Raw genomic sequence first — 230,686 nt, 5'->3', positions numbered from 1 at the left:
ACTGAATATGAACAGCACTCAATAGACGTCGATGTAGTCGTAAAGCGGATTCGGCCAGTTCTCTTTCAGCGCGTTGAAGATCTGCATGACCCAGACCTCGTCACTGGCGGCGACTAATCCCACATAACCCGAGCCCTTGGCCCACGTCTCCAGGCGAAACAGCAGACCATTGATATCAGTGCCGCCGACAACGCCCGACGAAATGTAAGCGATGCCGCCCTTGGTTACCCGCAACTGCGTGTGCTCATCGTCGCTGGCAGAGGCCAGGAGCTGGCGCACGGCCTCAAGGGTCAAGCCGTCGGGAGTATTCAAATCGATCTGCACAGCGCGGTCCTTGAAAATCCATCAAAGGCCAAGTGTCGCATAGCCCTTCCCTCATGCCTAAGTCGGAGTGCCAAACGCTGCGCAAAATGGTTAACTCGACACTCAGACTTTCCCGACTTCACGAGCGCCATCATGACCACCGTAAGTATCGACGCCGACATCAAAGCCAAGTGGGCACAGGGCCACAGTTCCTACAGCCCGGGCAGCCCGGAAGAGTTGGCAATCATTGGCATCGACCTACTGGTCAAGGAACTGGGAACACAAGGTGCGCAAAAGTTTATCGAACAGGTGCTGGAGCGGTATCAGAACGAGCACAAGGCTACATCAGACACCGATAGAGAGTAACGACCCGCAGGCTGGCACCTGCGGGTCTGCGGCTTACTTCAAACGAGCCAGACGCTGGGTCAGCAGATCGAAAAAGCCTTGAGCGTCGCCGTTTTCAACCCAGAAAGCATTCTTTGGTGCTTTCAGGCCGTCATACCAATCGACGACGGTCTGGCCGAATGTCGGACCTTCACGACTGTCGATCACCACATTGACCGAACGACCGGTGAACAGCTCCGGCTTCAGCAGGTAAGCGATGACGGTGGCGTCATGCACCGGGCCGCCCGGAATACCGTAGTGCTCCATGTCGCCTTTGACGTATTCGTTGAGAATATCGCCCACGATCTTGCCGGCATTGTTGTTGAGCGCGGCGATCTGCTTCAGGCGCGCGTCGCTAGTGAGGATCTTGTGGGTCACGTCCAGCGGCAGGTAGGACAGTTTCACCCCACTTTTGAGCACCACTTCCGCAGCCTGCGGGTCAGCGAACAGGTTGAATTCAGCCACCGGGGTGATGTTGCCGCCATTGAAGTGCGCACCGCCCATGATTACCACTTCCTTGATGCCCTGAACGATTTCAGGTTCCTGGATCAGCGCCAGGGCCAGGTTGGTCTGTGGACCGAGCATGGCGATGGTGATGCTGTGGGGTTTGGCAGTTTTAAGGGTATCGATCAGGTAATTGACCGCATTTCCCTTGGCCAGGCCTTGCTTCGGTTCGTGCACGGTGACACCCGACAGGCCTTCCTTGCCATGGATGTTCTCGGCGTAGATCGGCGTGCGCATCAGCGGCTTCGGCGCGCCAGCGTAGACCGGCACTTCTTCGCGCCCTGCCCACTCGCGGGCCAGGCGTGCATTACGCGAAGTCTTGTCCAGGCGTACGTTGCCAGCGACGGTGGTTAGTGCGCGAATGTTCAGTTCTTCCGGCGAGGCCAGGGCAAACAGCAAGGCGACCACGTCGTCGGCACCCGGGTCGGTGTCGATGATCAAGTCGATCTTTTCCGCCGCCTGGGCGCTTGTTGCGGTAATCAGGGACAAAAGCAGCAGACTCCGGAGCAGATGATGCAGTTTCTGAGCATAGCGGTGCATAGCGCACTCCTTGTGCGTGGGAAAGCAGAAAGGGTTACAGCAAGTTAGAACGTCACCCCGGACACCAGCACGATGTTGCAGTACGGCTGACATTCGCCCGTACGAACAATCGCCCGCGCCTGTCGGCTGAGGACCTTGAATTGATCATGGCTGAGCAAGTCGCGCCGGCCCAAGGCACCTTCGGCATTCAGCTCTTCCAGTGTCGCCAGGGCCGTCGGTTGCTTGTCGAGGATCTCCTGGGCGAGTACATGGCTTTCGACCTGCATTTCGCTGAGCACCACTTTTAAGGTGCTGATGAAATCCGGAATACCGTGGGTCAGTGCCAGATCGATCAGTTCGACGCCCGGCGGCACTGGCAGGCCAGCATCACCGATCACCACGATGTCGCCATGACCCAGGGACGCGATCAGCCGCGACAGCGCGACGTTGAGCAAAGGTGTCTTTTTCATGGGATTTTAAAGGCCTGTACGTCGGACAAAGTAGGAATCGAAGGTTGCGCACCCGCTCGGGTGACCGACAGTGCTGCTGCGACTTGACCAAAACGGATCGCCTCGGCCTCGCTTTTGCCGGAAGCCAGGGCAGCGGCAAAACCGCCGACAAAGGTGTCGCCGGCCGCCGTTGTATCAACTGCCTTCACTGTCGGCGCAGGGAAATGCTCAAAACCTGTGCCGTTGGCAAACAGGGAGCCTTGGGCACCGAGGGTGATGATCACCTTGCCGGCGCCCATCGCGATCAATCGGGTCGCGGCGGTTTGCGCGGTGTCGAGGGAATCCACCGGCAAACCACTCAGGGCCGACGCCTCGCTTTCATTCGGGATCAGGTAGTCGATGGACGCATACCAATCCGCCGGTAACGGACGACTGGCCGGCGCCGGGTTGAGAATCACGATTTTGCCCAGCTCACGGCCGCGCTTGAGCGCATGACCGACGGTGGCGTCCGGCACTTCCAGCTGACAGATGATCACGTCCGCCGCTTGCAGCACCGCGTCGAAACGGTCGATCACTGGCGGCGTCAGCGCGCCGTTGGCACCGGCGACAATCACGATCGCGTTCTGGCTGTTGTCATCAACCACAATCAACGCCACGCCACTGGCGCCATCGACGATGCTGACCGCCTGACAATCGATCCGTTCCGCCAACAATGCCCCGCGCAGCTCTTGACCATAAGCGTCGGTCCCGACGCAGCCGACCATCGATACCTTGGCACCCAGTCGCGCGGCGGCCACGGCCTGGTTCGCACCCTTGCCGCCAGAGACCGTGGTGAACGACTGACCAATCAGCGTTTCACCGCCACGGGGCAACCGTGGCGCCCGGGTCACCAGGTCCATATTCAAGCTGCCTATTACCACTACTTTTGCTGGCATACATCATTACTCATCAATTCGGTTTCAGCGGTGCTTTTGTTTAGCGGTACTCAGCAAACACACCAGCCAGCGGTGCAGTCGACTCCCGCAAGACAATACTTGGGGTCACGATCCGTTGATCAGTGGCCAGGTCCGGCGTGGCAATCCTTCGCAACAGCACCTCGGCAGCCATCTCACCTAGCTGCAGGATCGACTGGCCCACGGTGGTCAGCGCCGGATAAACATAACGGCTCATTTGGATGTCATCGAAGCCGATCACCGACAACTCTGTGGGCACGCGAATATTGCGTTCGGCGGCCGCGCGCAGCACACCGATACCGATCATGTCGTTACCGGCGAAAATCGCGCTGGGCGGGTTCTTTTCCAGCAGGATCGCGGCCGCACTGTAACCGCCGGTGCTGGTGAAGTCGCTTTCCAGCATGCGCTCGCGAGGCACCTCGACGCCTGCCTCTTTCAACGCCCGGCAGTAACCGGCCAGACGCATTTGCGCCACACTGGTGTCCGCCGGCCCGCCGATTGTGGCGATGTCCCGATGCCCCAACTCCAGTAGATGCCGGGTCGCCAGGTAGGCGCCGTATTCGTGGTCGATGCGCACCAGGTCGGCATTCACACCTTCCAGGCCACGGTCGACAATCACCATCGGCGTGCGCACGCCCGCCAGACCTTCAGCGAGCACGGCATCGCCACCGGCCGAGGCCACGATCAAGCCGTCGATGCGTTTTTCCAGCAGCACCCGCAGGTAGCTGCGCTGCTTGTCCGGGTTATCGTCGGAGTTGCAGAGGATTACGCAGTAGCCGTTACGCTCGCAGTAATCCTCGATGCCCCGGGCCAGTTCGGCGAAGTACGGGTTGAGGCTGTTGGGCACCAGCAAACCGATGGTCGCCGTGGTTTTCGCTTTTAACGAACGCGCGACGGCGCTGGGGACGTAGTCGAGGCTTTTGATCGCTGCCTCGACTTTCACCCGCACTTCTTCACTGACCGGCCGCGTCTTGTTCACCACGTGAGACACCGTGGTGTAGGAAATCCCTGCAAGTGCCGCCACATCCTTGATCGTTGCCATGAATCAGGTCCGCCGGCTTGCGCGCTGACTGCGATAAGTATCAAGCACCACCGCCACCACGATAACCGCACCGGTGATGATGCGTTTGGTCGGTTCGGTCGCACCAATCTGCGCCAGGCCCGCCGCCAATACCGAGATGATCAATACACCGAAGAACGTGCTGATGACCGAACCGCGGCCGCCCATCAGGCTGGTGCCGCCGATCACCACAGCGGCGATCACTTGCAGCTCCAGGCCGGAGCCGGCATTCGGGTCCGCCGCTTCCAGACGGGAAATCTGAAACAGCGCGGCGATACCGGCGAGCAAGCCCATCAGGCTGAACACCAGAATCTTATAGGGTTTTGGATTGATCCCGGCCAGACGCACGGCCTCTTCGTTGGTGCCAATGCCGATCAGGTAACGACCGAACACAGTCCGGGTCAACACAGCCTGGGCGACGATGATGATCACAAAGGCAATGATGAACGACGGCGAAATACCGAAGGCAATCGGGTTGGACAGCCAGGCAAAGGCATCACCGATGTAAGCCGTGCGCGAGCCGGTCATCTGGTACGCCAGACCACGGGCCATTTCCAGCACGCCCAAGGACACGATGAACGACGGGATTCGCCAGGCCACGGTGATCGAACCGGTGATGGTCCCGGCCAGTGCCGCAACCGCCATACCGAGCAACGCTGCGGGCAAGACGCTCCAGCCCCAGCCGAGAATCGCCACGCTGACCGCTGAAGCTGCGAGCGCCAGCACTGAACCGACCGACAGATCGATACCGCCGATGATCAACACGAACGTCATGCCGACCGCCAATACCATCAAGTCGGGGATCTGGTTGGCCAGGGTACTGAAGGTGTCATACGACAGAAAATGGCTGCTCAGGGCCGAGAACAGCGCGACCATCGCCAGCAAGGCACCGGCCAGGCCCAGGTAGGTCCCTAGCCCGTAAAAATTGCCACTACGTTTACCGGCAGATGCTGCAGTTTTCATGGAAGATCCCTAGGCGCTGCTTCGTTGAGCAACGCATCACGTTTTTGGTAGCCGGCAAAAGCGGCGGCAAGCAAATCATCCTGGGTCCAGCTGTCGCGCTCGAAGGTGTCGATCAGGCGCCCCGCAGACAACACGCCGATCCGGTCGCAGATCAGCATCAGCTCGCGCAGGTCACTGGACACCACCACCAACGCTTTGCCCTGGCGAGTCAATTCACCCAGCAAGGCATAGATGTCGAACTTGGCGCCGACGTCGATACCGCGAGTCGGCTCATCGAACAACATCACCGAACAATCGCGCTCCAGCCAACGGCCGATCACGACTTTCTGCTGGTTGCCACCGGACAACTCGGACACCAGTTGTGTTGGACTTGAACTGCGGATGCGCATCGCGTCGATTTGACGTTGGGCCAGTGCCATCTCGTCACCGTTATTGACGACGCCCGCGCTGGAAATCACCGGCATGTTGCCCAAGGCAATGTTGGCGCTGATCGATTGGGTCAGTAGCAGGCCTTCGCCCTTGCGGTCCTCGGTGATCAGGGCGATGCCGTGACCGACCGCATCAGCCGGCGAACGGATGCTGACGACTTTAGCCGGAGAACCCAGCGCGACCGTGCCGCTGTCCGCGGTATCGGCGCCAAAGATCAGGCGCAGCAACTCGGTGCGCCCTGCCCCGATCAGCCCGGAAATGCCGTAGATCTCACCGGCGCGCACTTCGAAAGACACATCGCGAACCTTGTCGGAGCGGGTCAGCCCTTTGACCGTCAGCGCCGGCGCGCCGATGTTGCGCGGCCCCAAGTCCATGTGTTCGCCCAACTCACGGCCCACCATCAGGGTGACCAGTTGCTCGCTGTTGTAATTGGCCATCGGCTCGACGCAGACCAGGTTGCCGTCACGCAGCACGGCAATGCGCTGTGCCACTCGCGCCAGTTCTTCGAGGCGGTGGGAGATGTAGATGATCGACACGCCGCGGGCTTGCAGGCGAGTGATCTGTTCGAACAGCATCTCGACTTCACGAGCCGTCAGCATCGCGGTCGGTTCGTCGAGGATCAGCACATGGCAGTCGCCGATCAGGTTACGGGCGATCTCGACCATTTGCTGATGACCGATGCCCAGCTCGCCGACCAGGGTGTCCGGGTCGATCGCGTCGAGACCGACTTGGGCCATGGCCTCGATCGCAGCCTTGCGCAGTTGCTTGCGACTGATCCAGCCACCGCTGCTGGGCAGGTTATCGAGAAACAGGTTTTCCGCCACCGACAGCGTCGGCAACAGATTGAGTTCTTGCATGACCATTCGAATGCCCAGGTCTTCAGCCTGGGCGCGGCTGCCGGGGCGGTATTCCTGACCCTGGAATTGCATCTGGCCGGTGGTCGGCGTGACCAGCCCGCCGATGATCTTCGACAAGGTGCTTTTGCCGGCGCCGTTCTCACCGGTCAGCGCCAGCACTTCACCGCGCATCAGCGTCAGGTCGATGCCGGTCAGGACCGGTTGGGCATAGGTCTTACCGATACCGCTGACCGAGAGGACAGCGTTCGGGGCGCAAACTGACATAAAAAACTCTCCATGCGCTCGCCCGGACGGGCGAGCACCGTTGTGTCGCCAGAAGGACTACTTGGTAACCAGCTCTACCGGAGTTTCGATCACACCGTTGGTGCCGCTGTCGACTTTCTCGCCCTTGATGATTTTCAGCGCAGTCTCGATGCCGAACACGGCTTGTTTGGCAGCAAACTGGTCAGCGGTCGCCAGGACGCGGCCGTCCTTGAGCATCGGCTTGATGGCGTTGATGTTGTCGTAACCGACTACCTGAACCTTGCCAGCCTTGCCCGCTGCACGGACGGCGGAAACGGCGCCGAGGGCCATGTTGTCGTTACCGGCCAGCAGGGCTTTGATGTTCGGGTATTCACTGAGGATTGCAGCGGCGACTTTGTTACCACCGTCCATTTCCCATTGGCCGGACTGCAACGAGACAACCTTGATATTGGCCGCTTCCATCGCATCCTTGAAGCCTGCGGTGCGGGCTTGGGCGTTGGTGGTGGTGGACACGCCTTCGATGATGCCAACTTCGTCACCGGCCTTCAGTTGCTTGGCCAGGTAATCGCCCACCAGACGCGCACCTTTGCGGTTGTCCGGGCCTACGAACGGTATGGTGATGTTCTTGCTTTTGACGACGGCCGGATCAAGTTGGTTGTCGATGTTGATCACGGTAATACCGGCATCGACGGCTTTCTTGAGCACCGGGACCATAGCCTTGGAGTCTGCTGGTGCGATGACCAGAGCATTGACCTTGTTCACAATCATCTGCTCGACGATGCGAATCTGGTTACTCGTGTCCGTTTCGTCCTTGATGCCGTTGGAGATCAGGTCAAAATCGGCGGAGTGTTCTTTCTGGTAGGCCTTGGCGCCGTCTTCCATGGTCAGGAAGAATTCGTTGGCCAGGGATTTCATGACCAGGGCAACTTTAGGTTTTTCGGGGGTGTCGGCGAAAGCCGAAGAGAGGGGCAAAGCGGCGGATGCGGCAGCCAGCATAGCGACAGCGAGAAGACGTCCAGCGAATGGCAGCTTCATGGGTTCACTCCGATCTTATGATTATTGTGAGCAACGCTTGCGCTGGCGTAGCTTCAGGGCGTCGCCGATGAATCAAGTCATCGGGAACGCCGCGCAAACGTTTGCGTAGACCGAACTATGCGAATCCCGTCGACATTTGTCAACAATCAGAGATCGTCATTTCTTGCAGGGCGAACCTGTTGATCCGCCCCGCCACCGTTTATGCGGTGGTGCTGACCAGGTTTCCGCTGCTGGAACCCTTGGACATCTCTTTCAGCAGCGCCGCCGAGACCTGCATCATTTCGCCGCTGGTTTGCGCGATCTGCCCCTGAATGGACATGACCACCTGCGACTTGGCCTCTGGCGTCGGATAGCTCGCAGCCTGCGCGGCAGCGAGTTGCTGTTGCTGCTCCTGCATTTGCTTCTGCAATTCCTGCATGCGCTTCAGCAGCATCTTGACAGTAACGCTCAGGTTATCGCTGCTTTCAGTCTTGCTCTCTTCCTGCGCGGGCCCACCGGTTCTGACCTGATTACTCTCTTCTTTCTCGATGCCCAGCGCCTCGGCGGAAGCATCCGCTTCTGCTGCACTTATGGCATTGATCGTCGCGGCGGTCTTACCACCAATGGTGACAGCAGCGGGATTTGAAATACCGATGGTCAGTGACATGTGAACTCCCTAGATTTCAGTTTCCTTCAACACCCATCGGCCTGCGCACAGGATTCTTTAGCAGGAAATCCAGAACTCACAACCCGGCCTGTTCGACAGAAGCGGTAGTCCTTTTCGGTGAGCCGAACGCGAAAGCGCCCATTGTTCGGAAACCCGGATAAACGATTCACCAAAAATCTTGCCGACTCATAAAATACCTATATAAATCAGCAGATTAAAGTTTTTTCTCATTCAAAGTACGGCTGGTACAGATCCTGCTCCTACTCGTGCACCCCAGGCGTTCAGATCTGCCGGGGGCGCATCTAGATGAACCTGCATCAGCACCGTCACTACTAGAGAGAAAATAATGAAATCTGTATTCAACACTTTTATTCCGGGCGCTTTGGCCCTCCTGCTGCTCCTGCCGACCGCCCTTCAAGCGAAAGAAGCCGAAACCCAACAGAAACTGGCTAATGTGGTGATCCTCGCCACCGGCGGCACCATCGCCGGCGCTGGCGCCAGCGCGGCCAACAGTGCCACTTATCAAGCGGCCAAAGTCGGTATCGAGCAACTGATTGCCGGCGTGCCGGAACTCGGCAAATTGGCAAATGTGCGTGGCGAACAGATCATGCAGATCGCCTCTGAAAGCATCACCAACGACAACCTGTTGCAACTGGGTCGTCGCGTGGCAGAACTGGCCGACAGCAAAGACGTCGATGGCATCGTCATCACCCACGGCACCGACACCCTGGAAGAAACCGCCTACTTCCTGAACCTGGTGGAAAAAACCGACAAGCCGATCATCGTGGTCGGCTCCATGCGCCCAGGCACTGCGATGTCGGCTGACGGCATGCTGAATCTCTACAACGCCGTGGCCGTGGCCAGCAGCAAAGAAGCACGCGGCAAAGGTGTGCTGGTGACCATGAACGATGAAATCCAGTCCGGTCGCGACGTCAGCAAAATGATCAACATCAAGACCGAGGCTTTCAAAAGTGCCTGGGGCCCGCTGGGCATGGTGGTCGAAGGCAAATCCTACTGGTTCCGCCTGCCGGCCAAGCGTCACACCATGGACTCGGAATTCGACATCAAAACCATCAAGAGCCTGCCTGACGTCGAAATCGCCTATTCCTACGGCAACGTTAGCGATGTCGCCTACAAAGCCCTGGCTCAATCGGGCGCCAAAGCGATCATTCACGCCGGCACCGGCAACGGCTCGGTGTCTTCGCGCGTCGTTCCAACCCTGCAGGCCCTGCGCAAGGACGGCGTGCAAATCATCCGCTCGTCCCACGTCAACGCCGGCGGTTTCGTACTGCGTAACGCTGAACAGCCTGATGACAAGTACGACTGGGTTGTAGCGCATGACCTCAACCCACAAAAAGCCCGGATCCTGGCCATGGTCGCGCTGACCAAAACCAATGACAGCAAAGAGCTGCAACGGATGTTCTGGGAATACTGATCCGCCCTCGCCCGCCCAGCTCCGGTCGGGCACCGCTTACACCCTTCGCCACTCTGGCGAGGGGTCATAGTCCTACAAAAAAATCCTGACCGTCTTACACCAAACGGAAAAAACCACTGTCAGAGGATTTTCTTGAATTTTAAGCAGTTGCGAAAATGCTTACAGTTAAATACTGTATGCACGTACAGCTTAATAAGGATAATCCTGTGGCCACCACTTCCGCCTCTCCTGACTCCTATCAACGCATGGGCATTCGCGTCCAAAAAATCATCAATTCCCAAAGTGCCCAGAAAGCCAAAGCCGCCCTGATCTTCCGTCTTCCTGACGAACCGGTGGATGAGTGGGAACAACTGCTCGAAGAAATCGACGAGAACGATAACGTCACCCTCGCCTATCGCGACGATGGCGGCGTGCAGATTTTTTGGGTTGTGCCGAAGGAAGATTGAGTCAATGAGTGTCCGTTGTTTTGCTTTGTTGTTTCTGTTCATCGCCATGGGCGCCCAGGCTGGCGCTCCGCGCACCTTCAACGAAGCCAAGAAAGTCGCCTGGAAGCTTTACGCACCGCAATCCACCGAGTTTTATTGCGGCTGCAAATACACCGGTAACAAGGTGGACCTCGCCGCCTGTGGGTATGTGCCGCGCAAAAGCCTCAAGCGCGCCTCGCGCATCGAGTGGGAACACATTGTCCCCGCCTGGCAGATCGGTCATCAGCGCCAATGCTGGCAGTCGGGCGGACGCAAAAACTGCACACGCTACGACCCGACTTATCAGAAGGCCGAGGCCGACTTGCACAACCTGGTGCCGAGCATCGGCGAGGTGAATGGCGACCGCAGCAACTTCAGCTTTGGCTGGCTGCCGGTACAATCGGGCCAATACGGTTCGTGCCTGACGCAGGTCGACTTCAAGGCCAAGAAGGTCATGCCGCGCCCTTCGATACGCGGGATGATCGCCCGGACGTATTTCTACATGAGCAAGCAGTACGGCTTGAAGCTGTCCAAACAGGATCGCCAACTGTATGAAGCCTGGAACAAGACCTACCCGGTGCAAGCCTGGGAGCGCCAGCGCAACCAGAGCGTGGCCTGCGTGATGGGTCGCGGTAATGAGTTTGTCGGCCCGGTAAACATGAAAGCCTGCGGCTGATTGCAGCGCAAAAAGAAAGGCCTCGAATGTTATGTTCGAGGCCTTTTTTGTGACTAGCTTCCAGACTTGTTGTAGCGCCAGTACCCCATCAGATTGAGCGACTCACGAGGAATGCCGCACTCCTTGATCAGGTATTTGCGCAAGCTCATGACTGCCGCACTTTCACCGGCGACCCAGCCGTAAAATCCTTCAGGTGCGGTGTCGGCAATTTCCCAGAGAATATCCTTGTCGATATCGACATCGGCCAACTCGACTGCACGCCCCTCTGACGACGCATGAACGGGCAGCGTTGCCCCGCGCACCGCCTCAACCATCAGCGCTCCGGCGACGGTTTCACCCGATTGTTCACGGATCAACCATTGCACTGACAGCCCCGGCCAGTCAGGAACGGCAAGCATGTCCTGCGCGCTATCCACCTCAAAGAATGCCTGGACTTGCGGCGGTTCATCGAGCGCCGCCAACTCATCGAGAATACCCATGGCAGCCGGCAGCGCCGTGGCGTCGGCGACGAGTAGAACCTGCTTGAGAATTTGTGGCGGCTTCCATTCGAATCCACCGGCATCCTGCGCCGAGAAATGGCTGTCGGGCGCAAGGATCTGCATCGACTCACCGGGTTGAGCCCTTAGTGCCCAACGCGATGCCGGGCCGGTCTCGCCATGCAGAACAAAATCGATATCCACTTCGCCTTGTTCAGCGCGCAGGTGACGGATTGTGTAGGTGCGCATCGCAGGACGTCGATCCGCCAGCATCGCCCGGAAGCGGGCGTACCAACCTTCACCTTGAGAAAGTCGTGATTGCGAACCGTCGGCGGCAGGGAAAAACAGCTTCACCCGTTGATCCGGCGCCCAGGTAGCCATTTCATTGACCGGCGGGCCGGAAAGGGTGATCCGCATCATATGCGGGCTCAAATGCGTTTTACGATGCAAGGTGACATCGAACAACTTGTAGGGATTGGCGGAGGCCATGGGGAGCTCCTTCTGGAAATCATCAGCGACTTCAATAGGAACGAATCGCAGCTGACAACCTTTAGGCAGCTCCACCAAATGAATCGCTTATGGCGTGAGCGGATGCTCAACCAACACCGATTCGACATTCTGCTTTTTCGCCTTCACCAGTGCAGCATCCACTTGCACCTTGCGAGCTTCGGCCTCGGCCTGGGAGTTGAACGGGCCAATCAGAATCCGCGTTTTACCGCTGCTGTCCTTGATGACCGTCGGAACGAAAGCATGTTCGATCAGCCAGCCGCTCAGGTCGCTAACAGCCTGAGGCGTTTCACCGCGCACCTCAAGATCCCACTGTGGAGCAGAGGCTACCGCCGGCGCCGCTGTCACTGCCGTTTTCGGCTTCGGTACGTCTACACTCTTGCCCTCACCACATCCCGCCAACGCCAATACTGCGATTACCAAGGCCATTTTGCGCACAACGTTTCCCTCTGAATGCTGAAAGCGCGGATTTTAACATTCATGAATACTTCCCGAGTGCCGCAAAATGGCCTTAAAACAACGAGAATGATGGTTGCGGCCTCTGTATAGTTACGCCTTGGGAATTAATGCAGCATCTGCGCGTCAGAAAGAGGCACCCAAACTGTGAGACTTCGCACTAATCTATAACTACACCGACCTCTGCACTGTCTGAATCAGGTGCCCTACAAGCAATCAAGGAGAAGACCATGCTGATACTCACCCGCAAAGTCGGTGAAAGCATAAATATCGGTGATGACATTACGATCACTATTCTGGGCGTTAGCGGCCAGCAAGTCCGGATTGGCATCAACGCCCCGAAAGATGTTGCCGTACATCGCGAAGAAATCTATCAGCGCATTCAGGCCGGTCTGACCGCACCAGACAAGCCACAAACCCCCTGATTCGCCTCGCAGTCAGTAGCCAGTTCGTTTACCCGCGTGTAATGACTGGCTAAAGATTCACGCGCCGTACTGCCATCCGCTCCCCAATCCCCTTGGGCACGGCGCCTGACACACGATTCCCGTCTCACTCCCCCTCCTGTTGCCGGCGATACTACCCGCCATTATTGAATCTGGCTGTCGGACATTTCCGATAGAACACAGCGAATTCGCCTTCCTAAACGAATGTCACGCCACGCGCCATGCCAGTGGCTGCTATCACCATCAATACAAGCAGCAACGCCTCGACATGACTGATTCGTGCGTACAGCTTTGCACGCTCGGTATCGAGTGCCGCACCGCGCGCAGATGCGATCCGCCATTTGATCAAGGTGATCATCGGCGCCAGTTCCATTAGCAAAATGATCACGAACAGCGTCATCTTGAGATGAAACAGCGGCTGATGAAGGTAGTAGTCGGTGCCTTTTTCATACCCACCGAAGGCTCGCATCAGTCCCGTGACCAGCAAAATCCCGGCACAAATCCCCCACACGTTATCCGCGACCAGCACGCTACGAATCTGCGCCGTTCCAGCGGCCAAGCGGCTTAACGCCGTGCCGCGAGTGAGCACCGCCCAAAGACCCAAGGCCACAGCCAGCAGATGAACAGCTGCGAGAAACCAATGAACCAGCATCGACACACTCCTTAGGAAAGAGTTGGAAATCGCCAGTCAGTAGTAGTCGAAAAAGTAAGGATTTGCCCGCACAGCATCGGCAGAAGAAAGACAGGCGCTGCGACAGCCAAATCGAAGGCAAAAAAAAATCCCAGGCAGCTGATGGACGCCTGGGACTTAAAAATGCATAAACCGTGGTGGTGAACGCGGGGCGAATGTTACTGATTTATCCCGCAGGTAACAACATTTTTTCGATAACTGGTTGGTTAGTAACACTCGTAAACCATTCAATATCCACACTTTTTTAAAGGATGCTAGCGACGAACGGTGACTTTACGCCTGACAACCGAAGCCCTCCCCGCAGCGCTAGTCGACCATCATCCCGACCCACTGGATCATCCACACGCAAATCAGCAAGGACCGCAAAACAATGAAGCACCCCGCTCATGGACGACGCCCCCTCAAGGCAATCTCCCCGCTAAAAACTCCCCAGGGACACACCCTCAACATCAGCAGTATCAGTACTTGGCCCCTCATCGGCTTCTTGTGCTGTGCAAGTTTTTTGGTGAACGCCACAGAGATACCAATCAAAGAGGGGATGTCATTTACGAGTGCCAGGCGCGCCTTGATTCAGAATGGCTGGAAGCCGAATCCAACCGACTCAGAAAGGATCGGGGTCGAAAATATCCTGATAAGAAAAGGCTTCATTGAAATTGAATCCTGCACGATGGGCATCCAATTCTGCAGCTTCTACTATTTAAAAGGCCAAACCTGCCTCGGCGTAGCGACAGTGGGCGAAGAGATCAAAGACATGAAGATCTACTCATGGAATTTCGATTGCCCCGAGAGAGAGTGAGGGCGCTGCGAACGATCAGATTGCCGGGTGTGAACGAACTCGACATTTTGTGAACGTTCTGCATGAAACCCCAGACAACAAAAAAGGGCCCACCTTTCGGTGAGCCCTTCTAGACCGCCCAGCAGAGCGGATTTTGTTTGGTAGGCGCGATTGGACTCGAACCAACGACCCCCACCATGTCAAGGTGGTGCTCTAACCAACTGAGCTACGTGCCTGCTGTGAGGCGGCATTCTACGGAATTCCGGAGGGGTGTCAACACCTTTTTTTGAGCTAACCCTATGAATATGCAAAATATTTAATTTTGCCGCTGCGAAGAAGATTTTCCGGTGGCTGGCGGCCGTTTTTTAACTCGCGTAGGATCGACGCACTCGTAAAATATATTAAACAGAGGCAGCAGGATGGCGAACACCCCTTACCCAGAGTCCTATTACGCCGCATCGGCCAATGCGGTTCCGCCGCGCCCTCTTTTGCAGGATGACGTGGAGACTGATGTCTGTGTGATTGGCGCCGGTTACACCGGGTTGTCCTCTGCCCTGTTTCTGCTGGAGAACGGTTTTCGGGTAACGGTGCTGGAGGCGGCCAAGGTCGGGTTTGGGGCGTCGGGGCGCAATGGTGGCCAGATCGTTAACAGCTATAGCCGTGACATTGATGTGATCGAGCGCAGTGTCGGCCCTAAACAAGCTCAGTTGCTGGGGCAGATGGCGTTTGAAGGTGGGCGGATCATTCGTGAGCGGGTCGCCAAATATAATATCCAGTGCGACTTGAAGGACGGCGGTGTGTTCGCCGCCATCACGGCCAAGCAGATGGGTCATCTGGAATCCCAGAAGCGTTTGTGGGAGCGCTTCGGTCACTCGCAGCTTGAGTTGCTGGACCAAAAGCGCATCCGTGAAGTGGTGGGCTGCGACCAGTATGTCGGCGGCATGCTCGACATGAGCGGCGGGCACATTCATCCGTTGAACCTGGCGCTCGGTGAAGCAGCCGCTGTCGAGTCGCTGGGCGGCACTATTTATGAACAGTCTCCGGCGGTGCGCATCGAGCGCGGTGCGAACCCGGTGGTGCATACGCCACAGGGTAAGGTCAGGGCCAAGTTCATTATCGTGGCGGGCAATGCTTACCTCGGTAATCTGGTGCCGGAGTTGGCCGCGAAGTCGATGCCGTGCGGGACTCAGGTGATTACCACTGAACCGCTGGGCGATGCGCTGGCCAAAAGCTTGTTGCCACAGGATTACTGCGTCGAAGACTGCAACTACCTGCTCGATTATTACCGTCTGACCGGCGACAAGCGTTTGGTTTTCGGTGGGGGCGTGGTGTATGGCGCGCGGGATCCGGCAAATATTGAAGCGATTATTCGGCCGAAGATGCTTAAGGCTTTTCCGCAGCTTAAGGACGTGAAAATTGATTACGCCTGGACCGGAAACTTCCTGCTGACGCTGTCGCGTCTTCCGCAGGTTGGGCGGCTGGGGGATAACATTTATTACTCTCAGGGTTGCAGTGGGCATGGTGTGACTTACACGCATTTGGCGGGCAAGGTGTTGGCCGAGGCGTTGCGCGGCCAGGCCGAGCGGTTTGATGCGTTTGCGGATTTGCCGCACTACCCGTTTCCGGGTGGGCAACTGCTGCGCACACCGTTTGCGGCGTTGGGTGCGTGGTATTACGGGTTGCGGGATAAACTGGGCTTCTGACAGACCGTGAAACAACTGTGGCGAGGGGATTTATCCCCGATGGGTCGCGCAGCGCCCCTGAAGGGAATGCTGCGCAGTCCATCGGGGATAAATCCCCTCGCCACAAGTAGATATACAAGCCTGTATCAGAGTTGGTCGCGGGGGATGCCGCTGCGGATTCGCAGGATGTCGGCGAGTACGGCCAGGGCGATTTCCGCCGGGGTCTTGCTGCCCAGGTTCAGGCCAATCGGGGCATGAATTCTTGCGAGTTCAACATCCCCCAACCCACCAATCCTGCGCAACCGCTCAAAGCGCTTTTGCGACGTCTGCATCGAGCCCATCACACCGATGTAGAACGCATCGGTGCGCACCGCTTCCATCATCGCCAGGTCATCGATGCGCGGGTCATGGGTCAACGCCACCACTGCCGTGTCACTGTGGCAGCCGCCGTCGGCGATGAACACCGATGGCAGTTGGCGGCGAATCTCGACGTTGTTCAGCACCACGCCTTCAAGCACTTCGTCTCGCGGGTCGCAAAGAATCACCTCGAAACCCAGGCCCACGGCAAACTCTGCACAGGCCTGGGCGACGCTGGAATACCCCGCCAACAGCAACCGCTGAGCCGCGCCAACTCGCACGCGTACCCGGTCGATCTCTCGCTCGATGCGCGCGCCCTGCTCGCTGTCCGCGAACACACTGCGCGCGCCACTGGCCAGATCGACCTCGCGAATCAACCGGCGCTGGCCCAGCAATGCCGACTCCAGCTCGCGCAGATGTGCCTGAACCTCACAATCAGATTCAAGCTTCTCCACCAGCACATCGAGCACGCCACCACAGGGCAGACTGACCCGAGAGCGCGGATCATCGCCTTCGCCGTAACGGACCACGTTGACGGCCTCAAAAAACGCGCCCTCGGCGACGCGTTCGAGGAAGTCTTCCTCAACACAACCGCCCGACAGCGAGCCGATCCAGTGACCGTCCGCGTTCACCGCCAGCAACGAGCCCGGCGCACGTGGCGCCGAGCCATAGGTGGCGAGCACCGTGCACAGCCACACGCACTGGCCGGCCGTCGACCATTCCAGCGCCCGGCGCACCACTTGCAGATCGAGATGCTGCATGTCAGTGCGCCTTGTGCTCGGCGGTTGGTGCATCGGCCTGAAGCTTCTGCACATCGCTGACCGCCAGCTCACTCGACTGACCGCCCCAACCTTGACGCAAGTAGTTCAGCAGATCGGTCAGTTGCTCGTGACTGAGTTTGTCGGCGAAGCCCGGCATCGGTTGCATGCGTTCGAACCCGGCGAATTTCTGCTCGCCGATGCCGTCCTCGATCACCCGCAACAGGTTGCGCGGATCTTCCAGGCGCAATGTGGTGTTGCCGCGCATGGCCACCGCGATGTGCGGCTTGCCCTCGCCGTTCGGTGCGTGGCAACCGGCACAGACGTTCAGGTAATCCTGACGACCGCGCTGGGCGCTTGGGCCCATTTTGTCCAGCGGCACTTCGGTCAGCACTTTCGCTGCGGGCGGTTGATCGCCAAGCAGGAACGTCGCCATCGCCGCCAAGTCCGGATCATTGAGGCCTTGGGTGCTGTTGTGGAACACCGGGAACATCTCGTTGAACATCGTGCCCTGGGCGCTCATGCCGTGCTTGAGGAACGAGCTCAGGTCCTGATGATTCCAGCCGCGTGCGGCCAGGTCATTGGCCAACAGGCTTGGCGCCAGATAGCCATTGAGCAGGCCGCCAGTCAGGCGTTTGTCCTGCTGCATCGCACCGGGCAAACCGCGCGGGGTGTGGCATTCGCCGCAGTGCCCGAGCACGTCGACCATGTACTGGCCGCGCTTGAAGGCTTCGCTTTTGCCCTCGGTCGGCGCCAGTTTCACGTCCTTGCCGTAGAGCATGTTCCAGCCCATCAGGCCCAGACGCACGTTGAACGGGAAGCTCAGGCTGGTGACCGGTGCTGCACGTTCGATCGGCTCGACGGTTTTCAGATACGCGTGAATCGCGTCCGAGTCTTCACGCGGCATCAGGTGATACGAGGTGTAAGGCATCGCCGGATACAGGTTCGCGCCATCCCGGCGTTTGCCTTCGGTGAGCGCCGCGAAGAACTCATCATCGTTGTACAGACCGATGCCGTGCTCTTTGCTCGGGGTGATGTTGGTGCCGTAGATCGTGCCGAACGGCGAGATGATCGGCAGACCGCCGGCAAACGGCGCGCCACCCGGTGCGGTGTGGCAGGCCATGCAATCGGCAGCGCGGGCAAGGTATTCGCCGCGCTTGATCTGATCGTCCGCGTGGGCCAGTAACACCGGCGCAGCCAGACCAACCGCCAACGCCAGTCGGGAAAGTAGATGCTTCATGCTTAACCCTCCTTGACCAGGCCGAGATCGGTCAGCACGTTGCGGGTCGCGCTGTAGTAACGCACGTAGCCGGTGCAGCGGCAGATGTGGTGACCGAGGCTGTCCTCGATGACTTTTTCCAGCTGACTTTTAACGATCGGCTGACGCTGGAGTTTTTCCACCAACACCGTCGCCGCATTCACAAACCCCGGCGCGCAGTAGCTGCACTGGAAGGCGAATTCATCGACGAAACGCTGCTGGATCGGGTTCAGCTCGGTGACCTTGCCCTGCTCATCGCGGGTCGCGTGACCTTCGATGGTCCGCACTTTTTTGCCTTCGAAGTAATGCGCGCCGGTGATGCAGGTGCGCACTTCTTCGCTGGTGCCGTCCGGGTTGTCGACGATCACCACGCAGGCATGGCAGATGCCCTGGCCGCAGCCCAGACGCGAACCGGTGAGGTTTTTGTATTCGTGCAAGTAGTCGATCATCGGCAGGTCATCAGGGATGTCCACCGGGCCGACGGATTGACCGTTGAGGGTCAGTTGAAACGGACGGTTAGCCATTGAGGGCCTCCTTGATGCGCGCAGAAGTGATAGGCAGGTCGCGGACACGTTTGCCGATGGCGTGAGCCACGGCGTTACCGATGGCGCCGACGATCGGGATCATCACCACTTCGGCAATGCCCTTGGACGGGTCGCTCGGCGACAGCGGCGGCAGGATCTCCGCCGTCTGGTTCCAGACCGCAACGTGCCGGGCCATTGGCAGGCGGTAACGGTTGAAGTTCCAGTCACCCTCCCCCGGCCCGCCTTCGTACAGCGGCATCTCTTCCATCAATGCATGGCCGATGCCCATGGCGATCCCGCCTTCGAGCTGCCCCCTGACCAGTTCTTCCACCAGCACCCGACCGCACTCGACCCACGAGTGATGGTTGAGCACTTGCACTTCGGCCGAACCCTTGTTCACTTTCAATTCCACCAGCGTCGCGACCGGACTGTAGTAAGTCACCGCCGCGTTGTTCAACTGGGTGTCCGGGTAGTGCACGTTCTGGCGATCCAGCAGATGGAAACCGTTGCTGGTCATCTGTGCTTTCTTCGCGTTCGGTGCCCCGTCGCCGTACTTCACGGCTAGACCGTCGAGCGGCAGGCGTTCACGGACGCCGTCGATGCTGAAATCGGACTCGGCCCAGCTCCAGCGGTTGAAGCCGTGCACGGTCGCGCCGGTCACCAAGCCTTTTTCGTGGGCGTGTTTCGCCAGTTGCTCAAAGCTCAGCGGCTGCATGCCGTTGGCAGTGAGTTTGCCGTCGACCCAATGCGCATCTTCGCGGCGCACCACGTACGGGTTGGCTTGGCCGCCGTATGGGCCTTGGCCCCAGATCTGCAGCGCCGCCGGCCACAAACCGTGGTTGAACAGCACGCGGGACGCTTCACGGGTAGCGTGGCTGAAGTAGTACGCGGAGTTAGTCGCCGAGGAGGCCGACGCAAGTTTGCCAACCCAGCGTGGGTTACGCAGAAAACCGTCCTGTTCAGCCTGGCTCATGATGTACGGGTTGCCGCCGCTGATCAGCTGCAACTCTTTCCATTCGGTTTCGCCGGTCTTCACTTCCGTGGCCGGGATGCCGATGAAATCCACCACCACCAAGGCTTGCGAGGTGGACATGCCGGTGCCGATTTCGATACCGATGTGGCGCAGGGTCACGTGCCCTTCAGCCGTGAATTCGATGCTGGCCATCGGCGCTTCGGAACCGGTGCCGAAGTCTTTCTGGCAGATGGCGAAACCGACGCCGTACCAGTTGTCCGGGTCGGCGGCTTCGCGCTTCATCTTGATCAGATCGCGGTTTTTCCAGACTTCGTGGGCAGCAGCCTTGTCGAGAATTTCATGCAGGCGCAAGGCACCCGCAGGCACTGCGCCCTGGGTGTTTTTCATGCCCGAGAGCATGGCGTTTTTCTTGCGCAGATCGATGGCGTCGATGCCGAGGCGACCGGCAATTTCGTCGACCATCATCTCGGTCGACGCCATGCTTTGCAGGGTTCCGTAACCGCGCATCGAGCCCGCTTCAACACCGCGAGAATGGTAGGCCGTGACCTGCAAATCGTTCTGCGGCATGTAATAGATCGACTGCGCTGCCGTGGCGCCAACCGCCGCCACCGAAGGGCTGTAGTTGATCCGCCCGCCGCCATCGACGTTCATCTCGGCGCGGAAAATCTTGAAGCTGTGATCGGTCTTGTCCACGGCCAATTGGTAGCGGATGTCGAACGGGTGACGCTTGATCCCGCTCTGGAACTGCTCGTAGCGGTCGTTCGCCAGACGCACCGGCACACCAGCACCGTACAACGCGGCGAGGGCTGCGTAGTAGACGAAGATGTTATGGTCCTTGGAACCGTAACCGACGGTGTAACCGGGGTGCATGTTCAGATTCGCCAGGCCGAAGCGCGACGGGGCAATCATCTTCGCGGTTTCGGTTGCAGCCTCCAGCGGGCACTGGGTGGCGACGACAAAGTGCAGGGTCTTGGTCGCCGGGTCGTACCAGCCGTTGCCGTTGTCCGGCTCCATCGCGGCCGGTTCAATCGACGGGGTTTTGTAGCGCTCGTCGAACACCAGCCAGTTGTCTGGCGGCGATTCGATCTGCTGTTTCATCCGGTCGGCGTAGAACAAACCGCGCTCGGTCAGGTTGCCGTGCAGGTCCGGCTGGGAATTCCACACCGGACGACGGTTTTTCAGCATCGGGAACAGGATCGAATCCTTGAGGCTGGCGAATTCATCTTCGTCCGCCGAGGTCGCGCCGCCAACGCGTACGTAGCGGAAGCTGCCGTAGGGATCACAGTCGTAGAACGGCACCTGGGCGCCGTAGCGGATGGCTTTGTCATTGAACTTGAGTTTGGCCTTGGCCTGGCGGAAACGCTCGAAGTCGTTCCAGATCAGGATCGCCACCGGGTGACCGATGAACATCGGCACCTTGCCTTCCGGCAGCAGCGGATCGGGCGCGTGATCTTCCGGGAAGACGATGCCGTCCTTGTCCAGGTCGGCGGCGGTGACGATGCGGTCGGGCTGCAAATCGGCGCCGAGCCACGACAGGTCGTAACCCGCGTAGATGCGGTCGGCCTTGGTGATTTTCAGCAACATGGCGTGGCCCTGCTGCTGCGGCCAGCCCGGCATGTCCTTGGCACGAATGTCGCGGGCAAAGACTTTGCTGCCGCAGACCTTGGACAAGGCATCGTTACGCGAGCGCGCCTTGCCGTTGTTGCCGAGCCATTGCTCGGACGGCACGGTTACGCTGTTTTCCATCAAGGCAGCCAGCGCCTGGGTGCTGAGCGGTGTAAGCGTCACGCTCACACCCGCCACCAGCCCGCCCTGAAGGAACGAGCGCCGGGAAATATCACGGTTGGACATGGATCATCCTCTGGGCGGTTATGGGTCCGCCCTTCTGGTTATGTTCTGGGAATCTCGAGTCTTGCAGAAGCGCTTTTGGACAAAGCAAAAGGCTGTATTTGACAGTGCAAAGCTGACCGAAAGGTTAACTTTATAGGTTTCTGCGCTGGCGGCAAACAACCTGTTACAAAAAACTGACCAAAGAATCAAAAAATCAATGCGACGTGGCACCGCATGAGGTCGCCGTACAAACCGACACCCCTATGTGGGAGCGAGCCTGCTCGCGAAGGCGTAGTGTCAGTCAGCGCATTTTTTGCCTGATACACCGCATTCGCGAGCAGGCTCGCTCCCACATGGGGATTTGTGTCGGATCCAGAATCAGGCAGAAGGAGCAGAGGGGAAAAGCCAAATCGCAGACACAAAAAACCCCGGTCTTTCGACCAGGGTCTTTGCTATCGACTCGAATAAGGCGCTGGCATTACCAGCAGCTTTCTTCGTAGCTCCAAGGCGTTCAGTGGGCCTTGAGGCAGATATGGCGCAGCGGACGGGACTCGAACCCGCGACCCCCGGCGTGACAGGCCGGTATTCTAACCGACTGAACTACCGCTGCGTATCGCTTTGGACTTTCGCCCAAGTAACTCGTCTGACTGAAAGCTTCGAGGCTTTTCAATCTCGAAGAAGGTAAAAACCTGCTTCGGTAATATGGCGCAGCGGACGGGACTCGAACCCGCGACCCCCGGCGTGACAGGCCGGTATTCTAACCGACTGAACTACCGCTGCGCGTCGGTGGAGGCTTTTAAAAGCTTCCATCTTGCTTTCGCAAGACTCTCGGAAGTGGTGGGTGATGACGGGATCGAACCGCCGACATTCTGCTTGTAAGGCAGACGCTCTCCCAGCTGAGCTAATCACCCGTTTGCATCTCCGAGGCCGCGAAATTTACGCAGGTAGCGAACCTAAGTCAATAGCAGGATTGAAGTTTTTTCAAAAACAGTTTTTAGCGGCAAGTCTCAAGCTGCAAGCAAAAGCATAAACATCCAAAGCAGACACACCGCGATCTAGCTTCAACTTGCAGCTCGACGCTTGCAGCTGGCTCTCACTGCTCGTAAATCATCTTCTTGGTCATGCCGCCATCGACCACGAATTCCTGGCCAGTGACGAAACCGGCGTTCCTGGACAGCAACCAAGCCACCATCGCCGCCACATCCTCGACCGTCCCTACCCTGCCCGCCGGATGCTGGGCATGGTCGGCATCGGTCAGCGGTTCGGCACGCCGTACTGACGGGTCCCGTGCATCAATCCAGCCCGGACTGACCGCATTGACGCGGATTTCCGGCCCCAGACTGATCGCCAACGCGTGAGTCAGGGCCAACAGGCCACCCTTGCTCGCCGCATAAGCCTCTGTGTCAGGTTCCGACTGCCCGGCACGGGTCGAGGCCAGGTTGACGATTGCGCCGTTGTGAGCACGCAGGTACGGCGCACAGTGCTTGGCCAGCAACATCGGCCCACTGAGATTCACTGCCAACACACGATTCCAGTAGGCCAGATCAAGGCTTTCCAGGGTGATGTTGTGCGGATCGGCGACTGCCGCATTGCACACCAACGCATCCAGACGCCCGAACTGCCCCAGCACCTCGGCGACGCCCAGCGCCACCTGCCCTTCGTTCGAGACGTCCATGGCGATGAACCAGGCATTGTCGCCCAGCACCTTCGCCACTTTCGAACCCCGCACGCGGTCCAGGTCCGTCAACACCACCTGCCAGCCTTCGCTGATTAGCCAGGCCGCGATGCCCAGGCCGATACCGCGCGCGGCACCGGTGACCAGCGCAACGCGGCCATGGGTGCCCGTAGCCGGCGTGGCCAACTCGATCACAAGGCAGCCAACCCGCGCGCCAGATCGGCTTGCAGGTCTGCTACGTCTTCCAGGCCGACCGCAACACGAATCAGGCTGTCACGGATGCCCGCGGCTTCACGTTCTTGCGGCGCCAGACGGCCGTGAGAGGTAGTGCTCGGGTGAGTGATGGTGGTCTTGGTGTCGCCGAGGTTGGCGGTGATGGAAATCAGTCGGGTTGCGTCGATAAAGCGCCAGGCGCCCTCTTTGCCGCCCTTGACTTCAAAACTTACGACCGCACCGAAGCCTTTCTGCTGACGCTGGGCCAGTTCGTGCTGCGGATGGCTCTTGAGGCCGGCGTAGTGGACTTTCTCGATGCCGTCCTGCTGTTCCAGCCATTCGGCCAGTTGCTGAGCGTTGGCGCAGTGCGCCTTCATGCGCAGGTTCAGGGTTTCGAGGCCCTTGAGGAAGATCCAGGCATTGAATGGGCTCAGGGTCGGCCCGGCGGTGCGCAGGAAACCGACGACTTCTTTCATCTGTTCGCTGCGACCAGCCACGACGCCACCCATGCAACGGCCCTGGCCGTCGATGAACTTGGTCGCCGAGTGCACGACGATGTCGGCGCCCAGTTTCAGCGGCTGTTGCAAGGCAGGCGTGCAGAAGCAGTTGTCGACCACCAGCATCGCACCTTTGGCGTGAGCGATTTTCGACAGTTCGGCGATATCCACCAACTCGGCCAGTGGGTTGGACGGCGATTCGACGAACAGCAATTTGGTGTTGACCTTGATCGCAGCATCCCAGCCGGACAGGTCCGCCAGAGGTACGTAGTCGACTTCGACGCCAAAACGCTTGAAGTACTTCTCGAACAGACTGATGGTCGAGCCGAACACGCTGCGCGAAACCAGCACGTGGTCACCGGCGCTGCACAGGCTCATCACCACCGCCATGATCGCGGCCATGCCAGTGGCAGTGGCCACCGCTTGCTCGGCGCTTTCCAGCGCGGCGATACGTTCTTCGAACGCACGCACGGTCGGGTTGGTGTAGCGCGAGTAAACGTTGCCCGGCACTTCACCGGAGAAGCGTGCCGCCGCGTCGGCAGCGGTACGGAACACGTAGCTGGAAGTGAAGAACATCGGATCACCGTGTTCGCCTTCCGGCGTACGGTGTTGACCGGCGCGTACGGCCAGGGTATCGAACGCTACGCCATCGAGGTCGCTGTCCAGCCGACCGGCATCCCAATCCTGACTCATGCTGTCACTCCTTGCCTTGCTCTTTTAGTAGATACAAAACCGGCCCCTCAGGGCCGGTAGTTACTCAGTTGTTATACAGATCAATGATCGCACTGACTGCCTGTGTCTTGACCTTGGAGGCATCGTTGCGCGCCTGCTCGATCTTGTTCAGGTAAGCCTCGTCGACGTCGCCGGTGACGTACTTGCCGTCAAACACCGCGCAATCGAAGTTCTCGATCTTGATCTTGCCGCCACCGACCGCTTCGATCAAATCAGGCAAGTCCTGATAGATCAACCAGTCGGCGCCGATCAGATCAGCCACGTCTTGGGTCGAACGGTTGTGGGCGATCAGTTCGTGAGCACTTGGCATGTCGATGCCGTAGACGTTCGGGTAGCGAACGGCTGGCGCTGCGGAGCAGAAGTAGACGTTTTTCGCGCCAGCTTCACGGGCCATCTGGATGATCTGCTTGCACGTGGTGCCGCGAACGATCGAGTCGTCCACCAGCATCACGTTCTTGCCGCGGAATTCCAGTTCGATGGCATTGAGCTTCTGGCGTACGGATTTTTTCCGCGCAGCCTGGCCCGGCATGATGAAGGTCCGGCCGATGTAGCGGTTCTTCACGAAGCCTTCGCGGAACTTGACGCCCAAGTGGTTCGCTAGCTCCAGGGCCGCGGTGCGGCTGGTGTCCGGAATCGGGATGACCACGTCGATGTCGTGCTCTGGACGCTCGCGCAGGATCTTCTCGGCGAGTTTCTCACCCATGCGCAGACGGGCCTTGTAGACCGAAACGCCATCGATGATCGAGTCCGGACGCGCCAGGTAGACGTGTTCGAAGATGCACGGGGTCAGGGACGGGTTGGTCGCGCACTGACGGGTGTGCAGCTTGCCGTCTTCAGTGATGTAGACCGCTTCGCCCGGTGCCAGGTCGCGAATCAGGGTGAAACCGAGCACGTCCAGGGACACGCTTTCGGAGGCGATCATGTACTCGACGCCTTCGTCGGTGTGACGCTGGCCGAAGACGATCGGACGGATGCCGTGCGGGTCGCGGAAACCAACGATGCCGTAACCGGTCACCATCGCCACGACCGCGTAACCACCGACGCAACGGTTGTGCACGTCAGTCACGGCAGCGAATACGTCTTCTTCGGTTGGCTGCAACTTGCCGCGCTGGGCCAGCTCGTGAGCGAACACGTTGAGCAGTACTTCCGAATCGGAGTTGGTGTTGACGTGGCGCAGGTCAGATTCGTAAATCTCCTTGGCCAATTGTTCAACGTTGGTCAGGTTACCGTTGTGCGCCAACGTGATGCCGTAAGGCGAGTTGACGTAAAACGGTTGAGCTTCAGCCGAAGTCGAGCTGCCTGCGGTCGGATAACGCACATGGCCAATGCCCATGTGGCCGACCAGGCGCTGCATGTGACGCTGATGGAACACGTCACGCACCAGGCCATTGTCCTTGCGCAGGAATAACCGGCCATCATGGCTGGTCACGATACCGGCAGCGTCCTGGCCGCGGTGCTGGAGCACGGTTAGCGCGTCATACAGCGCCTGATTGACGTTCGACTTACCGACGATACCGACGATGCCACACATGCGACGCAACCCCTACTTAATGGATCTGAACTGAACACAACTCACTGAGGCGTTTTGGCCGTCGGAAAGAGGTGTTCCTTGAACGGTAATTCAGCGGGTACGCTGATACCGCTGGCAAGCCACTGACTGCTCCACCCAAGAATCAGGTTTTTGGACCAGTCTGCGACCAATAAAAATTTTGGCACGAGCTGTGATTCTTTCCACCAGCCGTCCTGCTGTACCGGCCCCAGGCTCAACAGCCCGACCGCCACGACCACCAGCAACACGCCACGCGCGGCGCCGAAGGCCATGCCGAGGAATCGATCGGTCCCGGATAGCCCGGTAACGCGAACCAACTCGCCGATAAGATAATTGATCATTGCGCCTACGATTAACGTGGCGACAAACATGATGGCGCAGCCCGTGATCACACGAGCCGAAGGCGTTTCGATGTACCCGCCGAGGTACTCGGACAATGAACCACCGAACATCCAGGCGACGACTCCTGCGATGATCCAGGTCACCAGCGATAATGCTTCTTTGACGAAGCCGCGGCTCAAACTGATCAATGCGGAGATGGCGACGATTGCAACGATCGCCCAGTCAACCAAGGTAAATGGCACAGTGCAGCCTACAGACAGATAAGGCGGCGCATTTTAGCAGAGCCCATGCTTATCGGTAAGCTGCGATTGTCAGTGCATTTCAAATCGGGTGGATAGTTTTAACCGCGCTCAGGCTGGAAACGTACGACAAAACCTTTCAGGTTCTGCTGGCGACCCAGCAAGTCACGCAGGCGATCGGCTTCTGCACGCTCGATCAGCGGCCCGACAAACACCCGATTCTTGCCGTCGGCAGTCCGGATGTAGGCGTTATAGCCTTGGCTGCGCAGGGTTTTCTGCAGACTTTCTGCACTGTCGCGGCTTGCCAGACTGGCCAATTGCACCGACCAACTGATCGACAGGCCATTGGCATCAACGCGACTCTGAGTGGTGTCCGGCTTGGCCGGTGCGGCAGCAATCGGCTGGGTCGGTGCCGGTTTCGCAACAGGCGCTGGCGCCGGTGCCACCGGTTTGGCGACTGGCGCCACGGGCACAGCCGGTTTGATCGGCATCGACGGTGCTTGATCATCAGCAATCTCGTCGTCGCTTGGCACCGGCTCCTGAGGCAAGGCTTGCGGTTCAGGCACCACCACCGGCTCGACCTGTACTTGCGCCACCGCAGGGGCTTGCGGCGCAGACGGTGCCTGCACCGTCACTTGTCGCTGTTCGTCCTGACGGGAAAACAGCATCGGCAAGAAAATCACCGCCAGCGCCACCAACACCAGGGCACCGACCATACGCTGTTTGTAAGCCTTATCCAGCAAAGCCATTTGCCGCTTCCTCCGTGGAGCGCCGGGCCAGCCATTCAAGGGCCTCGGCAACACAATAAAATGATCCGAACAACAAAATCTCATCGTCACTCGTCGCCAGCGCGCACTGCCCTTCCAAGGCTGCTGCCACGCTGTCATACGACGCTACCGAAGCGCCAAGGTTCTGTAACGCCGCGTGCAAATCTGCAACCGGACGTGCTCGCGGCGAATCCAGCGGCGCAACAGCCCATGACTGGACACTAGCATTCAATTCGCCGACCACACCATCCAGATCCTTGTCCGCCAGCAATCCGAACACTGCCAGACGCTTGCCGACCGGCGGCCGACTGGCCAGACGCCGGGCCAGATACTCTGCCGCATGCGGGTTATGCCCCACATCCAGTAACAAATTCAGGCGCTTTCCCTGCCAGTTGAATTGCCGACGATCCAGCCGACCGACGATTCGCGTCGCTTTCAGCGCTTCAACAATCTGTGCATCAACCCACGTCAAACCTGACAACAGATAAGCCTGCAATGCCAGCGCAGCGTTTTCCATCGGCAGATCCAGCAACGGCAAATCATGCAGCTCGACGACACGCCCTTGAGCGTCAACGCCACGCCACTGCCAGTTGTGATCGGTGATCCCGAGATCAAAATCGCGCCCACGCAGGAAAAACGGGCAAGCCAGCTCGCGCGCCTTGTCCAGCAGGGGTTGGGGAGGATTCAGATCGCCGCAGAGCGCAGGCGCGCCCTGACGGAAGATGCCAGCCTTCTCGTAGGCCACGGATTCACGGGTATCGCCCAGGTAATCGACGTGATCGACGCCAATACTGGTGACCAGCGCCATGTCCGCGTCGACCACGTTGACCGTGTCCAGACGTCCGCCTAGGCCGACTTCCAGCACCACCGCATCCAGACTGGCCTGTTGAAACAGCCAGAATGCTGCCAGGGTGCCCATTTCGAAGTAGGTCAGGGACGTTTCGGCACGGCCGGCTTCGACCGCCGCAAAGGCATTGCACAGTTCGGCGTCAGTGGCTTCGACGCCATTGACCTGCACCCGCTCGTTGTAACGCAGCAAGTGCGGAGAATTGTAGACACCGACATTCAGGCCTTGCGCCCGCAGCAATGACGCCACAAACGCACACGTCGAGCCTTTGCCGTTAGTGCCGGTGACCGTAATCACCCGAGGCGCCAGCTTGCCCAGTCCCATGCGGGACGCTACCTGTTGCGAGCGCTCCAGGCCCATGTCGATGGCCGAAGGGTGCAACTGCTCAAGGTAGGCGAGCCATTCGCCAAGGGTGCGCTCGGTCATATGTTCGCAGGTACCGGTGGAATCACGATTGGCTCGATTGGCGCAGCGACGAATTTCGGCGTCGGCAGGCCCATCATTTGTGCCAGCAGGTTGCCCAGACGTGGGCGCAGTTCCTGACGGTGAATGATCATGTCGATCGCGCCGTGCTCCAGCAGGAACTCGCTGCGCTGGAAGCCTTCCGGCAGTTTTTCACGCACGGTTTGTTCGATTACGCGCGGACCGGCGAAGCCGATCAGGGCTTTTGGCTCGCCGACGATCACGTCGCCCAGCATCGCCAGACTGGCGGAAACGCCACCGTAGACCGGGTCGGTCAGTACCGAGATAAACGGAATGCCTTCTTCACGCAGACGCGCCAGTACCGCCGAGGTCTTGGCCATTTGCATCAGGGAGATCAGGGCTTCCTGCATCCGCGCACCACCGGAGGCAGCGAAGCAGATCATCGGGCACTTGTTTTCCAGCGCATAGTTGGCGGCGCGAACAAAACGCTCACCAACGATGGCGCCCATCGAACCACCCATGAAGGAGAATTCGAAGGCCGAGACCACCACCGGCATGCCCAGCAAGGTGCCGCTCATGGAGATCAGTGCGTCTTTCTCGCCAGTCGCTTTCTGCGCAGCGGTCAGGCGATCCTTGTACTTCTTGCCGTCGCGGAATTTCAGACGGTCAACCGGCTCCAGCTCAGCGCCCAGTTCGGCACGGCCTTCGGCGTCGAGGAAAATGTCGATACGGGCGCGAGCTCCGATACGCATGTGGTGGTTGCACTTGGGGCAAACGTCCAGGGTCTTTTCCAGCTCCGGACGATACAGCACAGCCTCGCAAGACGGGCATTTGTGCCAAAGACCTTCAGGCACCGAGCTCTTCTTGACCTCGGAACGCATGATCGAAGGGATCAGTTTGTCTACTAACCAGTTGCTCATGCTTTCTTTCTCCAGTACCGGCGGCCCGAACGCTTTGGTTCGCAGCCCCGCGTATGCCCTTGAGCTAAATTCATGTGTGTGGCGATGATTGATGGATTGCCGGGTCAGTGAAACTGACCTTCGTACACCCCAAAAACCCTCAGCCGTGCCTGCTTTCGTGCAAGTGAAGTTATGGACGGCGGCAGTCTGCCAGCCGTCACATCCCGCGTACCGCTTTGATAAATGCCTGAATCTTTGCGTGATCCTTGATGCCCTTGCTCGCCTCCACCCCGCCGCTGACGTCTACGGCATAAGGCCGAACCCGGGCAATCGCCTCGGCGACGTTATCGGGGCTCAGACCGCCCGCCAGGATAATCGGCTTGCTCAAGCCTTGCGGTATCAGTGACCAGTCGAAGGCTTCGCCAGTTCCGCCCGGCACACCTTCAACATAGGCATCGAGCAGAATACCGCTGGCACTTGGGAACGCAGCGCATGCCGCCCCAATGTCATCGCCGGCCTTGACCCGCAGCGCCTTGATGTACGGGCGATTCCAGCTTTCACACTCGGCAGCGTCTTCGTCACCGTGAAACTGCAGCAAGTCCAGCGGCACCGCGTCGAGAATTTCCCCCAACTCGCAGCGACTGGCGTTGACGAACAAACCCACGGTGGTCACGAACGGCGGCAAGGCCTTGATGATCGCCCTCGCCTGCTGAAACGTCACCGCCCGTGGGCTTTTGGCGTAAAACACAAACCCTATGGCATCAGCCCCGGCCTCGACTGCCGCCAACGCATCTTCTATGCGGGTAATCCCGCAAATCTTGCTGCGAACGGCTGACATGTCGATAGAACCCCAAGGCAAATCCGAGAAAGTCCCGGATGGTAACAAATGCGTTCGAGGGCGTCAGCCGTCAAGTTCGGTGAAACCGGTCAGGAAGTGTGGACCGATGTAACGCTCGGGCAGCGGGAACTCGTCGCGGTACTCCACCTGCACCAGATACAGGCCGTACGGGTGCGCCGTAACCCCGCCAGAGCGGCGAATACGACTCTCAAGCACTTCCTTCATCCACTCCACCGGACGCTCGCCGGTACCGATGGTCATCAGCACCCCGGCGATGTTACGCACCATGTGATGCAGGAAGGCGTTGGCGCGGATGTCCAGCACAATCATCTTGCCGTGCCGGGTGACGCGCAGGTGATGCAATTGCTTGATCGGCGACTTGGCCTGGCACTGTCCGGCACGAAATGCGCTGAAATCGTGAGTACCGACCAGATACTGGGCGGCTTCGGCCATGCGCTCGACGTCCAGCGGACGGTGGTTCCAGGTGATTTCTTCGTTCAGGTGCGCCGGGCGAATCTGATCGTTGTAGATCACGTAGCGATAGCGCCGGGCGATGGCTTTAAACCGTGCATGAAAGTGCGCCGGCATGACCTTTGCCCAGCTGACGCTGATGTCGTGGGGCAGATTGATGTTGGCCCCCATGACCCAGGCCTTCAGTGAACGGTCGACCTGGGTATCGAAATGCACCACTTGGCCGCAGGCATGCACGCCCGCGTCGGTGCGACCGGCGCAATGCAGCGACACCGGTGAATCGGCGACTTTGGACAACGCCTTTTCGAGGGTTTCCTGGACGGTCAGCACGCCAGAGGCCTGACGTTGCCAGCCGCGATAACGCGAGCCTTTGTATTCAACGCCCAACGCGATCCGGAAAAAGCCGTCGGCCGCCATTTCGGCGGCCGGATTATCTATATTTGCCAAAGGGTGACAGCCTGCTGATGTACGCAAAGGCTGGCATTATAAGGCTGTCGACCGGGGATGCCAGTTTCAAGATCAAAAGATCGCAGCCTTCGGCAGCTCCTACGGGATGTACATCATTGTTCTGTAGGAGCTGCCGAAGGCTGCGATCTTTTAATCTGGAAAACCCAGAAACAAAAACGGCAGCCTCAATGGGCTGCCGTTTTCGCTTACCGCTGGACTGACTACAAGCTCGAGAGCATATCCTTGGCTTCCCCACGCTGCTTCTCGTCACCCTCGGTCAACACTTCGTTGAGGATGTCGCGCGCGCCGTCGCTGTCGCCCATGTCGATATAGGCCTGAGCCAGATCGAGTTTGGTCGCCGCTTCGTCGGTGCCGGCGAGGAAGTCGAAATCATCTTCGCCCAAATCACCGCCCACCGCCGCATCGGCTTCGGTGAAGGTCGGCTCGGCAATGCTTTGCGACAAACTATCCAGCTCAGCGTTGACGTCATCCAGTTCTGCCGAGAAGGCATTCGGCGCCTCAGGGGTGTCCATTTCGTCAGCCAGGGACAGGTCGAAATCGGCCGGCAGTTCCAGATCGTCCAGCGCCGCCTCGGTCACGGTTGGCACTTCAACGCCCGGCAGGTCTTTTACACCCTCATCCAGGTCCAGCAGGAAGTCGTCATCGGCCAGGGTCGCTGGCGAGGCATCGCCACCGAGGTCCAGGTCGAGATCGAAGTCCGACAGGTCGTCGAGGTTGTCCTTGATGTCCGTCTGCTGTTGCAGCACCGACCCAAAGCTCAGGTCGTCGTCCAGCGGGAATTCGTCCAGCTCCAATGGTGCGTCCAGCTCAGCAGGCGCTTCAGGCTCAACCACGGGCGCAGGTTCTACCGGCGTAATGTTGTCGAGATCGTCCAGGCTCAGGTCAAACGCGCTGTCGAGACCATCGTCCACTGGCGCCGGCGCCGGCGCTTCAGGCTCAACCACCGGTGCAGGCTCTACCGGCGTGATGTTTTCCAGGTCATCCAGGCTCAAGTCGAAAGCGCTGTCGAGATCATCGACAGCCGGCTCTGGAGCCGGCGCTTCAGGCTCGTCCAGCAACAGGTCCTTGACGTACTGAGCGTCCAGCTCGGCAGCGACGGCGGCGGCAGCAATGCCACCGGCAACCACGAGGGCCATGGCCGGGAAGCGGCTTTTCAGCTGTTCGACCTGGGCGAAGTTATCGCCATTGGCCACCAACTTGCGCTCCTGGGCCACGAACGCATCACGATCACCTTGCTGACCATAGACTTCCATCAGCTTCAAACGCAGATCACTGCGCTGTGGCTCAAGGCTCACGCCTTCTTCCAGCAGCGCGGCGGCCTGATTCAAGCGGCCGGCGTTGATGTGCGACTGCGCCTTGTCGAGTACGTCGTCAGAACGCTCTGCGGCCGGAGCCACCAGCGGTGCAGCAATCGGCTCAGCCATTACAATCGGCGCAACCACTGGCGCCACTGCTGGTGCAGGCGCCGGAGTGTTGAGCTTGACGCTCGCCGCTGGGGTTTCCAGACCTTCGAAGCTGCTTTCCGGCAGATCCTGTTCAGCGGAGAACTCTTGCTCTTCAGACAGGGCACGCGCCATGCGCAGATGTTTTTCAGCTTCCTGCTGCGCTTTGCGGCGACGGGCCAGCAACAGCAACAGGAGCAGCAGGACAACGGCACCGCCGCCCACCAGACCCAGCAGAATCGGATTGGTCAGCAATTCGTTGAAGGTTTTTTCGTCGTCAACAACCGGCTTCGGCTCCACAACGGGCTCGACAACCGGTGTCTCAGCCGGCGGCGCAATAGCCGATTCCGGCGTAGGAGACGCAGCAGCCTCTGCCGGCGTGGCTGGCGGGGTGGCGGCGAGTTCCGCGGTGATTGCTGGAACCGCAGCACCGGAGGCATTTGCAGCGGGTGCAGCACCCGAGCCTTCTGCCTGCAGTTTCGCCAGTTGATTGTTCTTCAGCTCGATCAGCTTTTGCAGCTTATCCAGCTGACTTTGCAGATCGGTCATGCGGCTTTTCAGTTCGGCATTGTCACGACGGGTCGTGTCGAGGCTTTCCTGGGTGACCGCCAGTTTGTTGCTCAGATTCTTCGCATCGCCAGCAGCGCCCTTGCGGCCCTTGCCGGATTCGGCAGAGACCAGGGTCAGGTTATCTTTCGCCGGCTGGGTCGGCGCGGCATCCGCACGACCGCGCTTGGTGGCGTCGAGCTGCTGCTGGCCAGTGCCAGGCTTGGCCACATAGCGACGCCCCTGGCGCCATGCGGTGTTCTGCGCGGCGACTTCAGCGATGGCTTTGGGTTGCGCCAGGCTGGTGCTTTGCACCTGATCCGGCATGCGCAAGACCTGGCCGGTCTTCAGCAGGTTGATGTTGCCGTTGATGAACGCATCCGGGTTCAACGCCTGGATGGCCAGCATGGTCTGCTGCACCGAACCGCCATTTCGCGCCTTCGCTGCGATTTCCCACAGGGTATCGCGCGGCGTGGTGGTGTAAGTCGATGGCTTGGTGGCACCGGTGGTTGGCGCGGTAACGGCTTGAGCCGGCGCAGGTTGCGCGGCGGCGTCGGCGGTTTGTGGCGAGAATTTGGACGGATCGAGCAGCACGCTGTAATCGCGCAGCAAGCGACCGTTAGGCCACATCACCTGAACCAGGAATTTCACCATCGGTTCGGAGAGCGGTTTGCTGGACGTCACGCGCAGGATGCTTTTACCGCTGGCGTTGAGCACCGGGGTAAAGGTCAGGTCATTGAGGAATGCCTGGCGATCAACCCCGGCCTTGGCGAAATCGTCGGCCGAGGCCAGGCTCGGCACCACTTCGGCAGCGGTGAGGTCCTTGACGTCGAGCAACTCGATTTCTGCCACCAGGGGCTGGTTCAGCGTCGACTTCAGGGTCAGTTCCCCGAGCCCGAGGGCATGCGCCATACCGGAGGACAGCGCCGAGGCGGCCGCTATTGCTAACACCAGTTTGCGAACTTGAACCATAGCCTCATCCTTTGTTTGAACATTCCTCGGCCAGCGAGAAGGTGTTGAAAGTCGCTGCCGTAAGGCATTGCGCGCGGCGGCGAAGGGTCGTCGCGCGCGATCATTTCTTTGATGCCCTGGAAAGTCCCGTAGGGTGACTCGCCTTCAGCACTCCGGCCAAGCATAGCGCTCAGCTAGAATCATTCGACAAATTGTTGCCAAGTATCTTTTACAGCAGGTCTTTTATCAACAATTCAGCCACCTGCACAGCATTGAGCGCAGCGCCCTTGCGTACGTTATCTGACGTCAGCCACAGATTTAGTTCCGACAGGTCGTCGACACCGTGGCGAACCCGGCCGATGTAGACCACATCCTGCCCTACCGCGTCACCTACCGGCGTCGGGTAATCGCCTGCTTCGACCAGCTCAATGCCTGGCGCGTCTTCCAGTGCAGCGTTCACTTTTGCCAGGTCCACAGCGCTCGCTGACTGCAAGGTCACACTAAAGCTATCGCCAAAAAACACCGGGGCTTGAATGCAAGTCGCGGAAATCTTTAATAAAGGCAGCGCCATCACCTGACGCAGCTCACGTACCAGGCGTTTTTCCAGCAGCGTGTGACCCTGATCATCGGGTTTACCGACTTGGGCCAGCAAATTAAAGGCCATTTGCCGATCAAAGAAAGTCGGCTCCAGCGGACGCACATTGAGCAGTTCGGCGGTTTGCCGGGCCAACTCGGTCACCGCTTCGCGGCCCTGGGCGGAGACGGCCAGGCTGGCGGTCACGTTGACTCGCTGCAGGTCGATCACGCCGAGCAACGGCGCGAGCACCACGGCCAAGGTGGTGGCCGACGGGCTCGGGCTGCTGACCTGGAACGGCTTTTTCAGACCCGCCAACACCTGAGCATTGGCTTCCGGCACCACTTGCGGCGCCTGATCGGCCGGCAACGCGCCGGACAGATCGATTAGCGAGCAACCGGCAGCCGTGGCGCGCGAGGCGAAACTCAGGGTCACCGCCGGGCCGGCAGCGAAGAACACCAACTGAACCTTGCTGAAATCGAACTCATCGACTTCCCGCACGCGTACGTTCTTGCCGCGAAACGGCACCGAATGCCCGGCGGATTCGCTGCTGGCCAGCAGGTGAAGGTTGCCGACCGGGAAGTCTCGCTCTTCAAGAATCTGCACGAGCGTTTCGCCGACAGTACCGGTGGCGCCGATCACGGCAATATCGAAGGACTGGCTCATGGTTCTACCTCAGGCGAAACGGGGGGAGCGGCACTTTACCGGGTGGCTGGCATGCAGGCAATTCGGGCGGAGATTTGTGGTACCAGTTCCGGCCCCTTCGCGAGCAAGCCCGCTCCCACAGGTTAATCGCAATCCCATGTGGGAGCGGGCTTGCTCGCGAAGGCGGCCTCTCTGACTACACAATTTCCATAAAAAAACCCGCACCTCTTTACAAGGCACGGGTTCTTTCACAGCTTCAACCGATCAACGCTCAAGCAGAATCCGCAGCATGCGACGCAGCGGTTCGGCCGCGCCCCACAGCAGCTGGTCGCCGACGGTGAACGCGCCCAGATACTGGGTGCCCATGTTCAGCTTGCGCAGACGGCCAACCGGTACGTTCAGGGTGCCGGTGACTTTCGTCGGGCTCAGTTCCTGAATGCTGGCTTCGCGGCTGTTCGGCACCAGTTTTACCCAAGGGTTGTGCTGGCTGATCAGCCCTTCGATGTCGGCGATCGGCACGTCTTTGTTCAGTTTGATGGTCAGTGCCTGGCTGTGGCAGCGCATGGCGCCGATACGCACGCAGATGCCATCGACCGGAATCGGGCTCTTGAAGCGGCCGAGGATCTTGTTGGTCTCGGCCTGGGCCTTCCACTCTTCGCGGCTCTGACCGTTCGGCAGTTCTTTGTCGATCCACGGGATCAGGCTGCCGGCCAGCGGCACGCCGAAGTTTTCGGTCGGGTACGCGTCGCTGCGCATGGCTTCGGCAACACGGCGGTCGATGTCGAGGATCGCGCTGGCCGGGTCAGCCAGTTGATCGGCGACAGCGGCGTGGGTCGCGCCCATTTGCTTGATCAGTTCACGCATGTTCTGCGCGCCGGCACCGGAGGCCGCCTGATACGTCATGGCGCTCATCCACTCCACCAGCCCGGCTTCAAACAGACCGCCCAGGCCCATCAGCATCAGGCTGACGGTGCAGTTGCCGCCGATGTAGTTCTTGGTGCCCGCGTCGAGCTGCTGGTCGATGACCTTGCGGTTCACCGGGTCCAGCACGATCACCGCGTCATCCTGCATGCGCAGGCTGGAAGCGGCGTCGATCCAGTAACCCTGCCAGCCGGCTTCGCGCAGTTTCGGGAAGACTTCGCTGGTGTAGTCGCCACCCTGGCAGGTCAGAATCACGTCGAGGGTTTTCAGCTCTTCAATGCTGTAAGCGTCCTTGAGCGGAGCAATGTCTTTGCCCACGGACGGGCCTTGGCCACCGACATTGGAAGTGGTGAAAAACACCGGCTCAATAAGATCGAAATCCTGCTCTTCCAGCATCCGCTGCATGAGCACGGAACCGACCATACCGCGCCAACCGATCAGACCTACACGTTTCATCGCAACTACACCTTCTTTAAAAAGTGGGCCGCTGCTTTCGAAGTTGAAAGTGGCAGCGGGCCCGAGAGATTACAGATTCCGCAGCGCGGCGACTACTGCGTCACCCATTTCCTGCGTACCGACTTTAGTGCAACCGGTCGACCAGATGTCGCCGGTGCGCAGGCCCTGGTCCAAAACCAGACTGACGGCCTTCTCGATCGCATCGGCTGCATCCTGCAGATTGAAGCTGTAACGCAGCATCATCGACACCGACAAAATGGTCGCCAACGGGTTGGCAATGCCTTTGCCAGCGATGTCCGGCGCCGAACCGTGGCACGGCTCGTACATGCCTTTGTTGTTGGTGTCCAGGGACGCCGACGGCAGCATGCCGATGGAACCGGTGAGCATCGAGGCCTGGTCGGACAGGATGTCGCCGAACAGGTTGTCGGTAACGATCACGTCGAACTGCTTCGGTGCGCGCACCAGTTGCATGGCGGCGTTGTCGACGTACATGTGGCTCAGTTCGACTTCAGGGTAATCCTTGGCGACTTGCTCGACCACTTCACGCCACAGCTGGCTGGACGCCAGCACGTTGGCCTTGTCCACCGAGCAGAGCTTTTTGCCACGGACCATGGCCATGTCGAAACCGATACGGGCGATGCGGCGGATTTCGCTTTCGCTGTACGGCAGGGTGTCGTAGGCCTGGCGCTCGCCGTTTTCCAGTACACGCACGCCACGTGGCGCGCCGAAGTAGATGCCGCCGGTCAGTTCACGGACGATCAGGATGTCCAGGCCAGCAACGATCTCAGGCTTCAGGCTCGACGCTTCGGCCAGTTGCGGGTACAGGATCGCCGGACGCAGGTTGCCAAACAGGCCCAGCTGCGCACGAATCTTCAGCAGGCCGCGCTCAGGGCGGATGTCACGCTCGATGGTGTCCCATTTCGGGCCGCCCACGGCGCCCAGCAGTACAGCGTCGGCAGCACGGGCGCGAGCCAGGGTTTCATCAGCCAGCGGCACGCCGTGCTTGTCGATCGCTGCGCCGCCGATCACGTCGTGGCTCAGTTCGAAGCCCAGGCTGTACTTGTCGCTTGCCAGCTCCAGCACCTTGACCGCTTCGGCCATGATTTCCGGGCCAATACCGTCACCTGGGAGAATCAGAATCTGCTTGCTCATGCTTTCCTCATGTCATCAGTCGGTGCGCCCGTGGGCGCACCCGGAAAAATTCGTTCAGCCGCTATCGTTCAGAGCTTATCGTTCAGCCATCAGCACCAGTACATCTGTACTGAACGAACCATCGGCCTCAATCTCAAAATACTCGCGCACTTCGTTGCCCATCGACTTCTGCAACTCGAGGATCGCGGCGCGCATCACTTCGGGTGTGCGCATGCGCTCGACCCAGGAGGTGTACTCCAGACGCAGCCGCTGACGCGTGGTGCTACGGGTATGCAACCCCGCCTCGCTGACCTGGCGCAACCACTCGCCCGCCGAATAATCGCGCACATGGCTGGTGTCGCGCAGCACTTCGACGCTTTGCAGGTAGGTGTCGAACAACGGACTGCCCGGCGACAACACGTCGACAAACGCCGCCACGCCGCCTGGTTTCAGCACCCGGCGCACTTCGCGCAGGGCCACGCCGAGATCGCTCCAATGATGCGCCGAATAACGGCTGAAGACGAAATCGAACTCGCCATCGGCGAACGGCAGGCGCTCGGCGGCGCCGTTAACGGTGGTGACATTGCTGAAACCACGATCAATCGCGGCGGCGGCGACCACGTCGAGCATTTGCTGCGACAGGTCGTAGGCCACCACCTCTTTCACCAGCGACGCCACATGGAAACTCACATGACCGGCGCCGCAACCCAAGTCCAGCACGCGGGCATTGCCCTGCCCGGCCAGTTCAGCCTGTAGCAGTGCGAACTCGGTGCCTTGAGCGTGAACGGCGCTGCTCAGATAGGCCGAGGCCTGTTCACCGAATTGCTTTTGTACGACTTGGCTGTGCTGGGCGGTACTGGTCATGGGGACTTCCTTTTGGGGTTAAGCCTTGTGGTGTTTGGGCTGCCGTCTTCGCGAGCAAGCCCGCTCCCACAGTGGTTTTTCGTCGATCACAAAACCACTGTGGGAGCGGGCTTGCTCGAGAAGAGGCCCGCCCTGTCTACATCAATCCCGGATCAATCAAACGTCGCGAAACAACCACGGCTGGCTCGCCCGGTGTTTGCTTTCAAACGACGCAATCGCCTCGTGATCCATCAATGTCAGACCAATATCGTCGAGACCATTGACCAGGCAATGCTTACGGAACTCATCCAGTTCGAAGCTGTAGGTCTTGCCGTCAGGCCGGGTCACGGTCTGGGCTTGCAGATCGACCGTCAACTCGTAACCAGGATTCGCTTCAACTTGCTGGAACAGTTCATCGACTTCAGCGTCGCTCAAGATGATCGGCAGCAAGCCGTTCTTGAAGCTGTTGTTGTAGAAAATGTCGGCGTAGCTCGGCGCGATGATGCTGCGAAAACCGTACTCTTCAAGCGCCCACGGCGCGTGTTCACGGCTGGAGCCGCAACCGAAGTTCTCGCGGGCCAGCAACACGCTGGCGCCTTGATAACGCTCGGCGTTGAGCACGAAATCCTTGTTCAGCGGACGCTTGGAGTTGTCCTGGTAGGCATAGCCCACGTCCAGGTAGCGCCACTCGTCAAACAGGTTCGGGCCAAAACCGGTGCGTTTGATCGACTTCAGAAACTGCTTCGGAATGATCTGGTCGGTGTCGACGTTGGCTCGGTCCAATGGCGCGACCAAACCGGTGTGTTGGGTAAAAGCTCTCATGTGCGGTTCCTCAGATCAGTTCGCGAACGTCGATGAAACGACCGTTGACGGCAGCCGCCGCGGCCATGGCCGGGCTGACCAGGTGCGTACGGCCACCGGCGCCCTGACGCCCTTCGAAGTTGCGGTTGGAGGTCGACGCGCAATGCTCGCCCGATTCCAAACGGTCCGGGTTCATCGCCAGGCACATCGAGCAACCCGGTTCACGCCACTCGAAACCGGCTTCGAGGAAAATCTTGTCCAGGCCTTCAGCCTCGGCTTGCGCCTTCACCAGACCCGAGCCCGGCACCACGATGGCTTGCTTGATGGTCGACGCTACTTTGCGGCCCTTGGCGATTACTGCCGCAGCGCGCAGGTCTTCGATCCGCGAGTTGGTGCAGGAACCGATGAACACGCGATCCAGCTGAATATCGGTGATCGCCTGATTGGCGCTCAAACCCATGTATTTCAAGGCGCGTTCGATGGAACCGCGTTTGACCAGGTCCATTTCCTTCGCCGGGTCCGGCACGTTCTGATCAACGGCCAAGACCATCTCGGGCGAAGTACCCCAGCTGACTTGCGGCTTGATCTGAGCGGCGTCGAGTTCAACCACGGTGTCGAACACCGCGTCAGCGTCGGAGACCAGGTCTTTCCAGGCTTCGACGGCCATGTCCCATTCCGCGCCTTTCGGGGCGAATGGACGGCCCTTGACGTATTCCACGGTTTTTTCGTCAGCGGCTACCAGACCAACACGAGCGCCGGCCTCGATGGACATGTTGCAGATGGTCATGCGGCCTTCGACGGACAAGTCGCGAATCGCGCTGCCGGCGAACTCGATGGCATGGCCGTTACCGCCAGCAGTGCCAATCTTGCCGATCACCGCCAGGACGATGTCCTTGGCGGTCACGCCGAACGGCAATTTGCCCTCGACCGAGACCAGCATGTTCTTCATTTTCTTGGCGACCAGGCACTGCGTGGCGAACACGTGTTCAACCTCGGAAGTGCCGATGCCGTGAGCCAAGGCGCCAAACGCGCCGTGAGTCGAGGTGTGCGAGTCGCCGCAGACCACGGTCATGCCCGGCAAGGTCGCACCCTGCTCCGGGCCGATCACGTGAACGATGCCTTGACGCACGTCATTCATTTTGAATTCGGTGATGCCATATTCGTCGCAGTAATCATCGAGGGTCTGAACCTGCAAACGCGAGACCTGGTCGGTAATCGCTTCGATGCCGCCCTTGCGATCCGGGGTGGTTGGCACGTTGTGGTCCGGGGTGGCGATGATCGAATCGACGCGCCAAGGCTTGCGCCCGGCCAGACGCAGGCCTTCGAAAGCTTGGGGCGAAGTCACTTCATGGATGATGTGGCGGTCGATATAGATCAGCGACGACCCATCGTCGCGCCGTTTCACTTCATGGGAATCCCAAAGCTTGTCGTAAAGCGTTTTGCCGGCCATCAGACGGTCCTCATCAGCTTGTTTCTATGCCGTGGGTTTTGAGCAATTCAATAACCCCTTGGCTTGTGAGGTCGATCCTAGGGGGTTACATTAAATAACTCAAATTCATATTTTTTATGCTTTGGATAACCAACTGGAATACCACAATGGATCTGGCCAACCTCAACGCTTTTATCGCGATTGCCGAGACCGGGAGTTTCTCTGGTGCCGGCGAGCGCCTGCACCTGACGCAACCCGCCATCAGCAAGCGCATCGCCGGCCTGGAGCAGCAATTAAAGGTGCGCCTGTTTGATCGCCTGGGCCGTGAAGTCGGTCTGACCGAGGCCGGACGCGCCCTGCTGCCGCGCGCCTATCAGATTCTCAACGTGCTGGACGACACCCGCCGCGCCTTGACCAACCTGACCGGTGAAGTGAGCGGTCGCCTGACACTGGCCACCAGTCACCACATCGGTCTGCACCGTTTGCCACCGTTATTAAGGGAGTTCACCCGCCGTTACCCACTGGTGGCGCTGGATATTCAGTTCCTCGATTCGGAAGTGGCCTACGAAGAAATCCTCCATGGCCGTGCCGAACTGGCGGTCATCACCCTGGCGCCGGAGCCCCATGCACTGGTCAAGGCCATGCCGGTGTGGGACGACCCACTGGATTTCGTGGTCGCCCCGGAGCACTCGCTGATCAGCAATGGCCCCGTCAGCCTGGCCGACATCGCCCTGCACCCGGCGGTGTTCCCCGGCGGCAACACGTTTACCCACCACATCGTCCAGCGCTTGTTCGAGGCCCAGGGCCTGACGCCGAACATCGCCATGAGCACGAATTATCTGGAAACCATCAAAATGATGGTCTCGATTGGCCTGGCCTGGAGCGTTTTGCCACGCACCATGCTCGACGATCAGGTGGCGCGCATTCCTTTGCCGGGCATACAGCTCACTCGCCAGCTAGGCTATATCCTGCACACCGAAAGGACGCTTTCGAATGCGGCACGCGCCTTTATGGCCCTGCTGGATGCACAAATAGATCTGCCAGGGACCCACGGCTAACTTGTGCTACTCCTATAGAGCTGTAAAACCCCGTGCCTAACGCCCCATTCAGCCCAAGGCCTGTTGCCAATGCCCAAATCTGTTGACCGTATTCCACCGATGCCGCGTATTCAGGCCATTGACCCGCAGCGCTCGGAGCAGAGTTGGGAAAGCGCCCCGCAGTTGTTGGCCGCGCTCAATGGTGCGCATCTGGGTGCCTGGTATTGGGACATCGAACGCGGGCAGATCAGTTGGTCACGGGGCACGCAGGCGCTGTTCGGCTTCGATCCCAAGCAACCCATGCCGGCAGACCTCGAATACCTCGACCTGTTGCCACCGGAGGACCGGGCGAAAACCATACGCGCATTCAACTCAGTCATAGCCGGCGCCCCGCTGGAACAAGCGATGCACCACCGCATCCGCTGGCCCGACGGCAGCCTGCACTGGCTCGAGATCAATGGCAGCCTACTGCCGGACAAGCACGGCCGGCCGCGGATGATCGGGGTGATCCGTGAAATCACTCACCAGCGGCAACGGGAACAAGCCCTGAGCAGCTCGGAAAAGCGCTTCGCCACGTTGTTTCACCTGTGTCCGAACATGGTGCTGTTGACCCGCCAGGAAGACGGCTTGATCAGCGAGGCCAACCAGTATTTCGAAAGCCTGTTCGGCTGGCCGGTACAAAGTGCTATTGGCCGCACTACTCTGGAACTGGGCCTCTGGGTCCATCCCGAGCAACGGGCCGCTCTGGTCAAGGCCACCAAGGCCAAGGGCGAGCTGATCAGCATGGAAGTGCAGTTTCGCGCCAGCAATGGCCAGGTCCACGACGGCATCCTCAGTGCGCAAAAGGTCGAGCTCGAAGGCCAGCCTTATTTGCTGAGCACCTTCCTCGACACCACAGAACGCAAAGCCGCCGAACATGCGCTTAAGGACAGCCAGGAGCGCCTCGACCTGGCCCTGGATTCGGCGCAACTCGGCACCTGGGACTGGCACATTCCCAGCGGCATGCTCTACGGCTCGGCCCGGGCGGCGCAGCTGCACGGGCTGGAAGCCAAACCCTTTCATGAAGCCTTCGATGAATTTTTCGAAGGCGTGCCCGGCGAAGAGCGCGACAGCATGCGCAACGCCTACCGCAGTCTGCGCGAAGGCCCGGCGGGCAATTATCAACTGACCTATCGCGTGCAATTACCCGACGGCAGCTCGCGCTACCTGGAAAGCCGTGCCCGACTCTACCGCGATGAAAACGGCCTGCCGTTGCGCATGGCCGGCACCTTGCTGGACATCACTGATCAGGTCGAGCGCGAGCAGCAGTTGGTGGCCTCGGAGGAGAAATTCGCCACCCTGTTCCAGGTCAGCCCGGACCCGATCTGTGTGACGCGTCAGGAAAGCGGACAATTTATCGAAATCAACTCCGCCTTCACCCAGACCTTCGGCTGGACCGCCGCCGACGTGATTGGCCACAGCGCCGATGAGATCGGCCTGTGGGACGCTTCGTCGAAAAGCCTGCAACGGATCGAGCAGGTGATTCGCGAACAAGGCCTGAACAACGTCGCGATTCAGGTCCAGCACAAGAGCGGGCAGTCCCTGACCTGTGTGATTTCCAGCCGGCAGATCAGCGTCGACGACCACCCGTGCATCGTTACCACCCTGCGCGACATCACCCAGCAACAGCGCTCGGAAGCGGCACTGAAGGCCAGCGAAGAGAAATTCGCCAAAGCGTTCCACTCCAGCCCCGACGCCATCACTATCACCGAACGCGATACCGGGCGCTATCTGGAGGTCAACGACGGTTTCTGTCGCCTGACCGGTTATCGCGCCGATGAAGTGCTGGGCAAAACCGTGTATCAGGTGGGTATTTGGGCTGAAGAGAAACAACGTTCGGCGCTGCTGGCCGAGTTGCAGATCAAGGGCCGCGTGCACCACCAGGAGATGCTCGGGCGTAACAAAGGAGGCGATCTGCTGACCGTCGAGGTCTCGGTCGAACCGATCACCCTCAACGAAACCGCCTGCCTGCTGCTGACCGCCCGGGACGTCAGCCTGTTAAAAAACGCCGAAGCGCAGATCCGCCACCTGGCCTACCACGACCCGTTGACCAACCTACCCAACCGCGCGCTGCTGATGGATCGGCTGAGCCAGCAGATCGCGTTGCTCAAACGTCACAACCTGCGTGGCGCGTTGCTGTTTCTAGACCTCGACCACTTCAAGCACATCAACGACTCCCTCGGTCACCCGGTGGGCGATACAGTGCTGAAGATCATTACCGCGCGGCTCGAAGCCAGCGTGCGCATGGAAGACACCGTCGCAAGGCTGGGCGGTGACGAGTTCGTGGTGTTGCTCAGCGGTCTGGAAGGTTCGCGCAGCGAAGTCAGCGAGCAGGTTCGGGAACTGGCAGACACTTTGCGCGAATTGCTCTCGGAACCGATGTTCCTCGACGGCCAGCGCCTGCAAGTCACGCCGAGCATCGGCATCGCACTGATTCCCGACCACGGCTCGACCCCAACTGACCTGCTCAAGCGCGCCGACATTGCCCTTTACCGGGCCAAGGATTCCGGGCGCAACACCACGCAGATGTACCACAACACCATGCAGAAGGCCGCCAGCGAACGGTTGCGCATGGAAACCGACCTGCGCCTGGCGCTGTCCCGGGGCGAGTTCAGCGTGCATTACCAACCGCAAGTCGACGCTCAGGACAACCGCATCATCGGCGCCGAAGCCCTGGTGCGCTGGAACCACCCGGAACTGGGCGCGCAATCGCCTACTGAGTTCATCAAGGTGCTTGAGGACAGCGGGCTGATTCTGGAGGTCGGCACCTGGATCCTCGACGAAGCCTGCGATGCCTTCAAGCAATTGATCGCCAAGGGCCTGATCGACCCGTTCAACTTCAGCCTGTGCGTGAACATCAGCCCGCGGCAATTCCGTCAGAACGACTTTGTCGAACGTATCGAACGCAGTCTCAGCAACCATGGCCTGCCCTGCTCGTTGCTAAAACTGGAAATCACCGAAGGCATCGTCATCCAGAACCTGGAAGACACCATCAGCAAAATGCGTCGCCTGAAAAAACTCGGTGTGAGCTTTGCCATGGACGACTTCGGCACCGGTTATTCCTCGTTGACTTACCTCAAGCGCCTGCCGGTGGACACGCTGAAAATCGACCAGTCATTCGTCCGCGACGCCACCACCGACCCCAACGACGCCGAAATCATCCGCGCCATCGTCGCCATGGCCCGCAGCCTGGAATTGGAGGTGATTGCCGAAGGGGTTGAAACACCGGAGCAACTTGAGTTTTTGCAGGGATTGGGTTGCCATTTGTATCAGGGCTTCCTGCACAGTCGACCACTACCGCTGGAGGATCTGAAAAAGCTCCTGCCCTGATATTCGCCGCTGCGCAGCTTGCAACAGAGCGGCAATTGCCACGGTTTGCGCCAACCTGTAGGGTCGCTTTTTTGCGCCGTTTCGAGATCTTTCATGCAGGATGCAACCCTCCCCCGCCCGGCATTGCTGGGCATCGACCTTGGCACCACCAACAGCCTGATCGCCGTCTGGCGCGACGGTCGCGCCGAGCTGATCCGCAATGCCCTCGGCGACGTGCTGACCCCGTCGGTGGTCAGCCTCGATGAAGACGATACGATCCTGGTCGGCAAAGCCGCCCGCGCCCGCCTGACCACGCACCCGGATCGCACGGCCGCCGCGTTCAAACGGTTCATGGGCAGCGATAAACAGATCGAGCTCGGCGCGCGCGCCTTCAGCCCTGAAGAGTTGTCGGCGCTGGTACTCGGTTCACTCAAGCAAGACGCCGAAGCGTTTCTGGGTCATCCGGTCTCCGAGGCGGTGATTTCGGTGCCGGCGTATTTCAGTGACGAACAACGCAAGCGCACCCTGTTTGCCGCCGAGCTGGCCGGCTTGTCCGTCACGCGACTGATCAACGAGCCGACCGCAGCGGCCATGGCTTATGGGCTGCATGAGCAGAAATTCGAACGCACGCTGATCTTCGATCTGGGCGGCGGCACTTTCGACGTCACGGTGTTGGAATACGCCTTGCCGCTGATCGAAGTGCACGCGTCCACCGGTGACAACTTCCTTGGTGGCGAAGACTTCACTGCCGCGCTGTTGCAAGCCTGCCTCAAGGACTGGCAACTGACGCCGGCGCTGATCGACGCCCAGAGCATGGCCAGCCTCGCCGATGCGCTGGAGCAACTCAAATGCAAACTGGGTGAAGGCCCCCAGCAACTGCACTGGCGGCTTGGCGAAAAAACCTTCGAATGGGCGCTGGACGCAGCCACTGCGGCAAGCCTCTGGGAACCGCTTTTGGGCCGCTTGCGTGCGCCGATCGAACAGGCCCTGCGCGATGCCCGCCTCAAACCCCGTGACCTCGACAGCCTGGTGCTGGTCGGCGGCGCCACGCGCATGCTGGCGGTGCGACAACTGGTTGCGACGCTGTTCGGCCGCCTGCCTTATCGGCATCTCGACCCGGACACCATCGTCGCGCTTGGCGCAGCCACACAAGCGGCGTGCAAGGCCCGCGATGGCGCAGTAGAGGAGCTGATCCTGACCGACGTCTGCCCTTACACGCTGGGCATCGAGACGATGCGCGGCAAAGGTGTCGAAGGTGCCTTCTCGCCCATCATCGAGCGCAACACGATCATTCCGACGTCACGGGTGGAACGCTATTACACAACCTACCCACGGCAAGAAGAAATCCGTATTGCGGTCTATCAAGGCGAACGCCCGTGGGTGCGCGACAACATCTTCATTGAGAGTTTCGATCTGACGCTGACACCCTGCGATCATATTCAAGCGCTGGATGTACGCTTCAGTTACGACATCAATGGCCTGCTCGAGGTTGACGTCACGCTGCTTCAGACCGGCAAGCGCCACAGCCACGCCATCGACCGCAGCCCCACCGGCCTTGACGAAGCGTCACGTCAGAACAGTCACGACCGGCTCGCCGCACTCAAGGTTCACCCGCGCGACGCGTTGCCCAACCGCACCTTGCTGGCACGCCTGGAGCGCGCCTGGATGCAGAGCCTCGGCACCGAGCGCGAACGCATTGCCGAATGGTTGCACGGTTTCACGGCTGTGCTCGCCGACCAGCAACCTGCGCAGATTGCCAGCCAGCGCTCACAGCTCAACGACGCCCTGGATGAACTGCGCTTCTAGCCGATGAGACGCCGCAACGCAGCCTGCAAACCGGCGGACAACGGGTCTTCACGAAAGCTTTCCGGGGGCATGCCATAGCGGTTGGGCAACTTCTCCCCGGGAAAGCCGAACAGGACCAGCGGCAGAAAAGGCAAAACGGGTGTCAGTCCGGCGAGCACCAGAAAGGTCGGTATACCTCGGCCCATGTCATGCAGGCGTCGGAGCATGGCGCCGAGCAGAATCAACATCCCGAGCAACAACACCACCAGGGCGGGCGTCGTCGACCCACTGAGCACGGCGACCAGCGGGGTGAGCAGCACCAGGCCAATCACTTGCCCGACAAAGGCCTCGCGACTCAGCCGCGAGCCAAGGCGCCAGAAGGCCATGGCCGATGTCGGCCGCGCCTCGGCCCTGGCCAGCAGCAAACGCTCCGACCACGACAGCAGCGCGCTGCAGGCAAAACGCAAACCGAGGCCGTTCTGCAGGTTGTCCTTGGCGCGCTGCAGGCGTATCAGGTTTTTCTGACGTGGCACACCCGCGTCGCCGTACCTGACCAGATCCTTGAGCGCATCGAGCGCCAGGTAAAAGTCGTCGATGTCGTCAATGCCCTCCAGCGCCTCGCGAGAAGGCCGTACCGGTTCGCCCTTGATCAAGCTGTGGCGGAAACCGTCGAACCAATCCTGCGGGTTGACGACTTCGGTAATCCTGTCGAGTAGAAAGCGTCGCTGTTTGGCATCAAACAATCCTGTGTGATACAGAACCCCGGTCAGCAGCATCCGGCCGAGCAGGTCGTCGTCAAAAGCCCTCAGATCGCGGCGCATGCACGTGAACAACCGGTCGTTGCTGAGCAAGCGCAGGCTGTCGAGCGCCTCCTGAACCCCACACATCTGCTGGGCCAGCAGCGCTTGCACCGGCTCTTCGGTTTGCAGCAAGCCGAGCAAGCCACTGCAATTGCCTTGCTCACGCAACAATCGCTGCAATAACGGCTGCAAGCGGCTGAGCGGATGGGCCGGGTTGAATGCCAATGACTCCAGCATCCGCGCGTCGATCAATGGCAACCAACGCTCCGTTTGCCCCAGCAACGCCAGCAGAAACAGCGTTTGCGCGTGCCATTGCCACAACGCTTCGCCCGCCTCCGGCGCCGGCAACAGCACATCGTGTTGAGCCAGTTGCAGCAGTTGCGTCAGTTCCGACAGATCAGTGCCGGCGTACGAACCGTTGAGCTTGAAGTCTTCGTCAATGCGCGCGAGCGCGGCATGATCGTAAGGACGCAACCGGCGCAACCACCCACGGCAGAGGCTGTGCGACTGATCGCTGGTCTGCGCCGCCGGCAGTTGCGGCGACACTGCGTTTTCATCGATGTAGGCATTCATCGCCAACGCGATCGGCGCTTGCTTCAGCCAGCGCACATGTTGCTCCGCCTGATACTGAAAGCCGCTCAGCACCAGCGCTTCAAGTGCATCCAGCGGCAACGCCTCGTCGAGCACCTGCTGCAACAACAGCACGTCACCGCGATGCAACGCCCACGCGTGCCGATAAAGTCGCTGCAAGCGGATGTCGGCATGCTCGCCGAGCAACAGCGCCAGCAGCGGCAACTCATCGTCGTGCAGGCGCCAATCGACGAAAGCCCTGGCCAGCCCTTGAAGCTGCAGAGGACCTACGTCCAGCCAGCGCAACAGCGTTTGCGGTTGCTGAGACGGGCTGCCATACGCCTGACTGGCGTCGTCAAGATCAAGCGGCCAGGCACTGAAAGGCTGGGCACAATCGAAGGCCTGAATCAGCAACGGCAGCAAGTCCGGTGAGCGCTCGGCACATAACGCCAACAACTGGCCTTCGGCTTTCGGATGGCGATGTTCCTGCCACAAGCGGATCCAGTTCGGCCACGCCTGATCGTCCAGCCCCTGCAAACTGTACTGACTGGCCAGCAAGTACAGCCAGTCGATGTCGTCAGGATGCTGACGCTGCTGTTCGACACAGCACTGCAGCAACCCTTCCCCGCTGATACCCGCCTGAGTGAACTGCCCGAGCAGGCGCTTGATGTACGCCTCATCATCAGGCAACGGCAAGCAGGTGTGTCGGAGAGCGAAATGACTGAATTCGTGCAGCGGACGCTGGGCGAAGGTGACGTCGAGGCTGCGGGTGTACCACAGCGACTCAACCTGTGCGGCCTCAGGCCACTGGCTCATCAGCGCCAGATCGAACGGGTCGGGGGTCTTTATCCGTTGCAGAAACACTTCGACCCGCTCCGCATGATCGTAGTCAAGATCGAGCAGTTGTTGATCCCAGGCCATCCGCTGTGCGAGCAGGTTCGCGCATCGGTGCGACAGCAAGCCGGCATCGGTCATTCGGTGGTAGAAATCCCAGCTGAGGTCAACCAGCTCATCCAGAGGCAATTGATCCAGCGTTCGGATAAACGCCTGCCACGCGGCAAAATTGAAACGCCGTGCAGGATCGTCGAGCAGCTCACAGAAATCCACAAAGGCCCGGGGCACCTCAGTGACCGTCTCGTCGGGTGCCTCGAACTCGCTGTAGTCTTCTTCCTCGTCCTCGTCCTCGTCCTCTTCGGCAGCATCTTCGCGAGCCAGACGCACGGCTTTTTCATACGCCATGCGCAACGCTTGAAAGCCTTCGGGATCGGTCTCCGGGTGATGTGCGGGCAGACGCGCGCGGTAGGCATCACGGATCAGGGTTTCGTCGGTGGTGGGCTCAATGCCCAGATGAATCCAGCAACTCATGACCAGTCGAACTCCTTGAGCGATGCCGGACGTGGCGGCAACTCGATTTCCATTTGCCAAGGCAAGTCAGGCAGAAACTGCGGGATGTTCTGATCCATACCACGGGCGATCAGCAGGTTATGCGTGGTCTGCCCTTGTCGATCGAGCTCGAACGCCAGTGCCTCTTCACTTTTACTCTGGCAGCACCAGAATGCGCGACCGATAAGGAAGCCATGGAAGTAAGCCATCCAGCTGTCGTAATGAAATTGCGCCCTGACGGCCAGGCGCGTGTGCAGCCACTGACTCTCGACCAGATCAATCCACTGGTTGCGCACACCGCAGCGCAGGAGGAACCCCATGCGCCCGTAGTCCCAGGACAAAATCCCGCCAGCCCCGCAGCTGTCGAAGGTGCGGCTGGCAAACTCATGCAGAACGCGTTCACGGAGTTCGAGGCGCTCAAGCAGCGCCGGCCATTCACTCGGCAGGCAACGCTGCCAGGCCAGATACGCGGCACTGAGATGTTTGGCATGGCCGTCGTCGGTCATCCGCCTGAGCATGCCGAACAGCTCCTGGCGGTCATCAATGCCCCAGCTGTTCTTCAGATTGATGTACGCGTCGTCGCAGAAAGCAGGGTCGTCGTACCCGGCTCCAGGATTGAGCGCCGCCATAGGCGCAGACAGGGCCCACAGCCAGCGCTGCTGAATCTCATCCATGAAAAATGCTCCAGGCCGACCGGTGAGGGATGGAGGGTCGGCAAAACTGCGGCGGATTGTAGAGAAACCGCTGCCGGGCGGCAAAGCCGGTGTGTAGCGCCCATAAAAAAGGCCCCGACGTATCGGGGCCTTCGTTCAGCGGCTCAGCGCCCATTCAGACGCTTTTATCTGCAACTGAATCAGTGCTGCAGAGCCGGTTTTTGCGTCCCGCTGATCGGGATGCGCTTGGCCTTCGCTTCTTCCGGGACCACACGCAACAGGTCAATGCTCAGCAGACCGTTACTCAGGTCGGCGGCTTTGATCTCGATGTGATCAGCCAGGCGGAAGGACAACTTGAATGCACGCTGGGCGATGCCCTGGTGCAGGAAGGTCACGCCTTCGTTGGCATCACGCTTGCCACCACTGATGGTCAGCACACCCTTCTCGACTTGCAACTCCAGGTCTTCTTCCTGGAAACCGGCCGCGGCAACGACGATGCGATATTGATCGTCACCGTGCTTTTCCACGTTGTAAGGCGGATAGGTGCTACCAGGCTCGTTGCGCAGGGCGGTTTCGAACAGGTCGTTGAAACGGTCGAAGCCTACCGAGGAACGGAACAGTGGTGCGAGGGAAAATGCAGTACTCATGGTTCAAATCTCCTGAAAACAATCAGCAAGGTTTTGTGTATCCGCGACCCGAATTCGGCATCGCGTAACCCTTAAATAGGGGCCGCCAATTTGATTTCAAGAGATTATTTGCAGATTTTTTCAGGCCGCTTGCGCGACTTTCAAACCCAGCAAACGCGAGACATGATCCAGTTCGGTCTCACGCCGCAGCACGGTGAACAGCTCCACTGCTTCGGGATAGTTGCGGGTCAACATTGCCAGCCATTGCTTCAAGCGACCCGGCGATTGGCGCGGAGTCATTTGTGCCTTGGCTTGCAGCCAAAAGTCCTGGATCAGTGGCAGTAGCTCGGCCCAGGTCATCTCGACCACTTCTTCGCCGGCTCGCGCGGCGGCGATTTGCCGGGCCAAGTCCGGGCGCGACACCAGGCCACGACCGAGCATGATGTCTTCGACACCGCTGATTTCGCGGCAACGACGCCAGTCTTCGACGCTCCAGATGTCGCCATTGGCGAACACCGGCACCTTGACCACGTCCTGTACCCGTGGAATCCACTCCCAGTGGGCCGGCGGTTTGTAGCCATCGGTCTTGGTCCGCGCATGCACCACGATGTGCGCCGCGCCACCCTCGGCCAGGGCCGTGGCGCAGACCAGCGCGCCATCCGGGCTATCGAAGCCGAGGCGCATCTTGGCGGTGACCGGGATGTGTGCGGGCACGGCACGACGGACGTGTTCGACAATTTCGTTGAGCAGCTCGGGTTCTTTGAGCAGCACTGCACCGCCACGAGACTTGTTGACGGTCTTGGCCGGACAGCCGAAGTTCAGGTCGATGACTTCCGAGCCCAGCTCGCAGGCCAGCGCCGCGTTTTCCGCCAGGCACACCGGGTCGGAGCCAAGCAATTGCACACGCAATGGCACACCGGACGCGGTTCGCGCACCGTTCAGCAGTTCAGGACCGAACTTGTGGTAATAGGCCGGCGTGAGCAGTTGATCGTTGATCCGAATGAATTCGGTTACACACCAATCGATACCGCCGACGCGGGTGAGCACGTCCCGCAGGATGTTGTCGACCAACCCCTCCATGGGCGCCAAAGCAATTTGCATGGAAAACACACTCAACGAAAAACGTGCGGCAGTTTACAGGTTTAGCCCGGGTAGGAGCTGCCGAAGGCTGCGATCTTTTGACTTTGCGACGAAGGTCAAGATCAAAAGATCGCAGCCTTCGGCAGCTCCTACAGGGATTGGCTCAGGTCAGGACTTGCAACGCCGGGCCGTAGCCTTCGATAAATTCCACAGGCATGCGCTTGGGCTTACCGGTGGACAGTTCGATGCAGACGAAGGTGGTTTGGGCACGCAGCAGCGTGGTGTTGTCGCTTGGGCGCTTCAACTGGAAGTGGCGGGTCATTTTCAGGCGCTGGTCCCAATCGACGATCCAGGTCGCCAATTGCAACTCGTCGCCTTCATAAGCGGCGGCGAGATAATCGATCTCGTGGCGCACCACGGCCATCGCCCGATCCAGCCGACGGTACTCGACCAGGTCCAGGCCAAGCCGTTGCGAGTGGCGCCAGGCGCAGCGTTCGAGCCAGGTCACGTACACCGCGTTGTTCGCGTGGCCCAGCCCGTCGATGTCCTCGGCGCCGACTTCCAGATCAATGATAAATGGCGTTGCCCGATCCCAGCCCATGCCCCACTCCCGGTCAGATAAATTCGACCGGGGGAGTGTAACGGATGCTCAGGCCAATTGCCGCGCCTGAAGGCTGCGGCCGGCCAGCAGTGATAGCACCCCATCAATCACCCGAGGGTCCGCCAGCACGCGCTGATGACCACCCTCCTCCAGGCGCAACAGGCGACTGTCGAACCAGGCTTCGTGGATCAGTTGGGCTTCCTTGGCGGACACAAAGCAATCGTCTTCGGCGTGGACGATCAACCCCGGCATATCGAGTTGATAGTGCGCGACATCCAGGGTGGCGGCGCGCATGCCGACGTCTTTCTCGACTTGGCGAATGAACGCCGAGCGGGCTTTCGGTGGTAGTCGTACATAGCGGGCGAAACCACGCAATACACCTAGAATCCGTGCCGGAGCGGCAATCGTCACCAGGGTCTCGGTGCGCAAACCCAATTGCACCGCGAGCATCGCACTGGCGCCGCCCATGGAGTGGCCGATGACCGCTTGCAGAGGCGGCAACTCAGCGGCCGCTTCGAGCATGGCCCGGGCGAACAGCACCACATTGGCTTCGCGACCTGGGGAGCGACCGTGGGCCGGACCGTCCAGCGCCACCACGGTGTAGCCAGCTTCCACAAGCGCGGTGATCAGGCTGGCGAATTGGGTGGGCCGCCCTTCCCAACCGTGCATCAACAAGACCGCCGGGCCCTGCCCCCAGCGCAAAGCCGAGAGGCCGAACCGCAAGGTGATCCGCTCGGATTTCGCCAGCAGCGGCAACTCCCAGTCACGGGGCGCAAATGTGCGCGGTGTCATGAACGCCAGTCGCATTTTGCTTGCGACCAGTTTTGGTGCGAACCAGCCTAAGGTGCCATTAACGCCACGAACCCACTTTAACGTGCTCATCGCTCCACTCCTCAGGCTTTTGCCTTCAGGTCATAGCACCGCTGATTTGGCGGCGCGCAGCAGTCGATCGGACAACTCACCTGGCCCCAGCGCCCGCGCCAGAGCCAAACCACCGACCATCAAGGCCATGTCAGCCAGGGCTTTATCGGTGTCTTCCGGGCTGGCCGCCAACTGCGCGACCATCATTTCCACGTGTTCATTCAACGCCACACGGAATTCGTCCGGCAGACGTCCCAGCTCACCGACTGAAGCCGGGATCGGGCACGCGTGCTCGGTGGAATCGCGGTGTTTACGCGACAGGTAGAACGCAGCGACCAAGGCGCGACGCTCTTCGCCGGTCAACTCGGCGTCCATGTCGGCGATCAAGCCTCGGCGCTGGCCGAGCAGTTGCTTGAACGCTTCCAGCATCAGCGCGTCCTTGCTTTCAAAGTGCGCGTAGAAGCCGCCGACCGTCAGACCGGCCGCACCCATCACTTCGCCCACACTCGGCTCGGCCGGGCCACGCTGGATCAGCGCAGCGCTGGCAGCCTTGAGGATGCGTTCGCGGGTTTGAGCTTTTTTATCGTTCATCGTTGCCTCCGAATATTACGACTAGAATATTATTCGCATAATAATTTTGCGCAAGTCATGGGTGTGACCGCTGGTCTGAAGAACAGTTTTGAAGAAAAAGGAGAATTGGCCAAACGCCAGACAAACAAAAGGGCCATTCAATAATTGAATGACCCTTATAAATCCCGCAAAGCGGGTAATCGTGGCGTCCCCTAGGGGACTCGAACCCCTGTTACCGCCGTGAAAGGGCGGTGTCCTAGGCCACTAGACGAAGGGGACACAAACCTTCTATACAACTGACCAGCGCTGAGTGCTGATCGATTCAAGGCCGGTGTGGCCAGACCTTGAACTGTAAAATTGGTGGAGCTAAACGGGATCGAACCGTTGACCTCTTGCATGCCATGCAAGCGCTCTCCCAGCTGAGCTATAGCCCCGATTTATCGCCTGGCGGCGGAGCGGCATCTTGCGACACTACTTCTGTAAAACTGGCGTCCCCTAGGGGACTCGAACCCCTGTTACCGCCGTGAAAGGGCGGTGTCCTAGGCCACTAGACGAAGGGGACGCAAACCCTTCTATACAACAGATCAACACTGAGTGTTGATCGCTTCAAAGCCGGTGTGGCCAGACCTTGAAGTGTAAATTGGTGGAGCTAAACGGGATCGAACCGTTGACCTCTTGCATGCCATGCAAGCGCTCTCCCAGCTGAGCTATAGCCCCTCATCGCTGAGGACGGGGCGAATCTTAATGGCGCATCGAAAGCCTGTCAAACTTATTTTTAAAATATTTCAAAGTTTTTTGCCGACATAACAATCACTTACCGCCCTTCCCCCGAAAAACCGGGGCCTTGGGAAAGAACGCAGGCCCATGGAACCTGGCGAAGCCTGCGATCTTTTGCGAAGTGCCGAAGAAGAAGATCAAAAGATCGCAGCCTTCGGCAGCTCCTACGAGGCGATATTGCCCAGCAGTTTTTCCCACTCCTTGTTTTCCTTCTTCGACACGCCACCGAGCAAGTCGATGGCCTGGCGCAGACGGAAACGCGTCAGGTCCGGGCCGAGGATTTCCATCGCATCAAGCACCGACACCGAACTGGCCTGGCCAGTAATCGCAGCGAACATCAGTGGCATGGCGTCACGCAGCTTCAGCTCCAGGGACTCGACCACCGCTTGAATCGTCGCGGTGATGCTGTCCTTTTCCCACTGACGCAGGCTTTCGAGCTTCCACAGAATCAATTGCATCAACTGACGAACCTGATCGCCCGAGAGCTTCTTGGATTCGAACAGCTTGGCGTCCGGGTTCACGCCACCCGCGAAGAAGAACCCGGCCAACGGCGCAACCTGGCTGAAGGTTTCAACCCGGCCCTGCACGTGCGGTGCGATCTTCATCATGTATTCCGGGTTCAGCGCCCAGGTCTGCAAGCGGCTGGCAAATTCTTCCACCGGCAAGTCCCGCAGCCACTGGCCGTTCAGCCACGACAGTTTCTCGACGTCGAAGATCGGGCCGCCGAGCGAGACGCGGCTCAGGTCAAAGTTGTCGACCATTTCCTGCAGCGAGAACTTCTCGCGCTCGTCCGGCATCGACCAGCCCATGCGACCCAGGTAGTTGAGCATCGCTTCCGGCATGAAGCCCATGCGCTCGTAGAACGTCACCGAGGTCGGGTTCTTGCGTTTGGACAGCTTGCTCTTGTCCGGGTTACGCAGCAGCGGCATGTAGCACAGTTCCGGTTGTTCCCAGCCGAAGTACTCGTACAGCAAGATCAGTTTCGGCGCCGAGGGCAGCCATTCTTCGCCGCGCAGCACGTGGGTGATGCCCATCAAGTGGTCGTCGACCACGTTGGCCAGGAAGTACGTCGGCAGGCCGTCGGTCTTCATCAGCACTTGCATGTCCATGCGATCCCACGGGATCTCGACGTCGCCACGGAGCATGTCCGGCACCACGCAAACGCCTTCGCTCGGCACTTTCATGCGGATCACATGCGGCTCGCCGGCGGCCAGGCGACGGGCGACTTCTTCCGCCGACAACAACAGTGCACGGCCGTCGTAACGCGGGGTTTCGCCACGGGCCATTTGCTCGGCGCGCATTTGGTCCAGTTCTTCGGCGGTGCAGAAGCACGGGAAGGCGTGGCCCATTTCAACCAGTTGCTGGCAGTACTTCTGATAGATCTCGCCGCGCTCGCTCTGACGGTATGGACCGTGCGGGCCGCCAACGTCCGGGCCTTCGCTCCAGTCGATACCCAACCAGCGCAGGGCGTCGAAGATCTGCTGTTCGGACTCGCGGGTCGAACGCAATTGGTCGGTGTCTTCGATCCGCAGGATGAACTCACCGCCATGCTGCTTGGCAAAGCAGTAGTTGAACAATGCGATGTAAGCGGTACCTACGTGGGGGTCCCCGGTAGGCGATGGCGCGATGCGCGTGCGGACGGTGGTCATGGCAAGTCTCGAAATGAAGATCAAACAAAGGGCGAATGGTAACAGGCGATACCCGCCCGGCTCCAGTCAGCAGGGCATTTAAGCCAAGGTTGCGTCTACAACGCCCGTATGCCGCGGTGAATGGCCGAATATCAGCCAATGGCATTTACCGTTTATCGGCTGTATGCCAGATTCGCCTGCTGATAACTTTCCTTACACTTCTCGACTACAGTTTGCCCCATGCCTGCCCAACTCAAGCGTCGCCTGTTTATTTTTCTGTTGATTGTCCTGCTGATTGCTGGTGGCTTCTTTGCGCATTGGTTTCTCAAGGGACGCTTTTATGAAAGCACCGACAATGCCTATGTCCAGGGCGAGATCACCCGTGTCTCCAGTCAGTTGGGCGCACGCATCGATGAAGTATTAGTGCAGGACAACCAGCACGTCGAAAAGGGCCAGTTGCTGGTCAAACTCGAAGGCGATGACTTCCACCTCGCCGTCGACCGCGCCAACGCCGCCCTCGCCATGCGCGAAGCCGAGCGCGTGCAAGCCCAGAGCAAACTGACCCAGCAAGCCAGCCTGATTGCCGCCAGCGATGCGCAAGTCGCTTCCAGCCAGGCCAGCCTTGGTCGCTCGCAAATCGACCTGTCCCGCGCCCAGACCCTGCGCAAACCCGGCTATGTTTCGGAAGAACGGGTGACCACCCTCTCCGCCGACAACCACATCGCCCGCTCGCAAGTGACCAAGGCCCAGGCCGACGCGCAAAGTCAGCGCCAGCAGGTCAACGCCCTGAGCGCCGAGATCAAACGCCTCGATGCGATGATCGCCAACGCCAAAGCCGACCTGGCCCAATCGCAACTGAACCTGACCCGCAGCGAAATCCACGCACCGATCAGCGGCTTGATCGGCCAGCGCGCCGCACGCAATGGCCAATATGTGCAGGCTGGCGCTTATTTGCTGTCGATCGTCCCGGATCAGGACATCTGGATTCAGGCCAACTTCAAGGAAACCCAGATCGGCCATATGCAGCCCGGCCAAAAAGCCGAGCTGACCTTCGATGCCTACGGCGATACGCCGATCCAGGCGCGGGTCGACAGCCTGTTCGCCGCTTCTGGCGCACAGTTCAGCCTGTTGCCGCCGGACAATGCCACGGGCAACTTCACCAAAGTCGTACAACGAATTCCGGTCAAACTGACCTTCGCCGCGGACAACCCGCTGCACGGCAAGATCCGCCCGGGCATGTCGGTCACCGTCAAAGTGAACATCAAAGACGCCCCTGACGATGGCCGGTGATCAACTGCTCCGCCCGGCCGGCGAGCCGACCCGGCGGGACTGGATTGCGGTGATGAGCGTGATGCTCGGCGCCTTCATGGCCGTGCTCGACATCCAGATCACCAACTCATCGCTCAAGGACATTCAAGGCGCGCTGTCGGCGACCCTGGAGGAAGGCTCGTGGATTTCCACCTCCTACCTGGTGGCGGAAATCATCATGATCCCGCTGACCGCATGGCTGGTGCAGTTGCTCTCGGCGCGACGGTTGGCGGTGTGGGTGTCGCTCGGATTTCTCGGCGCTTCCTTGCTTTGCTCGATGGCCTGGAGCCTGGAGAGCATGATCGTGTTCCGCGCCTTGCAGGGCTTCACCGGCGGCGCGCTGATCCCGCTGGCGTTCACCCTGACGCTGATCAAACTCCCGGAACACCACCGCGCCAAAGGCATGGCGATGTTTGCCATGACCGCCACTTTTGCGCCCTCCATCGGCCCGACTATCGGTGGCTGGCTGACGGAAAACTGGGGCTGGCAGTACATCTTCTACATCAACATCCCACCAGGCCTGATCATGATCGCCGGCCTGATGTATGGCCTGGAGAAGAAGGAATCCCACTGGGAACTGCTTAAAAGCACCGACTATATGGGCATCCTCACCCTCGGCGTCGGGCTGGGCTGTTTGCAGGTATTTCTGGAGGAAGGCCACCGCAAGGACTGGCTGGAATCGAGCCTGATCGTGACTCTGGGCAGCATCGCGCTGTTCAGCCTGATCACCTTTGTCATCGTGCAATTTTCCAAGCCCAACCCGCTGATCAACCTGCGCATCCTGGGCAATCGCAACTTTGGTTTATCGAGTATTTCCAGCCTGGGAATGGGGGTCGGGTTGTACGGCTCGATTTATCTATTGCCGCTGTACCTGGCGCAGATCCAGAACTACAACGCCCTGCAGATCGGCGAAGTGATCATGTGGATGGGCGTGCCGCAGTTGTTCCTGATTCCGCTGGTACCGAAGCTGATGAAGTTCATCTCGCCGAAGTGGCTGTGCACGCTCGGTTTCGGGCTGTTCGGGCTGGCGAGTTTTTCATCAGGCGTGCTGAACCCGGACTTTGCCGGGCCGCAGTTCAATCAGATCCAGATCATCCGCGCACTGGGCCAGCCGCTGATAATGGTGACCATCTCGTTGATCGCCACGGCGTACATCCTGCCCCAGGACGCGGGGTCGGCGTCGAGCCTGTTCAACATCCTGCGTAACCTCGGCGGCGCGATTGGCATCGCCCTCCTCGCGACCTTGCTGGATGCGCGGACCAAGACCTACTTTGATTATTTGCGCGAGTCGATTGTGCCGAGCAACCCGCAGGTCGCCGAGCGTATGGCATCGATGGCAGACCGGTTTGGCAGCGACACGGCGGCGCTGGGCAAGATGAGCGAAATCGTGCACCAGCAAGCGTCGATCATGGCCTACAACGATGCGTTTCACTTTGTCGGGATTGCGCTGGGGATCAGCATGCTTGCGGTGTTGCTGACCAAGGCGTTGCCGGCGGGGTTGAAGGCTGGTGAGGCGCACTAGCATATTGTTGAGGTGTTCTTTCGAACGCCTTCGCGGGCAAGCCTCGCTCCTACAGGGTTCAATGTGATCCTGTAGGAGCGAGGCTTGCCCGCGAAGAGGCCATAACTAACGTCGCAAATATCAGACGGCGATCAACCGATCCCGCAACTTGCCAATCTCGTCACGCATCTGCGCCGCCGCTTCGAACTCCAGATCGCGGGCGAGCTGGTACATCTTCTCTTCCAGCGCCTTGATGCGCTTGGCGATCTCGCCCGGCGAACGCAATTCCGCTTCGTACTTGGCGCTTTCCTCGGCAGCCTTGGCCATGCCTTTGCGCTTCTTGCTGCGCGAGCCTGGTACGACGGCGCCTTCCATGATGTCGGCGACGTCCTTGAACACGCCTTTGGGCGTGATGCCGTTGGCGAGGTTGAAGGCAATTTGCTTGTCGCGTCGGCGCTCGGTCTCGCCGATTGCCCGTTCCATCGAACCGGTAATCCGGTCGGCGTACAGAATCGCCCGACCATTGAGGTTGCGCGCCGCCCGGCCAATGGTCTGGATCAGCGAGCGCTCGGAACGCAGGAAGCCTTCCTTGTCGGCATCGAGAATCGCCACCAGCGACACTTCCGGCATGTCCAGGCCTTCACGCAGCAAGTTGATCCCGACCAGCACGTCGAAGGTGCCAAGGCGCAAGTCGCGGATGATTTCGACCCGTTCGACGGTGTCGATGTCCGAGTGCAGGTAGCGCACTCGCACGCCGTGGTCGGCCAGGTAATCGGTCAAGTCTTCGGACATGCGCTTGGTCAGCGTGGTGACCAGCACCCGCTCTTCCAGAGCCACGCGCTTGCCGATTTCCGAGAGCAAATCGTCGACCTGGGTCAGCGCCGGACGGATTTCGATTTGCGGGTCCACCAGACCCGTCGGGCGCACCAGTTGCTCGACCACGCGACCGGCATGTTCGGCCTCGTAGTTGCCCGGCGTCGCCGAGACGAAAATAGTCTGCGGGCTGATGTTTTCGAATTCATCGAAACGCATCGGCCGGTTATCCAGCGCTGACGGCAGGCGGAAACCATATTCCACCAGCGTCTCTTTACGCGAACGGTCGCCCTTATACATGGCGCCGACCTGCGGCACGCTGACGTGGGACTCGTCGATCACCAACAACGCGTCGGCCGGCAGGTAGTCGAACAAGGTCGGCGGCGCCTCGCCGGAGGCACGGCCCGACAGGTAGCGCGAGTAGTTTTCGATGCCGTTGCAGTAACCCAGCTCGAGAATCATCTCCAGGTCAAAACGGGTGCGCTGCTCGAGGCGCTGAGCCTCCACCAATTTGTTGTTGCTGCGCAGGTAGTCCAGACGCTCTTGAAGCTCGACCTTGATCCCTTCGATGGCGCCGAGCAGGGTTTCCCGTGGCGTCACGTAGTGGCTTTTCGGGTAGAAGGTGAAACGCGGCAACTGGCGGGTGACTTCGCCGGTCAACGGGTCGAAGGCGGAAATCTTTTCGACTTCATCGTCGAACAACTCAATGCGGATCGCTTCAAAGTCGGATTCCGCCGGGTGGATGTCGATCACATCACCGCGCACCCGGAAGGTCGCCCGGGCGAAATCCATGTCATTGCGGGTGTATTGCAGGTCCGCCAGACGACGCAGCAACGCACGCTGATCGAGCTTATCGCCACGATCCACGTGCAACACCATTTTCAGATAGGTTTCCGGGCTGCCCAGACCGTAGATGCACGACACCGTGGTGACGATGATCGCGTCCTTGCGCTCCAACAGCGCTTTGGTCGCCGAGAGCCGCATTTGCTCGATGTGGTCGTTGATCGAGGCATCCTTCTCGATGAAGGTGTCCGACGACGGCACGTAGGCTTCGGGCTGGTAGTAGTCGTAGTAGGAAACGAAGTACTCGACGGCGTTGTTCGGGAAGAACGCCTTGAACTCGCCGTACAACTGTGCGGCCAGGGTTTTGTTCGGCGCCAGCACCAGGGTCGGCCGCTGCACCTGGGCGATCACGTTGGCGATGCTGAAGGTCTTGCCCGAGCCGGTCACACCGAGCAACGTCTGGTGCGCCAGCCCGGCCTCGATGCCCTCGACCATCAGGCGGATGGCTTCCGGCTGATCGCCGGCAGGCTCGAAGCGGGTGACTAGCTGGAATTCAGACATGAAGTACCTCTGGGTTCTCGGAGCAGGGTTTCGCGCCAGCCCGGTCAAACCGACAGGAGCGAGAAAGGCCGCAAACGACTCACGTCGCCCGAGGAAAAAACTGGATTGTGCTCAATGTGGAGCCGATTGCCCTCGCTTTCAAGGCAAACGTCCTACATCCCTCGAAGTCTTTGACGATGCCATTCGACTAACGGTCGAAAAATAATCGAAAAAACTTAACCAAAAAGCCGAATCGTCTGTCGCCAGCAATCGCAGATGGCCTCTATACTAGCTCCCCGTTTGTGCACCGCTCTAGTGCATTCGGCTGGAGCGCGACACGTCCCTCCACACTCCATTCAGAGCCGCCGCAAAAATGAGCCTGTTCTCCGCTGTCGAAATGGCACCACGCGATCCAATCCTGGGCCTCAACGAAGCATTCAACGCCGATTCCCGAACCGACAAGGTCAACTTGGGGGTCGGTGTTTATTGCAACGAGGAGGGGCGAATTCCACTCCTGCGCGCCGTTGTCGAAGCCGAGACGATTCGCGCCGCTCAACACGCTTCCCGTGGCTACTTGCCAATCGACGGCATCGCGGCCTACGACCAGGCTGTGCAGAAACTGCTGTTTGGCAATGACTCGCCACTGATCGCTGCCGGCCGTGTCATCACCACCCAAGCCGTTGGCGGCACGGGCGCACTGAAAATCGGTGCCGACTTCCTCAAACAACTGCTGCCGAACGCCGTTGTGGCAATCAGCGACCCGAGCTGGGAAAACCACCGCGCGCTGTTCGAAACCGCCGGTTTCCCGGTGCAGAACTACCGCTACTACGACGCCGCGACCCATGACGTTAACCGTACCGGCCTGCTCGAAGACCTGAACGCCCTGCCGTCCGGCTCGATCATTGTGTTGCACGCTTGCTGCCACAACCCGACCGGCGTTGACCTGAGCCCCGCCGACTGGAACAACGTTCTGGACGTGGTGAAAGCCAAAGGTCACGTGCCGTTCCTCGACATGGCCTACCAGGGCTTTGGCGATGGCATCCACGAAGACGCCGCCGCTGTGCGCCTGTTCGCTGAGTCGGGCCTGACCTTCTTCGTGTCCAGCTCGTTCTCCAAATCGTTCTCGCTGTACGGCGAGCGCGTTGGCGCCCTGTCGATCGTCAGCGAATCGAAAGAAGAAAGCGCGCGCGTGCTGTCGCAAGTCAAACGCGTGATCCGCACCAACTACTCCAACCCGCCGACCCACGGTGCAAGCATCGTCGCCGCTGTGCTGAACAGCCCGGAACTGCGCGCGCAGTGGGAAGAGGAACTGGCCGAAATGCGCCTGCGGATTCGCGGCATGCGCATCCAGATGGTTGAGCAACTGGCGAAGCAAGCTCCGCAGCGCGATTTCAGCTTTGTCGGTCGTCAACGCGGCATGTTTTCCTACTCCGGCCTGACGGTTGAGCAAGTCACCCGCCTGCGCAACGAGTTCGGCATCTACGCTCTGGACACCGGCCGCATCTGCGTGGCCGCGCTGAACCAGAACAATATCGACGTGGTGACGAAGTCCATCGTTGCGGTGATCTGAGTCTCACGCGGTACGAAAAACGGGAAGCCCTTGGGCTTCCCGTTTTTTTATTCGTCACGGAAACTGCTCTACACCCTCTAAACTGCAAACAACTCAAAACTGTAGAAGCAAAGCTTGCTCGCGAAGGCGTCGAGTCAGCCGATGATAATGGCGACTGACCTGACGCCTTCGCGAGCAAGCTTTGCTCCCACAGGTTTTGTGTACACCCTGGAATTCTACGAGAACCCACATGAAAAACGATGACCTACGCGCTGACCGGGACGAACTGGACCACTTCGTGCCCCGCACCACCCCGGCCAAACGCGGTAACAGCCTGGTGCTGCAAGTGGCTGCCGGTGTGTTTCTCGGCGGCCTGGCCTTATGGCTGGTGCAATTGGGCGCAACGATGCTGTATGCCAAGCTGATGCTCGGCACCTTCACCTTCGGCGGTTAGGCCAGTTCGGTCGCGCGCTGGCTGGCGGCGTCGTCATAGGCCACGTAAAGCGACTCAGCGACCTGGCTTTTGATGGCCTTGGTGCTTTCCAGGCCAAGGACGAACCCTTCAGCCTTGCCACCGGCGCGGTTCAATTCGTCGGCGGTGCTGGCCTGAGTGATGGCGTCGAACAGTTTCTCGGCGTGCGGGCCAACCCCTTTGGGCAGGCTGATCTGAGCGATGCTCATGCGAACACCTCATTAAGTCGAGGTGCTGTGAAGAATGCGGGATGGTTCATGGCGCTTACCTTTTCGGCGAATGGCCGGCAGCGCGTGTAAACACTTCCGGGCGGCTATGGTAGACCTCTGCTACGGTTCTGGTAACCGCCAATGGCCGATAAACCACCGTTCGTGCCATTGAATCGGTCAAGTTACCAATGGGCGCTTGACTTCTCTTTTTGAATCAGTAACATACACGCCATTCCGCGATAGCTCAGTTGGTAGAGCAAGTGACTGTTAATCACTGGGTCCCTGGTTCGAGTCCAGGTCGTGGAGCCAGACAGAAGTACCGAAAAGCTCCTGGATCGAAAGGTCCAGGGGCTTTTTTGTGGGCGCTCGAAAAGCTCAAAGATCGCAGCCTTCGGCAGCTCCTGCACGATGAAATCCAATCTCTTGTAGGAGCTGCCGCAGGCTGCGATCTTTTGATCTGAAAAAGGGCCCGATGGGCCCTTTTCCATTCAGCTACCGCAGTCAGACATGCTCGCTGCTTTTCGCCTGCGCTTTCGGCGCGCCATGTCCATGGTCGTGATCATCCGGCTCGATCACCGGCACTTCATTACCATCGCAATCGCGCAGTTTACCTTCGCTGAAGTAATCGCCTTCACGCAGCGCCGCCAGATCACGGAAGCGCAAGGTGCGCTCATCCGCTGCCGCGAACACCGACTGCTGATCCGAGTTGCCGGTGGTGAAGTGGTTGAAGGTCAGGTTCAGCACAATGGCCATGATCGCCGACGAACTGATGCCCGAATGGAAGATCGTCGCAAACCAGCTCGGGAAGTGATCGTAGAAGTTCGGTGCGGCGATGGGGATCATGCCGAAGCCGATTGAGGTGGCGACGATGATCAGGTTGACGTTGTTGCGGTAGTCGACCTTGGACAGCGTACGAATGCCGCTGGCGGCCACGGTGCCGAACAACACGATACCGGCGCCGCCGAGTACCGAGGTCGGCACGGCGGCGATGACCCGGCCCATGAACGGCAACAGGCCGAGGATCACCAGGAACACACCGCCAGTGGCCACCACGAAGCGGCTCTTGATGCCGGTCACCGCCACCAGGCCAACGTTCTGGGCGAACGCACTCTGGGTGAAGGAACCGAAGATCGGCGCGATCATGCTCGACAACATGTCGGCGCGCAGGCCATTGCCCAGACGTTTGGAGTCAACCTTGGTGCCGATGATTTCGCCCACGGCGAGGATGTCGGCGGAGGTTTCAACCAGGGTCACCATGATCACGATGCACATCGACAGGATCGCGGCAAAGTGGAAGGTCGGCATGCCGAAGTGGAACGGCGCCGGAAAGCCAAACATCGGGCCTTGGGCGACGGACGAGAAGTCAGCCATGCCGAGAAATACGGCGATCACGGTGCCGATGACCATGGCCAACAGGATCGACAATCGGGAGATGGTCGCGCTACCGATTTTACTCAGCAGCAATACCAGCACCAGTGTCACCGCCGCCAGACCGATATTTGCCATGCTGCCGAAGTCCGGCGCATGACTGTTGCCGCCCATGGCCCAGCGGGCGGCCACCGGCATCAGCGTCAGGCCGATGGTGGTGATGACGATGCCGGTGACCAGCGGCGGGAAGAACTTGGTAATTCGCGAGAACACCGGCGTGATCAGTAAACCGATCAACGACGCGGCAACGACCGCCCCGAGAATCGACTGAAAACCACCCTCCCCGCCACTGCTGACAATCGCCACCATGGTCGCGACGCCGGAGAACGACACGCCCTGAACCAGCGGCAACTGACAACCGAAAAACGGTAACCCGAGGGTCTGCAGCAACGTCGCCAAGCCCCCCGCAAACAAAGATGCAGCAATCAACAAACCGATGTCCGCCGGCGAGAGCCCGGCGGCCTGGCCAATGATCAATGGCACCGCAACGATGCCGCCGTACATGGTCAGAACGTGTTGCAGGCCGTAAGCCATATTCGCGCCGATCCCAAGGTTTTCATCCTCAGGCCGTTGGTGTGAAACATGGGGCGTTTTCATGGTTGGGGGGTTCCCTGGTTTTTGTTATGCGCACACTGTATGCAAGACTCAGGACAAATGTCTATAGAGTTGTATACAACTCATCAGTCAGATTATGGATAGGTAGCCACCCAAGCTTCTATCCCGCGGCTTCCATCCCCCACAAATCCGGCAACACATCCCCTCCGGCGCCTACGCCCACCCCCACTACGCTGAAGTGTTCATGGCGACCGCCGGCACGGATGCCCTCTTTTTTATACATATAAAGTATGCATAATGAAGCCATTCGAAATTCAGTACGACAAGGCAAAGAACGCGGCCAACAAACTCAAGCATCGAGGCGTCAGCCTTGCGGATACCGAGTCGGTATTCGATGACGAGCGAGCCCTGACGCTGCCGGACTGCGATCACGATGAGCAGCGCTGGATCATCCTGGGGCAGGATGCGAAAGGTCGTTTGCTGGTGGTTGCCTACACTTGGCGCGACCCGAATTTCGTTCGAATTATTTCCGCGCGCATCGCCACCAAAAACGAGCGCCGTCAGTACAAGGAGGCATGACCATGAAAGACGAGTACGACTTCAGTAACGCCAAGCGCGGGGCGGCTGCCTCCAGCAAAGGAAAAACACGCATCACCATCATGCTCGATGATGCCGTGATCGAGGCGGCTCGCTCCCTCGCGGAGAACGAGGGGTTTGGTTATCAGACAGTGATTAACAACACACTGCGCCATGTCCTGCTCGACACCGGCAAGCAGGAGCAGAACGAACAGCCGACGCCACTCGGAGCAGGCCTCACCGCCACCGACCTCAAAAGCCTTGAAAAAAGCTCTCGGCAGCGGCCGGAGAGATTCGCCGGATGCTCGAGCCGGACGCCAAACCCTAGCCTCAGGCCGGCACAAGCATCCGTGCCAGGGACTGGCGAACATGGGGCTGGGCAGGCACACGAAGATCAAACTCGTGCGCCAGCAATTCAATCACCTCATCCACATCCCTCACCTCACGCCGTTCGCTCTCGCTGCCAATCCGGTGAATGGTGAAACTGCCGTCGCTCAATGTCCGCCGCCACCCCTCCCCGGTGAGCGACACCATCAAACGCTTATTAAACGGCGAATCTGGATGGGTCGAGACGTACCAGTTGCCGAGGGTGTAATCGATGCCTTCCTGGCGTTGCAGGTCGAAGACGTACATCGCCCGCCACTCACCGGCAACGTTGGCGCGCAGCGTGTAGCCGTCCTCATGCTGTTCGATGCGATACGTCTCGTGGGGCGTGAGCTGTTCGTCGAGGGTGTCGAGCATCAGCGGCGCGGTGGGCACCATGCCGCCGAAGCCGACGTCGCTGATGTAGCGTACGCCGTCCAGGGTCACCAGGCTCAAGCGGTGGGTGCGCGCCGTCCACGTGCCTTCGGGCTGGCCGAGTACTACGCGACCGCTGATACCGCGAACGTTAAAACCCAAGTCCTGCAGCAAGGCCAGGAACAAGCTGTTCAGTTCGTAGCAGTAACCACCGCGCCCCTGATGCAGGACTTTTTGCTCGACCGAAGGCAAATCGATCAGTACCGGCTCGCCCGATAACGTGGTGAGGTTCTCGAACGGGAAAGCACCGGTGTGGCGCAGTTGAAGTTGACGCAGGGTTTCCAGGGTTGGCGCAGGGGTAGCGCTGAAACCCAAGCGTTGCAAATATAGGTTCAGATACGTCAGGCGTGGCTCACTCATTGCTCGGTCCTTATGCACGGTGCCGCGGATCACTCCGCCGATGGGCGCCATATATAAGGGATAAAGCACTTTGTCCGACAATTGATTTCGCCAATCGCCGTCCACAAAAAATCAACGCCGCTTGCGCGCCCCCAGCCGAATCCACGTCGGCGCGTGGTCGCTGGCATGGGGCTCGTTGCGCACCCAGGCATCGACGCCAGCCTCTTGCAGGTACGGACTCAGCGCCGGGTTGAGCAGCAGATGATCAATGCGCAAGCCGGAGTTTGTCTGCCAGTGCTGACGGAAGTAATCCCAGAACGTATAGAGACGATCCTCGGGATAAAGATGACGCAGGGAATCGGTCCAGCCCTGATCCAGCAGTCGCTGATAACACTCGCGACTCTCGGGTTGCAGCAGCGCGTCCTTGAGCCAGGAGCGTGTGTTGTAGATGTCCAGGTCAGTGGGCACCACGTTGTAGTCGCCGGCCAGCACCACCGGATGCTCGCTGCCCTGAAGCGCCTGTGCATAACTGATCAGGCGTTCGAACCACGCCAGTTTGTAATCGAACTTCGGCCCCGGCTGCGGGTTGCCATTGGGCAAGTACAGGCACCCCACCAGCACCCCGTGAACCGCCGCTTCGAGGTAGCGACTCTGGGTGTCGCTTTCGTCTCCCGGCAGGCCGCGCCGACTCTCCAGCGGCTGCGCATCCCGGGCCAGGATCGCCACGCCATTCCACGAGGACTGGCCGTGCCAGATCGCACCGTACCCGGCCGCTTCCAGCTCCGCGGCGGGGAAAGCACTGTCGACTGATTTGAGCTCTTGCAAGCAGACGATGTCGGGTTGTTCTCGCGTCAGCCAGGCCAGCAGGCTTGGCAACCGCGCACGCAAGCCGTTGACGTTGAACGTCGCGATTCGCAAATTTTTCATCGGCTGAGGCTCCTGCCCATGGGCTGTGAAAATTGTGACCTCGTGAACATCGTGGCGGTTGCATCGGATCAGCCTGCTGCGGCGTAATAGGCGCTCGCCATTCGCCTGCTCTGCCGAGACCTGAATCCCATGCAAACCACACTGCAAGGTCAGCGCATCCTTCTGCGCCCGCTTCAATACACCGATGCCGAAGCGCTGGTGCGCGCCGCCGCAGATGGCGAACTGTGGAACCTGACAGTCACCATCGTGCCCTCCTCGACCACCGTCGACAGCTACCTCAAAAAAGCCCTCGACGGACGCGACGCCGGCAGCGTCCTGCCGTTCGTCATTGTGCTCAAGGACACGGGCAAGGTCATCGGCTCGACACGCTTCTGGAAAGTCGACCGGCTCAACCGCAAGCTCGAAATCGGCAGTAGCTGGATCGGCGCCAGTTGGCAGAAAACCTTCGTCAACACCGAAGCCAAGTACCTGATGCTGCGCCATGCCTTCGAAGTGCTCGATTGCGTTCGGGTGCAATTCACCACCGACGAAAACAACCAGAAATCCCGCAACGCGATCCTCAGGCTGGGCGCACAACAGGAAGGCATCGTGCGCCACGAGCGGATCATGCCGGACGGACGCAAACGCAACTCGGTGCGGTTCAGCATCATTGATGATGAGTGGCCGCAAGTGCGCCGCCACCTGGAACAGAAGCTCGCTGCTTACGCGTAACGCCAAGGTGTTCAGGCGCGACTGCGCAACCATTGCAGGAAGCCTTTTTTCTCCACCACTGTCGGCACTTCCCGGGTCAGCGCCTGTGCGGTGTGCAGACGATAATCGAGCAGCGCCTTCATCGCTTCGCTGATGTCATGCCGAGCATCGAGGCACGGCTTGAGGTATTCCTTCTCGATGCGATACAACGCGCAAAAGGTCTTGGCCGAAAAGTCCGCCGGTACGGATTCGTCCGAAAGGATCCCGGCCTCGCCGATCACCTCCCCCGGCCCCATGCGCCCGGCCTCGAACTTGACCCCGGCGCGGCTCAGGGCCACCGAGACCACGCCGGATTCGATGATGAACAGGTGATCGCTGACCTCGCCGCCCGCCAGGATCATTTCCCCGGCGCGGAAGGTTTGCAGTGTCATGTTCTGGCTGAAGGTTTCTTTCTCTTCCTGGCGCAGGGTGGAGAAAATGCTCGAGCTTTCCAGCAGTGCCCGTGGCCGCGACAGGCTGGCGGGCGCGTTGGGTTCGACGCTCGACAACAGGCTGACGCCCGAGGCCTGCAGGTGCCGGAACGCTAGGTCGAACAGTTGATTGCGGACCATGCGTTTCTGGTCCATGGACACCACAAAACCGCTGATTTCATACTCCACGCCGCTGCTGCTGGAGCTTTTCAACGCCACGCATGGCGCCGGCTTATTGAGCAGAAAGCGACAGCCCTGCATGGCTCGCTCCAGCGCTTCGATCACCGTGTGCGGGCGGGCGTGGGGGCTCAGTTGCAGGCTGATAGACACGCCAAAAATATCGCTCGGGCGGCTGAAGTTGATGATCTTGGCCTTGGCCGCCAGCGAGTTGGGAATCACCGCCATGCTGCCCTGGGAAGTTTGCATCCGCGTGGCGCGCCAGTCGATGTCGGTGACCTTGCCTTCGGTGCCGTCGATGGAAATCCAGTCATCGATTTGATAAGGCTTGGTGGTGTTCAGCACGATGCCGGAGAACACATCGCTGAGGGTGCTTTGCAGCGCCAGGCCGACGATGATCGCCACCGCGCCGGAGGTGGCCAGTACGCCTTTGACCGGCAGGTCGAGCACGTAGGCCATGGCCGCGATGATCGCGATCAGGAAAATCACCGCGCCGAGCAGATCCTGAAGCAAACGCCCGGTGTGCCCGACCCGTTGCATCATCACCGCACCGATCAGCACCGTCAGGGTTCGCGCACCGAACAGCCACCAGCCGATCTGCAAACCGGTGGCGGCCAGGTGCAGCGCTACGTTGTCGGCCCAGGGCGCCGGCTCCATCGGGTTCAGGCCTTCGTTGAACAACAAAACGCTGAACAACGAGAAAATCACCAGGCGCACGACCAGTTTCCAGTTGCTGCCGTTGGTGCTGATCAAACGCCATAGACCCAGATCAATCAGGATCAGGACCAATGCGATGAGCAACGGGTGATCGGTGAGCAGTGACAGCATCAAGCAACTCCAGCAAGGGCCAATGACGTGAAGATCGCACGGATTGGGCACAGTGTAGGAGCAATTGTTGCTGTGAGAACAACGCAAAAACCAATGTGGGAGCGGGACTGTGGCGAGGGGGCTTGCCCCCGTTCGGCTGCGAAGCAGTCGTAAACCCATTGCATGCGGTTGAATTTAGAAGTGCCGGGGCCGCTTCGCGACCCAACGGGGGCAAGCCCCCTCGCCACAGTCCCGCTCCCACAGGGGTGTTGCGTTGTTGCCGAACTCAGCCGCTCATCCGCCCGAACCGGCCCGACTGGTAATCGGCAAAGGCCTGATGAATCTCCTGTTCGCTGTTCATCACAAACGGGCCATGGCCAACGATCGGCTCGTGGATGGGCTCGCCGCTGAGCAACAACACCACCGCGTCATTATTGGCTTCCAGGCTGAGCTGAGCACCGTCGCGTTCGAAGAGTGCCAATTGCCCTTCGCGCACCCATTCCAGGCCATTGACCTGCACCGTGCCGCGCAGCACCACCAGCGCGGTGTTGCGACCCTCATGCAAATCCAGGGTCAGCAACTTGCCGCCATTGAGGCGCAGGTCCCAGACATCGATTGGCGTAAAAGTGCGTGACGGGCCGGTGTGGCCGTCGAACTCACCGGCGATCAAGCGCAGGCTGCCGGCGCTGTCCTTGAGCGGGATGCTCGGGATGTCGCTATCGAGAATCGTCTGGTAACCGGCATCGGCCATTTTGTCCTTGGCCGGCAAGTTAACCCACAACTGAACCATTTCCAGGGTGCCGCCGCTTTTGGCGAAACCTTCGGAGTGGAACTCCTCATGGATAATCCCCGAAGCGGCGGTCATCCATTGCACATCGCCCGCGCCAATTTTGCCGCCGCCGCCGCTGGAGTCGCGGTGTTCCAGCTCGCCGTTATAGACAATGGTCACGGTTTCAAAACCGCGGTGCGGGTGCTGGCCGACGCCACGACGCTCGGTAGTCGGGGTGAATTCAGCCGGACCTGCGTGATCAAGCAGCAGAAACGGGCTGATGTGCTTGCCCAGGATGTCGTAGGAAAACAGCGTACGCACCGGAAAACCGTCGCCGACCCAATGCGCCCCCGGGCTGGTGTAGATACCGATGATGTTTTTCAAGGTTGTCTCCAATGGGGTAAGTGACGCGATGGATTAAGCATAAATCCACAACCATTAATGCACTAGACCGCAAAAATCGCCCTCAGCGTTCCATGAGGAGAACAGTCAGCCATGATCCGGTTCTGAGTTCTGCAAAAGATTCATGACTTGCGGTAAACATTGCTTTGCCTTATCAGCGGTTTTTCTCAAGGACATCGGCGCGGATACTCGTGCTCATTCCCACTGCAACCCTGGAGTCATCAATGTCTGTTCCCGCATTCGGTCTTGGTACCTTTCGCCTGCAAGGTCAGGTGGTCATCGATTCGGTGAGCACCGGTCTTGAACTGGGCTACCGGGTCGTCGATACCGCGCAGATCTACGAAAACGAAGCCGACGTCGGCCAAGCCATCGCCGACAGCGGCGTCCCGCGTCATGAGTTGTTCATCACCAGCAAGATCTGGGTCGCCAACTTCGCCAAGGATCGACTGATCGACAGCCTCAAACAAAGCCTGCGTAACTTGCAGACTGATTACCTGGACCTGACGCTGATTCACTGGCCATCGCCGGAAAACCAGGTGCCGGTGGCAGAATTCATGGGCGCACTGCTCGAAGCCAAGAAGCTGGGCCTGACCCGCCAGATCGGTGTGTCCAACTTCACTGTGGATCTGATGAAGCAGGCCATCGCGGCGGTCGGCGCTGAAAACATCGCCACCAACCAGATCGAGCTGCACCCGTACCTGCAAAACCGCAAGGTCGTCGAACTCGCCCAAAGCCAAGGCATCCAGATCACTTCCTACATGACCCTGGCCTACGGCGAAGTGCTCAAGGACCCGGTGATCCAGCAGATCGCCGAGCGCCTGCAAGCCACACCGGCACAGGTCACCCTGGCCTGGGCCATGCAATTGGGCTACGCGGTGATCCCGTCGTCGACCAAACGCGCCAACCTGGAAAGCAACCTGCAAGCCTGCGCACTGACCCTGAGTGAGGCCGACATGGCGCTGATCGCCGGCCTCGATCGCGGCCATCGATTGACCAGCCCCAAAGGCATTGCCCCGCACTGGGATTGATTGTTCAGGCCTGAAGACGTTGCGCGAGACCCTGCATGACCTCGCGCAATGCATCGACGCTCATGACCAGCGCGACACCTTCACCATCCCGGCAAGCCTGTTCGAGGTCGGCGCATGCAGACACTACCCGTGCCGCGCCGACCATTTGTGCACCGCCCTTGATGTGATGCGCCAGATCGCGTAACCCACCGCAGTCGGGTGCCTCGCGCAATTCGTCGAGCCTGCGCAGATCCACGTACAGGCTGCGCAAGACCTCCGTACGCAACTGGTCGATCATCGCCCGGTCATCACCGGCCAATTGCTCCAGCGCACTCAGATCCAGATCCTTCAGGGCTGTGACGCAAAGTTCTCCCACCTCGTTATCGACCGGGTTGGCGCGGCTCAACGCCTGACTCAAATCCTCCAGACGGATTGGCTTGAACAGACAATCGTCCATGCCCGCCGCCAGGCAGCGAACCCTCTCCTCGACCATTGCATTGGCAGTGAAGCCGAGAATCAGACACGGTGCAGATCCCGCTTGCGCCTCCATCCGCCGAATCTCCTGCGCCAGCTCATAGCCATTGCGGCGCGGCATATTGCAGTCAGTGATCAGCACATCAAAAGGTTGCTCGCGCCACAAGGCCAGACCCTGTTCACCGTCCTCAGTGTCGACCGTGCGATGACCCAGCTCACTCAGTTGCCAACCCAACAGCAAACGGTTCACCGGTTGATCATCCACCACCAGAATGCGCAGCGCCCGCCTCGGCAGGCTGACTTGTGGTGCCAGGGCAGCGTTGCGGACACCTGCCTCCAGCAGCGGCATTTCGAGCGACACGAAAACGCGCGTACCAAGCCCAGGCTTGCTGTCCAGCCGCAGCTCGCCGCCCATCATTTCGCACAGACTGCGGCTGATCACCAGACCCAGCCCGGAGCCACTGCGAGCGACTTGCGAATGGCCGCCGGCCTGCACAAACGGGCTGAACAAGCGCTGCTGGTCTTGTGCACTGATGCCAATGCCGCTGTCCTCGATAGCCACACTGACGGCCAGTTGCGCGGTCTCGGTGGTGCTCACCCGCAGTTGCAGGCTTACCTCTCCGGTTTCAGTGAACTTGATCGCATTGCTCAACAGATTGGACAGCACCTGCTTGAACCGGGTCGGATCGATCAGTACATCGACATCACTGCGGGCATCCAGCTCAATGTGCCAGTGCAGCCGCTTTTGCCGCGCCAGCCCCTCGAACACCCGGCATATCGACAACACCTGATCGTGCAGATTGGCCCGCTCCGGTGCCAGAGACAAATGCCCGGACTCGATGCGGGCGATGTCGAGGATATCGCCGATCAACACCAGTAATTGCTGCGCGGAACTGGACGCCACCTCAATGGCAAAACGGTCGGTGACGCCCTCTTCGGAGCGTTTGAGCGCGAGTTCGAGCATGCCGATCAGGGCGTTCATCGGCGTGCGGATTTCATGGCTCATGGTCGCCAGAAACGTGGTTTTTGCCCGATTGGCATCGTCGGCGGCGTCCTTGGCCTCCTGTAATTGCTGCAACCACAACTGGCGTTGGCGAATCTGCCGACGTTGCCAGCCGATCCAGGCCAGCGCCAGTAACAGCAAGGCACCGGCGGCGGCAAAGCCTTGAAGCAGGGCCTGGCGATGACGCAGCCAATAGCTGTCATCCACTACCTCGTTGTTGCTCCAGCGGGCGACTAATTCGTCCATCTCCTGGGGCGAGATGCTCAGCAGGGCCTTGTTCAGGATCGAGGTCAGTTCCGGCGCCTGCGGTGAAGTGGCCAACACGATTCTGGCCGGTTGATCACCCACGGTAGTGGCGATAAGCAAATGTTCGCGGTACTGACGGGCAATCAGATAACGTGCGCCAACCAGCGAACTCAAAGCCGCCTCAGCTTGGCCATTGACGACCATTTTCATGCCCATCGCCGGGCTTTTCACTTCGATCAGCCGGACCTGCGGCGCATGCTCGGCGAGATAAGCGCGCAGCGGATGCGCACGATAGATCGCCAGACGCTTGCCGGCCAGTTCGTCGAGATTGCTGGGGCTGCCAGCCGTCGTCGCCTTGACGATTACAAACGGGTTGATCAAGTAGGCCCGCGTAAAATGCAGCTCGTTTTCAAGCTCATTGCTGGGCGTGATGACCGGCAAAACATCCAGTTCACCCGCCGTGAGCTGTTCGATCTGCCGGCTCAGCGAGTTTCCGCGAATGATGTCGAATGTCATCCCGCTGCGCTGGCTGATCAGGTTCAGCAATTGCGCCGCAAGCCCAGTGAGCCGGCCGTCGGCATCAAAAAACGACAATGGAGCGAAATCTTCATTGGCCCCTACTCGCACCCGCGGATGGCTATCCAGCCAGCGCTGCTCCCCCTCACTGAGTTGCACCCGCGAATGCTCGGCCATGTCGGCCCGTCCGGCGCTCCAGCGTTGCTCGATGATTTGCCGCTGATCCATCGGGATGCTGACCAGTGCCTTGTCGATGATCCGTTTCAGTCGCACATCGGCGCGGCGCAAGGCAAATCCGAACGGATTGGCGTCAAGCCCCGAAGGCCCGGCCAATAACACATCGTTGCGGTAATTGATGTTGATCTGATGGCTGGCGCTGATGAGGCTGCCCAAGTAGACATCAACCCCGCCGAACGCCACGGCGCCGAGTGCATCCATGTCCGAGGGGTAGCGTTGAATGACGGTCTGCGGATAAAAAGCCTGCACCGTCCGTAAAGGCAAGTAGTCCTCGGCCATCGCCAGACGCTTGCCGGCCAGATCGGTCAAAGGGGCTTCACCCACACGCGTCACCAGCATCGGTTGATCCTCGGCGTAGGCACGCGACAGCATCAACTCCGGGTCTGCGAGCTCGAAATTGTTCGAGGTGGCGAGTACATCAAGTCCGCCGCGCTTGAGTGCGGCAATGGCCGCCGCACGGTCGCTGTAGCGCAACACCTCGACCCGGACACCGAGCAGTTGCGCGAGCAGATCGGCATAGTCGGCGCTGAGCCCTTCGAGTTGATGCTGATTGCGCGTCAGTTCAAATGGCGGGTAATCCGTCCCGGAAACGCCCATGCGCAGTACCGGATGCATGCGCAACCAGTAACGATCCGCGCCGTCGAGCCGCAGCTGGACATTTTCCAGAGGCGTGCGGGTCAGAATTTCCAGGATTTTCGGTGTTTCACCTGCGGTCGCCGTCAGTCCGCAAGTCGCCAACAGGATGAGAGCCCAGCGCCAAAACCCCATGCCCGGCCTCTCAGATCAAGTGATTGCGGACGACAAAATCACGCAAGTGAACGGCGGAACTGACGCCAAGTTTGATCATCAGGCGGGATTTGTACGTACTGACGGTTTTGTGACTGAGGTGCATCTCTTCGGCGATGGATTTGTTGGATTTACCGGATGCCAGTTGCACAAGGATCTTCAACTCTTGATTGGAGAGCAGGTCGATCAGTTGCTTTTCCGTGGCCAGCAACCCGCTCAATAAATTTGAATTATTGGGCAGTGCGGTGAAGTAGGTGTAACCAGACATCAACGCCTGAATTGCCTGGTGCAATTGCTGCAAATCATTGGTTTTTTGCACAAACGCCATGGCACCGGCGCGCAAACAACGCTCTTGGTAGAACACTGCTTCGCATGAGGTAAAGACCAGTATCGGGCAAACAAAATCGTTGGCTTTGATCCGTTCAATAACATCGAGCCCGTCGAGAGAGAAAAGCTTCAGATCAAGCACTACCAGTTGCGGTTGGTGCTCGCGGAGCAATTGCAAGACTTCTCTACCGCTGGATGCCTCGTAGATCTCACTGAAGCGCTCCGCTTCCAGCACGAGTCTGACGGCGGCGCGCACCACCGGATGATCGTCGACGATCAGCGCTGACTTCATGAACACTCCCTGTACGAAGACGTGACGATGGCGCTCTGTCCACTCGTCACCGACACAGTGACTGTTGCACGGACGTCGACACGAATCTACCTGTCAGATCTGACAGTTGTCAGCGTTACGAACTTATGCAGAGGCTCGCCGTGGCGCTGCTGATTCTGGCCTCCAGGCCAACTGTGCTGGCTCGGTGCAGACATCGATCTGCGCCATCAGGGATTTGATCGTCTGTACATCGGGCAACGCGGCATGGGTGATTTGCAGGTTCTCCTGGGCAAACCCCGGATCAGCCTGCAACGGTGCCGAAGGATCGTTGTAGATCAGGGCATGACGCACCTGCGGGTTATCGAGGAAGAACGCCGGCAGCTCCAGCGAGCCCGCGGCCAGTTCAGCGTTGATGACCACTACGTCGAACGGTTCACAGCCGTACTCCACCAGCGTCAATAACTCGAGGAGGCTTTGCACGGGCGCAATCCGGTAGTACTCAAGGGCATTGAATGAACGTTCGATTTTCATCCGGTTGAAATGCTGCGCGTCAGCGATCAGGACACGCAGGGTTTTATTGATCATGGTCGATCTCCTGGCCGTTTCAAGAGGCCGAAAGGCTACGCAACAGCCACGCTGCTTTATGTAGGAAGTTTCTGAATTATTGGGTCATTCATCCGCATTCAGCGTTTCGGAAAATGCCCGCACATTTAGAGGCAACCTCCTGAATATTGAGCTGATCCAGCAAAGGCCCGAGCGTCTGGCGATCTGGCGTGTGAACCAGGCTCAACTGGCGCCGATGATTGGCATAAATCATCTCGGCCCGCGGCTGGCCACGCCGTGTGTCGTAAATCACGCCGTGGCGAATTTTTGAATTGCTCTGAAAGAACCGCACCGGATCAACTCCCGCAGAGGCCAGCAGTTCGCCATTGATGAGCAGCAGATCAAACTGCTCGAAGGGCTCGTACGAGTAATGGATCAGGCTCAGAAGTTCGCGAAACGAACAGACGCCCGTAAGCGCACGGCAACCCAGCTCGTTGAGGGTTTTGCCGATTCGGGTTTGCAGCAAAGGCTGCTCTTCGACGATCAATATTCGCCAGCATTTGTAGGACATAGGTTTCGACGGTTTAGAGAAAAATTACTGATCACAGTGCGAAACCACACACTAGGCAAAAAAGCCCGCGAGTCATGTAGGACAAGTCTGAAAAATGGCGAGATCAATCTTTAAACATCACAAGAAAAAGCCACGCAGGATCAACCGACGTGGCTTTTTTATTTATCAGAGGCGTGGCACACCGAACGGTTGTTCAGTGCCATTGGCTTGGGATTGCGCTTATTCGGTAGTACTCGGACTCCAGAACGCCTGCACCACCAGCGCCGAGGTGGAGATTCGTGCGACCAGTGCATCCAGCTCATCGCCATCGACCGAGGTGGTCGCCAAGGTGGCTTCGATTTCGATTTCATCGGCACCGAAGGCATGCACGTCAACATCGCTGGCCGGGTAGTTGCTGCGTTCAAGCTCGGCTTCGAGCAAGGCGAACACGGCTTTCTGCTGCGAGCGCCGGGCGATGACATAAACGATGTTGGTAACTTCCGCCGAGACCACGTCCAGTGGCTGACGGTTGATGTTGTTGACGATGGGCCGCAACAAAGTGTTGGCGGCGAGGATGAACAGCGTGCCGAGCACGGCTTCGGCGAGCAGATCGGCACCCGCGCAGGCGCCGACTGCGGCAGAAGTCCAGAGGGTCGCGGCGGTGTTGAGGCCACGCACGTTGCCTTCTTCGCGCATGATCACCCCAGCACCGAGAAACCCGATACCGGAGACCACGTAAGCGACCACACGCACCGCGCCTTCAGCGCCGGCGAGACGGTTGGCCATGTCGACGAAAATCGCCGCACCGACCGCGACCAGCACGTTGGTGCGCAGGCCGGCGGTGCGTTGCCGGTACTGACGCTCAAAGCCGATCAGACCGCCGAGGATGAACGCGGCGCTGAGGCTGACGAGGGTGTCGAGCAGCGAATCGAGATTGAGGTTGTTGATGGCTTGCATCGTCATCTCCCTGAATACACACAAATCCCCTGTAGGAGCTGCCGAAGGCCGCGATCTTTTGATCTTGACCTTAAAAAGCAAAGTCAAAAGATCGCAGCCTTCGGCAGCTCCTACAGGGGAGCAATCCTGCTGTTATTGCCAGCCAAACCGGCGGATATAGAAGCCCTTCACCGCCTGGGTCAGGCCCATGTACGCCAGCAAAATCACCGGCAGGAACACGAAGTACAGCGACGGCAGTGCCTGCAGTTTGAAGTAGTGTGCCAGCGGCCCCATCGGCAGGAAGATCCCGACCGCCATGATGATCCCGGTCATGACCATCAACGGCGTAGCCGCACGGCTTTGCAGGAACGGGATCTTCGGCGTACGGATCATGTGCACGATCAGCGTCTGGGTCAGCAACCCCACCACGAACCAGCCGGACTGGAACAGCGTCTGGTGGTCCGGGGTATTGGCGTCGAACACGTACCACATCAAAGCAAACGTGGTGATGTCGAAGATCGAACTGATCGGGCCGAAGAACAGCATGAAGCGCCCGACGTCGGCCGGCTGCCAGCGCTGGGGCTTTTTCAGCATCTCGGCATCGACGTTATCGAACGGGATGGCGATCTGCGAAATGTCATAGAGCAGGTTCTGCACCAGCAGGTGCATCGGCAGCATCGGCAGGAACGGGATAAACGCACTGGCCACCAGCACCGAGAACACGTTGCCGAAGTTCGAACTGGCGGTCATTTTGATGTACTTGAGCATGTTGGCGAAGGTCCTGCGTCCTTCCAGCACACCCTCCTCCAGCACCATCAGGCTCTTTTCCAGCAGGATGATGTCGGCCGCCTCCTTGGCAATGTCCACCGCGCTGTCCACCGAAATACCAATGTCGGCCGCCCGCAGCGCCGGGGCGTCGTTGATGCCGTCGCCCATGAAACCGACCACGTGGCCGTTGCCTTTGAGCAAGCGGACGATGCGTTCCTTGTGTGACGGCGTCAGTTTGGCAAAGACGTTGGTGGTCTCCACGGCCAGCGCCAGTTCGGCGTCGCTCATGCGCTCGACGTCGCTGCCCATCAACAGGCCTTGCTGCTCCAGGCCGACTTCGCGGCAGATCTTGGCGGTCACCAGCTCGTTGTCGCCGGTCAGCACTTTTACCGCAATGCCGTGTTCGGCCAATGCGCGCAGGGCCGGCGCGGTGCTTTCCTTGGGCGGATCGAGGAATGCGACGTAGCCGATCAGGGTCATTTGCTGCTCGTCGGCGAGGCTGTAAACCGACTGTTCCTTGGGCGTGTGCCGCGCCGCCACGGCCACCACGCGCAGACCTTCCTCGTTGAAGGAGGCGGTCACTTCGCGAATCCGCGTCAGCAGTTCTTCAGTCAGCGGTTCGTCGTTTTCACCATGACGAACCCGGGTGCACACCGCGAGGATTTCCTCCACGGCGCCTTTGCACACCAGCAAGTGATGCTGTTGATCATGCTCGGCGACCACCACCGACATGCGTCGGCGGTTGAAGTCGAACGGCACTTCATCGACCTTGGCGAACGCGGTGGCCACTTCCAGTTCACGGTGAACCTCGACGTGTTGCAGCACCGCAACGTCCAGCAGGTTTTTCAGGCCGGTCTGGTAGTAGCTGTTGAGGTAGGCCATTTCCAGCACGTCATCGGACTCTTCGCCCCAGACGTCCACATGCCGGGCGAGGAAGATTTTGTCCTGGGTCAGGGTGCCGGTCTTGTCGGTGCACAGCACGTCCATCGCGCCGAAGTTCTGGATCGCATCCAGGCGCTTGACGATGACTTTCTTGCGCGAGAGGAACACCGCACCCTTGGCCAGGGTCGAGGTGACAATCATCGGCAGCATTTCAGGGGTCAGGCCCACGGCGATGGACAGCGCGAACAGCAGCGCCTGCATCCAGTCACCCTTGGTGAAACCGTTGATAAACAGCACCAGCGGCGCCATCACGAACATGAAGCGAATCAGCAGCCAACTGACCTTGTTGACCCCGGTTTGAAACGAGGTCGGCGTGCGGTCAGTGGCGCTGACCCGCTGCGCCAAGGCACCGAAATAGGTGCTGTTGCCGGTGGTCAGGATCACCGCGATGGCCGCACCCGAGACCACATTGGTGCCCATGAACAGGATGTTGTCCAGGTCCAGCGGGTTACTGGTGTCGCTGTCTTGCTGACGGGGGAATTTTTCCACCGGCATCGATTCGCCGGTCATGGCAGCCTGGCTGACGAACAGGTCCTTGGCGCTGAGTACCCGGCAATCGGCCGGAATCATGTCGCCGGCCGAGAGCACGATCAGGTCGCCAGGCACCAGTTGCTTGATTGGCAGTTCGATGCGCTGCGCACCCTGGCGCATGACCGTCGCGGTGTTGCTCACCATCGCCTTTAGCGCGTCAGCGGCCTGGTTGGACTTGGCTTCCTGCCAGAACCGCAGCAAGGTCGAGAGCACCACCATGGAGAAAATCACCACGGCGGCTTTCACGTCCTCGGTCAGCCAGGAGATAAACGCCAACAAGGTCAGCAACAGGTTGAACGGGTTTTTGTAGCAGTGCCACAAGTGAACCCACCACGGCAGCGGCTGCTCGTGCTCGACCTCGTTAAGGCCGTATTGCTCGCGCAGGGCCTCGGCTTCGAGCTCGCTCAAACCATCGGTGTGGCTGCCGAGTTTGTCCAGCAATGGACCGGTGTCACTGTTGGCGGCAGACACCAGGGTTTGCGCCAGGGTGGGCGGTACTTCACGGCTGACCGTGGTGTCGGTGAAGCTTTCCAGCAAGGCCAGGCGACGAAAGTGCCGGGCGATGTGGCGGGTGCGCAGGAATCCGGCGAAGAATTCCTTGAGCAAGGTCAGGTTCATGGCAGTTGCCCCCCAGGGTCGGCCAGGAAACCGTCGAGCAGGCGTGTCGAGTCGCCGCGATGACGACGGGCACGTCGAACATCACACGATTCAGTGTCGATGAGAGGACATCAGGACGGCCCAGCACTGGCCGCGATAGAGAATGCCGCTACTCGCTTTTCAGCAAGAAAACGGCACAAAAAGACTGCGCGTTATCTTGCCGAGAAAATGCCGGTTACTGAAACCGGCCGACTACTGTCACTCGAACAAGTACCCACTGTGGGTCTCCGCTATTGAAGAAATCGCGCGAAGCTTACGCGCCGATGTAAGGAGAGTAAACGACGCTGGGGCGTGTGCCGGGGGAATCTCGGGGTTCTTCAGGAAGGGTTCAGGATTGAAGATTTGCGGTGTTCTTTTTGGCCCCTTCGCGAGCAAGCCCGCTCCCACATTTGTCCTGCGAACACAGGTCCATTGTGGGAGCGGGCTTGCTCGCGAAGGCGGCCTGACAGCCGCCACAAATCTTAACTGGCAGTGGCCAGCAACAAGTCCATCACCGAACGGCTGTGCCCACGGTTTTTGCCATGGTCATACAGGGAGCCGGCAATCTCATCAGCCCGAATCGGCAGGATCGACAGCAAGGTGTCGCTCAAGCCGTGGCTGGCCTGGCAGAAGCCCTGCATGTAGATGCCAGCCTTGCAGCGCTCGTCGGTGATCAGTTTGTAGTTGCGATCGACTTCGAAATCACCGAGGTACTGTTCCAGCGGCGCCAGCAGTTTGCGGTGCATCTGACGCTCGTAACCGGTGGCGAGTACCACGGCGTCGTAATGACGAACCGTGACTTCACCGGTGGCGTTGTTGCGCACGATCAGTTCGATACCGTGCTCGGTGGCGGCGGCTTTTTCGATGGTGGTCAGGGTGCGGAACGCATGACGGGCAACCCCCGAAACCTTCTGGCGATAGAAGATGCCGTAGATGCGTTCGATCAGGTCGATGTCCACCACCGAGTAATTGGTGTTGTGGTACTCGTTGACCAGACGCTCGCGCTCGCTGCTCGCTTGCTGGAACACCAGGTCGGTGAACTCCGGCGAAAACACTTCGTTGACGAACGGGCTGTCATCCGCCGGTTTCAGGGCCGAGCCGCGCAGGATCATGTCCACTTGCACCGACGGGAAGCTGTCGTTCAAATCGATAAAGGCTTCCGCCGCGCTCTGCCCGCCGCCGATGATCGCGATGCTCATCGGTTGATTGTTCACGCACGGCTGCTGGGCCATTTGCGCCAGGTATTGGGAATGGTGGAAGACTCGGCTGTCGTCCTTCAGCGCTTTGAACGCTTCAGGAATACGCGGTGTACCGCCGGCGCTGACGACCACCGAGCGAGTGGTGCGGACGTGCTGATGACCCTGTGTATCACGGGAAATCACCCGCAACGCCTCGATCTGCTGCTGGTGCAGCACCGGCTCGATGGTCAGCACTTCTTCGCCGTAACGGCTCTGTTCGGTGAACTGCCCGGCGACCCAGCGCAGGTAGTCGTTGTACTCCATGCGGCACGGATAGAACGTGCCAAGGTTGATGAAGTCCACCAGGCGGCCGTGATGCTTGAGGTAATTGACGAACGAGTACGGGCTGGTCGGGTTGCGCAGGGTCACCAGGTCCTTGAGGAAGGAAATCTGCAACTCGCTCTGGGTCACCAGGGTGTTGCCGTGCCAGCGGTAGTCGGCCTGCTTGTCGAGAAACAGTACATCCAGCTCACCCTGATTCGCCGAGCGCTCTTGCAGAGCGATGGCCAGCGCCAGGTTCGACGGGCCGAAACCAATGCCGATCAGGTCGTGAACGATGGGCGATGCAATTGCCTGTGTCATTTCCAGTGTCCTCTGGATGAACCCCTCAACCGTGGGGATAAAGCCTGGGTGACCTGACCGGCCTTAGGCAGGACAGCAGATCGTCTGTTGAGTAGGAACGAGGACAATGAAAAAAAATTTAATCGGATGGGATCAATGGGCGTCCCACTGCTTGATTCGCACCCGGCAGTGTTTCATGGCATTGACGATGTGCTTCTCCACCAGCGCCCGGGAAATGCCCAGGTTTTCGGCGATTTCAGGATGCGACAGACCATCGATCTTGCGCAGCAGGAAGCTCTCGCGGCACAACCGTGGCAGTTCGGCCAAGGCACGCTGGAGCATTTCCAAGCGCTGGCCGTGGTCGAGGCAATTGTGTGGCGAGGGGATGAAGTAGCGTTCTTCGGTATCGAGCACTTCCAGGGATTCGACCTGACGCAGGGCATTGCGCCGATGGTCGTCGATCACCAGATTGAGTGCAGTGCGATAGAGAAACGCCCGGGGCTGCTCGATCGGCGTGTCGCTGGAACGCTCCAGTACCCGCACATAGGCGTCATGCACCACATCTTCGGCCACCTGACGGTTGCCCAGCTTGGCGTTCAGGAAACACACCAGCTCGCGATAGTAGTTTTCCAACATGACTCCCGACCGCAGGGAGTGCGGCTTCTGTCCTTGAGCCAGATCCGCGACCGCCGAATGGGCAATGGCACGATGATGGCGATTTGAGCCGCGTAATTTATAGTAATTCTCATATAGATTTAAAGTACTGATTCGGTTTGCCCGACAAATAGTGCGGCGCTATACCTGTAACTCTGTGTGTCCGCGCTTAAATTCCGCCCTTATCTCCTCGTTTACAGGACAGCTCCCCGTGTCTGTCGCTCTGCGACAGCGTTCGGCTGTCGCCCAGATGGGCGCGCCGCCTGAACGACGGGCCGATTTCCTTTGGCCGGAACCCTGCATGAAACGTCCCCGACACACCCGACGCGCCCTGCTTGTAGCCCTGTGTCTGATCCCCGTTATCGCCGTCGCCGCCTGGCAAATCATCCCGCCCGGCCGCGATCAGCTCGCCACGGTTCAAGTCAGTCGCGGCGACATTGAAAGCAGCGTCACCGCCCTGGGCACCCTGCAACCGAGGCGTTACGTCGACGTCGGCGCCCAAGCGTCGGGGCAGATCCACAAGATTCATGTGGAGGTTGGCGACGTGGTCAAGGAAGGCGATCTGCTGGTGGAGATCGACCCGTCGACCCAGCAAGCCAAACTCGACGCCGGGCGTTTTTCCATCGACAACCTCAAGGCCCAGCTCCAGGAGCAACGAGCGCAGCACGAACTGGCCCGGCAGAAATTCCAGCGCCAACAACATCTGGCTGCCGGCGGCGCCACCCGCGACGAAGACGTGCAAACCGCTCAAGCCGAACTGCGCGCCACCCAAGCTCGCGTTGATATGTTCCAGGCGCAGATCCGCCAAGCCCAAGCCAGCCTGCGCAGTGATCAGGCAGAACTCGGCTACACGCGAATTTATGCACCAATGAACGGAACGGTCGTAGCCCTCGACGCCCGGGAAGGCCAAACGCTCAACGCTCAGCAGCAGACACCGTTGATTTTGCGCATTGCCAAACTGTCGCCGATGACGGTTTGGGCCGAGGTCTCGGAAGCCGACATCGGCCATGTCAAACCCGGCATGAACGCCTGGTTCACCACCCTCAGTGGCGGCAACCGCCGCTGGAACAGCACGGTGCGGCAGATCCTGCCGATCCCGCCCAAACCGCTGGACCAGACCAGCCAGGGCGGCGGCAGCCCCGCCAGTTCGAGTAAAAGCGGCACCGGTCGCGTGGTGCTCTACACCGTATTGCTCGACGTCGACAACGCCGACAACGTCTTGATGGCGGAAATGACCACCCAGGTTTTCTTCGTCTCCAACCAGGCGAAAAACGTCCTCACCGCACCGATTGCCGCATTGCAGGGCGGCACGCAGCCCGACAGCCAGACTGCCCGGGTCGTCGCCAAAAACGGTGACATCCAGCAACGGACCGTGCGCACCGGCATCAGTGATCGCCTCAAAGTGCAAATCCTCGATGGCCTCGACGAAGGCGATCACCTGTTGATCGGCCCGGCTGACGGGAGTGGCGGCTAAATGCTGACGCCTCTGATCGACCTGCAAGACATCCGCAAGGCCTATGGCGGCGGCGACGCTCCGGAAGTTCACGTGTTGCGCGGCATCGACCTGTCGATTCATGCCGGCGAGTTCGTCGCGATTGTCGGCGCTTCCGGTTCCGGCAAATCGACGCTGATGAACATTCTCGGCTGCCTCGACCGACCGACCTCGGGCGAATACCGCTTCGCCGGGGAAAACGTCGCCGGGCTCGACAGCGATGAACTGGCCTGGCTGCGCCGCGAGGCGTTTGGCTTTGTGTTCCAGGGTTATCACCTGATCCCGTCCGGCTCCGCCCAGGAAAACGTCGAGATGCCGGCGATTTATGCTGGCACTCCAGCCGCCGAGCGTCATGCCCGCGCCGCCGCCCTCCTCGACCGCCTCGGCCTCGCTTCGCGCACCGGCAACCGTCCGCATCAGCTCTCCGGCGGCCAGCAACAACGGGTATCGATTGCCCGCGCTTTGATGAACGGCGGCCACATTATTCTCGCCGACGAACCGACCGGCGCCCTCGACAGCCACAGCGGCGCCGAGGTCATGACCTTGCTCGACGAACTGGCGAGCCAGGGCCACGTGGTGATCCTCATTACCCACGACCGCGAAGTCGCGGCGCGGGCCAAGCGCATCATCGAAATCCGCGATGGCCTGATCATCAGCGACAGCGCCCACGACGACCCGACGGTGCAAACCTCGGCCAACCCCGGCGCGTTGCAAGCGGTGGATTTGCGCAAGCGCCTCAGCGAAGGCGCCGAGGCCACCGGGGCCTGGAAAGGCGAGCTGGTGGATGCGGTGCACGCGGCATGGCGGGTGATGTGGATCAACCGTTTCCGCACCGCGCTGACGTTGCTCGGGATCATCATCGGCGTGGCATCGGTGGTGGTGATGTTGGCGGTCGGCGAAGGCAGCAAGCGCCAGGTCATGGCGCAAATGGGCGCTTTCGGCTCGAACATCATTTACCTCAGCGGCTCGGCGCCGAACCCGCGCACCCCGCCCGGAGTCGTCACCCTGGCGGACGTCGCCGCGCTGGCCAGCCTGCCGCAAGTGAAGCGGATCATGCCGGTCAACGGCGCCGAGGCCGGCGTGCGTTACGGCAACGTCGACCACATGAGTTACGTCGGCGGCAATGACACCAATTTCCCGGCGATCTTCAACTGGCCGGTGGTTCAGGGCAGCTACTTCACCGAGGCCGATGAAAGAAACGCCGCGGCAGTTGCAGTGATCGGGCACAAGGTTCGGAGCAAATTGCTCAAGGACGTGCCCAACCCCATCGGCCAATACATCCTGATCGAAAACGTACCGTTCCAAGTGATCGGCGTGCTCGCCGAAAAAGGCGCCAGTTCCGGCGACTCCGACAGCGACAACCGGATCGCCATTCCGTATTCGGCGGCCAGTGTCCGGCTGTTCGGCACCCACAACCCTGAATACGTGGCCATCGCCACGGCCGACGCGCGCAAGGTCAAGGAAGCGGAAATCGCCATCCGCGAGTTGATGCTGCGCCTGCACGACGGCAAGCAGGATTTCGAGCTGACCAACAACGCGGCGATGATCCAGGCCGAAGCCCGGACCCAGAACACCCTGTCGCTGATGCTTGGCTCGATTGCCGCGATCTCGCTGCTGGTGGGCGGCATCGGCGTGATGAACATCATGCTCATGACCGTGCGCGAGCGGACCCGCGAGATCGGCATTCGCATGGCCACTGGCGCCCGTCAGCGCGACATCCTGCGCCAGTTCCTCACCGAAGCGGTGATGCTCTCGGTGGTCGGCGGTATTGCCGGGATTGGTCTGGCGCTGCTCGTCGGCGGCGTGCTGGTGCTCAGCGAAGTGGCCGTCGCGTTTTCCTTGATGGCGGTGCTCGGCGCTTTCGGCTGCGCCCTCGTTACCGGTGTTGTCTTCGGCTTCATGCCGGCCCGCAAAGCTGCCCGGCTCGACCCGGTCACGGCCCTTACCAGTGAATGATCGATCTATGAAGCCGCAATTGAGTCTGTTGACCCTCTGCCTGCTGCTCGGTGCGTGCGGCAGCCCTGCCCCGCGCCCGGACAGCAGCTTGCAGCCTCCTGCCGCGTGGCAGTCAGCGCCTACTGCCAGCAGTGCTCGCAACAACCCGCAATGGTGGACCCGGTTTGGCAGCCCGCCACTGGATCGTTTGATCGAACAGGCGCGGGTCGGCAGTTTCGACCTCGCGGCCGCTGTCGCTCGCGTGCGTCAGGCCCAGGCCGGCACGGTGATTGCCGGCGGCTCGTTGCTGCCGGAGGTGACGGCCGGAGCGAACGCCAATCGTCAGAAACTGATACGCGGCAAGGGCTACAGTCAGCTCGATGCCGACAGCAGCAACAACGCGGTGGATTACTTCGACGCCAATCTCAGCGCCACCTATGAAATCGACTTCTGGGGCGGTAAACGCGCGTCCCGCGACAGCGCGCAGTTCGGGCTGAAGGCCAGCGAGTTCGACCAAGCCACGGTGGAACTGACCTTGCTCAGCAGCGTGGCCAACAGCTACGCGCACACCCTATCGCTGCGGGAACAAGGGCGAATTGCCGAACTCAACCTGGCCAATGCCCAGAGCGTTTTGAAACTGGTGCAAACGCGCTTCGATTCAGGTTCTGCCACTGCTCTGGAACTGGCCCAGCAGAAAAGCCTGGTCGCGGCGCAGCAACGGCAATTGCCGGCGGTGCAGCAACAAGCCCAGGACGCGCTGATCAGCCTCGCCGCCCTCCTCGGCCAGCCGATTCAGCAACTGACACCCATCGACGAATCCTTCGATCACTTGCAGTGGCCGGTCATCGGCACCGGCGTGCCCAGTGAGTTGCTGACCCGCCGTCCGGACATTGCCCGCGCCGAAGCGCAACTGGCCGCCGCCCAGGCCGACGTCACCGTCGCCCGCGCCGCCATGCTGCCGGCTGTAACCCTGAGCGCCAGCCTCGGTTCGGGCGCCAACGGTGCCGGCGATATCATGCGCAGCCCGTTTTACAACCTCACAGCTGGTCTGCTGGCGCCGATCTTCAACAACGGCCGCCTCGGCGCCGAACGCGACAAAGCCACGGCGCGCCAGCAAGAACTGTTGGAGATCTATCGTGGGGCAATCATCAACGGCTTTGCCGACACCGAAAAAGCCCTGAACAACATTCGCGGGTTGGATGAACAACGCCAGTGGCAAAGCGAAGAACTGAGCCAGGCCCAGACCGCGTTCAGCATTGCCCAAAGCCGTTATCAGGCGGGTGCCGAGGACTTGCTGACGGTGCTGGAGACCCAGCGCACGTTGTATGCGGCGCAGGATCTGAATGTGCAACTGAAACTGGCGCGGGTGCAGGCCAGTGTGGCGTTGTACAAGGCGTTGGGTGGCGGCTGGCAGGCGATGTAAGTTCTCTGCCGGTCAAACCCATTCGCGAGCAAGCTCGCTCCCACAGTGTTCAGGGGTGCTGCCGCTAGCTACGGGCCAGCACAACAACCTGCGGGAGCGAGCCTGCTCGCCAAGAACGATGACGCGGCCTCAGGCCGAAGTCTGTTTGGGTTTCAGATGGCGCGCATACCAAGGGCGCTGCGGCACCTTGCGAAACAACGACGACAACACCTTCTCGTCATCGCTGAAGGTAATGCGCAGCGCCAGTTTCATGGTTTCCGGGTCCATTTCCACTGACTTGCCGACCTGCAATCCCGGCGTGGTGCTGCAACCGTGGGTCACCGGGCCGAGCCACGGGTCATCGACTTCAACCCAGCGCCCCGGGGCAAACCAATGCACGCCGTTGACTTCCAACCGGCTGACTTCACCCGCATGAAAACGCTCGTGCGCACGGAACCAGTCTTCAATCCGATCATCGATCCAGCCATGGAAATGCCAGAACACCGGATTCACGTGGGACGAAAACGGATCACCCAAGAAATCGTTTTCCGGGGCAAACCAGCGCGCCGCAAAGTCGTCCAGGTCGCGGGCGAGCGGCACTGGTTGACCGTTCGAAGGGTCGCGCGGCACTGACGCCCAGCGCATGTGCAACCAGTCGTGCAGCCCCAGCTCCACTTCGGAACCGAATTGGCCAAGGGTCAGCTTCGACAGGTATTGCGGATCGCGGTACTGCGATTCCCAGACCTGGAAATTGCTCTGGTACGTCTCGGCCGTCTTGAGGTCGGCGACCCATTGCGTGTATTCGTCATCGCCTTCGGCCAGCCAGGTCGGCGGCAGCGATGTACCGTCGTGGTTGTCGAAGTACCGAGCGAAACCGGCGCGATCACGGATCAACTCCGGTTGCGGCAAAGGAAAGTATTGCCAGGACGGCAAGTCCTGCATCGATCGCGCAGTGCCGAGCATGTGCCGGTGCATGAAAAAGAAGTCGACCCCGGAACCGTTGCGATCCTTGCGCGCGCCGCGAGCATCGCGTTCGTTATCCCGAGGGCCGGGCTGCCAGCCGATGCCGCGCAGGGCATCGCGCTTGTCGTCGGACAGTGTGTGCCATTTGTCCCGGGACGCATGCCAGAGCTGGTGAAACAACCGATGCTCCGGTGACACCAGCCAGGCCAATAACGTCGGGTTCAACCCCGTTCGCTCGCGGGCTTCGGGGAAAATTCGTTTGACCGCGAGGAAGCGATTGTCCTGCATCGGCAGGGCCAACGGACGATCCAGTCGCAACACCCGGCCACTGAGGCTACCGCTGCCGGCATTACCAAACGCGGCCCAGACTTCATCGAGGTCCATGTTGAATTCGTAATCGGTGGTGCCATTGGCGCCGACCAGTCGCCAGCTCAACTGCGAGGCATTGGCGTCGGCCAGGTCGCCGACAATCCGATAACTCGGCACCTCACTGCTGCGCAAACGCTCGGCAGTGTCAAGAAAACCGCTGACTCCGCGCCCCTTGTGGCCAATGTCGATCAACACTTCGAGCCCGTCCCGTGGCACGCCGTCGAGGCCGGCATCGCGACCGTCGAAACGAATCGTCCAGACCCCGCGCAAGGAGTCGGCCAGGCGCTGACCGGCGACGTCCGCCACATCGAACGACGCCTCACCCGGGGTGATCGTCGGATCCGGCTTCGTCCATTCACGATGCCCAAAATACGCTGCAGGCACAGCGGCGCCGGTCAGTGCCAGGCCCGCCATGAACCATCGTCGAGAAATCGTCATTGCCCTACCTGTGTCAGCCATGGAAGCAGGCTTTATCCAAGCTAGAACGTTTGTTGCAGAGGTAAATTTATGCCGTCCTGAAAAGATCGCAGCCTTCGGCAGTTCCTGTATCGCGCGCGTTCTTTTCAGCCAGACCTAAATTACCCGGTAGCCCACTCGTTCTTCCCAGATAGCAAAGGCCCCTGCGCCTGCACCGGGGCGGCGAACCTGACTGAGATGGCAATGACAACACCACGTTCGAAAAAGGCTCTTTACATCGGCCTGCCGCTGGCCCTGGCGATCAGCGCCGGTGCAGGTTTTGCGGTTTGGGATCACTGGTTCAAAGACAACCCCGGATACCCGCTCAAGGTGCTTCAGCAGGCCGATGAGTTGCACGAACGGATGCTCTCGTTCGACAGCCACATCACCGTGCCCCAGGAGTTCGGCACCACTGGCAACGAAATCGACAAGGACGGCAGCGGCCAGTTCGACCTGGTCAAGGCCAATCGCGGACGCCTGTCCGGTGCGGCCCTGACGATTTTCGGCTGGCCGGAACTGTGGAACGGCCCCAACGCGCCACACAAACCCACCGCCGGGTTCGTCGCCGAAGCGCGTAACCAGCAAGAAGTCCGCTACAAAATCATCTCCGGCATGGTTCGCGACTTCCCCAATCAAGTCGCCATCGCCTACACCCCGGCCGACTTCCGGCGCCTGCACGGCGAAGGCAAGTTTGCGATTTTCATCAGCATGCTCAACGCCTATCCGCTGGGACATGACCTGAACCTGCTGGACTTGTGGGCCGCTCGCGGCATGCGCATGTTCGGCTTCAGTTACGTAGGCAACAACGACTGGGCCGACTCCTCGCGCCCGCTGCCGTTCTTCAATGATTCGCCGGATGCCCTGGACGGTTTGTCAGACATTGGCAAGCAAGCTGTGCAGCGCTTGAATGACCTCGGCGTGATCATCGACGTGTCGCAGATGTCGACCAAAGCCTTGGAGCAAGTCGCGCAATTGAGCCGCACACCACTGGTGGCCTCACACTCGGCGCCACGGGCGATGGTCGATATTCCGCGCAACCTCAGCGACAAGGAATTGCAGCTGATCAAGAACAGCGGCGGCGTGGTGCAAATCGTCGGCTTCTCCGACCTACTTGCGTCCCCTGAGCCAAACAACGCAGGACAAGCTCAACGCCTTGCGTGCCAGGTTTGATCTGCAGCCACTGCAGGGCCTGGAAATGGCGCTGATGCCTGGTGACCCGATCATCACCGTATGGCCGGAACAACGCTTTGGCGAGTACGCCGGCCAGCTCTACGCAATCGTCGACGAAGAACCCAAAGCCAACCTCAAGGACCTCGGTGACGCAATCGATTACGCCGTGAAGAAAATCGGCATCGACCATGTCGGCATCAGTTCCGACTTCAACGATGGCGGCGGTCTGGATGGCTGGAAGGACGTCAGCGAAGCACGCAACGTAACCGCCGAGTTGATCTCCCGTGGCTACAGCGAGGCCGACATCGCCAAATTGTGGGGCGGCAACTTCTTGCGGGTCTGGGAACAAGTGCAAAAATCCTCCAAGCCTGTCGTCAACCGCTGACACCTCTTCGAACAAGCGATCAGACCTCATGACCAACCGTCGTTCTTTTCTCAAACAAGCCGGCATTCTTGCCGCCGGCCTGCCCCTGGGCGCAGCCGTCAACCTGCCGGCCCGCGCCGCCAATCCACAACCGATCGGCGGGACAAATGGGCGCAGTTGCGCCAGTTGTTCAACCAGGACCCGAACTACCTGCACTTCTCCAATTTCCTGATCACCACCCACCCAAAACCGGTGCGTGAGGCGATCGAGATGCACCGCGCCGCGCTGGATAAAAATCCGGGGCTGGCAATGGATTGGGATCTGGGCGTTATCGAACAGCGCGAAGAAGACGTGCGGGTCTGGGCCGGCAAATACCTGCAAGCCGATGCCAGGCAAATCGCCCTGACCGGCAGCACCACCGAAGGCCTGGCGATGATTTACGGCGGCGTGCACGTGCGCCTGGATCAGGAAATCCTCACCACCGTCCACGAACACTACGCGACCAATTACACCTTGGCTTATCGCCAGCAGAAAGATGACGTCAAGGTGCGCAAACTGAAGTTGTTCGACAGCAGCGCAACGGTGTCCGTCGACGAAATACTGACCCGTATCGACAAAGGCATTCGCCCTGAAACCCGGGTGCTCGGCATGACCTGGGTGCAATCCGGCAGCGGCGTGAAAACCCCGATCAGCGAGATCGGCGCCCTGGTGGACAAGCACAACCGCCATCGCAAGGACGAGGATCGGATCATCTACCTGGTCGACGGCGTGCACGGCTTTGGTGTCGATGACCTCGACTTCCCCGACATGCAGTGCGATTTCTTTATCGCCGGTACCCACAAGTGGATGTTCGGCCCGCGCGGCACCGGAATTATTTGCGCACGTTCCAGCGAACTGAAGTACGTCACGCCGATCATCCCGACCTTCTCCGAAGCCGAGCATTTCTCCACCACCATGACCCCCGGTGGGTATCACGCCTTCGAGCATCGCTGGGCACTGAGCGAAGCCTTCAAGTTGCACCTGCAACTCGGCAAGGCCGAGGTTCAGGCGCGCATCCATGAACTGAACAGCTACCTGAAAAAACGCCTGCAAGAACGCCCGCAGATCGAACTGGTCACGCCGCTCAGTCCCGAACTGTCCGCCGGTTTCACCTTCTTCCGGGTCAAGGGCAAGGACAGTGGCAAAGTCGCCGCCTACCTGATGGCCAACCGCGTGGTCTCGGACGCCGTCGAACGCGACGTCGGGCCGGTGATTCGCACCGCACCGGGCCTGCTCAACACCGAAAACGACATCGAGCGTTTCATGGCCGTACTCAACAAACAGCTGTGACGCCCCGCTTTCCTTTAGACGAGATGACTCATGAAACGTGATCTGTTGACCCCTGCCCTCGGCGCCAAGGCGCTCAAGGCACTGGCCCTCGCCGCCCTCATGAGCGGCCTGCTGCCGAGCGCCGCCCAGGCCGCAACCGCCCCTGCTGCTGGCAAAGTGTTCAAGGACTGCAAGGACTGCCCGGAAATGGTCGTGCTGCCGGCCGGCACCTTCACCATGGGCACACCGGAGGATGAAGTCGGGCGCGAACCCGACGAAGGCCCGATGCATGAAGTGACCTTCGCCAAACCCTTCGCCATGAGCCGCTTCCAGATCACTGCAGGTGAATGGGACAGTTACATTCGCGAGAGCGGTGCGGTGATCGCCAACGGTGACACGCGCCCCGGTCGCGAGTGCGTCGCGAGCAAACCGCGCTACCCGCAAACCCCGCGCCAGCCGGCGGTATGCATGGACTTCCAGGACATCAAGAACTACGTCGCCTGGTTGTCGAAAAAACCGGGCAGACCTACAGCATGCTCAGCGAAGCCCAGCGTGAATACGGTGCCCGTGCAGGTTCCAAAGGACCGTTCCCCTTCCCGTTCGACGAGGGCAAGGGCTACAGCATCGCCAAGCACGCCAACACCTACGGCCCGGCGGACGGCTACAGTTTCAGCTCGCCGGCAGGCAGCTATCCGGCCAACGCCTTTGGCCTGTACGACATGCACGGCAATGTCTATGAGTGGGTCGAAGACTGCTATCACCCGGACTACAAAGGTGCGCCAACCGACGGCAGCGCGTGGCTGGAACCCAACTGCGAGACCCTGCGCATTCGCGGCAATGACTGGGGTGAAGCGCCGGTCTTCTCCCGTTCGGGCAACCGCAACGACATCGATCCGAAGACCCGCGGCGACTGGATCGGTTTCCGTGTCGTGCGTGAGTTGTAATCGGCAGTAACGCTTCTCCTCTCCCCCGGTCGCCGCCAGTCGGCGACCGTCTAAATTAAGCAGCGGATCAGACGTTCTACAGGGTATCTGCCTTTACGACCCAAGGAACTGTCCTGTCATGACCCAGCCTACGCGCGGTGCAATTCATGAATTGTTCACCCTACTCAAACCTTTTCGGCTCGTCGTCGCACTGTCGGTCATTCTGGGTATGGTCGGTGGCCTGAGTGTCACGGTCCTGCTGGCCACCATCAACAACGCGCTGCACTCCGAAACCGGTCTGACCCAAGGCGTGGTCGCGCTGTTCGGTGGCCTGTGTGTGCTGGCGCTGCTCAGCTCGATCTGCTCGGACATCGGCACCAATTATGTCGGCCAGCACATCATCGCCACCCTGCGCAAACAACTGGGCGAGAAAGTCCTGTCGGCACCGATCGAGCAGATCGAACGCTATCGCAGCCATCGCCTGATTCCGGTGCTGACCCACGATGTCGACACCATCAGCGACTTCGCCTTCGCCTTCGCGCCACTGGCCATATCGCTGACCGTGACCCTCGGTTGCATGGGTTATCTGGCGATGCTGTCGTGGCCAATGTTCCTGATCATGGTCGTGGCGATCCTGATCGGCACGGGCATTCAGTACTTTGCCCAAGGGCGCGGGATCAAAGGTTTCTTCGCCGCCCGTGATGCTGAAGACGAACTGCAAAAGCACTACAACGCGATTGCCGAAGGTGCCAAGGAACTGCGCATACACCGCCCGCGTCGCCAACGCATGTTCAACAGCGGCATCAAGGGCACTGCCGATTTCATCTGCAAGACCCAGATCAAATCGATCAACACCTTTGTGATTGCCAAGAGTTTCGGCTCGATGCTGTTCTTTGTGGTCATCGGTCTGGCACTGGCCCTGCAATCGTTCTGGCCCAGCGCTGACAAAACCGTGATGAGCGGTTTCGTCCTGGTGCTGCTGTACATGAAAGGTCCACTGGAACATCTGGTCGGTACCTTGCCGGTGGTCAGCCGCGCACAGATCGCCTTCCGCCGCATCGCCGAACTGTCGGCGCAGTTCTCCTCGCCCGAGCCGCATCTGTTGCTCAGCGATCAGGGCAAGAAAGCCGAGCCGGTACAGAGCCTGGAACTCAAAGACGTGCGCTATGCCTTCCCGGCCGTGGGCGACGCCAACCCGTTCACGCTGGGGCCGGTGAACCTGAAGATCGAACAGGGCGACATCGTGTTCATCGTCGGCGAAAACGGCTGCGGCAAGACCACTCTGATCAAACTGCTGCTGGGCCTGTATCCGCCGCAGCAAGGCGAAATCCGCCTCAACGGGGAATGCGTGACCGCCCTCACCCGCGACGACTATCGCCAGTTGTTCACCACGATTTTTGCCGACTACTACCTGTTCGATGAACTGGTGCAGGGCGATCAGGAAATTCCGGAAGACGCCAACCGCTACCTGGAACGCCTGGAAATCGCCCACAAAGTCACGATCCGCGACGGCGCCTTCAGCACCACCGACCTGTCCACCGGCCAGCGCAAACGCTTGGCCCTGCTGAACGCCTGGCTGGAAGAGCGCCCAGTGCTGGTGTTCGACGAATGGGCCGCGGATCAGGACCCGACCTTCCGCCGGATCTTCTACACCGAGTTGCTGCCCGACCTCAAACGCCTGGGCAAGACCATCATCGTGATCTCCCACGATGACCGTTACTTCGACGTCGCCGACCAGTTGGTGCGCATGGATGCCGGCAAAGTCAAAACCGCGCTCAACCCGGCCTGACACGCCAACCGCTCAGGGATGGGCTGATCCCGCCTTCACGCGATAGCAGAGTTTTTCGCGGTTGGCGGGATTTTTTCCGGTTTTTACGCAGTGTTGCGTCTAATTATCATTAACTAATAAAACTGCACTCGCACTTCAGGAGCATCCCGAGCAAATGCAAGCCTTAAAGTTGTCCCGCACCCCTCTGGCTGTAGCCATTTCCCGCCGCAATCCGCGTGGCGCCGTGCTGTCAGGTGCCCTGCTGACGCTGATGCTGTTGGGCAGCGCCCAGGCTCAAGCGACGCCGGTCGACGTCAACGTTCCTGCGCAACCGCTGTCCAGCGCACTGCAACAGCTTGGGCAACAAGCCAACCTGCAGATTCTCTACAGCCCGGAAACCCTCGCTGGCCTGAAGTCGAGTGCGGTCTCCGGTCACCTGGAGCCGAAACAGGCGCTGGACAACTTGCTGCTGGGGAGCGGCATGACTTATCAACTGACCGGCAACACCGTTTCGCTGGTGCCGGCGACCGGAGCAGCTGCGGGAAACGCCCTGGAGCTCGGCGCGGTATCGATTTCCGGCAAGGCGCCGGGGTCGACCACTGAAGGCACCGGGCTGTACACCACGTACTCATCCAGTAGTTCGACGCGTCTGAACCTGACACCCAAGGAAACCCCGCAGTCGCTGACCGTCATGACCCGTCAGCGCCTCGACGACCAGCGCCTGACCAACCTCAGCGATACCCTCGACGCCACACCGGGCATCATCGTGCTGCGTGACGGCCAGGGCGCAGAGTCCGACGGTTACTTCTCCCGTGGTTTCGAGATCCAGAACTTCGAAATCGACGGCGTGCCGACCGTCAAGCGCATGGACAACTACACCCAGAGCATGGCGATGTACGACCGTGTTGAAGTGGTGCGTGGTGCCACCGGTCTGATCAGCGGCCTGGGCAGCCCTTCGGCGACCATCAACCTGATCCGCAAGCGCCCGACCGCCGAAGCGCAGGCCAGCGTCACCGCTGAAGCCGGCAACTGGGATCGCTACGGCACCGGCTTCGACGTCTCCGGGCCGTTGACCGAAACCGGCAACATCCGTGGCCGTCTGGTCGGCGACTTCAAGACTGAACAGTCCTGGGTCGATCGCTACAAACAAGATTCGCAACTGATGTATGGCATCACTGAGTTCGACCTGACCGAAGACACCTTGCTGACGATGGGCTTCAGCTACCAGCGCACCGACGTCGACTCGCCAATGCGTTCGGGCCTGCCGACCCGCTTCACCGACGGCTCGCGCACCAACCTCAAACGTTCCTTGAACTCGGCGCAGACCTGGTCTTACAACGACCACGAACAAACCAGCTTCTTCACCTCGATAGAACAGCAATTCGGCAATGGCTGGAGCGGCAAGGTTGAATTGACTCACTCCGAGAACAAATTCGACGAGGTCTTCAACTACGTCAACGGCGGCCTGAACCCTGACGGCAGCGGCACGACCCAACTGCCGGTGCGCTTCTCCGGTACCCCGCGCCAGAACAACATCGACGCCTACCTGACCGGCCCGTTCGGCCTGCTGGGTCGCGAGCATGAGCTGATCGCCGGTGTGACCCTGTCCCAATACTACGAAAACGTGCCGAGCTACGGTGGCTGGAAATACGACTATTCCAGCTCCCCTGCCGGCGCCATCGACAACCTGCTGAACTGGAACGGCGACTCGGTCAAACCCGAATTCAACGTCACCGGCAAATCCACCGTCGATGAAACGCAATACGCCGCTTACCTGGCCACCCGCCTGCGCGCCACCGATGACCTGAGCATCCTGCTCGGCAGCCGCGTCGTCGACTGGCATCGCGAGATCGAAGACAAACCGTACGGCGGTGCAGAAACCAAGACCAAGGAATCGGAAACCGGCGTCTACATCCCTTACGCGGGCGTGGTCTACGACGTCAACGACACCTGGTCGCTGTATGCCAGCTACACCAAGATCTTCAACCCGCAATCGTCGTGGGTTCGCGACATCAACAACAAGCCTCTGGACCCGATGGAAGGCACCGGCTACGAAGTCGGCGTCAAGGGTAGCCACTTCGATGGCAAGCTGAACTCCAGCTTCGCGCTGTTCAAGATCGAGCAGGACAACCTGGCGATCTGGATCGACACCCCAGGCGGCAACACCTACAAATCCGAACAGGGCACCACCACCAAAGGTGCGGAATTCACCCTCGATGGTGAACTCGCCGAAGGCTGGCAAGCGTCTGCCGGTTACGCCTACGCGGTCAGCACCGATGCCGATGACCAGCGCATCGTCACCACCCTGCCCCGTCACAGCCTCAAGACCTTCACCAGCTATCGCCTGCCGGGCATTCTGGACAAAGTCACCGTTGGCGGTGGCGTGAACTGGCAGAGCAAGACCGGTGCCGACCTGCACACCTTCCAGCAAGGCAGCTACGCCGTCACCAACCTGCTGGCACGCTACGACATCAGCAAAAACCTCAGCGCCTCGGTCAACCTGAACAACGTATTCGACCGCGAATACCTCAGCTACGCAGGCGACCACGGCATGTACGGCGCACCGCGCAACATCATGACCGGCTTCAAGTACACGTTCTGATTTAACCACCGCAACACAAAAAGCGCCCCGGCCAAACCGGGGCGCTTTTTTTATGGGTAAAGGTTTAACGGACTACAAGGCGTGCGCTTTGAAAGGCATTTCCTTTCGTTGCATAGGAAACGTCCGATTACATAAAAGATGCATCCGCTAAAACCCTCTTTTCGCCGAAAACTCCCGCCTTATCTCCTGTCAGCACCTACAGACGACTCGGATATTTCCCTGAGCACTTCGTTGTAACTTTGATTGGCAGGAAGCAACTGACTGCTTACCCGTTACTTATCGAAAAACAATGCACATTCAAAAGGATATGAATATGCAAAAACCACCGCCGTTCGTATTGACCGAGGCAGTCCACACGACTGCGACAGCGCCTCCTGGCATGCGTATAAATCCCTCAACCGGCACCACGATTCCCAACAGTGGCCGATTCGGCCCGCCGCGAAACACCAGTCGCTATCAGCAAGTGCTGCAACACTTCACCAGCCCGCTGGAAGCGGAATATCAAGGCAAAACCACACACATCCCGTTGACCATCGAAGCGGATCTGGCAGCCGCCCGACAGGAGGTTTCGACCCACCCGCTACCACCGGCGGCATCGCTGATCCGCGAGCTGGGTGTACGCAACACCGTGATTCAGCGCAAGAGCCAGCAACTGCTGCACGAAACCCAGTTGTCCCACGGCTTTTATGGCAGCGATCCAACCGATAAAACAGTTTTCCAGTTCCTTTCCCGCGCGCAGATCGTCGACCCGACTCTCAGCCCCAACGGCCCGGGAATGAACCTGTGGAAACAGTCCTATCGCGCGGCGCTGGAAGCCAGGTTGCTGGCCCAGACCCTTACGGTTCTGCATCAACAACAAGCCAATGTGCACAACTGGCTGACCACTGTGCAGGCCAACGAACAGGCGCAAGCCGCTGCCGCCGAAGCGGCACGTCAGGCCGCTGAACACGCAAGGATTGCTGCGGAGCAACAGCGGCAACAGGCGTTGGCAGATGCAGCACGTCGCCAACGGGAACAGGAAGAAGCTCAACGCGCGGCAGCCGAACGCGCCCGAGTCGCCGCCGAGCAGCAGCGTCAACAAGCATTGGCCGAAGAGGCTCGTCGTCAACATGAACAGGCAGAGGCTCAACGCGCGGCTGCCGAGCGGGATCGCCTCGCCGCCGAGCAAGCCCTTCTCGCGCGTCAGGCGCAGGCAAAACGTGAGGCAGAAGCCGAGGCTGAACAGGCGCGGATTCAGCGAGACGAGGAAGCACAGCGCCTGAGGGAACAGAGTCAGGCACAGAAAAAAGCCAAAAGGAAAAGGCAGCAGCAGGCGCGCCGCGCGGCCCAAGCCGAGGCCAAACTGGCCGCGCAAAACAAACGCCAGCATGAACAATGGCAAGCCGAGAGCGACGCGCGCTGGCAAAGTCCGACGTTCGCCAACGTTGGCTCAATGGCGGCGTTTGACTCAACGTTCAGCGGCACCCTCGGCCACATCGCCACCAGCCAGGCCACCTCACTGGCGCTCAGAACCGCTTTGCGCACAGCCGTTTCTATCGTGAGCGCCGCGGCTGCGCCCGTGCTGGTCGGCTTCGCAGCACTGCTGATTCCCTCCAGGCTGGGCAGCGGTGATCTTTATTCGGCCAGCGTTCCGCTCGCGGAACTCGCTCCCGATCTGAACGCTGTCGACCTGTATGAACGAGCGGCGAACGGCAAAGACGTCGACCTGTCTGCAAGGCTTGGTTCCAGGACGATCGGCAACCGCGTAGAGATTGTCGTCGTCGGTACGGACGGCGTCACGGTACCCGCCAACGTGCCGGTAAGACTGGCCCGCTTTGATGCCGGCAAAAATGTATACGTCTCCGGCGACGCCGAGGCCAAGGGTCCCACCTTGACCTGGACGCCTTTGGTACTGCCGCTGAATCCTTCGACGGACTTACCGTTCGCCGACACCGATCTGCCGATCTACGAAGGTGCAACGGCCACCCCGCAAGGCGGGCGAGTCGACCCGTTTCCCGAACTGGATCAGTACGGCTTCGGTGGCTTCATCACCGTATTCCCGATCGAGTCCGGCATCCCGCCGACCTTCACGATGTTCAGGGATCGCCGACAGGATCCGGGAGTCGCTACAGGGAATGGACAAGTGATATCGGGTAATTGGCTGGGGACGGCGTCAACCCCGGAGGGCGCACCGATACCCGCGCAGATTGCGGATAAGCTGAGGGGGCGGGAGTTTTCCAGTTTTAAAGCATTTAGGCGGGCGTTTTGGAAGGCTGTGGCTGCCGATTCAGACCTCGAGAATAAATTTACCCAAATAAACAAATTGGATATCAGAAAGGGAATATCACCTGTTGCTGACAAATCGGAGCGTGTCGGCGGAAGAGTCAAATTGGAGATTCATCATGTCAACCCAATCAGCGAAGGTGGGTCGGTATACGACATCGACAATCTAAAAATCCTGACACCAAAACAACATATAGGTACTCACACAAAGAAGGAGACAAACTAAATGAACCTCAAGGGAAAACTTGAACACTACACAGAATCAGAGTATCTCAGCCTTATAAACCGGCTATTCCAAGGGAATTACCGTTCAGAGAAAGAACACGATGACATTGTAGAAAACATCGTAAAAACTTCGGAACACCCGAATGAAATAGACATTCTGTACTGTCCCGAAGAAGGCGTTGAGGACAGCGCAGCCGGCGTACTAAAAGCCATCAAAGAATGGCGAGCCGCCAACGGTAAACCAGGTTTTAAACCGGAATAGTCAATTCCTGAAACAAGCTGTCAGGGCTGACCACTTCGTGAGCAGGCTCTCTCCCACAGGGAGTGATACTCAGACCGGTACAGCCCTGAAGATGCATAACCCTGTGGCAGGGGAGCTTGCTCCCTCGCCACAGGTTCAATGTTGTACTGCACTGGGAGAGATAATTTGAAAATGGTATTGAAGGCCAAGTTTGAGGAATACACAGAGTCAGAGTTTATCTCCCTCATAAACCGCTTGATTGAAGGAGACTACTCTTCCGAGAGAGAGCACGACGCGATAGTGGACAACATAGTAAGCATTTCGGAACACCCGAGCGGTTCGGGTATTTTGTACTACCCGGCCGAGGGAGTCGAAGACAGCCCCGCAGGCGTGTTAAAAGCCATCAAAGATTGGCGAGCAGCCAACGGTAAACCAGGTTTCAAACCGGAATAGTCAGTCCCTGAAAAAACTGCCAGCCAAATTAATCTCGAACTACACCACACGAAATACATATCCAAAAGCGGTGAGATCTACGACATTAAAAACATCGGAGTCACCCCACCAAAACAACACTCTGAAATCCACAAGGAAAAAATTGAAATGCACAAACCAATTCTTTCCGATTTTACCGAAACAGATTTTCTGCGGTTCGTATCCGGAGTTTGCAATGCGCAATTTGACTCGGAAAAAGAACAGGTCCGCGCAGTGCTGTTGTTTGAAGAGTTGACTGAACACCCCCACGGCTCGGACATGATTTATTACGCCGACTCCGACGAGGAGGCGACCCCCGGAAGCGATCGTTAGCAAAGTGAAGGAATGGCGAGCCGCCAACGGCAAACCTGATTTCAAACCAGAATAGAGTTCCAACATAACCCTGTGGCGAGGGAGCTTGCTCCCGCTCGGCTGCGCAGCAGTCGCAAACCAGAGCACTGCGGTGTGCCTGACAGTCCGCGGGTGCCGGTTTTGGGGCTGCTGCGCAGCCCAGCGGGAGCAAGCTCCCTCGCCACGGGTTCAATATTGTCCGGTATTGGTAGAGATAATTTGAAAATGATATTGAAGGCCAAGTTTGAGGAATACACAGAGGCAGAATATTCAGCCCTGATTAGTCGCCTGTTCGAAGGAGATTATTCATCCGAGCGCGAACATGACGCCATCATTGAAAACATCCTCTGCACGTCTCAACACCCTGATGGAACCGGCGTTCTTTATGACCCAAAAGAAGGCGTTGAGGACAGTCCAAAAGGCGTTTTAAACACCATCAAAGAATGGCGAACTGCCAACGGCAAACCAGGTTTCAAACCGGAATAGTCAGTTCCTGAAACAAGCTGTCAGGACCGGCCTCTTCGCGAGCAGGCTCGCTCCCACAGGGGCGGATGTTGATGGCCTGAGGTGTGGACGCACACATCAGGCCAGGGCGGATCAGACCGTTTCGGGATACATCACGGTGCGCAGCACGCTCACCAGTTCCTGATAGATCGCCTCCACTTCTTCGGTGACCATGCGCATGCGCAGGAAGTCGTGCACGTGGCCGCTGAATTCGCGGCATTCAAGCAGTCCTCCGGTGCTGGCCAAACGTTCGGCGTAGGCGCGGCCTTCGTCCAGCAGCGGGTCAAAACCTGCCAGGGCGATGTAGGCCGGGGCGGCGCCGGCGAGGTCGTTGCTCAGCAGTGGCGAGAAACGCCAGTCGCGGCGGTCCTCGATGCTGCGGGCGTAGTGCTGGTAGAACCATTCCAGGGAATCGCTTTCCAGCAGGTAGCCTTCGCCGAGCAAGTCCATCGATTCACGGCGCTGCGAGGCGTCGGTCACCGGGTAGCAGAGCAATTGCAGGCAGGGTTTCAGCGCGCCGGGGGCGCGCGCCTCAAGCGCCAGCACGGTCGCCAGCGTGGCGCCGACGCTGTCGCCGCCAAACACCAGGCGCGACAGATCGAGAGCAAATTCACCAGCCTGTTCGCGCAGCCAATCCAGTGCATCGGCACAATCGTGCAACGCCACCGGGAACTTGTGTTCCGGCGCGCGGCGGTAGCCGACCGACAACACTGCACACGGCGTGCGCGCGCAGAACTCGCGGCAGATACCGTCGTGGGAATCGAGGCTGCCGACGACAAAACCACCGCCGTGCAAAAACAGCAGCACCGGCAAGACACCGCCCTTTTGCAACGGACGGTACAGCCGCAAGGTCAGTTCAGCGCCGTCGCGGGCACGGTGTTGCACCTCGCTCACGTCGACATCCGGCACGGCCCAACGCATCTGTTGCGAGGACTGCTCGAACGCCCCACGCGCCTGCTCGGGTGTCCCTTGGTGAAACGCGTCGTTCTGACTGTCTTCGACCAGATCAAGAAACGCCGCTACTTCCGAATTCAATGGCATGCATCACATCCCGGGGCGCTGCGCGCAATGCACACCGCCCCTCTCAAAAAGTTAAAGACCGGCTCAGCGCGCCGACTGTTGCAGGCAATGCTCGACCAGCGCTTCCAGCTCGGCCTGATACTGCTGCATCAAGGTCTCGATGGTGCTTGGGCGGAAGCGACGGGTGCTGTACATGCAGCGCATCGACAGCTTGCCGTCGAACACCTGACCGACGATTTCCAGCCAGTTGCCAAGGTTGGCGTCCAGGCTGTAGACGTCGCCGATGTGCTCGTCCGCCGGCATCAGCATCGCCTGCTCATCAAAGGTCTGGTCGAACTGCCCCAGGTAGTTGAAGGTCAGTCGCGCCTGTGGCAACGCCGCCAGACGCTGTTGCACCGACGCATCGGCCATGTAGCGCAACGCGCCGTAGCCGACGCCCTTCTGCGGCACCGCCGCCAACTGCTCGCGTACCGCCAGAATCGACGCGCCGAAATCCTGCTCGGTCAACGGCGCCAGCCGTACCGGGAACATGGTGGTGAACCAACCGAGCGTGCGGCTCAGGTCCAGCCCTTCGACCAGGTCTTCACGGCCGTGCCCTTCCAGTTGCACCAGCACCGACTCGGCCTCGCTCCAGCGACACAGCACACGACCGAGCGCCGTCAGCAGCAGATCGTTGATCTGCGTGCCGTACACCGCTGGCGCCTGTTTGAGCAACTGCCCGGTACGGGTGGCATCGAGGCCCATGAAGGTTTCTTCGCGGAAACGCACCAGGTTCTTGCCACGCGGGTTGTCACACGGCAGATCCTTGCCCGGCTGATCCAGCTGTGCCAGCCAGTAATCCAGCTCTTGCTCGGCCAGTGCCGGCACCTGCGCCGCGAGGCCATCGGCCCAAGCGCGATAGCTGCTGGTGCGCTGCGCCAGTTGCGGTTCGCGGCCCTGACTGAACGCCTCGTAGGCCAGTTGCAAGTCTTGCAGGAATACCCGCCACGACACCGCATCGATCACCAGGTGATGCACCACCAACAGCAGACGCACCTCGCCGTCCGGCAGGTTCACCAGCAGGCCGCGCATCAGTGGCCCATCGAGCAGGTTGAGGCTGCGCTGGGCCTGGTTGACCAGTGCGTCGAGTTGCTCGATGTCGCTGATCTCCCGTTGCCACAGCAACGGGTTGCGCTCAGCGATGCGCAAGCTGTCTGGCAACGTTTGATAGTGCTGCAACCAGCGGCCCTGGTCCTGATAGAAGCGCAGGCGCAACGAATCATGCTGCTCGAGCATCAACCGCAGCGTCTGCTCCAGTGCCGGGGCATCCAGTGCCTGGCGCGAACGCAGCATCATTGCCTGGTTGAAATGATGCGGTTCACTCATGCCCTCGGCGAAGAACCACTCCTGGATCGGCAACAGACCAAACGCGCCAGCCTGCGCCACATGACTGCTGTCGGCAGTCTGACTCGAGTGCGCGACCGCTTGCTGGTCGAACAGGTTGCCAATGGTCTGGAAGCGCATCAGGTCGCGCAGCTTGATCTCCAGTTTCAGTTGCGCATGGTTCCGTGCCCGGGAAATCACTTGCAGGCTGAGAATCGAATCACCGCCCAACTCGAAGAAGTTGTCGCTGATACCCACCTGCTCCACTTGCAGCACGTCGGCCCAGATCTCTGCCAGCCAACGTTCCTGCTCGTTGCGTGGCGCCTGATATTGATCGGCGCAGAACTCAGGCTCCGGCAGCGCTTTGCGGTCCAGTTTGCCGTTCGGCGAGATCGGCAGGCGCGCCAGACCAATGATCTGCAGCGGCACCATGTATTCCGGCAATTGTGCGCGCAACAGGGTCTTCAGACGGTCACCGGCGTTGTCGTCGGCGCTGACCACGTAACCGATCAACTGTTTGCCCGAGACGCCGTCACGGGCGATGACCACGGCATCGGTGACGCCGTCCTGAGCGCGCAGGCAGGCTTCGATTTCACCCAGTTCGATGCGGAAACCGCGAATCTTCACTTGATGGTCGACGCGACCAACGTATTCGATCACCCCGTCGGCGCGGTAGCGCGCCAGGTCGCCGGTGCGGTACACGCGGCCACCGCCCAGTGGATCGAACGGATCAGGAATGAAGCGCTCGGCGGTGATGGCCGCACGGCCATGGTAACCACGGGCAACCCCGTAGCCGCCGATATACAACTGGCCGGACAAGTCTTGTGGCAGCGGATTGAGATCGTCGTCCAGCACCCACAGCGAGCGTTGGCCGACCACTCGCCCGATCGGCGCATAGGCGGCAGCGCAGGCTTCATCGTTCGGCGCTTTCCAGAGCATCGGCGTGACCACGGTTTCGGTTGGGCCGTAACCGTTGGTGATGAACTGCGGCTGCAACACGCGGCGCACTTGCGCCAGGGTCTGCTCCGGCACAGCGTCACCGCCCAGGCAGTAAATGCGCACCTTCGGCACGGCCATACCGCTGGCCTCGACGTACTCGGCCACCTGCTTGAGGTAGGCCGGCGGGAAACAGGCGATGTCGATCGAACGGCTGAGCAAGGCGTGGCTGGTCTGCTCCGGCGTCCACAGTTCATGATCGCGCAGCACCAAGGTGCCGCCGAAGGCCAGGGTGGTCAGCCAGCGCTCATGCGCGCCATCGAAGGCGAACGACATAAAGTGCAGTTCGCGGGTGCTGGCGTCCATTTCGTACAGTTCGCGGATCGCCTGGCAATGCATGCTCAGCGGTCCGTGCGTCACCGCAACACCTTTGGGCAAACCGGTAGAGCCCGAGGTGTAGATCAGGTACGCGAGGCTGTCATCACAGGTCTGCACCCGAGGTGCGGTGTGCGGATATTGATTGCCATCGAAATGATCGAGATCGAGCAATGGCAGGTTCGCCGGCAGCGGCAAGCGCTGGCTGGCGGCGCCACGGCTGATCATCTGACGCATGCCGGAGTCTTCGATGATGAAGGCCAGGCGATCACTCGGATAATCGATGTCCAGCGGCACGTAGGCAGCGCCACTTTTGAACACCGCGAGCAAGGCCACCAGCATGTCGAGCGAGCGCTCGAGTGCGACACCGATCAGCATTTCCGGACCGGCACCCGCCGCGATCAAATGATGCGCCAACTGGTTGGCACGGCGCTCGAGTTGCGCATAGCTCAACTGCTCGTCGGCACATTCGGCGGCGATCGCCTCAGGGCGTTGCGCGGCAATCATCGCCGGTAACAGCTCGCGCCGGTGCACCGCCGCCGGTTCTGCGCCCCACTGCTGCAAGGCCTGCCATTGTGGCGCAGCCAGACGTTGCAGATTGCCCAGACGCTCGGTCGGCTGCTGCATCATGCTCTGCAGCAACACTTCCATGGTCTGACGGATCCGCTCGACCGCTTCGACACTGAAGCGATCACGCAGGAACAGGTACTCGATGGAGAACTCCTCGCCCAGATGCACCGCCAGGTCCATCGGGAAGTTGGTCACGTCATGGCTGGCCGAGGTGCCGAAGCGCAAGCCGCCCGGAGCCTGTTCCAGACGCTGGTCAATCGGGTAGTTCTCGAACACCAAAATGTTATCGAACAAGGCTTCGCCGCCCTGCCCGGCCCAACGCTGGATGTCCGCCAGCGGTGCGTGAGCATGTTCACGCAGGTCGAGGTTATAAGCCTGCAGACTGCTCAGCCAGGCGTTCAGCGGCTGTGCCGGATCGAGGGTCTGGATCACCGGCAAGGTATTGATGAACAGACCCAGCATGCTGCCGGCATTCGGCAAGCCTTCCGGGCGTCCGGCCACGGTGGCACCAAACGCCACGCTGTGCTGCCCGGTGTAGCGCTGCAACAAGAGCAACCATGCGCCTTGAATCAGCGTGTTGGCGGTGATGCCCTGCGCTCGGCAATGCTGCTGCAACAAAGCGGTCTGCTGTGCATCCCAACGGGTGTACAACGCCTGGTGACCGTGCTCGGCGGACTCGTGACGCGGGTGCATCGCCTGGCTCAACGCCGTCGGTTCGACCAGCGTCTGCAAATGGCCGCGCCAGAACTGCTCCAGTTGCGCCGAATCCTGCTGCTGCAACCACGCGATAAAGTCGCGATAACGACCGCTCTCGCCTTCAACCTGACCGGTTGCGTAATGCTGCAGCACCTCGCCGAACAACTGCGAACTGCTCCAGCCGTCCATCAGGATGTGGTGGCTGGTCCAGATCAATTGGTACTTGTCCGCACCCAGACGAATCAGGCGCGTGCGCTGCAACGGCATGCGGTCCAGCGCAAAACCCTGAACGCGCTGCTGACGGGCAAACTCGGCGAGTTGCGCATCATCCATCGGCGTGTCCAGCGCTTGCAGGTCAACCACGCCCTGACGGTGGACGATCTGCACGGGTGACGCCTGGCTGTCTTGCCAGTGGAACGACGTGCGCAGAATTTCGTGGCGCTGCACCACGCATTCCCACGCGGCACGGAAGCGCTCGATATCGAGGCCTTCCACCGACAGGTTGAGCTGGTTGACGTAGAGATCGTCGCCATCATCGGACAAAGTGTGGAACAGCATGCCTTGCTGCATCGGCGACAGCGGGTAGATGTCGGCAATCTGCTGCGGCGCCACCGGCACGCTGTCGAGTTGTACTTGAGTCAGGCCGGCCAACGGGAAGTCCGACGGCGTCAGGCCCTGGACGCCCGGCGTCACGCAGTGAGCGATCAGCGCTGCCAGTTCTTTGGCGTAATCCTCGGCCAGGCGTTCAATGGTCGCGGTGTCGAACATCTGCTCGCTGAAGCTCCACGACAGGCTCAGCTCACCGCCATACACCTGGCCGTTGACCGACAACCAGTTGCCCAGAGGGGCGCGATCGCTGAGGTCATTGCCGGCACTTTCGCCGGCCGGCAGGAACAGCGCAGCTTCGTCGAACTGGCTGTCGAACTGGCCAAGGTAGTTGAACGTGATTTTCGGCGTTGGCAGGTCTGCCAACGCCTCACGCGCCGAGGCATCGCCCAGATAACGCAAGGCGCCAAAACCGATGCCCTTGTCGGGAATCGCGCGCAGTTGTTCCTTGATCTGCTTGATCGAATCAGCGAGCCCGCTGGCCGGCGTCAGGTGCACCGGGAACACGCTGGTGAACCAGCCGAGGGTGCGGCTCAGATCGATATCGTCAAACAGGTCTTCACGACCATGACCTTCCAGCTGAATCAGCGCCGAGGCATGCCCGTTCCAGCGGCTGATGACGCGCGCCAGTGCGGTCAGCAGCAGGTCGTTGACCTGCGTGCGATAAGCCGCCGGGGCCTGTTGCAACAGTTGTTTGGTCAGCTCAGGGGCAAGACGCGTCTGCACACTTTGCGCGTAGCGGTTTTCCAGGCTGCCGCCCGGGCGCTCGCACGGCAACGTGGCGCTCGCCCCCTGCAAGTGCTCACGCCAGAAGGCCTGTTCATCATCGAGGCTGGCGGTGTGCGCCTGCAGGCGTTCGGCCCAGGCTTTGAAGGCGCTGGTCTTGGCCGGCAACGCGACCTCGCGCCCGGCCTGAATCTGGCTGAACGCGGTGTGCAGATCCTCCAGCAGAACACGCCACGAGACACCGTCGACCACCAGGTGATGCACCACCAGCAGCAAACGCTGAGTGTGGTCCGGCAGATCGAGCAGCACACCTCGCAGCAGCGGACCGTCGTGCAGATTGAGGCTGCCCTGGGCCTGCTGACAGGTGGCTTCGATTTCACCCGGATCGGTCAGCGTGCGCTGCCAGAGCAGTGCTTGCGCAGGATCGATCGGGCGGTGAGTGGCTGTCCAGCCGTCAGTCGTTTCACTGAACGACAAGCGCAAGGCATCGTGATGCACAACCAGTGCCTGAAGCACTTGCGCAACGGTGTCGGCGTGCAGGGTCATCGCCGGTTTTAGCAGCAACGACTGGTTCCAGTGATGCCGCTGGGGAATCTCGCTGGCGAAGAACCATTGCTGGAACGGCAGCAACGGCGTCGTGCCGCTGACCGGTCCCTGGTCGATGCTCAGCAGCGTGCCGCCCAGTTGCGCGACTGCCGCCAGTGCCTGCACGGTCTGGTGCTGGAACAAATCCTTGGGCGTGAACTGGATACCGGCCTGCCGCGCACGGCCGACCACTTGAATCGAGATGATCGAATCACCACCCAGCTCGAAGAAGTTGTCCGTGGCGCTGACACGTTCAAGGCGCAAGACATCGGCCCAGATCGTGGCGATGCGTTGCTCCATGTCGTTGCGCGGCGCCACGTAGCTGTTCTGCATCAGGCTGGCATCCGGTGCCGGCAGCGCCTTGCGATCCAGCTTGCCGTTCGGGGTCACCGGCAGTTGCGCCAGCACCATCAAGTGCGCCGGCACCATGTGCGTTGGCAGACTCTCCTTGAGGGCGTTGCGCACGCTGTCGCGCCATTCGCCCAAATGGGCTTCTGCCACCGACTGCGTCGGCACCAGATACGCCACCAGTTGCTTGCCGCTGGGCCCGGCATGCGCCAGCACCACGGCTTCGCGCACGCTGCTCAGTTCCAGCAAACGCGCTTCGATTTCGCCCAGCTCGATACGGAAACCACGGATCTTCACCTGGTTGTCGACGCGGCCCTGATAGTCAAACACGCCATCGGCGCGCTCACGCACCAGGTCACCGCTGCGATACAGACGACTGCCCGGCGCCCCGAACGGATCGGGTACGAAGCGTTCAGCGGTCATCGCCGGACGATTCAGGTAACCCCGGGCCAGCCCGGTGCCGCCGAGGTACAGCTCACCGGCCATGCCTTGGGGCAACAGGTTCAGGTCGGCGTCTAGCACGTAAGCGCTGCGATCACCGATGCGACTGCCAATCGGCGCATAAGCCGCGCCGCACTGCACCTCGCGGCCAGCCTTCCAGATCAGCGGCGTGACCACGGTTTCGGTCGGGCCGTAGCCGTTGATGATGTACTCCGGGTTCAGCGCACGCTTGACCCGTTCAAAACTGGCGTTCGGCACCGCATCGCCGCCGAAGCAGTAGATGCGCACCTTCGGCGGGTTGCCTTCACGTTCAGCGTATTCGGCCAGTTGTTGCAGGTAGACCGGCGGGAACGCGACCACGGTCACGCCGTGTTCGATCATCGCGTTGTAGGTCTGCTCCGGGGTCCACAGGCTGTCGTCGCGAATCAGCAGCGAAGCGCCGTGGGTCAGGCTGGTCAACCAGCGTTCATGGGCGCCGTCGAAGGCGAACGACATGAAGTGGAATTCGCAGTCGCTGTCACGCATTTCATAACGTTCGCCGATGGCCAGGCAATGCATCGCCAGCGGACCGTGGGTCACGCTGACGCCTTTCGGATTGCCGGTGGAACCGGAGGTGTAGATCACGTAGGCGAGGTTTTCCGCCTGCACGTCGACCTGCGGCGCAACGTCTGGCCATTCGGCGGTCGACAGCGTGTCCAGATCCAGTGCGCGCAAACCGGCGCTCAACGGTAACTGGGTGCGCAGTTGCGAATCGGTGAGCAACAGCGCGATGCCCGAGTCTTCGATCAGATAGGCCAGGCGCTCGCGCGGATAACTGGCGTCCAGCGGCACGTAGGCACCACCGGCCTTGAGCACCGCCAGCAACGCGACGATCAAGCCTTCGCCACGCGGCAGCGCCACGCCGACCCGCACTTCCGGGCCGACGCCTTCATTGATCAACACGTGCGCGAGGCGATTGGCCTGGGTTTCAAGCGCGGCGAAGGTCAACGCCTGATCGCTACAACGCACGGCCTCTTGTTGCGCCTGCTGCGCCGCAATCACCGCAATGCGCTGATGCACCAGCAACGGGTCGGTGCAGGGTTGCGCACGATTGCTGTCCTGCAAACGGTTCTGTTCTTCACGGCTGAGCAGGGTCAACGCGCCAAGACGCGCATTGGCCGACTGCACGAATTGCTCCAGCAGCGAGGCCAGTTGTGCGTGCAAACGCACAATCGCCTCCTGGCTGAAATTCGCCGTGGCAAAGCTGTAATGCACCGACAGGGTTTCGCCCAGATTGACCCCGACCGTCAACGGGAAGTTGGTTTGTTCACGGGTGTCGACCGCACCGAAATTCAGGCCCAGCGCTGAGCCTTGCTCCAGCGCTTCGGAGATCGGGAAGTTCTCGAACACCAGCAAGGTGTCGAACAGCGACTCACCGCCCTGCCCGGCCCAGCGCTGGATATTCGCCAGCGGCGTGTGTTCGAACTCGCGCAGGCTGAGGTTTTGCGCCTGCACCGCAGCCAGCCACGCGCCGACGCTTTGGTCCGGACGCGAGCCGGCGATCACCGGCAAGGTGTTGATGAACAGACCGACTTGTTGCTCGATACCCACCAGGTCCGCCGGACGCCCGGCCACGGTGGTGCCGAACGCCACGCAGGCGCTGCCGGTGTAGCGCTGCAACAGCAACAGCCATGCGGCCTGGACCAAGGTGTTGACGGTGACTTTCTGCTGACGGGCAAAATCGTTCAGGCGCAACGTGCCGGCGGCGTCGATCCACTGCTGATATTGTTCGATCCCGCCATTTGCGCTCGCCGAACGATCCGCCAGCCCTTGGGCCAGGCGGGTCGGCTCATCAAATTGAGCCAGACGCTCAAGCCAGAACTGCTCGCTGAGCTGACTGTCCTGACGCTGCAGCCAGGCGATGTAATCGCTGTAGCGGCCGATGGTCGCTGCAGGCACTTGCCCGGCATAGCGTTGCAACACCTCACCGAGTAACTGCGAATTGCTCCAGCCGTCCATCAAAATGTGATGACTGGTGTAGAGCAGTTCGTGACGGTCCGCAGCGGTGCGCACGACCACCAGGCGCAACAGCGGCACCTCGTTCAGGTCGAACGGACGGCTGCGCTCGGCCTCGGCCAGCGCATCCAGCGCCTCACTCGGCTGGCCGCGCCAGTCGTGAACGGTGAACGGCAGCGTGGCCGTGCGTTCGACGATTTGCAGTGGCTGCGCTTGCGCGCCGCCCCAGACAAACCGCGTACGCAAAATGTCATGAGCATCCAGCGCCGCTTGCCAGGCCTCGCGGAAGCGCTCGACATCGAGGCCTTCGACGTCCACGCGCATCTGGTTGATGTAGTCGCCGGTGCCTTGTTCAAGCAAGGTGTGGAACAGCATGCCCTGCTGCATCGGCGACAGTGGATAAACGTTGTCCACCGCTTGCGGGTCCGTGATCAGCTGATCGAGCTGCGCCTGGCTCAGGTCAGCCAACGGGAAGTCCGACGGCGTCACGCCGCGGTTGTTCGCCTCACAGCAATGGGCGATCAGCGCATTGAGTTCTTGCGCATAGTCGTCAGCCAGACGCTGGATCGTCGCCTGATTGAACATTTCGTGGCTGAACGACCAGCTGAGGTTGAGCTCACCGCCATAGACCTTGCCGTTGATGTCCAGCCAGTTGGCCAGCGGTGCCAACGAACTCTGTTCACGGCCGGTGCTTTCACTGGCGGGCACGAACAGCGCGGCATCGTCGAACTGGCTGTCGAACTGCCCCAGGTAGTTGAAGGTAATGCGCGGTACCGGCTGCGCTGCGAGGGTCTGCTGCGCGTGTTCATCGCCCAGGTAACGCAAGACTCCAAAACCCAGGCCTTTGTTCGGCACGCCACGCAGCTGTTCCTTGACCGCCTTGAGCGAGTCGGCCAGGCCCATGGCCGGAGTCAGCCGGACCGGGAACAGGCTGGTGAACCAGCCGACGGTGCGGGTCAGGTCGATGGCGTCGAACAGCTCCTCACGGCCATGACCTTCGAGTTGAATCAGGGTCGAAGCCTGGCCGGTCCAACGGCCAATCACCCGCGCCAACGCGGTCAGCAACAGGTCGTTGACCTGAGTGCGATAGGCGGCGGGCGCCTGCTGCAGCAGTTGGCGGGTCTGATCGGCATTCAAGCGGGTTTCCACACTCACCGCGTGACGGTTTTGCAAGGTCGCCGCAGGGTTGTCGCAAGGCAGATCGGCAGGCGCCTCGCCCAACTGCTCGGCCCACCACGCCAGTTCGTTGTGCAGCTCGCCGGCGGCGAACGTTTGCAGGTGTTGCGCCCAGTCCTTGAACGGGCTGGTCTTGGCCGCGAGTTTGATCGTCTGACCGTTTTGCAGTTGCTCGCAAGCGTTCTGCAAATCTTCCAGCAACACGCGCCAGGACACTCCGTCGACCACCAGGTGATGGATCGCCAGCAACAGGCGCTGGCTGCCGTCGGCCACATTCAGCAGCACGGCGCGCAACAGCGGGCCGTTTTGCAGATCGAGGCTGCCTTGCGCGGCGTCGCACACCGCTTCGATTTCGTCGACGTGCTGCACGCTCGCCTGTTGCAGCAACGGCTGGATATCCGGCGCACGGTGCGTGGCCGTCCAGCCTTCAGCGCCTTCGCTGAAGCTCAGGCGCAAGGCATCGTGATGCGCCACCAGCGCCTGCAAGGCGCGTTCGAGGACATTGGCATCGACCGCCTGCGATGGTTTGAGCAGCAGCGACTGGTTCCAGCGCTGACGCTCAGGAATCTGCAGTTCGAAGAATCGTTGCTGGAACGGCAGCAACGGCGTGCTGCCAGTGACGGCGCCCTGCTCGATGCTGAACGCTGCCTCGCCACGCTGGGCGACCCGGGCCAGACCTTGCACGGTCTGGTACTGGAACAAATCCTTGGGGGTAATGCGCAGACCGGCCTGACGCGCGCGGCTGACCACCTGAATGGAGATGATCGAGTCACCGCCCAGGGCAAAGAAGTTATCCGTGACGCCCACTTGCTCCAACCCGAGCACGGCCTGCCAGATCTCACACAATTGCCGCTCGCTGTCGTTGCTCGGCGCCAAATAGGTGTGCTGTTCCAGCGCTGCATCAGGTTTGGGCAGGGCCTTGCGATCAAGCTTGCCGTTGGGAGTCAGCGGCAGTTGTTCGAGGAACAGCAAGTGCGCCGGCACCATGTACTCCGGCAGGTGTTCACGCAGGCCGGCCTTGAGTACTTCGCGCAGCCGCGCTTGTTCTTCGGCATTGCCCAGGGCAGCGCTCGGCACGATGTAGGCGACCAGTTGCTGACCGCTCGCGCCTTCCTGCGCCAGCACCGCCAGTTCGCGCACCGCGTCTTGTTGCAGCAGGCGTGCTTCGATCTCGCCCAACTCGATGCGGAAACCGCGCACCTTGACCTGATGGTCGATACGCCCGACGTATTGCAGGTTGCCGTCAGCTTGATAACGCGTCAGGTCACCCGTGCGGTAGAAGCGCTCGCCCGGAGCGCCGAAAGGGTTCGGCAGATATTTTTCTGCGGTCAACGCCGGTCGGGCCAGGTAACCGCGGGTGATGCCGGCACCGGCCAGATACAGTTCGGCGGCGACGCCTTGCGGCACCGGTTGCAGCTCGCCATCAAGGACATAGCTGGCGGTGTGCTTCAGTGGCCGACCGATGCTCGGCTGGCCACCGGCCGTGCGCCGGGTCCAGGTCGAATAGGTGGTGTCTTCCGACGGACCGTACAGGTCGAAAACATGCTCGACCGTCGGTTGCGCGTATAGGGTGTCGACCAGCGCTTGCTTGAGCGGCTCACCGGCCAGATTGATGATGCGCACGCTCGGCGGGATCTCGCCGCTGCGTTGCAGGGCGGCAATCGCCGACGGCACGGTGTTGATCAGGCGCACCTGATCGCGGGCCGGCAACTGCGGCAACTCCAGCGCGTTACGGGCGATGATCAGCGAGCCACCGTTGGCCAGGGTGACAAACAGCTCCCACACCGACAGGTCGAAACACACCGAGGTCGAGGCCAGCACGCCTTGAATATCGTCGCGGCTGTACACCGATTGCGACCAGTCGATCAGCGCCAGCACGTTGCGATGCGCAATCGCCACGCCTTTCGGTTTGCCGGTAGAACCGGAGGTGTAAATCACATACGCCAGGTTGTCGGCCGACACCCGCGTGTCCGGCGCATGCGCAGGGTACGCGGCGAAATCTTCGGCGGCGTTGTCCATCAGCAGCACGTCGGTGTCGGCCGCGATCGCCAGATTGGCGGCGACCTCGCGTTCGGTCAGCAGGCACAACGCACGGCTGTCTTCGAGCATGTAAGCGACACGGTCGGCCGGGTAATCCGGGTCGAGCGGCACGTACACACCCCCAGCCTTGAGCACCGCCAGCAGTGCGACCAGCAGATTCTCCGAGCGCTGCATCGCCACGCCGACCCGCACTTCCGGGCCGACGCCACGCTCGATCAAGGCATGTGCCAACGGGTTGGCCCGCGCTTCAAGCTGGGCATACGTCAGGTGCCACTCGGCAAAGGTCACCGCGCGTGCATCCGGGGTCTGCGCCGCCTGGCGAGCGATCAACTGGTGGATGCACAGATCGCTGGCAAACGGAGCGTCCACAGGGTTCCAGTCGTGCAGCAAGACCTGCCGTTCACTGGCATCGAGCAACGGCAACTCGCCGACGCGCTGTTGCGCATCGCTGACGATGCCCTTGAGCAACGCCTGCAAGTGCCGGCCCATCCGCTCGATGGACGTCGCCTCAAACAGATCCGTGGCGTAGATCAGCGAGGCCCACACGCCTTGCGGCGACTCATGGGTTTCCAGAGTCAGGTCGAACTGCGCCGTGAGGCTGTCCCAGTTCACACTTTCAACCGCAAGCCCCGGCAATTGCATGGCCTGATTGGCCTGACGCCCGGCGTTCTGGTGGTTGTACAACACCTGGAACAGCGGGCTATGACTCAAGTTACGCTCAGGGCGCAGCGCTTCGACCAGTTGTTCAAACGGCAGATCCTGGTGCGCCTCGGCGCCCAAGGCTGCGTGTTTGACCTCAGCCAGCAACTCGCTGAAGCGCTGCTGCGGATTGACCTCGGCCTTGAGCACCTGAGTGTTGACGAAGAAGCCAATCAACCCTTCAGTCTCGACCCGGTTACGGTTGGCAATCGGCACGCCAACGCGAATGTCCGACTGACCACTGTAGCGATGCAGCAAGGTCTGGAACGACGCCAGCAGCAGCATGAACAACGTGCCGCCTTCACGGCGCGCGAGGTCCTGCAAGCCTTTGCTCAACGCCGCGTCCAGTTGCAGATCCAGACGTGCGCCGCGATAGCTTTGCACCAGCGGGCGCGGATGGTCGGCCGGCAGTTCCAGCACGCCCGGATCCGAACCCAGGTGTTCGACCCAATAGCTCAGTTGCCGCTCGCGCTCGCCGACCTCCATCCATTGACGTTGCCACACGGCGTAGTCGGCGTACTGAATGGGCAACGCCGCCAGCGTGGCCGGCGCGCCCCGACTGAACCCGGCATAGAGTTCGATCAGCTCGCCGACCATCACTTGCATCGACCAGCCATCGGAAATGATGTGATGTTGCACCATCACCAGAACGTGATCGTCCGGTGCCAGTTGCAACAGGCAGACTCGCAGCAACGCATCCTGTTCAAGGTCGAACGGGCGGGCGATCTGTGCTTCGATGGCCGCGCGCAAACGCGGCTCATCGACTTCGCCTGCCAGTGGGTGAACCTCGATCTGCAAGGCATACGGCGCCTTGATCAGTTGAATGGCCTTGTCCTGATCACCTCGGGCAAACCCGGTGCGCAGACTTTCGTGACGCTCGATCAGCGTATCGAAACTGCGCTGCAGTACCGCCATGTCCAGGGCGCCGCGCAAGCGCAACGCCGTGGGGATGTGGTACGCCGCGCTGTCCGGCTCCATCTGCCAGAGAAACCACTGCCGCTCCTGGGCATAAGACAACAGCAACGGTTCACCTTCGGTGCGCCGGAAAATCGGCGCGATGCCATAAAGGTTAATGCCCTGTTTGCCCAGTAGAATCGCCAGCGCCTTGCGTTTCTCGGGAGAAAGCGCGCCTACCGATTCAATCAACTGCTGCATGCCGTGGTCCTCTCAGGAAATCAGTTTTTCAAGTTCATCTGCTGATAAACGATTGAGAGCCTCCAAGGATTTAGCCAAAACATCATGAACGGGCTGCAAATCAGGTTGCAGGGCTTGTACGGCCGCGCTGAAAGCCGCCAGATCGGCACTGGCGAACAGGCTGGCCAACGGCACTTCGAAGCCCAACAACTCGCGCAAACGCAGGGCCACCTGAGTGGCCAGCAGCGAATGGCCGCCGAGCTCGAAGAAGTTGTCGGTCAGGCCCACGCGCTCCAGTTTCAACACGTCTTGCCAGATCGCGGCGATCTGTTGTTCCAGTTCGCTTTGCGGGGCGACGTAGTCTTGCTGCACTTGGCTTGCGTCGGGTTGCGGCAGGGCCTTGCGGTCGAGCTTGCCGTTGGCGGTCAGCGGCCATTGGTCGAGGAACAGCAGGTGCGTTGGCACCATGTAATCCGGCAGGTTGTGCTTGAGCGCCTGGCGCAGGTGCTCACGCCACGGGCCCTGTTGATCGAGTTCGACCGACTGATCGGCCACCAGATACGCGACCAGTTGCACGCCACCGGCGCCTGGTTGATCGAGTACCACGGCCTGACGGATTTGCGGCAGCGCCAACAATTGCGCTTCGATTTCGCCGAGTTCGATGCGGAAACCACGGATTTTCACCTGGTGGTCGATACGGCCGACGTATTCGATCACGCCGTCGTTGCGGTACTGCGCCAGGTCGCCGGTGCGGTACAACCGCGCCCCGCTCTCGCCGAACGGATCGGGGATAAAGCGCAGCGCGGTCAGGTCGCCGCGATTGAGGTAACCGCGAGCCAGGCCGGCGCGGCCGACGTATAACTCGCCGATGCAGCCTTTCGGTACCGGGTTCAGGTCGCCGTCGAGCAAGTACCAGGACAGGTCGGTAATGGGCTCGCCGATTGGGCTGCTGGCTTCCAGTTCCAGATCGACCAGGGACAGTGGACGGTAAGTCACGTGCACCGTGGTTTCGGTGATGCCGTACATGTTGATCAGTTGCGGGGCTTGATCGCCGAAGCGTTCGAACCATGGACGCAGGGATTTCACGTCCAACGCTTCACCGCCAAACACCACGTAGCGCAATGCGTTGGCGCGTTGATCGGCGCAAGCGACGTGCATCAATTGCTTGAACGCCGACGGCGTCTGGTTCAACACCGTGACCCCGGCGTCGCACAGCAACGCGTGGAAATCCTGCGGAGAACGGCTGACGTCGTACGGCACGATCAGCAACTCGCCGCCGTGCAGCAACGCGCCGAAAATCTCCCACACGGAGAAGTCGAAAGCGTAGGAATGGAACAGGCTCCAGACGTCTTGCGGGCCGAACCCGAACCATGGCTCGGTGGCTTCGAACAGACGCAGGATGTTGTGGTGCGGCAGCAACGTGCCTTTCGGTTTACCGGTGGAACCGGAGGTGTAGATCACGTAAGCGAGGCTGGCGCTGTCGGCCCAGACCAGCGGATCGGTCGCCAATTGATCCTGCCAGCGGCTGTCATCACCCAGCAGCAGGGTTTCGACGCTGTCGGCCACCGCCAGATGATCGAGCACCCCCGGCTGCATCAGCAGCAAGGCAATGCCGCTGTCTTCGATCATGTATTGCAAGCGCTCGGCCGGGTACTGCGGGTCCAGCGGCAGGTAAGCGCCGCCGGCCTTGAGGATGGCGACCAGGCCGACGATCATGTCGATCGAACGCTCGGCAGCCAGACCGACCAGCACATCGGCGCCGACGCCCCGTGCGATCAGGGCATGGGCCAGGCGGTTGGCACGGGCGTTGAGTTCGCCGTAGCTCAAATGTTCCTCGCCCAGGCTCACGGCAATTGCCTGCGGTGCCCGACGCACTTGTGCTTCGATCAGCTGTGGCAGAGTGCGGGTTTGCGCAAAGGTGGCCGGCGCACGGTTCCAGTCCTGCAACACCGCCTGGTGCTGCGCGGCATCGAACACACTCAGATCGGCCAACAGACGTTGCGCCGGCGAGTCGGCCATTTGCTGCAACAGGTGCTGCAAGTGGCCGCTTATCTGCCCGATCTGCGCAGCGCTGAAATGTTGCCGGGCGTAGGCGAATTGCAACGACAGGCTGTCGCCCAGATCCACCAGCACCGTCAACGGCAGGTTGGTCTGTTCCTGGCTGCACGCCTGGCCAAAGCGCAGGCCTTGCGGCGAACCTTGCTCCAGTACCTCGGAGATCGGGTAGTTCTCGAACACCAGGATGTTGTCGAACAGCGCTTCACCGCCCTGCCCGGCCCAACGCTGGATGTCGAACAGCGGCGTATGTTCCTGCTCGCGCAGTGCCAGGTTTTGCGCCTGCACTTGCTGCAACCACTGCGACAGCGGCTGCTCGGCACGCGGGCTGGCGATTACCGGCAAGGTGTTGATGAACAAACCGATCTGTTGCTCGACGCCCGCCAACTGCGCCGGACGCCCGGACACCGTGGCGCCGAAGCTGACCGTGTCGAGCCCGGTGTAGCGTTGCAACAGCAGCAGCCACGCGGCTTGCACCAGCGTGTTGAGGGTGACCTTGTGCTGACGGGCGAACGCGCCCAGACGTTGCGTCTGCTCACGGCCCAGCCATCGGGTTTGCTGGTCGTAACCGCTCTGGCCAGCGGTCGCCAGCGTATCCAGGCAGCTGCGGGCCAAGTGAGTCCGTTCCTCCAGGTCGGCCAGACGCTCAGTCCAGAAGCGTTCGCTGGCCTGACCGTCCTGACGCTGCAGCCAGCCGATGTAATCAGCATAACGGCCCAGCGGCGCGGCCGGGGTTACACCGGCGTAGCGTTGCAGCACTTCGCCCAACAGCTGCGAGTTGCTCCAGCCGTCCATCAAAATGTGATGGCTGGTGTAGATCATTTCGTGGCGGTCATCATCGGTGCGCACCAGCACCAGACGCAGCAACGGTGCCCGCAACAGGTCGAAGCCCTGTTGCAGTTGCTCTTGCGCCAGCACGTCGAGCGCCGACGGCAGGTCAGCGCGGCCTCGCCAGTCCTGCAGGCTGAACGGCAACTCGGCCTGGCGCTGGACGATTTGCAGCGGCTGTTCCTGCTCGGAGATCCACACGAACCGCGTACGCAGAATCGCATGGCGGTCGACCGCGCCCTGCCAGGCCTGACGCAAACGCTCGGGATCCAGGCCTTCGACGCTTACGCGCATCTGGTTGATGTAATCGCCCGAACCTTGTTTGTACAGGCTGTGGAACAACATGCCCTGTTGCATCGGCGACAGCGGGTAGATGTCTTCGACATCGGCACCGGCACCCGGCAAGGCGTCGAGCTGTTGCTGGTTGAGCGACGCCAACGGGAAGTCCGACGGCGTGATGCCGGCGTTCTGCGCGGCGCAGCAATGCTCGACCAGCGCCGCCAGTTCGACCGCGTATTCATCGGCCAATCGGGCGATGGTCGCTTCGTTGAACACCTCGCGGCTGAAGGTCCAGCGCAGGTCGAGTTCGCCTTCAAACACCTGACCTTCGACGCCCAGCCAGTTGTCCAGCGGCGCTTCGGCGCTTTGTTCGAGGCCGGCACTTTCGCCGGCCGGGCTGAACAATGCGCCTTCATCGGCATCGAAACTGCCGTCGAACTGGCCGAGGTAGTTGAAGGTGATGCGCGGTGCCGGCAGCGCTGCCAGATTGCCGCGCGTCGTCGTCGCCGAGGTAACGCAACACGCCGAAGCCGATGCCTTTGTTCGGGATTGCCCGCAGCTGTTCCTTGATCTGTTTGAGCGAGTCGCCCAGCGCAGCGGCCGGAGTCAGCCGCACCGGGAACAGGCTGGTGAACCAGCCGACGGTGCGGGTCAGGTCGACCGCGTCGAACAGGTCTTCGCGACCATGACCTTCGAGTTGAATCAAGGTCGAGGCGTGGCCGGTCCAGCGGCAGATCACCCGGGCCAGCGCGGTCAGCAACAGGTCGTTGACCTGAGTGCGATAGGCCGCCGGCGCTTCTTGCAGCAGTTGCCGGGTCAGCACTTGATCGAGGCGCGTCTGGACGGTGTGTGCGTAACGATTTTGCAGACTGGCCTGTGGATGGGTGCACGGCAGGTCGACGGGCGCATCAGCCAGTTGTGCGCGCCACAGCTCGAGTTCGCCAGCGCGTTGCGGCGCGTGTTGTTGCAAACGTTCGGCCCAGTGCTTGAAGGCGCTGGTCTTGGCTTGCAGGCGCGGGGTCTTGCCGTCGATGCGCTGCTGGTAAGCGCTTTGCAAATCTTCCAGCAGAATCCGCCATGACACACCGTCCACCACCAAGTGGTGCACCGCCAGCAGCAAGCGTTGCGAACCATCGGCCAAGGTCACCAACAAGCCACGCAACAGCGGGCCGTGAGCCAGGTCGAAGCTGCGTTGTGCCTCAAGGCAAGCGTCCTGCAACTGTTGTTCATCGCTGACACTCGCCTGCATCAGCAGGGTGTGTTGCACCGTTGTTGCGTGATGATTTGCGGTCCAGCCGCTGGCCGTTTCTGTGAACGACAGGCGCAAGGCATCGTGATGCGCGACCAGTGCTTGCAAGGCTTGCTCAAGCGCAGTTGCCTCAATGCTGACGGCCGGTTTGAGCATCACCGACTGGTTCCAGTGATGCTGCTCGGCAATCTCGGCCGCAAAGAACCACTGCTGGAACGGCAGCAACGGCGTGGCGCCACTGACCGCGCCCTGATCGATCTGCGCCGCGCCATCGCCCAGCGTCGCGACGCCCGCCAGCGCCTGGACGGTCTGGTACTGGAACAAGTCTTTGGGGGTAAAGCGGATTCCGGCCTGACGGGCACGGGCTACCACTTGAATCGAAATGATCGAATCGCCACCCAGTTCAAAGAAGTTATCGGCCAAGCCGACTCGCGGCAGTTTCAGCACATCGGCCCACACCGCAGCGATACGCTGCTCCAGCTCATTGCGCGGAGCGATGTATTCGGCTTTGCCGGCGCCCAATTCAGGCTTCGGCAGCGCCTTGCGATCCAGCTTGCCGTTGGGACTCAACGGCATCTGCGGCAGCGTCAGCCACTGGTTGGGCACCATGTATTCCGGCAGCCCGGCGTGCAAATGACGCATTAGGGTGTCGCGCCAGTCCGCGCTGTCTTCGTTCAGCACCACGTAACCGGTCAACAGTTTGCCGTCGATCACCAACACCGCGGCTTCTCGGACAATGGCGTGTTCGAGCAGACGCGCTTCGATTTCACCGAGTTCGATACGCAGGCCGCGCAGCTTGACCTGATGGTCGATTCGGCCGGCATATTCGATCACGCCGTCAGCGCGGTAGCGTGCCAGGTCACCGGTGCGGTAGATCCGTTCGCCGGCGCCGAAAGGGCTGACCGCAAAACGTTCGGCGGTCAGCACCGGACGCTGGTGGTAGCCGCGCGCCAGACCGACGCCCGCCAGGTACAACTCGCCGAGCACGCCGGTCGGCACCGGCTCAAGGTTATCGTCAAGGATGTAGCAGCCGAGGTTGGCAATCGGCTGGCCGATCGGCACGCTGTCGCGGCCCTCCTCCACACACGTCCAGTGCGTCACGTCGATGGCCGCTTCGGTCGGGCCGTAAAGGTTGTACAGCCCGGCAGTTGGCAGCTTGGCGAAGACTTGCTGTTGCGCGTCTGCCGGCAGCGCTTCACCGCTGCAGACGATGCGTTGCAGGCTGGTGCACGTACCGACCTCGGCGTCTTGCAAGAAGGCTTGCAACATCGACGGCACAAAGTGCAGCGTGGTGATGTGTTCGCGATTGATCAGCGCCACCAGTTTTGCCGGATCGCGGTGATCGCCCGGGGCTGCGACGACCAGACGTGCGCCGGTCATCAGTGGCCAGAAGAACTCCCACACCGACACGTCAAAGCTGAAAGGGGTCTTTTGCAGCACGCTGTCGCCCGCGCCGATCTTATAGGCCTGTTGCATCCAGCACAGACGGTTGGTCAGGGCGACATGACGGTTGCCAGCGCCTTTCGGTTTGCCGGTGGAGCCGGAGGTGTAAATCACGTAGGCAAGGTTTTCACCTGTGACCGCTACATCCGGATTGTCGCTGGCGAAGCCCTCCAGCGACGCCTCGATCAACAGGGTGTGTACCTGACCGCTCAATGGCAAGGCATCGAGCAGATGCGCCTGGGTCAGCAACACGCGCAGGCCACTGTCTTCGATCATCGCGCCGAGGCGCTCGGCCGGGTATTCCGGGTCCAGCGGCACGTAGGCGCCGCCAGCCTTGAGCACCGCCAGCAGGCTGATGATCATCTGCGTCGAACGCTCGACCGCGATGCCGACCAAGACCTCCGGGCCGACGCCGTGTTGCAACAGCACGCGAGCCAATTGGTTGGCCTGGGCATTGAGCTGCGCGTAGCTGAGGTGTTGCTCGTTGAAGATCAGCGCCAAGGCGTGCGGCGTGCGCAGCACTTGCGCTTCGATCAACTGCTGCACGCTCAGGTGCAGCGGGTATTCGGTGGCAGTGGCGTTCCAGTCTTCGAGAATCTGCTGACGCTCCTGCGCGGCGAGCATCGGCAACGCGGCGATCGCCTGCTGCGGTGCAGCGATAATCGCCCGCAGCAATGCCTGCCAGTGTTCGAACAGGCGCGCGATGGTCGTCGCCTCGAACAGATCGCTGGCGTAAGTCAGACTGACCATCAGCCCGGCGGCGGTTTCGGTGGTGTCCAGGGTCAGGTCGAACTGGGCGGTGGCGCTGTCCCACGGCAGGCCTTCGATGCGCAAATCCGCCACAGCGGTGACCGGCGCGGCATCGCGCTGGTGGTTGAACAGCACCTGGAACAACGGGCTGTGGCTCAGGCTCCGCTCTGGCGCCAGCGCTTCGACCAATTGCTCGAACGGCAGATCCTGATGCGCCTGGGCGCCCATTGCGGCCTGACGCGTCTGCGCCAGCAGATCACGGAAACTCAGGTCCCCGGCAAACTGTGCACGCATCACCTGGGTGTTGACGAAGAAGCCGATCAGGCCTTCGGTTTCAGCGCGGTTGCGGTTGGCAATCGGCACACCGACGCGGATATCGTCCTGACCACTGTAGCGGTGCAACAGGGTCTGGAACGAGGCCAGCAAGAGCATGAACATCGTCACCCCCTCACGTCGGGCAACCTCCTGCAATTGCGCACTCAACGCGGATTCCAGCGGCGCATCCAGCCGCGCGCCACGATAGCTCTGCACCGCCGGACGCGAATGGTCCAGCGGCAGCTCCAGCACCGGTTGTTCGCCGCCGAGTTGAGCCCTCCAATAATCGAGTTGGCGCTGACGTTCGCCGGCCTCCATCCACTGTCGTTGCCACTGGGCGAAATCGGCATATTGCAGCGTCAGCGCTGCCAGTTCGAGCGGTTGTCCGGCGCATTCTGCGGCGTACATCGCCATCAGTTCGCGCACCATCACTTGCATCGACCAGCCGTCAGAAACGATGTGGTGCTGAGTGATCACCAACACATGATCATCCGCCGCCATCCGTAGCAGAGCGACGCGCAGCAGTGGCCCGTTCAACAGATCGAACGGTTGACGGATCTGCGCCTGCACCCAGTTCGCCGGCCCCTCTTCGGTGTTGAGGCGGTGTTGTTCAATCGTCAATTGTCCCTGCGCATGAACCACCTGCACGGTGCGTTCGTGGTCCTGACGGAACGTGGTGCGCAACGGTTCGTGACGGGCCACCAGTTGATTGAAGCTGTGCTGCAACGCAGCGATGTCCAGCGCACCGCGCAAGCGCAGTGCACTTGGCACGTGGTAAGCGGCGCTGTCCGGCTCCAGTTGCCAGAGGAACCACTGACGTTCCTGGGCATAAGACAACGCCAGTGCATCACCGCGCGGCAACGCCAGCATTGGCACAGTTTCGCTGTGTTGCAGGGTCGCGCAGGCGGCGGCAAAGGCTTGCAGCGTCGGCTGCTCGAACAGGGTGCGCATCGGCACATCGAGCTTGAGCGTCTGGCGGACCCGGGAAATCACCTGGGTGGCCAGCAACGAGTGACCGCCGCGTTCGAAAAAGTGATCGTTGAGCCCCACCGCGCCGGACTCCAGCACGGCTTCCCAGATCTGCGCCAGTTGCACCTGCAGCAAGGTCTGCGGCGCGGCATAAGCGCACAAATCCTGGTTCAGTTCGGCTTTCGGCAGCGCGGTGCGATCCAGTTTGCCGTTGTTGTTCAAGGGCAACGCGTCCAGCAACAGCAGGTGTGCCGGCACCATGTAATCGGGCAGCACTTGTTGCAGCGAAGCTTTGAGCGAGCCCAGCCACTGCGCCTGCGCGGTCGCAGGTTCGGTGCCTGCTTCGGGCACCACATAAGCCACCAGTTGTGCGCCCCCGGGAAATCCTGAGCGATGACTGCGGCGGCGTGCACGCCTTCCTGCGCTTGCAGACAGGCTTCGATTTCCCCCATCTCAATGCGCAAGCCACGAATCTTCACTTGGTGGTCGATCCGCCCGGCGTATTCCAGATCGCCGTTTTCGTTATAACGGGCCAGGTCGCCGCTGCGGTACAGCCGCGCCCCTGCCTCGGCGGCAAACGGGTCTGGCAGGAAGCGCTCGGCGGTGAGGGCCGGACGGTCGAAATACTGCTGCGCCAGACAGGCGCTCGCGCCAATGCACAACTCGCCGACACCGCCAGCCGGCAGCAATTGCCCGGCGCTGTCGAGCACGTACAACGCGCGGCCGGGGATGGCTCGGCCAATCGGAATGCCGAAACTATCGTTGGCATCGCTCAGCCGGCAATCGTGGACGCTGGACACCACCGTCGCCTCGGTCGGCCCGTAGGTGTTGAGCAAGCGCACATGGCTCAACCCAGCCTCGTGCCACAGGCGCAGGCCTTCGACCGACATCGCTTCACCACCGACGTGAACCTGACGCAACGGGCCCAGGCTGGCGATGTTGCCGCCAGCACATTCACGCGCCAGCAAGAACCAATAAGCTGCCGGCAAGTCCGCCAGGGTCACGCCATTGCCGACGATCTGCTCGGCCAACTGGATGACGTCCCAGAGTTCGTCACCGCGCATGATCAGCGCCGCACCGACACACAGCGGCGGGTAGCACTGTTCGACAAAACCATCGAAGCTGAACGTCGCAAATTGCAGCACGCGATCATCAGCGGTGAGCGCCGAATACTCGGCACCGGTCTGGCAGAACTCGCGCAGCGCCGCGTGAGCAATCGCCACGCCTTTTGGCTGGCCGGTGGAACCCGAGGTGTAAATCACGTACGCCAGGTCATTGACCGTGGCGTGATTCAGCGGATCGCTGTCCGGATAAGCGCCCAGCGTCTCGATGATTTCGCCCAGGTGCAAATGTTCAAGACCTGCCGGCAGCGGCACGTCTTGCAGCAGAGCGGATTCATCGAGCAGCAGATCGACACGGCTGTCTTCGATCATGTAGGCCAGACGCTGGGCCGGGTAGTTGGCATCAAGCGGTACGTAAGCGGCGCCCGTCTTCAGCACGGCCAGCAAACTGACGATCATTTGCGGGCCACGACGCAGCGCCAGACCGATGCGTTTGCCCGGTGCTGCACCGCTGGCCAGCAGACGGTGAGCGAGGCGATTCGCCTGACGGTTGAGTTCGTCATAGCTCAGACGCTGTTCACCGCACTGTACGGCCAGTGCCTGCGGTGTGGCTTTGGCCTGCGCGGCAATGCGCTCGTGCACCAGGCCGGTGTGCTGCAATTGCAGCGCTGGCGGCTGGCAATGGGCGAGCATGGTGTGCGTGGCAACGGCATCGAGCAACGTCAGGTTACCGAGGCAAGCGGTGACGTTGGTGATCAATTGCTCAAGCAAGTGGCGCAGGTTGGCGCAGAGCATGTGCACTTGGGCAGCGCTGAATCGCGCGGCGTCGTAGCTCATCTCCAGGCTCAGCGTGGCGCCCAGTTCGATGCCCAGCGTCAGCGGATAGTGAGTGCGTTCATGGTTATGCAGGTTGCCGAAGGTCAACCCGGCCGGCGCGCCCTGTTTCAGCGCCTCGGCGACCGGGAAGTTTTCGAACACCAGCAGACTGTCGAACAGCGCCGAGCCCTGATGCCCTGCCCAGCCTTGAATGTCGTACAACGGCACATGCTCGAATTCACGCAGGGCCAGGTTCTGCGCCTGCAGATCACTCAACCACTGCCCGACGCGCTGATCCGGGCGCGGGTTGCACACCAGCGGCAAGGTGTTGATGAACAACCCCAGTTGCTGCTCGATGCCCGGCAGCGGCGCCGAACGACCGGCCACTGTCGCACCGAACGCTACGCAGTCCTGCCCGGTGTAGCGTTGCAGCAACAGGCTCCAGGCCGCTTGCAGCAACGTGTTGAGGGTGACTTTCTGCTGACGGGCGAACTCGCCCAGACGCCGCGTTGCGGCTGCGTCGATCACCTCGCGATGCTCGTCTGTGCCGTGGCCAGCAACGGGCGCACGCACGGCATCGGCGAGCAGTGTCGGCGCCTGCAACGGCGCCAGCGCAGCGCTCCAGAACGCTTTGCCAGCGTCTGCCGATTGCTGCTGCAACCAGCCCATGTAATCGCGGTAATGCCCCACCGGCGCCGGCAATGAGCGCGCGTCGGCGTAGTGCGAAATCACCTCGCCGAGCAGCTGCGCATTACTCCAGCCGTCCATGAGGATGTGATGGCTGGTGTAGATCAAATGCCAGCTATCGGCGCCGGTGCGCACCAGCTTCAAGCGCAACAACGGCGCGCAGTCGAGTCCAAAACCTTGCGCCCGCTCCGTCTCGGCCAGCGCATCGGTGTCCGTGTTTTCCAGCACCTGCAGCGGCAGTTGCACTTGGCGGCTGATCACTTGATGGGCGCTGTCCAGGCCTTGCCAATGGAAGCTGCTGCGCAACACATCATGACGCGCCAGCGCCGCTTGCCAGGCGTCGGCAAAACGCTGTGGATCGAGGCCCTGAATGTCCAGGCGCATCTGGCTGATATACGCCTCGACCTGCGGTTCATACAGGGTATGGAACAACATGCCCTGCTGCATCGGCGACAGCGGATAAACATCTTCGATGACGGCGGCGGCGACCGGCAACGCATCCAGTTGCGCCTGGCTGATGCGCGCCAACGGGAAGTCCGACGGCGTCACTTGCGCGGTGTCGAGGGCGCAGCAGTGCTCGACCAGGGCAGTCAGTTCTGCGGCGTAGCGATCGACCAGATACTGCACGGTGGCGCTATCGAACATCTGCGAGCTGAAACCCCAACTCAGGCTCAATTCGCCGCCATAGACCTGGCCTTCGACCGTCAACCAGTTATCCAGCGGCGCCTGTTGATCCTGGGCGACACCGCCAAACTCGGTGGACGGCACCAGCAGCGCCTGCTCATCGAACTGACGGTCGAACTGCCCCAGATAGTTGAAGGTAATGCGCGGCGCAGGCAATGCAGCCAGTTCTTCGCGCACCGACGGCGCGGCCAGGTAACGCAGTACGCCGTAACCCAGCCCTTTGTCCGGAACCGCGCGCAGTTGTTCTTTGATCGCCTTGATCGAACCGTCGAGGTCCTCGGTCGCCACCAGATTGACGGCGAACAGGCTGGTGAACCAGCCGATGCTGCGCGTCAGGTCAATGTCGTCGAACAGGTCTTCCCGGCCATGGCCTTCCAGCTGGATCAGGGTGCCCGGCTGACCGCTCCAGCCACTGATAGTGCGCGCCAATGCTGTCAGCAGCAGATCGTTGACCTGCGTGCGATAGGCCGCCGGTGCCTGTTGCAGCAATTGGCGAGTGCGCTCGGCGTCCAGACGCCATTCGATCTTTTTACCGAAACGGTTTTGCAGACTGCCTTCAGGGCGTTCGCACGGCAGATCCTGCGCGGTGTTGTGCTGGGCTTTCCAGTAAGCCAGTTGATCGTCGAAGCGCGAAGCCTCGATGCTCAGGCGCGCCGTCCAGCTCTGGAACGCACTGGTCCTGGCCGGCAATTGCACACCACCACCCGCCGCGAGTTGTTCGTAGGCTTGCTGCAAATCTTCCAGCAACACGCGCCACGACACACCGTCCACTACCAGGTGATGGAGGATCAGCGACAGGCGCTGACTGCCATCGGCCATGGTCACCAACACCGCGCGCAACAGCGGCCCGTTGGCCAGATCAAGACTGCGCTGGGCTTCGTCGCAATGGGCGCTCAGTTGCGCGGTCGTCTCGGCCGTGCGCAGCCACACGTCAGCGCGTTCGACCTGTGCTGCGTACGCTTGCTGCCAGCCGTCGACGCCCTCGACAAAACGCAGACGCAAGGCATCGTGGTGATTGATTACATGGGTCAATGCCGTGTCGAGCCACTGAGCATTCAGCGTCTCGCGCGGGGTCAGCAACAGGGACTGGTTCCAGTGCTCACGCTGCGGCATCGCCCGGCTGAAGAACTGCTGCTGGATCGGCCCCAGCAACGCTTCGCCCGTCGCCGATGCCTGATCCACCGAGCTGAGGCTGTCGGGGATTGCGACCAACGCCAGACTGCGCACAGTCTGATACTGGAACAGGTCGCGCGGGCTGATACGGATCCCGGCCTGCCGCGCGCGGCTGACCACTTGAATCGAAATGATCGAATCACCGCCCAGCTCGAAGAAGTTGTCTTCCAGACCCACACGCTGCAGACCGAGCACGTCTTCCCAGATCGCGGCCAAGGCCTTTTGCATGGCATCCTGCGGCGCAACGAAGGCTTGTTGCGGCGCGGCATCCGGTTCCGGCAAGGCTTTGCGATCCAGCTTGCCGTTGGCGGTGACCGGCAACCTGTCCAGCGTCAGCAGGTAGGTCGGCACCATGAATTCCGGCAGACTGCCGAGCAGCCAGGCCTTGACGTCCTGTTGCCATTGTTCGTCTGCCTGAGCGGTTTCCAGCACCAGATAGCCGACCAGATGTTTGCCGCCCTGCACCAGCACCACGGCTTCACGCACCAGCGGATGCTGCATCAGGCGGGTTTCGATTTCGCCCAACTCGATACGCAAGCCGCGCAACTTCACCTGATGATCGAGACGCCCGAGGTATTCGATGACGCCGTCGGCACGTTGGCGCACCCGGTCACCGGTGCGGTACAGGCGCGCGCCGTCGTGGAACGGGCACGGCACAAAACGCTCGGCAGTCAGCGCCGGGCGCTGGTGATAACTGCGCGCCAGCCCTGCCCCGCCCAGATACAACTCACCGGCGACGCCGCTCGGCACCGGCAACAGTTCGGCGTCGAGCACATGCGTGCGCAGGTTGGCGATCGGCCGACCGATCGGCACGCTGTCGGCGCCTTCGTCGACACAGGTCCAGTGGGTGACATCGATGGCCGCTTCGGTCGGGCCGTACAAATTGTAGAGCCCGGCGTTCGGCAGCTTGGCGAACACTTGCAGTTGCGCATCCAGCGGCAGCGCTTCGCCGCTGCAGACAATGCGCTTGAGGCCGACACAGGCCTCGACGCCCGGCTCATGAATAAACGCCTGCAACATCGACGGGACAAAGTGCAGCGTGCTGATGCCGTAGCGGTTGATGGTCTCGATCAACAGCGATGGATCGCGGTGCGCACCCGGTGCGGCCACGACCAGACGCGCGCCGGTCAGCAGCGGCCAGAAAAATTCCCAGACCGACACGTCAAAGCTGAACGGGGTTTTCTGCAACACCGAATCACTGGCAGCCAGCCCGTAAGCCTCCTGCATCCAGCACAAACGGTTGACCAGCGCCGCATGACTGTTGCCAGCGCCTTTCGGTTTACCGGTGGAGCCGGAGGTGTAAATCACGTACGCGAGGTTCAGCGGGTCGACGACCCCATCGACACGGCCTTCGCTGTAGCGATCCAGCCAGTCAGCTTCCTGATCGAGGGTAATGACGTTCACCCCTGCCGTCGGCAGCGACGCCAGCAACGCACTCTGGGTCAGCAGCAAAGTGATGCCGCTGTCCTCGACCATGTAGGCGAGACGCTCTTGCGGGTATTCCGGATCCAGCGGCACATAGGCGCCGCCGGCCTTGAGAATCGCCAGCAGGCCGATCACCATTTCCAGCGAGCGCTCGACGCAAATCCCCACAAGACTGTCGGCCCGCACGCCTTGTTCACGCAACAGATGAGCCAGTTGGTTGGCCCGGGCATCCAGTTGTGCATAACTCAGGGTTTGCTCGGCGAACACCAGCGCCGGGGCATCCGGGGTGCGCGCCACTTGGGCTTCGATCAATTGATGAATCGGCTGCCCGCTCGGATAAACCGCTGCTGTAGCGTTCCAGGCATGCACCAGCGTGTGCTGCTCATCCGCGTCGAGCAACGGCAGTTCGCCAATGCGTTGCGCAGGATCGGCGACCATTGCCTTGAGCAGGCGCAACCAGTGCCGCGCCATCCGTTCGATGGTCGGCGCGTCGAACAGATCGCTGGCGTAAGTCAGTGCAGCGTGTAGCTTGCCGCCTTTCTCGTAGGTGTCGAGTGTCAGATCAAACTGAGTGGTGCGGCTTTGCCATTCGAGGCTGTCGAGCACCAGGCCCGAGGCCGTACTGAGGGCGGCGATATCCGCCACTTCCGGCTGGTGGTTGTACATCACCTGGAACAGTGGGTTGTAGCTCAGGCTGCGTTCCAGTTTCAGCGCTTCGACAAGACGCTCGAACGGCAGGTCCTGATGGGCCTGGGCGCCGAGGGCAGTCTCTTTGAGGTCGCTCAACAGATCGCCGAGACGGGTCTGGCCGTCCAGTTGCACCCGCAGCACTTGGGTGTTGACGAAGAAGCCGATCAGCCCTTCGATTTCCCGGCGATTGCGGTTGGCAATCGGCACGCCGATACGCAGGTCGTTCTGGCCGGTGTAACGGTGCAACAGAATATTGAAGGTGCCCAGCAGCAGCATGAACAGCGTCACGCCGTGCTGACGGGCAACGCCGCGCAGTTGCTCAGCCAGTGCGGCGTCGACCACGTGTTCATGGCGACGACCGCGATAGCTCGGCAGCACCGGGCGCGGATGATCGAGCGGCAGTGCCATCACCGGGTGTTCGTCACCCAGTTTCGCCAGCCAGTAATCGAGTTGTTTTTGCTGCTCGCCGGCTTCCAGCCAGCGGCGCTGCCACAAGGCGTAGTCGCTGTATTGAATCGGCAGCGCTGCCAGCGCCGGAGGCTGGCCGGCGTCAAAGGCGTCATAGCAACGGATGAATTCGTCGATCAGCACGTTCATCGACCAGCCATCGGAAACGATGTGGTGCAGGGTCAGCAGCAATACGTGCTCCTGCTCGGCGAGCTTGAGCAGGGTGACCCGCAGCAACGGCCCGACAGCCAGATCGAACGGCAACACCGATTGCTGCTCGGCGGCACGAACGACAGCCTCCTCGCGTTCGGTGGCCGGCAGCGCGCTGAAATCTTCGTGACGGATGTTCAAGGTCGCCGTGGCCGGCACTTGCCGCAGACTGTCATCCGCCTGCCGCTGGAATACCGTGCGCAGGGTTTCGTGGCGTTCGATCAGGCTGGCGAACGCTTGCTCCAGCGCAACCTGATTCAGGCGCCCTGTCAGGCGCACCGCCGCCGGCAGGTTATAGGCGCCGCTTTGCGGGTCCAGGTGCCAAAGAAACCACATGCGTTGCTGGGCATAGGACAACGCCTGGCGGTCCTGGGCCTCAACCCCGGCCGGGATCGGGAATTGCGAGAAATCCACGCCTTCCTTTTGCAAGGCCGCAAGGAACATCTGGCGCTTTTCCAGGGGCAACCCGATAAACCGGCGAGCAAGTTTCAAGGAGTCTTCAGCATTCATTTCTTAGCATCCGGATCAGTAGGCAGGAAGCACAAAGGCACGTCGTCCCTATAAAACGAATGCAAACCGGAAAAATTAGCGAATGAGAACAACTATCAGGAGCGAGGCAGGCGGAGATTTTCAGACAGGCAGGAAACGCTGTGGGAGCGCGCTTGCTCCCACATGAAATGAGCTGATGTTCAGGCAGTGGCGGGCATTGAGTGCCGGCGGTGATGAACGTCGAGCTGATCCTTGATCACCCGCAGCACCTTGGGCTCATGCTCATGGATGAAGAAGTGCCCGCCGGCCAGCATGTCCACCGAGAAGCTGCCGTGGGTTTCCTTGCTCCAGCCGATCAATTGTTCGGTGGTGGCCTTGTCGGCCTTGCCGCCGAGCACGTGCACCGGGCATTTGAGCAGTGGGCGCTGGATCGGCTGAAAACGCCCGCACAGCAGGAAGTCGGCGCGCAGGATCGGCAGGGTCAGGCTCATCAACTCTTCATTGGCCAGCACTTCTTCGCTGGTGCCATTCAGGGTGCGCAACTGGTCGATCAGTTCGGCGTCAGTCTTGGGTTCGGCAAAACCGCGATCATAGTCGGCGCGCATGGTTGGCGCTGCGGTGCCCGAGGCAAACAGCGCCACCGGTTCCGGGCAACCGAGTGCACGAAACGCGTGGGCCAACTCGCACGCCATCAGGGCGCCCAGGCTGTGGCCAAAAATGGCATAAGGCGCACGCAGGGTCGTTTGCAGTTCGCTGGCCAACTGACGGGCCAGCGCCCGCATATCGGTTTGCAGCGCTTCGCCAAACCGTGCGCCGCGACCCGGCAGTTCTACCGGTTGCAGCGTCAGCCACTGCGGCAGTTTGCGCCGCCAGCGGCTGTAAACCATGGCACTGGCGCCCGAATAAGGAAGGCACAGCAATGTCAGCTGAGTCACCCGGCTTACCTCGAAAAGTTGTCTGTATAAAAGAACGAAGGCGGCCCTGCAGAAATTAGCCCGCGCACGTCTATCCAGTCATTTCAAATGGCGGAAGCTCTGGATCGCCGACCCCAACACCACCGCCCCCGCCGCAATCGCCACCCAAAACCCGCTGCGCGCCCCGAACGCATCCACCAGCCACCCGGAACTCGCTGCGCCCATTGCAACGCCAATGCTCAACCCGGTGACCAGCCACGTCAGGCCTTCGGTCAGTTTGGCTGGCGGAACGATGCGTTCCACCAACGCCATCGCCACAATCAGCGTCGGCGCAAAGAACAGCCCGGCGACAAACACCGCCAGTGCCAGCCCGAATATGTTCGTCGCCAGCAGTAACGGCAATGTCGTCACCGCTGTCGCCACACCGCCATAAAGGAACAATCGCGGCAGCGGCACTTTCGAGCGCAATGCGCCGAACGCCAACCCGGCCAGGCACGAACCGATGGCGTACACCGACAGCACGATACTCGCTGCCGCCGGTTGGCCCTGCTGCTGGGCGAACGCCACGCTGACCACGTCCACTACGCCGACAATGGTGCCCATGGCGGTCATCAACAGCATCAGCAGGCGGATTTCACCGGAACGAATGATTGAGCCCTGATGGTGAACTTCATGGGGATGCACCGCCGGCTCGGTGCCGCGCTGCAACACAAACGCCGCGACCCCGATCGCAAGCATCAGTAACGCCGCCAAGGGACCTGCCTCGGGGAACGCCACCACGCATAAGCCCACCGACAGCGGCGGCCCGACAATAAAGCAGACCTCGTCCAGCACCGATTCCAACGCATAGGCGGTTTGCAGTTGCGGCTGACCGCGATAGAGCTCGGTCCAGCGCGCCCGGACCATCGCCGACATGCTCGGCATGCACCCGGCCAGGGCAGCGAACACGAACAGCGTCCAGTGTGGCGCCTGCAACCGTGTGCAGAGCAACAACAGCAACAGCGAACCGCCACCCACCAGCGCCGACACCGGCAGGATCCGGCCCTGGCCGTAGCGGTCGACCAGCCGCGAAACCTGCGGCGCACAGAATGCCGTGGCGAGGGCAAAAGTTGCCGCGACGGCGCCGGCCAAGCCGTAGCCACCCTGTAACTGCGAGAGCATGGTGATCAGGCCGATGCCGGTCATGGAAATCGGCATGCGCGCGATCATCCCGGCCAGCACAAAGGCCCGGGCGCCAGGGGCGTTGAACAGTTCGCGGTAGGGGTTTGCCATCGATTTCGGCCTCAATCAGGGCCTGCAAGTTGCCATAAAGGCTGGTTGAGGGGAAAGCGGGTAATTGTTGGTTGAATGTTAAGGCCCCTTCGCGAGCAAGCCCGCTCCCACATTGGATTTTTGGTGTAAACGCGATCGTGTGGGCGCGACCAAACCTGTGGGAGCGGGCTTGCTCGCGAAGGGGCCTGCACTGACGCCCGAAAATGAACTCTCTACCCAACAATCCAGTCAGCTAGTTAGGCCCTCCCTTCAAGGCGCTAACGCTCATGCAGATTTCTCTCGATCAACAAGTAGCCCTGGTCACCGGCGCCAGTTCCGGCATTGGTGCCGGCGCCGCCAAAGCGCTGGCCGCTGCCGGTGCTGCCGTCGTCATTAACTACAACTCCCAGGCCGCTCCCGCCGAAGAACTCGCCAAGCAGATCAACGACAGCGGCGGTCGCGCCATTGCCATCGGTGCCGACGTCTCGAAGGAGGAGGACGTCGAACGGCTGTTCGCCCAGACCCTCGACGCCTTCGGTTTCCTCGATATTCTGGTGGCGAATTCCGGCATGCAAAAAGATGCAAATGCCGTGGACATGACCCTCGCCGACTGGAACCAGGTGATCGGCGTCAACCTCACCGGCCAGTTCCTCTGCGCCCGCGCCGCCCTGCGGATTTTCAACAAACAGGGCATTCGCCAAGGCGTGTCCCGAGCCGCCGGCAAGATCATCCACATGAGTTCGGTACACCAGCGCATTCCATGGGCCGGCCACGTCAATTACGCAGCGTCCAAGGGCGGCGTCGACATGCTGATGCAGACCCTGGCCCAGGAAGTCAGCCAGCAGAAAATCCGCATCAACGGCATCGCGCCAGGGGCCATTCGCACGGCGATAAACCGCGCCGCCACCGAGGGCGACGCCGCGCAAGAACTGCTCAAGCTCATCCCTTACGGTCGTATCGGTGATGTCGAGGACATCGCCAACGCCGTGGTTTTTCTCGCCTCCGATCTGTCCGATTACATCGTCGGCACCACCCTGTTCATCGACGGCGGCATGAGCCTCTATCCGGAGTTCCGTGGCAATGGCTGATCATCATCCCGAACGACAAAGCGCCATCGACGCCCACGGCATCATTGGCGACATGCGCAGCGCGGCACTGGTCAACGACAAGGGCAGCGTGGATTTTTTCTGCTGGCCGGAGTTCGACAGCCCGTCGATCTTCTGCTCGCTTTTGGACACTCCCGAGGCCGGGATTTTCCAACTGGCCCCGGACCTGCCTGACGCACGCCGCGAGCAAATCTACCTGCCGGACACCAATGTCCTGCAAAGCCGTTGGCTGAGCGAACGCGCCGTGGTCGAAATCACCGACTTGCTGCCGATTGGCGACAGCGAAGATGACCTGCCGATGCTGATGCGCCAGGTGCGGGTGGTCAGCGGCACGGCGACGATACGCATGCGTTGCGCGGTGCGGCATGACTACGCCCGGGCAAAAACCCGTGCTCGCCTCGATGAACAGGACGCGGTGTTTGAAGCCACAGACCAACCGTCCCTACGCCTGTCTTCGGATCAAGCCCTGAGCCTCGACGGTAATTGCGCCGTCGCCGAGTTCACCCTTAAGCAGGGACAAAGCGCGAAGTTTCTGTTGGGCGCGGTCGACGATCCACGCTTCAAGGAAGGTGCCGCCGAACTGTGCCTGGAACGTACCTTGAAGTTCTGGCGCGACTGGATCGGTCAGTCCAACTATCGCGGTCGCTGGCGGGAAATGGTCAACCGCTCGGCCCTGGCCATGAAGTTGCTGACCTCGCGCAAACACGGCGCAATCCTCGCCGCCGCGACCTTCGGTCTGCCGGAAACCCCCGGCGGCGAACGCAACTGGGATTACCGCTACACCTGGATCCGCGACGCCTCGTTCACCGTCTACGCCTTTATGCGCCTGGGCTTCGTCGACGAGGCCAACGCCTACATGAACTGGTTGCGCGGGCGCGTCAGTGATTGCCACGGCAACTCGATGAAAATCAACATCCTCTACGCCATCGACGGTCGCCAGAAACTGCCGGAAACCGAACTCACGCACTTGGCCGGCCACGGCGGCGCGAAACCGGTGCGCATCGGCAACCAGGCTTACGATCAGATCCAGCTCGACATCTTCGGCGAGCTGATGGACGCGGTGTATCTGGTCAACAAGTATGGCGAAGCGATTTCCCATGAAGGCTGGAAGCACACCGTGGAAGTGGTCGATCAAGTCTGCGAAACCTGGGAGAGCGAAGACGTCGGCATTTGGGAAATGCGTGGCGAGCAGCATCACTTCCTGCATTCGCGACTGATGTGCTGGGTCGCCGTGGACCGGGCCATTCGCCTGGCGTCCAAACGTTCCCTGCCCGCCCCGTTTGCGCGCTGGGACCAGACTCGCCAAGCGATCTACACCGACATCTGGGCAAAGTTCTGGAACGAAGAACGCGGGCATTTCGTGCAGCATATCGGCGGCACCGCGCTTGATGGCTCGATGTTGCTGATGCCGCTGGTGCGCTTCGTCAGCGCCAAGGACCCGCGCTGGCTCTCGACCCTGGAAGCGATCCAGAAAACCCTGGTGCGCGATGGCATGGTCTACCGCTACCACAACGAAGACAGCCACATCGACGGCTTGGTCGGCACCGAAGGCGCCTTCGCTGCTTGCTCGTTCTGGTACGTCGAATGCCTGGCCCGAGCCGGCCAGGTGGAAAAGGCTCATCTGGAGTTTGAGCAACTGCTGAGGTACGCCAACCCGCTGGGCCTGTATGCCGAAGAGTTCGACAGCCATGCGCGGCACCTGGGCAATACGCCGCAAGCGTTGACGCACCTGGCGCTGATCAGTGCGGCGAGTTTTCTGGATCGCAAGTTGAGTGGGGAGAAGAATTACTGGCAGCCTTAATCTTCGCCGCAGGCTGTAGGAAATACCCCACAAAACGATGATTTTGTAGGATCCCTGTGGCGAGAAGATTTATCCCCGACGGGCTGCGAAGCAGCCCCCAACCCTGCGCCCCCATTCCTGCAGAAATACCGTATTTGCTGACTTTGCGACTGCTGCGCAGCCGGTCGGGGATAAATCCCCTCACCACAATTGCGCAGCCCAGCCCCTACATTTTCTAAACACCCCCGACCCAATCCCTCCTTGGTAACTCGCACTTACACCCGGAAATACCTTGTTGCCAGCTGTTACATCCCCCCCTAACATCCACGGTCAACGGGTACAGCGGAGCTGTCCAACAAAACCCGAATTCAAGGAAACAGAATGACCCAGCGCATCCACCGCACCATCGACACCCCACTGCGCTCCGGCCTGAACCGGGATGAACTGTGGGAAGCCCACGACAAGGGCCTGATCAAATGCTGGGAAATCGGCCGCCAACGCGCCAGCCGATTCCCCGACATTGCCCAACAGTGCCTCGCTGGCGAACTGCCGGTGCTGGGCTGGAAAGGTGGCGTGAGCCGCAGCCTGAAGAAACTCGAAAAGTACGGATCGCTCAAGTACCTGGCGCAATGGCAGGGGTTACGTGGGGAAGATCTGGATATTGATCTGAGTGAAGAGCGGGCATTGACGTGTTCGCGGACCAGAATGGTGGTGACGTTTACGCCGGATCGGGCGAAGTATTTTAATCAGGTGGCGGAAGTCGAGGCCTGAGGCTGACACACTCCCGTTGGACTGCGCAGCAGTCGTAAACCTGCAAAATGTGTTTTCCTGGGAGGAATGCGGTGATTGATTTGGGCCTGCTGCGCAGTCCAACGGGGGCAAGCCCCCTCGCCACAGAGCTCCCTCGCCACAGGTTCAGTGCACCGCTCAAGTCGGGCTTCATCAGCTAATGTTCTCGGATGCCAGCGCTCAGGAGTTCCTCGTGACCAAGTCGCCAGTCGTTCAGTACGTTGAAACTCCAAGCCTGAAAATCGCCTACGAAGAACACGGTCCGACCACTGGCGATCCGATAATCCTGCTCCACGGTTTCCCTTATTCCCCCCGTGCCTATGACGACATCGCCCCAGCCCTCGCGGCTCAAGGCTACCGCGTCATCGTCCCGTACCTGCGCGGCTACGGCCCGACTCGCTTCAATAGCCCCGACACTCTGCGCTCCGGTCAACAAGCCGCCCTCGCCCAGGATTTGCTGGACCTGATGGACGCCCTGGCCATCCTGCAAGCCGCGCTCTGTGGCTACGACTGGGGCGGTCGGGCGGCGTGCATTGTCGCGGCGTTGTGGCCGGAGCGGGTTCGCTGCTTGGTCACCGGTGATGGCTACAACTTGCAAAACATTCCCCACTCCACCCAACCGCTGGACCCTGAGACTGAACATCGCCTCTGGTATCAGTACTACTTCCACACCCCGCGCGGGGTTGAAGGCCTGACCCAAAATCGCCGGGCCTTCTGCGAATTGCTCTGGCGCCTGTGGTCGCCGACCTGGGTCAGGAACGCCGAGCGTTATCCCTTGAGTGCGCCGGCCTTCGACAATCCGGATTTCGTCGAGGTGGTGATTCACTCGTATCGGCATCGGTTCATGTATTCGCCCGGCGATCCTGCGCTGGAGTGGATGGAAGAGGCGCTGGCCAAGCAACCGCCGATCAGCGTGCCGACAATTTCCCTGTGCGGCGCCGACGATGGCGTCGGACCGGCGCCGGAGATGGACGAAGACATCGAGCACTTCACCGGCCTTTACGAGCGCCGCGTACTGGCCGGTGTCGGGCATAACATTCCTGAGGAAGCGCCCGAAGCGACGATCAAGGCGTTACTGGATCTACTGAAGGGCTGACGCTGAAACGCTCGCGGTAGGACTGCGGCGTCACGCCCATGGCCCGCAGGAAACTGCGGCGCAGGGTTTCTTCGCTGCCAAACCCGCATTGCACCGCGACCCGTTTGATCGGCACGCCAGTATCGCTGAGCAGCCGTCGCGCGGTTTCAACCCGAATCAGTTCAATGGCCCGGGCCGGGGTCTGGCCGGTGTCGGCGCGGTAGTGACGGATAAAGCTGCGTTCGCTCATGCCGGCCTGCAGGGCCAGGGTCGGGACACCGAGGTCTTTGGTGAGATTTTCGCTGATCCAGGCATGAAGTTCGTCGAAGCGGTTGCCTTCCTGTTGCAGGGACAGGGTCACGCTGAACTGCGACTGACCGCCCGGACGCTTGAGAAATACCACCAGTTGCCGGGCGACATCCAGGGCCACCGCGCGACCGAGGTCTTCTTCGACCATGGCCAGTGCCAGATCGATGCCGGCGGTGACCCCGGCCGAGGTCCAGACCGGGCCGTCGTTGATGAAAATCGGGTTGGGTTCGACGTGCAGGCGTGGATACATCTGCGCCAACTGTTCGCAGCGGGTCCAGTGGGTAACCACTCGTCGACCATCGAGCCAACCACTGGCGGCCAGCAGAAACGCGCCCGTACACACCGAAGAAACCCGACGACACCGCGTCGCCTGCTCGCGCACCCACGCCACCAAGGGCTCCTCCTGTGCCGCCGAATAAACGCCCCAGCCACCCGCGATGATCAAGGTGTCGCTGCCACCCGCCGGCAACGGCTCGGCCAATATCGCCAGCCCCGCCGACGACATTACCGCCCCGCCACCGCTGGCAATCACAGACGGTGCATAGGGCGCAGGCAAACCCTGTTGACGGGCACTGTCGTTGGCCGAAGCGAACACTTGCAAGGGTCCGGTGACGTCGAGCAGTTGCACGTTGGCAAACGCGAGTACGTGAATGGTCTTCGGCATGATTGGCGTAATTCGTGGGGTAATTGGCGGATACGCCAAATCCTACGAGCCTACAGTGAAGCCGTCCACCCCAACCAGGAGAAAAAACGCCATGACGTTGCAGATCGGTTTTCTGTTGTTTCCGCAGGTTCAACAACTGGACCTGACCGGCCCTTATGACGTACTGGCTTCGCTGCCGGACGTGCAGGTGCACCTGGTCTGGAAGGATCTGATGCCGGTCACCGCCAGCACTGGCCTGCTGCTGAAACCGACCACCACTTTCGAGGACTGCCCCGATCTGGATGTGATCTGTGTGCCTGGCGGTGGTGGCGTCGGGCCGTTGATGGAGGATGAACAGACGCTGGATTTCATCAAACGTCAGGCTGCGCAAGCGCGTTACGTGACCTCGGTGTGCACCGGGTCGCTGGTGCTCGGTGCGGCGGGCCTGTTGCAAGGCAAGCGAGCGACCACACATTGGGCGTATCACGATCTGTTGCCGACGCTGGGCGCGATTGCGGTAAAGGATCGTGTGGTGCGTGACGGCAATCTGTTTACCGGTGGCGGGATTACGGCGGGGATCGATTTTGCTTTGGTGTTGGCGGCTGAGTTGGTGGATGCCGACGCGGCGCAATTGATCCAGTTGCAATTGGAATATGCGCCGGCGCCACCGTTTGACTCGGGCAGCCCGGACACTGCGCCGAGCGCGATTGTCGATGAAGCGCGCTTGCGTGCTGCGCCGTCGCTGAAACTGCGCACAGAAATAACCGAACGCGCCGCCGCGAAACTCAACCTGCGCTAAACACCCACAGCTTTGTAGGAGCAAGGCTTGCCCGCGAAGAGGACGCCACTTTCACTGAATTTGTTGTCCGTTGAAATGCCTTCGCGAGCAAGCTTTGCTCCTACAAGCGTTGTGCCGTTACATTTTCTCGTCCCGGTTTACCGCCGCAGCTTCACTTGTCCCCACGCCTTCACCTGTGTAGAAAGCCCTTCCACAATTTTGCACAGGGATTTTCAATGAAGGCGTTGCCATGGCTGCACCTGGCACTCCTCTCCCTCGGCTACGCACTGGCCCTGGTCTACGGCCAACTTAGCTGGCTGGCGGCGATTTCCGTCGGGTTGTTGCTGATCGCCGGTTTCGCCGTGCGCCAGCAAACGGTGCCCGTCGGCCGTTACCTCGGTCACGGCCTGTTCATCTTTCTGGCATTGGCGCTGGCCATGCATTGGCTCCCGGGCTTCTACAACGGTCGCGGCATCAACCCACATCGCCTCACCGACGATGCCGTGCTGTTTTCCATGTACCTGAATCAGGACAAACCCCTGATTGGTTTCTGGCTGTTGCTGGTCTGCCCGTGGATTGTCGGCCGGCGTTCGCTGCGACTGTCGATTTACGCCACCGCTATGGCCCTGATCCTGAGTGTCGTGCTCGCCCTCGGCGGTGCCTTGTTGCTGGGCATGATCAGTTGGGCGCCGAAATGGCCGGACCAGGCCTGGCTGTGGGTGGCGAACAACCTGCTGTTGGTAACGCTGGTTGAGGAAGCGCTGTTTCGCGGCTACATCCAGGGTGGCCTGAGCCGGCACTTCAAACACCTGCCCTACGGCGAAAACCTCGCACTGCTGCTCGCCTCGCTGGTGTTCGGCCTGGCCCATCTGGGCGCGGGCTGGCAATGGGTGTTGCTGGCGAGCCTGGCGGGTGTCGGCTATGGTCTGGCCTACCGATTTGGCGGGTTGGGTGCGGCCATCGCCACCCATTTCGGCTTGAACCTGCTGCATTTCGGCTTGTTCACCTACCCGATGCTCGCCGGATGACGCAACGGTCGTTTTGCGACGCACCGCTGATTATTGAAAATAAAATTTCAATAAATTCCTGACGATGCCGACACCCTGTCAAAGCCTCACGGATTGACATAGCCATGCGTAACAACCAACCCATTACACAACGCGAACGGACCTTCCCGGCTCAGCAACGGTTGATTTCCACGACCGACGCCAAAGGCGTGATCACCTACTGCAACGACGCTTTCATCGAAATCAGTGGGTTTTCCCGTGAAGAGCTGATCCGTGCGCCGCATAACCTGGTTCGTCACCCAGACGTCCCGGCAGCGGTATTCGCGCACATGTGGGGTACTTTGAAACAAGGCTTGCCATGGATGGGCATTGTCAAGAATCGCTGCAAGACCGGTGACCACTATTGGGTTAACGCCTACGTCACACCGGTTTTCGAAGGCAATCAGGTGGTCGGTTACGAGTCGGTGCGGATCAAACCCACCGCCGAACAGATCCGCCGTGCCGAAGCGCTTTACCAACGCATCAACCAGGGCAAGTCGGCGATTCCTTCGACAGACAAGTGGCTGCCGGTCCTTCAGGACTGGGTGCCGTTCATTCTGGTCAGCCAACTGAGCTTCATGATCGGCGCGTCGCTGAACTCCCACTGGGGTTTTGCCTTGGCCGCCGGCCTGTCGGTGCCACTGGGCTTGATGGGCTTGAGCTGGCAGCAACGCGGTCTCAAGCGTCTGCTGGTCCTGGCCGGGCAAACCACCTCCGACCCACTGATCGCGCAGATGTACACCGACAGCCGTGGCGCCCAGGCGCGACTGGAAATGTCGATCCTCAGCCAGGAAGCGCGCCTGAAAACCTGCCTGACCCGCCTGCAGGACACTGCCGAACACCTGACTGAGCAAGCGAAGCAGTCCGATACCCTGGCCCACAAGAGCTCCAGCGGCCTGGAACGTCAGCGCGTCGAAACCGAGCAAGTGGCCACCGCGGTCAATCAGATGGCCGCCACCACCCAGGAAGTCGCCAGCCACGTGCAACGCACGGCTGACGCTACCCAGGAAGCCAATCGCCTGACCGGTCGCGGTCGTGACATCGCCGGGGAAACCCGCGAAGCCATTCAGCGTCTGTCGGTGGTGGTCGGTGAAACCGGCCTGACCGTCACCCAACTGGCCAAGGACAGCGACGAAATCGGTGGTGTGGTCGATGTGATCAAAGGCATCGCCGACCAGACCAATCTGCTGGCGTTGAACGCCGCCATCGAAGCGGCTCGCGCCGGTGAAATGGGCCGTGGTTTCGCGGTTGTGGCGGACGAAGTGCGCCAACTGGCACAACGCACCAGCGAGTCCACCGGGCAGATCCATGCACTGATCGCCAAGCTGCAACAGACCGCCAACACTGCCGTGCAGACCATGGACGCCGGCCATCGCCAAGCTGAAGAAGGTGTGGCGCGAGTACTGGAAGCGGACCAGGCACTGATCGGCATCAGCGAAGCGGTGGCGCACATCACCGACATGACCACGCAGATTGCTGCGGCAACCGAAGAGCAAAGCTCGGTGGCCGAAGAAATCAGCCGCAACATCAGCAACATCTCGCAACTGGCGGACCAGACCTCGGAACAGGCACAACACTCGGCGTTGCTGAGTGAAGAACTGACCAAGACGGCCAATACCCAGTATTCGTTGGTGGAGCGGTTTAACCGCTGATTGATGCTGGAAAGACAAAACCCGGACAGCGAAAGCTTCCGGGTTTTTTATTGTGTCAGTGAACACTTCCCCCTCACCCCAGCCCTCTCCCCAAGGGGGCGAGGGAAAAGGGAGCCGATCTCTGTGCATTTCAGAATTTGAGTTCGACTCGGTATCTCAAGTCGGCGTACCTCGCACATGCACCTCGGTCAGTCCCCTCTACTTCTGGGAGAGGGTTAGGGCGAGGGCTGGCGCCGTAACTACTGAGGCAACTTCCGCTTATCCAGCAGACGATTGACCAATAGTTCGTTGAGCATGATCACCTGTTGCAGCGCCAGCAGCGGTTTGCGCTCCGGGCCACCGATTGAATTGGCGATGTTGCCGGCCATGGCATGGGCGAACGACAGTGACTCGCAGGCTTCGACGAGTAGGGTTTCGTCATCCAGCGTGGGGTCGACGAGATAGACGGGGCGAAATTTTGGCGAGCTTGGTGGAGCCGCCAGAGCTGCGGGGTTGAGGTAGTAGTTGAGCGCGCGGTCGGCCGCTTCTTTCATTTTCTTGGGGTCAAGAGCGGCGTCGTAGGGTACTGGATCAGTATCTGGGGGGTTGGGCGTTACTTTGAACATAGATGAAACTCCAACTTGCAATATTGAGGAGCCATCACCCTCGCTACCAAACGAAGGGTGGCGGCCATACGTGGGTTGGTAGACCGGACGAAGTTGGAAAACCCGGCGCCCCCGAAGGAGCCCCACGCATGACCACCATAAAACAGAGCCCCCAAAAGAGACTGCATAAGGTGTTGCCATGCAACTTCATAGCGGGCTACCAAACCCGATCACTGTTTTGCAGTGACCCGGAAACGATATAGCCCGCCCCTCAGCCGCACAAGCCGGCGGATTCTGGCGTACGCGTAGGTAACGGCGCAAGGCGTTGTAGGCCGTGTGGCGTAACGTGTTGTGTAACTTAAACGTGTTCGCTGGATTGCGTTTATGGGCAGAAAAGACGGGAAGTTGCTCTGTTTTTTTGATGTTGTTTGTCAGGCCGCCTTCGCGAGCAGGCTCGCTCCCACAGTTGAACCGGGTTCATCAGTAAGAGACTGGTCGGCCGGTAGGCCGCCTTCGCGAGCAAGCTCTGCTCCTACGAAGAGCGAGATCAGAAGATCGCAGCCTGCGGCAACTCCTACATGAAACTCGCGGCGCAGCCGCACCACTCGCAGGATGAGCGTTAGCTCGGCTGCAGCTCTTGATCTTGATCCACGGGCGACGTCGGAAGGCTGAGTGGAGGGATTGATCCGGGGGTGGGAGCGCAGCGACCGTTTGGCGCAGCCAAACACATCGAGAGGAGGTGCAGCGCAGCAAACCGTAGGCGATGCCCCCGGATCGATCCCGCAGCGAAGGAACCCCGAGCCCCAGCGAGCGGGCCGCACGTAGGAGCAAGCGTTTTTTTGCTTACTTTTTTTAGGCGTTTGTAAAAAAGTGAGTCGCCGTCAGGGCGAAACCCTAAGTGGCCGTTGCCGCAGCAATGGATATGCACACAGATCGAAAAGTGTGTTGCATTCAAGATCCATCCCCCTCACCCCAGCCCTCTCCCCCAATGGGGGCGAGGGGAAAGGGAGCCGATCTTCATGAGTTTCAAAATTTCGGCTCTGCTCAATCAACACTACAGAAACGCGGTAACTTTCTGCGCGGCGCTAGCCAAATGCTGCTCATGATTAAACCCGGACGCCTTCAACGGCTTCAAATCGTGATCCCCCGCTACCAGCCAAAACACCTCAATGCTCGGTGAGAGCGAGTAAGCCTCCACCGCCTCACGATTACCCAACGCATCCCGCTCGCCCTGCACGATCAAGGTCCGGGTCTTGAGCCCGGCCAGATGCTCTACCCGAGGCTTCTCCGGTTTACCCACCGCGTAAAACGGATACCCCAGGCACACCAACGCATCCGCGCCCAATTCATCCGCCAGCAAACTGGCCATCCGCCCGCCCATGGACTTGCCGCCAACGGCCAGTTTCCCAGTGACATGGCGTCGCACCACCGCATACACCTCACGCCAGCATTCCAGCAGTTTCGGCGCCGGATTCGGTGGACGTTTGCCGCCGTCGATGCGCCGTTGCGCCATGTATGGAAACTCGAAGCGCAGCACGTTGAGCCCATGTGCCGCAAGGCGCGCAGCCATGTCGTTCATCCAGCCGCTGTCCATCGGTGCACCGGCGCCGTGAGCCAGGATCAACGTCGGCGATGATGGCGTCGAGGCGGCATCCCACAGCCAGCCATGTTCGGCCACGCACTGCGCCCATTGATCCCCGTCAATACTGGCCTTGTGCTCTTTGTCCATGCTTGCCTCGCTTTTAGTCTGCCTATAACTCCAGGCGAAGGAAGCGTCTGCCTTGCGCGGCTTACTCGCAAAGACGGGCCTTCACTTCGGCTGAACCGTGGATGGGGAACCATGAACACTTCTATCAGTACCGCCTACAACTACAAGGTGGTCCGCCAATTCGCCATTATGACGGTGGTGTGGGGCATCGTCGGCATGGGGCTCGGGGTTTTTCTCGCGGCCCAATTGGTCTGGCCCGAACTCAACTTCAATTTGCCGTGGACCAGCTTCGGCCGCCTGCGCCCGCTGCACACCAATGCTGTGATTTTCGCTTTTGGCGGCTGCGCTTTGTTCGCCAGTTCGTTCTATTCGGTGCAACGCACCTGCCAGACCCGACTGTTCGCACCGAAAATCGCCCAGTTCTGCTTCTGGGGCTGGCAACTGGTGATCGTGCTGGCGGCCATCAGCCTGCCGCTGGGTTACACCAGTTCCAAGGAATACGCCGAGCTGGAATGGCCGATCGATATCCTGATCACCATCGTCTGGGTCGCCTACGCCATCGTATTCTTCGGCACACTGGCCAAGCGTACGACCAAGCACATCTACGTCGGTAACTGGTTCTTCGGTGCTTTTATCATCACCGTGGCGATTCTGCACATCGTCAACAACCTGGAAATTCCGGTCAGCTGGAACAAGTCCTACTCGGTCTACGGCGGTGCGACTGATGCCATGGTTCAGTGGTGGTACGGCCACAACGCGGTGGGTTTCTTCCTGACTGCCGGCTTCCTCGGGATGATGTATTACTTCGTGCCGAAACAGGCCGAACGCCCGGTGTATTCGTATCGTTTGTCGATCGTGCACTTCTGGGCATTGATCACCCTGTACATCTGGGCCGGTCCGCACCACTTGCACTACACCGCACTGCCGGACTGGGCACAGTCGCTGGGCATGGTGATGTCGCTGATCCTGCTGGCGCCAAGCTGGGGCGGGATGATCAACGGCATGATGACGCTCTCGGGCGCCTGGCATAAGTTGCGCAGCGACCCGATCCTGCGCTTCCTGGTGGTCTCGCTCGCGTTCTACGGCATGTCGACCTTCGAAGGGCCGATGATGGCCATCAAGACGGTGAACGCCCTCTCCCACTACACCGACTGGACCATCGGCCACGTACACGCCGGGGCACTCGGCTGGGTGGCGATGATTTCCATCGGCGCGCTGTATCACATGATCCCGAAAATCTTCGGTCGCCCACAGATGCACAGCATCGGCTTGATCAACGCGCACTTCTGGCTCGCGACCATCGGCACCGTGCTCTACATCGCTTCGATGTGGGTCAACGGCATCGCCCAGGGCCTCATGTGGCGCGCTGTCAACGAAGACGGCACGCTGACCTACTCCTTCGTCGAAACCCTGGTGGCCAGCCACCCGGGCTTCGTCGTGCGGTTGGTGGGCGGCGCGATCTTCTTCAGCGGCATGTTGCTGATGGCCTACAACACCTGGCGCACCGTTCGGGCCTCGCAGCCTGCCGAAGCCGCCGCTGCCGCGCAGATGGCCTGAGGAGTCCGCCATGAAACACGAAACAATCGAAAAAAACGTCGGCCTGCTGCTGTTGCTGATGATCTTTGCCGTGAGCATCGGCGGTCTGACTCAGATCGTCCCGCTGTTCTTTCAGGACGTGACCAATAAGCCGGTGGAAGGCATGAAGCCCTACACCGCGCTGCAACTGGAAGGTCGTGACATCTACATCCGCGAAGGCTGCGTCGGTTGCCACTCGCAGATGATCCGGCCGTTTCGCGCCGAGACCGAACGTTACGGGCACTACTCGGTGGCCGGTGAAAGCGTCTGGGATCACCCGTTCCTGTGGGGCTCCAAGCGCACCGGGCCGGATCTGGCGCGGGTCGGCGGTCGCTACTCCGAAGACTGGCATCGCGCGCATTTGTACAACCCGCGCAACGTGGTGCCGGAATCGAAAATGCCTGGCTACCCGTGGCTAGTGTCCAACCAGCTCGACAGCAGCCACACCGAAACCAAGATCAAGGCCATGCGCACCCTCGGCGTGCCGTACACCGACGATGACATCACTGGTGCAGTCGCCTCGCTCAAGGGCAAGACCGAAATGGACGCCCTGGTCGCCTACCTGCAAGTGCTCGGCACTGCCATCAAGAGCAAGAGGTGAGCCATGGTCTTTGAAATGAGCAGTGGAATGATCCGCGGCCTGGGCACGGTCGTGGTGTTTGTGGCCTTCGTCGGCCTGGCGTTGTGGGTGTTCAACGGCAAGCGCAGCCCGGAATTCGCCGAAGCACGTTTGCTGCCGTTCGCCGATGAGCCGTTACCCGACGACGCCAACACCCAAGAACCTGAAACAAGGAGTACCCGGCCATGACCACCTTCTGGAGTACGTGGATCTGCGTACTGACCATCGGCAGCCTGATCGGCCTGACCTGGCTGCTGGTCGGCACGCGTCGGGGCGAGACCAAGGGCAGCGTCGACCAGACCATGGGCCACAGCTTCGACGGCATCGAGGAGTACGACAACCCGCTGCCGCAGTGGTGGTTCATGCTGTTCGCCGGCACGCTGGTGTTTTCCGTGGGCTATCTGATCCTTTATCCGGGCCTGGGCAACTGGAAAGGCATCCTGCCCGGCTACGAGGACGGCTGGACCGGCGTTCACGAATGGGAAAAGGAAATGGACAAGGCTAACGCCAAGTTCGGACCGATCTTCGCCAAATTCGCCGCCATGCCAGTGGAAGAAGTCGCCAAGGACCCGCAAGCGTTGAAAATGGGCGGTCGCCTGTTTGCGTCCAATTGCTCGGTGTGCCACGGCTCCGACGCCAAGGGCGCCTTCGGCTTCCCGAACCTGGCCGACAGCGATTGGCGTTGGGGCGGTGAAGCCGACACCATCAAGACCACCATCATGGGCGGTCGCATGGCCGCGATGCCGGCCTGGGGTGAAATCCTCGGTGAGGCTGGGGTGAAAAACGTCGCCGCGTATGTGCGTCACGAATTGGCCGGCCTGCCGTTGCCTGCCGACAGCAGCGCCGACGTAAACGCCGGCCAGCAAGTGTTCAGTACCACCTGCGTCGCCTGTCACGGGGCAAACGGCCAGGGCACTGAAGCCATGGGCGCGCCGAATCTGACGCACCCGGCCGGATTTATCTACGGCTCAAGCCTGGTGCAACTGCAACAAACCATTCGTCATGGCCGCCAGGGCCATATGCCGGCGCAGAGCGAACTGCTCGGCAACGATAAGGTGCAACTGTTGGCCGCCTACGTTTACAGCTTGTCCCACGGTGCCAGCACCGAGCGTTTGCAGGCCGAAGGCAAAAACGAGTAAATCTTGACCGCTCTGCTGCCGCATTCTCCCGGATGCGGCAGTTCCCTTCTTCATTTGCGACGCATTGTCGCACCCTCAATCAGTCTCCCTTTCGGTTCCCCGGATTCGGGTCTACGCTTGCTCGATGCGGACTGGCAAAGTACCGGTTCCAGGTCGACCCTAGCCGATGTGTTCGACGAATCTGCTCGATGACAGGCCGCAAAGGCTGGTAGATACCGGCTGTCGTGCCAATTGCCATCGGTCACCTTATCGTTGCGTTTCAACACACCCCGTTACAACTGACCTGAACCCCTCGCCTTTTTCTTCCGCTGCGACATTTTGTCCGGGGGCAATTTTGTCCTTACGCGGCGCATGGAAAGGCCGCAGAATCAGCGTCTGAAAGCATTGACCCAGGTCATGGCGCGTTGCAATGACCCCCTGCTTTCTACATACTTGCGGCCGATTTTTACTCCTAATAAAACATACTCAAACCGTGGAACCTTAGAATGAGCACAGCAATCAGTCCGACTGCTTATAACTATAAGGTAGTCCGCCAGTTCGCCATCATGACGGTGGTCTGGGGGATCCTTGGCATGGGGCTTGGTGTCTTCATCGCCTCACAGCTTGTATGGCCGGAATTGAATTTCGGCCTGCCGTGGACGACATTCGGACGCTTACGCCCGTTGCACACCAACCTGGTGATTTTCGCCTTCGGTGGTTGTGCACTGTTTGCCACTTCTTATTACGTCGTGCAGCGAACCTGCCAAACGCGACTGATTTCCGACAGCCTTGCAGCCTTCCACTTCTGGGGATGGCAAGCGGTGATCATCGGCGCCATCGTGACCTTGCCGCTGGGTTACACCACCACCAAGGAATACGCCGAACTGGAATGGCCCCTGGCTATCCTGCTGGCGATTGTCTGGATCGTTTACGCACTGGTGTTTTTCGGCACCATCGTCAAGCGCAAGACCAAGCACATCTATGTCGGTAACTGGTTCTACGGTGCTTTCATCGTCGTGACGGCGATGCTGCACATCGTCAACCACGCCTCCCTGCCGGTCAGTTTCTTCAAGTCCTACTCGGCCTACGCCGGTGCGACTGACGCCATGATCCAATGGTGGTACGGCCACAACGCGGTAGGTTTCTTCCTGACCACTGGCTTCCTGGGGATGATGTACTACTTCGTTCCGAAGCAGGCCGAGCGTCCGATCTACTCCTATCGTCTGTCCATCGTGCACTTCTGGGCGCTGATCACCCTGTACATCTGGGCCGGTCCGCACCACTTGCACTACACCGCACTGCCGGACTGGGCTCAGTCCCTGGGCATGGCGATGTCGATCATCCTGCTGGCACCAAGCTGGGGCGGCATGATCAACGGCATGATGACCCTGTCGGGCGCCTGGCATAAGCTGCGCACCGACCCGATCCTGCGTTTCCTGGTCGTGTCCCTGGCGTTCTACGGCATGTCGACCTTCGAAGGCCCGATGATGGCCATCAAGACCGTCAACTCGCTGTCGCACTACACCGACTGGACCATCGGCCACGTACACGCCGGCGCGCTTGGCTGGGTTGCGATGATCTCGATCGGCGCGATCTACCACATGATCCCGAAACTGTTCGGTCGCACGCAGATGCACAGCATCGGCCTGATCAACACCCACTTCTGGCTCGCGACGATCGGTACCGTTCTGTACATCGCTTCGATGTGGGTCAACGGCATCACCCAGGGTCTGATGTGGCGTGCAATCAACGACGACGGCACCCTCACCTACTCGTTCGTTGAAGCGCTGCAAGCCAGTCACCCTGGTTACATCGTTCGCGCCCTGGGCGGTGCGTTCTTTGCCAGCGGCATGCTGTTCATGGCCTACAACGTATTCCGTACCGTACGTGCCTCGAACCCGGCTGAAGCCGAAGCCGCCGCTCAGATTGCTGTAGTTGGAGCTCACTGATGAAGCATGAAGCAGTCGAGAAGAACATTGGCCTGCTGGCCTTCTTCATGGTTATCGCCGTCAGCATCGGCGGCCTGACCCAGATCGTTCCGTTGTTTTTCCAGGACGTCACTAACAAGCCGGTTGAAGGCATGAAGCCTCGCCCGGCGCTGGAACTTGAAGGGCGTGACATTTTCATCGCCAACGGCTGTGTCGGCTGCCACTCGCAGATGATCCGCCCGTTCCGTGCTGAAACCGAACGTTACGGCCACTACTCGGTAGCCGGTGAAAGCGTCTGGGACCACCCGTTCCTGTGGGGTTCCAAGCGTACCGGTCCGGACCTGGCCCGTGTCGGCGGTCGTTACTCCGATGACTGGCAGCGTGCGCATTTGTACAACCCGCGCAACGTCGTGCCTGAGTCGAAAATGCCGGCCTACCCGTTCCTCGTGGAAAACAAGCTCGACGGCAAAGACACCGCCAAGAAAATGGAAGTCTTGCGCACGCTCGGCGTCCCTTACACCGACGAAGACATCGCCGGCGCCAAGGATGCTGTGAAGGGCAAAACCGAAATGGACGCGCTGGTGGCCTATCTGCAAGGCCTGGGCACCATCATCAAAAGCAAACGGTGATTTAGATGGATATCGGGATGATTCGTGGCCTGGGCACCGTTGTTGTGATGGTGGCCTTTATCGGTCTGGCGTTGTGGGTGTTCAGTCCCAAGCGCAAGTCGGAGTTTGAAGACGCGACCTTGCTGCCTTTCGCGGATGATCCCGAAGCCATCAAGCACGTCGAGCAAGCTTCTAGGAGTAACAAAGAATGACTACATTCTGGAGTCTGTACGTCACGATCCTCAGTCTGGGCACTATCTTCGCCCTGACCTGGCTGCTGCTGTCGACCCGCAAGGGCCAGCGCAGCGAGCAGACGGAAGAAACGGTTGGCCACTCCTTCGACGGGATCGAGGAGTATGACAACCCACTGCCGAAATGGTGGTTCATGCTGTTCGTGGGCACCATCATTTTCGCCCTCGGCTACCTGGTGCTCTACCCGGGCCTGGGTAACTGGAAAGGCCTGCTGCCGGGTTACAACTACCTCGATAACGACAAGCAGACCGCGTTCGCCAACGGCCAGACCGGCTGGACCGGCGTTCACGAGTGGGAAAAGGAAATGGCCAAGTCGGACGCCAAGTTCGGCCCGATCTTCGCCAAGTTCGCTTCCATGCCCATCGAAGAAGTGGCCAAGGACCCGCAAGCCCTGAAGATGGGTGGCCGCTTGTTCGCCTCCAACTGCTCGGTCTGCCACGGTTCCGACGCCAAGGGTGCTTACGGCTTCCCTAACCTGACAGACGAAGACTGGCGCTGGGGCGGCGAGCCGGCCACCATCAAGACCACCATCATGGGCGGCCGTCATGCGGTGATGCCTGCGTGGGCTGAAGTGATCGGCGAGCAAGGCGTTGCGGATGTTGCCTCCTTTGTGCTGACCAACCTCGATGGCCGCAAGCTGCCGGAAGGCACCAAGGCCGATCCGGTTGCCGGCCAGAAACTGTTCGCGGCCAACTGCGTGGCATGCCACGGTCCGGAAGGCAAAGGTACGCCAGCGATGGGCGCACCTAACCTGACTCACCCGGCTGCGTTCATCTACGGTTCGAGCTTTGCTCAACTGCAGCAGACCATCCGTTACGGCCGTCAGGGCCAGATGCCTGCGCAAGAACAGCTGCAAGGCAACGACAAGGTTCACCTGCTGGCCGCTTACGTCTACAGCTTGTCTCACGGTGAGAAGGCAGCGGACGCCCAGTAAGGCAAACGCTTGAAGCAACAAAAAACGGCCCCGCCAATGAGAATTGGCGGGGCCGTTTTCATTTGCATGACCGTCACACATTGAGACCGATTTTTAATCGACCGAACACCTTGGGGCCTGTAGTTTTTTCTCACCTTGAAGACGCACTTACCAAAGTGAGTCTCTCAAGGAGACAGAAGCATTTCACAGGTGATCACCAAGGAAAAAATGACATGTCCTATTCTGAAGCTCGTCGTATCCAACAGCCTCAAAACATCCCGTTCACCCCAACGCTAGAACCCGGAAACGGCTCGGGTGGGCTGGACGGCCTGGGTGGCGGGCGCCTCCCTAAATAGCTCAACCGCTGCATTGACACAGAGCAGCGCCAACGCGCTGCTCTCAAGGCAAATCGTGGATCGTCTATAGTCAATTGATCTGGATCATGATTTGTTACATCTGCTACACCATCTACGCTATTCCCCCAACGCGACCAAAGGTCGCACCCTTGAGATAGAGCGACAGGCGTATCATTGCGCCACTGCAACACCTCTTTTTGACCGCGGTCGGCACGTACTGACCGAGGCATTTTTCCACTGCCGTGGGATGCAATGATGAGCAATCAGATTCCGGTACACGACGTTACCCCGCCAGCCAAGAACGCGAACAACAGCGTCGATCTCTACGCCTCTCGAGAAAAAATCTACACCCGCGCCTTCACCGGCCTGTTCCGCAACCTGCGGATGATGGGCGGGGCCGGTTTGTTCCTGCTGTATTTCGGTACGGTGTGGTTGAACTGGGGTGGTCATCAAGCCGTCTGGTGGAACCTGCCGGAACGTAAATTCTTCATTTTTGGCGCGACCTTCTGGCCCCAGGATTTCATCCTGCTCTCGGGCCTGCTGATCATCAGCGCCTTTGGCCTGTTCTTCATTACCGTGTACGCCGGACGCGTCTGGTGCGGCTATACCTGCCCGCAAAGCGTCTGGACCTGGATTTTCATGTGGTGCGAGAAGGTCACTGAAGGCGACCGCAACCAGCGCATCAAGCTCGACAAAGCGCCGATGAGCGGCAATAAATTCCTGCGCAAACTCAGTAAACACAGCCTGTGGCTGTTGATCGGCTTCGTCACCGGCATGACCTTCGTCGGGTACTTTTCGCCCATCCGCGAGCTGACCATCGACTTCTTCCTCGGCGAAGCCGATGGCTGGTCGTACTTCTGGGTCGGTTTCTTCACCCTCGCCACTTACGGCAATGCCGGCTGGTTGCGCGAGCAGGTGTGCATCTACATGTGCCCGTATGCGCGCTTCCAGAGCGTGATGTTCGACAAGGACACCCTGATTGTTTCCTACGACCCGCGTCGTGGTGAGTCCCGCGGCCCGCGCAAGAAAGGCGTGGACTACAAGGCCCAAGGCCTGGGCGACTGCATCGACTGCACCATGTGCGTCCAGGTCTGCCCGACCGGGATCGACATCCGCGACGGCCTGCAAATCGAGTGCATCGGCTGCGCCGCGTGCATCGATGCCTGCGACAGCATCATGGACAAAATGGACTACCCGCGCGGCTTGATCAGCTACACCACCGAGCACAACCTGTCCGGGCAAGTAACCCATAAGCTGCGCCCACGCCTGATTGGCTATGCCGTTGTGCTGCTGACCATGATCGGCTTGCTGGTCACCGCGTTCTTCATGCGCTCGCTGGTCGGTTTTGACGTCAGCAAGGACCGCGTGCTGTACCGCGAGAACGCCGAAGGCCGGATCGAAAACGTCTACAGCCTGAAGATCATGAACAAAGACCAACGCGACCACACTTACCTGCTCGAAGCCAGCGGTCTGCCGGACCTCAAGCTGCAAGGCAAGCGTGAGATCAAAGTCGCCGCCGGAGAAATATTCAGCCAGCCGGTGGAGCTCTCCAGCGCACCGGAGCAATTGCCATCGAGCACCAATGAGGTGAAATTCACCCTCAAGGATGCCGATGACGACAGCGTTCACGTTGAAGCCAAGAGCCGATTCATCGGCCCACAAATTCGTTGAGAGAACTGAACATGCCCGCAGCAAATGCCGCAAGCCCTTGGTACAAGCATCTTTGGCCGTGGATCATCATCGGGATTCTGACTTGCTCGGTGACCCTGACACTGTCCATGGTGACCATTGCGGTCAAAAACCCGGACAACCTGGTCAATGACAACTACTACGAGGCCGGCAAAGGCATCAACCGTTCCCTGGACCGTGAGTTGCTGGCCCAGACCCTGCTAATGCACGCCAACGTCCACCTGGATGAGGTGACCGGCGAAGTCGACCTGCGCCTGACCGGCAACAGCCAGCCAAAGACCGTTGAGCTGAACCTGATCTCGCCGACCCAGCCGGAGAAGGATCGTAAGATCACCCTGACCCGCAGCGAAACCGAACAGGGCCGCTACATCGGCCAGATGAGCGACAAGGTCGACGGCCGCCGTTTCGTTGAATTGCTGGGCGTGCAGGACGACAAGACCTGGCGCATGTTCGAGGAAGAACAGATCAGCCCCGACAAGAACCTGCTGCTGGGCGATGAGCCGCTGCAAGGTGCTGAAGACCTGAAAAAGTGAGTCAACATCAAAAGCCCCTCACCCTAACCCTCTCCCGGAGGGAGAGGGGACTGATTTCGGGCGCTTGCATGCCTTGTGTATGGCAGTGACGATATCGGTGACTGCCGCTGTTTTTCCGGCCCACATCGATCGGCTCCCTCTCCCTCCGGGAGAGGGCTGGGGTGAGGGCAAGCGGACAACCCCAAAACAAGGGCTCAGCCCCTCGACGATGCCATGACCACCCCACTCCCCTGCTACCACTGCGCCCTGCCCGTGCCGTCCGGCAGCCGCTTTACCGCTGTCGTGCTCGGGGAGTCCCGCGAGTTCTGCTGCCCCGGCTGTCAGGCCGTGGCCGAGGCCATCGTCGCTGGTGGGCTGCAAAGCTATTACCAGCACCGCAGCGAAGCCTCGGCCAACCCGCAAACCTTGCCGGTGCAATTGGTCGACGAACTGGCGCTGTACGACCGCGCCGACGTCCAGCAACCCTTCGTTCGTCACGAAGGCGAACTCGCTGAAACCACGCTGCTGATGGAAGGCATCAGTTGCGCCGCCTGCGGCTGGCTGATCGAGAAACACCTGCGCAGCTTGCCGGCCGTGGCCGAAGCGCGACTGAACCTGTCGAACCATCGCCTGTTCGTGCGTTGGGCCGACGCCCAACTGCCGCTAAGCCACGTGCTTAGCGAATTGCGCCACATCGGTTACGCCGCGCACCCTTATCAGGCCGACCGCGCCAGCGAACAACTGGCCAGCGAAAATCGCCTGGCCCTGCGCCAACTCGGCGTCGCCGGATTGCTGTGGTTTCAGGCGATGATGGCGACCATGGCCACCTGGCCCGAATTCAATATCGACCTCAGCCCGGAGCTGCACACCATCCTGCGCTGGGTCGCGCTGTTCCTGACCACGCCGATCGTGTTTTACAGCTGCGCACCCTTCTTCAAGGGCGCCATGCGCGACCTGCGCACCCGGCACCTGACCATGGATGTGTCGGTCTCGCTGGCGATTGGCAGCGCTTACCTCGCCGGGATCTGGACCTCGATCACCGGAGTCGGCGAACTGTATTTCGATGCGGTCGGGATGTTCGCGCTGTTCCTGCTGGCCGGACGTTACCTGGAACGCCGCGCCCGGGAACGCACCGCTGCTGCCACCGCTCAACTTGTGAATCTATTGCCCGCCTCGTGCCTGCGCCTGAGTGCCGACGGCCAGAGCGAGCGAATCCTGCTCAGCGAACTGCGCGTCGGCGATCAGGTGCTGGTGCATCCCGGCGCCATTCTCCCGGCCGACGGCAAGATTCTCGATGGCCAGTCGAGCATTGACGAATCGTTGCTCACCGGTGAATACCTGCCGCAACCGCGCACTCTTGGCGATGCGGTCACGGCCGGCACCTTGAACGTTGAAGGTGCGCTGACCGTGGAGGTGCTGGCGCTGGGTCATGACACGCGACTGTCGGCCATCGTCCGTCTGTTGGAACGCGCACAGGCCGAAAAACCGCGCCTGGCGGAAATCGCCGACCGCGCCGCCCAATGGTTTCTGCTGCTGTCGTTGATTGCTGCCGCTGCCATCGGCCTGTTGTGGTGGGAACTGGATTCATCGCGAGCGTTCTGGATTGTGCTGGCGATGCTCGTCGCGACCTGCCCGTGCGCCTTGTCCCTGGCCACGCCGACCGCCCTGACCGCCGCCACCGGCACGTTGCACAAACTCGGCCTACTACTAACTCGCGGCCATGTCCTGGAAGGACTGAACCAGATCGACACGGTGATTTTCGACAAGACCGGTACGCTGACGGAAGGCCGGCTGGCGCTGCGCTCGATTCGCCCACTCGGTTCGCTCAACAGTGATCAATGCCTGAGCCTCGCGGCAGCGCTGGAAAACCGCTCCGAACACCCGATCGCCCGTGCGTTTGGCCGTGCACCGTTGGCCGCCGAAGAAGTCCTCAGTACGCCGGGGCTAGGGCTTGAAGGCTTGGTCGGTTTACAACGCTTGCGCATCGGCCAACCGGGTTTTGTCTGCGAACTCAGTGGTGCCACCGTGCCGCTGATGCCGGATGAAGCCGGCCAATGGCTGCTGCTCGGTGACAGTTTTGGGCCGCTGGCGTGGTTTGTCCTCGACGACTGCTTGCGCGCCGATGCCCCGGCGCTGCTTGCCGCGTGCAAGGCTCGCGGCTGGCGCACGCTGTTGTTGTCGGGCGACAGCTCACCGATGGTCGCCAGCGTCGCCGCCGAATTGGGCATCGACGAGGCCCGTGGCGGCTTGCGGCCCGATGACAAGTTGCAAGTGCTGCAACAACTGCACAAGGAAGGTCGTAAGGTGTTGATGCTCGGCGACGGGGTCAACGACGTACCGGTGCTGGCCGCCGCCGATATCAGCGTGGCCATGGGTTCGGCAACCGATCTGGCGAAAACCAGCGCCGACGCGGTGTTGCTGTCCAACCGCCTCGACGCCTTGGTACAAGCCTTCAGCCTGGCGCGGCGCACCCGTCGGGTAATCATCGAGAACCTGCTGTGGGCCGGACTGTACAATGGCCTCATGCTGCCGTTCGCCGCCCTCGGCTGGATCACTCCGGTGTGGGCCGCGATTGGCATGTCGATCAGTTCGTTGACCGTGGTACTCAATGCCCTGCGCCTGACTCGCATGCCGAGCACGCCAAAGGCCCGCACCACGCCAGAAACCCGTCCGCTGCCGGCCTGAGCCGCGCGGGCATGGAGTCTTCCAATGCCAGCTCTTTACGTGATGATCCCGGCCGCGCTGCTGATCGTGGCCATCGCCGTCTACATCTTCTTCTGGGCGGTCGACAGCGGTCAGTACGACGACCTCGACGGCCCGGCCCACAGCATTCTGTTCGACGACCAGGACCCGGCTCACAAAGCAGCGGTCGACGAGGCCAGCGGTCATCCAGCCAAACCGGAAGACAAGGCGCCACCCCATGCTTGAGCTGGCGCCGCTGCTGGTGTCGGCGCTGATCCTCGGCCTGCTCGGCGGCGGCCATTGCCTGGGCATGTGCGGCGGCTTGATGGGTGCGCTGACGCTGGCGATTCCCAAGGAACAACGCAGCCGTCGCTTCCGCTTGCTGCTGGCTTACAACCTGGGGCGAATTCTCAGCTACGCCACGGCCGGCCTGCTGATCGGCCTGGCTGGCTGGGCGGTGGCCAACAGCCCGGCGGCGATGTTCATGCGGATCATCGCCGGGCTGCTGCTGATCAGCATGGGCCTGTACCTGGCCGGTTGGTGGAGCGGCCTGACACGCATCGAAAGCCTCGGTCGCGGCCTGTGGCGGCATATCCAGCCGATTGCCAACAAATTGCTGCCGGTGTCGAGCCTGCCCCGCGCCTTGCTGCTGGGCGCACTCTGGGGCTGGCTGCCGTGCGGGCTGGTTTACAGCACGTTGCTGTGGGCGGCGAGTCAGGGCAATGCGCTGGACAGTGCGTTGTTGATGCTGGCGTTCGGGCTGGGGACATGGCCGGTTTTGTTGGCCACGGGCCTGGCGGCGGAACGGGTCACGGCACTGTTGCGCAAGCGTAGCGTGCGGATGAGTGGCGGGTTGTTGGTGATTCTGTTCGGGATCTGGACATTGCCGGGGCCGCATCAGCATTGGTTCATGGGGCACTGACCCTGTGGCGAGGGAGCTTGCTCCCGCTGGGCTGCGAAGCGGCCCCAAAAGATGGGACTGCTACGCAGTCCAGCGGAAGCAAGCTCCCTCGCCACAAAAACCGATCAAAGCCACCAACCACCGTTGATGCAAATCAAGATGCCCCAACGCCGCACCCCATAGACTTGCTCACACTGCAAGCCTATCCGGGGGAATGCCCGCATGCTCGACGCCATTCGTTGGGACACCGATCTGATTCGCCGTTACGACCTGTCGGGGCCGCGCTACACCTCGTACCCGACCGCCGTTCAATTCAACAGCCAGGTCGGCACCTTCGACCTGTTTCATGCCCTGCGCGACAGCCGTAAAGCGCTGCGCCCGCTGTCGTTGTATGTGCATGTGCCGTTCTGCGCGAACATCTGCTACTACTGCGCCTGCAACAAAGTCATCACCAAGGACCGTGGCCGCGCACTCCCCTACTTGCAGCGCCTGGAGCAGGAGATCCAATTGATCGCCTGTCACCTGGACCCGGCACAGAAAGTCGAGCAATTGCATTTCGGCGGCGGCACCCCGACCTTTCTCAGCCACGACGAACTGCGCCAGTTGATGGCTCAGTTGCGCAAGCATTTCAACTTGCTGGATGACGATTCCGGTGACTACGGCATTGAAATCGATCCACGCGAAGCCGACTGGTCGACCATGGGCCTGCTGCGTGAACTGGGCTTTAATAGGGTCAGCATCGGCCTCCAAGACCTGGACCCGGCGGTGCAACGTGCGGTCAATCGCCTGCAAAGCCTGGAAGAAACCCGTGCCGTGATCGACGCCGCGCGAACCTTGCAGTTTCGCTCGATCAATATCGATCTGATCTACGGTTTGCCGCGCCAGACGCCGGAGAACTTCGCCCGCACCGTTGACGAGGTCATCGCCATGCAGCCGGACCGGCTCTCGGTGTTCAACTACGCGCACCTGCCGGAACGCTTCCTGCCGCAACGGCGGATCAACAGCAATGAACTGCCGACGCCGGCGCAGAAACTGGAGATGCTCCAGGGCACCATTGAACAACTGACCAAGGCCGGCTATCGCTACATCGGTATGGACCACTTTGCCCTGCCGGATGATGAACTGGCCATCGCCCAGGAAGAATCGACCCTGCAACGCAACTTCCAGGGCTACACCACCCACGGTCACTGCGACTTGATTGGGCTCGGGGTCTCGGCCATCAGCCAGATCGGCGACCTGTACTGCCAGAACACCAGCGATCTGAACCTGTACCAGAACACCCTGGCCTCAGCCCAACTGGCCACCAACCGTGGCCTGTTGTGCAACGCCGACGACCGCTTGCGACGGGCAGTGATTCAGCAACTGATTTGCAGCTTCACATTGGATTTCGCCGGGATCGAACAAGCATTCAACATCGATTTCCGAGGCTACTTCAGCGAACTCTGGCCGCAGCTGGAGGCGATGGCCAATGACGGCTTGATCGAATTGGACAGCGAGCGAATCACAGTACTGCCGGCCGGACGACTGCTGGTGCGCTCGGTATGCATGGTGTTCGATGCCTACCTGGAGCAGCAAAATCGCCAGCGGTTTTCCCGGGTGATTTAGTTTTTCATCAGCAATGAACCGACTTGCATGTTTTGCTCGGACGTCAGACCCGACTGGCCCACCACTTTCGACAAAGCCAGATTGGCGGTGATCAGACCGGTGTTCAACGCAGCAATGGCGCCACGCAGGCTGGCAACCTTGATGATTTTTTCTTCGTTGGAAAGGCGCTTGTCGGCCATGATTTTTTCGATCTGCGCCTTTTTCTCGGCAATCTCTTTTTGCAATTTGCGAATCATTTTCAGGACCTGCTGAATGTTTTCCGGCAAACCGCTTTCTTCGATGTCGCTGTTTTCGCCCTTGGCCCCGGCAGCTTTTTCGATGCCGGCACCGGACAGCGACACTTTGATGCCTTGGACCACGGCCGGGGTTGCCTCCTCGTTCAAGCCGTCTTCGCGTGTATTGCCTGAAGCAGCTTTAAACGTCTCCGGCAATGCCGCAACGTCGCTGCTACCGGGGCCCAGCGTACCAATAGCGGTCATCGAGTCGTTCCTTGTATGCGTGCTGATACCTGTTTATCGGCGGCTTGCCCTGCGGCTTTATGGCCGTAGGACAAAGTCGCCTCAGACTGGCCTGAATGTCCTCCCGTGAGTTACCCTTACGGCTTATGTGTGTTTTTCCCACAAGGATTAAAGAAATGTCTGAGCCAGTAAAAGTGCGCGCTCACAGCCAGGCCCATTGCAAGGATTGCAGCCTGGCCCCCCTCTGCTTGCCACTTTCTTTGAATCTGGAAGACATGGATTCGCTGGACGAGATCGTTAAACGTGGTCGCCCGCTGAAAAAAGGCGAGTTTCTGTTCCGCCAGGGCGACACGTTCGATTCCGTTTATGCAGTTCGCTCCGGCGCCCTGAAGACATTCAGCCTCAGCGATGGCGGCGAAGAGCAGCTCACTGGTTTCCACTTGCCGAGCGAATTGGTCGGACTGTCGGGCATGGACACTGAAAAGCACCCTGTTTCGGCCCAAGCGCTGGAAACAACCTCGGTCTGCGAAATCCCGTTCGAGCGTCTCGATGAACTGGCCCTGCAACTGCCGCAGTTGCGTCGTCAGTTGATGCGGGTGATGAGCCGCGAGATTCGCGACGATCAGCAAATGATGTTGCTGCTGTCTAAGAAAACCGCCGACGAGCGCATCGCCACGTTCCTGGTCAACCTGTCCGCTCGCTTCCGCGCGCGCGGTTTCTCGGCCAACCAGTTCCGCCTGAGCATGTCGCGCAACGAAATCGGCAACTACTTGGGCCTGGCGGTGGAAACCGTGTCCCGGGTGTTCACCCGCTTCCAGCAAAACGAACTGATCGCCGCGGAGGGTAAGGAAATCCATATTCTCGACCCGATCCAGCTGTGCGCCCTGGCAGGCGGTTCTCTCGACTGACAGACACAATTGCGGCTGAGCGAAACGGTTCAGCCGCCGTTATACTGCGTCGTTTGCAGCCTGCCAGGACACCTCGACGATGGTCTTCGACTCCTTCGACATCAAATCCCTGATCCGCCCCGTGATCGACTTCCCCAAGCCCGGCGTGATCTTTCGCGACATCACCCCGCTGTTTCAATCGCCCACGGCCCTGCGCCTGGTGATGGACAGCTTCGCTCACCGTTACGTCGAGGCCGACTTCACCCACATCGGCGCGATGGATGCCCGCGGCTTCCTGATTGGCTCGGTATTGGCCTACCAGTTGAACAAGCCGCTGGTGCTGTTTCGCAAGCAAGGCAAACTGCCGGCGGACGTGCTGGCCGAGGGTTACGCGACCGAGTACGGCGAAGCGTTCCTGGAAGTGCACGCCGACAGCCTGTGCGAAGGCGATTCGGTAGTGATGTTCGATGACCTGATTGCGACCGGTGGCACCTTGATTGCGGCGGCGAACCTGATTCGACGCATGGGTGCGCGAGTGCATGAAGCGGCGGCGATTATTGATTTGCCGGAGCTGGGTGGCTCGCAGCGGTTGGAAGATATGGGGATTCCGACGTTTTGCCTGACGCAGTTTGCGTTGAGCGATAAGTAACGATCAAAAGATCGCAGCCTTCGGCAGCTCCTACAGATGTACGCATTCCAATGTAGGCGCTGCCGAAGGCTCGGGCCGCGTTCGGACGATCTTTTGCATTTACAGCCCCATCTGCTTGCTGATGATCTCGTTCATCACTTCCCGCGTCCCGCCGCCAATCGACAGTATCCGGTTATCCCGATACAACCGCTCCACCAGACTCTCGCGCATATAACCCATACCACCCAGAATCTGCACCGCATCCGTGGTAATGCGATCCGCCGTGTCGGTCGCAAAATTCTTGGCCATGGAAATCTCCTTGATCACGCTCTGCCCCGCCGCCATTTTCGCCGCTTGTCGGTAGGTGAACTCCCGTGACACTTCCAGCGCCGTGGCCATTTCCGCGAGGCGATGCTTGAGCACCTGGAACTTGCCGATCGGTTTGCCAAAGGCCTCACGCTGACGCGCCCATTTCAGGCTTTCTTCGAGCGCAAGTTGCGCGGTCATGTTGGCCATCAACGCCAGGGCCAGGCGTTCGCTCTGGAAGTTACCCATGATGCAGGCAAAGCCCATGTTTTCGGCGCCAATCAGATTGCCCACGGGCACCCGGCAATCGTCGAAGAACAACTCGGCGGTGTCCGACGCCCACCAACCCATTTTCTTCAACTGCCGGCCGACGGTGAAACCGGGCGTGCCCTTCTCGATCAATAACAGGCTGATGCCACCGAAACCCGGCGCGCCGGTGCGCACCGCGACGGTGTAGAAATCCGCACGAATGCCGCTGGTGATAAAGGTTTTGCTGCCGCTGACCCGGTAGACGTCGCCATCACGTACGGCGCGGGTTTGCAGGTTGGCCACATCGGAGCCGCCGCTGGGTTCGGTGATGGCCAGGGCGCTTATTTTTTCGCCGGATAGCACTTGCGGCACCACCCGATCACGAACTTCAGGCCTAGCCCACTTGAGGATTGGCGGCAGGCCGATGTCCAGCGAACCGAGGCCGGCCACCAACCCGCCGGAGCCGCAACGCATCAACTCTTCGCTGGCGGCAACCTTGGCGAACAGATCACCTTCATGACTGCCGCCGAGGACTTCGGGATAACCGATACCGAGAATGCCCGCCGCACCGGCCTTGAGGTAGAGCTCGCGAGGAAAGCTTTCGGCTTCTTCCCACTGATCAATGTCCGGCAGGATCTCGCGCTCGACGAAACGCCTGACGCTGTCACGGACCAATTGGTGGCTGGGATCGAAGTATTCCTGAAAGGCAGGCATCGGCGAACTCCACTGAAGGGTTCAACGACGTTAACCGAGCGCTTGCTTGGTTTTCAACCGGATTGTTTGAATCAGATGGACCGAGGCGCCTGCATCGCGAGCTTGCTCGCGATGGCGTCAGCGGCAACACCAAAAATTACAAGGCAATCGGCTTACGCCCGGCAAACGAATGCGCCAACGTTCCGCCATCCACCAATTCCAGCTCGCCACCCAACGGCACGCCATGGGCGATTCGCGAGGCGATCAAGCCTTTGTTGCTGAGCAACTGGGCGATGTAATGCGCTGTAGCCTCACCTTCCACCGTCGGGTTGGTGGCCAGGATGACCTCGGCAAAGGTGCCCGCCTCTTCAATCCGCGCCAGCAATTGCGGAATACCGATGGCCTCTGGCCCGAGCCCGTCGAGCGGCGACAGATGGCCCTTGAGCACGAAGTAGCGACCGCGGAACCCGGTCTGCTCAACCGCATAGACGTCCATCGGCCCTTCCACCACGCACAGCAAGGTATCGTCGCGTCGGGTGTCGGCGCATTGCGGGCAGAGGTCGTCTTCGGTCAGCGTGCGGCACAAGCGGCAGTGACCGACCCCTTCCATGGCCTGGCTCAGGGCCAGCGCCAGCCGCGAGCCACCACTGCGATCGCGCTCAAGCAGTTGCAACGCCATGCGTTGGGCGGTTTTCTGACCCACGCCCGGCAACGTTCGCAGGGCATCGATCAGTTGGCGAATCAGAGGGCTGAAGCTCATGGGGAAAAGTCCGACAAAACAACGAGACGCGGTTTATACCCGCGCCTCTGGTCAGCGTCAAATACTCAGTCCTGGGCGACCCGCACCACCAGTTTGCCGAAGTTGCGCCCTTCCAGCAGACCGATGAACGCCTCGGGCGCCTGCTCCAGGCCCTCGACGATGTCCTCGCGGAACTTCACCTTGCCCTCACGCACCCACGGCACCATGGCACTGACGAATTCCGGCTGTCGATCAGCGTAGTCATCGAACACGATAAAGCCCTGCATGCGTACGCGCTTGGTTAGCAGGGTTCGCTGAAATTGCGGCAGACGATCCGGCCCACTTGGGGCTTCATGGGCGTTGTAACCGGCAATCAGGCCACAGAGCGGAATCCGCGCCTTGGTATTGAGCAACGGCATGATCGCATCGAAGACCTTGCCACCAACGTTCTCGTAGTAGATGTCGACGCCCTTAGGGCACGCCAGCGCCAGGTCATTGGCAAAGTCCGGGCTCTTGTGATCGATGCAGGCGTCGAAACCCAGCTCCTCGACCACGTAGCGGCACTTGTCGGCTCCACCGGCCACACCGACCACCCGCAGGCCTTTGATCTTCGCCACCTGGCCAACCACCGATCCCACCGCACCGGAAGCCGCAGCCACCACCAGGGTTTCGCCGGCCTTGGGCTGGCCAATGTCTATCAGGCCCATGTACGCCGTCATGCCCGGCATCCCTAGCACACCCAACGCCATCGACGGGCTCGGCAGCCCGGATGGAATAGGAATGATGTTGCGACCATCGCTGATGCTGTGGCTCTGCCAGCCCGTGGATCCGACCACCAGATCACCTTCCTGAAACTTCGGATTCAGCGAGCGCTCGACGCGGCTGACAGCGCCACCGGTCATCACCTCGTCGATTTCTACAGGCGCAGCGTAGGACGGCGCGTCACTCATGCGACCGCGCATGTAGGGATCGAGGGACAAGTAGAGAGTCTTGAGTAGAACCTGGCCGTCTGCCAGGTCCGGCAGCGCTACACGCTCCAGACGAAAATTCTCCGGCTTCGGCGCGCCCACCGGACGGGACACCAAGACGATACGTTGGTTGAGGGTCAATGCTTGTGGCATGTGAGCGTCTCCTTGATCGATGAATTCAGCGGTATAGGGTGCAGACCTTTGCGGGGGTGGGGCGTTCGATGTTTCTGCCTTTCATTGTGGCGAGGGAGCTTGCTCCCGTTCGACTGCGAGGCAGTCGCTAAGCCTTACAGCCAGGATGCACCTGATACACCACTGTGGCAGGTTTTGGGAGCGCTTCGCACTCCAACGGGGGCAAGCCCCCTCGCCACAAAAGCAGGCCAACCTCATCTGGCAGAAACAAAAATGCCAGGCGCGCTGCCTGGCATTTTTTTGTAGCCCATCCAACGCGCCTTGGCGAATCAGAATGGCAGTTTCATACCCGGCGGCAGTTGCATGCCAGCGGTCACGCTGCCCATTTTGTCCTGGCTGTTGGCTTCGATCTTGCGCACGGCATCGTTGACGGCGGCGGCGAACACGGCCTCCAGCATCTCTTTGTCGTCTTCGCTCAGGCCTTCTACCAGGCTTGGGTCGATGGTCACGCGCTTGACGTCGTGACGACCGGTCATCACCACGGTGACCATATCGCCACCCGCCTTACCGGTGACTTCGGCGTTGGCCAGTTCTTCCTGCATCTTGGCCATTTTTTCCTGCATCTGCTGCGCCTGCTTCATCAGGCCGGCCATGCCACCTTTCATCATGGTAATCACCTCAAAGTACTTGGATAAAAACGGCGCCCGGTAAATATAGCCGAACGCCTTCAGTTATTTGCCCTGACTGACCAGGGCGTCGACAGGTTCAATAGTATCGTTACGGACCACCGCACCGAACTGCTGCATCATTTGCTGGATGAACGGATCACCGTGGATCGATTCCTCCGCCTCGCGCTGACGGTTCACTCGGCGCCGGGACGCAGCCTGGGCCGGGGTTTCCTGCTCAGGCTTGATCAGTTCCATGGTCAGCGTCAGCGTGCGGCCGTGAAACTGGTTCAAGGCATCGTTCAAGCGACGTTGTTGAGTCGCGTTGAACAAGGCGCTGTGGGCCGGGTCCAGGTGCAACAGCCAGTTGTCGCCATCGACGGCGATCAACGTGCAGTTGGCGGCGATGCTGCCGGTCATGCCGGAGATCGGCAGTTTCGGGAACAGTTCCAGCCATTGCAGCGCCAAACCGGTGGCCGGCATTGCAGCCGGTTCAGGCTCGGGTTCTGGCGTCGGCTCGGCGGTGTGTTCGCTGGCCAGTTCATCGAGATAGCTGTAGGCCGAGTCGATGTCCGGCTCGATGTAGTCCTCGTCCAGCGGCGGCTCGTCATCCAGGTCGATACCCGGCGTGGCAGCATCGACGTCGGCCACGGACGGTTCCGGGATGGGCGCGGCGGCCCATTCCGGCGCATCCGGCACCACGCTGTCAGGCGTAGGCATTGGCATCGGCGGCAAATCGGGTTGCTCGCTGGCGGTTTCCAGCACGGGCTCGACGGCCGGCTGCTGGATGACTTCGGGCTCTACCGGGTCATTCCACGGCAGGTCGACGACTTCTTCGACGACCACCGTTTCAACGACAGGCTCGGGCACGATCACTGGCGTAACAGGTTCGGGTTCCGGCGCTGGCGCAGGCTCAACAACGGCCGCCACTGGCGCCGTCACAACCGGTGCAACTGCCGCTGGGACTACCGGCGCAACGTTAGGCGCGACAGCCACTGAGTTTGCGGAATCAACTGTGGCCTGGCTGATCCCCACTGGCTTTAGCGGTTGCCTCGGAGCGTCCGCCGTGTCTGCGGGTCTGAACGCCAGCATGCGCAGCAGGACCATTTCGAAGCCGCCACGCGGGTCGGGTGCCAGCGGCAAGTCGCGGCGCCCGATCAAGCCCATCTGGTAATAAAACTGTACGTCTTCGGCCGGCAATGCCTGAGCCAGTGCGAGCACCCGGTCACGGTCGCCGTGGCCGTTGTCGACGCCTTCAGGCAAGGCCTGGGCGATGGCGACCCGGTGCAGCACGTTGAGAATTTCCGAGAGCACGCCGTTCCAGTCCGGGCCTTGCTCGGCCAGATGACGAACGGCTTCGAGCAACGCTTTGGCGTCGCCTTCGATCAGCGAATGCAGGACATCAAACACCTGACCATGATCGAGCGTACCGAGCATCGCCCGTACGTCGGCGGCCATGACCTTGCCTTCACCGAAGGCGATGGCCTGGTCGGTCAGGCTCATGGCGTCACGCATCGAACCGTCAGCGGCACGACCCAGCAACCACAGCGCATCGTCTTCGAACGGCACTTGCTCGACACCCAGCACGTGGGTCAAATGCTCGACCACTCGCTCAGGCGTCATGTTCTTCAGGGAGAACTGCAAGCAACGCGAAAGAATCGTTGCCGGGAGTTTCTGCGGATCGGTGGTCGCCAGGATGAACTTGACGTAGGGCGGCGGCTCTTCGAGGGTTTTCAACAGCGCATTGAAGGAATGGCTGGAGAGCATGTGCACTTCGTCGATCAGGTAGACCTTGAAGCGCCCACGGCTCGGGGCGTATTGCACATTGTCGAGCAGTTCGCGGGTGTCCTCGACCTTGGTCCGGCTCGCGGCGTCGATCTCGATCAGGTCGACGAAGCGACCTTCATCGATCTCGCGACACACCGAGCACTCGCCGCAAGGCGTCGACGTGATGCCGGTTTCACAGTTCAGGCATTTGGCAATGATTCGTGCGATGGTGGTCTTGCCGACACCGCGCGTCCCGGTAAACAGGTAGGCGTGGTGCAGCCGCTGGCTGTCCAAGGCATTGATCAGAGCCTTGAGCACATGGGTCTGGCCGACCATTTCGCGGAACGAGCGCGGACGCCATTTACGTGCAAGAACCTGATAACTCATCGAAAACCATCGCCACTGGGAAGCAGAAGCGGCTAATGCTAGCGGAGCAGGCCTGAAATTGCATCCGGTGTGCTCGTCTAATCTGGCTAAGCTGCATTTTGGGGGGCTATTTCTCGGCTCAAGGTTCATCAGTACCGGAGCGTTTATGCGGTTGGCCTTGGGGGCTTTGTTATTCTTCTGCCTGAACGTCGCCACCGCCGACACGCCGGTGCGCTTTGTCATGGCCGACAGTTGGGCCATGCCGATGGTGCAACTGGAGCAGGGCCGACCGACCCAGGGCATCCTTTATGACATTCTGCTCAGCCTCGCGACCCAGGTCGGCGTGCCGGCCGAGTTTCATGTGTTGCCTCGGGCGCGGGTGCAAAACGCCATGGAACACGGCGAAGTCGATGTGCGCTGCTATGCCGCACAATCGTGGCTGCCGAATCAGTCCGGGGACTACATCTGGAGCATTCCGCTGTTTCTGCAGCGCGACCTGCTGGTCAGCCGAAAAGGCCCACCCACGTCAGTGCTTCCCGCAGATTTGCAGCACGAGGCTATCGGCACCGTGCTTGGCTACATCTATCCCACACTGCAACCGCTGTTCGATGCAGGTCAGTTGCAACGCGAAGACGCGCGCAATCAGGAACAAGTGCTGGATAAGCTGCTGGCCGGGCGCTATCGCTACGCCGTCAGCAATCAATGGACCCTGGACTGGTTCAACCAGCGCCTGCTACCCGACCAGCAATTGCAAGCCGTGGCGGTGTTGCAGGAGCAGAATGTCGGCTGCTACGTGCGCAACGACCCGAACGTGCCGGTGCAGCGCATTTTGCGCACGTTGTTGCGGATGAAAATGTCGGGGGAGATTGACGACATAATCGGGCTCTACACCGGCCAATCCGACAACACCCCATCACCCCTGTAGGAGCAAGGCTTGCCCGCGAAGGCGGTGTGTCAGTCAACTCATCTCTGACAGATCTGGCGCCTTCGCGAGCAGGCTCGCTCCCACAATTAACCCAGGGCGCTGGCCAAATCGCAGACACAAAAAAACCGCAGTGGGCGAAACCCATGCAGTTCTGTTTGAAGCGTTCGATTGTTCGTTATGGAGGCAACCCCATCAGCCACACCCCGGCACACAATGTTCCCGCTGTGGCTGCTTCCTTCCGGATCTGACCAGGTTCACGGGTAATCGTTGCGGGGGGACCGATGGGGTCACCATAACGACGTTCACCTCACGGCGAACGGCGCCATTGTACCTATCTGAGACGAAGTTACAACCGTTCGGGAGGATTAAAAAATATGAGCAGCGTCAAGGACATGCAGCGACCCAAAAAGATCGCACGTGTAGGAGCTGCCGAAGGCTGCGATCTTTTGATCCTATTGCGCCAACACCTCATCCGCCCTGCCGCCCTCCTGCTGGATCACCAAGTGGATGAAGTGCAGCTTGGCGATCACCGCTGACGGCAGCGCGAACGGATAGAAATCCGGCTGCCCCATGCTCCGAGACAATTCGTTGAGCATGCCAGCCAACTCGATCCACGCATTGACGAACGACAGGAACGCCGTGCCGCCAGGATGCTGCGGGTCGTAGAGGGTGCTGGACGGGAATGGCTGGTAATCGAAGTCCATTTCCCGGGCACTCATGCCAAAGCCCAGGGCGGTGTCGACGGCGTCCATCATGTGCAGGTAGTGCGCCCAGGTTTCGGCCCAGTCTTCCCACGGATGCATCGTCGCGTAGGCGCTGACGTAATGTTGCTCCCAGTCCAGCGGCGCACCTTGCTGGTAATGCCGCTCAAGGGATTCGGCGTAGCTCGCTCGATCGTCGCCGAACAAGCCACGAAACGGTTCCAGCCAATGGCTGTTGGCGATCAGTCGATCCCAGTAGTAATGGCCGACCTCATGACGGAAGTGCCCGAGCAACGTGCGATACGGCTCGTGCATCTGCACCCGAACCTGTTCGCGGTGAGCATCATCGGCTTCTTTGATATCGAGGGTAATCAAGCCGTTGGCGTGCCCCGTCGTCGGCAGCTTGCCTTCGAGGTTGATGCCGATGAAGTCAAAGGCCAGGCCGGTTTCTTCATCCACGGTTTTCGGGATGACCTGCAACCCGAGGCTGACCAGTTGCGCAACCAATCGGCGCTTGGCCGTTTCGACCTTACACCAGCGCTCAGGGTTTTCGGCAATCGATAGATCAGGGATGGTGTGATTCAGACTACAGGCGATGCACAACGCATCGTGATCGTTGGCTGGGAGCAGCCAGTTACACGCGGCCGGGGAATCGAGATTGGCGCAGCGGCGCAATACACCGGCCTCGGGATCAGCATCAAGCAGCCAAGTGTCCGCTTGCGGGCCGGGTTGCAGCGACGACAAGCGACTCTGCTCCGGCTGATAGCCCAGCGCCGCCGAACAGGCCAGGCACTGACTGTTGCGAAAGAACAGCGACTGTCCGCAGCGGCAATGCCAGACCTTGCTGTTGCGCGAACTCTCGCTGATGAAAGGCGCGGCGATGCGGGAACTGAGCTGTTCGAAGAAACGGTACATGGCGAACTCTCCCTGAGGGGTGCCAAGACTAGATCATTTCGGCTAGCCGATCGTTCCCATAATTGTGGCGAGGGGGCTTGCCTGTGGCGAGGGAGCTTGCTCCCGTTCGACTGCGCAGCAGGCGCAAATGCCAAGGGGACCGCTTCGCGCTCCAACGGGGGCAAGCCCCCTCGCCACAGGTCCGCTTTAGACAGAGATATTGTGTTCCTTCAGGAATACCACAAACGCCTCTTCATCCAGCACCTTCAACCCCAGCTCATTGGCCTTGGCCAACTTGGAGCCCGCCCCCGGGCCAGCCACTACGCAATGAGTCTTGGCCGACACCGAACCCGCCACTTTGGCGCCGAGGCTCTCAAGCTTCTCCTTAGCCACATCGCGACTCATCAACTCAAGCGAACCAGTCAACACCCAGGTCTGCCCGGCCAGCGGCAAGCCTTCGACGACTTTCTTCTCGCTCTGCCAGTGCATGCCGAAATCACGCAACTGTTTCTCGGCCGCCTCGGCAATCTGGCGATTTTCTTCGACAGCGAAAAACTCGCGAACCGAATTCGCCTGTTTCTCCGGCAATGCCTGGCGCATGTCCAGCCAGTCGGCGCCAAACACGCCTTCCAGTGAACCAAACTTGTCCGCCAGTTTCTGCGCACCGCCCGGCCCCACCGAAGGGATGTGCAACTTATCGAGGAAGCCGCCGAGCGTGGTGCTCGCAGAAAACTCCGCGCCCAATTCGCCCTGATCCTGAATCTGCAAACCGTGCTTGAGCAGCTCGGCAATCACCTGCTGGTTATGCGCATCTTCAAAGAAGCTGTGAATCTCGTAAGCCACTTCCAGCCCAACATCCGGCAAGTACGTCAACACTTGCGGCAACGCCTGCTGAACCCGCTCCAGCGAACCCAGAGAACGCGCCAGCACCTTGGCCGTCTCTTCGCCGACATCGGGAATCCCGAGGGCGTAAATGAAGCGCGCCAGGCTCTGCTGCTTGCTGTCTTCGATGGCGCTGAGCAGCTTCTTGCTCGACAGCTCGGCAAAGCCTTCCAGGTCGACAATGTCTTCGAACTTCAGCGCATACAGATCGGCCGGCGAACCCACCAGGCCTTCATCCACCAGTTGCTCGACGCTCTTGTCGCCCAGGCCTTCGATGTCCATGGCACGACGGGAGACGAAGTGGATGATCGATTGCTTCAACTGCGCACCACAGGCCAGACGACCGACGCAGCGATACACCGCGCCTTCGCTGACGGTCTCGCGACCTTTGCTGCGCTTGACCAATTGCGTGCGCTCGACATGAGAGCCGCACACCGGGCATTGCTCGGGAATCTGCACCGGCCGTGCGTCTTCTGGACGACGCTCAAGGACAACTTGCACCACTTGCGGGATCACATCGCCAGCGCGGCGGATGATCACCGTGTCGCCGATCATCAAACCCAGTCGCGCCACTTCGTCCATGTTGTGCAGCGTCGCGTTGGCCACCGTCACGCCAGCGACCTTGACCGGTTTCAAGCGAGCGACCGGCGTCACCGCGCCGGTGCGGCCGACCTGGAACTCCACGTCGAGCAATTCGGTGAGCTCTTCCATAGCCGGAAATTTGTGCGCAATCGCCCAACGCGGTTCGCGTGCACGGAAACCCAATTCACGTTGCGAAGCAATGCTGTTGACCTTGAACACCACGCCATCGATTTCATAGGCCAGACCGTTGCGGCGCTCACCGATGTCGCGGTAGTAATCCAGGCATTCATCGATGCCATGGGCCAGTTTCAGCTCATGACTGATCGGCATGCCCCAGACCTGCAATTGCTTGAGATTGCCGATATGCGTGTCGGCAATGTCGGCCGAAATCTGGCCGATGCCGTAGCAGCAGAATTCCAGTGGACGGTTGGCGGTGATCTTCGAATCCAGCTGGCGCAAACTGCCGGCCGCCGCATTACGCGGATTGGCGAAGGTCTTGCCGCCGACTTCCAGTTGCGTGGCGTTGAGCCGTTCGAAACCGGCCTTGGACATGAACACTTCGCCGCGCACTTCAAGCGTCGCCGGCCAGCCAGTGCCGTGCAACTTGAGCGGGATGTTGCGCACGGTGCGTACGTTGACGCTGATATCTTCGCCGGTGGTGCCGTCACCGCGAGTCGCGCCGCGTACCAGTACGCCGTCCTGATACAACAGGCTGACCGCCAGGCCATCGAGTTTCGGTTCGCAGCTGTATTCCACCGCCGCGCCGCCACCGAACAGGTCGCCGGCCGGCAGGTCGAGACCTTCGGTCACCCGACGATCAAACTCGCGCATGTCGGTTTCTTCGAAGGCGTTGCCGAGGCTGAGCATCGGCACTTCGTGGCGCACCTGGGTGAACGCCGACAGCGCCGCGCTGCCGACGCGCTGGGTCGGCGAGTCGCTGGTGATCAGTTCGGGATTGGCCGCTTCGAGGGCCTTGAGCTCATGGAACAACCGGTCGTACTCGGCGTCCGGAATGCTCGGCTCGTCCATCACGTGATAGCGATAGTTGTGCTGATCCAGCTCAGCGCGCAGCTCTAGAATGCGGTTTTTGACGGCGGTCATGGGTGTTCTCTCATAAAGCAAAAGAGCAGCCGAGGCTGCTCAATCTTCTAATCACGATAGCCTAAAGGCTTGCACTATGTGGCGAGGGGGCTTGCCCCCGTTCGGCTGCGAAGCAGTCGCAAATCCTGTGATCGTGCCCCATCTGGCAAAACAGGCTGAATGGTTCTGGGGCCGCTTCGCAGCCCAACGGGGGCAAGCCCCCTCGCCACAACAGCCCTTTTGACTCTAGCGCTTCTGGGTCAGGGCGCGACGTTCGAATTCAACGATGCGCTGACGGTAATGCTCGATGGTCTGAGCGGTCAGCACGCTGCGCTGGTCGTCTTTCAGTTCGCCGTTCAGTTCCTGGGACAGCTTGCGTGCCGCAGCCACCATCACGTCGAAGGCTTGCTTCGGATGACGTGGGCCTGGCAGGCCGAGGAAGAAGCTCACCGCCGGAGTGCTGAAGTGGTCGATGTCGTCCAGATCAAAGATGCCCGGCTTGACCGCATTGGCCATGGAGAACAGCACTTCGCCGTTACCCGCCATGCTTTCGTGGCGATGGAAAATATCCATCTCGCCAAAACGCAGGCCGCTTTCCAGAATGTTCTGCAACAGCGCCGGGCCTTTGAAGCCGGCGGCGTCGCGGCAAATCACGCTGATCACCAGCACTTCTTCGGCTTGCGGCTGATCTTTTTCGCTGACCGATGGCGCGGACTTGGCGTCATCCGGGAAATCGTCGTCACGGCTGCTGAAGCTCGGGCCGCCGTCCAGGTCGAGGCTGAGGTTCATGTCACCCTGGGAAGGTTCGCCATGGCCACGCTTGCCGCGCTTGGAGCCCGACTCACGAGGTTCCCGGGCCGGCATGCTCACGGACGGCAGATCGTGCTCATCCAGTTGCGGCTCCTTATGAGTATCCAGCACCCGTGGCGGGCCCAACAGCTCGGCGCTGGTGTCCTCGTCCGGCAGGTTGGACAGACTTCGGTCAAGGCGGAATTTAAGTTTTCCCTTGCCGCCGCGCATGCGACGCCAGCCATCGAAAAGAATACCGGCAATGACAATAATGCCGATGACGATCAGCCACTCGCGCAGACCGATTTCCATGTAATCCCGTGCCTCTATAAAAAATGCTGAAAAATAAGGGGTTTACAACGTGCAAACCGCTTTAAAACGTGGCGCCAACTCTATGTTCTGACAGGCGTTTTGCCCACGTATACGAAAAATTGACATTAAACTAGCACGACCAAAGGCAACTTTACACCGTCTGTCACAATGGCTTCAGCGAATATGTCGATTGGCCAGCAAGTAAAGAGAAAGTAAATAAGCCTACAGCACATAAATACTTGCCCTACAGCCAGCGACTCAGGCATCCACCATCGCCATCGCCTCCTCGACATCCACTGCTACCAAGCGTGAGCAACCCGGCTCGTGCATCGTCACCCCCATCAGTTGATCGGCCATTTCCATGGCGATCTTGTTGTGGGTGATGTAGATGAACTGCACCGTCTGCGACATCTCTTTGACCAGTCGTGCATAGCGTCCAACGTTAGCGTCATCCAATGGCGCGTCAACTTCATCGAGCATGCAGAACGGCGCCGGGTTCAACTTGAAGATCGCAAAAACCAGGGCCAGAGCAGTCAGGGCTTTTTCGCCACCGGAGAGCAAATGGATGGTGCTGTTCTTCTTTCCTGGCGGCTGCGCCATGATCGTTACCCCTGTATCGAGTAGATCTTCGCCCGTCAGTTCCAAATACGCGCGCCCTCCACCGAAAACTTTTGGGAAAAGTGCCTGAATACCGGCATTGATCTGATCAAAGGTATCTTTGAAGCGGTTGCGGGTTTCCTTATCGATCTTGCGAATCACGTTTTCCAGGGTATCCAGCGCTTCCACCAGATCGTCGTTCTGCGCATCCAGATAACGTTTGCGCTCGGATTGTTGCGTGTATTCGTCAATGGCCGCCAAGTTGATCGCACCAAGACGCGCAATACGTGCGGCAATGCGCTCCAACTCTTCCTCAGCCTCTTTTTCGTTGGCTTCGGCCACCAGGGTCGCGATCACGCCGTGGAGGTCGTAGCCGTCTTCCAGTAACTGATCCTCGAGGGTCTTGCGGCGCACGGTCAGGGCTTGCCATTCCATGCGCTGGTGTTCGAGTTGGCCACGGATCAATTGCGATTGTTGCTCGGCCTGGTTGCGGCGCTTCTCGGCATCACGCAATTCGCGGTCGGCATCTTCCATGGCCATTTGCGCAGTCTTGAGTTCTTCGTCGACGGTCATGCGCTTGTCGAGCAATTCTTCGAGCTTCAGGCGCAGCTCTTCCAGCGGCGCCTCGCCCTCCTCCAGATTCAGACTCAGTTGCTCGCGCTTCTCGGTCAGGCGCTCGGACTGCATCTCCAGCCGTTCCAGCGCCTGACGCGTCGAGTCATGTTGCGCCTTGAGCGAACCCAGACGCACCGCCAGTTGATGCGCATGATCCTTATGCTGCCGGGCTTCCTGTCGCACCCGATCGAGGCGCTCGCGCAAACTGTCGCGCTGAGCCAGCAGCAACTCGCGCTGCTCGGTGTCCAGCGCCATGCTGTCGAGGGCGTCCTGCAATTGCAGGCGCGCTTCGCCGATGTTTTCGTGTTCCAGCGCCCGCTGCTCGCTCAGCTCGGTGAGCTCTTCGTCAAGACGAGTGCGGCGCAGGGTCAGTTGTTCAGCCTTGGCTTTACCGGCAGACAACTGGGCTTTCAATTCACCTTGTTGACGGGCTTCGTCTTGCAACAGACGGCGCAAATGTTCGCGACCGTTTTCTTGCTGACGCTGTTGCGCCCTGAGATTTTGAAGTTGGGTTTCCAGGGTTTCGACCGAGGTTTCGCGCTCTTCGCGTTCAAGGCCCAGGCGCTGGATTTCCTGGCCACGGGCAAGCACGCCGCTTTCCGCTTCACTGGCCCGACGCACACGTAAAAAGTGCCGACCGACCCAGTAACCGTCACGACTGATCAAGCTTTCGCCGGGCGCCAATTGAGCGCGTAAAGCCAAGGCCTGCTCAAGGCTTTCCACCGGTTTGACCTGCCCCAGCCACGGCGACAGATCGATCTGCGCCTCGACCTTGTCGAGCAAGCTACCGGCCACGCGCACGCCCTCGCTGGCGGGGCTGAGCAAGCGCAGATCGCCCTGGGCAAACCCGGCCAGATCGAAATCGCCGAAGTCATCCACCAGCACCGCTTGCAGGTCGGCGCCGAGCACGGTTTCCACCGCCAGCTCCCAACCCGCTTCTACCTTCAGGCCTTCGGCCAGGCGCGGACGGTCTGCCAGGTTTTGTTCACGCAGCCATTCGGCGGTGCCGGTGCCCGGATCGAGCGCGGCTTGCTGCAAGGCTTCAAGGGACGCGAGACGACCATTGAGGCGTTGCAAATCACCCTGGGCTTGTTGCTGCGCGGTCAATGCGTGCTGCAATTCCTGACGCAGCTGTTCAAGCTTTTCGACCTGAGCTTCTTCACTGGTTTGCAAGTCCTCAAGCGTCGCTTCGGATTCAGCGAGCTGCTCGCTGAGTTCCATGATCGCCGCGTCTTCCGGGTCCGCCGAGAGCAACGTGCGCTCCTCGCCCAGACGCTTCTGGCGATCAGCCAAACGCTCCATGCTGGTTTCCAGCTGCTGGATGCGCGACTGCTGCACTTCAGACTGACGACGCGGCTCGGCGGCCGTGAGGTTGAAGGTGTCCCACTGCTCTTGCCACCCGTGCATGGTGGTTTCGGATTCTTCCAGCGCAGCGGCGGCTTCTTCGGCCGCGGCGCTGGTGACTTCCTGTTCCGGCGTGAGCAGGTCCAGCTCTTCGCCGAGGGTCAACAGCAAGGTGCGGTCGTGGCCCAAGTGCGATTCGGTTTCCAGACGTGCGCGCTCGGCTTCTTTCAGATCATCTTGCAACTGACGCAAACGCTGCTGACCGTGCTGGATGCTTTGCTCGACGCGGGCGATGTCGCCACCGACCGAATAGAAGCGCCCTTGCACCAGATTGAAGCGCTCGGAGAGGTCGTGGTGACCGTCACGCAGGCGTTCAATCGCCGCATCGGCGTTACGTTGCTCGGCGACCAGGGCCTCAAAGGTGATTTCCTGAGTGCCGATGATCGCTTCGCGCTGACCGACCTGTTCGTTCAACGCCTGCCAGCGCAGGGCCGACAGTTGGGCCTTGAGCTGACGCTCTTCGGCTTTGAATTCCTGATACTTCTTCGCGGACTCGGCTTGGCGGTGCAAGCGCTCGAGCTGACGCTCAAGCTCTTCACGCAAGTCAGACAGGCGGGCCAGGTTTTCATGGGTGCGGCGGATGCGGTTTTCAGTCTCGCGCCGGCGCTCCTTGTACTTGGAGATCCCCGCCGCCTCTTCAATAAAGTTACGCAGGTCTTCGGGTTTGGATTCGATCAGCTTGGAGATCATCCCCTGCTCGATGATCGAGTAGCTGCGCGGACCCAGGCCGGTGCCGAGGAAGATGTCGGTGATGTCGCGACGACGGCATTTGGTGCCGTTGAGGTAGTAAGTGGTCTGGCTGTCGCGGGTCACTTTGCGGCGAATGGAGATTTCCGCATAGGCGGCGTATTCGCCGAGCAGCGTGCCGTCGGAGTTGTCGAACACCAGTTCGATGCTCGCCTGGCTCACCGGCTTACGACTGGTGGAGCCGTTGAAGATGACGTCGGTCATCGACTCGCCACGCAAGTTTTTGGCCGAACTCTCGCCCATCACCCAACGCACGGCGTCGATGATGTTCGACTTGCCGCAACCATTGGGCCCGACCACCGCCGCCATGTTACTGGGGAAGTTCACCGTGGTCGGGTCGACGAAGGATTTGAACCCCGCCAGCTTGATGCACTTGAGCCGCACGCTTAAGCGTCCGTCAGGGCAGAAACCACCAGATCGCTACTGCGCTGGGCATATGCCGTCAGCACTTCGCGAATCTGCGGAAAGTCACGGGCGATCACCGCTGCGAGCAAGCGTTCGAACAACTCCAGAAACTCGCTCATCTCGGCCTTGCGCTGTTCCAGGGCGAGGAAATACGCGCGGCTCATGGCCGGCTGCAGATTCTCGACGGTTTCCTGCAAGTACGGGTTGTTGGCGAACGGATACGCGGCGCGCATCACACTGAAGCTGTCGTCGACGAACGTGCGGATGTCCTGACGCTCGTAGCTGGACGCCAGGCGCTGCTGGATCTGCACGAACGGCGCCAGGTCGGCCTGGACTTGCCAGCCCGTAGCCACGGCATTGCCGAGCAGGATGTACAACTCGCTCATCAGCGTGCACAGGCTTTGGACCTTGTGCGCGGTGAGTTCGGTGACATGGGCGCCACGTCGCGGCAGTATCGCGATCAGGTGGCGGCGCTCGAGAATCAGCAAGGCCTCACGGACCGAACCGCGGCTGACATTGAGGGCCAGCGTGACCTTCTGTTCCTGGATGCGCTCTCCCGGCTTCATTTCGCCGCGAATGATACGTTCGGCGAGGTGGTGAGCAATTTGCTCGGCGAGGCTGTCCGGCGCCTTGAACGTCATGGTTGTCCTTCAAACTCTTCGATCTGCACAAGCGGCGCAGTGTAGCGCAATTGGTACGTCATGGCGGAGTGCCCACCCGGCGGTTTTGGCACGAATTAAGCAAAAAGCAGGCTATCCCGTGAGGGTCAATACTGATGGAACGCGTTGTTCATCGAGAAAAACTGATTTCCTGACCTTTAAGTCAGAAAACCATTGACCGAAAAGTCAGACCTGATAAATTCGGTTCAAATCGGTTAACAACAATAATGAGTCTGCGAGGCCTTCCGTGATCCAGTTTTTACTAAACCAGGAACTCCGTAGCGAGCACGCCCTGGACCCGAACCTGACCGTGCTCAATTACTTGCGCGACCATGTGGGCAAACCCGGCACCAAAGAAGGCTGCGCCAGCGGTGACTGCGGCGCGTGCACCGTGGTGGTCGGCGAGCTGCAAACGGATGACGACGGCCGCGAACACATTCGCTATCGCAGCCTCAACTCGTGCCTGACGTTCGTTTCGTCATTGCACGGCAAACAATTGATCAGCGTCGAAGACCTCAAGTACAAGGGCGAACTGCACAGCGTGCAAAAAGCCATGGTCGAGTGCCACGGTTCGCAATGCGGCTTCTGCACCCCAGGCTTCGTGATGTCGCTGTTCGCGCTGCAAAAAAACAGCGACGAGCCCGATTCTCATAAAGCTCACGAAGCGCTGGCCGGCAATCTTTGCCGCTGCACCGGTTATCGGCCGATCCTCCAGGCCGCCGAACAGTCCTGCTGCGCCAAGCAGCCGGATCAGTTCGACGCCCGTGAAGCCGAGACCATCGCTCGCCTCAAGTCCATCGCCCCCACCGACATCGGCGAACTCAACAGTGGCGACAAGCGCTGCCTGGTGCCGCTGACCGTCGCTGATCTGGCCGACCTCTACGACGCTTATCCACAGGCCCGGCTGCTGGCCGGCGGCACGGACCTGGCGCTGGAAGTCACCCAGTTCCACCGCACCTTGCCGGTGATGATCTACGTCGGCAACGTCGCCGAGATGAAGCGCATCGAACGCTTCGACGATCGCCTGGAAATCGGCGCCGCGACAGCCCTCTCCGATTGCTACGACGCACTGAAAACCGAATACCCGGACTTCGGCGAATTGCTGCAACGCTTCGCCTCCTTGCAGATTCGCAACCAGGGCACCCTGGGCGGCAACATCGGCAACGCCTCGCCGATTGGCGACTCACCACCGCTGCTGATTGCCCTGGGCGCGCAGATCGTTCTGTGCAAAGGCGAAACCCGCCGCACCCTGGCCATCGAAGATTACTTCATCGACTACCGGGTCACCGCGCGCCAGGAAAGCGAGTTCATCGAAAAGATCATCGTGCCCCGCGCCAGCGCTGAACAACTGTTCCGCGCCTACAAGGTTTCCAAGCGTCTGGACGATGACATTTCTGCGGTCTGCGCCGCGTTCAACCTGCGCATCGACAATGGCGTGATCGCCGACGCCCGCGTCGCCTTCGGCGGCATGGCCGCCACGCCAAAACGCGCCAAGACCTGCGAAGCCGTGTTGCTCGGTGCGACCTGGAACAACGACACCGTTGAACGCGCCTGTGCCGCCCTGGCCGAAGATTTCACGCCGCTCTCGGACTTCCGCGCCAGCAAGGAATATCGCCTGCTCAGCGCGCAAAACCTGCTGCGTAAATACTTTATCGAACTGCAAACACCGCACATCGAGACTCGGGTGACCGCTTATGTCTAATCATCACGCTGTAGAGAAGACCCAAGCCGAACTGGCTGAACTGTTCGCCAAGGACCTGACCACCGGTGTCGGCCGCAGCGTCAAGCACGACAGCGCCGCCAAACACGTGTCCGGTGAAGCGCAGTACATCGACGACCGACTGGAATTCCCGAACCAGTTGCACGTTTATGCACGCCTGTCGGACCGCGCCCACGCGAAAATCATCAGCATCGACACCAAGCCCTGTTACGCCTTCGAAGGCGTGCGCATCGCCATCACCCACGAAGACGTGCCGGGCCTGAAAGACATCGGCCCGCTGATGCCGGGCGATCCGCTGCTGGCCATCGATGATGTGCAATTCGTTGGGCAACCGGTGCTTGCGGTTGCCGCTAAAGATCTGGAAACCGCACGCAAAGCCGCGATGGCCGCGATCATCGAATACGAAGACCTTGAACCGGTTTTGGACGTGGTTGAAGCATTAAGAAAACGCCATTTCGTACTCGACAGCCACACTCACCAACGCGGCGATTCTGCTGGCGCATTGGCCACCGCTGAACATCGCATCCAGGGCACGTTGCACATCGGCGGCCAGGAACACTTCTACCTCGAAACCCAGATCTCTTCGGTGATGCCTACTGAAGACGGCGGGATGATCGTCTACTGCTCCACGCAAAACCCGACCGAAGTACAGAAGCTTGTTGCCGAAGTTCTGGACGTGTCGATGAACAAGATCATCGTCGACATGCGCCGTATGGGCGGTGGTTTCGGCGGCAAGGAAACCCAGGCCGCGAGCCCGGCATGCCTCTGCGCGGTCATCGCGCACCTCACCGGCCAGCCAACCAAGATGCGCCTGCCGCGGGTCGAAGACATGCTGATGACCGGCAAGCGTCACCCGTTCTACGTCGAGTATGACGTGGGCTTCGACAGCACCGGCCGCCTGCACGGCATCGCCCTGGAACTGGCCGGCAACTGCGGCTGCTCGCCGGACCTGTCGGCGTCGATTGTCGACCGTGCGATGTTCCACGCCGACAACTCGTACTACCTGGGCGACGCGACCATCAACGGTCACCGCTGCAAGACCAACACCGCGTCGAACACCGCTTACCGTGGCTTCGGTGGCCCGCAAGGCATGGTCGCCATCGAAGAAGTGATGGACGCGATTGCCCGCCATCTGGCCCTCGATCCACTGGCCGTGCGCAAGGCCAACTACTACGGCAAGACCGAGCGCAACGTCACCCATTACTACCAGACCGTCGAGCACAACATGCTCGAGGAAATGACCGCCGAACTGGAAGAAAGCAGCCAGTACTACGAGCGCCGCGAAGCGATCCGCCGCTACAACGCCAACAGCCCGATCCTGAAAAAAGGCTTGGCGCTGACCCCGGTGAAATTCGGCATCTCGTTCACCGCCAGTTTCCTCAACCAGGCCGGCGCGCTGATCCACATCTACACCGACGGCAGCATTCACCTGAACCACGGCGGCACCGAAATGGGCCAAGGCCTGAACACCAAAGTCGCGCAGGTCGTGGCCGAAGTGTTCCAGGTGGAAATGGACCGTGTGCAAATCACCGCGACCAACACCGACAAGGTGCCAAACACCTCGCCGACGGCGGCTTCCAGCGGCGCCGACCTGAACGGTAAAGCGGCGCAGAACGCAGCAGAAATCATCAAGAAACGACTGGTCGAATTCGCCTCGCGGCACTACAAAGTCAGCGAAGAAGACGTGGAATTCCACAATGGCCATGTGCGTGTTCGCGACCACATCCTGACCTTTGAAGCGCTGATCCAGCAGGCGTATTTCGCTCAGGTTTCGCTGTCGAGTACCGGGTTCTACAAGACCCCGAAAATCTTCTACGATCGCAGCCAGGCCCGTGGTCGTCCGTTCTACTACTACGCCTTCGGTGCGGCGTGCTGCGAGGTGATCGTTGACACCCTGACCGGCGAGTACAAGATGCTGCGCACCGACATTCTTCACGACGTCGGCGCTTCGCTGAACCCGGCAATCGACATCGGTCAGGTCGAGGGCGGTTTCATCCAGGGCATGGGTTGGCTGACCATGGAAGAACTGGTGTGGAACAACAAAGGCAAACTGATGACCAACGGTCCGGCGAGCTACAAGATCCCGGCCGTGGCCGACATGCCGCTGGACCTGCGGGTGAAGCTGGTGGAAAACCGCAAGAACCCGGAAGACACGGTGTTCCACTCCAAGGCTGTCGGCGAGCCGCCGTTCATGCTCGGCATCGCCTCGTGGTGTGCGATCAAGGACGCCGTGGCCAGCCTGGGGGACTACAAGCATCAACCAAACATCGACGCCCCGGCGACCCCGGAGCGGGTGTTGTGGGGCTGTGAGCAGATGCGGCAGTTGAAGGTGGCGAAGGCTTTCGAGGCAGAAGTCGAGTTGGCTTCGCTTTAAGACCGAGTCGCGGCCTTCGCGAGCAAGCCCGCTCCCACAGGGGAATGCATTCCAAATGTGGGAGCGGGCTTGCTCGCGAAGACGGCCGAACAGACAACACAGATGTCGAGGTGAAACATGTACAACTGGATCGACGCCCTCGCCGACCTGCAATCCCAGGGTGAACCCTGCGTGCTGGTGACCATCATCGAAGAGCTCGGCTCGACGCCGCGCAACGCCGGCTCGAAAATGGTCATCAGCGCCACCCAGACCTTCGACACCATCGGTGGCGGGCATCTGGAATACAAGGCCATGCAGATCGGTCGCGAGATGCTCGCCAGCGGTAAGCAAGACACGCATCTGGAGCGTTTCAGCCTTGGCGCCAGCCTCGGCCAGTGCTGCGGCGGCGTGACCGTATTGCTGTTCGAACCGATGGGCCAGGTCCAGGCACAAATCGCCGTATTCGGCGCCGGCCATGTCGGCCGGGCGCTGGTGCCGCTGCTCGCCAGCCTGCCCTGCCGGGTGCGCTGGATCGACTCGCGGGACGCGGAATTCCCGGGACAGATCCCCCACGGCGTGCGCAAAATCGTCGCCGAAGAACCTGTGGATGAAATCGACAACCTGCCCGCCGGCAGTTACTGCATCGTCATGACCCATAATCACCAGCTCGACCTCGAACTCACTGCCGCAATCCTCAAGCGCAACGACTTCGCCTACTTCGGCCTGATCGGTTCGAAAACCAAACGGGTGAAGTTCGAACACCGCTTGCGTGATCGTGGTTTCGACAGCGCGGTGCTGCAACGCATGCGCTGCCCGATGGGCATCGGCGAAGTCAAAGGCAAATTGCCTGTGGAAATCGCCATCTCCATCGCCGGCGAAATCATCGCCACCTATAACGCGAATTTCGGCCAGCAGACTGCCAGCGCCGGATCATCGATTGCCAAACTGCTGCCTGCTTCACGCCGCAGCCAAGCCATAAACTGAGAGCCACCATGCCTTTGACTCGCAAAGCCTACCGCGCCGCCATCCTGCACAGCATCGCCGACCCTGCTGAAGTGGGGATCGAAGCGTCTTATGAGTATTTCGAAGACGGCTTGCTGGTGGTCGAAAACGGCAAGATCAGCGCCGTCGGTCACGCCACTGAATTGCTGGCGACTCTGCCGGCCGACATCGAGATAACTCATTACCAGGATGCGCTGATCACCCCAGGGCTGATCGACACCCACATTCACTTGCCGCAAACCGGCATGGTCGGCGCTTACGGCGAGCAACTGCTGGACTGGCTCAACACCTACACCTTCCCGTGCGAAAGCCAGTTCGCCGACAAGGCCCACGCCGATGAAGTGGCCGACATTTTCATCAAGGAACTGCTGCGCAACGGCACCACCACCGCGCTGGTGTTTGGCAGCGTGCATCCGCAGTCAGTGAACTCGTTCTTCGAAGCCGCCCAGCAGTTGGACCTGCGGATGATCGCCGGCAAGGTGATGATGGACCGCAACGCGCCGGACTACCTGACCGACACCGCAGAATCCAGCTATGTCGAAAGCAAGGCGCTGATCGAGCGCTGGCACGGCAAGGGTCGCTTGCACTACGCGGTCACCCCGCGCTTCGCCCCGACCAGCACCCCTGAACAACTGACCCTTGCTGGCCAGTTGCTCGGTGAATACCCTGATTTGTACATGCAGACTCACATCAGCGAAAACCTGAAGGAAGTCGAATGGGTCAAGGAACTGTTCCCGGAGCGCAAGGGCTACCTCGACGTTTACGATCACTACCAACTGCTGGGCGAGCGCTCGGTGTTCGCCCACGGCGTGCACCTGTGTGACGACGAGTGTGCGCGGCTGGCGGAAACCGGTTCGGCGATTGCCTTCTGCCCGACTTCGAACTTCTTCCTCGGCAGCGGTCTGTTCAACCTGCCGATGGCCGAGAAGCACAAACTGAACGTCGGCCTCGGCACTGACGTTGGCGGCGGCACCAGTTTCTCGCTTCTGCAAACGTTGAACGAAGCGTACAAAGTGATGCAGTTGCAAGGTGCACGGCTGAGCCCGTTCAAATCGCTGTACCTGGCGACCCTTGGTGGTGCACGGGCGCTGCGGCTGGAAGACAAGATCGGTACTTTGCACGCGGGTACTGATGCGGACTTCCTGGTGTTGGACTACAACGCCACGCCGCTGCTGGGCTATCGCTTGAAGCAGGCCAATAACATTGCCGAAACGTTGTTTGTGTTGATGACGCTGGGGGATGACCGGACAGTGTTGCAGACGTATGCGGCGGGGAATCTGGTGCATCAGCGTTAAGGTTTACAGGCATAAAAAATCCCCCGCAGCTTTACAGCCCGGGGGATTTTTATTGTCTGTCAGATCGCTATCGCGAGCAGGCTCGCTCCCACAGTTGATCTCTGGTGGACTCGGGATTTGCATTCAACACAAAACCCTGTGGGAGCGAGCCTGCTCGCGATGGGAACGACTCCGCCTTACTTATAGCTTCGCGGTCGACCGACCTGGCTTCTTGGTCTGCAACAAATGCGAGAACACTGCATGCAAATCATCCGACGCGCTTTCTTCGTCGAGGTTGAGTTTGCTGTCGATGTGATCCATGTGATGCATCATCAGGTCCACCGCCAGCTCACCGTTGCGCGCTTCAATCGCATCGATCAATTGGGTGTGTTCATCATAAGAACAGTGCGAGCGGTTGCCGCTTTCGTACTGGGCGATGATCAACGAGGTCTGGGACACCAGGCTGCGCTGGAAGCTGATCAGCGGTGCATTCTTCGCCGCTTCGGCCAGTTTCAGGTGGAATTCGCCCGACAGACGGATGCCGGCACCGCGATCACCGCGCGAGAAGCTGTCGCGCTCGTCGTTGACCATCTGGCGCAACTCGGCGATTTGCTCGGCGGTAGCGTGCTGCACAGCCAGTTCGGTAATCGCACGCTCGACCAGACGGCGGGCGAGGAACACCTGACGCGCTTCTTCGACGCTCGGGCTGGCGACTACGGCGCCACGGTTTGGTCGCAGCAACACCACGCCTTCATGGGCCAGGCGCGACAGCGCGCGGCGAATGATGGTGCGGCTGACCCCGAAAATTTCCCCCAGCGCTTCTTCGCTCAACTTGGTGCCGGGCGCCAGACGCTGCTCGAGGATGGCCTCGAAGATATGCGCGTAGACAATATCGTCCTGGGTACCGCTGCGGCCGGCTTTGCCTGCTCGCGGTTGTTTCTTGAGGGGCTGCAACTGTTCGTTCATGGGCACTCGAGTCGGGAGAACTGCGGCGAATAGACCGTGACTGTAATACGGCACAGTAGGTCGCTGGCAAGTATCGCGTAAAAAACACCGCGATTGTACACAATGGATGGTGGCAACACGACTGTATGGCTGTTTGTGGCCTCGGCTGTATTGCAACGGTGCGTTACATTTGAGTTTAGGCTTGAACGCGCAATCCGCTGCCTGCATGCGATCCCTTGTAGGAGCGAGGCTTCGGACATCTTCATACGTATAAGGAACACCGTTGTCATGAACGACGCCACGCACACTCAGCTGCGCCCTTGGGCCGACACGTCACCTTCGGCCATCGTCGCCGGTTTCATCGCGATGATGACCGGCTACACCAGTTCCCTGGTCCTGATGTTCCAGGCCGGGCAAGCGGCGGGCCTGACCAGCGGGCAGATTTCCTCGTGGATCTGGGCGATCTCGATAGGCATGGCGGTGTGTTCGATTGGCCTGTCCCTGCGTTATCGCACGCCAATCACCATCGCCTGGTCGACACCCGGCGCGGCATTGCTGATCACTAGCCTCGGCGGCGTGACTTACGGTGAAGCCATTGGCGCCTACGTCACCTGCGCGGTGCTGGTGACCCTTTGTGGTCTGACCGGCAGCTTCGAGCGACTGATGAAAAAAATCCCGGCCTCGCTGGCGGCCGCGTTGTTGGCGGGGATTCTGTTCAAGATCGGCAGCGAGATTTTCGTCGCCGCCCAGCATCGCACCGCGCTGGTACTGGGGATGTTTTTCACCTATCTGGTGGTCAAGCGCCTGTCACCGCGTTATGCAGTGCTCGCCGCGCTGCTGATCGGCACCGCGCTGTCGGGGTTCATGGGGCTGCTGGATTTCAGCGGTTTCCACCTGGAACTGGCGACGCCGGTCTGGACCACGCCGCACTTCTCCCTGGCGGCGACCATCAGCATCGGCATCCCGCTGTTCGTCGTGGCGATGACCTCGCAGAACATGCCGGGCATCGCCGTGTTGCGCGCCGACGGTTACAACGTGCCGGCCTCGCCGCTGATCACCACCACCGGCATCGCCTCACTGCTGCTGGCACCGTTCGGCTCCCACGGGATTAACCTGGCGGCGATCAGCGCGGCGATTTGCACCGGGCCGCACGCCCATGAAGATCGCAACAAGCGCTACACCGCTGCGGTCTGGTGCGGGATTTTCTACGGGATTGCCGGGGTGTTCGGCGCGACGCTGGCGGCGTTGTTTGCCGCACTGCCCAAAGAGTTGGTGCTGTCGATTGCCGCGCTGGCGCTGTTCGGCTCGATCATCAATGGCTTGAGCATTGCCATGAGCGAAGTGAAGGAGCGCGAAGCAGCGCTGGTGACCTTTATGGTCACGGCGTCGGGGCTGACGCTGTTTTCCATCGGGTCGGCGTTCTGGGGGATTGTGGCGGGGGTTCTGACGTTGCTGATTTTGAACTGGCGCAAGGCCTGAAGGCATCCCCGAGATCGACATCGCAGGCCAAGTCTTGAGCCTACAAAAAACAGGCATAAAAAAACGGCGACCCGTGGGTCGCCGATTCTTTTATGACATCAAGCTACCGGATTGATCGGCTTTTCCGGGTACCAGACGTCCAGCAGCGGGCTGACGGTTGCTTCAGTCAGTTCGCTACGGCCTTTGAGCCAGGCTTCAACAGCGGCGCGCTGCTCTTCGGACACCGAGCCACGCTTGATCAGGCAAACCAGACCGAAGTCGTCGCCGCCAACATAACCCAGACCGTTGGCTTCCATAGCTTCTTTCAGGAACGCGTCGAGGAAAGCATCAATGGCTTCATCAGCCAAATCTTCTTTGAAATCCAGGTTCAGCTCGAAACCCAGCTCTTGAAATTCATCGACGCACAGTTTTTTGCGCAGACGCTGGGAACGGTTAGTCGCCATTGGAACAATCCTCATAAGTAATAACGGGCGGCACTTTAGCAGTTTAAGGCGCCAATTGCCCGCCCCACGGTGCCAGCCAGCCTACCGTCGGTAAAAAAATAGCCAATTAGAGGCTCCAGGCACGGCACAAGCCGCTACACCTTGGGGCATAATGCCGACACTTTCATGACCACTGAGGGATTTTATCTTCATGCCCTCGTCTTTTTTCCCCTCGACTGCAGGGTTCTATTTCACATGATCAAATCTTTGCGCCCACTGCTCCTGGCCAGTTTTCTTCTACCCCTGGCCCTCCCTGTTTCCGCCGCTCAGATCAACACCGCGCTGACGCCCAACGTTGAAAAGGCCCTCAAGGCCAGCAAGTTGCAGGACAGCGCCCTGTCCCTGGTGATGATTCCGCTCAACGGCCCGGGCACCCCGACTATTTTCAACGCCGACGTTTCGGTCAACCCGGCCTCGACCATGAAGCTGGTCACCACTTATGCGGCCCTGGAAATGCTCGGCCCGAACCACCAGTGGAAAACCGAGTTCTACACCGATGGCACCCTCAGCGGCGGCATCCTCAATGGCAACCTCTACCTCAAGGGTGGCGGCGATCCGAAACTGAACATGGAAAAACTCTGGCTGCTGATGCGCGACCTGCGCGCCAACGGCGTGACCCAAGTCACAGGCGACCTGGTGCTGGACCGCAGCTTCTTCGTGCAGCCGCAACTGCCGGAATTCAACGATGACGGCAATGACGAGAACAAACCGTTCCTGGTCAAACCTGACTCGCTGATGGTCAACCTCAAGGCCCTGCGCTTTGTCGCGCGCAACGACAACGGCAAGGTGCTGGTGTCGGTCGAGCCGCCGATTGCGACGATTCGCATCGACAACCAGGTCAAAGCGGTCAATTCCAAGCAATGCGCCGGTGGCGTGCGCTACAACCCGGTAACCCAGGCCGATGGCAGCGTGACCGTGACGGTCGGCGGCCAGTTGGGCGACGGTTGCAGTTCGCAGACCTATCTGTCGCTGCTCGATCACGCGACCTACACCGCCGGCGCCGTACGGGCGATCTGGAAAGAGCTGGGCGGCAGCATCCAGGGCAAGGATCGTCTGGCCGCCACGCCTAAAGACGCCAAGGTACTGGCCCGGGCCTTTTCGCCGGACCTCGCGGAGATCATTCGCGACATCAACAAATACAGTAACAACACCATGGCCCAGCAACTGTTCCTGAGCCTGGGCCAGAAGTTTCGTAACGATGCCGACGCCGACGACGCCAAGGCTGCCCAACGCGTAGTGCGTCAGTGGCTGGCACAAAAAGGCATTACCGCGCCGCACCTGGTGATGGAGAACGGCTCCGGCCTGTCCCGCGCCGAACGGGTGAGTGCACGGGAAATGGCCGGCATGCTGCAAGCGGCCTGGAAAAGCCCATACTCGGCGGAATTCATCAGCTCGCTGCCGATTGCCGGCACCGACGGCACCATGCGCAAACGCCTGAAGCACACCGCCATGGCCGGCGAAGCGCACATCAAGACTGGCACCCTGAACACCGTACGGGCGATCTCCGGTTTCAGCCGCGACATCAACGGCAATACCTGGGCGGTAGTGGCGATCCTCAACGACAAGGCCCCGTTTGGCGCATCGTCGGTACTGGATCAGGTACTGCTGGACCTGTACCGCCAGCCGAAAGTACCAGCCACCGCTTCGGTGCTGTAAAGCAAGCTAAGCAACATCACCAAACCCTTTGGGAGCTGGCTTGCCAGCGATAGCGGAGTGTCAGTCACCAAATATGCTGACTGGAATGACCCTATCGCTGGCTTTCCAGCTCCCACAGGTTTGTGGTGTATCGAGTATCAGCTCATCTGCTCGACGCGATCACGACCGTGCTGCTTCGCTGCGTAGACGCCTGAGTCCGCGCGCAACAGCAACGCATCTGCGCCCTCCCCGGCCGCCAACTGGCGATGCCAAAACTTGCCGTGACCACGCCCACCACATCCACCGGTGAACTGCGCAAACCCTGCCAGAGTTCGACCGCCAGCATGTATGCGTGTTTGCCGTCGATGTCCGGGCACAACACCATGAACTCCTCGCCACCCAGGCGACAGAACACATCGGTACGCCGCAGCCGATGGCCAATGCGCTCGCACACCGCCTGCAACACCCGGTCGCCCACGGCGTGGCCATGCTGGTCGTTGATGCGTTTGAAGTGGTCGATGTCGAGCATGATCACCGACAACTCGCCGCCACCGCGTTCGACCCGGGTCATTTCGGTGGTCAGCCGTTCCTGGAAGTAGCGGCGGTTGTGAATGCCGGTCAAGGAATCCGTCACCGACAGCGCCCGCAGCTCTTCTTCCACCCGTTTCAGATCAGAGATGTCCGAGATGTAGCCATGCCAGAGCACACCGCCGCCCGGCTGCTCCTCCGGCGTCGCCTCACCACGCACCCAACGCAAACCACCGACCGGCAGTTGCACCCGGTACTCCTCGCGCCACGGACTCAGGGTGTCCGCCGAGGCGCGGATCGAGGCGCGGACACGGGTCGAGTCTTGTGGATGAATCCGGGTAAAGATCGCTTCGGCATTGAGCAGTAACACATCCGGTTCCAGCTCATAGATCTCGCGGATACCGTCACTGGCGTAAATCACGCTGAAGCGACCGTCGAATTCCATCTTGAATTGATAGATGCCGCCGGGCACATGGGCGCTGAGTTTCTTCAGCAACAAGTCCCGCGCCGCCAGTGCCTCGTGGACCCGCTTGCGTTCGGTGATGTCGATGCAAATCGCCAGGTGCCCGACCCACAACCCCTGCTCATCCAGCACCGGGGTCGCCAGCATGTTGACCGTCAGATGGCTGCCATCGTGGCGCACCAAGGTCCACTCGCGGGCTTCGTTCCCACCCTCCTCGCCGCCCTCGACCAGCATCGCCTGGCACGTCGGGATCAGCTTGCCATAGCGCGCGCTCAACTCCGCCGAGCGGGCCACCAGCTCCCGGGGGAAGTGCAGGTTCTCCAGGGTCATGTGGCCCACCACCTCAGCGGCGTCGTAACCGAGCATCTGCTCGGCACCGGCGTTGAAGGTGCTGATGACCCCACGCAAGTCGGTGGCGATGATCGCCACCTGGGTCGCGGCATTCAGCACACTGCGCAACTGACCGTGGGTGCCGCGCAGTTCTTGCTCGCGGGCACGCAGTTCCTGAGTGCGCTGCTCGACCATTTTCAACGCCCGTTGACGCTGGCTGACCAGCACGTAGAGCAAGGCACTGAGTAACAGGCTGAGCAAGCCACCGAGCACCACCAGGCTGCTCACCGAAGAGCGGTTGGCCTGCACGAAAGCCTCACTGGGCTGGATGTCTACTTGATAGTCGTGGTCGGCCATGCGCAACAATCGACTGGCGGACAGATCACTGGCAGCCGGAGGGTTCGCAGACTCGTACAGCACTTCGTGTTGATCGTTGGTGGACATATCGAGGATACGCACTGACAAATAATCGTGACCGGCCTCCGGCAGCCCATCCGCCAACAACTGGCGCATGCTGATCACGGCCATGACGTAACCGAACGGCTTGATCGCCGTTTCGGTAAGGCTGTCACGACGAAGGACCGGCGTAACCAGCAGCACGCCTCGGGCATAAGCCGGCTCGACATTCACCAGGTGCATCGGCTGCGAGACCACCATGCCAGCCCGCGCATCTGCGCGTTCCAGCGTCGCACGGCGCAAAGGTTGGGCGAGCAAATCGTAGCCCAGCGGCGAGCCGAGTCGACTTTGCGTCTGGCTATAAAGCACCGCCACATACTCATCGCGCGCTGCCGCCAGTTGCAGTTCGCCGCCAGCATTGAGCTCACGGATGGAAAAGTCGCTCACCCCTTCGGCGCGCACCTGGTGTTCAAAGGCCGGACGTTCGTCGCGGGTCACCCGCTGTGCGAAGGAATAGGCCTGCGTACGGAGCAATAAAGGTTGGGTGTAACCGTCAAATTCGGCGCGGGACACCGATTCGGAATTGGCAAAGAACCGGCGCAGGCCATCGAGGCGCTGCTCCTGATCTTCGAAACGTTCTTCGATACGGCTGTAACGCTCACTGGCCAGCAGTTGGAAGCGTTGCCGCAATTGATGGTGAAACAGATTCAGCGTGGCCCAGGCCAGCAATCCCGTGAGAATCCCGCCAGCGAGCAATACCAGCACCGCGACCAGCCAGGCCGAGACGTCTTCGCTGATAAAGCCCAGGATCCTGGGGCGCACGGAGTGCAACGACATAAACGCAACTCAAAACGCCTGGTGCCGGAAAAGCCCATTGGCCGTGCGTTGAGTTATAGCTATTAGCCACTAATTTGACCAGCCCTGAAAGAACCCAAGAGCCTTTAAAAATCAAGGCTCTGTGGATCCAATCCGGTCAGCTATCAGCGGGCCGTGATTTTCCAGGCACGATGGATCTTGCCGTTACGGGCAAAGTCCGGATCGATGGTCTGGGCGGTGATTTCCTCGACCGCGTAACGGGTGGTGAGGTTCTCCTCCAGCACAAACTTGCGGAAGTTGTTGGAGAAGTACAACACGCCGCCCGGCGCCAGGCGCGCCATGGCCAGGTCGATCAACTGCACCTGGTCACGCTGTACGTCGAAAATCCCTTCCATGCGCTTGGAGTTGGAGAAGGTCGGCGGATCGATGAAGATCAGGTCGAACTCGTCACGGCAGGCATCCAGCCAGACCATCACGTCACCTTGCTCCAGGCGGTTCTTGTCGGAGAAACCGTTCAGCGACAGGTTGCGACGCGCCCAGTCGAGGTAGGTTTTCGACAGGTCGACGCTGGTAGTGGTGCGGGCGCCGCCCTTGGCCGCGTGAACACTGGCGGTCGCGGTGTAGCAATACAGATTGAGGAAGCGCTTGCCGGCCGCCTCTTTCTGGATACGCATGCGCATTGGACGGTGGTCGAGGAACAGCCCGGTGTCGAGGTAGTCGGTGAGGTTCACCAGCAGCTTGACGCCGCCTTCGTTGACCTCGACGAACTTGCCCTGTGCCGCCTGGCGTTCGTACTGTTTGGTGCCGCTCTGACGCTCGCGGCGCTTGACCACCACGCGGCTCTTGTCGATGTTCAAGGCTTGCGGAATCGCTGCCAGGGCATCGAACATCCGGGCCGAGGCTTTTTCCGGGTCGATGGATTTCGGCGCGGCGTATTCCTGGACGTGGACCCAATCCTGATACAGGTCGATGGCCATCGAGTATTCCGGCATGTCGGCGTCATACACGCGATAGCAGTCGATGCCTTCACGCTTGACCCACTTGCCCATGGCCTTGAGGTTCTTTTGCAGGCGGTTGGCAAACATCTGCCCGCCTTCGCTCAAGCGCGGTTGCTCGATCACCACCGGAGCCGGTTTGATCGGGTTGCCGTTCTTGTTGTACTTCTCGTACTTGCCCGGCGCCACGTCGTTGTCTGCAACTTCGACTTCAGCCTGTTCGCGTTCTACCTGACGCTGTTCCGGAGTGCGACGTTCGCCAGTGACGAACTGATCCGGCGTGACCTTGATCAGCAGCAGCTTGCACGGCAACGCGCCGTTCCAGAACGAATACTGTTTGTGGCTGCGGATGCCCATGCGCTTGCCCAGGTCGGGCGCGCCGGTGAATACCGCCGCTTCCCAGTTCAGGCAGGCCTGACGCAGACGCTCGCCCAGGTTCTGGTAGAGGTAAAGCAAGCTTGCCTCGTCACCCAGGCGCTCGCCGTACGGCGGGTTGCAGATGACCAGGCCTTTCTGGTTCTGGTCCGGACGTGGCTCGAAGGTGCCAACTTCGCCCTGGTAGATCTTGATCCACTCGCTCAGGCCTGCACGTTCAACGTTGTTGCGGCCCGGTTGAATCAGGCGTGGGTCAGCTTCGTAACCGCGAATCCACAGCGGTGGCTTGGCCAGGCCGGCAGCGCAACGCTCGGTGGCTTCTTCGTGGAGTTTTTTCCACAGCGCCGGAACGTGACCGAGCCAGGCCGTAAAGCCCCACTGCTCGCGACGCAGGTTCGGCGCCATATCGGCGGCGATCATGGCGGCTTCTACCAGGAACGTGCCGACACCGCACATTGGGTCAGCCAGCGCGCCGCCTTCGGCTGCAATGCGTGGCCAGCCGGAACGGATCAGGATCGCGGCCGCGAGGTTTTCCTTCAGCGGTGCCGCGCCCTGCTGCAAGCGATAACCACGCTGGTGCAGGCTGTGGCCGGACAGGTCGAGGGAAAGGATCGCTTCGCCACGGTCCAGGCGCAGGTGAATGCGCAGGTCCGGGTTGAGTTTGTCGATGGACGGACGGTCGCCCTGCGGGGTGCGCAGTTTGTCGACGATAGCGTCCTTGACCTTCAAGGCGCCGAAGTGGGTGTTGTCGATGCCCGAGCCGTGACCGCTGAACTCAACGGCCAGGGTGCCGTCGTTGAGCATATGGTCTTGCCACTCGATGTCGAGCACGCCGTGGTACAGGTCTTCGGCGTCCTTCATCGGGAAACGCTTGAGCACCAGCAGCACCCGGTTCGCCAGACGCGACCACAGGCACAGGCGATAAGCGGTTTCCATGGTGGCCATGCCGCGCACGGCCGAGGTGTGTTCACGCGCTTCTTCAAGGCCAAGCCCGACGGCTTCCTCGATGAGCAGGCCTTCAAGGCCTTTGGGGCAAGTGAGGAAGATTTCGAATTGATCGGACATTGGAGTTTCAAAGCCTTTGGCTGAGTGAACCGACAACGCATTGCCGGTCCGGTTTTCAATCAGGCGCTTTTCTAAAAGAGCGCCCGCGTGGCACGAAGGTGTGCCGTCCCACCCTGACTGCTCGGGTTAAAAGAGCTTAGATGCCAGGGCAGAGAAAAAAGTTGATGCAACAAAATGTCATAACTCGACCCTTCGTCGAATAGTACCCCAGTGCAACGGTGGGCCATTCTCACTAAAGGATTAACCCCGTCATCTAGCGCGGGGCCGATCATACCGGGGCTTTGAGCAACAAACACGTTACAAACGCCTTGTTACTTATGGCCATAGCATCTTTATCGTTACGTCCTTATGACAAAACGATCATTCCCTCGATGTGACGCATTGGTTAGAACTCAACACAGGTTGACGTCGCAACGGCGTCAACACCTTGGCTCGCGACGCCGGCAGCGAGCCACCAACGGCAGAATTTTTCTGCCAGACCTCGATTGAGGTCGACGCGATAAATACAGTCAACAAGTGAGGGCAACACCCTATGAGAAGACTTAAGCGTGATCCGTTGGAAAGAGCATTTTTGCGCGGATATCAATATGGCGTTGGTGGCAAATCCCGTGAGCTTTGCCCATTTACTCTACCGTCGGTACGCCAAGCCTGGATTAACGGCTGGCGCGAAGGACGCGGCGACAACTGGGACGGTATGACCGGCACTGCGGGAATCCATAGACTCAACGAACTTCACGCCGTTGGCTAACAAAGGGCCAGACACTGCAACACAACAATCTGAATACATAACGCATTAACCACGCACGTCCCATCCGGACGGCGGGCTCCGGCCCAGGGGCACCTTCGAGGTGCCCTTTTTTATGCCTGAAAATACCGGAGCATGCAGATTATTGTGATTACTGGATTTTCAGAAATTACTGGATCCTGTGGCGAGGGGATTCATCCCCGTTGGGCTGCGAAGCAGCCCCAAAACCTTCCACCTCAGTGTGTCAGGTAGATTGAGGATTCTGACTTTACGACTGCTGCGCAGCCGAACGGGGATAAATCCCCTCGCCACAAAGCCCTCTCCACAAAGCCCCTCACAACAAGCCTTCGGCAAGCCTCAGCGCAAGGCCGCTATGGCGTCGACCGATTCACGGATGAGCGCCGGGCCCTTATAGATGAAGCCCGAATACAGCTGCACCAAACTCGCACCTGCAGCGATTTTCTCAGCCGCGTGCTTGCCTTCAGTGATGCCACCCACGGCGATGATCGGCAAACGGCCGGCCAATTCTGCTGCCAGGACCCTGACGGTGTTGGTGCTCTTGTCGCGAACCGGCGCGCCGGACAGACCGCCCGCCTCGTCGCCATGTTCCATGCCTTCGACGCCGACCCGGCTCAGGGTGGTGTTGGTGGCAATCACCGCGTCCATCCCGGTTTCAATCAGCGCTTGCGCGACCTGGGCGGTTTCTTCGTCGGTCATGTCCGGAGCGATCTTGATCGCCAGCGGAACATGCTTGCCGTGGCGCAAGGCCAGTTCGGCCCGGCGCTGGGCCAGGTCGGCGAGCAATTGTTTGAGTGAATCACCGAACTGCAGGCTGCGCAGGCCCGGGGTGTTCGGCGAACTGACGTTGACCGTCACGTAGCTGGCGTGGGCGTAGACCTTGTCCAGGCAGATCAGGTAGTCGTCGACTGCACGCTCAACCGGCGTATCAAAATTCTTGCCGATGTTGATGCCCAGCACGCCCTTGTACTTGGCCGCTGCAACACGAGCCAGCAGGTGATCGACACCGAGGTTGTTGAAACCCATGCGGTTGATGATCGCCTCGGCTTCCGGCAAGCGGAAAATCCGTGGTTTCGGGTTACCTGGCTGCGGACGCGGGGTGATGGTGCCGATTTCAACGAAGCCGAAACCCAACTGGGCAAAACCGTCGATGGCCGCTCCGTTCTTGTCCAGACCGGCCGCCAGACCCACCGGATTCGGAAACTCCAGGCCCATGACCTTCACCGGCATTTTCGCCGGGGCCTTGCACAGCAAGCCGTTGAGGCCCAAACGCCCGCCCGCGCCGATCAGGTCCAGGGACAGATCGTGGGAGGTTTCCGGGGAAAGTTTGAACAACAGCTGACGGGCCAGGGTGTACATGGGCGGGTTTGACTCGAATGACGGCGAAATGAGGCGGCGATTATAGCCGGGCATGGGCCTGCGGCGCGAGGCGCACGCGTAAATCGACGCAAAACCGAATGTCCATTTACCAAATCGCAGACAAAGAAAAGCCCGGCCTAAGCCGGGCTTTTCAGCGCTACAAACTAATTACTTAGCTTGAGCTTCAACCTTCGCTTCTACGCGACGGTTAACAGCGCGACCAGCTTCAGTTTTGTTGTCAGCAACTGGGCGGGATTTGCCGTAGCCAACAGACTGAACGCGGGATGGCGAAACACCGTACTGGTTGGTCAGAACTTGTTTAACGGCGCTTGCACGACGCTCGGACAGTTTCTGGTTGTAAGCGTCAGGACCGACGGAGTCAGTGTGACCTTCAACAGTAGTGGTGGTGGATGGGTACTGCTTCATGAAGTCAGCGAGGTTCTTGATGTCAGCGTAGCTGTTAGGCTTAACGACCGACTTGTTGAAGTCGAACTTAACGTCCAGCTCAACACGAACAACTTCAGCAACTGCAGGGCAGCCATCAGCGTCAACAGTTACGTTGGCTGGGGTGTTCGGGCACTTGTCAACGTTGTCGCAAACGCCATCGTTGTCGCTGTCGGTGCAGACTTCAGCTGGAGCTGGAACTGGAGCAGCAGCAGGCTTGTTGCCGCCACCGAAGTTCACGCCCAGACCAACGGAAGGAGCGTAGTCCCAACGGCCGTTGTCCAGTTTGTAGTCAGCTTCAACGCCAGCACGGGCGAAGAAGTTTTCGGCGAAGTAGTACTTAACGCCAGCGCCAGCAGTCAGGAAAGTCGACTGGTCGCGACCGGTGTGGCCGTCAGCGGCTACGTTGGTCAGGCTGCCGTGTTTAACGCCGCCTTCAACGTATGGGCGCAGAGCGTCACCAGCGTTGTTGAAGTGGTACTGAGCGGTCAGACCAAAGTTGTCGCCTTTGATTTTCTGGCTGCCAGTGCCGTCGTTCGAACGGGTGTGGTTGTTGGTGTCGTAGCCGAGGTTAATCGACACGTCGTCGGTCAGGAAGTAACCGATTTTGGCGCCTGGGTTGAAGCCGTTTTCGACGTGGTCAACACTGTCGTTATACTGCTTCTTGTAGTTAAGCTCGCCTTCAACTGCGCCTTGGCCTTGTGCCAGAACGCCGAACGAAGTAGCGGCAATAAGAGAACCAATGGCCAAGCCCAAGGTGTTTTTCAGTTTCATCCGTTAAATCCCCATCTGGTGATTGTAAAGCAGTCCCTCAAACCGGGGGACAACTCGGCGGCAAGTCTATCAGAACTTGCCTACACGTAAGAGATATTTGCGCTGAACTAAGTTTCAGCAACGCCTGCAAATTTCTCACGTAATTTATCTAGAGCGCGTTTGTACCGCATTTTTGTAGCACTCAAACCCATGTGCATGATGTCTGCGATCTCCTGAAATTCCAGCTCTGCGACAAATCGTAGCACCAGAATTTCACGGTCAATCGGGTTCACATACACCAGCCAGCGATCGAGTCCACCCTTGTCCTCTGGTTTCGGCGTCTTTTCTTCAGACGCTTCCTCGAGGGGGTCCAGACTCAAAGCGTCCATCAAGCGACGCTTTCGCCGTTCCTTCCGATACTGCGTGATGCATTCGTTGTACGTGATGCTATAGAGCCATGTCTTGAACTTCGATTTCCCCTCGAAATTCTTCAGGCCGTACAACACCTTCAACATCACTTCCTGACAGACATCATCTGCGTCGCGATCGTTCCCAAGATATCGTGCACAAACGTTAAATAATGTTCGTTGGTAACGCCGCATCAGTTCTTCATAGGCGCGTGTTACGTGAAACAGCTCGGTATGCGAGCGCGCGACCAACTCCTCATCAGAGAGCTCGCGGGGGTCGTAGCGCGTGGAGAGCGATTGAGCTTTATTCAAAACAAGTCGGGCCGACAGTCAGGTCAATGTCCGCCGCAGCCCTTTCAGGGCATTTTGCGGCGGCATACATTAGCAGGGTTTGCCGGGTTAGCGGCTACTCACATGCTGCTCCAGGAGAATCCGATTGGAGAGAGAGACTAGCTCACCCTCATCGGTCAGCAATGTGGTTTTAACCGTGCCGATCTCTTCGATCTGGCCTTCGACCTCGCCAACACGCACTTGTTGCCCAACCTGATACAACTCTCGCACATAGATTCCCGCAAGAATCTGACCGGCAATTTCCCTGCTTCCCAATCCCATTGCCAGCGCAACCGCCAGACCAACGGTAATCAATACGATCACAATTACATGGTTCAGCAGGTCAGTCTTGACCTCCAACTGGCTGATCGCAACCGACAAACTGATAATAATCACCAGGCCCTGGGCAATTCGCCCCAGGCCCGAAGCGTAATCCAGCCCTACGCCCTCTGCTGCACCGCGCACCAGCCCGTTGGCCAGTTGCGCCAGCAAAACACCCACCAGCAACACCAGCGCGGCGCCAAATACCTTCGGCAAATACAGCGCAAGCATATCCAGCGTAGCTGAAACTCTCTCAAGTCCAAGGGATTCTGCGGCGGACACCAGGAAAATCAGCAAAACGAACCAATAGACGATTTTGCCGATCAGGGTCGAAATCGGCACTTGAAGGCCGGCACGGGACAGTAATTTGGTCAAACCGGTACCGCCCATCAGGCGATCAAGGCCCAACTTGGCGAGCAATTTGGACAGCAAGGTGTCCAGCAGCTTGGCCACGACAAAACCCAACAGCAGCACAACCAGTGCGCCGAACAGGTTCGGAATGAAATTCGCAACCTTGGTCCACAACGCGGTCATTGCAGTGACGAGGCTCTGAGTCCAGAGATCAAGTTCCATATTCAATCAGCCTTATCAGCAGTACGAACGGTAGGTTTACGGTGACGGGAAACCGGCGTGACGTGGGCCGATCCATTGTTCACGGCAATCATCAGCGCGGGCAACCAGCGGCCCAGCAGGCTGAACAGATCGCCAGCGCCGACCTGGCGGTTGGCGGTTTTCAGTACACGGCCAAGGCACGCATCGTCGTCCCGAGTGGACGGAGATGCCTTGAGCATGTCACGTAAAGACTGTTCAAACGGATCGTGCATACGCACCTCTCGTGATGTCTGTGAAAGACGCGATCAAATTTGCCGGGGTCACATGGCTCATCATCACACCCAGCGCAAACGTCGGAATAACCACCACTGACCGACCGCTACCGAGACCATCATCAGGCAGGCAATCAAGAAGCCATACGGGTTGCCGGAGAACGGAATACCGCCAACGTTGATACCCAAAAGACCGGTCAGAAAACTCATCGGCAAAAAGATCCCGGTGATGATCCCGAAGCGGTACATCGTGCGGTTCATGCGCACGCTCAAACGCCGGTCTTCGGTCTCGAGGACCAGCCCCACTCGCTCGCGGGTCAATTCCAGCTCTTCGAGATATCGGGTCAGGCTGTTGTTCAATTCGTTCCAGTAATCACCGTCGTCTTCGACGAACCAGGGTAGTTTTATACGCGTCAGCTGACCAAAAATATCCCGCTGAGGTGCAAGGAAACGTTTCAGCCCGGCTGCCCTGCGACGGATCTGCAAAATGGCGCCGTGTTCGGGTGTATACCGTTCGTCGGCATCCAGTTTTTCTTCTTCCTCATCGACGATTTCCGAGAGGCAAGTGATCAGATCCTGGACCTTATTGGTCAGGTACTGAGCCATATAAAGGATGAGTTCGGAGGCGGTTTTCGGTCCCTTGCCTTCCGTAAGCTGCACCAGCAATTCGTCGGTGGCGCGCAACGGGCGCAAACGCAGCGAAATAACCCGCTGGGCCGCGGCAAAAATGCGCACCGAGACCATGTCTTCCGGCTCGGCACCGGGGTTCATGTTGATCCCGCGTAAAAATAGCAGCAGCTCGCTGTCGGAAAGCTGTAAAAGCCGAGGTCGGGTGTTTTCTTCGAGCAACAGGTCACAGCTGAACTCAGTCAGACCGCTGGATTTACGCAGCCAGGTCTGGGTTTGCGGATGACTGCGATCCCAGTGCAGCCACAGGCTTTCATGGGCCTGCAACTGCAAGTCATCGAGCTCAGTTCGGGCTATCGAACGCGCACCGCCTTTACCGTCCAGCACCAGGGCATGCACCAGCCCCCACTGCGCGTTTTCTTCCTCGAACATCCTCACCCCGTTTTTGCCACGAAAATTCGCATCGATGCTTTATTCAGGCATCTTCAGCGGTCTTGGCGAGATAATCACGCCGTTGTTGTCCGCATAAATGTAATGACCTGGATGGAACGTCACGCCGGCGAAGGTCACTGAAACGTTAAGGTCGCCGAGCCCGCGCCTGTCGGACTTCCTCGGGTGACTCGCGAGGGCCTGCACGCCCAGATCGGTCTGCGCGATGATATCGACGTCGCGGATACAACCGTAGATCACCAGCCCTTCCCAGCCGTTTTTCGCGGCTTTTTCAGCCAGCATGTCGCCCAACAACGCATGGCGCAGGGAACCGCCACCGTCGACCACCAGCACCTTGCCATCCCCCTTGAGCTCGACCTGCTCCTTGACCCGCGAGTTGTCTTCGAAACATTTGATGGTCACGATTTCGCCGCCGAACGAATCACGGCCGCCGAAATTGCTGAACATCGGTTCCAGCACCTGCACCAGCTCCGGATAGGCGTCGCACAGGTCAGGCGTAACGTAATGGTTCATCGAGAAACTCCTGTAAAGAGGAAGACAATCGAGGATGTCGCAAAGTGACCGAAAAAGCGCAATGCGTCATATCTTAGCCGCAAGCCGACCAGAGCGAAATGCCCTTGTTAGAGCATCGGGCTCAGACCGCCGTGGCCAAATCCGGCTTTTCGCCCAGCAATGGCGTCTGTTGATCGGCCAACCAGCGAGCCACCAATGGCCAGGTTTCAGCCTGGGCCGCTTTGCTGACTAGCATTTCAACATGACCGAAATTGTCAGCAAAGCCCTGCTCGCGCCCCAGATTGATGAACTGCTTGTGCTCGGAGCCGAGCTGATCGAACAGTTTACGGCAGGCCCAGGCCGGGTCCTGATGATCGCCAGCCGCGCTCACGGCCAGTACCGGCAATTGAACTTCGGCCAAACCGGCCCACCAGTCCTTGTCGGCATCGCCAAAGCGCCCGAACAGACCGTACCAGCGCATGCTTTCCAGGGCCAGGCCAATCGGCTCGTCCTCCGGGCCGCGCTTGAGCCGTGAACCGGACAACTGGGCAAAACGCTTGAGAATAAAGCGCCCGCTCCACTCGACCGGCGGGATTTTCAGCGGCCAATAGGTGCGGCTGACCTGCGTGCCGAAAAACGCCGCCGAAGCCACCACCGGCTCGCCGATGTATTGACCACCCAACGCGGCGGCCAAGGTAATGCCGCCCAGCGAGTGACCGATCCAGTGCGGGACCTGGCCACTTTGCTCGCGCACGAACGCACCGATGGCCGGCAGATCGTAACGGGCGTAGTCGGCGACGCGGTTCTTGCGGTAGTTCTGGTTGCGCTGGGACAGGCCGTGACCGCGCATCTCCGGGATCCACACATCGAACCCGAGCCGCGCCAGGTACGCCCCCAAACCCAAGCCTTTGGGCGAATACCAGAACCGGCGATTGGAAAAGCTGCCATGAAGCAAAATGACCGGTACGCCGCGCGCATCCGTGCCATCCGCCATGCCGAGGCGCGTTACCGCCAGCTCGACAGTACCGTCAGGGCTATTGGCGGGTTTCAATCGATACACGTCTTCGCTCAGATCGCCGCGCCGCTCGGCGCTGATCAGGGCGACAGGAAATAGGTTGCTGCTGCTTTGCATAATGCTCTTGCACAAAAAAGGGCGGCATCCACAGGAGCCCGCCCTACTTCAATCTCAAACCCCGGCCCTTTGCAGGAGTGAGCCTGCTCGCGAAAGCGGTGTATCCGTCGACATCGTTGTTGCATGTCAGTCCGTCTTCGCGAGCAAGCTCAGCTCCTACAAGGGGCGTGGGGCGTTCACATACTTGTCAGGCCGGTGCCTGGCCTTCAGCCAGGAAGAACCAGGTTTCCAGTACGGAATCGGGGTTCAGCGAAACGCTTTCGATGCCCTGCTCCATCAGCCATTTGGCGAGGTCCGGGTGGTCCGAAGGACCCTGACCGCAGATGCCGATGTACTTGCCAGCCTTGTTACAGGCCTGAATCGCGTTGGCCAGCAGCTTCTTGACGGCCGGATTACGCTCGTCGAATAAGTGAGCGATGATCCCGGAGTCACGGTCCAGACCCAATGTTAGCTGGGTCAGGTCGTTGGAGCCGATGGAGAAGCCGTCGAAGAATTCGAGGAACTCTTCAGCCAGGATCGCGTTGGACGGCAGTTCGCACATCATGATGATGCGCAGACCGTTCTCGCCGCGGGCCAGGCCATTTTCGGCCAGCAGATCGATAACCTGGCTCGCTTCGCCCAGAGTACGGACGAACGGCACCATGATTTCAACGTTGGTCAGGCCCATCTCGTTGCGTACGCGTTTGAGCGCGCGGCATTCGAGTTCGAAGCAGTCACGGAACGCTTCGCTGATGTAACGCGAAGCACCACGGAAGCCCAGCATAGGGTTTTCTTCTTCCGGCTCGTAGAGCTTGCCGCCGATCAGGTTCGCGTATTCGTTGGACTTGAAGTCCGAGAGACGCACGATGACCTTTTTCGGGGTGAACGCAGCGGCCAGGGTACTGATGCCCTCGACCAGCTTATCGACATAGAAGCCAACCGGATCGTCGTAACCGGCAATGCGCTTGTCGACGCTGTCCTTGATGTCCTGCGGCAGACCGTCGTAGTTCAACAGTGCTTTAGGGTGCACGCCGATCATGCGGTTGATGATGAATTCCAGGCGGGCCAGGCCCACACCGGCGTTCGGCAGTTGCGCGAAGTCGAATGCACGGTCCGGGTTGCCGACGTTCATCATGATCTTGAACGGCAGATCAGGCATGGCATCAACGGAGTTTTTCTTGATGTCGAAGCCCAGTTCGCCTTCGAAGATGTAACCTGTGTCGCCTTCCGCGCAGGAAACCGTCACGCCCTGGCCGTCTTTCAACAGCTGGGTGGCGTTGCCGCAACCGACTACGGCCGGGATCCCCAGTTCGCGAGCGATGATCGCCGCGTGGCAGGTACGCCCGCCACGGTTGGTGACGATGGCGCTCGCGCGCTTCATGACCGGCTCCCAGTCCGGGTCGGTCATGTCGGAAACCAGTACGTCGCCGGGCTGGACTTTGTCCATCTCGGACACGTCCTTGATGATGCGAACCTTGCCGGCGCCGATGCGCTGGCCGATGGCGCGACCTTCAACCAGCACGGTGCCGGTTTCTTTCAACAGGTAACGTTCCATGACGTTGGCCTGGGTACGGCTCTTCACGGTTTCAGGACGGGCCTGAACGATGTAGAGCTTGCCGTCGTCGCCGTCTTTGGCCCATTCGATGTCCATCGGGCACTTGTAGTGCTTTTCGATGATCATCGCTTGCTTGGCCAGCTCGTTGACTTCGGCGTCGCTGAGGCAGAAACGCGCACGATCAGCCTTGTCCACGTCGATGGTCTTGACCGACTTGCCGGCCGTGGCCACTTCGCCGTAGATCATCTTGATGGCTTTGCTGCCCAGGTTACGGCGCAGGATGGCCGGGCGACCGGCTTCAAGCGTTTGTTTGTGGACGTAGAATTCGTCCGGGTTCACCGCGCCTTGTACGACGGTTTCACCCAGGCCGTAGGCGCCGGTGATGAACACCACGTCACGGAAGCCCGATTCGGTATCGAGGGTGAACATCACGCCGGCCGTGCCGGTTTCGGAGCGGACCATGCGCTGCACGCCGGCCGACAGGGCGACCAGCTTGTGGTCGAAGCCCTGGTGAACACGGTAGGAAATGGCGCGGTCGTTGAAGAGGGAGGCAAACACCTCTTTGGCGGCGCGAATGACGTTTTCGACGCCACGGATGTTCAGGAAGGTTTCTTGCTGACCGGCGAAGGAAGCGTCCGGCAAGTCTTCGGCGGTAGCGGAAGAGCGCACGGCCACGGCCATGTCAGGGTTGCCGGCCGACAGCGTGGCGAACGCGGTGCGGATCTCGGCGTTGAGCTTCTCGGGGAACTCGGCTTCCATGATCCACTTGCGGATCTGGGCACCGGTCTTGGCCAGGGCGTTGACATCATCGACGTCCAACGCGTCGAGGGCGGCATGGATCTGATCGTTCAGGCCGCTCAGTTCCAGAAAATCACGATAAGCCTGAGCTGTCGTGGCGAAGCCACCGGGCACCGATACACCGGCACCTGCAAGGTTACTGATCATCTCGCCCAGGGATGCGTTCTTGCCCCCCACATGCTCTACATCATGGACGCCGAGCTTATCGAGGGAAACTACGTACTCTACCAAGGTGATCTCTCCACTAACTGTGTTGGAAAAGCTCAGAAGCCGGCGGCTCGGGGGAGCGTTTGCCGACTGTATGGCCTGGACCTGGAAAATAAGTGAGAATGCGGGCCACTGGCGGCCGGCAAATCGCGCCTATCATATCCAGAAATCTTCACTAGCTTAAGGCCCAAGGTGCAAATGAAACGATCTGCTTTCTTCATCTCCGATGGCACGGGTATTACCGCCGAGACCCTCGGTCAAAGCCTGTTGGCGCAGTTCGAAAACATTACCTTCAGCAAATTCACACGTCCGTACATCGACAACGTCGATAAAGCGCGGGCCATGGTACAACAAATCAACAAGGCCGCCGAAACCGACGGCTTTCGGCCGATCATCTTCGACACCATCGTCAATCAGGACATCCGTGAGATCCTCGCGACCTCCAATGGTTTCATGATCGACATTTTCTCGACGTTCCTGGCACCGCTTGAACAGGAATTGACCGAGCATTCTTCCTACACAGTCGGCAAGTCCCACTCCATCGGTGGTAACTCCAATTATATGGAGCGAATCGAGGCGGTGAACTTCGCCCTCGACAACGATGACGGTGCGCGCACGCATTATTACGACAAGGCCGACTTGATCCTAGTGGGTGTGTCGCGTTGTGGTAAGACGCCGACGTGTCTGTACATGGCCATGCAATTCGGGATCCGCGCGGCCAACTACCCGCTGACCGAAGACGACATGGAGCGCCTGACCCTGCCGAGCGCCCTGCGCGCCCATCAGCACAAGCTGTTCGGCCTGACCATCGACCCGGACCGCCTCACCGCGATCCGCAACGAGCGCAAACCCAACAGCCGCTATTCGAGCTATGCCCAGTGCGAGTTTGAAGTACGCGAGGTGGAGAATCTGTTCCGCCGCGAGAACATTGCGCACATCAATTCCACGCATTTTTCGGTGGAAGAAATCTCGGCCAAAATTCTGGTGGAGAAAGGTGTGGAGCGGCGGTTCAAGTAGGTTGTCGGCGACTTTAAAACCGCCTTCGCGAGCAAGCCCGCTCCCACATTGGATCTTCAGCGAACACAATATTTGTGTACGAAAACGATCAAATATGGGAGTGGGCTTGCTCGCGAAGAACGATTACACGGTTTCCATGAGTGCCCCCACCAACGCCTCAAACCCACCCAGCAACAACCCATCATCCCCCGCCGAATTACACACACTCGCCCGAATAAACTGCGGCACCGCCCCATGCCCGACCGCAAAGGCCTCGGCAGTCGCCACCAAATAATTGTTCTCCCTGAGCTCCGCCGCAATCTGCGACGCCCGCCACGGCTCGGGCACTTCGATCCAGAAGTGTGGGCTATTGGGATGGGTCTTGTATCCGACATCTTCTAACACGGCGCTGACCAACTGCTTGCGGCGGCTGATTTCGGCTATCTGCTGCCCCAGCAACTGCCCGGCGATGCCGTTTTCGACCCATTCACTCGCCAATGCCATCGACAACGGACTGGCCATCCAGCACGTCCCGCGCACTGCGGCGCTCAAACGTCCGATCAACGGTTGCGGCGCGTGCAGATAACCAACCCTCAAACCGGCCGAAACGGCTTTGCTCAAACTGCCGATCAACACCGAACGCTCCGGGGCAAAGTGACTCAAGGGCAATGGCCGCTGCTGCGCCAGCACGGCGTGGGCCTCGTCCTCGATGATCAGCAAATTGTGCTGACGACAGATCTCGGCAATCGCCTCGCGCCGTGGGACTGACATCACTGCCGCCGTAGGATTCTGGATCGTCGGTGTGCAGTACAACGCTGACACTCGATGATTCTGGCAAACATCCGACAGCGCCTCGGGCAGCAGTCCTTCGTCATCCATCCCGACACCGATCAGTTTTATCCCGAGCATGCGTGCGACGCTGATCAACCCCGGGTAGGTCAAATGCTCGGTCACCAAGGTATCGCCGGCCTTGAGCAACCCCATCAGCACGCACAACAAGCCGTGCTGGCCGCCATTGACGCAAACAATCTGATCGGCACTCGGCGTAAAAGCCTTGTGCCGCAACCACTCGGCACCCGCTGCACGGTGGCGCAGTAACCCGGCATCGGCGGTGTAGCCGGCAATGTGTTGCAAGGTCTGCGGGTCGCTGGCCAAGGCTTGCAGGCCCTGACTCAGCAAGATCGCCTCCTGCCCCGGAATTGGCTGGTTCCGACTCATGTCGAACAGCGCTTGCGGCTCATCACTGACGTTGCGAAAGCCACCATCGCGCGAGCGTTCCATCCCGCGCTGACGCACATAAGTACCGTCTCCTACACGGGCCACCACCAACCCGACCCGCTCCAGTTCGCCATAGGCGCGGCTGATGGTGCCGATGGTCACGCCCAAACTGTCGGCCAGCAGTCGATGGGGCGGCAACTTGCTGCCCGGCTCGATCAAGCCTTCGCCGATGCTTTTTTCCAGAGCCTCGGCCAAACGCTTGTACTTGACGCCACGTCCTTGAGCCAGGCCCTCGCGCAGGATTGACACCGTGGCAATACTTACTTTGACAGTCATTTCCATCCCGAATAGCGTGCTGAAAACAGGTTCAATCAGGGATAGACCTATTCAGCATCCAGGTCAATTCCAACAACGAAAGGAACTCGATCATGTCCGTCGCCCTCAGCGCCTCTTCCAGTCTTCGAAAACCGTGGTTGGCCGGGTTGGTCACCAGCACGTTGTTTCTGATCGTTTGCCTGAGCTGGGGTACGACATGGCTGGGGATCAAAATTGCCGTCGAAAGCGTGCCGCCACTGACCGCCGCCGGCCTGCGCTTTCTGATCGCGTTTCCGTTGTTTTTGAGCTTCGCCCTGCTGCGGCGCGAACCGTTGCTGTTTCCAAGGCAAAGTCGCTGGTTTTTCGTGTTCGTGACGCTGTCGTATTTCAGCCTGCCGTATTACTTGCTCAACTACGGCGAGATGCACGTGTCATCCGGCCTGACCGCCCTGCTGTTCAGCTGCATGCCGGTGTTTATCCTGATTTTTTCCGCGATGTTTCTGCGGGAGAAAATCTACCCCTCGCAAGTCGTCGGCATCGCTATCGGTTTCGGCAGCCTGTTCATGATTATCCGCAGCCAGGGGCTGCACCTGGACCACGCCGAGTTCTTCGGCGTACTGGCGATTCTCGCTGCGGCGGTGATGCATGCGCTGTGTTACGTGATTACCAAGAAGCAAGGCAGCGCGATCAGCGTGATCACCTACAACACGCTGCCCATCGGCCTGGCCGGGTTGATGTTGTTTGTCGCGGGATTGCGCTTTGAAGCGCCGGTGTTTGGCGACATTACAACGCGCTCGTGGGGCGCCCTGCTCTATCTGGGGCTGGTGGCGTCGGTGGGCGGGTTTATCGTTTATTTTTTGCTGCTCAAACGCCTGAGCCCGATCATTCTGTCGTTCGTGTTCATTATTTTTCCGGTGTTCGCGGTGGTGATTGGCGCGTGGTACGAGGGGCAAAGTATTTCGCGGGAGCTGATGATGTATTCGGCGGTGCTGCTGACGGGGTTTGCGATCACCAAATTGCCCGTCGAGAAATGGCTAAAATCCTGAATACGCCCCAGCCCTCATAGGAGCCAGGCTTGCCGGCGAACGCGTCCTTGAATCCGACTTCGCCGGCAAGCCTGGCTCCTACAGGGATTGCGTGCAGCCGATCAGATCACGAATAGATCGACAAACCGGTTCACCGGCGTTGCCTCCAGCGCTGCCTGATCCTTGCACAACGCAAAAATCTCGGCACTGCGCTGACCGGTGAAGCGTGTCGCCAGGTTGGTCTTGAACTTGTCTTCCAGCAGCGGAATCCCATCGGTACGGCGGCGGCGATGGCCGATCGGGTACTCGACCACCACGTTCTCAGTGCTGGAGCCGTCCTTGAAAAACACCTGGATCGCGTTGGCGATGGAGCGTTTGTCGGCTTCCAGGTATTCGCGAGTGAAGCGCGGGTCTTCGACGATGACCATTTTCTCGCGTAGCACGTCGATGATCGGGTGCGCGGCATGGAACTCATCTTCGTACTGCTCGGCCACCAGATTGCCGAAGGCCAGCGGCACGGCGGTCATGTACTGAATGCAATGGTCGCGGTCAGCGGCATTCGCCAGCGGGCCGACTTTGGAGATGATTCGGATCGCCGATTCGTGGGTGGTGATGACGATTTTGTCGATGTCGTGCAGGCGATTCCGGACTTGCGGATGCAAGGTGACGGCAGCCTCGCAAGCGGTTTGCGCGTGGAACTCGGCGGGGAAGCTGATTTTGAACAGCACGTTTTCCATCACATAGCTGCCGTACTGGCGGGAGAAGCTGAACGTGCGTTTGTCTTCCGGTTTCAGCGCCAAATCGTTGTTGGTGTGACTGAACAACACGTCGTAGAAGCCCCACTGTTTGGCCGTCAGTACGCCGGGAATGCCCATCTCGCCGCGCATCGCAATATCCGCCAGCCGCACGCCTCGGCTGGAGGCATCGCCTGCGGCCCAGGATTTTCGCGACCCGGCGTTCGGCGCATGGCGATAAGTGCGCAGCGCCTGGCCGTCGGCAAAGGCGTGGGACAGCGCGGACAACAGTTGCTCGCGGTTGGCGCCCATCAGTTTGGCGGTGACGGCGGTTGAGGCGACTTTCACCAGCAGCACGTGATCAAGGCCTACGCGGTTGAAGGAGTTTTCCAGGGCAATCACACCCTGAATCTCGTGGGCCATGATCATCGCTTCGAGCACCGCGCGAATCGTCAGCGGTGCTTCGCCGTTGGCCAGGCGTTTTTGCGAAAGGTGATCGGCTATCGCGAGAATTCCGCCGAGGTTATCGGACGGATGGCCCCACTCGGCGGCGAGCCAGGTGTCGTTGTAATCGAGCCAGCGGACGATGCAACCGATGTCCCACGCGGCTTTCACTGGGTCGAGGCGGTAGCTGGTACCGGGCACGCGGGCACCGAACGGGACGACGGTGCCTTCGACGATCGGGCCCAGGTGTTTGGTGCATTCGGGAAAGCGCAGGGCCAGCAGGCCGCAGCCGAGGGTGTCCATCAGGCAGTTGCGGGCGGTGTCCAAAGCTTCTTGGGATTGGATTTTGAAGGTGAGGACGTAGTCAGCGATGTCCTGCAGGACGGTGTCGTAGTCGGGACGGTTGTTCAGGTCGACGTTGGCGCTCATGTTCGATTCACTCTTGAAGTGGTTCGTTAATGGGACCTCGGTTCAGGGGTAATCTCAGGTTAGTTACAGCGTTCTTTTTTTGGTAATGCAATCAAAAATGTGGGAGCGGGCTTGCTCGCGAAAGCGGTATATCAGTCGACATCAATGTTGAATGTCAGTCCGTATTCGCGAGCAAGCCCGCTCCCACATGGGTTCATGTGTTGGATCAGAACGAGTCGCCCGGCACACGCACAAACCCTTCCATCAACACCCGCGCACTGCGGCTCATGATGGCTTTGTTTACGGTCCATTCGCCGTTCACCTGACTGGCCTCCGCGCCGACGCGCAACGTGCCGGACGGATGCCCAAAGCGCACCGCATTGCGGTCGATCCCGCCCGCCGCCAGGTTCACCAACGTCCCGGAAATCGCCGCCGCCGTACCAATCGCCACCGCCGCCGTGCCCATCATCGCGTGGTGCAACTTGCCCATGGACAACGCGCGCACCAGCAGGTCGACATCACCCGCCGCAATCGCCTTGCCGCTGGATGCCACGTAAGCCGCCGGTTTGGCCACGAACGCAACTTTCGGCGTGTGCTGCCGCTTGGCCGCTTCGTCCAGGTCCTTGATCAGGCCCATGCGCAGCGCGCCGTAAGCGCGGATGGTCTCGAACATCGCCAGGGCTTTCGGGTCGCTGTTGATCGCGCCTTGCAACTCGGTACCGGTGTAGCCGATGTCTTCGGCATTGACGAAAATCGTCGGAATGCCGGCATTGATCATGGTCGCCTTGAAGGTCCCGACGCCGGGCACTTCCAGGTCATCAACCAGGTTGCCCGTGGGGAACATCGAACCACCGCCGCCCTCTTCTTCTGCGGCCGGGTCCATGAATTCGACCTGCACTTCGGCCGCCGGAAAGGTCACGCCGTCGAGTTCGAAATCACCGGTTTCCTGCACTTCACCGTTGGTGATCGGCACGTGGGCGATGATGGTCTTGCCGATGTTGGCCTGCCACACACGAACCACCGCCACACCGTTTTGCGGAATGCGGCTGGCATCTACCAAACCATTGCTGATCGCGAACGAACCGACCGCCGCCGACAAGTTGCCGCAGTTGCCGCTCCAGTCCACAAAAGGCTTGTCGATGGACACCTGACCAAACAGGTAATCGACGTCGTGATCAGCCTTGATGCTTTTCGACAGGATCACGGTTTTGCTGGTGCTGGACGTCGCGCCACCCATGCCGTCGATTTGCTTGTCGTACGGGTCGGGGCTGCCGATCACTCGCAGCAACAAGGCATCGCGGGCCGGGCCGGGAATCTGTGCCGCTTCGGGCAGGTCTTGCAGGCTGAAGAACACGCCTTTGCTGGTGCCGCCACGCATATAGGTGGCAGGGATTTTGATTTGAGGTGCGAAATGAGTTGCGTGAGCCATGGTGCTCCTTAACGAAGGCATGGGACTTCAAGTCTCATGCCCACATCAGTTGATTTAAACGGCAACCGCCGACTCTTCAAGGAAGTCCTGAGCGAAGCGCTGCAACACGCCACCGGCCTCGTAGATCGATACTTCTTCAGCGGTATCGAGACGGCAAGTCACCGGCACGTCAACGCGCTCGCCATTCTTGCGATGGATCACCAGCGTCAGTTGCGCACGTGGAGTGCGATCACCGATCACGTCGTAGGTTTCGCTGCCGTCGATGGCCAATGTGTGGCGATCAGTGCCCGGCAGGAATTCCAGCGGCAACACGCCCATGCCCACCAGGTTGGTGCGGTGAATGCGCTCGAAACCTTCCGCGGCAATCGCCTCCACACCGGCCAGACGCACGCCTTTGGCCGCCCAGTCCCGGGACGAACCCTGACCGTAGTCGGCGCCGGCGATGATGATCAGCGGCTGCTTGCGCTCCATGTAGGTTTCGATGGCTTCCCACATCCGCATCACTTGGCCTTCCGGCTCGACGCGGGCCAGCGAACCCTGCTTGACCTTGCCGTTTTCCTGGACCATTTCGTTGAACAGTTTCGGGTTGGCGAAGGTTGCGCGTTGCGCGGTCAAGTGGTCGCCACGGTGGGTCGCGTACGAGTTGAAGTCCTCTTCCGGCAAGCCCATTTTCGCCAGGTATTCGCCGGCGGCGCTGTCGAGCATGATCGCGTTCGACGGCGACAGGTGATCGGTGGTGATGTTGTCCGGCAGCACCGCCAGCGGGCGCATGCCCTTCAGCGGACGCGCGCCGGCCAGTGCGCCTTCCCAGTACGGCGGACGGCGAATGTAGGTGCTCATCTCGCGCCAGTCGTACAGCGGCGTGACTTTCGGGCCGGTGTCGTCGTGGATGGCGAACATCGGGATGTAGACCTGGCGGAACTGCTCCGGCTTCACCGAGGCTTTCACCACTGCGTCGATTTCTTCGTCGCTTGGCCAGATGTCTTTCAGGCGGATTTCCTTGCCGTCGACCACGCCCAGCACATCTTTTTCGATGTCGAAACGGATGGTCCCGGCGATGGCGTATGCGACCACCAGCGGCGGCGACGCGAGGAATGCTTGCTTGGCGTACGGGTGAATCCGCCCGTCGAAGTTACGGTTGCCGGACAGCACAGCCGTGGCGTACAGATCGCGGTCGATGATCTCTTGCTGGATCACCGGATCGAGTGCGCCGGACATGCCGTTGCAGGTGGTGCAGGCGAAGGCAACGATGCCGAAACCGAGTTGCTCCAGTTCGCTGGTCAGGCCGGCTTCGTCGAGGTACAGCGCGACGGTTTTCGAGCCCGGCGCCAGGGACGATTTGACCCACGGCTTGCGGGTCAGCCCGAGCTGGTTGGCGTTGCGCGCCAGCAGGCCGGCAGCGATGACGTTGCGCGGGTTGCTGGTGTTGGTGCAACTGGTGATGGCGGCGATGATCACCGCACCGTCCGGCATCTGGCCCGGCACTTCATCCCACTGGCCGGAGATGCCTTGGGCGGCGAGATCCGAGGTCGCGACGCGAGCGTGCGGGTTGCTCGGGCCGGCCATGTTGCGTACCACCGAGGACAGGTTGAACGTCAACCCGCGCTCGTATTGTGCATGCTTCAAGCTGTCAGCCCAGAGGCCGGTGGTTTTGGCGTAGTTCTCGACCAGTTGCACCTGTTCGTCTTCACGGCCGGTGAGTTTCAGGTAGTCGATGGTTTGCTGGTCGATGTAGAACATCGCCGCGGTGGCGCCGTATTCCGGGGCCATGTTGGAAATGGTTGCGCGGTCGCCGAGGGTCAGCGCGGAGGCGCCTTCACCGAAGAATTCCAGCCATGCGCCGACGACTTTCTGTTTGCGCAGGAACTCGGTCAACGCCAGCACCATGTCGGTGGCGGTGATGCCCGGTTGCAGCTTGCCGGTCAGTTCAACGCCGACGCTTTCCGGCAGACGCATCCACGAGGCGCGGCCGAGCATCACGCTCTCGGCTTCCAGGCCACCAACGCCGATGGCGATCACGCCCAAGGCATCGACGTGCGGAGTGTGGCTGTCGGTGCCGACGCAGGTGTCGGGGAACGCAACGCCGTCGCGCACCTGAATCACCGGAGACATTTTCTCCAGGTTGATCTGGTGCATGATCCCGTTGCCCGGCGGAATCACGTCGACGTTCTTGAAGGCTTTTTTGGTCCAGTTGATGAAGTGAAAACGGTCTTCGTTGCGACGGTCTTCGATGGCGCGGTTCTTCTCGAACGCCTCTGGATCAAAGCCACCACGCTCGACGGCCAGGGAGTGGTCGACGATCAATTGGGTCGGCACTACCGGGTTCACTTGCGCCGGGTCGCCACCTTGCAGGGCGATGGCGTCGCGCAGGCCGGCGAGGTCCACCAGCGCGGTCTGGCCGAGAATGTCATGGCAGACCACGCGCGCCGGGAACCACGGAAAATCGAGGTCACGCTTGCGTTCGATGAACTGCTTCAGGGAATCGGTGAGCGTGGCCGGGTCGCAGCGGCGCACCAGGTTTTCCGCGAGTACGCGGGAGGTGTACGGCAGAGTGTCGTAGGCGCCAGGCTGGATGGCTTCGACAGCCGCACGGACGTCGAAGTAATCCAGATGACTGCCGGGCAGCGGTTTGCGAAATTCTGTGTTCATCGTCAGGACTCGGTCACGGTAATTACAAAGGGTGGGGCCTGGCACCGCTGCTGAACTGAAACCGGATCAAATGTGGGAGCGGGCTTGCTCGCGAAAGCGGTGTATCAGTCGACATCACTGTTGAATGTCAGTCCGTCTTCGCGAGCAAGCCCGCTCCCACAGGGGTTCTCGGTTCCTTCAGTTGCCGGTGCTAGCGCCTCCACCGGTCAGCGTTGTTCGATTGGCACGAACTTGCGCTGTTCGACGCCGATGTATTCGGCACTCGGGCGGATGATGCGGTTGTTGGCTCGTTGTTCGAACACATGCGCCGCCCAGCCTGTCAGGCGCGAGCAGACGAAAATCGGGGTGAACAACTTGGTCGGGATGCCCATGAAGTGGTACGTCGACGCATGGTAGAAGTCGGCGTTCGGGAACAGTTTCTTTTGCTCCCACATGGTCTTGTCGATGGCTTCGGAAACCGGGAACAACACAGTGTCGCCCACTTCGTCAGCGAGTTTTTTCGACCAGCCCTTGATCACCTCGTTACGCGGATCGTTGTCCTTATAGATCGCGTGACCGAAGCCCATGATCTTGTCCTTGCGCTCAAGCATGCCGAGGGTGCCTTTGATCGCCTCTTCCGGCGACTTGAAGCGCTCGATCATTTCCATCGCCGCTTCGTTGGCGCCGCCGTGCAGCGGACCACGCAGGGAACCGATGGCAGCGGTGACGCAGGAATACATGTCCGACAGGGTCGAGGCGCAAACACGGGCGGTGAACGTCGAGGCGTTGAACTCGTGCTCCGCGTAGAGGATCAGCGACACGTTCATCACTTTGACGTGCAACTCGCTCGGCTTCCTGTCATGCAGCAGGTGCAGGAAGTGGCCGCCGATGGACGCCTCGTCAGTCACGCAATTGATGCGTTTGCCGTCGTGGCTGAAGCGATACCAGTAACACATGATCGCCGGGAACGCGGCCAGCAGGCGGTCGGTGACGTCGTGTTGTGCGCTGAAGTCTTTTTCTGGTTCGAGGTTGCCCAGGAACGAGCAGCCAGTGCGCATCACGTCCATCGGGTGGGCGTCGGCGGGGATGCGTTCCAGTACTTCTTTCAGCGCTTGCGGCAGATCGCGCAGCTTGCTCAGTTTGTCGACGTAAGCAGCGAGTTGCGCTTTGGTTGGCAGTTCGCCGTACAGCAGCAAGTAGGCGACTTCTTCGAATTGCGCGTCAGCCGCCAGTTCACGAACGTCGTAGCCACGATAGGTCAGGCCTGCGCCCGACTGGCCCACGGTGGACAGTGCGGTTTGCCCGGCAACCTGGCCACGGAGCCCGGCGCCACTGAGTACTTTTGCTTCGGCCATTGCTGTCTCCAGTTTTTTGAGTTTGTTAGGGAAACGTGTAGGAGCGAAGCTTGCTCGCGAAGGCGTTGTCTCAGGTGACATTTATGGTGAATGTCAGTCAGTCTTCGCGAGCAAGCTTCGCTCCTACAGGGCTTTCATTACTTCTTCGCAGCAAACAACGCATCGAGCTTCTGCTCGAAGGTGTGGTAGTCGATGCGGTCGTAAAGCTCCATGCGGGTCTGCATGGTGTCGATCACGTTCTGTTGCGTGCCGTCACGGCGGATCGCGGTGTAGACGTTTTCCGCCGCTTTGTTCATCGCGCGGAAGGCCGACAGCGGGTACAGCACCAGCGACACGTCGGCAGCGGCGAGTTGCTCGGTGGTGTACAGCGGCGTCGCGCCGAATTCGGTGATATTGGCCAGGATCGGCGCTTTCACGCGGTTGGCGAACAGCTTGTACATGTCCAGTTCGGTGATGGCTTCCGGGAAGATCATGTCGGCGCCAGCCTCGATGCACGCCGCGGCGCGATCCAGGGCAGATTCCAGACCTTCCACCGCCAGTGCATCGGTGCGGGCCATGATCACGAAGCTGTCGTCGGTACGAGCATCAACAGCCGCTTTGATGCGGTCGACCATTTCCTGCAGCGAGACGATCTCTTTATTAGGACGGTGACCGCAGCGCTTGGCGCCGACCTGATCTTCGATGTGAATCGCCGCTGCGCCGAACTTGATCATCGACTTGACGGTGCGCGCCACGTTGAACGCCGAAGAACCGAAACCGGTGTCCACGTCCACCAGCAGCGGCAGGTCGCACACGTCGGTGATGCGACGCACGTCAGTCAGCACGTCGTCCAGACCGGTGATGCCCAGGTCCGGCAGGCCGAGGGAGCCAGCAGCCACCCCGCCACCCGACAGGTAAATCGCCTTGAAACCGGCGCGCTTGGCCAGCAGCGCGTGGTTGGCGTTGATCGCGCCGACCACTTGCAGCGGATGCTCGCTGGCGACCGCATCGCGGAAACGCTGGCCTGGAGTGCTCTTGTTGGAACTCATGACTCACCTCGTTCAGTGGCTGTCTTATTGGCGCCGTCCTGGTAGTGACGGGCGATATTGCGTTTGGAGGCGCCGATGTGGCGGCGCATCAACAACTCGGCCAGTTCACCGTCACGGTCGGCGATGGCATCGAGAATCCGGTGGTGCTCGGCAAAGGCCTGGCGCGGCCGATTGGGCGTGGTGGAAAACTGGATGCGGTACATGCGCACCAGTTGATACAGCTCGCCGCAGAGCATCTGGGTCAGCGTGCGGTTGCCGCTGCCCTGAATGATTCGGTAATGAAAGTCGAAATCGCCTTCCTGCTGGTAGTAGCCGACGCCGGCCTGAAACGCCGCGTCGCGCTCGTGGGTTTCGAGCACCCGGCGCAGCTCGTCGATTTCTTCGACGGTCATGCGCTCGGCGGCCAGGCGACAGGCCATGCCTTCCAGGGATTCGCGGATTTCGTAGAGTTCCAGCAGCTCGGCATGACTCAGCGACACTACCCGCGCGCCGACGTGCGGTATGCGAACCAGCAGGCGCTGGCCTTCCAGGCGATGGATCGCTTCGCGCAGCGGTCCGCGGCTGATGCCATAGGTGCGCGCCAACTCAGGCTCGGAGATTTTGCTGCCCGGGGCGATCTCGCCTTTGACGATGGCCGCCTGGATACGCCGGAAGACGTTCTCGGAGAGTGTCTCCGAATCGTCCTGCACTGCGACGGGGGGATCGAGTTGACCCAACATATTGTCGACACCTTGTAAGCTAATGCGGCAAAAACTAGCGAATACAGGCCGAACAGTCAAAGGATAAATAGGTATTGTCGACAATCGTCTAATAACCGCTTGCACCATAACAACGCAGCACACCTGTTTATAGCCGCCTGCCAGCGCTGGCGCCATAAAACCACCGTGCTAGAATGCCGCCCGCATTTGCTTGTCATCTGCATCTGCACGGCTTGTCATAAATAGCTGATAGGCATACGAGGGAGCTTGCGCAGCGATGCCAGGGCCTTGAATCGAAGTACGGACCGCTGCGCACCAGGATTTATGAGACTCAAGCCCTTCCCCACATTCCTTTATCTTCTTTGCCTGCCCGGTGTTGCTGCGGCAGGGGAAAAGACTGTGTACGGCCTCAACGAGTACGCCTCGCTGGATGGCATTGACCTGGAAGTCGCGGCCAAACTCGACACCGGGGCGAAAACCGCTTCCTTAAGCGCACGGGACATCAAACGTTTCAAACGCAATGGCGAATCCTGGGTCCGTTTCTACCTGGCCATCGACGCCGCGCACTCACACCCGATCGAACGGCCATTGGCCCGGGTCAGCAAAATCAAGCGCCGCGCCGGCGACTACGACCCGGAAGAAGGCAAGAAATACACCGCCCGCCCGGTGATCGAGCTGGATATCTGCATGGGTTCGGCATCGCGCAGCATCGAAGTGAACCTGACCGACCGCAGCGCCTTCCAATACCCGCTCCTGATCGGCTCCGAAGCACTTAAACGCTTCGATGCGCTGGTCGACCCCAGTCTTAAATACGCTGCTGGCAAACCCGCCTGCGCCACCGACGCTCATACCGCAGAGTAATTCCAATGCGCTCTCTTAACCTCCACCTGAAAATCCTGATCGCCATTCTGGTGGTGCTGGGCATTTCAGTTACGGCCTATCAGATCTTCGTGCTCGGGATTCCCGTGACCGAAGACGCCACTGACGACTTGTGGAACATCGACGCCAAGGTCGAGTTCGTCGCCAGTGCCAAGGACCCGGTCAAGATCCAGATGTTCGTGCCGCCGCTGAGCCGCGACTTTGTGAGCCTGAACGAAAGCTTTATCTCCAATAACTACGGCGTGGCGGTGAACCGGATCGATGGCAACCGCAAGGTCACGTGGTCGGCACGTCGGGCCAAGGGCAACCAGACCCTTTATTACCGCCTGGTGCTGACCAAACGTTATTCCGGCGAAAAATCCAAGATCAAAGGCCCGACCTTCCGCGACAGCATCGCCGTCGAAGGTGCGGAAAAAGTCGCCGCCGAAGCCCTGCTCGCGCCGATTCGCCAGCACTCGGCCGACGTCGAAACCTTCGTCGGCGAAGCGATCAAGCGCGTCAACAATCTCAACGACGACAACGTGAAGCTGTTGCTCGGCGGTGATCCTTCCACCGCGAACAAAGCCCGGATCGTCGAGCTGGTGCTGTCCATCGCCCACGTGCCAGTGGAGAAGGTCCACACCATCCGTCTGGTGGCCGACCAACCGCAAATCCCTGAACTCTGGTTGCGCAGCTTCAACGGCACCGATTGGCTGTACTTCAACCCGGAAACCGGCGAACAGGGCATGCCGACCGACCGCCTGCTGTGGTGGACCGGCGACGAAAACCTGATCACCGTTGATGGCGGCAAGAAAGCCAACGTAACCTTCAGCCTGAACAACAGCGAAATGAACGCCATTCGCCTGGCCAAGCTGACCGACGAAAACACCGACGCCAACTTCCTCGAATACTCGCTGTACGGCCTGCCGCTGCAAACCCAGCAGACGTTCATGATCATGGTGATGATCCCGATTGGCGTGCTGGTGATCCTGATCCTGCGCAACCTGATCGGCCTGCAGACCCTCGGCACCTTTACCCCGGTGCTGATTGCCCTGGCCTTCCGCGAGACGCAGCTGGGCTTCGGGATTGTGCTGTTTACGATCATTACCGCACTGGGGCTGTCGCTGCGTTCCTATCTTGAACACTTGAAGCTGCAAATGCTGCCGAGGCTGTCGGTGGTGCTGACCTTTGTCGTGGTACTGATCGCGGCGATCAGTCTGTTCAGCCATAAACTTGGGCTGGAGCGCGGGTTATCGGTGGCGCTGTTCCCGATGGTGATTCTGACCATGACCATCGAACGCCTATCGATCACCTGGGAAGAACGCGGCTCCGGGCATGCCCTGAAAGTGGCAATCGGTACGCTGTTCGCCGCCTCCCTGGCGCACCTGATCATGAGTGTTCCGGAACTGGTCTACTTCGTGTTCACCTTCCCGGCGATCCTGTTCATTCTGGTGGGCTTCATGCTGGCCATGGGTCGCTATCGCGGCTACCGCCTGACCGAGCTGATCCGCTTCAAAGCGTTTCTCAAGGCTGACTCGTAATGTTCGGTTTCTGGAAGACCTGGAAGGCCCTGGAAGCCCGGGGCATCATGGGGATCAATCGGCGTAACGCAGACTACGTGCTCAAGTACAACAAGCGCAGCCTGTACCCGATTGTCGATGACAAGATCATCACCAAGGAACGCGCGATTGCCGCCGGGATTAACGTGCCGGAGTTGTACGGGATCATTTCCACCGAGAAAGAAATCGACAACCTCGACCAGATCATCGGAGGGCGTAACGACTTCGTGATCAAACCGGCCCAGGGCGCGGGCGGTGACGGCATTATTGTGGTGGCCGACCGTTTCGAGGGCCGTTATCGCACGGTGTCCGGAAAGATCCTCAGCCATGAGGAACTCGAGCACCATATCTCCAGCATCCTCACCGGCCTGTATTCCCTGGGCGGCCACCGTGACCGGGCGCTGATCGAATACCGCGTGACCCCGGACCAGATTTTCAAGAGCATCAGCTACGAAGGCGTGCCGGACATTCGCATTATCGTGCTGATGGGTTACCCGGTGATGGCCATGCTACGCCTGCCGACTCGCCAGTCTGGCGGCAAGGCTAACCTGCACCAGGGCGCCATCGGCGTCGGTGTCGACCTGGCAACCGGCCTGACCCTGCGCGGCACCTGGTTGAACAACATCATCGCCAAACACCCGGACACCACCAACGCAGTGGACGGCGTGCAATTGCCCTACTGGGACGGCTTCATGAAACTCGCCGCCGGTTGCTATGAGCTGTGCGGGCTGGGTTACATCGGCGTGGACATGGTGCTCGACCAGGAGAAAGGCCCGCTGATTCTTGAGCTGAACGCCCGGCCGGGGTTGAACATTCAGATTGCCAACGATTGTGGGCTGACGTTGCGTACCCATGCGGTCGAGGCGCGGCTGGAAGAATTGAAGGCTCGCGGGATTAGCGAGACCGCGCAGGAACGGGTGGCGTTTGTTCAGGAGATGTTTGGGCATATTCCGCCGGTTGAGGGTTGAAAAGCCCCTCACCCTAACCCTCTCCCATAGGGAGAGGGGACTGACCGAGGTGGATGTTCGAGGTACGCCGACCTGAAAGTCTTGAGTCGAACTCAGGCCTTGAAAAGCGTGAAGATCTGCTCCCTTTCCCCCTCGCCCCTTGGGGAGAGGGCTGGGGTGAGGGGGCAGGCTTTTGACTTTGATCTGGCATCGGAGAGGACTACAATCGCCACCCCGCCTCGATGGCTGATCTGCCCCGCCCATGTTGACCTGTTCCGTACACCCGCTGCCCTATCGCGCCAACCCCGCCGAGTACTTCGCGGCGATTCGTCATGCCCCCGGCGCCGTGCTGCTCGACAGTGGCCGGCCAACGGCTGATCGCGGTCGTTTTGACCTGCTCAGCGCTTGGCCGTTGGCGCAGTTAGCCGTGTTGCCGAACGAAAGCGGCGGCGATTTCCTGCAACGTCTTCGGGACAATCTGACACGACTGGGTAAAGCGTCAGTCCCGAATGACCTGCCTTTCGCTGGCGGTTTGATTGGCTACCTGAGTTACGACTTCGGCCGTCATCTGGAGAATCTGCCGAGCCAGGCGCAAGACGACCTGCACTTGCCGGATGCGCGTTTCGGTCTGTATGACTGGGCGTTGATCAGCGATCACCAACTGATTACAAGTCAGTTGGTGTTCCACCCGACGCTGATCGAAAGCGAGCGGCAACGTTTGATCGCGCTGTTCAGCCAGCCAGCCTCTGAACCGGCCGAACCGTTCAAGCTGAAAGCCCCAATGAGTGCCGATCTCAGCGCCGACGATTATCGCCAGGCCCTTGAACGGATCCAGCAGTACATCCAGGCCGGCGACTGCTATCAGGTCAACTTCGCCCAGCGCTTTCGCGCGCAATGCCAGGGTGACCCATGGACCGCGTATTGCGCGCTGCGGGCGGCCTGCCCGACGCCGTTTTCCGGTTTCCAGAGCCTGCCTGACGGCGGTGCGGTGCTGAGCCTGTCACCGGAGCGTTTCGTCAAAGTCAGTGAGCGTCAGGTGGAAACCCGCCCGATCAAAGGCACCCGCCCTCGCGGTCTGACACCTGCCGAAGACGCCGCAAACGCCGCCGAACTCTTGGCCAGTCCCAAGGATCGCGCGGAAAACCTGATGATCGTCGACCTGCTGCGCAACGATCTCGGTCGCACCTGTCGCATCGGTTCGGTGCGGGTGCCGGAGTTGTTCAGCCTGGAAAGCTATCCGAACGTGCATCACCTGGTGAGCAGCGTTACCGGTGAACTGGCGCAAGACAAGGACGCATTGGACCTGATCGCCGGCAGCTTCCCCGGCGGTTCGATTACCGGCGCGCCGAAAATCCGCGCGATGCAGATCATTGATGAACTGGAGCCGACCCGGCGTGGGTTGTACTGCGGTTCGTTGGTTTACCTGGACGTGCGCGGCGAGATGGACAGCTCCATCGCCATTCGCAGTTTGCTGGTCAAGGATGGGCAGGTGTGTTGCTGGGGCGGCGGCGGGATTGTTGCTGATTCGGAGTGGCAGGCTGAGTATCAGGAATCGATAACCAAGGTGAAGGTGTTGCTCGATACCCTGCAAAACCTTTAGCTTTTTGCGGCGAGGGAGCTTGCTCCCGCTGGGGTGCGAAGCGCCCCCAAAATCCTCGCGACTGCTTCGCAGCCGAACGGGAGCAAGCTCCCTCGCCACAATGTTGTGTTTACAAACTCAACGCCCGATTCGAGGCCTTGATGAATTCCTGCTTCAACTCCGCAAAGGTATGCACCGCCGGGAACTGCGGGAACTCGCGAATCACATTGTCCGGCGCATGGAACAGAATCCCGGCATCCGCCTCGCCCAGCATCGTGGTGTCATTGTAGGAATCACCCGCCGCGATCACCCGGTAGTAAAGACTCTTGAAAGCCAATACCGACTGACGCTTGGGATCTTTCTGACGCAACTGATAGCTCGTCACCCGCCCGGCATCGTCGGTAATCAGACGATGGCAAAGCAAGGTCGGGAAGCCCAGTTGACGCATCAGCGGCTGGGAAAACTCGTAGAACGTGTCCGACAGAATCACCACCTGGAAGCGCTCGCGCAGCCAGTTGACGAACTCGATGGCGCCGTCCAGCGGCTGCAGCGTGGCGATCACTTCCTGGATGTCGGAGAGCTTCAGGCCATGCTCGTCGAGGATTCGCAGGCGCTGCTTCATCAGCACGTCGTAATCGGGAATGTCCCGGGTGGTAGCCCGGAGGGATTCGATTCCGGTTTTTTCGGCGAAGGCGATCCAGATTTCCGGGACCAGCACACCTTCAAGATCCAGACAGGCAATTTCCACAAGACACTCCCATTTGTATTGATTATTGAGTCGAGCGAGCAAAAAGATTGCCGAACTCTAGCGACTCGGGCCAGCCTGCGCAACGCAGAGGGGGCGCCAGCGGCTGTAGGATTTTGGTACCATCTGGTCCATATAGAGCGCCAAGCGCCACTGACCTGTAGGAAGCCGCCCTGATGAGCCCAACGTTCGACGTCGTGGAACTCGCCACGACCTATGCCAACAAATCCGCGCAGGACATCCTGAAGCTCGCGTTCGCCGAGTTTGGCGATGACCTGTGGATATCTTTCAGCGGCGCCGAAGACGTGGTGCTGGTGGACATGGCCTGGAAGCTGAACAAGAACGTCAAAGTGTTCAGCCTCGATACCGGGCGCTTGCACCCCGAGACCTACCGTTTCATCGATCAAGTGCGCGAGCACTATAAGATCGACATCGAACTGGTGTCGCCGGACTACACGAAACTTGAACCGTTCGTGAAGGAAAAAGGCCTGTTCAGCTTCTATAAGGACGGCCATGGCGAATGCTGTGGCATCCGCAAGATCGAACCGCTGCGTCGCAAACTGTCCGGCGTCACCGCTTGGGCCACCGGCCAGCGCCGGGACCAGAGCCCGGGCACCCGCAGCACCGTCGCGGTGCTGGAGATAGACACCGCGTTCTCCACGCCCGAGCGCACCCTGTACAAGTTCAACCCGTTGGCGCAAATGACCAGCGAAGAAATCTGGGGTTACATCCGCATGCTGGAGCTGCCGTACAACAGCCTGCATGAGCGTGGGTTCATCAGCATCGGCTGCGAGCCTTGCACGCGCCCGGTGCTGCCGAACCAGCATGAACGTGAAGGTCGCTGGTGGTGGGAAGAAGCGACGCAGAAAGAATGCGGGTTGCATGCGGGGAATATCATCAGTAAATCCAAGGCTTAATCCGAGCCTTGTGGAGATCCCCTGTGGGAGCGGGCTTGCTCGCGAAAGCGGACTGACATTCAACAATGATGCTGAATGTGCCGGCCCCTTCGCGAGCAAGCCCGCGCCCACAGGTTCGATGTCTACTTCAAATTAATGTGTACACATTAATGTCACCACAAGTGCCATTTATGTGTGCACTTTTAGTTCCTTCGCCCCGAAAAGTTACATCCCACGAAAAAAAGCGCCGTCCTTGCCCACCCTCAAAATCCCCCGCCAAAAATAAATACCTGTTCAACCGGTCAAATTTTAACCACTTATTTTCAAATACTTAGCGCGCTTCGATAACTTTTCGAAATGAGCACGGCTGCGCATAGATCTTGAGCTGGCATAGATCTGGCTTTAGTGCACTTATGTTTTGTATACAATCACAATCAAAACATACACACACTTTAGATCCGCAAGCCTGAAGCGCCCTATCCCGTACAGGCTGCAGATGCCCCGTAACCAGTGATGCTCGCCACCCGCGACGAAGATTTGTCGAGCCCACGCTCATGCACAGTCATCGCGGCCTTCGAGCATCAGGAGCCTGCCGGAATGCGTACTAGCCTATCCAATAACAACATCGCGCTGGATCTGCCCTCCTCTGCCCTTGATCAACCGTTGCCCCACGACGGTCTGACCGAGCCGTTACAACTCAGCCCCCGTTTGCATAACAAAGACCTGGCACCCACCAAGGCTGAAGGCCGGCGCTGGGGTCGTTACAGCATCTTTGCCCTGTGGACAAATGACGTTCACAACATCGCCAACTACTCGTTCGCCATCGGCCTGTATGCCTTGGGGCTGGGCGGTTGGCAGATCTTGCTGTCGTTGGGGATCGGCGCGGCGCTGGTGTATAGCTTCATGAACCTCTCCGGCTACATGGGCCAGAAAACCGGTGTGCCGTTCCCGGTCATCAGCCGGATCAGTTTCGGCATTCACGGGGCGCAAATTCCTGCACTGATTCGCGCCATTATCGCCATCGCCTGGTTCGGAATTCAGACGTACCTCGCGTCGGTGGTCTTTCGGGTATTACTGACAGCGGTGCATCCCGGTTTCGCCGATTACGACCACAACTCGATCCTCGGCCTGTCGACCTTGGGCTGGGTGTGTTTCGTGGCGATCTGGTTCGTGCAACTGGGGATTCTGGCGTACGGCATGGAGATGGTACGGCGCTACGAGGCGTTTGCCGGGCCGGTGATTCTGCTGACCGTCGCCTCCCTCGCCGGGTGGATGTACTTCCAGGCCAACGCGACCATCGCCTGGTCGATTCGCGAACCGCTGACCGGTGGCGAGATGTGGCGCAATATCTTTGCCGGCGGTGCGCTGTGGCTGTCGATCTACGGCACGCTGATCCTCAACTTCTGCGACTTCGCCCGCTCTTCACCATGCCGCAAAACCATCAAGGTCGGAAATTTCTGGGGCCTGCCGGTCAATATTCTGGTGTTCGCCAGCATCACCGTCCTGCTCTGCGGCGCGCAATTTCAGATCAACGGCCGGATCATCGAAAGCCCGACGGAAATCATCGCCTCGATCCCCAACACCTTCTTCCTGGTGCTCGGTTGCCTGGCGTTCCTGATCGTCACCGTGGCGGTGAACATCATGGCCAACTTCGTCGCCCCGGCCTTCGTGCTCAGTAACCTGGCGCCGAAATACCTGACCTTCCGCCGCGCCGGGCTGATCAGCGCGACCATCGCCGTGTTGATCCTGCCGTGGAACCTCTACAACAGCCCGTTAGTGATCGTGTATTTCCTGTCCGGCCTCGGCGCTCTGCTCGGCCCGTTGTACGGGGTGATCATGGTCGACTACTGGCTTGTACGAAAAGGTCAGGTCAACGTGCCGCAGTTGTACAGCGAAGACCCCAACGGCGCTTATTACTACAGCCGAGGCGTCAATCTGCGCGCCGTGGCGGCGTTTATTCCTGCAGCGTTGATCGCCATCGTCCTGGCGCTGATGCCGGGTTTCCACTTGGTATCGCCGTTCTCCTGGCTGATTGGCGCCGGGATTGCAGGGATGCTCTACCTGATCATCGCCAAGCGGCAGCCTTATTATGCCGACGTCAGCGGTGAAGCCATCGCGGTCGATAACGTCAGCCATTAATCCCATCGCGGCCCGGCAGTGTCGGGCCGCAGAACCACCCCGCTATAAGGACTTTCCATGCGAATTCTCGTGGTCAACGTCAACACCACCGAATCCATCACCCAGGCCATCGCCCGCCAGGCCCAGTCCGTGGCCGCGCCCGGCACCGAAATCATCGGCCTGACGCCGCATTTCGGTGCCGATTCCATCGAAGGCAATTTCGAAAGCTACCTGGCCGCCATCGCGGTGATGGACCGGGTCATGTCCTACGACCAGCCGTTCGATGCGGTGATTCAGGCTGGCTACGGTGAACACGGTCGCGAAGGCTTGCAGGAATTGCTCAATGTGCCCGTCGTCGACATCACTGATGCTGGCGCCAGCACCGCGATGTTCCTCGGGCACGCCTATTCGGTGGTGACCACACTGGATCGCACCGTGCCGCTGATCGAGGATCGCCTCAAGTTGTCGGGACTGTGGGACCGTTGCGCGTCGGTGCGGGCCAGTGGGTTGGCGGTTCTGGAACTGGAGTCCGATCCGCAACGCGCGCTGGAGGCGATTGTTCGCCAGGCGGAATTGGCGGTGCTGGAGGATAAAGCCGAAGTCATTTGCCTGGGCTGCGGCGGCATGGCCGGGCTGGATGAGCAAATCCGCCAGCGCACCGGCGTGCCGGTGGTGGATGGCGTGACGGCGGCGGTGACCATTGCTGAGTCGTTGGTGCGGTTGGGGTTGTCGACGTCGAAAGTGCGGACTTATGCAACACCGCGGCCGAAGACGATTATTGGTTGGCCGGGGCGGTTTGGCAGGTAGACCGAGTTATCGTTTTCTACCCGAGCAAGCCCGCTCCCACATTGGATCTGCGTCGTATACAAATCCTCTGTAGGAGCGAGGCTTGACCGCGAAGGCCACAACTCGGTCTTAAGCCTGGCTCAAAGCGCACTAAACCGCTCCCCCAGCCCCTGCTCCGCAAACTGCTCAATGATGAAATCCACAAACGCCCGGGTCTTGCCCGGCAGCAGTTTGTGTTCCGCGTAATAGATCGAAATGTTGCCATCATCGACGTACCAATCCGGCAATACCCGCTGCAACGTCCCGGCCTGCAGATAGCCCACGGCAAACGGCATACTCACCAACGCGATGCCCAAACCCTGGGCGGCGCTGGCACACGCTGCTTCCGAATCGCTCATGGTCATCCGTGCCTTGAGCACCAATGGACTGTGTTGCTGGGTGCGACTGGTCAGTTGCCAGGAGCGCACGCGACCGGTTTGCGGTGAGCGGATGAGAATCCCGTCGCACAGTTTGAGGTCATCAGGTTCGACAATCGCCTCGCGCCCTGCCAGATATTCGGCCGACGCCACCAACACTCGATGAGCCGGGGTCAGCTTGCGCGCCACCACGCCCTGGGGCAGCTCGAATCCGCCGCCAATCGCCGCATCAAACCCCTGAGCGATCAGGTCAACCTGACGATTGTCGAAATGCCAGTCCGGATTGATCGCCGGATAGCGCCGCAGAAACTCCCCCAGCAACGGCACGACATACAAACGCCCGAACACCGTGCCCATGCTGACTTTCAGCGTACCGGCCGGTCGCCCTTCGGCGCTGGCGAGATTGGCCACGGCGTTTTGAATGGTGTTCAGGCTGGCGCTGACTTCGCCCAAAAACAACTGACCAGCCTCGGTCAACGTCAGGCTCCGGGTACTGCGCTGAAACAGCCGCACACCCAATCGCGCCTCAAGTTTGGCAACACTTTTACCTACCGCTGCCGGGGTCAGGCTCAGGCGCCGCGCGGCTTCGGCGAAGCTGCCGACTTCGGCGCTGCGTACGAAGCATTCGATACAGTTGAAGGTTTCCATAAGCACCACTATAAACAACTGGTTTACACAGACTATACAATTAAGGCCTACACAGAGGGTAATGCGAGGCCGATACTCGACTCCAACAACAAGGCAGCCCGCCTTGAATTTTCTGGAGATCGGCATGACCACTCAACACCTCAGCGGTAAAGTAGCTCTGATTCAAGGCGGATCCCGCGGTATCGGCGCCGCCATCGTCAAACGCCTGGCCGCTGAAGGCGCGGCAGTCGCCTTTACTTACGTCAGCTCCGCCGCCAAGGCTGAAGAATTGCAAAACAGCATCACCGGCAACGGCGGCAAAGCCCTCGCCATCAAGGCCGACAGCGCCGACGCCGAAGCCATTCGTAGCGCCGTGACCGCTACCGTCGAAGCCTTTGGCCGCCTGGACATACTGGTCAACAACGCTGGCGTGCTGGCTGTCGGACCGCTGGAAGATTTCAAACTCGAAGACTTCGATAAAACCCTGGCCATCAACGTGCGCAGCGTATTCGTCGCCACCCAGGCCGCAGCCAAGCACATGACCGAAGGCGGTCGCATCATCAACATCGGCAGCACCAACGCCGACCGCATGCCCTTCGCCGGTGGCGGCCCGTACGCGATGAGTAAATCAGCACTGGTCGGCCTGACCAAAGGCCTGTCCCGCGACCTCGGCCCACGGGGCATCACCATCAACAACGTACAACCGGGCCCGGTCGACACCGACATGAACCCGGCCGACGGTGACTTCGCCGAGAGCCTGATCCCGTTGATGTCCGTGGGTCGTTACGGTAAAGCCGAAGAAATCGCCAGTTTCGTCGCTTATCTGGTCGGCCCGGAAGCCGGTTACATCACCGGTGCCAGCCTGACGATCGACGGTGGCTTTGGCGCTTGATTGCGGTAAATCCCGAACACAAAAAATGCCGCGCCTCTATTAACAAAGGCGCGGCATTTTTTATGCGAACTTACTGTGCAGTCAGGCCCACTCAAGCACTGGCAAGCCGCACTCGCCCGGTTTGAAGGCCTTCAACGTACGAAGAATGCCATCAGCGTGTGCGTACTTTTCATCGGCCATGGCCGCATCCGGGATCGCAATCGCGGTCATCCCCGCCGCTTTTGCCGCCGTGACGCCAAACGGCGAATCTTCGAACACCAGGCAGTCCTCGGGAGCGACACCCAGGCGCCGTGCCGCCGTCAGGAAAATATCCGGCGCCGGTTTGGCCGCACCGACTTCCGGGTCATCAGC

At 60.2% G+C, this 230,686-nt stretch carries 165 protein-coding genes, 9 tRNA genes, 1 other RNA gene and 7 pseudogenes (1 of these 182 cut by a window edge); 75 read left to right on the top strand and 107 right to left on the bottom strand.

Going from position 1 to position 230,686, the window contains the following annotated elements; all coding sequences use genetic code 11:
• Window positions 1-18 precede the first annotated feature (18 nt).
• Window positions 19-324 carry a hypothetical protein gene (locus tag JFT87_RS14790; RefSeq protein ID WP_201202326.1) on the bottom strand — a complete coding sequence of 102 codons (306 nt, stop codon included), beginning with the start codon at window positions 322-324 and terminating at the stop codon, window positions 19-21.
• A 132-nt stretch (window positions 325-456) separates the two neighbouring features.
• On the opposite strand from JFT87_RS14790, the gene JFT87_RS14785 reads away from it, so the two are divergent.
• Window positions 457-669, top strand: coding sequence for a hypothetical protein (locus JFT87_RS14785; protein ID WP_201202325.1), 213 nt, complete (start codon window positions 457-459; stop codon window positions 667-669).
• 33 nt (window positions 670-702) lie between these two features.
• Here the strand turns inward: JFT87_RS14785 and JFT87_RS14780 are convergent, their stop codons facing one another.
• The 8 genes from JFT87_RS14780 to JFT87_RS14745 all read right to left on the bottom strand — a co-directional run bounded on the left by JFT87_RS14780 (window position 703) and on the right by JFT87_RS14745 (window position 8,345).
• Window positions 703-1,731 carry a nucleoside hydrolase gene (locus JFT87_RS14780; RefSeq protein ID WP_201202323.1) on the bottom strand — a complete coding sequence of 343 codons (1,029 nt, stop codon included), beginning with the start codon at window positions 1,729-1,731 and terminating at the stop codon, window positions 703-705.
• 44 nt (window positions 1,732-1,775) lie between these two features.
• Window positions 1,776-2,180, bottom strand: a complete 405-nt coding sequence (gene rbsD, locus JFT87_RS14775) for a D-ribose pyranase (RefSeq protein ID WP_201202321.1) — start codon at window positions 2,178-2,180, stop codon at window positions 1,776-1,778.
• Window positions 2,177-3,094, bottom strand: coding sequence for a ribokinase (rbsK, locus tag JFT87_RS14770; RefSeq protein ID WP_201202317.1), 918 nt, complete (start codon window positions 3,092-3,094; stop codon window positions 2,177-2,179). The genes rbsD and rbsK overlap by 4 nt, the downstream gene beginning before the upstream one ends.
• A 40-nt stretch (window positions 3,095-3,134) precedes the next feature.
• Window positions 3,135-4,154, bottom strand: a complete 1,020-nt coding sequence (locus JFT87_RS14765; RefSeq protein ID WP_201202316.1) for a LacI family DNA-binding transcriptional regulator — start codon at window positions 4,152-4,154, stop codon at window positions 3,135-3,137.
• Between the two features lie 3 nt (window positions 4,155-4,157).
• Window positions 4,158-5,135, bottom strand: coding sequence for an ABC transporter permease (locus JFT87_RS14760; RefSeq protein WP_201202315.1), 978 nt, complete (start codon window positions 5,133-5,135; stop codon window positions 4,158-4,160).
• Window positions 5,132-6,685, bottom strand: a complete 1,554-nt coding sequence (locus tag JFT87_RS14755) for a sugar ABC transporter ATP-binding protein (RefSeq protein ID WP_201202313.1) — start codon at window positions 6,683-6,685, stop codon at window positions 5,132-5,134. The genes JFT87_RS14760 and JFT87_RS14755 overlap by 4 nt, the downstream gene beginning before the upstream one ends.
• A 57-nt stretch (window positions 6,686-6,742) precedes the next feature.
• The gene (locus JFT87_RS14750; RefSeq protein ID WP_201202311.1) at window positions 6,743-7,699 is read right to left on the bottom strand and encodes a sugar ABC transporter substrate-binding protein; all 957 of its coding nucleotides are present in this window, start codon (window positions 7,697-7,699) and stop codon (window positions 6,743-6,745) included.
• A 199-nt stretch (window positions 7,700-7,898) separates the two neighbouring features.
• The gene (locus JFT87_RS14745; protein ID WP_201202310.1) at window positions 7,899-8,345 is read right to left on the bottom strand and encodes a hypothetical protein; all 447 of its coding nucleotides are present in this window, start codon (window positions 8,343-8,345) and stop codon (window positions 7,899-7,901) included.
• Window positions 8,346-8,691: 346 nt separating this feature from the next.
• Here JFT87_RS14745 and JFT87_RS14740 point away from each other — a divergent pair, with 346 nt between their 5' ends.
• The 3 genes from JFT87_RS14740 to JFT87_RS14730 all read left to right on the top strand — a co-directional run bounded on the left by JFT87_RS14740 (window position 8,692) and on the right by JFT87_RS14730 (window position 10,920).
• Complete coding sequence (locus tag JFT87_RS14740; protein ID WP_201202309.1) at window positions 8,692-9,780, top strand: asparaginase; 1,089 nt, start codon at window positions 8,692-8,694, stop codon at window positions 9,778-9,780.
• A 155-nt stretch (window positions 9,781-9,935) separates the two neighbouring features.
• Window positions 9,936-10,226: a DUF1654 domain-containing protein gene (locus tag JFT87_RS14735; RefSeq protein WP_201202308.1), complete on the top strand. Its 291-nt coding sequence runs from the start codon at window positions 9,936-9,938 to the stop codon at window positions 10,224-10,226.
• Between the two features lie 4 nt (window positions 10,227-10,230).
• Window positions 10,231-10,920, top strand: coding sequence for an endonuclease (locus JFT87_RS14730; RefSeq protein ID WP_201202307.1), 690 nt, complete (start codon window positions 10,231-10,233; stop codon window positions 10,918-10,920).
• A 53-nt stretch (window positions 10,921-10,973) separates the two neighbouring features.
• Here JFT87_RS14730 and JFT87_RS14725 read toward each other — a convergent pair whose 3' ends face one another.
• Both JFT87_RS14725 and JFT87_RS14720 read right to left on the bottom strand, forming a co-directional pair.
• On the bottom strand, window positions 10,974-11,885 hold the full coding sequence (locus tag JFT87_RS14725; RefSeq protein WP_201202306.1) for a siderophore-interacting protein: 912 nt from the start codon (window positions 11,883-11,885) through the stop codon (window positions 10,974-10,976).
• Window positions 11,886-11,972: 87 nt separating this feature from the next.
• Entirely contained in the window at window positions 11,973-12,341 is a 369-nt protein-coding gene (locus JFT87_RS14720) for an SPOR domain-containing protein (RefSeq protein WP_201202305.1), read from the bottom strand.
• A gap of 248 nt (window positions 12,342-12,589) precedes the next feature.
• Here JFT87_RS14720 and csrA point away from each other — a divergent pair, with 248 nt between their 5' ends.
• A complete protein-coding gene (gene csrA, locus JFT87_RS14715; protein ID WP_007938114.1) occupies window positions 12,590-12,784 on the top strand; it encodes a carbon storage regulator CsrA in 195 nt (64 codons plus the stop codon).
• Window positions 12,785-12,998: 214 nt separating this feature from the next.
• Here the strand turns inward: csrA and JFT87_RS14710 are convergent, their stop codons facing one another.
• The gene (locus JFT87_RS14710; protein WP_201202304.1) at window positions 12,999-13,454 is read right to left on the bottom strand and encodes a DUF2214 family protein; all 456 of its coding nucleotides are present in this window, start codon (window positions 13,452-13,454) and stop codon (window positions 12,999-13,001) included.
• Between the two features lie 409 nt (window positions 13,455-13,863).
• Between JFT87_RS14710 and JFT87_RS28405 the strand changes: the two genes are divergently transcribed.
• On the top strand, window positions 13,864-14,289 hold the full coding sequence (locus tag JFT87_RS28405; protein WP_242487258.1) for a hypothetical protein: 426 nt from the start codon (window positions 13,864-13,866) through the stop codon (window positions 14,287-14,289).
• Between the two features lie 138 nt (window positions 14,290-14,427).
• On the opposite strand, the gene JFT87_RS14700 is transcribed toward JFT87_RS28405, so the two are convergent.
• A tRNA-Val gene (locus JFT87_RS14700) sits at window positions 14,428-14,504 on the bottom strand.
• A gap of 183 nt (window positions 14,505-14,687) precedes the next feature.
• Between JFT87_RS14700 and JFT87_RS14695 the strand changes: the two genes are divergently transcribed.
• On the top strand, window positions 14,688-15,971 hold the full coding sequence (locus tag JFT87_RS14695; RefSeq protein WP_201202302.1) for an NAD(P)/FAD-dependent oxidoreductase: 1,284 nt from the start codon (window positions 14,688-14,690) through the stop codon (window positions 15,969-15,971).
• Window positions 15,972-16,096: 125 nt separating this feature from the next.
• Here JFT87_RS14695 and JFT87_RS14690 read toward each other — a convergent pair whose 3' ends face one another.
• From JFT87_RS14690 to leuC, 23 genes are all read right to left on the bottom strand, one after another.
• On the bottom strand, window positions 16,097-17,068 hold the full coding sequence (locus tag JFT87_RS14690; protein WP_201202300.1) for an XdhC family protein: 972 nt from the start codon (window positions 17,066-17,068) through the stop codon (window positions 16,097-16,099).
• Window position 17,069: 1 nt separating this feature from the next.
• A complete protein-coding gene (locus JFT87_RS14685; RefSeq protein ID WP_201202298.1) occupies window positions 17,070-18,305 on the bottom strand; it encodes a cytochrome c in 1,236 nt (411 codons plus the stop codon).
• A gap of 2 nt (window positions 18,306-18,307) precedes the next feature.
• On the bottom strand, window positions 18,308-18,847 hold the full coding sequence (locus tag JFT87_RS14680) for a (2Fe-2S)-binding protein (RefSeq protein ID WP_123403637.1): 540 nt from the start codon (window positions 18,845-18,847) through the stop codon (window positions 18,308-18,310).
• A complete protein-coding gene (locus JFT87_RS14675; RefSeq protein ID WP_201202297.1) occupies window positions 18,840-21,671 on the bottom strand; it encodes a xanthine dehydrogenase family protein molybdopterin-binding subunit in 2,832 nt (943 codons plus the stop codon). The genes JFT87_RS14680 and JFT87_RS14675 overlap by 8 nt, the downstream gene beginning before the upstream one ends.
• A 512-nt stretch (window positions 21,672-22,183) precedes the next feature.
• Window positions 22,184-22,260 (bottom strand) — tRNA-Asp (locus JFT87_RS14670).
• A gap of 93 nt (window positions 22,261-22,353) precedes the next feature.
• Window positions 22,354-22,430 (bottom strand) — tRNA-Asp (locus JFT87_RS14665).
• Between the two features lie 55 nt (window positions 22,431-22,485).
• A tRNA-Val gene (locus tag JFT87_RS14660) sits at window positions 22,486-22,561 on the bottom strand.
• Between the two features lie 182 nt (window positions 22,562-22,743).
• Window positions 22,744-23,520, bottom strand: a complete 777-nt coding sequence (locus JFT87_RS14655) for an SDR family oxidoreductase (RefSeq protein WP_201202295.1) — start codon at window positions 23,518-23,520, stop codon at window positions 22,744-22,746.
• A complete protein-coding gene (locus JFT87_RS14650; RefSeq protein ID WP_201202293.1) occupies window positions 23,517-24,728 on the bottom strand; it encodes an O-succinylhomoserine sulfhydrylase in 1,212 nt (403 codons plus the stop codon). Before JFT87_RS14650 ends, JFT87_RS14655 begins: the two co-directional genes overlap by 4 nt.
• 64 nt (window positions 24,729-24,792) lie before the next feature.
• Complete coding sequence (gene purF, locus JFT87_RS14645) at window positions 24,793-26,298, bottom strand: amidophosphoribosyltransferase (RefSeq protein ID WP_123425738.1); 1,506 nt, start codon at window positions 26,296-26,298, stop codon at window positions 24,793-24,795.
• A gap of 41 nt (window positions 26,299-26,339) precedes the next feature.
• Window positions 26,340-26,900: a CvpA family protein gene (locus tag JFT87_RS14640; RefSeq protein WP_201202292.1), complete on the bottom strand. Its 561-nt coding sequence runs from the start codon at window positions 26,898-26,900 to the stop codon at window positions 26,340-26,342.
• A gap of 98 nt (window positions 26,901-26,998) precedes the next feature.
• Window positions 26,999-27,646, bottom strand: a complete 648-nt coding sequence (locus JFT87_RS14635; protein ID WP_201202291.1) for an SPOR domain-containing protein — start codon at window positions 27,644-27,646, stop codon at window positions 26,999-27,001.
• A complete protein-coding gene (gene folC / locus JFT87_RS14630) occupies window positions 27,630-28,937 on the bottom strand; it encodes a bifunctional tetrahydrofolate synthase/dihydrofolate synthase (protein WP_201202290.1) in 1,308 nt (435 codons plus the stop codon). The genes JFT87_RS14635 and folC overlap by 17 nt, the downstream gene beginning before the upstream one ends.
• Window positions 28,934-29,854, bottom strand: a complete 921-nt coding sequence (gene accD, locus JFT87_RS14625) for an acetyl-CoA carboxylase, carboxyltransferase subunit beta (RefSeq protein WP_201202289.1) — start codon at window positions 29,852-29,854, stop codon at window positions 28,934-28,936. Before accD ends, folC begins: the two co-directional genes overlap by 4 nt.
• A 196-nt stretch (window positions 29,855-30,050) precedes the next feature.
• Window positions 30,051-30,671, bottom strand: coding sequence for a phosphoribosylanthranilate isomerase (locus JFT87_RS14620; protein ID WP_201202288.1), 621 nt, complete (start codon window positions 30,669-30,671; stop codon window positions 30,051-30,053).
• Window positions 30,672-30,734: 63 nt separating this feature from the next.
• Window positions 30,735-31,559 (bottom strand): tRNA pseudouridine(38-40) synthase TruA, encoded by an 825-nt coding sequence (gene truA / locus JFT87_RS14615; RefSeq protein WP_201205198.1) that lies wholly within the window; start codon window positions 31,557-31,559, stop codon window positions 30,735-30,737.
• 251 nt (window positions 31,560-31,810) lie between these two features.
• Window positions 31,811-34,570: a FimV family protein gene (locus JFT87_RS14610; protein WP_201202287.1), complete on the bottom strand. Its 2,760-nt coding sequence runs from the start codon at window positions 34,568-34,570 to the stop codon at window positions 31,811-31,813.
• 208 nt (window positions 34,571-34,778) lie between these two features.
• A complete protein-coding gene (locus JFT87_RS14605) occupies window positions 34,779-35,789 on the bottom strand; it encodes an aspartate-semialdehyde dehydrogenase (RefSeq protein ID WP_201202285.1) in 1,011 nt (336 codons plus the stop codon).
• A 243-nt stretch (window positions 35,790-36,032) separates the two neighbouring features.
• Window positions 36,033-37,145, bottom strand: a complete 1,113-nt coding sequence (gene asd, locus JFT87_RS14600) for an aspartate-semialdehyde dehydrogenase (RefSeq protein WP_149658895.1) — start codon at window positions 37,143-37,145, stop codon at window positions 36,033-36,035.
• A gap of 69 nt (window positions 37,146-37,214) precedes the next feature.
• Window positions 37,215-38,297, bottom strand: coding sequence for a 3-isopropylmalate dehydrogenase (leuB, locus tag JFT87_RS14595; RefSeq protein WP_201202283.1), 1,083 nt, complete (start codon window positions 38,295-38,297; stop codon window positions 37,215-37,217).
• Window positions 38,298-38,372: 75 nt separating this feature from the next.
• Window positions 38,373-39,140, bottom strand: a complete 768-nt coding sequence (locus JFT87_RS14590) for a class I SAM-dependent methyltransferase (RefSeq protein ID WP_201202281.1) — start codon at window positions 39,138-39,140, stop codon at window positions 38,373-38,375.
• Between the two features lie 156 nt (window positions 39,141-39,296).
• Window positions 39,297-39,941, bottom strand: a complete 645-nt coding sequence (gene leuD / locus JFT87_RS14585) for a 3-isopropylmalate dehydratase small subunit (protein WP_201202280.1) — start codon at window positions 39,939-39,941, stop codon at window positions 39,297-39,299.
• A 10-nt stretch (window positions 39,942-39,951) separates the two neighbouring features.
• Window positions 39,952-41,370 (bottom strand): 3-isopropylmalate dehydratase large subunit, encoded by a 1,419-nt coding sequence (leuC, locus tag JFT87_RS14580; protein WP_201202279.1) that lies wholly within the window; start codon window positions 41,368-41,370, stop codon window positions 39,952-39,954.
• A gap of 146 nt (window positions 41,371-41,516) precedes the next feature.
• Here leuC and JFT87_RS14575 point away from each other — a divergent pair, with 146 nt between their 5' ends.
• The 3 genes from JFT87_RS14575 (at window position 41,517) to JFT87_RS14565 (ending at window position 47,540) form a co-directional block, all read left to right on the top strand.
• Window positions 41,517-42,407: a LysR family transcriptional regulator gene (locus JFT87_RS14575; RefSeq protein WP_201202278.1), complete on the top strand. Its 891-nt coding sequence runs from the start codon at window positions 41,517-41,519 to the stop codon at window positions 42,405-42,407.
• Window positions 42,408-42,476: 69 nt separating this feature from the next.
• Entirely contained in the window at window positions 42,477-45,755 is a 3,279-nt protein-coding gene (locus tag JFT87_RS14570) for a sensor domain-containing protein (RefSeq protein WP_201202277.1), read from the top strand.
• A gap of 93 nt (window positions 45,756-45,848) precedes the next feature.
• Complete coding sequence (locus JFT87_RS14565; protein ID WP_201202276.1) at window positions 45,849-47,540, top strand: molecular chaperone HscC; 1,692 nt, start codon at window positions 45,849-45,851, stop codon at window positions 47,538-47,540.
• Here the strand turns inward: JFT87_RS14565 and JFT87_RS14560 are convergent.
• From JFT87_RS14560 to gltX, 12 genes are all read right to left on the bottom strand, one after another.
• Window positions 47,537-50,254, bottom strand: a complete 2,718-nt coding sequence (locus JFT87_RS14560) for a DUF805 domain-containing protein (protein ID WP_201202275.1) — start codon at window positions 50,252-50,254, stop codon at window positions 47,537-47,539. The two genes, JFT87_RS14565 and JFT87_RS14560, sit on opposite strands and share 4 nt — an antisense overlap.
• Window positions 50,251-50,946, bottom strand: a complete 696-nt coding sequence (locus JFT87_RS14555; RefSeq protein ID WP_201202274.1) for a DUF1266 domain-containing protein — start codon at window positions 50,944-50,946, stop codon at window positions 50,251-50,253. Before JFT87_RS14555 ends, JFT87_RS14560 begins: the two co-directional genes overlap by 4 nt.
• A 179-nt stretch (window positions 50,947-51,125) precedes the next feature.
• Entirely contained in the window at window positions 51,126-51,572 is a 447-nt protein-coding gene (locus JFT87_RS14550) for an Hsp20 family protein (RefSeq protein WP_201202272.1), read from the bottom strand.
• Between the two features lie 120 nt (window positions 51,573-51,692).
• Window positions 51,693-52,652: a tRNA dihydrouridine synthase gene (locus JFT87_RS14545; RefSeq protein ID WP_201202270.1), complete on the bottom strand. Its 960-nt coding sequence runs from the start codon at window positions 52,650-52,652 to the stop codon at window positions 51,693-51,695.
• 142 nt (window positions 52,653-52,794) lie between these two features.
• Window positions 52,795-53,232, bottom strand: coding sequence for an acyl-CoA thioesterase (locus JFT87_RS14540; protein WP_201202268.1), 438 nt, complete (start codon window positions 53,230-53,232; stop codon window positions 52,795-52,797).
• 48 nt (window positions 53,233-53,280) lie between these two features.
• Window positions 53,281-54,114, bottom strand: coding sequence for an alpha/beta fold hydrolase (locus JFT87_RS14535; protein WP_201202266.1), 834 nt, complete (start codon window positions 54,112-54,114; stop codon window positions 53,281-53,283).
• A gap of 30 nt (window positions 54,115-54,144) precedes the next feature.
• Entirely contained in the window at window positions 54,145-54,684 is a 540-nt protein-coding gene (locus tag JFT87_RS14530) for a TetR/AcrR family transcriptional regulator (protein ID WP_201202264.1), read from the bottom strand.
• Between the two features lie 182 nt (window positions 54,685-54,866).
• A tRNA-Glu gene (locus tag JFT87_RS14525) sits at window positions 54,867-54,942 on the bottom strand.
• 79 nt (window positions 54,943-55,021) lie between these two features.
• Window positions 55,022-55,097 (bottom strand) — tRNA-Ala (locus tag JFT87_RS14520).
• A 52-nt stretch (window positions 55,098-55,149) separates the two neighbouring features.
• Window positions 55,150-55,225: transfer RNA gene (locus JFT87_RS14515), tRNA-Glu, on the bottom strand.
• 79 nt (window positions 55,226-55,304) lie between these two features.
• Window positions 55,305-55,380 (bottom strand) — tRNA-Ala (locus JFT87_RS14510).
• Window positions 55,381-55,604: 224 nt separating this feature from the next.
• Complete coding sequence (gltX, locus tag JFT87_RS14505; RefSeq protein ID WP_201202262.1) at window positions 55,605-57,089, bottom strand: glutamate--tRNA ligase; 1,485 nt, start codon at window positions 57,087-57,089, stop codon at window positions 55,605-55,607.
• A 219-nt stretch (window positions 57,090-57,308) separates the two neighbouring features.
• On the opposite strand from gltX, the gene JFT87_RS14500 reads away from it, so the two are divergent.
• Window positions 57,309-58,358 carry an HlyD family secretion protein gene (locus tag JFT87_RS14500; RefSeq protein ID WP_201202260.1) on the top strand — a complete coding sequence of 350 codons (1,050 nt, stop codon included), beginning with the start codon at window positions 57,309-57,311 and terminating at the stop codon, window positions 58,356-58,358.
• Window positions 58,359-58,407: 49 nt separating this feature from the next.
• On the top strand, window positions 58,408-59,898 hold the full coding sequence (locus tag JFT87_RS14495) for an MDR family MFS transporter (protein ID WP_201205196.1): 1,491 nt from the start codon (window positions 58,408-58,410) through the stop codon (window positions 59,896-59,898).
• A gap of 120 nt (window positions 59,899-60,018) precedes the next feature.
• On the opposite strand, the gene uvrB is transcribed toward JFT87_RS14495, so the two are convergent.
• The gene (gene uvrB / locus JFT87_RS14490; RefSeq protein WP_201202258.1) at window positions 60,019-62,034 is read right to left on the bottom strand and encodes an excinuclease ABC subunit UvrB; all 2,016 of its coding nucleotides are present in this window, start codon (window positions 62,032-62,034) and stop codon (window positions 60,019-60,021) included.
• A gap of 352 nt (window positions 62,035-62,386) precedes the next feature.
• Between uvrB and JFT87_RS14485 the strand changes: the two genes are divergently transcribed.
• On the top strand, window positions 62,387-63,583 hold the full coding sequence (locus JFT87_RS14485) for an amino acid aminotransferase (protein ID WP_201202256.1): 1,197 nt from the start codon (window positions 62,387-62,389) through the stop codon (window positions 63,581-63,583).
• A gap of 229 nt (window positions 63,584-63,812) precedes the next feature.
• Window positions 63,813-64,016, top strand: a complete 204-nt coding sequence (locus tag JFT87_RS14480) for a hypothetical protein (RefSeq protein WP_201202254.1) — start codon at window positions 63,813-63,815, stop codon at window positions 64,014-64,016.
• On the opposite strand, the gene JFT87_RS14475 is transcribed toward JFT87_RS14480, so the two are convergent.
• The gene (locus JFT87_RS14475) at window positions 64,013-64,243 is read right to left on the bottom strand and encodes a hypothetical protein (RefSeq protein ID WP_008007186.1); all 231 of its coding nucleotides are present in this window, start codon (window positions 64,241-64,243) and stop codon (window positions 64,013-64,015) included. The genes JFT87_RS14480 and JFT87_RS14475 overlap by 4 nt on opposite strands.
• A gap of 233 nt (window positions 64,244-64,476) precedes the next feature.
• Here JFT87_RS14475 and JFT87_RS14470 point away from each other — a divergent pair.
• Window positions 64,477-64,552: transfer RNA gene (locus JFT87_RS14470), tRNA-Asn, on the top strand.
• 192 nt (window positions 64,553-64,744) lie between these two features.
• Here JFT87_RS14470 and JFT87_RS14465 read toward each other — a convergent pair.
• The gene (locus JFT87_RS14465) at window positions 64,745-66,268 is read right to left on the bottom strand and encodes a nucleobase:cation symporter-2 family protein (RefSeq protein ID WP_201202252.1); all 1,524 of its coding nucleotides are present in this window, start codon (window positions 66,266-66,268) and stop codon (window positions 64,745-64,747) included.
• Window positions 66,269-66,523: 255 nt separating this feature from the next.
• On the opposite strand from JFT87_RS14465, the gene JFT87_RS14460 reads away from it, so the two are divergent.
• Both JFT87_RS14460 and JFT87_RS14455 read left to right on the top strand, forming a co-directional pair.
• Window positions 66,524-66,805 carry a BrnT family toxin gene (locus JFT87_RS14460; protein WP_201202250.1) on the top strand — a complete coding sequence of 94 codons (282 nt, stop codon included), beginning with the start codon at window positions 66,524-66,526 and terminating at the stop codon, window positions 66,803-66,805.
• Window positions 66,806-66,807: 2 nt separating this feature from the next.
• Window positions 66,808-67,130: pseudogene (locus JFT87_RS14455) on the top strand (BrnA antitoxin family protein).
• Window positions 67,131-67,132: 2 nt separating this feature from the next.
• Here the strand turns inward: JFT87_RS14455 and JFT87_RS14450 are convergent.
• Together JFT87_RS14450 and JFT87_RS14445 are read right to left on the bottom strand one after the other, a co-directional pair.
• On the bottom strand, window positions 67,133-67,960 hold the full coding sequence (locus JFT87_RS14450) for an arylamine N-acetyltransferase family protein (RefSeq protein WP_201202249.1): 828 nt from the start codon (window positions 67,958-67,960) through the stop codon (window positions 67,133-67,135).
• 111 nt (window positions 67,961-68,071) lie between these two features.
• Window positions 68,072-68,866: an exodeoxyribonuclease III gene (locus JFT87_RS14445; RefSeq protein ID WP_201202247.1), complete on the bottom strand. Its 795-nt coding sequence runs from the start codon at window positions 68,864-68,866 to the stop codon at window positions 68,072-68,074.
• Window positions 68,867-68,995: 129 nt separating this feature from the next.
• On the opposite strand from JFT87_RS14445, the gene JFT87_RS14440 reads away from it, so the two are divergent.
• Window positions 68,996-69,577, top strand: a complete 582-nt coding sequence (locus tag JFT87_RS14440; protein WP_201202244.1) for a GNAT family N-acetyltransferase — start codon at window positions 68,996-68,998, stop codon at window positions 69,575-69,577.
• Between the two features lie 11 nt (window positions 69,578-69,588).
• Here JFT87_RS14440 and JFT87_RS14435 read toward each other — a convergent pair whose 3' ends face one another.
• On the bottom strand, window positions 69,589-71,031 hold the full coding sequence (locus JFT87_RS14435) for a mechanosensitive ion channel family protein (RefSeq protein ID WP_201202242.1): 1,443 nt from the start codon (window positions 71,029-71,031) through the stop codon (window positions 69,589-69,591).
• A gap of 265 nt (window positions 71,032-71,296) precedes the next feature.
• Window positions 71,297-72,163 (bottom strand): pirin family protein, encoded by an 867-nt coding sequence (locus JFT87_RS14430; RefSeq protein ID WP_201202241.1) that lies wholly within the window; start codon window positions 72,161-72,163, stop codon window positions 71,297-71,299.
• A gap of 242 nt (window positions 72,164-72,405) precedes the next feature.
• Here JFT87_RS14430 and dkgB point away from each other — a divergent pair, with 242 nt between their 5' ends.
• A complete protein-coding gene (dkgB, locus tag JFT87_RS14425) occupies window positions 72,406-73,209 on the top strand; it encodes a 2,5-didehydrogluconate reductase DkgB (RefSeq protein ID WP_201202240.1) in 804 nt (267 codons plus the stop codon).
• Between the two features lie 4 nt (window positions 73,210-73,213).
• On the opposite strand, the gene JFT87_RS14420 is transcribed toward dkgB, so the two are convergent.
• The 8 genes from JFT87_RS14420 to JFT87_RS14385 form a co-directional block, all read right to left on the bottom strand.
• Window positions 73,214-76,432: a transporter substrate-binding domain-containing protein gene (locus JFT87_RS14420; protein WP_201202239.1), complete on the bottom strand. Its 3,219-nt coding sequence runs from the start codon at window positions 76,430-76,432 to the stop codon at window positions 73,214-73,216.
• A gap of 10 nt (window positions 76,433-76,442) precedes the next feature.
• Window positions 76,443-77,069, bottom strand: coding sequence for a response regulator transcription factor (locus tag JFT87_RS14415; RefSeq protein WP_201202237.1), 627 nt, complete (start codon window positions 77,067-77,069; stop codon window positions 76,443-76,445).
• Window positions 77,070-77,192: 123 nt separating this feature from the next.
• Window positions 77,193-77,633 carry a chemotaxis protein CheY gene (locus JFT87_RS14410; RefSeq protein WP_201202236.1) on the bottom strand — a complete coding sequence of 147 codons (441 nt, stop codon included), beginning with the start codon at window positions 77,631-77,633 and terminating at the stop codon, window positions 77,193-77,195.
• Between the two features lie 88 nt (window positions 77,634-77,721).
• On the bottom strand, window positions 77,722-78,138 hold the full coding sequence (locus JFT87_RS14405; RefSeq protein WP_242487257.1) for a hypothetical protein: 417 nt from the start codon (window positions 78,136-78,138) through the stop codon (window positions 77,722-77,724).
• Between the two features lie 243 nt (window positions 78,139-78,381).
• A complete protein-coding gene (locus JFT87_RS14400) occupies window positions 78,382-79,098 on the bottom strand; it encodes an MgtC/SapB family protein (protein WP_008084043.1) in 717 nt (238 codons plus the stop codon).
• A 132-nt stretch (window positions 79,099-79,230) separates the two neighbouring features.
• Window positions 79,231-81,936, bottom strand: coding sequence for a magnesium-translocating P-type ATPase (gene mgtA / locus JFT87_RS14395; protein WP_201202234.1), 2,706 nt, complete (start codon window positions 81,934-81,936; stop codon window positions 79,231-79,233).
• Between the two features lie 500 nt (window positions 81,937-82,436).
• A complete protein-coding gene (locus tag JFT87_RS14390; RefSeq protein WP_201202232.1) occupies window positions 82,437-83,774 on the bottom strand; it encodes a lysine N(6)-hydroxylase/L-ornithine N(5)-oxygenase family protein in 1,338 nt (445 codons plus the stop codon).
• A 132-nt stretch (window positions 83,775-83,906) separates the two neighbouring features.
• Window positions 83,907-84,389: a sigma-70 family RNA polymerase sigma factor gene (locus JFT87_RS14385; RefSeq protein WP_201202231.1), complete on the bottom strand. Its 483-nt coding sequence runs from the start codon at window positions 84,387-84,389 to the stop codon at window positions 83,907-83,909.
• A 319-nt stretch (window positions 84,390-84,708) separates the two neighbouring features.
• Here JFT87_RS14385 and JFT87_RS14380 point away from each other — a divergent pair, with 319 nt between their 5' ends.
• The 3 genes from JFT87_RS14380 to JFT87_RS14370 are packed head-to-tail and all read left to right on the top strand — an operon-like array spanning window position 84,709 to window position 89,257.
• Complete coding sequence (locus JFT87_RS14380; protein ID WP_201202230.1) at window positions 84,709-85,881, top strand: efflux RND transporter periplasmic adaptor subunit; 1,173 nt, start codon at window positions 84,709-84,711, stop codon at window positions 85,879-85,881.
• A complete protein-coding gene (locus JFT87_RS14375) occupies window positions 85,882-87,855 on the top strand; it encodes a MacB family efflux pump subunit (protein WP_201202228.1) in 1,974 nt (657 codons plus the stop codon).
• 7 nt (window positions 87,856-87,862) lie between these two features.
• Window positions 87,863-89,257, top strand: a complete 1,395-nt coding sequence (locus JFT87_RS14370; RefSeq protein WP_201202226.1) for an efflux transporter outer membrane subunit — start codon at window positions 87,863-87,865, stop codon at window positions 89,255-89,257.
• A 129-nt stretch (window positions 89,258-89,386) separates the two neighbouring features.
• Here JFT87_RS14370 and pvdP read toward each other — a convergent pair whose 3' ends face one another.
• Window positions 89,387-91,006, bottom strand: a complete 1,620-nt coding sequence (pvdP, locus tag JFT87_RS14365) for a pyoverdine maturation tyrosinase PvdP (RefSeq protein ID WP_201202224.1) — start codon at window positions 91,004-91,006, stop codon at window positions 89,387-89,389.
• A 222-nt stretch (window positions 91,007-91,228) separates the two neighbouring features.
• On the opposite strand from pvdP, the pseudogene pvdM reads away from it, so the two are divergent.
• From pvdM to JFT87_RS14315, 12 genes and pseudogenes are all read left to right on the top strand, one after another.
• Window positions 91,229-92,579 (top strand): annotated as a pseudogene (pvdM, locus tag JFT87_RS14360) (pyoverdine-tailoring dipeptidase-like protein PvdM).
• Window positions 92,580-92,607: 28 nt separating this feature from the next.
• Window positions 92,608-93,887: pseudogene (gene pvdN, locus JFT87_RS14355) on the top strand (pyoverdine-tailoring periplasmic protein PvdN).
• A gap of 186 nt (window positions 93,888-94,073) precedes the next feature.
• Window positions 94,074-94,810, top strand: a pseudogene (locus JFT87_RS14350) (formylglycine-generating enzyme family protein).
• 118 nt (window positions 94,811-94,928) lie between these two features.
• On the top strand, window positions 94,929-96,578 hold the full coding sequence (locus JFT87_RS14345; protein WP_201202222.1) for a cyclic peptide export ABC transporter: 1,650 nt from the start codon (window positions 94,929-94,931) through the stop codon (window positions 96,576-96,578).
• Between the two features lie 154 nt (window positions 96,579-96,732).
• Complete coding sequence (locus JFT87_RS14340; protein WP_201202220.1) at window positions 96,733-99,159, top strand: TonB-dependent receptor; 2,427 nt, start codon at window positions 96,733-96,735, stop codon at window positions 99,157-99,159.
• A 289-nt stretch (window positions 99,160-99,448) separates the two neighbouring features.
• Window positions 99,449-101,647: an S-type pyocin domain-containing protein gene (locus JFT87_RS14335; RefSeq protein WP_242487256.1), complete on the top strand. Its 2,199-nt coding sequence runs from the start codon at window positions 99,449-99,451 to the stop codon at window positions 101,645-101,647.
• Window positions 101,648-101,908, top strand: a complete 261-nt coding sequence (locus tag JFT87_RS14330; protein WP_201202218.1) for a bacteriocin immunity protein — start codon at window positions 101,648-101,650, stop codon at window positions 101,906-101,908.
• Window positions 101,909-102,079: 171 nt separating this feature from the next.
• Window positions 102,080-102,340, top strand: coding sequence for a bacteriocin immunity protein (locus JFT87_RS14325; protein ID WP_201205192.1), 261 nt, complete (start codon window positions 102,080-102,082; stop codon window positions 102,338-102,340).
• Window positions 102,341-102,361: 21 nt separating this feature from the next.
• Window positions 102,362-102,463, top strand: a pseudogene (locus tag JFT87_RS28690) (hypothetical protein); the annotation flags it as partial.
• Between the two features lie 24 nt (window positions 102,464-102,487).
• The gene (locus JFT87_RS14320) at window positions 102,488-102,691 is read left to right on the top strand and encodes a bacteriocin immunity protein (RefSeq protein ID WP_342367175.1); all 204 of its coding nucleotides are present in this window, start codon (window positions 102,488-102,490) and stop codon (window positions 102,689-102,691) included.
• A gap of 4 nt (window positions 102,692-102,695) precedes the next feature.
• Window positions 102,696-102,746 (top strand): hypothetical protein, encoded by a 51-nt coding sequence (locus JFT87_RS28840; protein WP_446739733.1) that lies wholly within the window; start codon window positions 102,696-102,698, stop codon window positions 102,744-102,746.
• Between the two features lie 77 nt (window positions 102,747-102,823).
• A complete protein-coding gene (locus JFT87_RS14315) occupies window positions 102,824-103,195 on the top strand; it encodes a bacteriocin immunity protein (RefSeq protein ID WP_342367174.1) in 372 nt (123 codons plus the stop codon).
• A gap of 111 nt (window positions 103,196-103,306) precedes the next feature.
• Here the strand turns inward: JFT87_RS14315 and JFT87_RS14310 are convergent, their stop codons facing one another.
• The 5 genes and pseudogenes from JFT87_RS14310 to JFT87_RS14285 form a co-directional block, all read right to left on the bottom strand.
• Complete coding sequence (locus tag JFT87_RS14310) at window positions 103,307-104,254, bottom strand: alpha/beta hydrolase (RefSeq protein ID WP_201202210.1); 948 nt, start codon at window positions 104,252-104,254, stop codon at window positions 103,307-103,309.
• A gap of 63 nt (window positions 104,255-104,317) precedes the next feature.
• Window positions 104,318-117,943: a non-ribosomal peptide synthase/polyketide synthase gene (locus tag JFT87_RS14305; RefSeq protein ID WP_201202208.1), complete on the bottom strand. Its 13,626-nt coding sequence runs from the start codon at window positions 117,941-117,943 to the stop codon at window positions 104,318-104,320.
• 12 nt (window positions 117,944-117,955) lie between these two features.
• Window positions 117,956-133,513, bottom strand: a pseudogene (locus JFT87_RS14295) (non-ribosomal peptide synthetase).
• A gap of 179 nt (window positions 133,514-133,692) precedes the next feature.
• Entirely contained in the window at window positions 133,693-134,427 is a 735-nt protein-coding gene (locus tag JFT87_RS14290) for an alpha/beta fold hydrolase (protein WP_201202196.1), read from the bottom strand.
• Between the two features lie 78 nt (window positions 134,428-134,505).
• On the bottom strand, window positions 134,506-135,678 hold the full coding sequence (locus JFT87_RS14285; protein ID WP_201202193.1) for an MFS transporter: 1,173 nt from the start codon (window positions 135,676-135,678) through the stop codon (window positions 134,506-134,508).
• 266 nt (window positions 135,679-135,944) lie between these two features.
• Here JFT87_RS14285 and JFT87_RS14280 point away from each other — a divergent pair, with 266 nt between their 5' ends.
• From JFT87_RS14280 to JFT87_RS14265, 4 genes are all read left to right on the top strand, one after another.
• Window positions 135,945-136,745, top strand: coding sequence for a glucose 1-dehydrogenase (locus tag JFT87_RS14280; protein ID WP_201202192.1), 801 nt, complete (start codon window positions 135,945-135,947; stop codon window positions 136,743-136,745).
• Window positions 136,738-138,564 carry a glycoside hydrolase family 15 protein gene (locus JFT87_RS14275; RefSeq protein ID WP_201202191.1) on the top strand — a complete coding sequence of 609 codons (1,827 nt, stop codon included), beginning with the start codon at window positions 136,738-136,740 and terminating at the stop codon, window positions 138,562-138,564. The genes JFT87_RS14280 and JFT87_RS14275 overlap by 8 nt, the downstream gene beginning before the upstream one ends.
• Before the next feature lie 360 nt (window positions 138,565-138,924).
• Window positions 138,925-139,314, top strand: coding sequence for a hypothetical protein (locus JFT87_RS14270; RefSeq protein WP_201202180.1), 390 nt, complete (start codon window positions 138,925-138,927; stop codon window positions 139,312-139,314).
• A gap of 211 nt (window positions 139,315-139,525) precedes the next feature.
• Complete coding sequence (locus JFT87_RS14265; protein ID WP_322269177.1) at window positions 139,526-140,428, top strand: alpha/beta fold hydrolase; 903 nt, start codon at window positions 139,526-139,528, stop codon at window positions 140,426-140,428.
• On the opposite strand, the gene JFT87_RS14260 is transcribed toward JFT87_RS14265, so the two are convergent.
• Window positions 140,397-141,380 carry a GlxA family transcriptional regulator gene (locus JFT87_RS14260; RefSeq protein WP_201202176.1) on the bottom strand — a complete coding sequence of 328 codons (984 nt, stop codon included), beginning with the start codon at window positions 141,378-141,380 and terminating at the stop codon, window positions 140,397-140,399. The genes JFT87_RS14265 and JFT87_RS14260 overlap by 32 nt on opposite strands.
• A 91-nt stretch (window positions 141,381-141,471) precedes the next feature.
• Between JFT87_RS14260 and inhA the strand changes: the two genes are divergently transcribed.
• The 3 genes from inhA (at window position 141,472) to JFT87_RS14245 (ending at window position 144,835) form a co-directional block, all read left to right on the top strand.
• Window positions 141,472-142,158 (top strand): isonitrile hydratase, encoded by a 687-nt coding sequence (gene inhA / locus JFT87_RS14255; RefSeq protein WP_201202174.1) that lies wholly within the window; start codon window positions 141,472-141,474, stop codon window positions 142,156-142,158.
• Window positions 142,159-142,373: 215 nt separating this feature from the next.
• The gene (locus tag JFT87_RS14250) at window positions 142,374-143,165 is read left to right on the top strand and encodes a CPBP family intramembrane glutamic endopeptidase (RefSeq protein WP_201202173.1); all 792 of its coding nucleotides are present in this window, start codon (window positions 142,374-142,376) and stop codon (window positions 143,163-143,165) included.
• Window positions 143,166-143,269: 104 nt separating this feature from the next.
• On the top strand, window positions 143,270-144,835 hold the full coding sequence (locus JFT87_RS14245) for a methyl-accepting chemotaxis protein (RefSeq protein ID WP_201202172.1): 1,566 nt from the start codon (window positions 143,270-143,272) through the stop codon (window positions 144,833-144,835).
• A gap of 239 nt (window positions 144,836-145,074) precedes the next feature.
• Here JFT87_RS14245 and JFT87_RS14240 read toward each other — a convergent pair whose 3' ends face one another.
• Together JFT87_RS14240 and JFT87_RS14235 are read right to left on the bottom strand one after the other, a co-directional pair.
• Window positions 145,075-145,440, bottom strand: a complete 366-nt coding sequence (locus tag JFT87_RS14240) for a DUF6124 family protein (protein ID WP_201202170.1) — start codon at window positions 145,438-145,440, stop codon at window positions 145,075-145,077.
• Window positions 145,441-146,473: 1,033 nt separating this feature from the next.
• Window positions 146,474-147,148 carry an alpha/beta family hydrolase gene (locus JFT87_RS14235; protein ID WP_201202168.1) on the bottom strand — a complete coding sequence of 225 codons (675 nt, stop codon included), beginning with the start codon at window positions 147,146-147,148 and terminating at the stop codon, window positions 146,474-146,476.
• Between the two features lie 111 nt (window positions 147,149-147,259).
• Here JFT87_RS14235 and ccoN (JFT87_RS14230) point away from each other — a divergent pair, with 111 nt between their 5' ends.
• The 14 genes from ccoN (JFT87_RS14230) (at window position 147,260) to hemN (ending at window position 161,885) form a co-directional block, all read left to right on the top strand.
• Window positions 147,260-148,684, top strand: coding sequence for a cytochrome-c oxidase, cbb3-type subunit I (gene ccoN, locus JFT87_RS14230; RefSeq protein WP_201202166.1), 1,425 nt, complete (start codon window positions 147,260-147,262; stop codon window positions 148,682-148,684).
• 10 nt (window positions 148,685-148,694) lie between these two features.
• The gene (gene ccoO / locus JFT87_RS14225; RefSeq protein ID WP_201202163.1) at window positions 148,695-149,303 is read left to right on the top strand and encodes a cytochrome-c oxidase, cbb3-type subunit II; all 609 of its coding nucleotides are present in this window, start codon (window positions 148,695-148,697) and stop codon (window positions 149,301-149,303) included.
• 3 nt (window positions 149,304-149,306) lie between these two features.
• Window positions 149,307-149,510 carry a cbb3-type cytochrome oxidase subunit 3 gene (locus tag JFT87_RS14220; RefSeq protein ID WP_201192892.1) on the top strand — a complete coding sequence of 68 codons (204 nt, stop codon included), beginning with the start codon at window positions 149,307-149,309 and terminating at the stop codon, window positions 149,508-149,510.
• Entirely contained in the window at window positions 149,507-150,460 is a 954-nt protein-coding gene (ccoP, locus tag JFT87_RS14215) for a cytochrome-c oxidase, cbb3-type subunit III (RefSeq protein ID WP_201202161.1), read from the top strand. Before JFT87_RS14220 ends, ccoP (JFT87_RS14215) begins: the two co-directional genes overlap by 4 nt.
• 485 nt (window positions 150,461-150,945) lie before the next feature.
• Entirely contained in the window at window positions 150,946-152,388 is a 1,443-nt protein-coding gene (gene ccoN / locus JFT87_RS14210; protein WP_201192899.1) for a cytochrome-c oxidase, cbb3-type subunit I, read from the top strand.
• Entirely contained in the window at window positions 152,388-152,996 is a 609-nt protein-coding gene (ccoO, locus tag JFT87_RS14205) for a cytochrome-c oxidase, cbb3-type subunit II (protein WP_054593209.1), read from the top strand. Before ccoN (JFT87_RS14210) ends, ccoO (JFT87_RS14205) begins: the two co-directional genes overlap by 1 nt.
• A 5-nt stretch (window positions 152,997-153,001) precedes the next feature.
• Window positions 153,002-153,187, top strand: a complete 186-nt coding sequence (locus JFT87_RS14200; RefSeq protein ID WP_003175465.1) for a CcoQ/FixQ family Cbb3-type cytochrome c oxidase assembly chaperone — start codon at window positions 153,002-153,004, stop codon at window positions 153,185-153,187.
• On the top strand, window positions 153,184-154,161 hold the full coding sequence (gene ccoP, locus JFT87_RS14195) for a cytochrome-c oxidase, cbb3-type subunit III (RefSeq protein WP_201202157.1): 978 nt from the start codon (window positions 153,184-153,186) through the stop codon (window positions 154,159-154,161). Before JFT87_RS14200 ends, ccoP (JFT87_RS14195) begins: the two co-directional genes overlap by 4 nt.
• Before the next feature lie 590 nt (window positions 154,162-154,751).
• Window positions 154,752-156,167 carry a cytochrome c oxidase accessory protein CcoG gene (gene ccoG, locus JFT87_RS14190; RefSeq protein ID WP_201202154.1) on the top strand — a complete coding sequence of 472 codons (1,416 nt, stop codon included), beginning with the start codon at window positions 154,752-154,754 and terminating at the stop codon, window positions 156,165-156,167.
• 11 nt (window positions 156,168-156,178) lie between these two features.
• A complete protein-coding gene (locus JFT87_RS14185; RefSeq protein WP_201202152.1) occupies window positions 156,179-156,718 on the top strand; it encodes a FixH family protein in 540 nt (179 codons plus the stop codon).
• Window positions 156,719-156,931: 213 nt separating this feature from the next.
• Window positions 156,932-159,382, top strand: a complete 2,451-nt coding sequence (locus JFT87_RS14180; RefSeq protein ID WP_201202150.1) for a heavy metal translocating P-type ATPase — start codon at window positions 156,932-156,934, stop codon at window positions 159,380-159,382.
• Between the two features lie 24 nt (window positions 159,383-159,406).
• Entirely contained in the window at window positions 159,407-159,625 is a 219-nt protein-coding gene (gene ccoS / locus JFT87_RS14175; protein ID WP_201202146.1) for a cbb3-type cytochrome oxidase assembly protein CcoS, read from the top strand.
• On the top strand, window positions 159,618-160,301 hold the full coding sequence (locus JFT87_RS14170) for a sulfite exporter TauE/SafE family protein (RefSeq protein WP_201202144.1): 684 nt from the start codon (window positions 159,618-159,620) through the stop codon (window positions 160,299-160,301). The genes ccoS and JFT87_RS14170 overlap by 8 nt, the downstream gene beginning before the upstream one ends.
• Before the next feature lie 201 nt (window positions 160,302-160,502).
• A complete protein-coding gene (gene hemN / locus JFT87_RS14165; protein WP_201202143.1) occupies window positions 160,503-161,885 on the top strand; it encodes an oxygen-independent coproporphyrinogen III oxidase in 1,383 nt (460 codons plus the stop codon).
• Here hemN and JFT87_RS14160 read toward each other — a convergent pair.
• Window positions 161,882-162,364, bottom strand: coding sequence for a hypothetical protein (locus tag JFT87_RS14160; protein ID WP_201202141.1), 483 nt, complete (start codon window positions 162,362-162,364; stop codon window positions 161,882-161,884). The two genes, hemN and JFT87_RS14160, sit on opposite strands and share 4 nt — an antisense overlap.
• Window positions 162,365-162,519: 155 nt before the next feature.
• Between JFT87_RS14160 and fnr the strand changes: the two genes are divergently transcribed.
• Window positions 162,520-163,251, top strand: a complete 732-nt coding sequence (gene fnr, locus JFT87_RS14155) for a fumarate/nitrate reduction transcriptional regulator Fnr (protein ID WP_201202139.1) — start codon at window positions 162,520-162,522, stop codon at window positions 163,249-163,251.
• Window positions 163,252-163,330: 79 nt separating this feature from the next.
• A complete protein-coding gene (locus JFT87_RS14150) occupies window positions 163,331-163,879 on the top strand; it encodes an adenine phosphoribosyltransferase (RefSeq protein WP_008057870.1) in 549 nt (182 codons plus the stop codon).
• Window positions 163,880-163,978: 99 nt separating this feature from the next.
• Here the strand turns inward: JFT87_RS14150 and JFT87_RS14145 are convergent, their stop codons facing one another.
• From JFT87_RS14145 to dnaX, 5 genes are all read right to left on the bottom strand, one after another.
• Window positions 163,979-165,127 carry an acyl-CoA dehydrogenase family protein gene (locus JFT87_RS14145; RefSeq protein WP_201202137.1) on the bottom strand — a complete coding sequence of 383 codons (1,149 nt, stop codon included), beginning with the start codon at window positions 165,125-165,127 and terminating at the stop codon, window positions 163,979-163,981.
• A gap of 136 nt (window positions 165,128-165,263) precedes the next feature.
• Entirely contained in the window at window positions 165,264-165,866 is a 603-nt protein-coding gene (gene recR, locus JFT87_RS14140) for a recombination mediator RecR (RefSeq protein WP_201202136.1), read from the bottom strand.
• 65 nt (window positions 165,867-165,931) lie between these two features.
• Entirely contained in the window at window positions 165,932-166,966 is a 1,035-nt protein-coding gene (locus tag JFT87_RS14135; RefSeq protein ID WP_201202135.1) for an NADP-dependent oxidoreductase, read from the bottom strand.
• A 308-nt stretch (window positions 166,967-167,274) separates the two neighbouring features.
• Entirely contained in the window at window positions 167,275-167,613 is a 339-nt protein-coding gene (locus tag JFT87_RS14130) for a YbaB/EbfC family nucleoid-associated protein (RefSeq protein ID WP_123403312.1), read from the bottom strand.
• Between the two features lie 63 nt (window positions 167,614-167,676).
• A complete protein-coding gene (gene dnaX, locus JFT87_RS14125) occupies window positions 167,677-169,764 on the bottom strand; it encodes a DNA polymerase III subunit gamma/tau (RefSeq protein ID WP_201202134.1) in 2,088 nt (695 codons plus the stop codon).
• A gap of 145 nt (window positions 169,765-169,909) precedes the next feature.
• Here dnaX and JFT87_RS14120 point away from each other — a divergent pair, with 145 nt between their 5' ends.
• Window positions 169,910-170,668: a substrate-binding periplasmic protein gene (locus tag JFT87_RS14120; protein ID WP_201202133.1), complete on the top strand. Its 759-nt coding sequence runs from the start codon at window positions 169,910-169,912 to the stop codon at window positions 170,666-170,668.
• A 187-nt stretch (window positions 170,669-170,855) separates the two neighbouring features.
• Here the strand turns inward: JFT87_RS14120 and ffs are convergent.
• The 6 genes from ffs to JFT87_RS14090 form a co-directional block, all read right to left on the bottom strand.
• Window positions 170,856-170,952, bottom strand: an RNA gene (gene ffs / locus JFT87_RS14115) — signal recognition particle sRNA small type.
• 168 nt (window positions 170,953-171,120) lie between these two features.
• Window positions 171,121-172,284 carry a zinc-binding metallopeptidase family protein gene (locus JFT87_RS14110; RefSeq protein ID WP_201202132.1) on the bottom strand — a complete coding sequence of 388 codons (1,164 nt, stop codon included), beginning with the start codon at window positions 172,282-172,284 and terminating at the stop codon, window positions 171,121-171,123.
• A 186-nt stretch (window positions 172,285-172,470) separates the two neighbouring features.
• Window positions 172,471-174,828, bottom strand: a complete 2,358-nt coding sequence (gene ligA, locus JFT87_RS14105) for an NAD-dependent DNA ligase LigA (protein ID WP_201202131.1) — start codon at window positions 174,826-174,828, stop codon at window positions 172,471-172,473.
• A 225-nt stretch (window positions 174,829-175,053) separates the two neighbouring features.
• Window positions 175,054-175,908, bottom strand: a complete 855-nt coding sequence (gene zipA, locus JFT87_RS14100) for a cell division protein ZipA (RefSeq protein WP_201202130.1) — start codon at window positions 175,906-175,908, stop codon at window positions 175,054-175,056.
• Window positions 175,909-176,166: 258 nt separating this feature from the next.
• Window positions 176,167-179,655: a chromosome segregation protein SMC gene (smc, locus tag JFT87_RS14095; protein WP_201202128.1), complete on the bottom strand. Its 3,489-nt coding sequence runs from the start codon at window positions 179,653-179,655 to the stop codon at window positions 176,167-176,169.
• A gap of 2 nt (window positions 179,656-179,657) precedes the next feature.
• Window positions 179,658-180,317, bottom strand: coding sequence for a GntR family transcriptional regulator (locus tag JFT87_RS14090; RefSeq protein ID WP_201202121.1), 660 nt, complete (start codon window positions 180,315-180,317; stop codon window positions 179,658-179,660).
• A 265-nt stretch (window positions 180,318-180,582) separates the two neighbouring features.
• Between JFT87_RS14090 and xdhA the strand changes: the two genes are divergently transcribed.
• The 4 genes from xdhA (at window position 180,583) to guaD (ending at window position 186,705) form a co-directional block, all read left to right on the top strand.
• A complete protein-coding gene (gene xdhA, locus JFT87_RS14085; protein WP_201202119.1) occupies window positions 180,583-182,037 on the top strand; it encodes a xanthine dehydrogenase small subunit in 1,455 nt (484 codons plus the stop codon).
• Window positions 182,030-184,429, top strand: a complete 2,400-nt coding sequence (gene xdhB / locus JFT87_RS14080) for a xanthine dehydrogenase molybdopterin binding subunit (protein WP_201202112.1) — start codon at window positions 182,030-182,032, stop codon at window positions 184,427-184,429. The genes xdhA and xdhB overlap by 8 nt, the downstream gene beginning before the upstream one ends.
• A 117-nt stretch (window positions 184,430-184,546) precedes the next feature.
• Window positions 184,547-185,392, top strand: a complete 846-nt coding sequence (gene xdhC / locus JFT87_RS14075) for a xanthine dehydrogenase accessory protein XdhC (protein ID WP_201202110.1) — start codon at window positions 184,547-184,549, stop codon at window positions 185,390-185,392.
• Window positions 185,393-185,400: 8 nt separating this feature from the next.
• Complete coding sequence (gene guaD / locus JFT87_RS14070; RefSeq protein ID WP_201202109.1) at window positions 185,401-186,705, top strand: guanine deaminase; 1,305 nt, start codon at window positions 185,401-185,403, stop codon at window positions 186,703-186,705.
• Between the two features lie 180 nt (window positions 186,706-186,885).
• Here guaD and JFT87_RS14065 read toward each other — a convergent pair whose 3' ends face one another.
• Entirely contained in the window at window positions 186,886-187,650 is a 765-nt protein-coding gene (locus JFT87_RS14065) for a GntR family transcriptional regulator (RefSeq protein ID WP_054054029.1), read from the bottom strand.
• Window positions 187,651-187,917: 267 nt separating this feature from the next.
• Here JFT87_RS14065 and JFT87_RS14060 point away from each other — a divergent pair, with 267 nt between their 5' ends.
• Window positions 187,918-189,108 (top strand): benzoate/H(+) symporter BenE family transporter, encoded by a 1,191-nt coding sequence (locus JFT87_RS14060; protein WP_201202107.1) that lies wholly within the window; start codon window positions 187,918-187,920, stop codon window positions 189,106-189,108.
• Between the two features lie 98 nt (window positions 189,109-189,206).
• Here the strand turns inward: JFT87_RS14060 and JFT87_RS14055 are convergent, their stop codons facing one another.
• Window positions 189,207-189,551, bottom strand: coding sequence for a YggL family protein (locus JFT87_RS14055; RefSeq protein WP_201202105.1), 345 nt, complete (start codon window positions 189,549-189,551; stop codon window positions 189,207-189,209).
• 234 nt (window positions 189,552-189,785) lie between these two features.
• On the opposite strand from JFT87_RS14055, the gene dacB reads away from it, so the two are divergent.
• The gene (gene dacB / locus JFT87_RS14050; protein ID WP_201202104.1) at window positions 189,786-191,246 is read left to right on the top strand and encodes a D-alanyl-D-alanine carboxypeptidase/D-alanyl-D-alanine endopeptidase; all 1,461 of its coding nucleotides are present in this window, start codon (window positions 189,786-189,788) and stop codon (window positions 191,244-191,246) included.
• A gap of 137 nt (window positions 191,247-191,383) precedes the next feature.
• Here dacB and JFT87_RS14045 read toward each other — a convergent pair.
• A pseudogene (locus JFT87_RS14045) lies at window positions 191,384-193,779 on the bottom strand (sensor domain-containing diguanylate cyclase).
• A gap of 143 nt (window positions 193,780-193,922) precedes the next feature.
• Window positions 193,923-196,193: a bifunctional 23S rRNA (guanine(2069)-N(7))-methyltransferase RlmK/23S rRNA (guanine(2445)-N(2))-methyltransferase RlmL gene (gene rlmKL / locus JFT87_RS14040; protein ID WP_201196284.1), complete on the bottom strand. Its 2,271-nt coding sequence runs from the start codon at window positions 196,191-196,193 to the stop codon at window positions 193,923-193,925.
• A 532-nt stretch (window positions 196,194-196,725) separates the two neighbouring features.
• Between rlmKL and rmf the strand changes: the two genes are divergently transcribed.
• On the top strand, window positions 196,726-196,941 hold the full coding sequence (rmf, locus tag JFT87_RS14035) for a ribosome modulation factor (RefSeq protein WP_003223300.1): 216 nt from the start codon (window positions 196,726-196,728) through the stop codon (window positions 196,939-196,941).
• 354 nt (window positions 196,942-197,295) lie between these two features.
• Here rmf and JFT87_RS14030 read toward each other — a convergent pair whose 3' ends face one another.
• The 9 genes from JFT87_RS14030 to ppsA form a co-directional block, all read right to left on the bottom strand.
• Entirely contained in the window at window positions 197,296-198,315 is a 1,020-nt protein-coding gene (locus JFT87_RS14030) for a quinone-dependent dihydroorotate dehydrogenase (protein WP_201202098.1), read from the bottom strand.
• Window positions 198,316-198,483: 168 nt separating this feature from the next.
• A complete protein-coding gene (locus JFT87_RS14025; protein WP_201202096.1) occupies window positions 198,484-199,533 on the bottom strand; it encodes an OmpA family protein in 1,050 nt (349 codons plus the stop codon).
• A 107-nt stretch (window positions 199,534-199,640) separates the two neighbouring features.
• Complete coding sequence (gene sigX / locus JFT87_RS14020) at window positions 199,641-200,231, bottom strand: RNA polymerase sigma factor SigX (protein ID WP_163909195.1); 591 nt, start codon at window positions 200,229-200,231, stop codon at window positions 199,641-199,643.
• An 87-nt stretch (window positions 200,232-200,318) separates the two neighbouring features.
• The gene (locus JFT87_RS14015; protein ID WP_054054005.1) at window positions 200,319-201,143 is read right to left on the bottom strand and encodes a mechanosensitive ion channel family protein; all 825 of its coding nucleotides are present in this window, start codon (window positions 201,141-201,143) and stop codon (window positions 200,319-200,321) included.
• 2 nt (window positions 201,144-201,145) lie between these two features.
• On the bottom strand, window positions 201,146-201,394 hold the full coding sequence (locus JFT87_RS14010) for a CrfX protein (protein WP_201202094.1): 249 nt from the start codon (window positions 201,392-201,394) through the stop codon (window positions 201,146-201,148).
• Window positions 201,395-201,457: 63 nt separating this feature from the next.
• Window positions 201,458-202,453, bottom strand: a complete 996-nt coding sequence (locus JFT87_RS14005; protein ID WP_201202092.1) for a zinc transporter ZntB — start codon at window positions 202,451-202,453, stop codon at window positions 201,458-201,460.
• A 39-nt stretch (window positions 202,454-202,492) separates the two neighbouring features.
• Window positions 202,493-202,984: a ribonuclease E activity regulator RraA gene (rraA, locus tag JFT87_RS14000; protein ID WP_201202090.1), complete on the bottom strand. Its 492-nt coding sequence runs from the start codon at window positions 202,982-202,984 to the stop codon at window positions 202,493-202,495.
• 121 nt (window positions 202,985-203,105) lie between these two features.
• Complete coding sequence (locus JFT87_RS13995; protein WP_201202088.1) at window positions 203,106-204,095, bottom strand: alpha/beta fold hydrolase; 990 nt, start codon at window positions 204,093-204,095, stop codon at window positions 203,106-203,108.
• Window positions 204,096-204,282: 187 nt separating this feature from the next.
• The gene (gene ppsA, locus JFT87_RS13990; RefSeq protein ID WP_201202086.1) at window positions 204,283-206,658 is read right to left on the bottom strand and encodes a phosphoenolpyruvate synthase; all 2,376 of its coding nucleotides are present in this window, start codon (window positions 206,656-206,658) and stop codon (window positions 204,283-204,285) included.
• 174 nt (window positions 206,659-206,832) lie between these two features.
• On the opposite strand from ppsA, the gene ppsR reads away from it, so the two are divergent.
• Window positions 206,833-207,651: a posphoenolpyruvate synthetase regulatory kinase/phosphorylase PpsR gene (gene ppsR / locus JFT87_RS13985; RefSeq protein ID WP_201202085.1), complete on the top strand. Its 819-nt coding sequence runs from the start codon at window positions 206,833-206,835 to the stop codon at window positions 207,649-207,651.
• 123 nt (window positions 207,652-207,774) lie between these two features.
• Here ppsR and JFT87_RS13980 read toward each other — a convergent pair whose 3' ends face one another.
• Window positions 207,775-209,184 carry an aminotransferase-like domain-containing protein gene (locus tag JFT87_RS13980; RefSeq protein WP_201202084.1) on the bottom strand — a complete coding sequence of 470 codons (1,410 nt, stop codon included), beginning with the start codon at window positions 209,182-209,184 and terminating at the stop codon, window positions 207,775-207,777.
• A 137-nt stretch (window positions 209,185-209,321) separates the two neighbouring features.
• Between JFT87_RS13980 and JFT87_RS13975 the strand changes: the two genes are divergently transcribed.
• The gene (locus JFT87_RS13975) at window positions 209,322-210,209 is read left to right on the top strand and encodes a DMT family transporter (RefSeq protein WP_201205188.1); all 888 of its coding nucleotides are present in this window, start codon (window positions 209,322-209,324) and stop codon (window positions 210,207-210,209) included.
• 101 nt (window positions 210,210-210,310) lie between these two features.
• On the opposite strand, the gene prpD is transcribed toward JFT87_RS13975, so the two are convergent.
• From prpD to JFT87_RS13945, 6 genes are all read right to left on the bottom strand, one after another.
• Window positions 210,311-211,795, bottom strand: a complete 1,485-nt coding sequence (gene prpD, locus JFT87_RS13970) for a 2-methylcitrate dehydratase (protein ID WP_201202081.1) — start codon at window positions 211,793-211,795, stop codon at window positions 210,311-210,313.
• A gap of 205 nt (window positions 211,796-212,000) precedes the next feature.
• The gene (gene prpF / locus JFT87_RS13965) at window positions 212,001-213,203 is read right to left on the bottom strand and encodes a 2-methylaconitate cis-trans isomerase PrpF (RefSeq protein ID WP_201202075.1); all 1,203 of its coding nucleotides are present in this window, start codon (window positions 213,201-213,203) and stop codon (window positions 212,001-212,003) included.
• A gap of 54 nt (window positions 213,204-213,257) precedes the next feature.
• Window positions 213,258-215,852: a Fe/S-dependent 2-methylisocitrate dehydratase AcnD gene (acnD, locus tag JFT87_RS13960; RefSeq protein WP_201202073.1), complete on the bottom strand. Its 2,595-nt coding sequence runs from the start codon at window positions 215,850-215,852 to the stop codon at window positions 213,258-213,260.
• A 206-nt stretch (window positions 215,853-216,058) separates the two neighbouring features.
• Entirely contained in the window at window positions 216,059-217,186 is a 1,128-nt protein-coding gene (gene prpC / locus JFT87_RS13955; protein WP_201202071.1) for a bifunctional 2-methylcitrate synthase/citrate synthase, read from the bottom strand.
• A gap of 137 nt (window positions 217,187-217,323) precedes the next feature.
• Window positions 217,324-218,214 (bottom strand): methylisocitrate lyase, encoded by an 891-nt coding sequence (prpB, locus tag JFT87_RS13950; RefSeq protein ID WP_201202069.1) that lies wholly within the window; start codon window positions 218,212-218,214, stop codon window positions 217,324-217,326.
• On the bottom strand, window positions 218,211-218,933 hold the full coding sequence (locus JFT87_RS13945) for a GntR family transcriptional regulator (RefSeq protein ID WP_416195263.1): 723 nt from the start codon (window positions 218,931-218,933) through the stop codon (window positions 218,211-218,213). Before JFT87_RS13945 ends, prpB begins: the two co-directional genes overlap by 4 nt.
• 303 nt (window positions 218,934-219,236) lie before the next feature.
• On the opposite strand from JFT87_RS13945, the gene rloA reads away from it, so the two are divergent.
• From rloA to pabB, 4 genes are all read left to right on the top strand, one after another.
• Window positions 219,237-219,773: a retropepsin-like aspartic peptidase RloA gene (gene rloA / locus JFT87_RS13940; protein WP_201202067.1), complete on the top strand. Its 537-nt coding sequence runs from the start codon at window positions 219,237-219,239 to the stop codon at window positions 219,771-219,773.
• 5 nt (window positions 219,774-219,778) lie between these two features.
• Entirely contained in the window at window positions 219,779-221,311 is a 1,533-nt protein-coding gene (gene rloB, locus JFT87_RS13935) for an osmotic stress tolerance membrane protein RloB (RefSeq protein ID WP_201202065.1), read from the top strand.
• Window positions 221,311-222,297: an alpha-L-glutamate ligase-like protein gene (locus JFT87_RS13930; protein WP_201202064.1), complete on the top strand. Its 987-nt coding sequence runs from the start codon at window positions 221,311-221,313 to the stop codon at window positions 222,295-222,297. Before rloB ends, JFT87_RS13930 begins: the two co-directional genes overlap by 1 nt.
• A gap of 241 nt (window positions 222,298-222,538) precedes the next feature.
• The gene (pabB, locus tag JFT87_RS13925) at window positions 222,539-223,876 is read left to right on the top strand and encodes an aminodeoxychorismate synthase component I (RefSeq protein WP_201202062.1); all 1,338 of its coding nucleotides are present in this window, start codon (window positions 222,539-222,541) and stop codon (window positions 223,874-223,876) included.
• Window positions 223,877-223,985: 109 nt separating this feature from the next.
• Here the strand turns inward: pabB and thrH are convergent, their stop codons facing one another.
• Window positions 223,986-224,603, bottom strand: coding sequence for a bifunctional phosphoserine phosphatase/homoserine phosphotransferase ThrH (thrH, locus tag JFT87_RS13920; RefSeq protein ID WP_201202060.1), 618 nt, complete (start codon window positions 224,601-224,603; stop codon window positions 223,986-223,988).
• Window positions 224,604-224,776: 173 nt separating this feature from the next.
• Here thrH and JFT87_RS13915 point away from each other — a divergent pair, with 173 nt between their 5' ends.
• The 3 genes from JFT87_RS13915 to JFT87_RS13905 all read left to right on the top strand — a co-directional run bounded on the left by JFT87_RS13915 (window position 224,777) and on the right by JFT87_RS13905 (window position 228,421).
• On the top strand, window positions 224,777-225,517 hold the full coding sequence (locus JFT87_RS13915) for a phosphoadenylyl-sulfate reductase (RefSeq protein ID WP_201202058.1): 741 nt from the start codon (window positions 224,777-224,779) through the stop codon (window positions 225,515-225,517).
• Between the two features lie 576 nt (window positions 225,518-226,093).
• A complete protein-coding gene (locus tag JFT87_RS13910; protein WP_201202057.1) occupies window positions 226,094-227,635 on the top strand; it encodes an NCS1 family nucleobase:cation symporter-1 in 1,542 nt (513 codons plus the stop codon).
• A gap of 57 nt (window positions 227,636-227,692) precedes the next feature.
• Window positions 227,693-228,421 carry an aspartate/glutamate racemase family protein gene (locus JFT87_RS13905; RefSeq protein ID WP_201202055.1) on the top strand — a complete coding sequence of 243 codons (729 nt, stop codon included), beginning with the start codon at window positions 227,693-227,695 and terminating at the stop codon, window positions 228,419-228,421.
• 119 nt (window positions 228,422-228,540) lie between these two features.
• Here the strand turns inward: JFT87_RS13905 and JFT87_RS13900 are convergent, their stop codons facing one another.
• The gene (locus JFT87_RS13900) at window positions 228,541-229,464 is read right to left on the bottom strand and encodes a LysR family transcriptional regulator (RefSeq protein ID WP_201202053.1); all 924 of its coding nucleotides are present in this window, start codon (window positions 229,462-229,464) and stop codon (window positions 228,541-228,543) included.
• 124 nt (window positions 229,465-229,588) lie between these two features.
• Between JFT87_RS13900 and JFT87_RS13895 the strand changes: the two genes are divergently transcribed.
• The gene (locus JFT87_RS13895; protein WP_201202051.1) at window positions 229,589-230,335 is read left to right on the top strand and encodes a 3-oxoacyl-ACP reductase family protein; all 747 of its coding nucleotides are present in this window, start codon (window positions 229,589-229,591) and stop codon (window positions 230,333-230,335) included.
• A gap of 81 nt (window positions 230,336-230,416) precedes the next feature.
• Here JFT87_RS13895 and JFT87_RS13890 read toward each other — a convergent pair whose 3' ends face one another.
• On the bottom strand, window positions 230,417-230,686 hold the 3' portion of the coding sequence (locus tag JFT87_RS13890) for an HAD-IA family hydrolase (RefSeq protein ID WP_201202049.1). The gene runs 426 nt beyond the window's last position; the window shows 270 of its 696 coding nt (coding positions 427-696); the start codon falls outside the window, past its right edge; its stop codon occupies window positions 230,417-230,419.

The organism is Pseudomonas sp. TH15 (assembly GCF_016651105.1).
GTDB lineage: Bacteria > Pseudomonadota > Gammaproteobacteria > Pseudomonadales > Pseudomonadaceae > Aquipseudomonas.
This window is presented reverse-complemented; position numbering and strand designations above follow the sequence as displayed.

What these genes read in the sequence shown, in the direction of transcription:
- JFT87_RS28405 (WP_242487258.1), top strand. Translation starts at nt 13,864, where the DNA reads ATGAAGCACCCCGCTCATGGACGACGCCCCCTCAAGGCAATCTCCCCG.
- JFT87_RS14380 (WP_201202230.1), top strand. Translation starts at nt 84,709, where the DNA reads ATGAAACGTCCCCGACACACCCGACGCGCCCTGCTTGTAGCCCTGTGT.
- ccoP (WP_201202157.1), top strand. Translation starts at nt 153,184, where the DNA reads ATGACTACATTCTGGAGTCTGTACGTCACGATCCTCAGTCTGGGCACT.
- JFT87_RS14460 (WP_201202250.1), top strand. Translation starts at nt 66,524, where the DNA reads ATGAAGCCATTCGAAATTCAGTACGACAAGGCAAAGAACGCGGCCAAC.
- JFT87_RS14385 (WP_201202231.1), bottom strand. Translation starts at nt 84,389, where the DNA reads ATGTTGGAAAACTACTATCGCGAGCTGGTGTGTTTCCTGAACGCCAAG.
- JFT87_RS14130 (WP_123403312.1), bottom strand. Translation starts at nt 167,613, where the DNA reads ATGATGAAAGGTGGCATGGCCGGCCTGATGAAGCAGGCGCAGCAGATG.
- JFT87_RS14055 (WP_201202105.1), bottom strand. Translation starts at nt 189,551, where the DNA reads ATGGCGACTAACCGTTCCCAGCGTCTGCGCAAAAAACTGTGCGTCGAT.
- JFT87_RS14610 (WP_201202287.1), bottom strand. Translation starts at nt 34,570, where the DNA reads ATGGTTCAAGTTCGCAAACTGGTGTTAGCAATAGCGGCCGCCTCGGCG.
- JFT87_RS14710 (WP_201202304.1), bottom strand. Translation starts at nt 13,454, where the DNA reads ATGCTGGTTCATTGGTTTCTCGCAGCTGTTCATCTGCTGGCTGTGGCC.
- JFT87_RS13930 (WP_201202064.1), top strand. Translation starts at nt 221,311, where the DNA reads ATGTTCGGTTTCTGGAAGACCTGGAAGGCCCTGGAAGCCCGGGGCATC.
- rbsK (WP_201202317.1), bottom strand. Translation starts at nt 3,094, where the DNA reads ATGCCAGCAAAAGTAGTGGTAATAGGCAGCTTGAATATGGACCTGGTG.
- JFT87_RS14650 (WP_201202293.1), bottom strand. Translation starts at nt 24,728, where the DNA reads ATGAGTCAGGATTGGGATGCCGGTCGGCTGGACAGCGACCTCGATGGC.
- JFT87_RS14245 (WP_201202172.1), top strand. Translation starts at nt 143,270, where the DNA reads ATGCGTAACAACCAACCCATTACACAACGCGAACGGACCTTCCCGGCT.
- rloA (WP_201202067.1), top strand. Translation starts at nt 219,237, where the DNA reads ATGAGACTCAAGCCCTTCCCCACATTCCTTTATCTTCTTTGCCTGCCC.
- JFT87_RS14110 (WP_201202132.1), bottom strand. Translation starts at nt 172,284, where the DNA reads ATGTACCGTTTCTTCGAACAGCTCAGTTCCCGCATCGCCGCGCCTTTC.
- xdhB (WP_201202112.1), top strand. Translation starts at nt 182,030, where the DNA reads ATGTCTAATCATCACGCTGTAGAGAAGACCCAAGCCGAACTGGCTGAA.
- JFT87_RS14275 (WP_201202191.1), top strand. Translation starts at nt 136,738, where the DNA reads ATGGCTGATCATCATCCCGAACGACAAAGCGCCATCGACGCCCACGGC.
- guaD (WP_201202109.1), top strand. Translation starts at nt 185,401, where the DNA reads ATGCCTTTGACTCGCAAAGCCTACCGCGCCGCCATCCTGCACAGCATC.
- ccoS (WP_201202146.1), top strand. Translation starts at nt 159,407, where the DNA reads ATGCCAGCTCTTTACGTGATGATCCCGGCCGCGCTGCTGATCGTGGCC.
- JFT87_RS14135 (WP_201202135.1), bottom strand. Translation starts at nt 166,966, where the DNA reads ATGCCACAAGCATTGACCCTCAACCAACGTATCGTCTTGGTGTCCCGT.
- JFT87_RS13995 (WP_201202088.1), bottom strand. Translation starts at nt 204,095, where the DNA reads ATGCAAAGCAGCAGCAACCTATTTCCTGTCGCCCTGATCAGCGCCGAG.
- accD (WP_201202289.1), bottom strand. Translation starts at nt 29,854, where the DNA reads ATGAGCAACTGGTTAGTAGACAAACTGATCCCTTCGATCATGCGTTCC.
- JFT87_RS13945 (WP_416195263.1), bottom strand. Translation starts at nt 218,933, where the DNA reads ATGTTGGGTCAACTCGATCCCCCCGTCGCAGTGCAGGACGATTCGGAG.
- JFT87_RS14025 (WP_201202096.1), bottom strand. Translation starts at nt 199,533, where the DNA reads ATGAAACTGAAAAACACCTTGGGCTTGGCCATTGGTTCTCTTATTGCC.
- inhA (WP_201202174.1), top strand. Translation starts at nt 141,472, where the DNA reads ATGACGTTGCAGATCGGTTTTCTGTTGTTTCCGCAGGTTCAACAACTG.
- rloB (WP_201202065.1), top strand. Translation starts at nt 219,779, where the DNA reads ATGCGCTCTCTTAACCTCCACCTGAAAATCCTGATCGCCATTCTGGTG.
- JFT87_RS14200 (WP_003175465.1), top strand. Translation starts at nt 153,002, where the DNA reads ATGGATATCGGGATGATTCGTGGCCTGGGCACCGTTGTTGTGATGGTG.
- JFT87_RS14540 (WP_201202268.1), bottom strand. Translation starts at nt 53,232, where the DNA reads ATGGGCTGGGATCGGGCAACGCCATTTATCATTGATCTGGAAGTCGGC.
- JFT87_RS14785 (WP_201202325.1), top strand. Translation starts at nt 457, where the DNA reads ATGACCACCGTAAGTATCGACGCCGACATCAAAGCCAAGTGGGCACAG.
- JFT87_RS14435 (WP_201202242.1), bottom strand. Translation starts at nt 71,031, where the DNA reads ATGCTGTCACTGCTCACCGATCACCCGTTGCTCATCGCATTGGTCCTG.
- JFT87_RS14305 (WP_201202208.1), bottom strand. Translation starts at nt 117,943, where the DNA reads ATGCAGCAGTTGATTGAATCGGTAGGCGCGCTTTCTCCCGAGAAACGC.
- JFT87_RS14740 (WP_201202309.1), top strand. Translation starts at nt 8,692, where the DNA reads ATGAAATCTGTATTCAACACTTTTATTCCGGGCGCTTTGGCCCTCCTG.
- JFT87_RS14030 (WP_201202098.1), bottom strand. Translation starts at nt 198,315, where the DNA reads ATGTACACCCTGGCCCGTCAGCTGTTGTTCAAACTTTCCCCGGAAACC.
- dkgB (WP_201202240.1), top strand. Translation starts at nt 72,406, where the DNA reads ATGTCTGTTCCCGCATTCGGTCTTGGTACCTTTCGCCTGCAAGGTCAG.
- JFT87_RS13915 (WP_201202058.1), top strand. Translation starts at nt 224,777, where the DNA reads ATGAGCCCAACGTTCGACGTCGTGGAACTCGCCACGACCTATGCCAAC.
- JFT87_RS14270 (WP_201202180.1), top strand. Translation starts at nt 138,925, where the DNA reads ATGACCCAGCGCATCCACCGCACCATCGACACCCCACTGCGCTCCGGC.
- xdhC (WP_201202110.1), top strand. Translation starts at nt 184,547, where the DNA reads ATGTACAACTGGATCGACGCCCTCGCCGACCTGCAATCCCAGGGTGAA.
- JFT87_RS14485 (WP_201202256.1), top strand. Translation starts at nt 62,387, where the DNA reads ATGAGCCTGTTCTCCGCTGTCGAAATGGCACCACGCGATCCAATCCTG.
- dacB (WP_201202104.1), top strand. Translation starts at nt 189,786, where the DNA reads ATGATCAAATCTTTGCGCCCACTGCTCCTGGCCAGTTTTCTTCTACCC.
- JFT87_RS14260 (WP_201202176.1), bottom strand. Translation starts at nt 141,380, where the DNA reads ATGCCGAAGACCATTCACGTACTCGCGTTTGCCAACGTGCAACTGCTC.
- JFT87_RS14730 (WP_201202307.1), top strand. Translation starts at nt 10,231, where the DNA reads ATGAGTGTCCGTTGTTTTGCTTTGTTGTTTCTGTTCATCGCCATGGGC.
- JFT87_RS14680 (WP_123403637.1), bottom strand. Translation starts at nt 18,847, where the DNA reads ATGGCTAACCGTCCGTTTCAACTGACCCTCAACGGTCAATCCGTCGGC.
- JFT87_RS14675 (WP_201202297.1), bottom strand. Translation starts at nt 21,671, where the DNA reads ATGTCCAACCGTGATATTTCCCGGCGCTCGTTCCTTCAGGGCGGGCTG.
- JFT87_RS14555 (WP_201202274.1), bottom strand. Translation starts at nt 50,946, where the DNA reads ATGGATGAGATTCAGCAGCGCTGGCTGTGGGCCCTGTCTGCGCCTATG.
- JFT87_RS14320 (WP_342367175.1), top strand. Translation starts at nt 102,488, where the DNA reads ATGCACAAACCAATTCTTTCCGATTTTACCGAAACAGATTTTCTGCGG.
- prpC (WP_201202071.1), bottom strand. Translation starts at nt 217,186, where the DNA reads ATGGCCGAAGCAAAAGTACTCAGTGGCGCCGGGCTCCGTGGCCAGGTT.
- JFT87_RS14240 (WP_201202170.1), bottom strand. Translation starts at nt 145,440, where the DNA reads ATGTTCAAAGTAACGCCCAACCCCCCAGATACTGATCCAGTACCCTAC.
- dnaX (WP_201202134.1), bottom strand. Translation starts at nt 169,764, where the DNA reads ATGAGTTATCAGGTTCTTGCACGTAAATGGCGTCCGCGCTCGTTCCGC.
- leuC (WP_201202279.1), bottom strand. Translation starts at nt 41,370, where the DNA reads ATGGCCGGCAAAACGCTTTACGACAAGCTTTGGGATTCCCATGAAGTG.
- ppsR (WP_201202085.1), top strand. Translation starts at nt 206,833, where the DNA reads ATGAAACGATCTGCTTTCTTCATCTCCGATGGCACGGGTATTACCGCC.
- JFT87_RS14765 (WP_201202316.1), bottom strand. Translation starts at nt 4,154, where the DNA reads ATGGCAACGATCAAGGATGTGGCGGCACTTGCAGGGATTTCCTACACC.
- JFT87_RS14330 (WP_201202218.1), top strand. Translation starts at nt 101,648, where the DNA reads ATGAACCTCAAGGGAAAACTTGAACACTACACAGAATCAGAGTATCTC.
- ccoN (WP_201202166.1), top strand. Translation starts at nt 147,260, where the DNA reads ATGAACACTTCTATCAGTACCGCCTACAACTACAAGGTGGTCCGCCAA.
- JFT87_RS14185 (WP_201202152.1), top strand. Translation starts at nt 156,179, where the DNA reads ATGCCCGCAGCAAATGCCGCAAGCCCTTGGTACAAGCATCTTTGGCCG.
- JFT87_RS14590 (WP_201202281.1), bottom strand. Translation starts at nt 39,140, where the DNA reads ATGACCAGTACCGCCCAGCACAGCCAAGTCGTACAAAAGCAATTCGGT.
- prpF (WP_201202075.1), bottom strand. Translation starts at nt 213,203, where the DNA reads ATGGCTCACGCAACTCATTTCGCACCTCAAATCAAAATCCCTGCCACC.
- JFT87_RS13905 (WP_201202055.1), top strand. Translation starts at nt 227,693, where the DNA reads ATGCGAATTCTCGTGGTCAACGTCAACACCACCGAATCCATCACCCAG.
- JFT87_RS14285 (WP_201202193.1), bottom strand. Translation starts at nt 135,678, where the DNA reads ATGGCAAACCCCTACCGCGAACTGTTCAACGCCCCTGGCGCCCGGGCC.
- JFT87_RS14310 (WP_201202210.1), bottom strand. Translation starts at nt 104,254, where the DNA reads ATGCCATTGAATTCGGAAGTAGCGGCGTTTCTTGATCTGGTCGAAGAC.
- JFT87_RS14565 (WP_201202276.1), top strand. Translation starts at nt 45,849, where the DNA reads ATGCAGGATGCAACCCTCCCCCGCCCGGCATTGCTGGGCATCGACCTT.
- JFT87_RS13900 (WP_201202053.1), bottom strand. Translation starts at nt 229,464, where the DNA reads ATGGAAACCTTCAACTGTATCGAATGCTTCGTACGCAGCGCCGAAGTC.
- ligA (WP_201202131.1), bottom strand. Translation starts at nt 174,828, where the DNA reads ATGACCGCCGTCAAAAACCGCATTCTAGAGCTGCGCGCTGAGCTGGAT.
- rraA (WP_201202090.1), bottom strand. Translation starts at nt 202,984, where the DNA reads ATGAACCATTACGTTACGCCTGACCTGTGCGACGCCTATCCGGAGCTG.
- JFT87_RS14445 (WP_201202247.1), bottom strand. Translation starts at nt 68,866, where the DNA reads ATGAAAAATTTGCGAATCGCGACGTTCAACGTCAACGGCTTGCGTGCG.
- JFT87_RS14180 (WP_201202150.1), top strand. Translation starts at nt 156,932, where the DNA reads ATGACCACCCCACTCCCCTGCTACCACTGCGCCCTGCCCGTGCCGTCC.
- ccoG (WP_201202154.1), top strand. Translation starts at nt 154,752, where the DNA reads ATGAGCAATCAGATTCCGGTACACGACGTTACCCCGCCAGCCAAGAAC.
- JFT87_RS14570 (WP_201202277.1), top strand. Translation starts at nt 42,477, where the DNA reads ATGCCCAAATCTGTTGACCGTATTCCACCGATGCCGCGTATTCAGGCC.
- JFT87_RS14695 (WP_201202302.1), top strand. Translation starts at nt 14,688, where the DNA reads ATGGCGAACACCCCTTACCCAGAGTCCTATTACGCCGCATCGGCCAAT.
- JFT87_RS14760 (WP_201202315.1), bottom strand. Translation starts at nt 5,135, where the DNA reads ATGAAAACTGCAGCATCTGCCGGTAAACGTAGTGGCAATTTTTACGGG.
- JFT87_RS14280 (WP_201202192.1), top strand. Translation starts at nt 135,945, where the DNA reads ATGCAGATTTCTCTCGATCAACAAGTAGCCCTGGTCACCGGCGCCAGT.
- recR (WP_201202136.1), bottom strand. Translation starts at nt 165,866, where the DNA reads ATGAGCTTCAGCCCTCTGATTCGCCAACTGATCGATGCCCTGCGAACG.
- JFT87_RS14545 (WP_201202270.1), bottom strand. Translation starts at nt 52,652, where the DNA reads ATGCAAATTGCTTTGGCGCCCATGGAGGGGTTGGTCGACAACATCCTG.
- pabB (WP_201202062.1), top strand. Translation starts at nt 222,539, where the DNA reads ATGTTGACCTGTTCCGTACACCCGCTGCCCTATCGCGCCAACCCCGCC.
- mgtA (WP_201202234.1), bottom strand. Translation starts at nt 81,936, where the DNA reads ATGAACCTGACCTTGCTCAAGGAATTCTTCGCCGGATTCCTGCGCACC.
- JFT87_RS14390 (WP_201202232.1), bottom strand. Translation starts at nt 83,774, where the DNA reads ATGACACAGGCAATTGCATCGCCCATCGTTCACGACCTGATCGGCATT.
- JFT87_RS13910 (WP_201202057.1), top strand. Translation starts at nt 226,094, where the DNA reads ATGCGTACTAGCCTATCCAATAACAACATCGCGCTGGATCTGCCCTCC.
- JFT87_RS14550 (WP_201202272.1), bottom strand. Translation starts at nt 51,572, where the DNA reads ATGAGTACTGCATTTTCCCTCGCACCACTGTTCCGTTCCTCGGTAGGC.
- JFT87_RS14475 (WP_008007186.1), bottom strand. Translation starts at nt 64,243, where the DNA reads ATGAGCATCGCTCAGATCAGCCTGCCCAAAGGGGTTGGCCCGCACGCC.
- JFT87_RS14415 (WP_201202237.1), bottom strand. Translation starts at nt 77,069, where the DNA reads ATGAAGTCAGCGCTGATCGTCGACGATCATCCGGTGGTGCGCGCCGCC.
- JFT87_RS14725 (WP_201202306.1), bottom strand. Translation starts at nt 11,885, where the DNA reads ATGGCCTCCGCCAATCCCTACAAGTTGTTCGATGTCACCTTGCATCGT.
- ccoO (WP_201202163.1), top strand. Translation starts at nt 148,695, where the DNA reads ATGAAACACGAAACAATCGAAAAAAACGTCGGCCTGCTGCTGTTGCTG.
- JFT87_RS14010 (WP_201202094.1), bottom strand. Translation starts at nt 201,394, where the DNA reads ATGCACGATCCGTTTGAACAGTCTTTACGTGACATGCTCAAGGCATCT.
- JFT87_RS14560 (WP_201202275.1), bottom strand. Translation starts at nt 50,254, where the DNA reads ATGAGTTGCTGGATTCATCTGGGCATTGAGCCCACCACCGACGAAACC.
- fnr (WP_201202139.1), top strand. Translation starts at nt 162,520, where the DNA reads ATGTCTGAGCCAGTAAAAGTGCGCGCTCACAGCCAGGCCCATTGCAAG.
- JFT87_RS14375 (WP_201202228.1), top strand. Translation starts at nt 85,882, where the DNA reads ATGCTGACGCCTCTGATCGACCTGCAAGACATCCGCAAGGCCTATGGC.
- JFT87_RS14755 (WP_201202313.1), bottom strand. Translation starts at nt 6,685, where the DNA reads ATGTCAGTTTGCGCCCCGAACGCTGTCCTCTCGGTCAGCGGTATCGGT.
- JFT87_RS14170 (WP_201202144.1), top strand. Translation starts at nt 159,618, where the DNA reads ATGCTTGAGCTGGCGCCGCTGCTGGTGTCGGCGCTGATCCTCGGCCTG.
- gltX (WP_201202262.1), bottom strand. Translation starts at nt 57,089, where the DNA reads ATGACCACCGTCCGCACGCGCATCGCGCCATCGCCTACCGGGGACCCC.
- JFT87_RS14335 (WP_242487256.1), top strand. Translation starts at nt 99,449, where the DNA reads ATGCACATTCAAAAGGATATGAATATGCAAAAACCACCGCCGTTCGTA.
- rmf (WP_003223300.1), top strand. Translation starts at nt 196,726, where the DNA reads ATGAGAAGACTTAAGCGTGATCCGTTGGAAAGAGCATTTTTGCGCGGA.
- JFT87_RS14410 (WP_201202236.1), bottom strand. Translation starts at nt 77,633, where the DNA reads ATGATCAATAAAACCCTGCGTGTCCTGATCGCTGACGCGCAGCATTTC.
- JFT87_RS13895 (WP_201202051.1), top strand. Translation starts at nt 229,589, where the DNA reads ATGACCACTCAACACCTCAGCGGTAAAGTAGCTCTGATTCAAGGCGGA.
- rlmKL (WP_201196284.1), bottom strand. Translation starts at nt 196,193, where the DNA reads ATGTCCGATCAATTCGAAATCTTCCTCACTTGCCCCAAAGGCCTTGAA.
- zipA (WP_201202130.1), bottom strand. Translation starts at nt 175,908, where the DNA reads ATGGAAATCGGTCTGCGCGAGTGGCTGATCGTCATCGGCATTATTGTC.
- folC (WP_201202290.1), bottom strand. Translation starts at nt 28,937, where the DNA reads ATGACCGAGCGCACCCTTGGCGAATGGCTCGCCTACCTTGAGCAGTTG.
- JFT87_RS14500 (WP_201202260.1), top strand. Translation starts at nt 57,309, where the DNA reads ATGCCTGCCCAACTCAAGCGTCGCCTGTTTATTTTTCTGTTGATTGTC.
- JFT87_RS14235 (WP_201202168.1), bottom strand. Translation starts at nt 147,148, where the DNA reads ATGGACAAAGAGCACAAGGCCAGTATTGACGGGGATCAATGGGCGCAG.
- acnD (WP_201202073.1), bottom strand. Translation starts at nt 215,852, where the DNA reads ATGAACACAGAATTTCGCAAACCGCTGCCCGGCAGTCATCTGGATTAC.
- JFT87_RS14745 (WP_201202310.1), bottom strand. Translation starts at nt 8,345, where the DNA reads ATGTCACTGACCATCGGTATTTCAAATCCCGCTGCTGTCACCATTGGT.
- JFT87_RS14015 (WP_054054005.1), bottom strand. Translation starts at nt 201,143, where the DNA reads ATGGAACTTGATCTCTGGACTCAGAGCCTCGTCACTGCAATGACCGCG.
- JFT87_RS14605 (WP_201202285.1), bottom strand. Translation starts at nt 35,789, where the DNA reads ATGAGCCAGTCCTTCGATATTGCCGTGATCGGCGCCACCGGTACTGTC.
- JFT87_RS14005 (WP_201202092.1), bottom strand. Translation starts at nt 202,453, where the DNA reads ATGTTCGAGGAAGAAAACGCGCAGTGGGGGCTGGTGCATGCCCTGGTG.
- JFT87_RS14370 (WP_201202226.1), top strand. Translation starts at nt 87,863, where the DNA reads ATGAAGCCGCAATTGAGTCTGTTGACCCTCTGCCTGCTGCTCGGTGCG.
- asd (WP_149658895.1), bottom strand. Translation starts at nt 37,145, where the DNA reads ATGAAACGTGTAGGTCTGATCGGTTGGCGCGGTATGGTCGGTTCCGTG.
- csrA (WP_007938114.1), top strand. Translation starts at nt 12,590, where the DNA reads ATGCTGATACTCACCCGCAAAGTCGGTGAAAGCATAAATATCGGTGAT.
- JFT87_RS14400 (WP_008084043.1), bottom strand. Translation starts at nt 79,098, where the DNA reads ATGCAAGCCATCAACAACCTCAATCTCGATTCGCTGCTCGACACCCTC.
- rbsD (WP_201202321.1), bottom strand. Translation starts at nt 2,180, where the DNA reads ATGAAAAAGACACCTTTGCTCAACGTCGCGCTGTCGCGGCTGATCGCG.
- JFT87_RS14325 (WP_201205192.1), top strand. Translation starts at nt 102,080, where the DNA reads ATGGTATTGAAGGCCAAGTTTGAGGAATACACAGAGTCAGAGTTTATC.
- ccoO (WP_054593209.1), top strand. Translation starts at nt 152,388, where the DNA reads ATGAAGCATGAAGCAGTCGAGAAGAACATTGGCCTGCTGGCCTTCTTC.
- leuB (WP_201202283.1), bottom strand. Translation starts at nt 38,297, where the DNA reads ATGAGCAAGCAGATTCTGATTCTCCCAGGTGACGGTATTGGCCCGGAA.
- truA (WP_201205198.1), bottom strand. Translation starts at nt 31,559, where the DNA reads ATGGCGGCCGACGGCTTTTTCCGGATCGCGTTGGGCGTTGAATACAAA.
- JFT87_RS14160 (WP_201202141.1), bottom strand. Translation starts at nt 162,364, where the DNA reads ATGACCGCTATTGGTACGCTGGGCCCCGGTAGCAGCGACGTTGCGGCA.
- JFT87_RS14635 (WP_201202291.1), bottom strand. Translation starts at nt 27,646, where the DNA reads ATGGCTTTGCTGGATAAGGCTTACAAACAGCGTATGGTCGGTGCCCTG.
- ccoN (WP_201192899.1), top strand. Translation starts at nt 150,946, where the DNA reads ATGAGCACAGCAATCAGTCCGACTGCTTATAACTATAAGGTAGTCCGC.
- JFT87_RS14780 (WP_201202323.1), bottom strand. Translation starts at nt 1,731, where the DNA reads ATGCACCGCTATGCTCAGAAACTGCATCATCTGCTCCGGAGTCTGCTG.
- JFT87_RS14620 (WP_201202288.1), bottom strand. Translation starts at nt 30,671, where the DNA reads ATGTCAGCCGTTCGCAGCAAGATTTGCGGGATTACCCGCATAGAAGAT.
- JFT87_RS14440 (WP_201202244.1), top strand. Translation starts at nt 68,996, where the DNA reads ATGCAAACCACACTGCAAGGTCAGCGCATCCTTCTGCGCCCGCTTCAA.
- JFT87_RS14150 (WP_008057870.1), top strand. Translation starts at nt 163,331, where the DNA reads ATGGTCTTCGACTCCTTCGACATCAAATCCCTGATCCGCCCCGTGATC.
- ccoP (WP_201202161.1), top strand. Translation starts at nt 149,507, where the DNA reads ATGACCACCTTCTGGAGTACGTGGATCTGCGTACTGACCATCGGCAGC.
- JFT87_RS14420 (WP_201202239.1), bottom strand. Translation starts at nt 76,432, where the DNA reads ATGGGGTTTTGGCGCTGGGCTCTCATCCTGTTGGCGACTTGCGGACTG.
- JFT87_RS14480 (WP_201202254.1), top strand. Translation starts at nt 63,813, where the DNA reads ATGAAAAACGATGACCTACGCGCTGACCGGGACGAACTGGACCACTTC.
- pvdP (WP_201202224.1), bottom strand. Translation starts at nt 91,006, where the DNA reads ATGACGATTTCTCGACGATGGTTCATGGCGGGCCTGGCACTGACCGGC.
- leuD (WP_201202280.1), bottom strand. Translation starts at nt 39,941, where the DNA reads ATGAGAGCTTTTACCCAACACACCGGTTTGGTCGCGCCATTGGACCGA.
- JFT87_RS14690 (WP_201202300.1), bottom strand. Translation starts at nt 17,068, where the DNA reads ATGCAGCATCTCGATCTGCAAGTGGTGCGCCGGGCGCTGGAATGGTCG.
- JFT87_RS14685 (WP_201202298.1), bottom strand. Translation starts at nt 18,305, where the DNA reads ATGAAGCATCTACTTTCCCGACTGGCGTTGGCGGTTGGTCTGGCTGCG.
- JFT87_RS14145 (WP_201202137.1), bottom strand. Translation starts at nt 165,127, where the DNA reads ATGCCTGCCTTTCAGGAATACTTCGATCCCAGCCACCAATTGGTCCGT.
- JFT87_RS14220 (WP_201192892.1), top strand. Translation starts at nt 149,307, where the DNA reads ATGGTCTTTGAAATGAGCAGTGGAATGATCCGCGGCCTGGGCACGGTC.
- JFT87_RS14340 (WP_201202220.1), top strand. Translation starts at nt 96,733, where the DNA reads ATGCAAGCCTTAAAGTTGTCCCGCACCCCTCTGGCTGTAGCCATTTCC.
- JFT87_RS14065 (WP_054054029.1), bottom strand. Translation starts at nt 187,650, where the DNA reads ATGAACGAACAGTTGCAGCCCCTCAAGAAACAACCGCGAGCAGGCAAA.
- JFT87_RS13980 (WP_201202084.1), bottom strand. Translation starts at nt 209,184, where the DNA reads ATGACTGTCAAAGTAAGTATTGCCACGGTGTCAATCCTGCGCGAGGGC.
- hemN (WP_201202143.1), top strand. Translation starts at nt 160,503, where the DNA reads ATGCTCGACGCCATTCGTTGGGACACCGATCTGATTCGCCGTTACGAC.
- JFT87_RS14735 (WP_201202308.1), top strand. Translation starts at nt 9,936, where the DNA reads ATGCTTACAGTTAAATACTGTATGCACGTACAGCTTAATAAGGATAAT.
- uvrB (WP_201202258.1), bottom strand. Translation starts at nt 62,034, where the DNA reads ATGTCTGAATTCCAGCTAGTCACCCGCTTCGAGCCTGCCGGCGATCAG.
- JFT87_RS14250 (WP_201202173.1), top strand. Translation starts at nt 142,374, where the DNA reads ATGAAGGCGTTGCCATGGCTGCACCTGGCACTCCTCTCCCTCGGCTAC.
- JFT87_RS14530 (WP_201202264.1), bottom strand. Translation starts at nt 54,684, where the DNA reads ATGAACGATAAAAAAGCTCAAACCCGCGAACGCATCCTCAAGGCTGCC.
- JFT87_RS14575 (WP_201202278.1), top strand. Translation starts at nt 41,517, where the DNA reads ATGGATCTGGCCAACCTCAACGCTTTTATCGCGATTGCCGAGACCGGG.
- JFT87_RS14535 (WP_201202266.1), bottom strand. Translation starts at nt 54,114, where the DNA reads ATGAGCACGTTAAAGTGGGTTCGTGGCGTTAATGGCACCTTAGGCTGG.
- JFT87_RS14090 (WP_201202121.1), bottom strand. Translation starts at nt 180,317, where the DNA reads ATGACGTTCAAGGCGCCGGACAGCCTCGCCGAGCAAATTGCTCACCAC.
- prpD (WP_201202081.1), bottom strand. Translation starts at nt 211,795, where the DNA reads ATGAGCGCCAACGTCGACCTGAACAACCGTCCCGACTACGACACCGTC.
- purF (WP_123425738.1), bottom strand. Translation starts at nt 26,298, where the DNA reads ATGTGTGGCATCGTCGGTATCGTCGGTAAGTCGAACGTCAATCAGGCG.
- JFT87_RS14060 (WP_201202107.1), top strand. Translation starts at nt 187,918, where the DNA reads ATGAACGACGCCACGCACACTCAGCTGCGCCCTTGGGCCGACACGTCA.
- JFT87_RS14750 (WP_201202311.1), bottom strand. Translation starts at nt 7,699, where the DNA reads ATGAAGCTGCCATTCGCTGGACGTCTTCTCGCTGTCGCTATGCTGGCT.
- JFT87_RS14450 (WP_201202249.1), bottom strand. Translation starts at nt 67,960, where the DNA reads ATGAGTGAGCCACGCCTGACGTATCTGAACCTATATTTGCAACGCTTG.
- JFT87_RS14120 (WP_201202133.1), top strand. Translation starts at nt 169,910, where the DNA reads ATGCGGTTGGCCTTGGGGGCTTTGTTATTCTTCTGCCTGAACGTCGCC.
- prpB (WP_201202069.1), bottom strand. Translation starts at nt 218,214, where the DNA reads ATGAGTTCCAACAAGAGCACTCCAGGCCAGCGTTTCCGCGATGCGGTC.
- JFT87_RS14465 (WP_201202252.1), bottom strand. Translation starts at nt 66,268, where the DNA reads ATGAAAACGCCCCATGTTTCACACCAACGGCCTGAGGATGAAAACCTT.
- JFT87_RS14345 (WP_201202222.1), top strand. Translation starts at nt 94,929, where the DNA reads ATGACCCAGCCTACGCGCGGTGCAATTCATGAATTGTTCACCCTACTC.